This is a genomic window from Pseudomonas sp. 22189 (assembly GCF_052045635.1).
Classification (GTDB): Bacteria; Pseudomonadota; Gammaproteobacteria; order Pseudomonadales; family Pseudomonadaceae; genus Aquipseudomonas; species Aquipseudomonas parakoreensis.
In genome coordinates, this window is record NZ_JBQEPG010000002.1 from 57672 (window position 1) to 286133 (window position 228462).

Annotated in this window: 216 protein-coding genes and 2 tRNA genes (2 of these 218 running past the window's edge); 148 read left to right on the plus strand and 70 right to left on the minus strand. The window is 60.5% G+C overall.

Annotated elements, in window-relative coordinates:
• The 4 genes from ACTJKS_RS01980 to ACTJKS_RS01995 form a co-directional block, all read right to left on the minus strand.
• Window positions 1–504: the start of a valine--tRNA ligase gene (locus ACTJKS_RS01980; RefSeq protein ID WP_198758452.1), read on the minus strand. It extends 2343 nt beyond the left edge of the window; 504 of the gene's 2847 nt are visible here — the first part of the coding sequence; its start codon is at window positions 502–504; its stop codon lies off the left edge, out of view.
• Between the two features lie 251 nt (window positions 505–755).
• Window positions 756–1142 carry a DNA polymerase III subunit chi gene (locus ACTJKS_RS01985; protein ID WP_198758453.1) on the minus strand — a complete coding sequence of 129 codons (387 nt, stop codon included), beginning with the start codon at window positions 1140–1142 and terminating at the stop codon, window positions 756–758.
• Between the two features lie 8 nt (window positions 1143–1150).
• Entirely contained in the window at window positions 1151–1579 is a 429-nt protein-coding gene (locus tag ACTJKS_RS01990) for a DNA polymerase III subunit chi (RefSeq protein ID WP_145597539.1), read from the minus strand.
• A gap of 60 nt (window positions 1580–1639) precedes the next feature.
• Complete coding sequence (locus ACTJKS_RS01995) at window positions 1640–3130, minus strand: leucyl aminopeptidase (protein WP_047292705.1); 1491 nt, start codon at window positions 3128–3130, stop codon at window positions 1640–1642.
• Between the two features lie 308 nt (window positions 3131–3438).
• Between ACTJKS_RS01995 and lptF the strand changes: the two genes are divergently transcribed.
• The 8 genes from lptF (at window position 3439) to pdxJ (ending at window position 11904) form a co-directional block, all read left to right on the plus strand.
• A complete protein-coding gene (gene lptF, locus ACTJKS_RS02000) occupies window positions 3439–4560 on the plus strand; it encodes an LPS export ABC transporter permease LptF (protein ID WP_108181766.1) in 1122 nt (373 codons plus the stop codon).
• Complete coding sequence (gene lptG / locus ACTJKS_RS02005) at window positions 4553–5614, plus strand: LPS export ABC transporter permease LptG (RefSeq protein WP_198758455.1); 1062 nt, start codon at window positions 4553–4555, stop codon at window positions 5612–5614. Before lptF ends, lptG begins: the two co-directional genes overlap by 8 nt.
• Before the next feature lie 172 nt (window positions 5615–5786).
• A complete protein-coding gene (lepA, locus tag ACTJKS_RS02010) occupies window positions 5787–7583 on the plus strand; it encodes a translation elongation factor 4 (protein WP_041064736.1) in 1797 nt (598 codons plus the stop codon).
• A 9-nt stretch (window positions 7584–7592) separates the two neighbouring features.
• Window positions 7593–8447: a signal peptidase I gene (gene lepB, locus ACTJKS_RS02015; RefSeq protein ID WP_041064734.1), complete on the plus strand. Its 855-nt coding sequence runs from the start codon at window positions 7593–7595 to the stop codon at window positions 8445–8447.
• Between the two features lie 183 nt (window positions 8448–8630).
• Complete coding sequence (gene rnc, locus ACTJKS_RS02020) at window positions 8631–9320, plus strand: ribonuclease III (RefSeq protein WP_024011703.1); 690 nt, start codon at window positions 8631–8633, stop codon at window positions 9318–9320.
• On the plus strand, window positions 9313–10215 hold the full coding sequence (gene era, locus ACTJKS_RS02025; protein WP_041064729.1) for a GTPase Era: 903 nt from the start codon (window positions 9313–9315) through the stop codon (window positions 10213–10215). The genes rnc and era overlap by 8 nt, the downstream gene beginning before the upstream one ends.
• 168 nt (window positions 10216–10383) lie before the next feature.
• The gene (recO, locus tag ACTJKS_RS02030) at window positions 10384–11073 is read left to right on the plus strand and encodes a DNA repair protein RecO (RefSeq protein ID WP_108181768.1); all 690 of its coding nucleotides are present in this window, start codon (window positions 10384–10386) and stop codon (window positions 11071–11073) included.
• Window positions 11074–11112: 39 nt separating this feature from the next.
• On the plus strand, window positions 11113–11904 hold the full coding sequence (gene pdxJ, locus ACTJKS_RS02035) for a pyridoxine 5'-phosphate synthase (protein ID WP_440828794.1): 792 nt from the start codon (window positions 11113–11115) through the stop codon (window positions 11902–11904).
• Here pdxJ and mltF read toward each other — a convergent pair.
• Window positions 11872–13332 (minus strand): membrane-bound lytic murein transglycosylase MltF, encoded by a 1461-nt coding sequence (gene mltF / locus ACTJKS_RS02040; protein ID WP_198758458.1) that lies wholly within the window; start codon window positions 13330–13332, stop codon window positions 11872–11874. The genes pdxJ and mltF overlap by 33 nt on opposite strands.
• A 285-nt stretch (window positions 13333–13617) precedes the next feature.
• On the opposite strand from mltF, the gene purL reads away from it, so the two are divergent.
• The 4 genes from purL (at window position 13618) to ACTJKS_RS02060 (ending at window position 19746) form a co-directional block, all read left to right on the plus strand.
• A complete protein-coding gene (purL, locus tag ACTJKS_RS02045; protein WP_198758459.1) occupies window positions 13618–17514 on the plus strand; it encodes a phosphoribosylformylglycinamidine synthase in 3897 nt (1298 codons plus the stop codon).
• Between the two features lie 5 nt (window positions 17515–17519).
• Window positions 17520–17831: a Nif3-like dinuclear metal center hexameric protein gene (locus ACTJKS_RS02050; protein WP_108181771.1), complete on the plus strand. Its 312-nt coding sequence runs from the start codon at window positions 17520–17522 to the stop codon at window positions 17829–17831.
• Window positions 17832–18842: 1011 nt separating this feature from the next.
• Window positions 18843–19205, plus strand: coding sequence for a DUF6124 family protein (locus tag ACTJKS_RS02055; protein WP_108181772.1), 363 nt, complete (start codon window positions 18843–18845; stop codon window positions 19203–19205).
• Between the two features lie 244 nt (window positions 19206–19449).
• The gene (locus ACTJKS_RS02060; protein WP_108181773.1) at window positions 19450–19746 is read left to right on the plus strand and encodes a hypothetical protein; all 297 of its coding nucleotides are present in this window, start codon (window positions 19450–19452) and stop codon (window positions 19744–19746) included.
• Window positions 19747–19826: 80 nt separating this feature from the next.
• Here ACTJKS_RS02060 and nagE read toward each other — a convergent pair whose 3' ends face one another.
• From nagE to ACTJKS_RS02095, 7 genes are all read right to left on the minus strand, one after another.
• The gene (gene nagE, locus ACTJKS_RS02065) at window positions 19827–21542 is read right to left on the minus strand and encodes an N-acetylglucosamine-specific PTS transporter subunit IIBC (RefSeq protein ID WP_108181774.1); all 1716 of its coding nucleotides are present in this window, start codon (window positions 21540–21542) and stop codon (window positions 19827–19829) included.
• A 35-nt stretch (window positions 21543–21577) separates the two neighbouring features.
• Entirely contained in the window at window positions 21578–24091 is a 2514-nt protein-coding gene (ptsP, locus tag ACTJKS_RS02070) for a phosphoenolpyruvate--protein phosphotransferase (protein ID WP_108181775.1), read from the minus strand.
• 142 nt (window positions 24092–24233) lie between these two features.
• Entirely contained in the window at window positions 24234–25256 is a 1023-nt protein-coding gene (locus ACTJKS_RS02075; protein WP_108181776.1) for an SIS domain-containing protein, read from the minus strand.
• A complete protein-coding gene (nagA, locus tag ACTJKS_RS02080; protein WP_108181777.1) occupies window positions 25237–26343 on the minus strand; it encodes an N-acetylglucosamine-6-phosphate deacetylase in 1107 nt (368 codons plus the stop codon). Before nagA ends, ACTJKS_RS02075 begins: the two co-directional genes overlap by 20 nt.
• A 30-nt stretch (window positions 26344–26373) precedes the next feature.
• Complete coding sequence (locus ACTJKS_RS02085; RefSeq protein ID WP_108181778.1) at window positions 26374–27105, minus strand: GntR family transcriptional regulator; 732 nt, start codon at window positions 27103–27105, stop codon at window positions 26374–26376.
• A gap of 282 nt (window positions 27106–27387) precedes the next feature.
• On the minus strand, window positions 27388–27903 hold the full coding sequence (locus ACTJKS_RS02090; RefSeq protein WP_041063109.1) for a L,D-transpeptidase family protein: 516 nt from the start codon (window positions 27901–27903) through the stop codon (window positions 27388–27390).
• 92 nt (window positions 27904–27995) lie between these two features.
• Window positions 27996–28547 (minus strand): NUDIX hydrolase, encoded by a 552-nt coding sequence (locus ACTJKS_RS02095; protein ID WP_041063112.1) that lies wholly within the window; start codon window positions 28545–28547, stop codon window positions 27996–27998.
• 146 nt (window positions 28548–28693) lie between these two features.
• On the opposite strand from ACTJKS_RS02095, the gene ACTJKS_RS02100 reads away from it, so the two are divergent.
• From ACTJKS_RS02100 to purT, 5 genes are all read left to right on the plus strand, one after another.
• The gene (locus ACTJKS_RS02100; protein ID WP_007967803.1) at window positions 28694–29293 is read left to right on the plus strand and encodes a CoA pyrophosphatase; all 600 of its coding nucleotides are present in this window, start codon (window positions 28694–28696) and stop codon (window positions 29291–29293) included.
• Between the two features lie 47 nt (window positions 29294–29340).
• Window positions 29341–29865, plus strand: coding sequence for a gamma carbonic anhydrase family protein (locus ACTJKS_RS02105; protein ID WP_084321873.1), 525 nt, complete (start codon window positions 29341–29343; stop codon window positions 29863–29865).
• Window positions 29862–30077 carry a DUF1289 domain-containing protein gene (locus tag ACTJKS_RS02110; protein ID WP_108181779.1) on the plus strand — a complete coding sequence of 72 codons (216 nt, stop codon included), beginning with the start codon at window positions 29862–29864 and terminating at the stop codon, window positions 30075–30077. The genes ACTJKS_RS02105 and ACTJKS_RS02110 overlap by 4 nt, the downstream gene beginning before the upstream one ends.
• A gap of 136 nt (window positions 30078–30213) precedes the next feature.
• A complete protein-coding gene (locus ACTJKS_RS02115; protein WP_086792211.1) occupies window positions 30214–30681 on the plus strand; it encodes a preQ0 transporter in 468 nt (155 codons plus the stop codon).
• 99 nt (window positions 30682–30780) lie between these two features.
• Entirely contained in the window at window positions 30781–31962 is a 1182-nt protein-coding gene (purT, locus tag ACTJKS_RS02120) for a formate-dependent phosphoribosylglycinamide formyltransferase (RefSeq protein ID WP_041063124.1), read from the plus strand.
• Between the two features lie 114 nt (window positions 31963–32076).
• On the opposite strand, the gene ACTJKS_RS02125 is transcribed toward purT, so the two are convergent.
• From ACTJKS_RS02125 to ACTJKS_RS02135, 3 genes are all read right to left on the minus strand, one after another.
• Entirely contained in the window at window positions 32077–33393 is a 1317-nt protein-coding gene (locus ACTJKS_RS02125; protein ID WP_086792209.1) for an MFS transporter, read from the minus strand.
• A gap of 357 nt (window positions 33394–33750) precedes the next feature.
• On the minus strand, window positions 33751–34983 hold the full coding sequence (locus ACTJKS_RS02130; RefSeq protein ID WP_108181781.1) for an HlyC/CorC family transporter: 1233 nt from the start codon (window positions 34981–34983) through the stop codon (window positions 33751–33753).
• Window positions 34984–34995: 12 nt separating this feature from the next.
• Window positions 34996–35808 (minus strand): cytochrome C assembly family protein, encoded by an 813-nt coding sequence (locus tag ACTJKS_RS02135; protein ID WP_041063136.1) that lies wholly within the window; start codon window positions 35806–35808, stop codon window positions 34996–34998.
• Window positions 35809–36003: 195 nt separating this feature from the next.
• Between ACTJKS_RS02135 and ffh the strand changes: the two genes are divergently transcribed.
• From ffh to ACTJKS_RS02165, 6 genes are all read left to right on the plus strand, one after another.
• On the plus strand, window positions 36004–37380 hold the full coding sequence (ffh, locus tag ACTJKS_RS02140) for a signal recognition particle protein (protein WP_041063139.1): 1377 nt from the start codon (window positions 36004–36006) through the stop codon (window positions 37378–37380).
• Window positions 37381–37629: 249 nt separating this feature from the next.
• On the plus strand, window positions 37630–37881 hold the full coding sequence (gene rpsP, locus ACTJKS_RS02145) for a 30S ribosomal protein S16 (protein ID WP_003185073.1): 252 nt from the start codon (window positions 37630–37632) through the stop codon (window positions 37879–37881).
• Between the two features lie 5 nt (window positions 37882–37886).
• Window positions 37887–38423, plus strand: a complete 537-nt coding sequence (gene rimM, locus ACTJKS_RS02150) for a ribosome maturation factor RimM (RefSeq protein ID WP_108181782.1) — start codon at window positions 37887–37889, stop codon at window positions 38421–38423.
• A 3-nt stretch (window positions 38424–38426) separates the two neighbouring features.
• On the plus strand, window positions 38427–39179 hold the full coding sequence (gene trmD, locus ACTJKS_RS02155; protein WP_095138289.1) for a tRNA (guanosine(37)-N1)-methyltransferase TrmD: 753 nt from the start codon (window positions 38427–38429) through the stop codon (window positions 39177–39179).
• A 45-nt stretch (window positions 39180–39224) separates the two neighbouring features.
• Window positions 39225–39575, plus strand: a complete 351-nt coding sequence (gene rplS / locus ACTJKS_RS02160; protein ID WP_003175895.1) for a 50S ribosomal protein L19 — start codon at window positions 39225–39227, stop codon at window positions 39573–39575.
• Window positions 39576–39720: 145 nt separating this feature from the next.
• Window positions 39721–40134: an acyl-CoA thioesterase gene (locus ACTJKS_RS02165; protein ID WP_108181783.1), complete on the plus strand. Its 414-nt coding sequence runs from the start codon at window positions 39721–39723 to the stop codon at window positions 40132–40134.
• Window positions 40135–40234: 100 nt separating this feature from the next.
• Here ACTJKS_RS02165 and ACTJKS_RS02170 read toward each other — a convergent pair whose 3' ends face one another.
• Complete coding sequence (locus ACTJKS_RS02170) at window positions 40235–42043, minus strand: cation:proton antiporter (protein ID WP_108181784.1); 1809 nt, start codon at window positions 42041–42043, stop codon at window positions 40235–40237.
• Between the two features lie 108 nt (window positions 42044–42151).
• On the opposite strand from ACTJKS_RS02170, the gene xerD reads away from it, so the two are divergent.
• The 7 genes from xerD to ACTJKS_RS02205 all read left to right on the plus strand — a co-directional run bounded on the left by xerD (window position 42152) and on the right by ACTJKS_RS02205 (window position 49381).
• On the plus strand, window positions 42152–43048 hold the full coding sequence (xerD, locus tag ACTJKS_RS02175; RefSeq protein WP_108181785.1) for a site-specific tyrosine recombinase XerD: 897 nt from the start codon (window positions 42152–42154) through the stop codon (window positions 43046–43048).
• A 238-nt stretch (window positions 43049–43286) separates the two neighbouring features.
• Window positions 43287–44018, plus strand: a complete 732-nt coding sequence (dsbC, locus tag ACTJKS_RS02180; protein WP_007967782.1) for a bifunctional protein-disulfide isomerase/oxidoreductase DsbC — start codon at window positions 43287–43289, stop codon at window positions 44016–44018.
• A 131-nt stretch (window positions 44019–44149) separates the two neighbouring features.
• A complete protein-coding gene (locus ACTJKS_RS02185) occupies window positions 44150–45454 on the plus strand; it encodes a homoserine dehydrogenase (protein ID WP_145597577.1) in 1305 nt (434 codons plus the stop codon).
• A 66-nt stretch (window positions 45455–45520) separates the two neighbouring features.
• Entirely contained in the window at window positions 45521–46930 is a 1410-nt protein-coding gene (gene thrC, locus ACTJKS_RS02190; RefSeq protein WP_108181786.1) for a threonine synthase, read from the plus strand.
• Window positions 46931–47049: 119 nt separating this feature from the next.
• Complete coding sequence (locus tag ACTJKS_RS02195; protein ID WP_262947977.1) at window positions 47050–48402, plus strand: transporter substrate-binding domain-containing protein; 1353 nt, start codon at window positions 47050–47052, stop codon at window positions 48400–48402.
• A gap of 127 nt (window positions 48403–48529) precedes the next feature.
• Complete coding sequence (locus ACTJKS_RS02200; protein WP_086792202.1) at window positions 48530–48937, plus strand: response regulator; 408 nt, start codon at window positions 48530–48532, stop codon at window positions 48935–48937.
• A gap of 162 nt (window positions 48938–49099) precedes the next feature.
• Window positions 49100–49381, plus strand: coding sequence for a DUF3509 domain-containing protein (locus ACTJKS_RS02205; RefSeq protein WP_041063178.1), 282 nt, complete (start codon window positions 49100–49102; stop codon window positions 49379–49381).
• A 176-nt stretch (window positions 49382–49557) separates the two neighbouring features.
• On the opposite strand, the gene ACTJKS_RS02210 is transcribed toward ACTJKS_RS02205, so the two are convergent.
• Window positions 49558–50517, minus strand: coding sequence for a TIGR02285 family protein (locus ACTJKS_RS02210; RefSeq protein ID WP_232966780.1), 960 nt, complete (start codon window positions 50515–50517; stop codon window positions 49558–49560).
• On the minus strand, window positions 50465–51664 hold the full coding sequence (locus ACTJKS_RS02215) for a CaiB/BaiF CoA transferase family protein (RefSeq protein ID WP_108181788.1): 1200 nt from the start codon (window positions 51662–51664) through the stop codon (window positions 50465–50467). Before ACTJKS_RS02215 ends, ACTJKS_RS02210 begins: the two co-directional genes overlap by 53 nt.
• Window positions 51665–51810: 146 nt before the next feature.
• Here ACTJKS_RS02215 and ACTJKS_RS02220 point away from each other — a divergent pair, with 146 nt between their 5' ends.
• From ACTJKS_RS02220 to ACTJKS_RS02235, 4 genes are all read left to right on the plus strand, one after another.
• Complete coding sequence (locus ACTJKS_RS02220; protein ID WP_041063193.1) at window positions 51811–52353, plus strand: YaeQ family protein; 543 nt, start codon at window positions 51811–51813, stop codon at window positions 52351–52353.
• A 55-nt stretch (window positions 52354–52408) separates the two neighbouring features.
• Entirely contained in the window at window positions 52409–54118 is a 1710-nt protein-coding gene (recJ, locus tag ACTJKS_RS02225; protein ID WP_041063196.1) for a single-stranded-DNA-specific exonuclease RecJ, read from the plus strand.
• Window positions 54119–54384: 266 nt separating this feature from the next.
• The gene (locus tag ACTJKS_RS02230; protein ID WP_108181789.1) at window positions 54385–55491 is read left to right on the plus strand and encodes an NADH:flavin oxidoreductase/NADH oxidase; all 1107 of its coding nucleotides are present in this window, start codon (window positions 54385–54387) and stop codon (window positions 55489–55491) included.
• Between the two features lie 83 nt (window positions 55492–55574).
• On the plus strand, window positions 55575–56108 hold the full coding sequence (locus ACTJKS_RS02235; protein ID WP_108181790.1) for a GNAT family N-acetyltransferase: 534 nt from the start codon (window positions 55575–55577) through the stop codon (window positions 56106–56108).
• A 152-nt stretch (window positions 56109–56260) separates the two neighbouring features.
• On the opposite strand, the gene ACTJKS_RS02240 is transcribed toward ACTJKS_RS02235, so the two are convergent.
• Window positions 56261–57889: a glucan biosynthesis protein D gene (locus ACTJKS_RS02240; RefSeq protein WP_108181791.1), complete on the minus strand. Its 1629-nt coding sequence runs from the start codon at window positions 57887–57889 to the stop codon at window positions 56261–56263.
• A gap of 393 nt (window positions 57890–58282) precedes the next feature.
• Between ACTJKS_RS02240 and ACTJKS_RS02245 the strand changes: the two genes are divergently transcribed.
• The gene (locus ACTJKS_RS02245; protein ID WP_041063212.1) at window positions 58283–58468 is read left to right on the plus strand and encodes a hypothetical protein; all 186 of its coding nucleotides are present in this window, start codon (window positions 58283–58285) and stop codon (window positions 58466–58468) included.
• Window positions 58469–58574: 106 nt separating this feature from the next.
• Here ACTJKS_RS02245 and ACTJKS_RS02250 read toward each other — a convergent pair whose 3' ends face one another.
• From ACTJKS_RS02250 to ACTJKS_RS02285, 8 genes are all read right to left on the minus strand, one after another.
• Window positions 58575–60059 (minus strand): APC family permease, encoded by a 1485-nt coding sequence (locus tag ACTJKS_RS02250; RefSeq protein WP_108181792.1) that lies wholly within the window; start codon window positions 60057–60059, stop codon window positions 58575–58577.
• Between the two features lie 214 nt (window positions 60060–60273).
• Entirely contained in the window at window positions 60274–61698 is a 1425-nt protein-coding gene (locus ACTJKS_RS02255; protein WP_108181793.1) for a gamma-aminobutyraldehyde dehydrogenase, read from the minus strand.
• 162 nt (window positions 61699–61860) lie between these two features.
• Window positions 61861–62670, minus strand: a complete 810-nt coding sequence (locus ACTJKS_RS02260; protein ID WP_007967757.1) for an ABC transporter permease — start codon at window positions 62668–62670, stop codon at window positions 61861–61863.
• Window positions 62660–63595 carry an ABC transporter permease gene (locus tag ACTJKS_RS02265; RefSeq protein ID WP_198758704.1) on the minus strand — a complete coding sequence of 312 codons (936 nt, stop codon included), beginning with the start codon at window positions 63593–63595 and terminating at the stop codon, window positions 62660–62662. Before ACTJKS_RS02265 ends, ACTJKS_RS02260 begins: the two co-directional genes overlap by 11 nt.
• A gap of 1 nt (window position 63596) precedes the next feature.
• Window positions 63597–64634 carry an ABC transporter ATP-binding protein gene (locus ACTJKS_RS02270; protein WP_198758703.1) on the minus strand — a complete coding sequence of 346 codons (1038 nt, stop codon included), beginning with the start codon at window positions 64632–64634 and terminating at the stop codon, window positions 63597–63599.
• 146 nt (window positions 64635–64780) lie between these two features.
• Window positions 64781–65932 (minus strand): putative ABC transporter substrate-binding protein YdcS, encoded by a 1152-nt coding sequence (ydcS, locus tag ACTJKS_RS02275; RefSeq protein WP_095667415.1) that lies wholly within the window; start codon window positions 65930–65932, stop codon window positions 64781–64783.
• Between the two features lie 83 nt (window positions 65933–66015).
• Entirely contained in the window at window positions 66016–67473 is a 1458-nt protein-coding gene (locus ACTJKS_RS02280) for a gamma-aminobutyraldehyde dehydrogenase (protein WP_108181795.1), read from the minus strand.
• Between the two features lie 130 nt (window positions 67474–67603).
• Entirely contained in the window at window positions 67604–68518 is a 915-nt protein-coding gene (locus ACTJKS_RS02285; protein WP_007954670.1) for a LysR family transcriptional regulator, read from the minus strand.
• 177 nt (window positions 68519–68695) lie between these two features.
• Between ACTJKS_RS02285 and ACTJKS_RS02290 the strand changes: the two genes are divergently transcribed.
• The 15 genes from ACTJKS_RS02290 (at window position 68696) to ACTJKS_RS02360 (ending at window position 85326) form a co-directional block, all read left to right on the plus strand.
• Window positions 68696–69418 carry a tellurite resistance TerB family protein gene (locus ACTJKS_RS02290; protein WP_108181796.1) on the plus strand — a complete coding sequence of 241 codons (723 nt, stop codon included), beginning with the start codon at window positions 68696–68698 and terminating at the stop codon, window positions 69416–69418.
• A 339-nt stretch (window positions 69419–69757) separates the two neighbouring features.
• Window positions 69758–71380 (plus strand): methyl-accepting chemotaxis protein, encoded by a 1623-nt coding sequence (locus ACTJKS_RS02295; RefSeq protein WP_098967409.1) that lies wholly within the window; start codon window positions 69758–69760, stop codon window positions 71378–71380.
• Window positions 71380–71898: a chemotaxis protein CheW gene (locus ACTJKS_RS02300; RefSeq protein WP_041063245.1), complete on the plus strand. Its 519-nt coding sequence runs from the start codon at window positions 71380–71382 to the stop codon at window positions 71896–71898. The genes ACTJKS_RS02295 and ACTJKS_RS02300 overlap by 1 nt, the downstream gene beginning before the upstream one ends.
• The gene (locus ACTJKS_RS02305; protein ID WP_108181797.1) at window positions 71895–73163 is read left to right on the plus strand and encodes a CheR family methyltransferase; all 1269 of its coding nucleotides are present in this window, start codon (window positions 71895–71897) and stop codon (window positions 73161–73163) included. The genes ACTJKS_RS02300 and ACTJKS_RS02305 overlap by 4 nt, the downstream gene beginning before the upstream one ends.
• Complete coding sequence (locus ACTJKS_RS02310; protein WP_108181798.1) at window positions 73160–73855, plus strand: chemotaxis protein CheW; 696 nt, start codon at window positions 73160–73162, stop codon at window positions 73853–73855. Before ACTJKS_RS02305 ends, ACTJKS_RS02310 begins: the two co-directional genes overlap by 4 nt.
• Window positions 73852–76155: a hybrid sensor histidine kinase/response regulator gene (locus ACTJKS_RS02315; protein WP_108181799.1), complete on the plus strand. Its 2304-nt coding sequence runs from the start codon at window positions 73852–73854 to the stop codon at window positions 76153–76155. The genes ACTJKS_RS02310 and ACTJKS_RS02315 overlap by 4 nt, the downstream gene beginning before the upstream one ends.
• Window positions 76152–77162, plus strand: coding sequence for a chemotaxis response regulator protein-glutamate methylesterase (locus ACTJKS_RS02320; protein WP_041063258.1), 1011 nt, complete (start codon window positions 76152–76154; stop codon window positions 77160–77162). Before ACTJKS_RS02315 ends, ACTJKS_RS02320 begins: the two co-directional genes overlap by 4 nt.
• Window positions 77163–77210: 48 nt before the next feature.
• Complete coding sequence (locus ACTJKS_RS02325) at window positions 77211–78212, plus strand: response regulator (protein ID WP_047292797.1); 1002 nt, start codon at window positions 77211–77213, stop codon at window positions 78210–78212.
• 203 nt (window positions 78213–78415) lie between these two features.
• Window positions 78416–79511 (plus strand): peptide chain release factor 2 gene (gene prfB, locus ACTJKS_RS02330; protein ID WP_096795805.1). Its coding sequence is split into 2 segments (ribosomal slippage): window positions 78416–78487 and window positions 78489–79511, totalling 1095 coding nucleotides; the frame shifts between segments, so codons are not numbered across the junction.
• Between the two features lie 112 nt (window positions 79512–79623).
• The gene (lysS, locus tag ACTJKS_RS02335; RefSeq protein WP_041063265.1) at window positions 79624–81126 is read left to right on the plus strand and encodes a lysine--tRNA ligase; all 1503 of its coding nucleotides are present in this window, start codon (window positions 79624–79626) and stop codon (window positions 81124–81126) included.
• A gap of 105 nt (window positions 81127–81231) precedes the next feature.
• On the plus strand, window positions 81232–81945 hold the full coding sequence (locus ACTJKS_RS02340) for a TetR/AcrR family transcriptional regulator (RefSeq protein WP_007964212.1): 714 nt from the start codon (window positions 81232–81234) through the stop codon (window positions 81943–81945).
• 143 nt (window positions 81946–82088) lie between these two features.
• Window positions 82089–82646, plus strand: a complete 558-nt coding sequence (locus ACTJKS_RS02345) for a hypothetical protein (RefSeq protein ID WP_108181800.1) — start codon at window positions 82089–82091, stop codon at window positions 82644–82646.
• A 24-nt stretch (window positions 82647–82670) separates the two neighbouring features.
• Window positions 82671–83948 carry a flavohemoglobin expression-modulating QEGLA motif protein gene (locus ACTJKS_RS02350; protein ID WP_095667407.1) on the plus strand — a complete coding sequence of 426 codons (1278 nt, stop codon included), beginning with the start codon at window positions 82671–82673 and terminating at the stop codon, window positions 83946–83948.
• Window positions 83949–84094: 146 nt separating this feature from the next.
• Window positions 84095–85000, plus strand: coding sequence for an alpha/beta hydrolase (locus tag ACTJKS_RS02355; RefSeq protein ID WP_041063273.1), 906 nt, complete (start codon window positions 84095–84097; stop codon window positions 84998–85000).
• The gene (locus ACTJKS_RS02360; protein WP_007964217.1) at window positions 84997–85326 is read left to right on the plus strand and encodes a hypothetical protein; all 330 of its coding nucleotides are present in this window, start codon (window positions 84997–84999) and stop codon (window positions 85324–85326) included. The genes ACTJKS_RS02355 and ACTJKS_RS02360 overlap by 4 nt, the downstream gene beginning before the upstream one ends.
• A gap of 142 nt (window positions 85327–85468) precedes the next feature.
• Here the strand turns inward: ACTJKS_RS02360 and ACTJKS_RS02365 are convergent, their stop codons facing one another.
• The 3 genes from ACTJKS_RS02365 to ACTJKS_RS02375 form a co-directional block, all read right to left on the minus strand.
• Window positions 85469–86257, minus strand: coding sequence for an OmpA family protein (locus ACTJKS_RS02365; RefSeq protein ID WP_041063276.1), 789 nt, complete (start codon window positions 86255–86257; stop codon window positions 85469–85471).
• Window positions 86258–86313: 56 nt separating this feature from the next.
• Window positions 86314–86718, minus strand: coding sequence for a DUF4398 domain-containing protein (locus tag ACTJKS_RS02370; RefSeq protein ID WP_007964219.1), 405 nt, complete (start codon window positions 86716–86718; stop codon window positions 86314–86316).
• Window positions 86719–87085: 367 nt separating this feature from the next.
• On the minus strand, window positions 87086–87430 hold the full coding sequence (locus ACTJKS_RS02375) for a pilin assembly protein (protein ID WP_108181801.1): 345 nt from the start codon (window positions 87428–87430) through the stop codon (window positions 87086–87088).
• 210 nt (window positions 87431–87640) lie between these two features.
• On the opposite strand from ACTJKS_RS02375, the gene ppc reads away from it, so the two are divergent.
• The 7 genes from ppc to ACTJKS_RS02410 all read left to right on the plus strand — a co-directional run bounded on the left by ppc (window position 87641) and on the right by ACTJKS_RS02410 (window position 94997).
• A complete protein-coding gene (gene ppc / locus ACTJKS_RS02380; protein ID WP_108181802.1) occupies window positions 87641–90271 on the plus strand; it encodes a phosphoenolpyruvate carboxylase in 2631 nt (876 codons plus the stop codon).
• A 290-nt stretch (window positions 90272–90561) separates the two neighbouring features.
• Window positions 90562–91209 (plus strand): adenylate kinase, encoded by a 648-nt coding sequence (gene adk, locus ACTJKS_RS02385; protein WP_025112233.1) that lies wholly within the window; start codon window positions 90562–90564, stop codon window positions 91207–91209.
• A 93-nt stretch (window positions 91210–91302) separates the two neighbouring features.
• Entirely contained in the window at window positions 91303–91977 is a 675-nt protein-coding gene (gene tsaB, locus ACTJKS_RS02390) for a tRNA (adenosine(37)-N6)-threonylcarbamoyltransferase complex dimerization subunit type 1 TsaB (protein ID WP_108181803.1), read from the plus strand.
• 286 nt (window positions 91978–92263) lie between these two features.
• Window positions 92264–92572, plus strand: coding sequence for a hypothetical protein (locus ACTJKS_RS02395; RefSeq protein WP_003222071.1), 309 nt, complete (start codon window positions 92264–92266; stop codon window positions 92570–92572).
• On the plus strand, window positions 92572–93432 hold the full coding sequence (locus tag ACTJKS_RS02400) for a DUF72 domain-containing protein (protein WP_041063287.1): 861 nt from the start codon (window positions 92572–92574) through the stop codon (window positions 93430–93432). Before ACTJKS_RS02395 ends, ACTJKS_RS02400 begins: the two co-directional genes overlap by 1 nt.
• Before the next feature lie 33 nt (window positions 93433–93465).
• Window positions 93466–94302, plus strand: coding sequence for an isocitrate lyase/PEP mutase family protein (locus ACTJKS_RS02405; protein ID WP_108181804.1), 837 nt, complete (start codon window positions 93466–93468; stop codon window positions 94300–94302).
• A 2-nt stretch (window positions 94303–94304) separates the two neighbouring features.
• The gene (locus ACTJKS_RS02410) at window positions 94305–94997 is read left to right on the plus strand and encodes an extensin-like domain-containing protein (protein WP_108181805.1); all 693 of its coding nucleotides are present in this window, start codon (window positions 94305–94307) and stop codon (window positions 94995–94997) included.
• A 4-nt stretch (window positions 94998–95001) separates the two neighbouring features.
• On the opposite strand, the gene ACTJKS_RS02415 is transcribed toward ACTJKS_RS02410, so the two are convergent.
• Window positions 95002–95622 carry a hypothetical protein gene (locus tag ACTJKS_RS02415; protein WP_041063310.1) on the minus strand — a complete coding sequence of 207 codons (621 nt, stop codon included), beginning with the start codon at window positions 95620–95622 and terminating at the stop codon, window positions 95002–95004.
• Between the two features lie 93 nt (window positions 95623–95715).
• Here ACTJKS_RS02415 and ACTJKS_RS02420 point away from each other — a divergent pair, with 93 nt between their 5' ends.
• Entirely contained in the window at window positions 95716–96498 is a 783-nt protein-coding gene (locus ACTJKS_RS02420; RefSeq protein WP_108181806.1) for a class I SAM-dependent methyltransferase, read from the plus strand.
• Window positions 96499–96627: 129 nt separating this feature from the next.
• On the opposite strand, the gene ACTJKS_RS02425 is transcribed toward ACTJKS_RS02420, so the two are convergent.
• Window positions 96628–97263, minus strand: a complete 636-nt coding sequence (locus ACTJKS_RS02425) for a TetR/AcrR family transcriptional regulator (RefSeq protein WP_108181807.1) — start codon at window positions 97261–97263, stop codon at window positions 96628–96630.
• Between the two features lie 94 nt (window positions 97264–97357).
• Between ACTJKS_RS02425 and ACTJKS_RS02430 the strand changes: the two genes are divergently transcribed.
• Window positions 97358–98458: an efflux RND transporter periplasmic adaptor subunit gene (locus tag ACTJKS_RS02430; protein WP_041063297.1), complete on the plus strand. Its 1101-nt coding sequence runs from the start codon at window positions 97358–97360 to the stop codon at window positions 98456–98458.
• 6 nt (window positions 98459–98464) lie between these two features.
• The gene (locus tag ACTJKS_RS02435) at window positions 98465–101533 is read left to right on the plus strand and encodes an efflux RND transporter permease subunit (protein WP_108181808.1); all 3069 of its coding nucleotides are present in this window, start codon (window positions 98465–98467) and stop codon (window positions 101531–101533) included.
• Window positions 101534–102534: 1001 nt separating this feature from the next.
• On the opposite strand, the gene ACTJKS_RS02440 is transcribed toward ACTJKS_RS02435, so the two are convergent.
• The 4 genes from ACTJKS_RS02440 to plsB form a co-directional block, all read right to left on the minus strand.
• On the minus strand, window positions 102535–103224 hold the full coding sequence (locus ACTJKS_RS02440) for a DUF4197 domain-containing protein (protein WP_198758689.1): 690 nt from the start codon (window positions 103222–103224) through the stop codon (window positions 102535–102537).
• Window positions 103225–103245: 21 nt separating this feature from the next.
• On the minus strand, window positions 103246–103644 hold the full coding sequence (locus ACTJKS_RS02445; protein WP_003222082.1) for a YbaY family lipoprotein: 399 nt from the start codon (window positions 103642–103644) through the stop codon (window positions 103246–103248).
• 50 nt (window positions 103645–103694) lie between these two features.
• Window positions 103695–104381, minus strand: a complete 687-nt coding sequence (locus tag ACTJKS_RS02450; RefSeq protein ID WP_262947973.1) for a hypothetical protein — start codon at window positions 104379–104381, stop codon at window positions 103695–103697.
• Window positions 104382–104478: 97 nt separating this feature from the next.
• Window positions 104479–106977 (minus strand): glycerol-3-phosphate 1-O-acyltransferase PlsB, encoded by a 2499-nt coding sequence (plsB, locus tag ACTJKS_RS02455; RefSeq protein ID WP_041072371.1) that lies wholly within the window; start codon window positions 106975–106977, stop codon window positions 104479–104481.
• A gap of 237 nt (window positions 106978–107214) precedes the next feature.
• On the opposite strand from plsB, the gene ACTJKS_RS02460 reads away from it, so the two are divergent.
• Complete coding sequence (locus ACTJKS_RS02460; protein ID WP_016771489.1) at window positions 107215–107424, plus strand: cold-shock protein; 210 nt, start codon at window positions 107215–107217, stop codon at window positions 107422–107424.
• A 93-nt stretch (window positions 107425–107517) separates the two neighbouring features.
• Here ACTJKS_RS02460 and ACTJKS_RS02465 read toward each other — a convergent pair whose 3' ends face one another.
• The 4 genes from ACTJKS_RS02465 to ACTJKS_RS02480 form a co-directional block, all read right to left on the minus strand.
• Window positions 107518–107895, minus strand: coding sequence for a hypothetical protein (locus ACTJKS_RS02465; RefSeq protein ID WP_007964251.1), 378 nt, complete (start codon window positions 107893–107895; stop codon window positions 107518–107520).
• 75 nt (window positions 107896–107970) lie between these two features.
• Window positions 107971–108780 carry a putative RNA methyltransferase gene (locus tag ACTJKS_RS02470; RefSeq protein WP_198758687.1) on the minus strand — a complete coding sequence of 270 codons (810 nt, stop codon included), beginning with the start codon at window positions 108778–108780 and terminating at the stop codon, window positions 107971–107973.
• A complete protein-coding gene (dapE, locus tag ACTJKS_RS02475; RefSeq protein ID WP_262947972.1) occupies window positions 108780–109931 on the minus strand; it encodes a succinyl-diaminopimelate desuccinylase in 1152 nt (383 codons plus the stop codon). Before dapE ends, ACTJKS_RS02470 begins: the two co-directional genes overlap by 1 nt.
• A 216-nt stretch (window positions 109932–110147) precedes the next feature.
• On the minus strand, window positions 110148–112739 hold the full coding sequence (locus ACTJKS_RS02480; RefSeq protein ID WP_108181812.1) for a glycosyltransferase: 2592 nt from the start codon (window positions 112737–112739) through the stop codon (window positions 110148–110150).
• Window positions 112740–113121: 382 nt separating this feature from the next.
• Here ACTJKS_RS02480 and tcdA point away from each other — a divergent pair, with 382 nt between their 5' ends.
• On the plus strand, window positions 113122–113940 hold the full coding sequence (gene tcdA / locus ACTJKS_RS02485) for a tRNA cyclic N6-threonylcarbamoyladenosine(37) synthase TcdA (protein WP_003222099.1): 819 nt from the start codon (window positions 113122–113124) through the stop codon (window positions 113938–113940).
• Window positions 113941–114071: 131 nt separating this feature from the next.
• Here the strand turns inward: tcdA and ACTJKS_RS02490 are convergent, their stop codons facing one another.
• The 4 genes from ACTJKS_RS02490 to ACTJKS_RS02505 all read right to left on the minus strand — a co-directional run bounded on the left by ACTJKS_RS02490 (window position 114072) and on the right by ACTJKS_RS02505 (window position 117226).
• Window positions 114072–114482, minus strand: a complete 411-nt coding sequence (locus tag ACTJKS_RS02490) for a SufE family protein (RefSeq protein ID WP_108181813.1) — start codon at window positions 114480–114482, stop codon at window positions 114072–114074.
• On the minus strand, window positions 114479–115684 hold the full coding sequence (locus ACTJKS_RS02495; RefSeq protein WP_108181814.1) for an aminotransferase class V-fold PLP-dependent enzyme: 1206 nt from the start codon (window positions 115682–115684) through the stop codon (window positions 114479–114481). Before ACTJKS_RS02495 ends, ACTJKS_RS02490 begins: the two co-directional genes overlap by 4 nt.
• 112 nt (window positions 115685–115796) lie before the next feature.
• Complete coding sequence (gene dapD, locus ACTJKS_RS02500) at window positions 115797–116831, minus strand: 2,3,4,5-tetrahydropyridine-2,6-dicarboxylate N-succinyltransferase (protein ID WP_007954762.1); 1035 nt, start codon at window positions 116829–116831, stop codon at window positions 115797–115799.
• A gap of 32 nt (window positions 116832–116863) precedes the next feature.
• Window positions 116864–117226 carry an ArsC family reductase gene (locus ACTJKS_RS02505; RefSeq protein ID WP_041072357.1) on the minus strand — a complete coding sequence of 121 codons (363 nt, stop codon included), beginning with the start codon at window positions 117224–117226 and terminating at the stop codon, window positions 116864–116866.
• 270 nt (window positions 117227–117496) lie between these two features.
• Between ACTJKS_RS02505 and ACTJKS_RS02510 the strand changes: the two genes are divergently transcribed.
• Window positions 117497–119128, plus strand: coding sequence for a Na+/H+ antiporter (locus ACTJKS_RS02510; protein WP_041072355.1), 1632 nt, complete (start codon window positions 117497–117499; stop codon window positions 119126–119128).
• A gap of 21 nt (window positions 119129–119149) precedes the next feature.
• On the opposite strand, the gene ACTJKS_RS02515 is transcribed toward ACTJKS_RS02510, so the two are convergent.
• The 4 genes from ACTJKS_RS02515 to map form a co-directional block, all read right to left on the minus strand.
• Window positions 119150–119797 carry a hypothetical protein gene (locus tag ACTJKS_RS02515; protein ID WP_108181815.1) on the minus strand — a complete coding sequence of 216 codons (648 nt, stop codon included), beginning with the start codon at window positions 119795–119797 and terminating at the stop codon, window positions 119150–119152.
• Between the two features lie 261 nt (window positions 119798–120058).
• On the minus strand, window positions 120059–121258 hold the full coding sequence (gene dapC / locus ACTJKS_RS02520) for a succinyldiaminopimelate transaminase (protein ID WP_095667396.1): 1200 nt from the start codon (window positions 121256–121258) through the stop codon (window positions 120059–120061).
• 206 nt (window positions 121259–121464) lie between these two features.
• Window positions 121465–124167, minus strand: coding sequence for a [protein-PII] uridylyltransferase (locus ACTJKS_RS02525; RefSeq protein WP_047291863.1), 2703 nt, complete (start codon window positions 124165–124167; stop codon window positions 121465–121467).
• 41 nt (window positions 124168–124208) lie between these two features.
• Window positions 124209–124991, minus strand: a complete 783-nt coding sequence (gene map / locus ACTJKS_RS02530) for a type I methionyl aminopeptidase (RefSeq protein WP_108181816.1) — start codon at window positions 124989–124991, stop codon at window positions 124209–124211.
• Between the two features lie 373 nt (window positions 124992–125364).
• On the opposite strand from map, the gene rpsB reads away from it, so the two are divergent.
• The 23 genes from rpsB (at window position 125365) to ispD (ending at window position 151466) form a co-directional block, all read left to right on the plus strand.
• Window positions 125365–126102, plus strand: a complete 738-nt coding sequence (gene rpsB, locus ACTJKS_RS02535) for a 30S ribosomal protein S2 (RefSeq protein ID WP_003222119.1) — start codon at window positions 125365–125367, stop codon at window positions 126100–126102.
• A gap of 203 nt (window positions 126103–126305) precedes the next feature.
• Entirely contained in the window at window positions 126306–127169 is an 864-nt protein-coding gene (gene tsf / locus ACTJKS_RS02540; RefSeq protein ID WP_025110889.1) for a translation elongation factor Ts, read from the plus strand.
• A 211-nt stretch (window positions 127170–127380) separates the two neighbouring features.
• Window positions 127381–128124, plus strand: a complete 744-nt coding sequence (pyrH, locus tag ACTJKS_RS02545) for a UMP kinase (RefSeq protein WP_011332683.1) — start codon at window positions 127381–127383, stop codon at window positions 128122–128124.
• The gene (gene frr, locus ACTJKS_RS02550) at window positions 128121–128678 is read left to right on the plus strand and encodes a ribosome recycling factor (protein WP_108181817.1); all 558 of its coding nucleotides are present in this window, start codon (window positions 128121–128123) and stop codon (window positions 128676–128678) included. Before pyrH ends, frr begins: the two co-directional genes overlap by 4 nt.
• A 13-nt stretch (window positions 128679–128691) precedes the next feature.
• Window positions 128692–129447, plus strand: a complete 756-nt coding sequence (gene uppS / locus ACTJKS_RS02555) for a polyprenyl diphosphate synthase (RefSeq protein WP_041072340.1) — start codon at window positions 128692–128694, stop codon at window positions 129445–129447.
• Window positions 129447–130253 carry a phosphatidate cytidylyltransferase gene (locus tag ACTJKS_RS02560; RefSeq protein ID WP_108181818.1) on the plus strand — a complete coding sequence of 269 codons (807 nt, stop codon included), beginning with the start codon at window positions 129447–129449 and terminating at the stop codon, window positions 130251–130253. Before uppS ends, ACTJKS_RS02560 begins: the two co-directional genes overlap by 1 nt.
• Entirely contained in the window at window positions 130250–131440 is a 1191-nt protein-coding gene (ispC, locus tag ACTJKS_RS02565; protein ID WP_262947969.1) for a 1-deoxy-D-xylulose-5-phosphate reductoisomerase, read from the plus strand. Before ACTJKS_RS02560 ends, ispC begins: the two co-directional genes overlap by 4 nt.
• Before the next feature lie 54 nt (window positions 131441–131494).
• A complete protein-coding gene (gene rseP / locus ACTJKS_RS02570; protein ID WP_108181820.1) occupies window positions 131495–132847 on the plus strand; it encodes a sigma E protease regulator RseP in 1353 nt (450 codons plus the stop codon).
• Window positions 132848–132921: 74 nt separating this feature from the next.
• Window positions 132922–135297 (plus strand): outer membrane protein assembly factor BamA, encoded by a 2376-nt coding sequence (gene bamA / locus ACTJKS_RS02575; RefSeq protein WP_108181821.1) that lies wholly within the window; start codon window positions 132922–132924, stop codon window positions 135295–135297.
• A gap of 45 nt (window positions 135298–135342) precedes the next feature.
• Window positions 135343–135846 (plus strand): OmpH family outer membrane protein, encoded by a 504-nt coding sequence (locus ACTJKS_RS02580; protein ID WP_003222140.1) that lies wholly within the window; start codon window positions 135343–135345, stop codon window positions 135844–135846.
• 3 nt (window positions 135847–135849) lie between these two features.
• Window positions 135850–136905, plus strand: a complete 1056-nt coding sequence (lpxD, locus tag ACTJKS_RS02585) for a UDP-3-O-(3-hydroxymyristoyl)glucosamine N-acyltransferase (RefSeq protein WP_041072330.1) — start codon at window positions 135850–135852, stop codon at window positions 136903–136905.
• 106 nt (window positions 136906–137011) lie between these two features.
• Entirely contained in the window at window positions 137012–137452 is a 441-nt protein-coding gene (fabZ, locus tag ACTJKS_RS02590) for a 3-hydroxyacyl-ACP dehydratase FabZ (RefSeq protein ID WP_003222142.1), read from the plus strand.
• On the plus strand, window positions 137449–138225 hold the full coding sequence (gene lpxA, locus ACTJKS_RS02595) for an acyl-ACP--UDP-N-acetylglucosamine O-acyltransferase (RefSeq protein WP_086792164.1): 777 nt from the start codon (window positions 137449–137451) through the stop codon (window positions 138223–138225). Before fabZ ends, lpxA begins: the two co-directional genes overlap by 4 nt.
• 2 nt (window positions 138226–138227) lie before the next feature.
• The gene (lpxB, locus tag ACTJKS_RS02600) at window positions 138228–139358 is read left to right on the plus strand and encodes a lipid-A-disaccharide synthase (protein WP_108181822.1); all 1131 of its coding nucleotides are present in this window, start codon (window positions 138228–138230) and stop codon (window positions 139356–139358) included.
• Window positions 139359–139366: 8 nt separating this feature from the next.
• Complete coding sequence (gene rnhB, locus ACTJKS_RS02605; RefSeq protein ID WP_025110878.1) at window positions 139367–139993, plus strand: ribonuclease HII; 627 nt, start codon at window positions 139367–139369, stop codon at window positions 139991–139993.
• A gap of 76 nt (window positions 139994–140069) precedes the next feature.
• The gene (dnaE, locus tag ACTJKS_RS02610; RefSeq protein ID WP_108181823.1) at window positions 140070–143591 is read left to right on the plus strand and encodes a DNA polymerase III subunit alpha; all 3522 of its coding nucleotides are present in this window, start codon (window positions 140070–140072) and stop codon (window positions 143589–143591) included.
• A gap of 139 nt (window positions 143592–143730) precedes the next feature.
• On the plus strand, window positions 143731–144678 hold the full coding sequence (locus ACTJKS_RS02615; protein WP_041072320.1) for an acetyl-CoA carboxylase carboxyltransferase subunit alpha: 948 nt from the start codon (window positions 143731–143733) through the stop codon (window positions 144676–144678).
• Window positions 144679–144781: 103 nt separating this feature from the next.
• The gene (tilS, locus tag ACTJKS_RS02620) at window positions 144782–146110 is read left to right on the plus strand and encodes a tRNA lysidine(34) synthetase TilS (RefSeq protein ID WP_108181824.1); all 1329 of its coding nucleotides are present in this window, start codon (window positions 144782–144784) and stop codon (window positions 146108–146110) included.
• 274 nt (window positions 146111–146384) lie between these two features.
• Complete coding sequence (locus tag ACTJKS_RS02625; RefSeq protein ID WP_003222153.1) at window positions 146385–148016, plus strand: CTP synthase; 1632 nt, start codon at window positions 146385–146387, stop codon at window positions 148014–148016.
• Between the two features lie 4 nt (window positions 148017–148020).
• Window positions 148021–148866, plus strand: coding sequence for a 3-deoxy-8-phosphooctulonate synthase (gene kdsA, locus ACTJKS_RS02630; RefSeq protein WP_007954807.1), 846 nt, complete (start codon window positions 148021–148023; stop codon window positions 148864–148866).
• A 156-nt stretch (window positions 148867–149022) separates the two neighbouring features.
• A complete protein-coding gene (gene eno, locus ACTJKS_RS02635) occupies window positions 149023–150312 on the plus strand; it encodes a phosphopyruvate hydratase (RefSeq protein ID WP_041072316.1) in 1290 nt (429 codons plus the stop codon).
• 171 nt (window positions 150313–150483) lie between these two features.
• Complete coding sequence (gene ftsB / locus ACTJKS_RS02640; protein WP_007964293.1) at window positions 150484–150762, plus strand: cell division protein FtsB; 279 nt, start codon at window positions 150484–150486, stop codon at window positions 150760–150762.
• Window positions 150759–151466 carry a 2-C-methyl-D-erythritol 4-phosphate cytidylyltransferase gene (ispD, locus tag ACTJKS_RS02645; protein WP_108181825.1) on the plus strand — a complete coding sequence of 236 codons (708 nt, stop codon included), beginning with the start codon at window positions 150759–150761 and terminating at the stop codon, window positions 151464–151466. Before ftsB ends, ispD begins: the two co-directional genes overlap by 4 nt.
• 88 nt (window positions 151467–151554) lie before the next feature.
• Here the strand turns inward: ispD and ACTJKS_RS02650 are convergent, their stop codons facing one another.
• Window positions 151555–152451: a LysR substrate-binding domain-containing protein gene (locus ACTJKS_RS02650; RefSeq protein WP_041072312.1), complete on the minus strand. Its 897-nt coding sequence runs from the start codon at window positions 152449–152451 to the stop codon at window positions 151555–151557.
• 117 nt (window positions 152452–152568) lie between these two features.
• Between ACTJKS_RS02650 and ACTJKS_RS02655 the strand changes: the two genes are divergently transcribed.
• The 8 genes from ACTJKS_RS02655 (at window position 152569) to rpoS (ending at window position 159790) form a co-directional block, all read left to right on the plus strand.
• On the plus strand, window positions 152569–153681 hold the full coding sequence (locus ACTJKS_RS02655; RefSeq protein ID WP_095667387.1) for an S-(hydroxymethyl)glutathione dehydrogenase/class III alcohol dehydrogenase: 1113 nt from the start codon (window positions 152569–152571) through the stop codon (window positions 153679–153681).
• Window positions 153682–153747: 66 nt separating this feature from the next.
• Window positions 153748–154593 (plus strand): S-formylglutathione hydrolase, encoded by an 846-nt coding sequence (gene fghA, locus ACTJKS_RS02660; protein ID WP_108181826.1) that lies wholly within the window; start codon window positions 153748–153750, stop codon window positions 154591–154593.
• Window positions 154594–154637: 44 nt separating this feature from the next.
• Entirely contained in the window at window positions 154638–155111 is a 474-nt protein-coding gene (gene ispF / locus ACTJKS_RS02665; protein ID WP_007964300.1) for a 2-C-methyl-D-erythritol 2,4-cyclodiphosphate synthase, read from the plus strand.
• Window positions 155108–156166, plus strand: a complete 1059-nt coding sequence (truD, locus tag ACTJKS_RS02670; protein ID WP_108181827.1) for a tRNA pseudouridine(13) synthase TruD — start codon at window positions 155108–155110, stop codon at window positions 156164–156166. The genes ispF and truD overlap by 4 nt, the downstream gene beginning before the upstream one ends.
• A complete protein-coding gene (gene surE / locus ACTJKS_RS02675; RefSeq protein WP_108181828.1) occupies window positions 156154–156903 on the plus strand; it encodes a 5'/3'-nucleotidase SurE in 750 nt (249 codons plus the stop codon). The genes truD and surE overlap by 13 nt, the downstream gene beginning before the upstream one ends.
• Before the next feature lie 41 nt (window positions 156904–156944).
• Entirely contained in the window at window positions 156945–157580 is a 636-nt protein-coding gene (locus tag ACTJKS_RS02680) for a protein-L-isoaspartate(D-aspartate) O-methyltransferase (RefSeq protein ID WP_169841266.1), read from the plus strand.
• A 212-nt stretch (window positions 157581–157792) separates the two neighbouring features.
• Window positions 157793–158674: a peptidoglycan DD-metalloendopeptidase family protein gene (locus ACTJKS_RS02685; RefSeq protein WP_041072302.1), complete on the plus strand. Its 882-nt coding sequence runs from the start codon at window positions 157793–157795 to the stop codon at window positions 158672–158674.
• Window positions 158675–158779: 105 nt separating this feature from the next.
• Complete coding sequence (gene rpoS, locus ACTJKS_RS02690; protein WP_016985073.1) at window positions 158780–159790, plus strand: RNA polymerase sigma factor RpoS; 1011 nt, start codon at window positions 158780–158782, stop codon at window positions 159788–159790.
• A 612-nt stretch (window positions 159791–160402) separates the two neighbouring features.
• On the opposite strand, the gene fdxA is transcribed toward rpoS, so the two are convergent.
• Window positions 160403–160726: a ferredoxin FdxA gene (gene fdxA / locus ACTJKS_RS02695; RefSeq protein WP_007908827.1), complete on the minus strand. Its 324-nt coding sequence runs from the start codon at window positions 160724–160726 to the stop codon at window positions 160403–160405.
• Between the two features lie 163 nt (window positions 160727–160889).
• The gene (gene mutS / locus ACTJKS_RS02700; protein ID WP_108181830.1) at window positions 160890–163472 is read right to left on the minus strand and encodes a DNA mismatch repair protein MutS; all 2583 of its coding nucleotides are present in this window, start codon (window positions 163470–163472) and stop codon (window positions 160890–160892) included.
• A gap of 209 nt (window positions 163473–163681) precedes the next feature.
• On the opposite strand from mutS, the gene ACTJKS_RS02705 reads away from it, so the two are divergent.
• The 44 genes from ACTJKS_RS02705 to recX all read left to right on the plus strand — a co-directional run bounded on the left by ACTJKS_RS02705 (window position 163682) and on the right by recX (window position 199727).
• Window positions 163682–164416, plus strand: a complete 735-nt coding sequence (locus ACTJKS_RS02705) for a LexA family transcriptional regulator (RefSeq protein WP_108181831.1) — start codon at window positions 163682–163684, stop codon at window positions 164414–164416.
• Window positions 164417–164941: 525 nt separating this feature from the next.
• Window positions 164942–165283, plus strand: a complete 342-nt coding sequence (locus ACTJKS_RS02710) for a phage holin family protein (RefSeq protein WP_003222183.1) — start codon at window positions 164942–164944, stop codon at window positions 165281–165283.
• A 72-nt stretch (window positions 165284–165355) separates the two neighbouring features.
• Complete coding sequence (locus ACTJKS_RS02715) at window positions 165356–165877, plus strand: hypothetical protein (protein ID WP_108181832.1); 522 nt, start codon at window positions 165356–165358, stop codon at window positions 165875–165877.
• A 3-nt stretch (window positions 165878–165880) separates the two neighbouring features.
• Complete coding sequence (locus ACTJKS_RS02720) at window positions 165881–166489, plus strand: phage baseplate assembly protein V (RefSeq protein WP_108181833.1); 609 nt, start codon at window positions 165881–165883, stop codon at window positions 166487–166489.
• A 14-nt stretch (window positions 166490–166503) separates the two neighbouring features.
• Window positions 166504–166836, plus strand: a complete 333-nt coding sequence (locus tag ACTJKS_RS02725) for a phage baseplate protein (RefSeq protein WP_003222189.1) — start codon at window positions 166504–166506, stop codon at window positions 166834–166836.
• Window positions 166833–167828 (plus strand): baseplate J/gp47 family protein, encoded by a 996-nt coding sequence (locus tag ACTJKS_RS02730; RefSeq protein ID WP_108181834.1) that lies wholly within the window; start codon window positions 166833–166835, stop codon window positions 167826–167828. Before ACTJKS_RS02725 ends, ACTJKS_RS02730 begins: the two co-directional genes overlap by 4 nt.
• Entirely contained in the window at window positions 167825–168460 is a 636-nt protein-coding gene (locus tag ACTJKS_RS02735) for a phage tail protein I (protein ID WP_108181835.1), read from the plus strand. The genes ACTJKS_RS02730 and ACTJKS_RS02735 overlap by 4 nt, the downstream gene beginning before the upstream one ends.
• Window positions 168461–171238 carry a phage tail protein gene (locus tag ACTJKS_RS02740; protein WP_108181836.1) on the plus strand — a complete coding sequence of 926 codons (2778 nt, stop codon included), beginning with the start codon at window positions 168461–168463 and terminating at the stop codon, window positions 171236–171238. It begins immediately after the preceding gene.
• 10 nt (window positions 171239–171248) lie between these two features.
• The gene (locus tag ACTJKS_RS02745) at window positions 171249–171758 is read left to right on the plus strand and encodes a DUF4376 domain-containing protein (protein ID WP_108181837.1); all 510 of its coding nucleotides are present in this window, start codon (window positions 171249–171251) and stop codon (window positions 171756–171758) included.
• Between the two features lie 103 nt (window positions 171759–171861).
• Entirely contained in the window at window positions 171862–172047 is a 186-nt protein-coding gene (locus tag ACTJKS_RS02750) for a hypothetical protein (protein WP_007964321.1), read from the plus strand.
• A 2-nt stretch (window positions 172048–172049) separates the two neighbouring features.
• Window positions 172050–173216 carry a phage tail protein gene (locus ACTJKS_RS02755; protein ID WP_108181838.1) on the plus strand — a complete coding sequence of 389 codons (1167 nt, stop codon included), beginning with the start codon at window positions 172050–172052 and terminating at the stop codon, window positions 173214–173216.
• Window positions 173216–173722, plus strand: a complete 507-nt coding sequence (locus ACTJKS_RS02760; RefSeq protein ID WP_007908799.1) for a phage major tail tube protein — start codon at window positions 173216–173218, stop codon at window positions 173720–173722. The genes ACTJKS_RS02755 and ACTJKS_RS02760 overlap by 1 nt, the downstream gene beginning before the upstream one ends.
• 233 nt (window positions 173723–173955) lie before the next feature.
• Complete coding sequence (locus ACTJKS_RS02765) at window positions 173956–174537, plus strand: phage tail assembly protein (RefSeq protein ID WP_047291941.1); 582 nt, start codon at window positions 173956–173958, stop codon at window positions 174535–174537.
• A gap of 128 nt (window positions 174538–174665) precedes the next feature.
• Window positions 174666–176918: a phage tail tape measure protein gene (locus ACTJKS_RS02770; protein ID WP_108181839.1), complete on the plus strand. Its 2253-nt coding sequence runs from the start codon at window positions 174666–174668 to the stop codon at window positions 176916–176918.
• Window positions 176918–177301, plus strand: coding sequence for a phage tail protein (locus tag ACTJKS_RS02775; protein ID WP_047291946.1), 384 nt, complete (start codon window positions 176918–176920; stop codon window positions 177299–177301). The genes ACTJKS_RS02770 and ACTJKS_RS02775 overlap by 1 nt, the downstream gene beginning before the upstream one ends.
• Window positions 177294–177506 (plus strand): tail protein X, encoded by a 213-nt coding sequence (locus tag ACTJKS_RS02780; RefSeq protein WP_095667376.1) that lies wholly within the window; start codon window positions 177294–177296, stop codon window positions 177504–177506. Before ACTJKS_RS02775 ends, ACTJKS_RS02780 begins: the two co-directional genes overlap by 8 nt.
• A gap of 10 nt (window positions 177507–177516) precedes the next feature.
• Window positions 177517–178545: a phage tail protein gene (locus tag ACTJKS_RS02785; RefSeq protein WP_108181840.1), complete on the plus strand. Its 1029-nt coding sequence runs from the start codon at window positions 177517–177519 to the stop codon at window positions 178543–178545.
• Between the two features lie 172 nt (window positions 178546–178717).
• Window positions 178718–179302, plus strand: a complete 585-nt coding sequence (locus ACTJKS_RS02790; RefSeq protein WP_108181841.1) for a phage tail terminator protein — start codon at window positions 178718–178720, stop codon at window positions 179300–179302.
• The gene (locus ACTJKS_RS02795; protein ID WP_027611066.1) at window positions 179299–179478 is read left to right on the plus strand and encodes a DUF2635 domain-containing protein; all 180 of its coding nucleotides are present in this window, start codon (window positions 179299–179301) and stop codon (window positions 179476–179478) included. The genes ACTJKS_RS02790 and ACTJKS_RS02795 overlap by 4 nt, the downstream gene beginning before the upstream one ends.
• Entirely contained in the window at window positions 179478–180974 is a 1497-nt protein-coding gene (locus ACTJKS_RS02800) for a phage tail sheath subtilisin-like domain-containing protein (protein ID WP_262947968.1), read from the plus strand. The genes ACTJKS_RS02795 and ACTJKS_RS02800 overlap by 1 nt, the downstream gene beginning before the upstream one ends.
• Window positions 180975–181041: 67 nt before the next feature.
• Window positions 181042–181389, plus strand: coding sequence for a phage tail tube protein (locus ACTJKS_RS02805; RefSeq protein WP_007964335.1), 348 nt, complete (start codon window positions 181042–181044; stop codon window positions 181387–181389).
• Window positions 181386–181682, plus strand: a complete 297-nt coding sequence (locus ACTJKS_RS02810) for a phage tail assembly protein (protein ID WP_003222226.1) — start codon at window positions 181386–181388, stop codon at window positions 181680–181682. The genes ACTJKS_RS02805 and ACTJKS_RS02810 overlap by 4 nt, the downstream gene beginning before the upstream one ends.
• 130 nt (window positions 181683–181812) lie before the next feature.
• Window positions 181813–183711, plus strand: coding sequence for a phage tail protein (locus tag ACTJKS_RS02815; RefSeq protein ID WP_108181843.1), 1899 nt, complete (start codon window positions 181813–181815; stop codon window positions 183709–183711).
• Entirely contained in the window at window positions 183698–184936 is a 1239-nt protein-coding gene (locus ACTJKS_RS02820) for a DNA circularization protein (protein WP_041072257.1), read from the plus strand. Before ACTJKS_RS02815 ends, ACTJKS_RS02820 begins: the two co-directional genes overlap by 14 nt.
• A 2-nt stretch (window positions 184937–184938) precedes the next feature.
• On the plus strand, window positions 184939–185988 hold the full coding sequence (locus ACTJKS_RS02825) for a phage baseplate assembly protein (RefSeq protein WP_108181844.1): 1050 nt from the start codon (window positions 184939–184941) through the stop codon (window positions 185986–185988).
• A 153-nt stretch (window positions 185989–186141) separates the two neighbouring features.
• Entirely contained in the window at window positions 186142–186651 is a 510-nt protein-coding gene (locus ACTJKS_RS02830) for a phage baseplate assembly protein V (protein ID WP_108181845.1), read from the plus strand.
• Window positions 186651–187049, plus strand: a complete 399-nt coding sequence (locus tag ACTJKS_RS02835; RefSeq protein WP_047601236.1) for a phage GP46 family protein — start codon at window positions 186651–186653, stop codon at window positions 187047–187049. Before ACTJKS_RS02830 ends, ACTJKS_RS02835 begins: the two co-directional genes overlap by 1 nt.
• The gene (locus tag ACTJKS_RS02840; protein WP_108181846.1) at window positions 187039–188085 is read left to right on the plus strand and encodes a baseplate J/gp47 family protein; all 1047 of its coding nucleotides are present in this window, start codon (window positions 187039–187041) and stop codon (window positions 188083–188085) included. The genes ACTJKS_RS02835 and ACTJKS_RS02840 overlap by 11 nt, the downstream gene beginning before the upstream one ends.
• A complete protein-coding gene (locus tag ACTJKS_RS02845; RefSeq protein ID WP_108181847.1) occupies window positions 188073–188672 on the plus strand; it encodes a YmfQ family protein in 600 nt (199 codons plus the stop codon). Before ACTJKS_RS02840 ends, ACTJKS_RS02845 begins: the two co-directional genes overlap by 13 nt.
• Before the next feature lie 14 nt (window positions 188673–188686).
• Window positions 188687–189838 carry a phage tail protein gene (locus ACTJKS_RS02850; protein WP_108181848.1) on the plus strand — a complete coding sequence of 384 codons (1152 nt, stop codon included), beginning with the start codon at window positions 188687–188689 and terminating at the stop codon, window positions 189836–189838.
• Window positions 189835–190350 (plus strand): phage tail protein, encoded by a 516-nt coding sequence (locus ACTJKS_RS02855; RefSeq protein WP_108181849.1) that lies wholly within the window; start codon window positions 189835–189837, stop codon window positions 190348–190350. Before ACTJKS_RS02850 ends, ACTJKS_RS02855 begins: the two co-directional genes overlap by 4 nt.
• Window positions 190351–190487: 137 nt before the next feature.
• Window positions 190488–191585: a phage tail protein gene (locus ACTJKS_RS02860; protein ID WP_108181850.1), complete on the plus strand. Its 1098-nt coding sequence runs from the start codon at window positions 190488–190490 to the stop codon at window positions 191583–191585.
• A gap of 7 nt (window positions 191586–191592) precedes the next feature.
• Window positions 191593–192159, plus strand: a complete 567-nt coding sequence (locus ACTJKS_RS02865) for a tail fiber assembly protein (protein ID WP_108181851.1) — start codon at window positions 191593–191595, stop codon at window positions 192157–192159.
• A gap of 23 nt (window positions 192160–192182) precedes the next feature.
• Window positions 192183–193109 carry a hypothetical protein gene (locus ACTJKS_RS02870; RefSeq protein ID WP_108181852.1) on the plus strand — a complete coding sequence of 309 codons (927 nt, stop codon included), beginning with the start codon at window positions 192183–192185 and terminating at the stop codon, window positions 193107–193109.
• Window positions 193109–193576, plus strand: a complete 468-nt coding sequence (locus ACTJKS_RS02875; protein ID WP_108181853.1) for a phage tail assembly chaperone — start codon at window positions 193109–193111, stop codon at window positions 193574–193576. The genes ACTJKS_RS02870 and ACTJKS_RS02875 overlap by 1 nt, the downstream gene beginning before the upstream one ends.
• 37 nt (window positions 193577–193613) lie before the next feature.
• A complete protein-coding gene (locus ACTJKS_RS02880; protein WP_108181854.1) occupies window positions 193614–194534 on the plus strand; it encodes a gp53-like domain-containing protein in 921 nt (306 codons plus the stop codon).
• Between the two features lie 2 nt (window positions 194535–194536).
• On the plus strand, window positions 194537–194977 hold the full coding sequence (locus ACTJKS_RS02885) for a phage tail assembly chaperone (protein ID WP_108181855.1): 441 nt from the start codon (window positions 194537–194539) through the stop codon (window positions 194975–194977).
• A gap of 32 nt (window positions 194978–195009) precedes the next feature.
• Window positions 195010–196212, plus strand: a complete 1203-nt coding sequence (locus ACTJKS_RS02890) for a carbohydrate binding domain-containing protein (RefSeq protein WP_041072234.1) — start codon at window positions 195010–195012, stop codon at window positions 196210–196212.
• 9 nt (window positions 196213–196221) lie between these two features.
• Complete coding sequence (locus ACTJKS_RS02895) at window positions 196222–196440, plus strand: hypothetical protein (protein WP_041072232.1); 219 nt, start codon at window positions 196222–196224, stop codon at window positions 196438–196440.
• Window positions 196441–196473: 33 nt separating this feature from the next.
• Entirely contained in the window at window positions 196474–197040 is a 567-nt protein-coding gene (locus ACTJKS_RS02900) for a glycoside hydrolase family 19 protein (RefSeq protein ID WP_108181856.1), read from the plus strand.
• Window positions 197019–197537, plus strand: a complete 519-nt coding sequence (locus ACTJKS_RS02905; protein ID WP_108181857.1) for a lysis system i-spanin subunit Rz — start codon at window positions 197019–197021, stop codon at window positions 197535–197537. Before ACTJKS_RS02900 ends, ACTJKS_RS02905 begins: the two co-directional genes overlap by 22 nt.
• 68 nt (window positions 197538–197605) lie before the next feature.
• Complete coding sequence (locus tag ACTJKS_RS02910) at window positions 197606–198106, plus strand: CinA family protein (RefSeq protein ID WP_108181858.1); 501 nt, start codon at window positions 197606–197608, stop codon at window positions 198104–198106.
• 83 nt (window positions 198107–198189) lie between these two features.
• A complete protein-coding gene (recA, locus tag ACTJKS_RS02915; RefSeq protein WP_003222269.1) occupies window positions 198190–199248 on the plus strand; it encodes a recombinase RecA in 1059 nt (352 codons plus the stop codon).
• Between the two features lie 8 nt (window positions 199249–199256).
• A complete protein-coding gene (gene recX, locus ACTJKS_RS02920) occupies window positions 199257–199727 on the plus strand; it encodes a recombination regulator RecX (RefSeq protein ID WP_108181859.1) in 471 nt (156 codons plus the stop codon).
• Window positions 199728–199783: 56 nt separating this feature from the next.
• On the opposite strand, the gene ACTJKS_RS02925 is transcribed toward recX, so the two are convergent.
• Window positions 199784–200902 carry a TIGR00730 family Rossman fold protein gene (locus ACTJKS_RS02925; RefSeq protein WP_108181860.1) on the minus strand — a complete coding sequence of 373 codons (1119 nt, stop codon included), beginning with the start codon at window positions 200900–200902 and terminating at the stop codon, window positions 199784–199786.
• 358 nt (window positions 200903–201260) lie between these two features.
• On the opposite strand from ACTJKS_RS02925, the gene ACTJKS_RS02930 reads away from it, so the two are divergent.
• Window positions 201261–201455 (plus strand): hypothetical protein, encoded by a 195-nt coding sequence (locus tag ACTJKS_RS02930; protein WP_041072222.1) that lies wholly within the window; start codon window positions 201261–201263, stop codon window positions 201453–201455.
• Here the strand turns inward: ACTJKS_RS02930 and ACTJKS_RS02935 are convergent, their stop codons facing one another.
• Entirely contained in the window at window positions 201456–201881 is a 426-nt protein-coding gene (locus tag ACTJKS_RS02935) for a PA3611 family quorum-sensing-regulated virulence factor (protein WP_041072220.1), read from the minus strand.
• 189 nt (window positions 201882–202070) lie between these two features.
• On the opposite strand from ACTJKS_RS02935, the gene ACTJKS_RS02940 reads away from it, so the two are divergent.
• The 3 genes from ACTJKS_RS02940 to ACTJKS_RS02950 all read left to right on the plus strand — a co-directional run bounded on the left by ACTJKS_RS02940 (window position 202071) and on the right by ACTJKS_RS02950 (window position 204129).
• On the plus strand, window positions 202071–202817 hold the full coding sequence (locus ACTJKS_RS02940; protein WP_262948024.1) for a tRNA-uridine aminocarboxypropyltransferase: 747 nt from the start codon (window positions 202071–202073) through the stop codon (window positions 202815–202817).
• Window positions 202818–203041: 224 nt separating this feature from the next.
• Complete coding sequence (gene erdR, locus ACTJKS_RS02945; protein ID WP_041072218.1) at window positions 203042–203692, plus strand: response regulator transcription factor ErdR; 651 nt, start codon at window positions 203042–203044, stop codon at window positions 203690–203692.
• A 74-nt stretch (window positions 203693–203766) separates the two neighbouring features.
• Window positions 203767–204129, plus strand: coding sequence for a diacylglycerol kinase (locus ACTJKS_RS02950; protein WP_042607041.1), 363 nt, complete (start codon window positions 203767–203769; stop codon window positions 204127–204129).
• Here ACTJKS_RS02950 and ACTJKS_RS02955 read toward each other — a convergent pair.
• A complete protein-coding gene (locus ACTJKS_RS02955; protein ID WP_007964377.1) occupies window positions 204126–205052 on the minus strand; it encodes a LysR family transcriptional regulator in 927 nt (308 codons plus the stop codon). The two genes, ACTJKS_RS02950 and ACTJKS_RS02955, sit on opposite strands and share 4 nt — an antisense overlap.
• 133 nt (window positions 205053–205185) lie before the next feature.
• Between ACTJKS_RS02955 and fpr the strand changes: the two genes are divergently transcribed.
• The gene (gene fpr, locus ACTJKS_RS02960) at window positions 205186–205965 is read left to right on the plus strand and encodes a ferredoxin-NADP reductase (protein WP_003222277.1); all 780 of its coding nucleotides are present in this window, start codon (window positions 205186–205188) and stop codon (window positions 205963–205965) included.
• A 182-nt stretch (window positions 205966–206147) separates the two neighbouring features.
• On the opposite strand, the gene tsaA is transcribed toward fpr, so the two are convergent.
• The 5 genes from tsaA to rimO form a co-directional block, all read right to left on the minus strand.
• Window positions 206148–206846 (minus strand): tRNA (N6-threonylcarbamoyladenosine(37)-N6)-methyltransferase TrmO, encoded by a 699-nt coding sequence (gene tsaA / locus ACTJKS_RS02965; RefSeq protein ID WP_108181862.1) that lies wholly within the window; start codon window positions 206844–206846, stop codon window positions 206148–206150.
• A gap of 9 nt (window positions 206847–206855) precedes the next feature.
• Window positions 206856–207323, minus strand: coding sequence for a DUF1456 family protein (locus tag ACTJKS_RS02970; RefSeq protein WP_108181863.1), 468 nt, complete (start codon window positions 207321–207323; stop codon window positions 206856–206858).
• A gap of 72 nt (window positions 207324–207395) precedes the next feature.
• Window positions 207396–208106, minus strand: a complete 711-nt coding sequence (locus tag ACTJKS_RS02975; protein WP_108181864.1) for an rRNA pseudouridine synthase — start codon at window positions 208104–208106, stop codon at window positions 207396–207398.
• A gap of 156 nt (window positions 208107–208262) precedes the next feature.
• Window positions 208263–208736, minus strand: coding sequence for a GNAT family N-acetyltransferase (locus ACTJKS_RS02980; RefSeq protein WP_108181865.1), 474 nt, complete (start codon window positions 208734–208736; stop codon window positions 208263–208265).
• A 201-nt stretch (window positions 208737–208937) separates the two neighbouring features.
• Window positions 208938–210275, minus strand: a complete 1338-nt coding sequence (rimO, locus tag ACTJKS_RS02985) for a 30S ribosomal protein S12 methylthiotransferase RimO (RefSeq protein WP_047292002.1) — start codon at window positions 210273–210275, stop codon at window positions 208938–208940.
• A gap of 349 nt (window positions 210276–210624) precedes the next feature.
• Between rimO and ACTJKS_RS02990 the strand changes: the two genes are divergently transcribed.
• On the plus strand, window positions 210625–212466 hold the full coding sequence (locus ACTJKS_RS02990; protein WP_411157854.1) for a potassium transporter Kup: 1842 nt from the start codon (window positions 210625–210627) through the stop codon (window positions 212464–212466).
• Between the two features lie 441 nt (window positions 212467–212907).
• On the opposite strand, the gene ACTJKS_RS02995 is transcribed toward ACTJKS_RS02990, so the two are convergent.
• The 4 genes from ACTJKS_RS02995 to ACTJKS_RS03010 all read right to left on the minus strand — a co-directional run bounded on the left by ACTJKS_RS02995 (window position 212908) and on the right by ACTJKS_RS03010 (window position 217480).
• A complete protein-coding gene (locus ACTJKS_RS02995; protein ID WP_108181868.1) occupies window positions 212908–214200 on the minus strand; it encodes a virulence factor family protein in 1293 nt (430 codons plus the stop codon).
• Window positions 214200–216839 (minus strand): bifunctional lysylphosphatidylglycerol flippase/synthetase MprF, encoded by a 2640-nt coding sequence (mprF, locus tag ACTJKS_RS03000; RefSeq protein WP_108181869.1) that lies wholly within the window; start codon window positions 216837–216839, stop codon window positions 214200–214202. Before mprF ends, ACTJKS_RS02995 begins: the two co-directional genes overlap by 1 nt.
• A gap of 279 nt (window positions 216840–217118) precedes the next feature.
• A tRNA-Met gene (locus tag ACTJKS_RS03005) sits at window positions 217119–217195 on the minus strand.
• Window positions 217196–217403: 208 nt separating this feature from the next.
• Window positions 217404–217480: transfer RNA gene (locus ACTJKS_RS03010), tRNA-Met, on the minus strand.
• Between the two features lie 280 nt (window positions 217481–217760).
• Between ACTJKS_RS03010 and dinB the strand changes: the two genes are divergently transcribed.
• Window positions 217761–218822 (plus strand): DNA polymerase IV, encoded by a 1062-nt coding sequence (dinB, locus tag ACTJKS_RS03015; protein WP_047292012.1) that lies wholly within the window; start codon window positions 217761–217763, stop codon window positions 218820–218822.
• 85 nt (window positions 218823–218907) lie between these two features.
• Here dinB and ACTJKS_RS03020 read toward each other — a convergent pair whose 3' ends face one another.
• The 4 genes from ACTJKS_RS03020 to ACTJKS_RS03035 all read right to left on the minus strand — a co-directional run bounded on the left by ACTJKS_RS03020 (window position 218908) and on the right by ACTJKS_RS03035 (window position 223680).
• Window positions 218908–219861, minus strand: coding sequence for a hypothetical protein (locus tag ACTJKS_RS03020; protein ID WP_027614341.1), 954 nt, complete (start codon window positions 219859–219861; stop codon window positions 218908–218910).
• A 17-nt stretch (window positions 219862–219878) separates the two neighbouring features.
• Window positions 219879–221594, minus strand: coding sequence for a proline--tRNA ligase (locus ACTJKS_RS03025; RefSeq protein WP_041070725.1), 1716 nt, complete (start codon window positions 221592–221594; stop codon window positions 219879–219881).
• Window positions 221595–221723: 129 nt separating this feature from the next.
• Complete coding sequence (locus tag ACTJKS_RS03030) at window positions 221724–223283, minus strand: AmpG family muropeptide MFS transporter (RefSeq protein ID WP_108181870.1); 1560 nt, start codon at window positions 223281–223283, stop codon at window positions 221724–221726.
• A gap of 43 nt (window positions 223284–223326) precedes the next feature.
• Window positions 223327–223680: an MGMT family protein gene (locus ACTJKS_RS03035; RefSeq protein WP_108181871.1), complete on the minus strand. Its 354-nt coding sequence runs from the start codon at window positions 223678–223680 to the stop codon at window positions 223327–223329.
• A gap of 166 nt (window positions 223681–223846) precedes the next feature.
• On the opposite strand from ACTJKS_RS03035, the gene ACTJKS_RS03040 reads away from it, so the two are divergent.
• Entirely contained in the window at window positions 223847–224854 is a 1008-nt protein-coding gene (locus ACTJKS_RS03040) for a DUF481 domain-containing protein (protein ID WP_108181872.1), read from the plus strand.
• A 166-nt stretch (window positions 224855–225020) separates the two neighbouring features.
• On the opposite strand, the gene ACTJKS_RS03045 is transcribed toward ACTJKS_RS03040, so the two are convergent.
• Window positions 225021–225230 carry a cold-shock protein gene (locus tag ACTJKS_RS03045; protein ID WP_002554837.1) on the minus strand — a complete coding sequence of 70 codons (210 nt, stop codon included), beginning with the start codon at window positions 225228–225230 and terminating at the stop codon, window positions 225021–225023.
• A gap of 353 nt (window positions 225231–225583) precedes the next feature.
• Here ACTJKS_RS03045 and dcd point away from each other — a divergent pair, with 353 nt between their 5' ends.
• Both dcd and ACTJKS_RS03055 read left to right on the plus strand, forming a co-directional pair.
• Window positions 225584–226150 (plus strand): dCTP deaminase, encoded by a 567-nt coding sequence (gene dcd, locus ACTJKS_RS03050; RefSeq protein ID WP_003222308.1) that lies wholly within the window; start codon window positions 225584–225586, stop codon window positions 226148–226150.
• Window positions 226151–226252: 102 nt separating this feature from the next.
• Window positions 226253–226462 (plus strand): hypothetical protein, encoded by a 210-nt coding sequence (locus ACTJKS_RS03055; RefSeq protein ID WP_047292047.1) that lies wholly within the window; start codon window positions 226253–226255, stop codon window positions 226460–226462.
• Window positions 226463–226507: 45 nt separating this feature from the next.
• Here the strand turns inward: ACTJKS_RS03055 and pdeM are convergent, their stop codons facing one another.
• Together pdeM and ACTJKS_RS03065 are read right to left on the minus strand one after the other, a co-directional pair.
• Window positions 226508–227164 (minus strand): ligase-associated DNA damage response endonuclease PdeM, encoded by a 657-nt coding sequence (pdeM, locus tag ACTJKS_RS03060; RefSeq protein ID WP_108181873.1) that lies wholly within the window; start codon window positions 227162–227164, stop codon window positions 226508–226510.
• Window positions 227161–228462, minus strand: the 3' portion of a protein-coding gene (locus ACTJKS_RS03065; RefSeq protein WP_108181874.1) for a ligase-associated DNA damage response DEXH box helicase. It continues 1188 nt past the right edge of the window; the window shows 1302 of its 2490 coding nt (coding positions 1189–2490); its start codon lies beyond the right edge, outside the window; the stop codon is at window positions 227161–227163. Before ACTJKS_RS03065 ends, pdeM begins: the two co-directional genes overlap by 4 nt.

Sequence of the window (228462 nt, forward strand, 5' to 3'; positions counted from 1 at the left end):
ACGCTTGCCGCGGTAGATCAGACCGTCTTCGTGCAGGCGTACGAAGGCTTCCTTGACCGCTTCCGAGAGGCCGTCGTCCATGGTGAAGCGCTCGCGGCTCCAGTCCACGGACGAGCCGAGGCGGCGGATCTGACGGCTGATGTTGCCACCGGACTGATCCTTCCACTCCCAGACTTTCTCGAGGAATTTCTCGCGGCCCAGGTCGTGGCGGTTCTGGCCTTGGGCTTCGAGTTGACGCTCCACCAGCATCTGCGTGGCGATACCGGCGTGGTCGGTGCCCGGCTGCCACAGGGTGTTGCGACCCTGCATGCGGCGGAAACGGATCAGGGCGTCCATGATCGCGTTGTTGAAACCGTGACCCATGTGCAGGCTGCCGGTGACATTCGGCGGCGGGATCATGATGGTGTAGGAATCGCCCGCGCCTTGCGGTGCGAAATAGTTCTCGGACTCCCAGGTGTTGTACCAGGAAGTTTCAATGGCGTGCGGCTGGTAGGTCTTATCCATGCGCGGCGGGACCCTATTGGCATTTATTCAGGAAAAGCCGGGAAGTATAGCGGGGCATGGGGCCGAGGGCGAGCGGGGGGAGGCTGGGCGGACACTAATGTTGGGGGGAACCCTTGTGGTGAGGGGATTTATCCCCGATGGGCCGCGCAGCAGCCCCAAATAATTCAATCACGCTGCGTATTCGCAGGGTTCACGACTGCTGCGCAGCCGATCGGGGATAAATCCCCTCGCCACAAGGGGATCCATCCGGTTTATTCGTACTGGCTGAGCAACCGCTCCATCCGCGCCTCGAGGCGGCGTTTGATTTCGGTTTCGATGTGCGGTGCGAAGTCGTCGATCACGTCCTGCATGATCAATTGCGCGGCGGCGCGAAGTTCGCTGTCCAGGTGCAGCAGGGCGTCCGGGCCTTTATCCACAGGTGCGGCAGTGGGTGCCGGAGCCGGAGCAGGTGGCGGTTCGATGGTCGGCGGCGTGGCGTCGACGGCCTCGAACAACATCGGAATCTGTTCCTGTTCACCGTCATCGACCGTGTCGGTCAGCAGCGGCGGTTGCAGGTTGTCATCGCCGAGCAACTGACGGATCGATTCGAGATCGTCCAGCAGGTGCGCAGGCTTTTGCAGCGGTTTTGGAGTGTCCATCGGCGTACTCAGAGTCGCTGTAAACGGTGATCTTGCAGAGGATAGCCCTGTTCGCGGTAGAAACGGAAACTCTCCCGTGCCGCCGCGCGAATCGTCGGATCTTCCACCACCACTTCCGCCACGCGGGCGAATTGGCTGGCAAAGGCCGGGACTTTCAGGTCGAGATTGACCAGCAGATCCTGATGCGCGCCGCAGTCCGCGCCCACTCCCAGCACAATCAAACCGTCCGGTTCGCTCTCGGCAGGGCCATGAGGGACGAAGGTTTCGCCCTTGAATGCCCACAGGCGCGCATCGAGATCATCACGCTGAGCAGCATCGCTGCAATGCAGGTAGATGCGGTGGCCCATGCGCCAGGCTTTTTCGGTGAGCTTGCAGGCAAAGTCCAGGCGAGCCGAAGGATCGGCGCTGGGCAGGATATAGAAGTCGACTTTGGTCATTGCGGTTCCTGAGCCTGGAACGGCGTCACCGTAGAGTGACGCCGCCCAGGTTCATCGGTTTCAGGCTTTGGCGCGGTCCAGCAGGTATTGGGTCAGCAGCGGAACCGGACGGCCAGTGGCGCCCTTGTCCTTGCCACCGCTGGTCCACGCGGTGCCGGCGATGTCCAGGTGCGCCCAGTTGAGGTTCTTGGTGAAGCGCGACAGGAAGCACGCGGCGGTGATGGTGCCGGCCTTAGGCCCGCCAATGTTGGCGATGTCGGCGAACGGGCTATCGAGCTGCTCCTGGTATTCGTCGAACAGCGGCAGTTGCCAGGCACGGTCGTCAGCGGCTTTGCCGGCGCTGAGCAGTTGCTCGATCAGTTCGTCGTTGTTGCCCAGCAGGCCCGAGGTGTGGGCGCCCAGGGCAACCACGCAGGCACCGGTCAGGGTGGCGATGTCGATCACCGCTTGCGGCTTGAAGCGCTCGGAGTAGGTCAGCGCGTCGCACAGCACCAAGCGGCCTTCGGCGTCGGTGTTGAGGATTTCCACGGTCTGGCCGCTCATGGTGGTGACGATGTCGCCCGGACGCGACGCAGTGCCGCTCGGCATGTTTTCCGCACAGGCGAGGATGCACACCAGATTGATCGGCAGCTTCAGCTCAAGGACGGCACGCAGGGTACCGAACACGGAGGCCGCGCCGCCCATGTCGTACTTCATTTCGTCCATGCCGGCGCCAGGCTTGAGGCTGATGCCGCCGGTGTCGAAGGTGATGCCTTTACCGACCAGCGCGTAAGGCTTCTCGGACTTCTTGCCACCGTTGTATTGCATGACGATCAGGCGCGGTGGCTGGGCGCTGCCCTGACCGACGGCGTAGAAAGAACCCATGCCCAGGGACTTGATCTTCTTCTCGTCGAGCACTTCGACTTTCAGATCCTTGAACTCTTTGCCGAGATTCTTCGCTTGCTCGCCGAGGAAGGTCGGGTGGCAGATGTTCGGCGGCAGGTTGCCCAGATTACGGGTGAAGGCCATGCCGTTGGCGATCGCGGTGGCATGGTTCACGGCGCGCTGCACTTCGGCCTGCGCAGCCTTGATGGTCAGCAGGGTGATTTTCTTCAGGGCGCGCGGTTCGGCTTTCTGGCTCTTGAACTGGTCGAAGGTGTATTCGCCGTCCACCAGGGTTTCCGCCAGCAGACGGGTCTTGCCGTAGCTGTCGCGGTTCTTGACGATGATTTCATCCAGGGCCAGCACGGCATCGCTGCCACCCAGACCTTTCAGGGTGTTGAGGATGCCAGCCACGATTTTACGGAACGGACGGTCGCCCAGTTCTTCATCCTTGCCCACGCCGACCAGCAGCACGCGCTCGGCCTTGAGGTTCGGCAGGCTGTGCAGCAGCAGGCTTTGACCGACCTTGCCGGCCAGATCGCCACGCTTGAGCACGGCGCTGATCGCGCCACCGCTCAGCTCGTCGACCTGTCTGGCGGCGACGCCGAGTTTGCGGCCTTCGCCGACGGCAACCACCAGGGTGGCGGTTTTCAACGTTTCTGGGCTAACGCTTTTTACAACCAGTTCCATGTCCGGATCCCTGAATGAATGGTCAACACGCAGGCGTTCGACGGTGTCCGCAGTCGCCTGCTTATAGATAGAAGAGGCGCAGGTCTGTGCCTGCGACGAAGGCGGCAGTTTGAACCTCGCTCACCGCGCCTGACAACCCTCGGTTGTGCGATCTTCAACGGAATCTACGCTTGGGTGAGTGTGCGCAGTGACAGGCGCCCTCAATCACAGGATAATGCCGCATCTTTTTTCGACGGCTCTGCCTTGCGGGTCGCTCGAAACGTTTGCTTGTTTGGCCGCCTTAGCCTGACAACCCTGGAGTGTCTGGTTTGATCGTCTTCCGTTATCTGTCCCGTGAAGTGATGTTGACCCTGAGCGCCGTCAGCGCCGTGCTGCTGGTCATCATCATGAGCGGTCGCTTCATCAAATACCTTGCCCAGGCCGCTGCGGGCCAACTCGATCCGGGATCGCTGTTCCTGATCATGGGTTACCGCCTGCCGGGTTTCATGCAGCTGATCCTGCCGTTGGGCCTGTTTCTCGGGATCCTGCTGGCTTACGGCCGGCTGTATCTCGAAAGCGAAATGACCGTGCTCTCGGCCACCGGCATGAGTCAGCAGCGTCTGCTGCGCATGACCCTGTTCCCGGCAACCCTGGTGGCGCTGGCCGTCGCGTGGCTGAGTCTGAGCCTGGCCCCGCAGGGCGCCAATCAGTTTCAGCTGCTGCTGAACAAGCAGGATGCCCTGACCGAGTTCGATACCCTCGAACCCGGCCGTTTCCAGGCATTGCGTGACGGTACTCGGGTGACCTACACCGAAAGCCTGACCGACGATCGCGTCAACCTTGGTGGCGTGTTCATCTCGCAGAAGAACCTCGGCTCCGATCAGAAAGATCGGGGGATTTCCGTGCTGGTGGCCGAGAAGGGCCGTCAGGAGATTCACCCGGACGGCAACCGCTATCTGATCCTCCACAACGGTTACCGCTACGACGGCAGTCCGGGTCAGGCCGATTACCGCGCGATCAAATACGACACCTACGGCGTATTGCTGCCCAAGCCCGATGCCAGCGACGAAGTCACCGACCGTGATGCGATCCCGACTTCGACCCTGCTGAGCGCCGATGACGAGCGTTCCAAGGCTGAATTGCAATGGCGGATTTCACTGCCGTTGCTGGTATTCATCGTGACCCTGATGGCGGTGCCGCTGTCGCGGGTCAATCCGCGTCAGGGCCGTTTCCTGAAGCTGCTGCCGGCGATTCTTCTTTATATGGCTTACCTGACCATCCTGATTGCCGCCCGCGGCGCCCTCGAAAAAGGCAAGATTCCAGCGGTGCTCGGCTTGTGGTGGGTGCACGGGATCTTCCTGGTCATCGGTCTCGGCCTGCTGTACTGGGAGCCGTTGCGCCTGAAGCTGGCCAGCCGTCGCAGCGCTGCGCTGGAGGTGGCCCGTGGTTAAACTCGACCGCTACATCGGCAGCAGTGTATTCGTGGCGATCATCGCCGTGCTGGCGATCATTCTGGGTCTGGCGACCCTGTTTGCCTTCATCGATGAGATGAGCGACGTCAGCGATACCTACACCCTGGCCGACGTGCTGAGCTTCGTCATGCTCACCGCGCCGCGTCGCCTGTATGAAATGCTGCCGATGGCCGCGCTGATCGGCTGTCTGATCGGCCTCGGCAGTCTGGCCAGCAGCAGCGAGCTGACGGTGATGCGTGCCGCGGGTGTGTCCATCGGGCGCATTGTCTGGGCGGTCATGAAGCCCATGCTGGTGCTGATGCTGGCCGGCGTGCTGATCGGTGAATACGTGGCCCCGGCCACCGAAAGCATGGCCCAGGCCAATCGCTCGCTGGCGCAAGGCAGCGGCGATGCGCAGAGCGCCAAACACGGTATGTGGCACCGTCAGGGCGAGGAGTTCATCCATATCAACGCCGTGCAACCCGACGGCCTGCTGTATGGCGTGACCCGCTATCACTTCGACAAAGAGCGCCACCTGCTCAGTTCCAGCTTCGCCAAGCGTGCGGAGTTCGACGGCAAGCGCTGGCTGCTCACTGACGTGACTACTACGGTGTTCCATGAGCGCAACACTGAAGTGGTGAACGCGCCGAGCGAGGAGTGGGATGTATCGCTGAGCCCGCAATTGCTCAACACGGTGGTGATGGCGCCTGAGTCGCTGTCGATTTCCGGACTGTGGGGCTACATCCACTATCTGGCGGATCAAGGCCTGAGCAACGGTCGTTACTGGCTGGCATTTTGGGTCAAGGTGTTGCAGCCGCTGGTCACCGCTGCGCTGGTGCTGATGGCGATCTCCTTCATCTTCGGCCCATTGCGCTCGGTAACCCTCGGTCAGCGAGTGTTCACCGGCGTGCTGGTGGGCTTCACCTTCCGCATCGTCCAGGATCTGCTCGGCCCGTCGAGCCTGGTGTTTGGCTTCTCGCCGCTGTTCGCGGTGCTGGTGCCGGCCACGGTCTGTGCGCTGGCGGGTGTCTGGTTGCTGCGACGCGCCGGTTGATGGCCACGTTGTTGCCAATGCTTTAGCCGCGAAAACGCCTCGGTCGACAGATCGGGGCGTTTTCGTATGCAATCCGGGTGACAGGCGAACGTGACGCTTGCGCCGTGTATCAGGTACAATTCCCGGCTATTTTTCGGCGGGCCAAGCCTGCAGCCTTTTTGAGTGTTGATCCGTGAGTGATTTGAGTCATATCCGCAATTTCTCCATCATCGCCCACATTGACCATGGCAAGTCGACGCTGGCTGACCGTTTCATCCAGATGTGCGGTGGCCTGGCCGAGCGTGAGATGGAAGCCCAGGTATTGGATTCCATGGATCTGGAGCGCGAACGCGGGATCACCATCAAGGCCCACAGCGTTACTCTCTATTACAAAGCCAAAGACGGCGTCACCTACCAGCTGAACTTCATTGACACCCCGGGTCACGTCGACTTCACCTACGAAGTCAGCCGTTCCCTGGCCGCGTGTGAAGGCGCATTGCTGGTGGTCGATGCCGGTCAGGGTGTTGAAGCCCAGTCCGTGGCCAACTGCTACACCGCCATCGAGCAAGGCCTCGAGGTCATGCCGGTGCTGAACAAGATCGACCTGCCACAGGCCGAGCCGGACCGCGTCAAGGACGAGATCGAGAAGATCATCGGCATCGACGCCACCGACGCCGTCACCTGCAGTGCCAAGACCGGCCTGGGTGTCGACGAAGTGCTCGAGCGTCTGGTCGCGACCATTCCTGCGCCGACCGGCAACATCGAAGATCCGCTGCAAGCGTTGATCATCGACTCCTGGTTCGACAACTACCTGGGCGTTGTTTCCCTGGTGCGCGTGCGTCATGGCCGCGTGAAGAAGGGCGACAAGATCTTGGTGAAATCCACCGGCAAGATCCACCTGGTGGACAGCGTCGGTGTGTTCAACCCGAAACACACTGCCACTGCTGACCTCAAGGCCGGCGAAGTGGGCTTCATCATCGCCAGCATCAAGGACATTCACGGTGCACCGGTCGGTGACACCCTGACCCTGAGCTCGACCCCGGACGTTGAAGTGTTGCCCGGCTTCAAACGCATCCAGCCACAGGTTTACGCCGGTCTGTTCCCGGTCAGTTCCGACGACTTCGAGGACTTCCGCGAAGCGCTGCAGAAACTGACCCTGAACGACTCCTCGCTGCAGTACACCCCGGAAAGCTCCGATGCCCTGGGCTTCGGCTTCCGTTGCGGGTTCCTCGGCATGCTGCACATGGAGATCATCCAGGAGCGCCTCGAGCGCGAATACGACCTGGACCTGATCACCACCGCGCCAACGGTAATTTTCGAGCTGGTGCTGAAAACCGGTGAAACGATTTACGTCGACAACCCGTCCAAGCTTCCGGATGTGTCGGCCATTGAAGACATGCGCGAGCCGATCGTGCGAGCCAATATCCTGGTTCCGCAGGAACACCTGGGCAACGTCATCACCCTGTGCATCGAGAAACGCGGCGTACAGGTCGACATGCTGTTCCTCGGCAATCAGGTACAAGTGACCTACGACCTGCCGATGAACGAAGTGGTCCTGGACTTCTTCGACCGTCTCAAATCCACCAGCCGCGGCTATGCTTCGCTGGATTACCATTTCGATCGTTACCAATCGGCTAATCTGGTGAAACTGGACGTGCTGATCAACGGTGACAAGGTCGACGCCCTGGCGTTGATCGTGCACCGTGACAATTCGCACTTCAAAGGTCGCCAGTTGACCGAGAAGATGAAAGAACTGATTCCTCGTCAGATGTTCGACGTGGCGATCCAGGCGGCCATTGGCGGTCAGATCGTTGCCCGGACAACCGTCAAGGCACTCAGAAAGAACGTATTGGCCAAATGCTACGGCGGTGACGTAAGCCGTAAGAAAAAGCTGCTTGAAAAGCAAAAGGCCGGTAAGAAACGCATGAAGCAGGTCGGCAACGTGGAAATTCCACAAGAAGCCTTCCTCGCCGTGCTCAGGTTGGAATAGTCAGGTCCTATGTCACTAAATTTCCCGCTGTTGCTGGTCATCGCCGTGTTCGTCTGCGGCCTGTTGGCGTTGCTCGATCTGCTGTTCCTGGCGCCGCGCCGGCGTGCTGCGATTGCCTCTTATCAAGGCAGTGTCAGCCAGCCCGAGCCCGTGGTGGTCGAGAAGCTGAACAAAGAGCCGTTGCTGGTCGAATACGGCAAGTCGTTCTTTCCGGTGCTGTTCATCGTGCTGGTGCTGCGTTCGTTCCTGGTAGAACCGTTCCAGATTCCGTCCGGCTCGATGAAACCGACGCTGGATGTCGGCGACTTCATTCTGGTGAACAAGTTTTCTTACGGGATCCGTCTGCCGGTGATCGACAAGAAAATCATCGAAGTCGGTGATCCACAGCGTGGCGATGTGATGGTGTTCCGCTACCCGAGCGACCCGAACGTCAACTACATCAAACGTGTAGTCGGCGTGCCGGGCGACACGGTGCGTTACACCGCCGACAAGCGTCTGTTCGTCAATGGCGAGTCGATTGCCGAGCAACTGGTCGGCTCCGAGCCGGGCACGCTGGGCAGCGCGGAACTCTACAAGGAAAAACTCGGCGCCGCCGAGCACCTGATCCGCAAGGAAATGAGCCGCTACCGCGCGACGCCGGACCATACCTGGACCGTACCGGCCGGGCACTACTTCATGATGGGCGACAACCGCGACAACTCCAACGACAGTCGCTACTGGGATGATCCGAACATTCCCAAGGATCTGCTGGGCATGGTTCCCGACCAGAATATCGTCGGCAAAGCCTTCGCTGTCTGGATGAGCTGGCCGGAACCGAAACTCAGCCACCTGCCGAATTTCTCGCGGGTTGGCCTGATCAAGTAATCAATCACGGCGCTGTTGACCACAGCGCCGAATGCATTTCTGGCGTCGACACAAATCGGCACCAGGGCATGAAGCCACGATATTCAGGACGTCATTTTTGAACACAGCGTTATTTGTCCCAGGCCTGCGCCGTACCCCGGCGATGGCAGTGGAATCCAGCCACGAACTCAGCGTGGGTAAACCGTGAGCGTTTCTCTAAGCCGTCTCGAGCGCCAGCTCGGTTACACCTTCAAGGATCAGGAGCTGATGCTGCTGGCCCTCACGCACCGCAGCTTTGCCGGGCGTAACAACGAACGCCTGGAATTCCTTGGTGATGCCATCCTCAACTTCGTCGCCGGCGAGGCGCTGTTCGATCGCTTCCCGCTGGCTCGCGAAGGCCAGTTGTCGCGTTTGCGCGCACGCCTGGTGAAGGGTGAGACACTGGCCGTGCTGGCCCGTGGTTTCGATCTGGGCGACTACCTGCGTCTGGGTTCGGGCGAACTGAAAAGCGGTGGTTTCCGTCGCGAATCGATTCTGGCCGACGCCCTCGAAGCGCTGATCGGTGCGATCTACCTGGATGCCGGCATGGACGTCGCTCGCGAGCGCGTGCTGGCCTGGCTGGCCGGTGAGTTCGAAGGCCTGACACTGGTCGACACCAACAAGGATCCCAAGACCCGTCTGCAGGAACACCTGCAATCGCGCGGTTGTGAACTGCCACGCTATGAAGTGGTGGACATCCAGGGTGAGCCGCACTGCCGTACCTTCTTCGTCGAGTGCGAAGTGGTCTTATTGAATGAAAAAAGCCGAGGTCAGGGTGTGAGCCGTCGTATTGCCGAACAGGTAGCGGCCGCCGCAGCACTGATTGCCCTGGGCGTGGAGAATGGCAATGACTGATACAAACGCAACTCGCTGTGGCTACGTTGCCATCGTCGGCCGCCCCAACGTCGGCAAGTCGACGTTGCTCAACCACATCCTCGGCCAGAAGCTCGCGATCACCTCGCGCAAGCCGCAGACCACCCGTCACAACATGCTCGGGATCAAGACCGAAGGTGACGTGCAGGCGATCTACGTCGACACCCCCGGCATGCACAAAGGTGGCGAAAAGGCTCTGAACCGCTACATGAACAAAACTGCTTCGGCAGCGTTGAAAGACGTCGACGTGGTGATCTTCGTGGTCGATCGCACCAAGTGGACCGAAGAAGACCAGATGGTGCTGGAGCGCGTGCAGTACGTGACCGGCCCGCTGATCGTCGCGCTGAACAAGACCGACCGCATCGAAGACAAGGCCGAGCTGATGCCGCACCTGTCGTGGTTGCAGGAACAGCTGCCAAACGCACAGATCATCCCGATTTCCGCGCAGCAAGGGCACAACCTCGACGCGCTGGAAAAGGTCATCGCCGATCACTTGCCGGAGAACGATCATTTCTTCCCGGAAGACCAGATCACCGACCGCAGCAGCCGTTTCCTTGCTGCCGAACTGGTGCGCGAGAAAATCATGCGCCAGATGGGCGCCGAGCTGCCGTACCAGATCACCGTCGAGATCGAAGAGTTCAAGCAGCAGGGCAAGACCCTGCACATCCACGCGCTGATCCTCGTCGAGCGTGACGGCCAGAAGAAAATCATCATTGGCGACAAGGGCGAGCGCATCAAGCGCATCGGCACCGAGGCGCGCAAGGACATGGAGCTGCTGTTCGACGCCAAGATCATGCTCAACCTGTGGGTCAAGGTGAAGGGCGGCTGGTCCGACGACGAGCGTGCTCTGCGTTCGCTGGGTTACGGCGACCTGTAATTACCGTTCCAGAGAACACCGATACCCACTGTGGGAGCGAGCCTGCTCGCGAAGGGATGTAACATTCAGCATTGATGTTGACTGTCACTCCGCTTTCGCGAGCAGGCTCGCTCCCACATTTGGTTTTTGGGTGGTGTGTAAAAACTGCGTTTCTTCATCGAGAACTCCATGTCGCAAACCCCACCTCCTGCCCAACTCGCCTACGTCCTGCATTCGCGCGCCTACCGCGAATCCAGCGCGCTGGTCGATTTCCTCACGCCGCAAGGTCGGCTGCGGGCGGTGTTGCGCAGTGCGCGGGGCAAGGCCGGGACATTGGCGCGACCGTTCGTGCCGCTGGAAGTCGAGTTTCGTGGCAAGGGTGAGCTGAAGAATGTCGGGCGCATGGAAAGCGCCGGCAACGCGACCTGGATGGTCGGTGACGCGCTGTTCAGCGGCCTCTATCTCAATGAGCTGCTGATCCGCCTGCTGCCCGCCGAAGATCCGCACCCGGCGGTGTTCGATCACTACGCTGCAACCCTGCTGGCCCTGGCCGAAGGCCGCCCGCTGGAGCCGTTGTTGCGCTCCTTCGAATGGCGCCTGCTGGACGACCTCGGTTACGGCTTCTCGATGAGCACTGACATCCACGGCGAGCCAGTGGCCGCGGACGGCCTCTATCGCCTGCAAGTGGATGCCGGGCTGGAACGCGTCTTCCTGTTGCAGCCGGGTCTGTTCAACGGCACCGAACTGCTGGCCATGGCCGAAGCCGACTGGACCGCGCCCGGTGCACTGTCGGCGGCCAAACGTCTGATGCGTCAGGCATTGGCCGTGCACTTGGGCGGTCGGCCCCTCGTCAGTCGCGAGCTCTTTCGCAAGCCCTGATATGCTGTGCGCCGAATCTTTCCCTTCAGGAGCGCATCCGTGACCACCAGCAATCGCATTCTTCTTGGCGTGAACATCGACCACGTCGCCACCCTGCGTCAGGCCCGTGGCACGCGCTACCCGGATCCGGTCAAGGCTGCGCTGGACGCGGAAGAGGCGGGCGCCGACGGCATCACCGTGCACCTGCGCGAAGACCGTCGGCACATTCAGGAGCGCGACGTGTTGCTGCTCAAGGATGTGCTGCAGACCCGCATGAACTTCGAAATGGGTGTCACCGAAGAAATGATGGCGTTCGCCGAGCGCATCCGACCGGCGCACATCTGCCTGGTCCCGGAGACCCGTCAGGAACTGACCACTGAAGGCGGTCTGGATGTAGCGGGGCAGGAAGAGCGGATCAAAGCGGCGGTCGCGCGCCTGTCGAAGATCGGCAGCGAAGTGTCGCTGTTCATCGATGCCGACGAGCGCCAGATTGCGGCCTCCAAGCGCGTAGGAGCACCGGCGATCGAGCTGCACACCGGGCGTTACGCTGATGCCGAGACCCCGACCGAAGTTGCTGAGGAATTGAAGCGTGTGGCGGACGGCGTGGCATTTGGTCTGGCGCAGGGCCTGATCGTCAATGCCGGGCATGGCCTGCATTATCACAACGTCGAAGCCGTGGCGGCGATCAAGGGCATTAACGAATTGAACATCGGCCATGCGCTGGTGGCGCATGCGTTGTTCGTGGGCTTCAAGTCGGCAGTGTCCGAGATGAAGGCGCTGATTCTGGCAGCTGCGCTCAAAGGCTGCGATCTTTTGCTTTTAGAGCGGGGCAGGTTCTTGCGCTGGTTTTGACTTGTCGATCCCCGGCACATGCAGATTACCCTCGGCCACCTGATCGCCCTCGAGCTGCGGCTGAGTCACCCAGGTCAGAATGTCGTAGTAGCGACGGATGTTCGCCACGAAATGCACCGGCTCGCCGCCCCGGGCATAGCCGTAGCGGGTCTTGCTGTACCACTGTTTCTGCGACAGGCGCGGCAGCATCTTCTTCACGTCCAGCCACTTGTCCGGGTTCAGGCCTTCGCGGGACGCCAGTTTGCGCGCGTCATCGAGGTGGCCGCTGCCGACGTTGTACGCCGCCAGGGCGAACCAGGTGCGGTCCGGTTCCTGAATCGACTCGTCGAGCTGATCCTTCATGTAGGCCAGGTACTTGGCGCCGCCCATGATGCTTTGCTTGGGATCGAGCCGGTTCGACACGCCCATCGCCTGAGCGGTGTTCTGGGTCAGCATCATCAAGCCGCGCACGCCGGTTTTCGAAGTGACCGCCGGTTGCCACAGCGATTCCTGATAACCGATGGCCGCGAGCAGGCGCCAGTCGACTTTCTCTTTCTTGGCGTAGGTTTTGAAGTGCTGTTCGTATTTGGGCAGGCGCTGCTGCAAGTGCTGGGCGAAGGTGGTGGCGCCCATGTAGCCGAGGACATCGACGTGGCCGTAGTAACGGTCTTTCAGGCGCTGCAGGGTGCCGTTTTTCTGCACCTTGTCGAGGTAGGCGTTGATCTCGTTGAGCAGGCTGTTGTCTTCGCCGGCGGCCACCGCCCAGCTCTGGCTGCGCGCATCGCCGAGGTCGAAGGCCACGCGGATGTTGGTGAAGTACACCTGGTTCATTGCCACTTCGTTGGAATCAACCAGCGTCAGGTCGATCTGGCCTTCATCGACCATGCGCAACAGATCGACCACTTCCACGGCGTCGGATTCTTCGTATTCGATGCCCGGAAATTTCTTTTTCAGCTCCGCCAGCTGCTCGGCGTGGGTGCTGCCCTTGAGCACCATGATCTTCTTGCCGACCAGATCGCCGGGATCCGTCGGCCGCGACTGGCCGTTGCGATAGATGATCTGCGGGGTGACTTCGAGGTAGGAGTGGGAGAACCGCACCTGCTTCTTGCGCTCCTCGCTGCTGACCAGGCCTGCCGCCGCCAGTACCGGGCCGTTCGGCTTGCCGATCTGGTTGAACAGGTCGTCGAGGTTGTCGGCGGTCTCGATCTTCAGTTCGACCCCCAAATCGTCGGCGAAGCGCTTCACCAGCTCGTATTCGAAGCCGGTTTCACCGCTGCGATCCTGAAAGTAGGTGGCGGGGCTGTTACGGGTAATCACCCGCAGCACACCATCCTCCTTTACGCGCTCGAGTGTGTTGGGTTTATCAACACAGCCGCCGAGCATCAGGAAGAGTCCGGTTGCGATCAGCCATTTGGCGTACCGCGGACGCAAAGCCGTTGGGAAAAACATGTGCGCAGTATACGCAAACGGCTGCGGGCGCCATATCTCGACAGTGAGGGGCTTGTCTGCTAGAGATCACAAAACCGCACGAAACCCCGCAGGAATGGGGCTGAACGGCATTTTGTGACAGAAAAAATAAGCGTGGCCGGCACACACTCGAAATTTGACTTCAAAGGCAGAAACACAGATTGATATCCGAGTGCAACCGTGCGTAGCGTTTCGGGTGATGTTGAGGGCGGTTTAGGCTAGAATGCACGGCCTCAAAGCACACCCCTTCCCGAGGCTGTCCCGAAGATGTTGATCCTGCGCGGCGCTCCTGCCCTTTCTGCCTTTCGCCACAGCAAACTCCTTGAGCAACTGAGCCAGAAGGTTCCAGCTGTCAATGGCCTGTATGCTGAATTCGCTCACTTCGCCGAAGTCACCGGCGTCCTGACCGGCGACGAACAGCAGGTGCTTGCGCGCCTTCTGAAGTACGGCCCAAGCGTTCCGGTACAAGAGCCGACCGGCCGTCTGTTCCTGGTGTTGCCGCGTTTCGGCACCATCTCGCCATGGTCGAGCAAGGCCAGCGACATCGCCCGCAACTGCGGCCTGAGCAAGATTCAGCGTCTGGAGCGCGGCATCGCGTTCTACGTGGCCGGCCAGTTCAGCGACACCGAAGCCCAACAGATTGCCGACGTGCTGCATGACCGCATGACCCAGATCGTCCTGGGCAATCTGGAACAGGCCGCGGGTCTGTTCAGCCACGCCGAGCCGAAACCGCTGACCGCGATCGACATCCTCGGTGGCGGCCGCGCCGCGCTGGAAAAAGCCAACACTGAACTGGGCCTGGCCCTGGCCGAAGACGAAATCGACTATCTGGTCAACGCCTTCAACGGTCTCAAGCGCAACCCGCACGACATCGAACTGATGATGTTCGCCCAGGCCAACTCCGAGCACTGCCGCCACAAGATCTTCAACGCCAGTTGGGATATTGACGGCGAGAGCCAGGAAAAAAGCCTGTTCGGCATGATCAAGAACACCTACCAGATGCACAACGAAGGCGTGCTGTCCGCTTATAAGGACAACGCCTCGGTGATCGTCGGTAACGTGGCCGGCCGCTTCTTCCCGGATCCGGAAACCCGCCAGTACGGCGCGGTGCAGGAGCCGGTGCACATCCTGATGAAGGTCGAGACCCACAACCACCCGACCGCGATCGCCCCGTTCCCGGGCGCCTCCACCGGTTCCGGTGGCGAGATCCGCGACGAAGGTGCCACCGGCCGTGGCGCGAAGCCAAAGGCCGGCCTGACCGGTTTCACCGTGTCCAACCTGCAGATCCCGGGCTTCGAACAGCCGTGGGAAGTGCCGTACGGCAAGCCTGAGCGCATCGTTACCGCGCTGGACATCATGATCGAAGGCCCGCTGGGCGGCGCCGCGTTCAACAACGAATTCGGTCGTCCGGCCCTGACCGGCTACTTCCGTACCTTCGAACAGTCGATCAGCACCCCGCACGGTGACGAAGTTCGCGGTTACCACAAGCCGATCATGTTGGCTGGCGGCATGGGCAACATCCGTGAAGAGCACGTCAAGAAAGGCGAGATCGTCGTCGGCTCCAAGCTGATCGTCCTCGGCGGGCCGGCGATGCTCATCGGTCTGGGCGGCGGCGCCGCGTCCTCGATGGCCACCGGCACCAGCTCGGCGGATCTCGACTTCGCTTCCGTACAGCGTGAAAACCCTGAAATGGAACGTCGCTGCCAGGAAGTCATCGACCGTTGCTGGCAGCTGGGCGACAAGAACCCGATCAGCTTCATCCACGACGTGGGTGCGGGCGGTCTGTCCAACGCCTTCCCGGAACTGGTCAACGACGGCGACCGCGGTGGCCGTTTCGAACTGCGCAACATTCCAAACGACGAGCCGGGCATGGCCCCGCACGAAATCTGGTCCAACGAATCCCAGGAACGTTACGTTCTGGCAGTCGGCCCGGCTGACTTCGAGCGCTTCAAGGCGATCTGCGAACGCGAGCGTTGCCCGTTTGCCGTTGTTGGTGAAGCCACTGCCGAGCCGCAACTGACCGTGACCGACAGCCACTTCGGCAACAACCCGGTGGACATGCCGCTGGAAGTGTTGCTGGGCAAGGCGCCGCGCATGCACCGTTCGGTGGTGCGCGAAGCCGAGCTGGGCGATGATTTCGATCCGTCGAACCTCGACATCGCCGATTCCATCGAGCGCGTCCTGCATCACCCGGCCGTGGCGAGCAAAAGCTTCCTGATCACCATCGGCGACCGCACCATCACCGGCCTCGTGGCCCGTGACCAGATGGTCGGTCCATGGCAGGTGCCGGTGGCCGACGTTGCCGTCACCGCCACCAGTTTTGACGTCTACACCGGTGAAGCGATGGCGATGGGCGAGCGTACTCCGCTGGCACTGCTGGACGCTCCGGCGTCGGGCCGCATGGCCATCGGCGAAACCCTGACCAACATTGCCGCCTCGCGCATCAACAAGCTCTCCGACATCAAACTGTCGGCGAACTGGATGTCCGCTGCCGGCCACCCGGGCGAAGACGCGCGTCTGTACGACACCGTGAAAGCGGTCGGCATGGAACTGTGCCCAGAGCTGGGCATCACCATCCCGGTCGGCAAGGACTCGATGTCCATGGCCACCCGCTGGAACGACAAGGGTGAAGAAAAAACCGTGACCTCGCCGATGTCGCTGATCGTGACCGGTTTCGCCCCAGTGGCTGACATCCGTCAGACCCTGACCCCGGAACTGCGCATGGACAAGGGCACCACCGACCTGATCCTGATCGACCTCGGTCGCGGTCAGAACCGCATGGGTGCCTCGATCCTCGCTCAGGTTCACGGCAAGCTCGGCAAGCAGGCGCCGGACGTCGACGACGCCGAAGACCTGAAAGCCTTCTTCGCGGTGATCCAGGGCCTCAACGCCGACGGTCACCTGCTGGCTTATCACGACCGTTCCGACGGTGGTCTGTTGACCTCCGTGATGGAAATGGCGTTCGCCGGCCACTGCGGTCTGAGCCTGAACCTGGACAGCGTTGCCGAAAACTCGGCAGAAATCGCCGCAATCCTGTTCAACGAAGAGCTGGGTGCCGTTATCCAGGTTCGTCAGGACGCCACCCCGGACATCCTCGCCCAATTCAGCGCTGCCGGTCTGGGTGACTGCGTTTCCGTGATCGGTCAGCCGATCAACAATGGCCAGATCAACATCACCTTCAACGGTGACACCGTGTTTGAAGGCCAGCGTCGTCTGCTGCAACGTCAGTGGGCCGAGACCAGCTACCAGATCCAGCGTCTGCGTGACAACGCCGACTGCGCCGAGCAAGAATTCGACGCGCTGCTGGAAGAAGACAACCCGGGCCTGAGCGTCAAGCTGAGCTACGACGTCAACCAGGACATCGCCGCGCCTTACATCAAGAAAGGCATTCGCCCACAGGTTGCCGTGCTGCGTGAGCAGGGCGTCAACGGTCAGGTGGAAATGGCCGCCGCGTTCGATCGCGCCGGTTTCAACGCGATCGACGTGCACATGAGCGATATTCTCGCTGGCCGTGTCGACCTGAACGAGTTCAAAGGTCTGGTGGCCTGCGGTGGTTTCTCCTACGGCGACGTTCTCGGCGCTGGTGAAGGCTGGGCCAAGTCGGCACTGTTCAACAGCCGTGCCCGCGATGCATTCCAGGGCTTCTTCGAACGTAACGACAGCTTCACCCTCGGCGTGTGCAACGGTTGCCAGATGATGTCCAACCTGCACGAGCTGATCCCGGGCAGCGAATTCTGGCCACACTTCGTGCGCAACCGCTCCGAGCAGTTCGAAGCGCGCGTGGCGATGGTGCAGATCCAGGAATCGAACTCGATCTTCCTGCAGGGCATGGCCGGTTCGCGCATGCCGATCGCCATCGCGCACGGTGAAGGCCATGCCGAGTTCTCCAGCGAAGAAGCCCTGCTGGAAGCCGATCTGTCCGGTTGCGTGGCGATGCGTTTCGTCGACAACCACGGCAAGGTCACCGAAGCCTACCCGGCCAACCCGAACGGTTCGCCGCGCGGGATCACCGGTCTCACCAGCCGCGACGGTCGTGTGACGATCATGATGCCGCACCCGGAGCGTGTGTTCCGCGCGGTGCAGAACTCGTGGCGTTCGGAAGACTGGACCGAGGATGCTCCTTGGATGCGCATGTTCCGTAACGCGCGCGTCTGGGTGAACTGAGGCCTGTGTACAAGCTCGCGTTTTTTGTTCCCGACAGTCATGTCGAGGTGGTCAAGGACGCTGTATTCGCTGCCGGTGGTGGGCGGATCGGGGACTATGACCACTGTGCTTGGCAGGTGCTTGGGTCTGGTCAGTTTCGACCGTTGGACGGCAGTCAGCCGTTCATTGGCGAGGCGGGGCGGGTTGAGCGGGTCGAGGAATGGAAGGTTGAGCTTGTGGTTTGTGATGAGCTGATTCGTGAGGTGGTGGCTGCTCTCAAGTTGAGCCACCCTTATGAGACGCCGGCTTATGAGGTGTGGCGGCTGGAGGATTTCTGATCTTCCTTTCGCTGGAATGAGAAACCCGCAGATGACTGATTGTCTGCGGGTTTTTTGTTGCCTGCGATTTTCCGGGCAATGGGGTTCCAATGTGGGAGCGAGCCTGCTCGCGAAGGCGTCGGATCAGGCGATGATGTTCTGACTGATCGGGTACATATCCGTTGCTGCGGTAACGGCTGCTTAGGGTTTCGCCCTTACGGCGACTCACTTTTTTTACAAACGCCTAAAAAAAGTAAGCAAAAAAACGCTTGCTCCTGCGTTCGGCCCGCTCGCTGGGGCTCGGGGTCCCTTCGCTCCGGGTTTGATCCGGGCGCAGCGCCTACGGTTTGCTTCGCTGCACCTCCTCTCGCTGTGTTTGGCTTCGCCAAACGGTCGCTGCGCTCTCACCCCCGGATCAATCCCTCCACTCAGCCTTCCGACGTCGCCCGTGGATCAAGATCAAGAACGACAGCCGAGCTTGCGCTCATCCTGGAGTGGGGCGGCTTCGCCGCATGGCGGTGTTCACAAGTTAAAAATATGGGAGCTGGCTTGTCAGCGATGGCGGCCTGACAGCCGACCATTTTCTATCTGGTGCATCTCCCCTCTGTAGGAGCTGCCGAAGGCTGCGATCTTTTGACTTTGGTTTTTTACAATCAAAGGGCAGATCAAAAGATCGCAGCCTTCGGCAGCTCCTACACGGGATGTTTTGTGTTTAAGAGTGTGTGGAATTACCAGAACCTTCCCACAAGATTTTCAGGTTGTCCCTCGGACGTCCGGTCTCTAGGCTTCGTCTGTCGCTGCCAATTCAGCGACCGGGAGGTGAGATACCCGATTTGGATCCCCAGACAAGTGCCCCCATAATTGCGGCCAGCTTTCGCTGTCAGCAATTCCTTATGGCGGCTATGTACGGGCGGACTTCGGTCCGGCCGGATTTGGGGTCCTTACCGGTAATCTCACTCCGTACATGGCTGCCACCTCTTCTCCGAGTGAGATCGGGAGCAAGTGGCTATGACACTTAAAAGGACTTGTTCGATGGACAAACTGATCCCCGACCCACCCCACAAAACCACAGCGCCACCCGTCGACGCCATCCGCGTCGAAGACCTGACGAAAGACCGTGAAGCCATCAAGCGCGCTGTCGATTTCTACTTCACCCAGCAACCCGCTCAGGCGCATCAGCCCAGCACAATGTTCCTGGTCAACCCCAGCATCGACACCGAAACCCTGCTAGCCCACGCCTACGAATCGTTGGCCTGCGCCAGTGCCATGGCCAGCAACTTCGCCAACGAACTCAGCGGCCTGCAACGCAGCACCGCACTGGCGATCCAGCAAATCGTCATGCTCGCCGAACTGGCGGTAAACCGCGCGCTGGACCGGGTCGATCCGCAAACCTGATTCATCGGATGATCATCGCAAACCGGCTCGTCCCGTCGCGGACCTCATCTCCTTTCTGGGGAGTTGAGAGCTCGCGTGGGAGCGAGCCGTCGGCAACCGACTTTTGGATTCAATACCCAGGTTTGCCTTGATGATGACCAATCATCGGAAACCGCCGCTTACCTGTAATTTCTGACAGTGGTTCGCTTCGGCAAACTTCTGTCTGATGACACTTCCATTCACAACAGGTAAGAAGGATTTTGCTATGTCTACTGAAAAAAACACTGTGCCGGTGATTACCTCCATGAAAAACAGCCAAGGTGAGGAGATTCCAAACGGCGGTATCACCTCGTCCACTGTTGTGCAGTCGAGTGGCTTGGCGTCTGATGGCGATAAACTCCAGATTCTCGACGGTGCTACTGTGATGGGGCAAGTAGTCGCCGACGCTGCAGGCCGTTGGCACTTTCACTTGAGGGATTTGTCAGTGAGCATGCATTCGATCACGGCCAGAGGACAGGCTGGTGTCTCTGCACCACGTACGTTCATCGTCACAGTCGAGTAAACACCCGATAAAAAAGCCGCTGAGCTCCACAGCCCAGCGGCTTTCCGTTTATCAGTGAGGCTGTTGAGTTTCGCTGTGGGTTACACCTTCGCGCGGGCCTCACTGCGATTAACCAACGCCTCAATCGCCCCACTCAAACTCGCGGCTTTCTCGCCAATCAACAGATGCCAGACCCCACCGTCCAGCGAGCTGACACCCTGGCACCCCAACTCTTTCAACTGAGCCTCGGACAACGCTTTGCCATCGGCCAGTTGCAAACGAAGGCGGGTCAGGGCGATGCAGTCCAGTTGCAGTACATTCTCGCGACCGCCTAACGCAGTCAGCCATTGTTGGGCTTCTGGCGCCGTGACCCATGCAGCGTTCGATGCTTCGACCTGCACCGCAGGCGCCGGCACTAACGCACGCCCCAGCGCTGGCATGGCGAGGCGGATTTCGTCGGCGATGCTGTCGGCCAATGGCCCGACCACCACCTGCAAGCTGCCGCCCTTGCCCGGGCGTACCACGGCCATCGCGCCCAATGCCTTCAAGTCAGCGTCGGAAGCCTTGTTGCGATCAACCATTTCCAGACGCAAACGGGTGGTGCAGGCACCGACAGTCACCAGATTCTGCGCACCACCGAGCGCCTTGATGTAAGCCGCGGCGCGCTCATTCTCGGTGAGAACAGCCTTGTCCGCCGCTGCCACATCCTCACGCCCCGGCGTCTTCAAATTGAAGCGACGAATACAGAAATCAAACACCGCGTAATACACCACGGCATACGCCAGCCCGACCGGAATCACCAGCCAGCCATTGGTCGAGCGCCCCCAACCCAACACCATGTCGATGAAGCCGCCGGAGAAGGTGAAACCGAGGTGGATGTTCAGTGCATTGGTGATCGCCATCGACAGGCCGGTCAGCAGCGCATGCAGCAGATACAGCAGCGGCGCGAGAAACATAAAGGCGAATTCGATGGGTTCGGTTACCCCGGTCAAAAACGAGGTCAGCGCCATCGACAGGAAAATCCCGCCCATGACCTTGCGCCGCTCCGGCAACGCATTGCGGTACATCGCCAGGCACGCAGCAGGCAGGCCGAAGATCATCATCGGGAACATGCCGGTCATGAACTGGCCGCCCTTTGGATCGCCAGCGAAGTAGCGTGACAGGTCGCCGGTGACCAGTGCGCCGGTAGTCGGGTCGGTGAAGTTGCCGAACACGAACCACGCCATGTTGTTGAGGATGTGGTGCAGGCCGGTGACGATCAGCAGGCGGTTGAACACGCCGAAGACGAACGCGCCAATGCTGCCGCTTTCCATCATCAGTGCGCCGAAGGCATTGATGCCGTGCTGGATCGGCGGCCAGATGTAGCCGAACACTACGCCCAGACCGACCGCCGCGAACCCGGTGACAATCGGTACAAACCGTCGGCCGCCGAAGAACGCCAGATACTCCGGCAGTTTGATGTCCTTGAAGCGGTTGTACAGCGCGCCGGCCATCAGGCCGCTGACGATCCCGGCGAGCATGCCCATGTTGATGCTTGCGTCGAGCACCTTGAGGGTGGAGATCATCACCAGGTAACCGATTACCCCGGCCAGACCCGCGGTGCCGTTGTTGTCCTTGGCAAACCCGACGGCGATGCCGATGGCGAAGATCATCGCCAGGTTGGCGAAGATCACTTGCCCGGCATCGTGAATGATCGCGATGTTCAAAAGGTCGGTGTCACCCAGACGCAGCAGCAGGCCGGCAATCGGCAGGATCGCGATCGGCAGCATCAGCGCGCGGCCGAGGCGTTGCAGGCCTTCGATGAAGAGTTGGTACATGGTGGTTCTCCCTGCTCTTTATAGAGAGCTTGTTGTTAGTGCAGAGGCCAATGCTGGTGGCAGGCGTGACGAACCGCAGCGGCGCTGTTGAGTTTCAACAGGTCAAGGCTGAGGCGTTGGCATTCGGCCTCGTGCAACTGGCGCACGCGATCCTTGATTTCACCGATTTGCACCGGGCTCACCGACAACTCGGTCACACCGAGGCCGATCAGCACCGGCGTCGCCAGAGGATCCGAGGCGAGGGCGCCGCAGACGCCGACCCAGCGTTTGTGCGCCGCCGCACCTGCGCAGGTCATGGCGATCAGCCGCAGCAGCGCCGGGTGCAAGGCATCGACCCGGGCGGCGAGGCCGGCGTGGTCGCGGTCCATGGCCAGGGTGTATTGCGACAGGTCGTTGGTGCCGATCGACAGGAAGTCGGCGTGCTCGGCCAGTTGTTCGGCCTGCAAGGCAGCGGCGGGGACTTCAATCATCACGCCGATTTCCGGGCGCTGGCTGATGCCCAGTTCCAGGCACAGCGCATCGACGCGCTGACGGATCTGCAGCAGTTCATCGACTTCGGTGACCATCGGCAACAGGATCCGGCAACGGCGCAGCGGGCTGACTTGCAGCAGTGCGCGCAGTTGCTGATCGAGGATTTCCGGACGGGCCTGAGCCAGACGAATGCCACGCAGACCCAAGACCGGGTTGGCTTCGGCAGGCAGCGGCAGGTAGTCGAGTTGCTTGTCGCCGCCGACGTCGATGGTGCGGATGATCACCGAATGGTCACCCATGGCATCGAGCACCGCTTGATAGGCAGAGCACTGCTCTTCGACGTCCGGCGCGGTTTGCCGGTCGACGAACAGAAACTCGGTGCGCAGCAGGCCGACGCCATCGGCACCATTGGCAAAGGCGTCTGCCGCTTCATGGCTGGAGGCGACATTGGCGACCACTTCGATGGTCACGCCATTGCGAGTTTCGGCGGGCAGATGGGCCTTTTTCTGTTGCGCATCGCGGCGTTGCTGACGGTCGATTTGCGCCTGCTGCACTTCGGCCAGACGCTCGGCATTTGGCTTCAGTTCGAGGCGACCGCCATCGGCATCCAGCACCACCGACTGACCTTGTGCTTGATCGAGTAAAGCGGCGCCCAGTGCAACTAGGCACGGCAGGCCTTTGCCGCGCGCCAGAATCGCCACATGCGAGGTCGCGCCACCCTCGGCCATGCACAACCCGGCGACACCCTGCGCGCTGAGTTGCAGCAGATCCGACGGCGTCAGTTCATGCGCAGCAACGATGGCGCCGGCCGGCACGTCGTAATGCCAGGCTTCGCCGAGCACGGCGCGCAGCACCCGTTGCTTGAGGTCGCGCAGGTCGTTGGCGCGTTCGGCCAGCAGCGCGCTGCCGGTGTGTTGCAGTACTTCGCACTGCACGTCGATCGACTGGCTCCAGGCGTGGGTCGCCGCTGTGCCTTGATCGATGGAATGCTGCGCGGCGTCGAGCAGGGCCGGGTCTTCGAGCAGTGCCAGATGCGCGGCGAAGATCGCTTCTTCGTCGGTGTTCTTGTGCTTTTTTGCTTGGGTGAGCGTGGCGTGGATTTCGCCGCGCACCTGCTTCAGCGCCGACTCAAGCACCTGCTGTTGCACCTGCGGATCATGCTTGCCGATATCTGCCGGCAGGCTGATCGCGTTCAGGCGAAACAACGGCCCGCCAACCAGACCCGGTGCGGCGCACACCCCTTGCAGCACGCCCGCCTCGGCCGGGCGTTTGCGCGGTGCGGCGCTGGCCGGCGCAGCGGCGTGATGATCGTCGGGCAGGGCGGTCGCCAGTGCATTGAGCAAAGCTTGCAGCGCCGCTTCGGCGTCCGGCCCCTGACAGCTGACCTGCACTTCATCCTGTTCACCGATGGCCAGTCCCATCAGGCCAATCAGGCTGTTGCACGGCGCCGATTGGCCGGCGAAGTGCAGCTGCGACTGGCTCTTGAAACCTTGTGCGGTCTGGCGAATCAGCGCGGCGGGGCGCGCATGCAAGCCGCCGCGATGTGCCACCAAGACCTGCCCCTGCACCACTGGCCCACCCAGCACTTCAGCATTCGCCGCCGTACTGGTGCGGGCAATGATGTGTAGCAGCGGCTCGCCGACCTTCACCGCTTTGAGCGTGATCGGGCGCACCTGGAAGTCCTGGCTGTTGGTCAGGATCAACAGGCTGACCAGGCTTTTGCACTGTTGGCCGACCTTGTCCAGGTCGTAGCGCAACAACGGTTGGCCCTTGTCGACCCGCGTGCCTTGCTTGACCAGCATCGAGAAGCCTTCGCCGTTCAGTTCGACAGTGTCCAGGCCAAGATGCAGGAGGATTTCCGCGCCGTTGTCGGCGCGCACGGTCAGCGCGTGGCCGGTGCGGGCGACGTGGATGATCTCCCCGGCACAGGGCGAGTACAGGGTGTCATTCAACGGGTCGATGGCGATACCGTCGCCCATCGCGCCACTGGCGAACACCGCGTCCGGGACTTTGGCGAGCGTGAGCACCGGGCCGCTGAGCGGGGCGCTGAGGGTCAGCTCTTTATTGTTGTTGTGCATGGCTCGGTCTCATCAGTAATTTCGCTTTCCCCTGTAGGAGCTGCCGCAGGCTGCGATCTTTTGATCTTGTTTTTTTGAACGTCAAAATCAAAAGATCGCAGCCTTCGGCAGCTCCTACACGGGTTACATGCCTAAACAGTGGTCAGTGCGTACGGGTCACTTTGCTCAGGTGGCGCGGCTGATCCGGGTCCATGCCGCGAGCCACGGCCAGGCCGGCGGCCATCACGTAGAAGCTCTGGATCGCCAGAATCGGGTCGAGGGCCGGGTGTTCGGCGCGGCTCAGGGTCAGGTCGCGTTCGAGAATGTCGTCCGGCGCGGCCAGCAGCACGCGGGCACCGCGTTGACGCATCTCTGACGCGAGGCTGATCAGACCGGCCTGTTCGGCACCGCGTGGGGCGAACACCAGTAGCGGGTAATGCTCGTCGATCAGTGCCATCGGGCCGTGACGGACTTCGGCGCTGCTGAAGGCTTCGGCCTGAATCGCCGAGGTTTCCTTGAACTTCAGCGCGGCCTCTTGGGCGATGGCAAAACCGGCGCCACGGCCGATGACCATCAGCCGTTCACAGTCGCGCAAGGCGTCGATCGCGGTGCTCCAGTCCTGTTTCGCCGCTTCGCGCAGACCTTCGGGCAGGGCGTTGTGCGCTTCCAGCAGTTCGCGGTCTTCTTTCCAGTGCGCGATCAGGCGGGCGCTGGCGCTGAGGGTGGCGATGAAGCTCTTGGTCGCGGCGACGCTGCTTTCGGTGCCGGCGAGCAGCGGCAGGCTGAATTCACACGCCGCTTCCAGTGGCGAATCGGCGGCGTTGACCATCGATACGCTCAGCGCGCCACGCTTGCGCAGCAGACGCAGGCTGTTGACCAGATCCGGGCTTTGCCCCGATTGCGAGAACGCGAACGCGACCTGACCGCTGACCTTCAACGGTGCCTGCTGCATGGTCACCACCGACATCGGCAACGACGCCACCGGTACGCCCAGTTGCTGCATGGTCAGGTAAGCGAAATAGCTCGCCGCGTGGTCGGAACTGCCGCGCGCGACCGTCATCGCCACTTGCGGCGGCTGACGGCGCAGGCGTCCGGCGATCTCGATCATCTGCGGGTCGAGCTGTTGCAATTGGGCTTGCACGGCCTCGAACGAGGACAGCGCCTCTTCAAGCATTTTTGAAGTCAATGTCTTCTCCTTCGACCATGACGGCGGTCAGTGTGAGTGAGCGATCCAGCCGCACGCAGTCGGCCCAGGCACCCGGTTGCAGGCGCCCGCGTTCGGTGATGCCGAGGTAGTCGGCGGGGAATTGCGAAAGACGTTGCGAGGCTTCGGCGATCGGCAAACCGATCTTCACCAGGTTGCGCAGGGCCTGATCCATGGTCAGGGTGCTGCCGGCCAGCGTGCCGTCGGGCAGGCGCACACCGCCCAGGCATTTGGTCACGGTGTGGCTGCCGAGCTTGTATTCACCGTCGGGCATGCCGGCGGCGGCGGTTGAATCGGTGACGCAGTACAGGCACGGGATCGCACGCAGGGCCACGCGGATCGCGCCGGGGTGCACGTGCAACAAGTCCGGGATCAGCTCGGCGAATTTGGCGTGGGCGAGGGCGGCGCCGACGATGCCCGGCTCGCGGTGATGTAGCGGGCTCATGGCGTTGTACAAATGGGTGAAACTAGTCGCGCCGGCATCGAGGGCGGCGACGCCTTCCTCGTAGCTGCCGAGGGTGTGGCCGATCTGCATGCGGATGCCGCGGCTGCTCAGTTCACGAATCAACCCGTCGTGGCCGGCGATTTCCGGGGCGATGGTGATCACCCGGATCGGCGCCAGTGCCAGATACTCTTCAACTTCGGCCATCAACGCGGTGTGGGCGAAATTCGGTTGCGCGCCGAGTTTGCCGGGGTTGATGTACGGGCCTTCCAGATGCACACCGAGTACCCGGGCGGCGCCTTGCGGACGCTGTTCGCAGAACTCGCCGACCTCTTTCAGCACACTGGAGATCTCAGCACTCGGCGCGGTCATGGTGGTGGCCAGCAGTGAAGTGGTGCCGAAGCGCACGTGGGTTTTGGTGATGGTTTCGAAGGCGCTGGCGCCTTCCATGATGTCTTTACCACCACCGCCGTGGACGTGCAGGTCGATGAAACCCGGCAGCAGGTACGGCAGGTCATTCTCGGCCGGATCGCAGGGCACGCCTTCGATCGACACGACTTTGCCGTGTTCGTGAATCAGCCGGCCGCGAACCCAGCCGCTGGCGGTGAGGATGTTGTCTTCGGACATTTTGCTTCTCTCGTTTGGCCTGGCTGCCGGTCAGCGGCGAAGCTCTGCAACAAAGTCGTAGTAGTCGTTGCGGCAATAGGTGTCGGTGACTTCGATCGGCGTGTTGTCTTCCAGATAGCCGACCCGGGTCATCAGCAGCATGGCGGTGCCGGGGGCGATGCCGACCAGCGCGGCGAACTCGTCCGAGGCGTTGATCGCCTGGATGTGCTGCAGGGCGCGGACGATCGGTTTGCCGATGCCGTCGAGGTATTCGTAGAGCGAATCGCCGACCAGGTGCGGCTTGGGCATGATCGAGGCGGGCAGGGTGCTCATCTCGATGGCCATCACCGTGTCATCGGCCTTGCGCAGGCGTTTCATGCGCGCCACCTTGTCGTTCGGCGACAGGCTCAGGCGGATCAGTTCTTCGTGAGTCGGCAGGATGATTTCGCGTTCCAGCCACTGCGAGCTGGGGACGAAACCCTTGAGGCGGAGCATTTCGCTGAAGCCCGAGAGGCGTGACAGCGGTTGTTCCAGACGTGGGGTGATGAAGGTGCCGGAACCTTGCAGACGGCGGATCAGACCTTGATCGAGCAGCACTTCCAGCGCCTTGCGCGCGGTGACCCGGGAGATCCCGAGTTGCTCGCTGAGGTTGCGCTCGGAGGGCATGGCCTGCTCGGCCTTCCACTGCCCGGAATGGATCGCCGATTCCAGATTGCGCGCCAGCTGCAGGTACAGCGGCGTCGGCTGGGAGTCATCTGGGCGTAGGGCCTGGAGGTCGTTCATGTAGGTCATTTCCGACGCGAGTATAGGATTGTTGTGGCTCGCTTGTGGGGCGGAAATTAATACCACTTGAATACCATGTCAACGCAGTGAATTGGCGTGTAGCCCAATGAAATGGCGGGTTTCGGGGTTTGTGGTTTGAAGTGGTATTATGGGTGGGCTGTAAAAAGCAAAAGATCGCAGCCTGCGGCAGCTCCTGCAGTGGGAAGTGGTATCAACCCTGTAGGAGCTGCCGCAGACTGCGATCTTTTGATTTATTTTTTTCAGGTGACCAGTGGTCAGTCGTTAAGGACGAATCTCGATCATCGTGCCGTCTGGCACCAGACCCCAGACTTCACGCATGTCCATGTTGCGCATGGCGATGCAGCCGTCGGTCCAGTCCAGAGTGTGGAACAGGTCTTCGGGGGTTTCTTCCGAATCCGGCGTGCCGTGAATCATGATCATCCCGCCAGGCTCGACGCCTTCGCGGCGGGCGCGGGCCGAGTCGCTGATGTTCGGGTAGGAGATGTGCATCGCCAGGTTGAATTTCTCGCTGACCTTGCGCCAGTCGATCCAATAAAAACCTTCCGGCGTGCGTTTGTCGCCTTCAATCAGTTTCGGACCTTTTTTCGCGCCCTTGCCCAGGGAAATCCGATAGGTCTTGATCGGCTTGCCGTCGGCGATCAACTGCAGTTGATGCGCCGATTTGAGCACCAGGATTTTTTCGATCAGCGGGGTGTTCGACGGCGTCACGGTGGTCACGAAGGACGCTTGGGAGACTGAGACGAATGACAGGCAAAACAGAGCAAACAACCAGCGCATTGAAACAATTCCCCAAAGAGTGACGCAACGTTAAGTGTAGGAGCTGCCGAAGGCTGCGATCTTTTGATCTTTTGATCTTTGGATTTTTTGAGTCAGCTAATGGCAGGCTGAGCCAGCGGCGGAATCGATTCGGAGCGAACCGGGTAGTTTTCGGCGCGGCGATCAGCGAAGAAACATTCTAAGGTACGCCCCACGGTGCGGAAAGCCAGCTCGTCCCAGGGAATGTCGGCTTCGTCGAATAGTTGCACTTCGAGGCTTTCGGGGCCGGCCGCGAAGTCCAGGTCGGCCAGTTCGGCGCGAAAGAACACATGCACCTGGCTGATGTGCGGCACATCGATCAGGGTATAGATGCTCAGATTGCGCACTCGGGCGCAGGCTTCCTCGGCGGTTTCGCGGATCGCGGCCTGTTCGATGGTCTCGCCGTTTTCCATGAAGCCGGCGGGCAGCGTCCAGTAACCCAGGCGTGGTTCGATGGCACGGCGGCAGAGCAGCACCTGGCGACCCCAGGTCGCGACGCAACCGGCGACGATATTGGGGTTTTGATAGTGAATGGTCTGACAGCTGTCACAGACAAATCGCAGTCGCGAGTCGCCTTCGGGAATGCGCTGGGTCACCGGGTTGCCGCACTGGCTGCAAAATTTCATGCTGGGGTTCCTGAATGCTGCGCCTATCTTGGCGTGCAGCGGTGCCGGTCGGCAAGTTGTCGTTTCGCGACATGGCCCGGCGAAGGGCTTGGGCGGCTGCAATGATTGGTGCATGATGCAGGGTAAGGCACAGATCGAGAACACTCATGCTGGACGAGCTACTGCATAGGGTAAGCAACCACACACCGCGCACGCTGGAGACCGATAAACGTTTCCCCGAGGCCGCTGTTCTGGTGCCGATCACCCGCAGTGACGAGCCCGAGCTGGTGCTGACCCTGCGGGCCAGCGGCCTCTCGACCCATGGTGGCGAAGTGGCCTTTCCCGGCGGTCGCCGCGACCCCGAAGACCCCGACCTGATTTTCACCGCCTTACGCGAAGCCGAAGAAGAAATCGGCCTGCCACCGGGGCTGGTCGAAGTCATCGGCCCGCTCAGCCCGCTGATCTCCCTGCATGGCATCAAGGTCACGCCGTATGTCGGGGTGATTCCGGACTTTGTCGAATACCAGGCCAACGATGCCGAGATCGCTGCCGTCTTCAACGTGCCGTTGGAGTTCTTCCGCAAAGACCCGCGTGAGCATACGCATCGTATCGATTATCAGGGCCGCAGCTGGTACGTGCCGAGTTATCGTTACGGCGAATTCAAGATCTGGGGATTGACGGCTATCATGATTGTCGAGCTGATCAATCTGCTCTATGACGAACAGATCAGCCTGCATCACCCGCCCAAAAGCTATATCAACACCTGAAGCCATCGCTCGAATGGCCCGTCATCGTGAGCCCTGAGGAAAACAAGATGAAATACCGCCTGGGCGACGCCCGCGTCGAGACCCATCCACAGAGCTGGGTTGCACCCAATGCCGTGCTGGTGGGCAAGGTCAAGCTGGAAGAAGGCGCCAACGTCTGGTTCAACGCCGTGCTGCGCGGCGACAACGAGCTGATCCTGATCGGCAAGAACAGCAACGTCCAGGATGGCACGGTGATGCACACCGACATGGGCTATCCGCTGACCATCGGCACCGGCGTGACCATCGGCCATAACGCCATGCTGCATGGCTGCACCGTTGGCGACTACAGCCTGATTGGCATCAACGCGGTGATCCTCAACGGCGCGAAAATCGGCAAGAACTGCATCATCGGCGCCAATTCGCTGATCGGCGAAGGCAAGGAAATCCCCGATGGCTCGCTGGTGATGGGGTCTCCGGGCAAGGTCGTGCGTGAACTGACCGAGCCACAGAAGAAAATGCTCGAAGCCAGTGCCGCGCACTATGTGCACAATTCCCAGCGCTATGCGCGTGATCTGGTCGAGCAGGAAGCATGAACACGCCCGAAAGACCGGTTGCCTCGCCGTGCGTGAATATCTGTGCGCTGGATGAGGACGATATCTGCACCGGCTGCCAGCGCACGGTCGCGGAGATCACCCGCTGGGGCCGCATGACCAACGACGAGCGGCGGGTGGTGCTCGGCTTGTGTCATGAGCGGGCGAAGGCCAGTGGGTTGGTGTGGATGATCCCGGCGACCCCAAACAAGTAGCGAAGATCAAAAGATCGCAGCCTTCGGCAGCTCCTACAGGAAGATCGCATTCTCATGTAGGAGCTGCCGCAGGCTGCGATCTTTTGCTTCTGCTTTGCCTGAAGTAACCTGTGCGCCAATTTCCCAGGTCGCCAGCATGATTTTCCTCATCGCCTACATCAGCAGCGTCGTGCTGATCAACTTCGCTTTCTCCACCGCGCCACACCTGGACATCATCTGGTCGGCCTGGGGCGGATTGGTGTTCGTGTTGCGCGACATGGTGCAAACCCGTTTCGGTCACGGTGCCATCGTGGCGATGCTGGTGGCGCTGGTGTTGTCCTACGTCACCTCGGATCCTTCCATCGCCCTGGCCAGCGCCACGGCGTTCGCGATCTCCGAATGCATCGACTGGCTGGTCTTCAGCATCACCAAACGACCGCTGCGCGACCGCCTGTGGATCAGTTCGGCGCTGAGCATTCCCCTCGATACCTTCATCTTTTTCGGCATGATCGACCTGATGACGCCACCGGTGATCATCACGGCATTGGCCTCGAAGTTCGCAGGTGTTACTGCCGTCTGGCTGATCATGGCCTGGCGCGAGCGCAAACAGGCTGTCGCCAGCTGAGCCAAACCCTGCGGTTCATGTAAAATGCCGCGCTTTCTCCCCATGGAAAGCGCGTCTGGCGTTGCTTTCCTCGATGATCCGCTTCTTTGAGGACCTGAGATGACCCGTATCGGAACTCCATTGTCGCCGACCGCGACCCGCGTATTGCTGTGTGGCTGTGGTGAGTTGGGCAAGGAAGTGGTGATCGAGCTGCAACGCCTGGGCGTTGAAGTGATTGCCGTCGACCGTTACGCCAACGCGCCGGCCATGCAGGTGGCGCACCGCAGCCACGTGATCAACATGCTCGACGGCGCCGCGCTGCGTGCAGTCATCGAAGCCGAGAAACCGCACTTCATCGTGCCGGAAATCGAAGCCATAGCCACCGCCACGCTGGTCGAGCTGGAAGCCGAAGGCTTCACCGTGATCCCGACCGCCCGCGCCGCGCAACTGACCATGAACCGCGAAGGCATCCGCCGTCTGGCCGCTGAAGAGCTGGACCTGCCGACCTCGCCGTACCACTTTGCCGACACCTTCGAGGATTACAGCAAAGCCGTTCAGGATCTGGGCTTCCCGTGTGTCGTCAAACCGGTCATGAGCTCGTCGGGCAAAGGCCAGAGCCTGCTGCGCAGCGCCGATGACGTGCAGAAAGCCTGGGAGTACGCGCAAGAAGGCGGTCGCGCCGGCAAAGGTCGGGTGATCATCGAAGGCTTCATCGATTTCGACTACGAAATCACTCTGCTGACCGTGCGCCACATCGGCGGCACCACGTTCTGCGCACCGGTCGGTCACCGTCAGGAAAAGGGCGATTATCAGGAGTCCTGGCAGCCGCAGGCCATGAGCCCGATTGCCTTGGCTGAGTCCGAGCGCGTGGCCAAAGCCGTGACCGAGGCCTTGGGTGGTCGCGGGCTGTTCGGCGTCGAGTTGTTCATCAAGGGTGATCAGGTGTGGTTCAGCGAAGTTTCGCCGCGCCCGCACGACACCGGTCTGGTGACCCTGATTTCCCAGGACCTGTCGCAGTTCGCCCTGCACGCGCGCGCCATTCTCGGTCTGCCGGTGCCGCTGATCCGTCAGTTCGGCCCATCCGCTTCGGCGGTGATTCTGGTGGAAGGGCAGTCGACCCAGACCGCGTTCGCCAACCTTGGCGCAGCGCTGAGCGAGCCGGATACCGCACTGCGGCTGTTCGGCAAGCCTGAAGTCAACGGTCAGCGCCGGATGGGCGTGGCGCTGGCGCGGGATGAGTCGATTGAGGCGGCTCGTGCCAAGGCGACCCGTGCGGCTCAGGCTGTTGTTGTAGAGCTGTAAACCGAGGCGTGGCATTCGCGAGCAAGCTCGCTCCCACAGATTTTTTGGTTGTGCACAAAGTTTGTGATCAACCGAAAACCCTGTGGGAGCGGGCTTGCCCGCGATAGCGATCTATCAGGCAACCTGATTCAAATCGTTGCCACGCGTTTCCTTCAGGCACAGCACCGCAATCAGGCTGAGCACCGCTGCCGCCGACACATACCCGCCGACATAACTCAAACCACCCATCGCCACCAGTTTCTGCGCGAAGAACGGAGCCGCCGAGGCGCCGACGATCCCGCCCAGGTTGTAAGCCGCCGATGCACCGGTATAGCGCACGTGCGTCGGAAACAGTTCCGGCAACAGCGCGCCCATCGGGGCAAACGTCACGCCCATCAGGAACAGCTCGATGCACAGGAACAGCGCCACGCCCCAGGTCGAACCTTGCGTCAGCAACGGCTCCATCAGAAACCCGGACAGAATCGCCAGCACGCCGCCAACGATCAGCACCGGTTTGCGCCCGTAACGATCGCTGGCCCAGGCGGACAACGGTGTAGCCGCCGCCATGAACAGCACGGCAAAACACAGCAGTCCAAGAAACGTCTCGCGGCTGTAGCCGAGGGTGGACACGCCGTAGCTCAGGGAAAACACCGTCGAGATGTAAAACAGCGCGTAGCACACCACCATCGCCGCCGCGCCGAGCAGGGTGGGCGCCCAATATTGGCTGAACAGCTCGACCAGCGGCACTTTCACTCGCTCCTGACGGGCAATCGCGTTGGCGAACACCGGCGTTTCGTGAAGCTTGAGGCGTACATACAGACCGACCATCACCAGCACTGCGCTGAGCAGAAACGGAATCCGCCAGCCCCAGCTGCGGAACTGCTCGTCATTGAGGGTCATGGCCAGGGTCAGGAACAACCCATTGGCCGCTAGAAAACCGATCGAAGGCCCCAGTTGCGGGAACATGCCGAACCACGCCCGCTTGCCCTTCGGCGCATTCTCGGTGGCCAGCAACGCCGCGCCACCCCATTCGCCGCCCAGGCCCAACCCCTGACCGAAACGCAGCACGCACAACAGAATCGGGGCCCAGGCGCCAATGCTGTCGTAACCCGGCAGCACCCCGATCAGGGTGGTGCACACGCCCATCAGCAAGAGTGAGGCGACCAGCGTCGATTTGCGCCCGATGCGGTCACCGAAATGGCCGAACAGCGCCGAACCCAGCGGCCGGGCGAGGAAAGCGATGCCGAAGGTGAGAAACGCCGAAAGCATCTGCGCGGTGCCGGAAGTCTGCGGAAAGAATACCGGCCCGATCACCAGTGCAGCGGCGGTGGCGTAGACATAGAAGTCGTAAAACTCGATGGCGGTGCCGATGAAACTCGCCGTCGCCACGCGGGTGGCGGAGTTGGTCGGCTGGGCAGGCGCGGTGGCGCTGTAAGCGGTACTGGTCGTCATGCGGTGATCCCTGACAGTCATGGCTCCGTTGGAGCGAATTATTATGGTTGAACACCCAGGGATGTGGGATGAGACGCGAGCGCTGTTTCGAGTAGGAACAGTCGTCGGGGTAGTGCGGAAAATGGCCGAAACCGCTTTAGTGCGGGGTAAGCACAGGGCTCGGCAGCGCTTGGGTAAGCGGCTCGATTATAGGAAGGGGGCTAACGATCAAACAAGAGCAAAAGATTGCAGCGGATTGACGTCGATTGATCTTCCTGTGGCGAGGGAGCTTGCTCCCGCTGGGTTGCGAAGCGACCCCAACACATTTACGGCCGCTNCGCGCCCGAGCGGGAGCAAGCTCCCTCGCCACAAAAGCGCTTAAACCTTGGCAGGCACCGAGCTCGTATGCCAGATCAACACCTTGCTCACCCGGTTGTCCTCGGTCTCGAGAATCTCCAGTCGGTAGCGGCCGATCTTCAGACACACCGCGCTGTCCGGAATGGTTTCCAGCGCCTCGGTCACCAGGCCGTTGAGGGTTTTCGGCCCGTCGCTCGGCAAATGCCAGCCCAGGCATTTGTTCAACTCGCGGATCGACGCGGTGCCGTCGATCACCATGCGCCCGTCGGGCTGCGGATGGATGTGCGGGTTGTCGAGGCTGTGCTCGCTTTCGAATTCGCCGACGATCTCTTCGAGAATGTCTTCCAGGGTAACGATGCCCAGCACTTCGCCGTATTCGTCCACCACCATGCCCAGCCGGCGCTGCTGTTTGTGAAAATTGAGCAGTTGCAGTTGCAGCGGCGTGCTTTCCGGAACGAAGTACGGTTCGTAGCTGGCGGCCAGCAGCGCTTCGCGGGTCAGCTCGCCATCGTTGAGCAGATGGCGGATTTGCCGGGTGTTGAGCACCGCTTCGACCTGGTTGATGTCGCTGTGGAACACCGGCAGGCGCGTGCGTTTGTTGTGGCGCAGTTGTTCGATGATCTCTTCGATCGAGTCGTCGAGGTTGATGCCGTCGACATCGCTGCGTGGCACCAGAATGTCGTTGACCGTGATGTTGTCCAGCGCGTGGATCCCGGGAACCGGGTGGGCGCGAGACGGGTGTTCCGGGTCGTCGTTCGGGTCGGCAGGTTCTTCGTCTTCGCTTTGCTGCACCACTTGGGGCTTGCGGGCGAAGGGACGCAGCAGCAAACCGCTGATGCGGCTCAGTAGCCAGGCCAGTGGATAAAGAATCTTCAGCGGTACTGTCAGCAGGGTATTGCCGAAGGACAGCACGGCCTCCGGATAGCGCTGGGCCACCGTGCGCGGGAAGTAATCGGCAAACACCAGCAACACGGCAGCGGCACCGAGGCAGGCTGCCCACGGGCCGTTTTCTTCGCAAAGAAAGATCGCCAGCAGCGTGGCGATCACTACCGCGAGGGCGCGGCACAGGGTATTGCACAGAATCAGACTGTCGAGCGGGAAGCTCAACTTCGCCAGCGGTTTATCGCTGGCGCGCGAGGCGGCGCGTTGCGCGAGCAGGTGCTGCTGCGCGATTTCGACGGCGGTAAACAGCCCCGACCATAAAATCAGCAGGACAAATACCGCGAGCATCGGCCCTATGGGCAAACCGTCCATTTATGCCGCCCGTCAGATGTGCAGGATGTATTCACGAACCAGTTTGCTGCCGAAATACGCCAACATCAGCAGGCAGAAACCAGCGAGGGTCCAGCGAATCGCCTTGTGGCCGCGCCAGCCGAGGCGGTTGCGGCCCCACAACAGCACGCTGAACACGATCCAGGCCAGGCACGCCAGCAAGGTCTTGTGCACCAGATGCTGGGCGAACAGGTTCTCGACGAACAGCCAGCCGGAGATCAGCGACAGCGACAGCAGCGTCCAGCCGGCCCAGAGGAAGCCGAACAACAGGCTTTCCATGGTTTGCAGCGGCGGGAAGTTCTTGATCAGGCCCGACGGGTGCTTGTGCTTGAGCTGGTGATCCTGCACCAGCAGCAGCAAGGCCTGGAATACTGCGATGGTGAACATGCCGTAGGCGAGGATCGACAGCAGGATGTGAGCGAGGATGCCCGGCTCTTCGTCGATGATCTGCACCGTACCGGCCGGCGCGAACTGCGCCAGCAACACCGTGGCCGCGCCGAGTGGGAACAGCAGCACCAGGAGGTTTTCCACCGGGATCCGCGAGCAGGCCAGCAGCGTCAGGGCGATGACGGCCGCGGCGATCAGGCTGGCGGCGCTGAAGAAGTCCAGGCCCAGGCCGATCGGCGTCAGCAGGTGAGTGAGCAGGCTGGCGCTGTGGGCGAGCACGGCGAGGATGCCGAGCGTAACCAGCAGGCGCTTGTTCGCCTTGGCGCCGGAGGCCAGGCGGGTGCCCTGATAAAGGGTCGCAGCGGCATAAAGGAGAGCGGCGGCGAGCGTGGTCAGCAAACTGGGTGACAAGGGGAGCATAAATCCTGTTAGGCAGGCCCGAAAGGCGCTGAGTTTGGCATAGAACCGCCACACCACGAAAGTGCGAGGTGTCCGCCCGACGCAGTCTTCGCTATAATCCGCGACCTGCCCACGCCGCAGGCTCGCCGAGCACATGTTGAATCCGGTCTGGGCCGCCATTATCCCGGTCTACACAGGGCCTGAAAGGATCGCGCAATGTTTGAAAACTTAACCGACCGTCTCTCGCAGACGCTGCGCCATGTCACCGGCAAAGCGAAGCTGACTGAAGACAATATCAAAGACACCCTGCGCGAAGTGCGCATGGCGTTGCTCGAAGCCGACGTCGCCCTGCCGGTGGTCAAGGACTTCGTCAATTCGGTCAAGGAGCGCGCTGTCGGCACCGAGGTGTCGCGCAGCCTGACGCCGGGCCAGGCATTCGTGAAAATCGTCCAGGCCGAACTCGAAAGCCTGATGGGCGCGGCCAACGAAGACTTGAACCTGAGCGCCGTGCCGCCCGCCGTCATTCTGATGGCCGGTCTGCAGGGTGCCGGTAAAACCACCACCGCCGGCAAGCTCGCGCGCTTCCTTAAAGAGCGCAAGAAGAAGTCGGTGATGGTCGTGTCGGCGGACATCTACCGCCCGGCGGCTATCAAGCAGCTGGAAACCCTGGCCAACGACATCGGCGTGACGTTCTTCCCGTCCGATCTGAGCCAGAAGCCGGTCGACATCGCCAACGCGGCTATTAAAGAAGCAAAACTCAAATTCATCGACGTGGTCATCGTCGACACCGCCGGTCGTCTGCACATCGATGAAGAGATGATGGGCGAGATCAAGGCGCTGCACGCCGCGATCAAGCCGGTCGAAACCCTGTTTGTGGTCGACGCCATGACCGGTCAGGACGCCGCCAACACGGCCAAGGCCTTCGGTGATGCGCTGCCACTGACCGGTGTGATCCTGACCAAGGTCGACGGCGATGCCCGAGGCGGTGCGGCGCTGTCGGTACGCGCGATCACCGGCAAGCCGATCAAGTTCATTGGTATGGGCGAGAAGAGCGAAGCACTCGATCCGTTCCACCCTGAGCGTATCGCTTCGCGGATCCTCGGCATGGGTGACGTGCTCAGCCTGATCGAACAGGCTGAAGCGACCCTCGACAAGGACAAGGCCGACAAGCTGGCCAAGAAGCTGAAGAAGGGCAAGGGCTTCGACCTCGAAGACTTCCGCGATCAGCTGCAACAGATGAAGAACATGGGCGGCCTCGGCGGACTGATGGACAAACTGCCGAGCATCGGCGGCGTCAACCTGTCGCAAATGGGCAATGCCCAGAACGCGGCAGAGAAGCAGTTCAAACAGATGGAAGCCATCATCAACTCCATGACCCCGGCCGAGCGCCGCGACCCTGAGCTGATCAGCGGTTCGCGCAAGCGCCGGATCGCCATGGGTTCCGGCACCCAGGTGCAGGACATCGGTCGCTTGATCAAGCAGCACAAGCAGATGCAGAAGATGATGAAGAAATTCACCGCCAAGGGCGGTATGGCGAAAATGATGCGCGGCATGGGCGGTATGTTGCCCGGCGGCGGCATGCCAAAAATGTAAAGATCTCGCCGGTCGTCGCACCGGCGCAGACCCTGCAAGGACGCAGGATCAACAGCAAACCCGCACTCGGCGGGAGCTGACCGGCCGTTTTCATCGACGGCTCTATATGCAAATCCGCACGGCATGCCATAGGCGCCGGAAAAAGTCATTTGCAAAAGTCCGGATATTCCTTAGAATATGCGGCCTTTCGGGCACCCATGCCCGCTGTGCATTTAGATTTGCAGCACCGACTACAGGAACGATGTTCACATGCTAACAATCCGTCTTGCCCTTGGCGGCTCCAAAAAGCGCCCGTTTTACCACCTGACCGTAACCGACTCGCGTAACCCGCGTGACGGCTCCCACAAAGAACAGGTTGGCTTCTTCAACCCTGTTGCCCGTGGTCAGGAAATCCGTCTGTCCGTGAACCAAGAGCGCGTAGCCTACTGGCTGAGCGTTGGTGCACAGCCTTCTGAGCGTGTTGCTCAGTTGCTGAAGGAATCTGCCAAGGCTGCAGCCTGAGCAGTATGAGCGCGACGCCAGAAAAAGCTGATGACCTGATCGTTGTCGGCAAGATTTTTTCGGTTCACGGCGTTCGCGGCGAGGTGAAGGTCTTTTCCTTTACCGATCCGATTGAAAACCTGTTGGACTACCGCCACTGGACGCTTCGGCGCGAAGGCGTGGTGAAACAGGTCGAGCTGGTCAGCGGCCGGTCCACTCAAAAGGATCTGGTTGCCAAGCTCAAAGGCCTCGACGATCGCGATGAAGCCCGTCTTCTGAGCGGTTACGAGATTTGCATCTCGCGAAGCCTTTTGCCCAACCTGACAGGCGACGAGTACTACTGGTACCAGTTGCAGGGTCTGAGCGTCATCAACCAGGACGAGCAATTGTTCGGCAAGGTTGATCACCTGTTGGAAACCGGCGCGAACGATGTATTGGTGGTCAAGCCCTGCGCGGGCAGCCTGGATGATCGTGAGCGGTTGTTGCCCTACACGGAGCAATGCGTGCTGACAATCGATCTGGATGCAGGCGTGATGAGGGTGGAATGGGACGCGGACTTCTAAGCAATGGCCAGCCTGCGCGTAGACGTCATAACGTTGTTCCCCGAGATGTTCTCGGCCATCAGTGAGTACGGCATTACCAGTCGTGCGGTCAAACAGGGGCTGTTGCAACTGACCTGTTGGAATCCGCGGGATTACACGACGGATCGGCATCACACTGTGGACGATCGCCCGTTTGGCGGTGGTCCGGGCATGGTGATGAAGATCAAGCCCCTGGAAGATGCTCTGGTTCAGGCCAAGGCAGCAGCCGGGGAGGCGGCGAAGGTGATTTACCTGTCCCCCCAAGGCCGTCAACTGACTCAGTCGGCGGTACGCGAGTTGGCAAGATCGGATGCATTGATCCTGATTGCCGGCCGCTATGAAGGCATTGACGAGCGCTTTATTGAGGCTCATGTCGATGAAGAGTGGTCGATTGGTGACTATGTACTGTCTGGCGGCGAGCTGCCGGCCATGGTCATGATCGATGCGGTTACACGACTGCTGCCCGGAGCTTTAGGGCATGCGGATTCCGCTGAGGAAGATTCCTTTACGGATGGTCTGCTGGATTGCCCGCACTACACCCGACCTGAGGTGTATGCGGATCAGCGTGTTCCCGACGTGTTGCTGAGTGGCAATCACGCGCATATCCGGCGTTGGCGTTTACAGCAGTCCCTTGGTCGGACCTATGAACGACGCGCCGATCTTCTGGAAAGCCGCTCGCTTTCTGGAGAAGAGAAGAAGCTGCTCGAGGAATACATCCGCGAGCGGGACGATAGTTAACAACGTATCGATGGTAGATCAGTTGATTTACCTTAGGAGCACAGCATGACCAACAAAATCATCCTTGCACTCGAAGCAGAGCAGATGACCAAAGAAATCCCTACCTTTGCCCCAGGCGACACCATTGTCGTTCAGGTGAAAGTGAAGGAAGGCGATCGTTCCCGTCTGCAAGCGTTCGAAGGCGTTGTCATCGCCAAGCGTAACCGCGGCGTGAACAGTGCGTTCACCGTTCGTAAAATCTCCAACGGTGTTGGCGTAGAACGTACTTTCCAGACCTACTCCCCGCAGATCGACAGCATGGCTGTCAAACGTCGCGGTGACGTACGTAAAGCCAAGCTGTACTACCTGCGCGACCTGTCGGGTAAAGCAGCTCGCATCAAGGAAAAACTGGCTTAAGTCCAGCTTCCGATGCAGAAAAAAGCAGCCTACGGGCTGCTTTTTTGTTGCCCGCAATAAACTGCCCCCACTGTAGGAGCTGCCGAAGGCTGCGATCTTTTGATCTTGCTTGTGTTTCGGGAGCCAGAAATCAGAGCCATTCTTTATGACCACCCGCGACCAGGAAATCCAGCGCCGCACCGAACTCTCGGTAACGCGCGTGACCAAAGCCGTCTTCCCGCCGACCACCAACCATCACAACACCCTGTTCGGCGGCACCGCGCTGGCGTGGATGGACGAAGTGTCGTTCATCACCGCCACACGCTTTTGCCGCCTGCCGCTGGTGACGGTTTCAACCGACCGGATCGACTTCAACCACGCGATCCCGGCCGGCTCCATCGTCGAACTGGTGGGACGGGTGATCAAAGTCGGCAACACCAGCCTCAAGGTCGAGGTGGAAGTGTTTGTCGAGAGCATGAGCTGCGATGGTCGCGAGAAGGCGATCCACGGGCAGTTCAGCTTTGTGGCGATTGATGATGACAAGCGGCCGGTGCCGGTGCTGCCCGGATTTCCTGCCTGATCCGGAACCGAGTCGCGCCATTCGCGAGCAGGCTCGCTCCCACAGGTTTTGTGTTCACCCCGGACACTGTGGGAGCGGGCTTGCTCGCGAAGGCGTCAGTTCAGGTATCGCTGGCCTCCGGCTGAATCAGCGCCAACAAGGTCCACCCGGATCCCGGTTTCACAGCAGTCTCCGGCGTCACCACATGCACCCAGCCGCTGTCATCACGCATGAACAGCAGGGTCGCCCGATTGCCATGCAATGCCTGGTAATCCTCCCAACCGAACCCGTCCGTCAGCGTCGTGCTGTACAGTTCGGCGCCGTTGCTGATCAGGCTGGCCAGCTTGGCATAGGTCAGCGCCTCGCTCCCCAGCTGATTGCCGCGATGTTCCAGGCTTGCCCGATGCTTGTCACTGCGACGACTTTCCTGACCACTGGCCAGACCAAACAGGCGTTGATGACCAAAGTCGTGTCGAAAACGCATTGCCGCCAAAGTATTCAATTCGCCCGAGGGCGATAGCGCCAATAGATGCCCCAGCCCCACCAGATCCAGATGCGCATCGGCATGCTGCGACGCCGGGTTACCGAAGTACGTCGGCAAACCCTCCATGCGTGCCGCGCGAATATTTTCCCAACTCGAATCGGTCAACAGTACGCGGCTGCCCAGTTGCTGCAACGATTTGCCCAGCAGACGCGCCGGGCCGTTGGCGCCGACGATCAGGAAGCCGCTCGGCGCCGGTTCGGCAACGTTCAGCAAACGTGCCAAGGGTCGCGCGGTTGCGCTTTGCAGCACCACAGTGCCGATGATCACCGCGAAAGTCAGCGGCACCAGCAGCAGCGCACCTTCGTGTCCGGCTTGATCCAGGCGAATCGCGAAAATCGCCGACACCGCTGCCGCCACGATCCCGCGCGGGGCGATCCAGCACAGCAAGGCGCGTTCACGCCAGCTCAGGCTGGAGCCGGCAGTGCTCAACAGCACGTTCAGCGGGCGCGCGATCAGTTGAATCACCAGCAGCAGAATCAGCACCAACGGCCCGAGGCTGATCAGTGCATGCAGATCCAGCCGCGCCGCGAGCAGAATGAACAGTCCGGAAATCAGCAAAACGCTCAGGTTTTCCTTGAAGTGCAGGATGTGCCGCACATCCACGCCCTTCATGTTCGCCAGCCACATGCCCATCAGCGTCACCGCCAGCAGGCCGGACTCGTGCATCACCTGATTCGACGCGATGAAAATCCCCAACACCGCCGCCAGCGAGGCGAGGTTGTGCAGGTATTCCGGCAGCCATTGGCGACGGATGATGGTGCCGAGCACCCAGCCGCCGACCACCCCGAATACGCTGCCGCAGACAATCACGCCGCCGAAGGTCAACAGGCTCTGTTCGAGGCCATTACCCTCGGAGCGGGCGATGATGAAGCTGTAGACCACCACCGCGAGCAGGGCGCCGATCGGGTCAATGACGATGCCTTCCCAGCGCAGAATGTTGGCGATCGAGGCTTTCGGTCGCACCACCCGCAGCATCGGCACGATCACCGTCGGCCCGGTCACCAGCGTCAGGCTGCCGAACAGGATCGCTAGCAGCCAGTCGAAGCCAAGCAGGAAGTGGGTCGCGACGGCAATCACCACCCAGGTCGTGAGCGCGCCGATTGTCACCAGGCGATGCACGACGCTGCCGATCTCGCGCCATTCCGACAGATGCAGGGTCAGACTGCCCTCAAACAGGATCAACGCGACCGCCAGCGACACCAGCGGCATCAGCAGCGGGCCGAACATTTCCTGCGGGTCGAGCCAGCCGAGCACCGGGCCCGCGAGAATCCCGGTCAGCAACAAAAACAGAATGGCCGGCAGCTTCAGGCGCCACGCCAGCCACTGGCAACCCAGCGCAGCGGCGCCGATCCCGCCAAATGCCAAGAGAATTTGTTGTTCGTTCATTGAAGCTCCTTGTTCCTTGAAATGGCGGGCTATGAAAGACTAGCGGCCATTCCTACAGTTCACTCGACATTTGCGCGCAGCCCCGGAGGTTGTGTGTCTTGAGCGCCCATGCCTGCCATCGACCATCCGCTGATTGACCAATTCCTCGACGCCCTGTGGCTGGAAAAGGGCCTGTCCGACAATACCCGCGGCGCCTACCGCAGCGATCTGGCGCTGTTCAACGGCTGGCTGCAGGAGAAAAACCTCGAGCTGATCAATGCTGGTCGCGAGTTGATCCTTGATCACCTGTCCTGGCGTCTGGAGCAGAACTACAAACCGCGCTCCACCGCACGATTTCTCTCCGGTGTGCGTGGCTTTTATCGCTATCTGCTGCGGGAAAAGCTGATTACGATCGATCCGACCTTGCGCGTCGACATGCCGCAACTGGGCAGGCCACTGCCCAAATCGTTGTCGGAAGCGGACGTCGAAGCGCTGCTCAGGGCACCGGACCTGAGCGAAGCCATCGGTCAGCGTGATCGCGCGATGCTTGAAGTGCTGTACGCCTGCGGGCTGCGCGTGACCGAACTGGTGAGCCTGACGCTGGAGCAGGTCAACCTGCGTCAGGGCGTGTTGCGGGTGATGGGCAAGGGCAGCAAGGAGCGCCTGGTGCCGATGGGCGAGGAGGCGATTGTCTGGGTCGAGCGCTACCTGCGTGATGGTCGTAGCGAGCTGCTGGGCGGGCGCCCCAGCGATGTGCTGTTCCCCAGCCAGCGCGGCGAACAGATGACGCGCCAGACCTTCTGGCACCGGATCAAGCATTGGGCCAAGGTCGCCGGGATCGGCAAATCACTTTCACCGCACACGTTGCGCCACGCCTTCGCCACGCACCTGCTCAACCACGGCGCCGACCTTCGGGTGGTGCAGATGTTGCTGGGTCACAGCGACCTTTCCACTACTCAAATCTACACCCACGTCGCCCGCGCGCGGTTGCAGGATCTGCACGCCAAACATCACCCAAGAGGCTGATTGCCCCCCCCCCTGTAGGAGCTGCCGAAGGCTGCGATCTTTTGATCTTGCTTGTGATTCCAAAAGCAAAGTCAAAAGATCGCAGCCTTCGGCAGCTCCTACATGTCTTGTGTCAGGCGCATTCGGCCACCGTGGCCTTATGTGTTAGGCTTTGCCGGTTTGCACGATGGACGGTTATGACCCGGTGTTCCGGCACGGGCGTTCTGACCGTTTCATTTGTCCGCCTTCAGGAGTTCTCATGCGTCTGACCCAGATTTTCGCCGCCGCAGCCATTGCGTTGGTCAGCACCTTTGCCGTCGCCGATGACGCGGCCGACAAAGCCATTCGTCAAAGCCTGGAAAAACTCGAACTCGAGGTTCCGGTAGAAAGCATCAGCGCCAGCCCGTTGCCGGGCATGTATGAAGTCAAGCTCAAGGGCAGCCGCGTGCTGTACGCCAGCGCCGACGGCCAGTACATCGTTCAGGGCTACCTGTTCCAGCTCAAGGACGGCAAGCCGGTCAACCTGACCGAGAAGACCGAACGCCTGGGCATCTCCAAACTGATCAATGCCATTCCAGTGGCCGAAACCGTGGTGTATCCGGCGGTGGGCGAAACCAAATCGCACATCACCGTGTTCACCGACACCACCTGCCCGTACTGCCACAAACTGCACGCCGAAGTGCCCGAGCTGAACAAGCGCGGCATCGAAGTGCGTTACGTGGCGTTCCCGCGTCAGGGCCTCGGCTCGCCGGGTGACGAGCAACTGCAGGCCGTGTGGTGCTCGACCGACAAGAAAGCCGCCATGGACAAAATGGTCGATGGCAAGGAAATCAAGGCCGCCAAGTGCGCGAACCCGGTTTCCAAACAGTTCGCTTTGGGTCAGTCGATCGGCGTGAACGGCACACCGGCCATCGTTTTGGCCGACGGGCAGGTCATTCCGGGCTACCAGCCGGCGCCACAAGTCGCCAAACTGGCGCTGGGCGCCAAGTAATTCGCATCGTCACGGTCCGCCGTTGACGATCATGGTCAGGCAGCAGCATCGCCGGGCCATTAATAGAGAGCCGCGAGTGCGCGGTTGTTTTCCGGCCGACCTTGCGTCGGCCGTTTCATGGGGAGTTCACAGTGAATCCGGTCAAAGTAGGCATCTGTGGGTTAGGGACCGTCGGTGGCGGTACCTTCAACGTACTTCAGCGCAACGCCGAGGAAATTGCTCGTCGTGCCGGGCGTGGGATCGAAGTGGCACAAATTGCCATGCGCACGCCAAAGCCTCAGTTCCAGACGACCGGTATTGCGATTACCAACGATGTCTTCGAAGTGGCCACGAACCCTGAGATCGACATCGTCATAGAGCTCATGGGCGGCTACACCGTTGCCCGCGAGCTGGTACTCAAGGCCATCGAGAATGGCAAGCATGTGGTCACCGCGAACAAGGCACTGATTGCCGTTCACGGTAATGAGATTTTCGCCAAGGCACGCGAAAAAGGCGTGATCGTGGCGTTCGAAGCAGCCGTGGCCGGTGGCATTCCGGTGATCAAGGCGATCCGTGAAGGCCTGTCCGCCAACCGCATCAATTGGGTGGCCGGGATCATCAACGGTACCGGTAACTTCATCCTCACCGAAATGCGCGAGAAGGGTCGCACCTTCGAAGACGTGCTGGCCGAAGCGCAAGCGCTGGGCTACGCCGAAGCCGATCCGACCTTCGACGTCGAAGGCATCGACGCGGCGCACAAGCTGACGATTCTGGCGTCGATCGCGTTCGGCATTCCGCTGCAATTCGATAAGGCTTATACCGAAGGCATCACCCAGCTGACCACCGCCGACGTGAATTACGCCGAAGCGTTGGGCTACCGCATCAAGCACCTCGGTGTAGCGCGCAGCACCGCTGCCGGTATCGAGCTGCGCGTACACCCGACGCTGATCCCGGCCGATCGTCTGATCGCCAACGTCAACGGCGTGATGAACGCCGTGATGGTCAACGGTGACGCTGCCGGCTCGACCCTGTTTTACGGCGCTGGCGCCGGCATGGAGCCGACCGCTTCGTCGGTGATCGCCGACCTCGTGGACGTGGTTCGCGCGATGACCTCCGATCCGGAAAACCGCGTACCGCACCTGGCCTTCCAGCCGGACTCGCTGTCGGCCCATCCGATCCTGCCGATCGAGGCCTGCGAAAGTGCCTACTACCTGCGCATCCAGGCCAAGGACCATCCGGGCGTTCTGGCTCAGGTGGCAAGCATCCTTTCGGAGCGCGGTATCAACATCGAGTCGATCATGCAGAAGGAAGTCGAAGAGCATGACGGTCTGGTACCGATGATCCTGCTGACCCACCGCGTGGTCGAGCAGCGTATCAACGATGCGATCGCTGCCCTCGAAGCCCTGGCCGGCGTGAATGGTCCGGTTGTGCGGATCCGCGTCGAGCACCTGAACTAAGTCGTTGTCCTGCAATGGCCCCGTGAAAGGGGCCACTGTTGTGCACACTCTCCATTGGAGTCAGTCATGCGTTACATCAGTACCCGCGGCCAGGCACCGGCCCTGAATTTCGAAGACGTCCTGCTGGCCGGTCTCGCCACCGACGGCGGTCTGTACGTCCCGGAAAACCTGCCACGTTTCACCCAGGAAGAAATCGCTTCCTGGGCCGGCCTGCCGTATCACGAGCTAGCCTTCCGGGTCATGCGCCCGTTTGTCACCGGCAGCATTCCTGACGCGGATTTCAAAAAGATCCTCGAAGAAACCTACGGCGTGTTCTCGCACAGCGCCGTGGCGCCGCTGCGTCAGCTCAACGGCAACGAATGGGTGCTGGAGCTGTTCCACGGCCCGACCCTGGCGTTCAAGGACTTTGCCCTGCAACTGCTCGGTCGTCTGCTCGATTACGTGCTGGAAAAGCGCGGCGAGCGCGTGGTCATCGTCGGTGCCACCTCGGGTGACACCGGTTCGGCCGCCATCGAAGGCTGCAAGCATTGCGAAAACGTCGACATCTTCATCCTGCACCCGCACAACCGTGTGTCCGAAGTGCAGCGTCGGCAGATGACGACGATTGTCGGCGAGAACATCCACAACATCGCCATCGAAGGCAACTTCGATGACTGCCAGGAAATGGTCAAGAACAGCTTCGCCGACCAGAGCTTCCTCAAGGGCACGCGCCTGGTAGCGGTGAACTCGATCAACTGGGCGCGGATCATGGCCCAGATCGTCTACTACTTCCACGCAGCCCTGCAGCTGGGCGGCCCGGCGCGTTCGGTGGCGTTCTCGGTGCCGACCGGCAATTTCGGCGACATTTTCGCCGGGTACCTGGCGCGCAACATGGGTCTGCCGATCAACCAGTTGATCGTCGCCACCAACCGCAACGACATCCTGCACCGCTTCATGAGCGGCAATCAGTACGTCAAGGAAACCCTGCACGCCACGCTGTCGCCGTCGATGGACATCATGGTCTCGTCGAACTTCGAACGCCTGCTGTTCGACCTGCACGGTCGCAACGGCGCGGCCATCGCCGGGCTGATGGATTCGTTCAAGCAGGGCGGTGGCTTCAGCGTCGAGCAAGAACGCTGGACCGAAGCCCGCAAACTGTTCGACTCGCTGGCCGTGGATGACGCGCAAACCTGCGAAACCATCGCCGAAGTCTACGCGCAATGCGGCGAAGTGCTGGACCCGCACACCGCCATCGGCGTCAGGGCCGCCCGCGAATGCCGTCGCAGCCTGGACATCCCGATGGTGATTCTGGGCACTGCACATCCGGTGAAATTCCCGGATGCCGTGGAGAAAGCCGGTGTAGGAAAAGCTCTCGAACTGCCTGCACATCTTTCTGATTTGTTTGAGCGAAACGAGCGTTGCACCGTTCTGCCGAACGAACTGAAAGCCGTACAGGCCTTTGTCAGCCAGCATGGCAACCGCGGCAAGCCGTTGTAAGCCGAAAAAGCTGTCACATTTTGAAGCCCGTCTCCTGACGGGCTTTTTTGTTTCTGCTGCCACACTGCTCGGGTTTTCGCCCATGAAGGACGGGTGAGTCGATCACGAAGGAAGTGGCAATGCTGTTTGAAAGAGGATGGAAACACACCCTGAAGCAGGTTCTGCTGTTGTGCCTGTTGTACGGCTGGCGCGTGAGCGCGGCGGCGCATCTGGCGCATGAGAAAGAGAAGTTGAACATCGGCACTGTGGTGCTGGATGAGGCAGAGCGGCAATGGATTCGCGATAATCCGACGGTGATCGTGGCGGCGGAGCAGTACCCGTTGTACCTGTTTCTGGACGAGCACGGTCATTGGAGCGGCCTCAACAGCGATGTGCTCAAGCGCATCAGCGCCATGACCGGCTTGCAGTTCATCTACCGGGAATCCTTTTCCACCGCGCAAATGCTCGAGCGCCTGGAAACCGGTGCTGCGGACATCAGCACAACCCTGGCGATGAATGATGAACGCCGATTGAGCCTGGATTTCAGTCATGCCTTTGGCGGTGCCGGCTGGGTATTTGTCGGCCGCGCCGGCGAGCCGCAGGTGCAGTCACTGGAGCAGTTGGCCAAACGGGTGCTGGTATTGCCGGGTCGGCATGCGCTGGAGGGGGTGATCCGGCGCGATTATCCGTCCATCGAGTTACGTTCGGTGAAAACCTATGCCGAGGCGCGGGCGCTGGTCGAAAGCGGTGAGGCCTATGCCACCATCGAAAATGAAATCGGTGCGCAACTCTATCCCTCCGGCCTGCTGAAGGTCGGCGAATTGCTGGAGGGGAAATGGGAGGCCGATCTTCTGGCCGTGCGCAAGGGTCAGCCGCAATTGCTGAGCATCCTGAACAAGGCGCTTGAAGCGTTCCCGGCTTCCGAACTCCGGGCCATTCGCCTGAACTGGCTGGGCGGCATCGGGCCGAAACCTGCCGCCGCCGGTTGGCAGCACTGGCTCCGCTCGAGCTGCTGGGGGGTGGTTTTGGTGGGGGGCTTTTGCGTGATGTCGCTGTTATGGAATCGGCGAATGGCGGCCGTGATCAAGCGGCATCGAGACGTGCAAAGCGAGCTCGACGATCAGTTGGTCTTCCAGCGTGCATTGATTGATGCCATGCCCGATCCGGTGTTCGTCCGTGACCTGGAAGGGCGCCTGATCCTGTGCAACAAGAGTTACGAAGAGGCCTTGTCGCTCCGCTTTGAGCAGGTGCAGGGATGCCGTTTGATCGAGGTCGATGCGCTACCGCGAGCCACTGCCGCCACGCTGCATGATGAGTTCATGATTCAGTTGAGAACGCGCAGGACCCGCTTCAGCAAGCGCCGTTTGCAATTCAACGATGGCAATCGGGAAATCTACCAGTGGACCGTCCCGTTCTACAGCGCCAAAGGGGAATTGCGCGGCCTGCTCGGGGGCTGGACAGATATCACCCAGCGTGAGGCTGAGGCGGGATAAGGTCCGCATTGATATTGGGAAATTTCCTATGTCTCGCGCCTCTTTTTCCGATGGGGGACTGAAGGAGGCTCGCCTAAAGTGGGCAACCCCTGCGGCGAGTCCGCGATTGCCGTTTCCGAGGTCGCCCATGCGCTCGCTCAAAGTCCTGATTCTCGAACCAGATCCTTATCGAATGATGGCGTTGCACCAGATGCTCAACGCGTTCGGTATCTATGACGTGCTCACGGCGTCATCGCTGGCCTCGGCACGCTGCTCGCTGGAACGTCGTACAAGGGTCGACATCGCGATCTGCGATCCGCAGCTGAAAGGCGGGGAAGGCCTGGCGCTGATCCGGCATCTGGCGGCCGAGCGGGAGGCCAGTGCTGTCATTCTGTTGGGGCGAGTAGCACCGGGCCTGCTGAGCGATCTCGAAAGCCTGCTGCAAACACAGGCGTTGATGCTGCTGGGGCGCCTGCAAACGCCGGTTTCGGCGGTGCTGATGCGCGGGCTGCTGGACCGCTACCTGCAAACGGCAGCCCAGCCGGCCGGTGCCTGAACCGACGGTTATGTTTCTGTCATCTTCACCGTGCATGCTCTGACAGACCGCTAACTGCTTCGTGAGCAGCGCGGCATTCAGAACTTTCTTCTCGGGCCGGTGGTCACTTAATGTGAACACGCCCCAGGCACAATGTTTTCGGACTATTGAGTGGAGATCGAGATGGAAAGTATCAGTCTATTGCTCGGTGAGGCTCTGAGCCCGTATCAGGTGACGTTGACTCCGTGTGGCGCCCATGGCGAATGCCTGGTGACGCTGAAGAACAGCAACGGCGCCCTTGTGGTCGAGCGCGAATTCAATCAGGCGCAGTTGACCGACAAACGCCTGCTGACCGATGTGGTCGACGGTTTGCACCGCGACGTCCTTATCGCCGAAGGGCGGCTGGAGCCCTGTGTCATCGCGGCTTTGCGCAATGCGGCGCTGGATAAGCGTGCGGCACTGTAAAGATGAAATATTTTTTGTGGGAACCTTCCTGCATCCCCGTCAGTCAGACCCCGTAACAGCAGGATCAAGCATTGTGCTCCGGTGCTTGTCGCTTGCTGCTACGGGTCTTTATGTAGACCGCGTTTAACCCCGAGTCGTCTCCCCACTTCTCGGGGTTTCTTTTTGCCCGCAGGTTTTTATTGCGCGGCCTGTTGTTCGAAAAAGATTCGTGCCTGTTGCAGGTAATCCGTGCGCATTTCGGGGTCCAGCCAGTCGGCATACGACTGATTCAGTTGCTCATGGGGCAGGGTACGCAGCAGTTGGTTGATCTCACTGATCGCCTGACGGCCCTGAGGCGTATCGGAACACCCGACATAGCCGGACAGATATTTGCCGGTGCCACGAATCGGATAGAACACCAGTTGGTCTTCGGCGATTTGCGCCTGATGCGCCTGATAGCGGATCTCCGGCCAGTAACCCAACACCACTTGCAGCCGCCCCAGGCGCTGCATCGATAGCAGGCTGCTCAGGGCGTCGTTGCCATAATGCGGCGTCAGCGCACCGTCCGGGGCCTGCTTGAGCAGCGTGTCGAGATACTCGCCGTAACTGCGTTCTGCGACGACGCCGACCTTGATTTCGCCGTTGGCCAGAAATGCCGTCAGATCAACTTCACCGTCGACCAGGTATGGCGCCAGTACCTCGCGATCTTGCTGACGCACCACCAAACCATTACTGACAGCGCGAAACGCCGGAATAGAGAAAGCGATCCATTGCGTGCGCTCCTTGCTCCAGATCAGCGACGGATCGCAAGTGAAGGTCGGCTCGTGCAGCATCTGCATGCCCCGGGCGCGATTGACCCGCATCAGCGTGTGTTCGTATTGCGGCATGCCGGCGATCAGCATCGGCATCAGTTGATCGATGACGCCCTGGCCCTTTTTCGGGCCTTCGAAGATGGTCAGGGGCGGCAAGTCGCGCAGCAACCAGATCAGCGTGGGTTTCGCTTGCGCCCAGGCGGGCAGGGCCAGCAGAAACAGCAGGCCGAACAGCCGCCACGTCCACCAGTGGTGGGCGCGGTTGGCGGCCGATGTCTGGCGATGTTTCAGCTTAAATGGCTCCGTCTGTGCGCAACCGGGCGATCTGCTGTTCGTCGTAGCCAAGATCGTGCAGCACCTGCGCATTGTGTTCACCGAGCTGTGGCCCGACCCATTCGGAAGTGCCCGGCGTCTCGGAGAGTTTCGGCACGATGCCCGGCATCTTGAAAGGCTTGCCGTCCGGTAGTTTCGCCTGCAGGAACATTTCCCGGGCGAGGTACTGCGGGTCGCTGAACATGTCTTCGGCACTGAAGATCCGGCTGGCCGGCACTTCCGCCTGGTTGAGCAGGTCGAGCACGCTTTGCAGCGGCAGCGAATTGACCCAACGGTCGATCACCCCATACAGCTCGTCACGGCGAGTGTCGCGCCCGTCGTTGCTCGCCAGCGTCGGGTCGTTGGCCAGATCCTCGCGGCCGATGATCAGCATGAAACGTTTGAAGATCGCGTCGCCATTGGCGCCGATCTGCACATGCTTGCCGTCGGCACTGGTGTGGATCGATGACGGCGTGATGCCCGGCATGATGTTGCCGGTGCGCTCGCGGATGAAACCGAACACGTCGAACTCCGGCACCATGCTTTCCATCATGGCGAAAATCGCCTCGTACAACGCGACATCGACGACCTGGCCGAGGCCACCGTTGACCTCGCGGTGACGCAGGGCCATCAGCGCACCGATCACGCCCCATAACGCGGCAATCGAATCACCGATGGAAATCCCGGTGCGCACCGGTGGCCGATCCTCGAAACCGGTGATGTAGCGCAAGCCGCCCATGGATTCACCGACCGCGCCGAAGCCCGGTTGATCCTTCATCGGCCCGGTCTGGCCGAACCCCGAGAGGCGCACCATCACCAGTTTCGGATTCAGGGCATGCAGGGTTTCCCAGCTCAGCCCGAGTTTTTCCAGGACACCGGGGCGAAAGTTCTCGATCAGGATGTCGGCTTCGCCCAGCAGTTTTTTCAGGATCGCCAGACCCTCGGGGTGCTTGAGATTCAGCGTCAGCGACTTCTTGTTGCGCGCCTGAACGAACCACCACAACGAAGTGCCTTCATACAATTTGCGCCATTTGCGCAGCGGATCGCCGCCGTCGGGCGATTCGACCTTGATCACTTCGGCGCCGAACTCGCCGCAAATGCGTGAGGCGAACGGCCCGGCAATCAACGTACCCAATTCAATGACTTTCACACCGCTGAGCGGTTTGTTGGCGAACGGCATACTGAATCCTGTAGGACAAGGCTGAGCAGATACAGCGTTTTAACATAGCCGGCTGTCAGACGCCGCAGCTTGATCGCCATCAATTCGATGATTGCCTACCGCATCGGTTAGACTTGCCGACTTTCCTCGTATCAAGAAGCCCGTTCATGGCCCAGCCGTCTACCACTTACAAATTCGAACTGAACCTCACTGACCTCGACCGTGGTGTCTACGAGAGCGTCAAGCAGACTATCGCCCGTCACCCTTCGGAAACCGAAGAGCGCATGACCGTGCGGCTGCTGGCCTACGCCCTTTGGTACAACGAACTGCTGTCGTTTGGCCGTGGTCTGTCGGATGTGGATGAACCTGCGCTGTGGGAAAAAAGCCTGGACGACCGTGTTCTGCACTGGATTGAAGTCGGCCAGCCGGATGCCGATCGCCTGACCTGGTGCTCGCGTCGCACCGAACGCACCAGCCTGCTGGCCTATGGCAGCCTGCGCGTATGGGAAGGCAAAGTGGTGCCGGTGGCGAAGAACCTGAAAAACGTCAACATCGCCGCCGTGCCGCAAGAGGTGCTGGAAACCCTGGCCAAGGACATGCCGCGTGTCATCAAGTGGGATGTGATGATCAGCGAAGGCACGATCTTCGTCACCGACGACCGTGGTCAGCACGAAGTCCAGCTGGAATGGCTGGCAGGCGAGCGCGGCTGATCCCGCGTCGCCTGCAGATTAATCCCACGTATTCAAGAGAAGTTTCCGTTACCCCATGCGTATTGATCCTCGACCGTTGCCTGCCACGCTGCCGTTTCTCGGTGATCTGCCACCTTTGCTGACCCGTTTGTACGCGGCGCGGGGCGTTCAATCCGAGGCCGAGCTGGATAAAAGTCTGGCGCGGCTGATTCCGTTCCAGCAGCTCAAGGGCATCGAGGCGGCGGTGGATCTGCTGGTGACGGCGCTGGAGCAGCGTCAGCGGATTCTGATCGTCGGTGACTTCGATGCGGACGGGGCGACGGCCAGTACGGTCGGCGTGCTCGGCTTGCGTCTGCTGGGCGCGGCGCATGTCGATTATCTGGTGCCGAACCGCTTCGAATACGGCTATGGCCTGACCCCGGAAATCGTCGAAGTCGCCCTGACCCGTGAGCCGCAGTTGTTGATCACTGTCGACAACGGCATCTCCAGCGTCGAAGGCGTGGCTGCCGCCAGGCGCGCGGGACTCAAAGTGTTGATCACCGACCACCACTTGCCCGGCGATGAACTGCCGCTGGCCGATGCACTGGTCAACCCGAATCAGCCAGGCTGCGAGTTTCCGAGCAAGGCGCTGGCCGGGGTCGGGGTGATTTTCTACGTGCTGATGGCCTTGCGCGCGCGCCTGCGCAGTCTCGGCTGGTATGAGAGCAAGCCACAGCCGAACATCGGTGAGTTGCTCGATCTGGTGGCGCTGGGCAGCGTCGCCGACGTGGTGCCGTTGGACGCCAACAACCGGATTCTGGTGCATCAAGGCCTTGAGCGGATTCGCGCCGGGCGCGCACGGCCGGGGATCAAGGCGATTCTCGAAGTGGCCAAGCGTGACGCGGCGCGGATTACCTCCACCGACCTGGGTTTCATCGTCGGCCCGCGCTTGAATGCGGCGGGGCGCCTGGATGACATGAGCCTCGGGATCGAATGCCTGCTCACTGCCGACGCCAATCTGGCGCGGGAAATGGCCGCGCAACTGGACGGCATGAACCAGGACCGCAAATCCATCGAGCAGGGCATGCAGCGCGAGGCGCTGGCCCAGCTCAAGGATTTGCCGGTGGAATCAATGCCGTTCGGCCTGTGCCTGTTCGATCCCGAGTGGCATCAGGGCGTGATCGGCATTCTCGCCTCGCGGATGAAAGAGCGTTATTTCCGCCCGACCATTGCCTTCGCCGATGCTGGCGACGGGCTGCTCAAGGGCTCTGGGCGTTCGGTGCAAGGCTTCCACATTCGTGACGCCCTGAGCGTGGTGGCCGCGCAGCATCCGAACCTGATTGCCAAATACGGTGGTCACGCGATGGCGGCGGGCCTGACCTTGCCACAGGAGAATTTTGCGCTGTTCGCCGAGGCTTTCGATGCCGAAGTGCGTCGGCAACTTCGCGAAGAAGACCTGACCGGGCGGATGCTCTCGGACGGCACGCTCGCCGTCGAGGAATTCCACCTCGAACTGGCCCGCGCCCTGCGCCATGCCGGGCCTTGGGGCCAGCATTTTCCGGAGCCGCTGTTCCATGGTGTGTTCCAGTTGGTCGAGCAGCGCGTGGTCGGCGAGCGCCATCTGAAAGTAGTGCTGAAAAGCGAGTGCGGGTCGGTGAAGCTGGATGGCATCGCGTTCGGCATTGACCGTGATGTGTGGCCGAACCCGACCATTCAGTGGGTCGAGCTGGCTTATAAGCTCGACGTTAACGAGTTTCGGGGCAACGAGTCGGTGCAATTGATGATTGCCCACATCGAACCACGCTGACTCCATTCGCGAGCAGGCTCGCTCCCACAGGCACGGTGTTGTCTTTGTGGGAGCGAGCCTGCTCGCGAAAGCACCCTTTCACCACTGAATCACTCTGAACCCTCCCTCATCCCCGGTTGTCGACTAGGCTCTAAGCACTGCTTGATTGGCCTTGTGACGTCTTGTCGAATTTTTTGCCCGCGGGGGCGGGTGCTGCGCCTTTTTTGTCACTCGTCGACTTTTCAAACAGAACCCTGGAGCCTGCCCACTGATTTGAGAGGTGCCCCATGAGTCTGCTGCTCGAACCCTTTACCCTTCGCCAACTGACCCTGCCCAACCGCATCGCCGTGTCACCGATGTGCCAGTACTCCAGCGTCGACGGTCTGGCCAACGACTGGCATCTGGTGCACCTGGGCAGCCGCGCGGTGGGCGGTGCCGGACTGATTTTCACCGAGGCCACGGCGGTCACTGCCGACGGACGAATCACCGCCGAAGACCTCGGTCTGTGGAACGACGAACAGATCGAACCGCTGCAACGCATCACCCGTTTCATCACGGCACAGGGCGCGGTTGCTGGCATTCAACTGGCCCACGCCGGGCGCAAGGCCAGCACCCATCGGCCATGGATCGGCAAACACGGTAGCGTCAAACCGGAGGATGGCGGCTGGACCCCGGTCGGGCCATCGCCGATAGCCTTCGACCCGCAGCACACGCAACCGAAACAGCTCGATGAAGCGCAGATCGCCGAAGTGATCCACGCCTTCGTTGCCGCCGCCAAACGCGCACTGACCGCAGGTTTCAGCGTGGTCGAGGTGCATGCCGCCCACGGTTATCTGCTGCATCAGTTCCTGTCACCGTTGAGCAATCAGCGCCGCGATCAATACGGTGGTTCGTTCGAAAACCGTATTCGGCTGGTCTTGCAAGTCACCGAGGCCGTACGCGAGGTCTGGCCGCAAGAGTTGCCGGTGTTTGTCCGGGTTTCGGCCACCGATTGGGTCGAAGATGGTTGGAACCCGGATGAAACCGTCGAACTGGCGCGCCGCCTCAAGGCATTGGGAGCGGATCTGGTCGACGTCTCTTCCGGTGGTACCGCCGCCAACGCCGAGATTCCTGTGGGGCCGGGTTATCAGACGCGCTTCGCCGAACGGGTGCGCAAGGAGTCAGGCATCGCCACCGGCACCGTCGGCATGATTACCGAGCCGGCGCAGGCCGAGCACATTCTGCGCACCTGTCAGGCCGACATCATCTTCCTCGCTCGCGAGCTGCTGCGTGACCCTTACTGGCCGCTGCATGCCGACGATGATCTGGGTGGGCGCAAAGCGGTATGGCCGGCGCAGTATCAGCGCGCGACCCATCGTGATCAGCCGATTCACGAATCCGATCTGCGCGATTGATTTCAAACCGGCGCAACGTCTATAAAACCCGCCATTGAACCGGCGGGTTTTTTCTTGCCTGCCATTTGCCAAGGAAGTCGAGCATGTTGATCGAGCGAGAACTGACCGAACACGACTTGCCGCTGCTGGCGCAGATCGACCGCAGTGAGCTGGTGGAGGAATGTTATCGGCTGGAAAACGGTGAGCTGATTCTGTACCCGGTACATTTCGACATGCGTGGCTGGCCGGAAGGCGAAGCTGAGGAAAACGCGCTGGCGCTGGAGAAGTGCTTGCGGCGCGGTGGCTGGTTGTACGGGGTTTTCGATGGGCTGGCACTGGTCGCGGCGGTGGTTGTGGATAACCGGGTTATTCACAATCAGGGGTTGAGCATGCGCCAGTTGAAGTTTCTGCACATCAGCCGTGATTACCGCGGGCAAGGGCTGGGGGCGAAGTTGTTTGCGCTGGCTTGTAAGCAGGGGCGACGGTTTGGTGCCGAGGCGTTGTATGTCTCAGCCACCGAATCGCGCAATACCGTGGAGTTTTATCAGCGTCAGGGTTGCCGGTTGGTTGATCAGGCAGATCCTGAGCTGTTTGCCCTGGAACCCTGCGATATCCATTTGCACTGTCCTCTCGGCTGACAACATTCCCTGTAGGAGCTGCCGAAGGCTGCGATCTTTTGACTTTCACGGGGCATGAACAAGATCAAAAGATCGCAGCCTTCGGCAGCTCCTACAGGGATTCGTTCTGCTCAAAAAAACAATGTAGAGGCCCATGCAGGCGCCTCACATCATCAAGGATACTTGCGCTTGTCCGGCGCCGGCGGGAAGTACTGGTACAACCAGGTCTCGCTCAATGTGCGGTCATTGGTGCGGATGAACAGGCGCAGTTCCACCGGGTCGACGCTGTCGCTGGTCGGGTACCAGTCGAACAGGATCCGGTAACCCTTGATGTCATCGAGCACCAGTACGCTGAAGTCCTGCACCTTGCCGTTGGAGCAGGTGACCACCGGTTCGATCCCGGTGCCCTGCGGCAGGCGATCCAGGCCGCCACCGGTGAAGTCCACGGCAAAGCGCCGTGCCCAGACCGGCGGATAGTGCTCGCCCGGTGCCCAGCCTTCGACGAAGCCCCCCATGCCCGAGCGGGTCGCATGCACCCGCGCCAGCGGTGTGCCAACTGGCGGCAGAGCGCTCCAGTAGAGCTTGTAGCCGTAATTCAGCGAGTCGCCGGCGGCCACCGGCTTCTTCGGGGTCCAGAACGCGACGATGTTATCGAGGGTTTCGCCGGTGGTCGGAATTTCCAGCAGATCGATGGAGCCTTCGCCCCACGCGGTTGTAGGCTCGACCCACAGGCTCGGGCGCTTGCTGTACCAGTCGACAGTGTCCTGATAGTTGGCGAATTCGTGGTCGGTCTGCACCAGTCCGAAGCCCTTCGGATCGGTGTCGGCGAACGCGTTGAACTGCAGGGTCGCCGGGTTGTTCAGCGGGCGGCAGATCCACTCGCCATTGCCGCGCCACATCGCCAGGCGATCGGAGTCGTGGATCTGCGGGTGAATGGTGTCGCACATGCGCCGTTCGTGGGTGCCGCAGCTGAACATGCTGGTCATCGGCGCGATGCCCAGTTGTTCGATGGCGGTACGCGCGTTGATGTGAGCGTCGATCTCCATCACCACGCGCTCGGCCTGGCAATCGATGTCGAAGCGATAGGCGCCAGTCGCACTCGGCGAGTCGAGCAGGGCGTAGACCACAAAACGCGTGGCGTTCTGCTCCGGAGTCTCGAACCAGAACTTGGTGAAGTCAGGGAACTCTTCGCGCTTTTTCGCGTAGGTGTCGACGGCCAGGCCACGGGCCGAGAGGCCATATTGGCCAGTGGCATCCACCGCACGGAAGTAGCTGGCGCCGAGGAACGACACCACGTCGTGACGATCCAGCTCCGGCGCCTTGAACAGCTTGAAGCCGGCAAAGCCCAGGTCGCCCTTGAGCTGCTGGGTATCGACCGAGGTGTTCTCGTAATTGAATAGTGTCGGGCGGAAATGCACTTCGCGCGCGGTGCGAGTCTTCGGATCGACGCTGTACATGCGCACTGGCTGGCGGAAACCCATGCCGACGTGGAAGAACTGCACGTCCAGCTGACCCTTGTTTTCCTTCCACAGCGAATGTTCGCCGTCGTAGCGGATCGCGTTGAAATTCTGCGGGGTCATGGTCGCCAGGGTCGGCGGCAGCACCTGTTTAGTGTCCTGATAGGCCGAACCGGCCAGTTGCTTGGCCTGACGCTTGAGCGCTTCGAAATCGAAGGCCTGCGCTTCGCCATCAGCGGCGCCACCATTGGCGGCCCAGGCACGGGCGGCCAGCAGGCCGGAAGCCGAGAGACCGGTGTAAGCCGCAATGGCCATCGACGCTTTGAGCAAATTCCTGCGGTGCATAAATACAACCTGTCGTGAGCAATCCCGCGCCTTTCCTGGCACGTGCTGGATCAGAAATTACGGTTCGGACAAGCCTTCGGCCAAACGCAACGGACTATAAACAGATGCCGGCTAGCTTAAACGGTTCGCTCGCCGAGCAAAATTCGTTGATACACGATGACAGCGTGTCAATGAAACAAGACATGTCGGTTAAACGTCCTACGGCACTTACTGATTTACAGGGCATATCTGCTTTTTTCGACTAATTACTCTAAAAACCGCTTTTCAGCGCCGATTAAATTTCTATTCTATGGGCATGGCCGGTGCGACCGGCAGGGCACAGGCGCTGCTGTAAGGGGCAGGGCGATGTGGTGATCAAGCAATTCTTCGACGTATCAGAGAAGGACATCGTCCATGGCAAAAATACAAGGCATCGCCGAAATGCTCGGCATCTTTCCCTGCCTGAGCAGCGGACGCAGAAGGCGTCGATTGAGTTCTGAAGAGCTGAAGCTGGTGGAGCGTTATCGCGAGTTGTCGGAGAGTGACCGGATTGCGATGCGCTATCTGGTGGATGCGATGCGCAGTGTTTCGCGGTTTTGAGTGTGTCTAGCCCTGAAACAGGCTTACACCTGTTTCAGGGCTAGACAATTGATGACGGCGCTTCGAGGAGGCCCCGGAATCAAAATTCGATTCCGGGGAACTCGTCTTAGCGACTCACCTTCCACGCATCCCCAGCCGGCGCCTTCCCATGGTCATACGGCTTGCCGATCCACATATAAACCAGCCCCAGTCCAATCACGATCGCCGTGCTCAACACCATCGCATAGTTCACATACCACGCCGCATCCGGTGTGCGAGGCCAGGCCATGTTGATGATTGCGCCGACGCCATACGCCAGCGCGCCGATGTTCACTGGCCAGCCCCACGCGCCGAGGGTGAATTTGCCGCTGGGTTTCCAGCCTTTCATCCGCGCGTACAAAGCGGCCAGCACGATCATCTGGAACGCGAGGTAGATGCCGATGGCGGCGAAGCTGACGATGGTGGCCACGGCGTCCTGCAGGAAGAAACCGAGGGCGATGATCAGGGCGGGCAGGACGCCGGACACGAACAGTGCGGCAACCGGTACTTGGGTTGTAGGAGAAATCTTTTTCAGCAGTCGGCTGCCGATCACCATTTCATCGCGAGCGTAGGAGTACAGCAGACGGCTGGCTGCTGCCTGCAGGCTGATGACGCAGGATATGAAGGAAATCATCACCACGCCCATCACCACTTTCGAGCCGATCGGGCCGAAGGTGTTATTGAGGATGGTGGTGACCGGGTCTTTGTCAGTGCCGTTGATCACCGCTTGCATGTCCGGCACGGCGAGGATCAACGCCAGGCAGGCGAACATCGCCGCGATGCCGCCGATGTAGATGGTCATGCGCATGGCCACCGGAATTTTTGCGCTGGGGTTCGGGGTTTCCTCGGCGACGTCGCCGCAGGCTTCGAAACCGTAGTAAAGGAACATCCCCGCCAGCGAGGCGGTGAGGAACGCCGGCAGGTACGAGCCGTCAACGCTGATGTCGAAGGTGTTGAACAGCACGCTCAGCGGCTGATGACGTTCGAAGACCAGCAGGTAGACGCCGACGATCACCGCGCCGACCAGCTCGCAGAGGAAGCCGAACATGGCGATCCGCGCCAGCACTTGGGTGCCGCTCAGATTGACCAGCGTGGCGAACAGTGTCAGCACCAGCGCGATGACGATATTGGTGTTGTTGCTCGGCTCAAATCCGAGCATCGCCGCCAGATACGGCCCGGCACCGACAGCCACTGCCGCAATGGTCACGCACAGGGCGATGGAGTAGATCCAGCCGACCATCCATGCCCATTTCTTGCCAACCAGGCGCCGCGCCCATGGATAGACGCCGCCGGAAATCGGGAACTGCGACACCACTTCGCCGAAGATCAGGCACACCAGCAGTTGGCCGCAACCGACCAGCAGGTAAGCCCAGAACATCGGTGGCCCGCCGGCGGCGAGGCACAGGCCGAACAGGGTATAAACCCCTACGACCGGTGACAGATAAGTGAAGCCCAGCGCGAAGTTTTCCCACAGGCTCATGCTGCGGTTGAAGTTCGAGGTGTAGCCCAGTTTGCGCAGTTGTTCGGCATCGCTGTCGGCAACGGCGGCCGAGAGTTCGGGTGAGGCACTCATGTGTTTTGCTCCGGGAAATCGGCAGATTTCGGATGGCCGAAACCGTGGCGGGGCTTTGTGGGCGCCGCCCGGGTCGGTAGTTATTGTTTTGGTTTCGGTGAAGCCTGGTGGTGAATCGCCGACATCATCCGTGTGTCGCGGAAAAAGATCGCAGCCTGCGGCAGCTCCTACAGGGGCNCTGTAGGAGCTGCCGCAGGCTGCGATCTTTTTGCTGTTAATGCTTGAACATCACATGCCGAACCGTGGTGTAGTCCTCCAGCCCATACATGGACATGTCCTTGCCGTAGCCGGACAGTTTCTGACCGCCGTGGGGCATTTCGCTGACGAGCATGAAGTGGGTATTCACCCAGGTGCAGCCGTATTGCAACCGAGCAGACAAACGATGAGCGCGTCCTACATCCGCCGTCCATACAGAGGAAGCGAGGCCGTAGTCCGAATCGTTGGCCCATTCCAGCGCTTGGGCTTCATCGGTGAACTTGGTCACCGACACCACCGGCCCGAACACTTCGCGGCGCACGATTTCGTCATCCTGCTGTGCATCCGCCAGCACCGTCGGTTCGAAGAAGAAGCCGTTGCCTTCCACAGCCTTGCCGCCGGTGATCAAGCGAATGTGTGGCTGCGCCACGGCACGTTCGACAAAACCAGCGACGCGGTCGCGATGTTGCGCAGTGATCAACGGCCCAAGCTCAGTCGACGGATCTTCCTGCAAGCCATACTTGATGCTGCTGACCGCCGCGCCAAGCTTCTCGACGAATTTTTCGTAAATGCCCTGCTGCGCATAGATCCGGCACGCGGCGGTGCAGTCCTGCCCGGCATTGTAGAAACCAAAGGTGCGAATACCTTCCACCGCAGCATCGATATCGGCGTCGTCGAAGATGATCACCGGCGCCTTGCCGCCCAGTTCCATGTGCATGCGTTTGACGCTGTCGGCGGTGCTGGAAATGATGTTCGAGCCAGTGGCGATGGAGCCAGTCAGCGAGACCATGCGCACTTTAGGATGCGTGACCAACGGGCTGCCGACGGCAGGACCGCGACCGAATACCAGATTGAGTACACCGGCTGGGAAGATGTCCGACGCCAGTTCGGCCAGACGCAACGCGGTCAGCGGGGTTTGTTCCGACGGCTTGAGCACCACGGTATTACCGGCAGCGAGGGCCGGGGCGATTTTCCAGGCGACCATCATCAGCGGGTAGTTCCACGGCGCAATCGAGGCGATCACGCCCACCGGGTCGCGGCGAATCATTGAGGTGTGGCCAGGCAGGTATTCGCCACCGGCCGAACCACTCATGCAACGGCTGGCGCCGGCGAAGAAACGGAACACGTCGGCAATCGCCGGAATCTCGTCATTCAGCGCGGCGCTGTAGGGCTTGCCGCAGTTGTCGGATTCGAGTTTAGCCAGTTCCTCGCCATGGGCTTCGATGGCGTCGGCGAGTTTGAGCAGCAGCAGCGAACGGTCTTTCGGTGTGGTTTGCGACCACTCGGCGAACGCGTTATCGGCGGCGCGCACGGCGGCATCGACCTGGGCCTCGGAGGCTTCGTTGATCTCCACCAGCACACTGCCGAGCGCCGGGTTGAGCACCGGTTGCGCCGGGCCTTCGCCGTTGACCAGGTGGCCGTTGATCAAGAGTCTGGTTTGCATGTCTGTTGTCCTCACTAACACTTTTATTGTTCTGTCGAAACCGAACCATGTAGGAGCTGCCGAAGGCTGCGATCTTTTGATCTTGATCTTGATTTTCAAAGCAACAAGATCGCAGCCTTCGGCAGCTCCTACAGGGATTCGGTTTGTTCAGTGGTTATTCAATTATTTGCCACCGCTACCGGCGACACTCTCGCCACCCCGGGTCAGGTAATACGCGCCTAGGATCGGCAGCATGGTCACCATCATCACCAGCATCGCGACGACGTTGGTCACCGGCACATCCCGAGGACGGCTGAGTTGATTGAGCAACCACAGCGGCAACGTGCGCTCATGCCCGGCGGTAAACGTGGTGACGATGATTTCATCGAACGACAGTGCAAACGCGAGCATGCCGCCGGCCAACAGCGCCGAGCCGAGGTTCGGCAGGATGATGTAGCGGAAGGTCTGCCAGCCATCGGCACCCAGATCCATCGAGGCCTCGATCAGACTGTGCGAAGTACGCCGCAGGCGGGCGATGACGTTGTTGTAGACGATCACCACGCAGAACGTCGCGTGACCAACGATGATGGTGAACATCCCCGGCTCGATCCCCAGCGTCTTGAACGTCGCCAGCAGCGCGATCCCGGTGATGATCCCCGGCAACGCAATCGGCAAGATCAGCATCAGCGAAATGCCCTGCTTGCCGAAGAAGTCCCGGCGATACAACGCAGCTGAAGCCAATGTGCCGAGCACCATCGCGATCAACGTAGCGATGGCGGCAATCTGCAGTGAGAGCTTGATCGCCTCCAGCACATCCGGCCGCGAAAACGCCACACTGAACCAGTGCAGGGTGAAACCCTTTGGCGGAAAACTGAACGCCGCTTCCTCGGTGTTGAAGGCGTATAGGAAGATGATCAGGATCGGGAAGTGCAGAAACACCAACCCGCCCCAGGCTGCGATGCGCAAACCCAATGAAGCCTTTTCAGAGTGCATCGAAGGCCCCCAGACGTTTAACGATGGACAGGTAAACCGCGATCAACACAATCGGCACCAGCGTGAACGCCGCCGCCATCGGCATGTTGCCGATCGCGCCTTGCTGCGCATACACCATGCTGCCAACGAAGTAGCCCGGCGGGCCGACCAGTTGCGGCACGATGAAGTCGCCCAGGGTCAGTGAAAAAGTGAAGATCGAGCCGGCAGCAATACCCGGCACCGACAGCGGCAGAATCACCTGCATGAAGGTCTGGCGCGGCTTGGCCCCGAGGTCGGCAGACGCCTGCAACAGCGACGGCGGCAGGCGCTCCAGCGAGGCCTGAATCGGCAGGATCATGAACGGCAACCAGATATAGACAAAGACCATGAAGCGTCCCAGATGTGAGGTCGACAAGGTGCTGCCGCCGACGCCGGGAATCCCCAGAATGAACTGCAACACCGGCTCCAGTCCCAGATGCTGCACGAACCACTGCGCCACACCGCCCTTGGCCAGCAGCAACGTCCACGCATAGGCCTTGACGATGTAACTGGCCCACATCGGCAGCATCACCGCGATGTAGAAAAACGCCTTGGTCTTGCCCGTGGTGTAGCGCGCCATGTAATAGGCAATCGGGAACGCGACGATGGCGCTGGCGATCGACACCACGATGGCCATGCTCAGCGTGCGCAGGATGATGTCGAAGTTCGACGGCTGGAACAGCGCGGCAAAATTCGCCAGGGTCAGGTCGGGGGTGACCGCCATGGTGAAGTCGTCGAAGGTGTAGAAACCCTGCCACAGCAGCACCAGCAACGAGCCGAGATAGATCGCGCCAAACCATAACATCGGCGGCACCAGCAGCAGCGACAGATACAGATTCGGCTTGCGATAGAGCAGGTTGGAAAACCGCCGCAGCGGCGGTGCTTGAGTCATTGCGAGCGTGTTCATCTCACACCCCGCTCGAAACAGTGTCGTGCAGTGGGATCATCGCTTCCCGCGCCCAGCGTGCGTGCAGGCGCTGGCCGGTCTGGTGCTGCGCGCTGCTGTCGATCCACTGATTGTTGGCGTGGCTGATGCTCAGGGTCTGGCCGTTTTCCAGGGTCAGTTCATAGCGCGTGGCGCTGCCCTGATACTGGATGTCATGCAGCACGCCGCTGACTTCGATTTCATGGCTGGCGAGCGGCCCTTCGGCGAAACGCACGTGCTCGGGGCGAATCGAAAACGGCTGCGGATGGCCGCTGAGCTGGCGCGCCAGATCGCCGCGAATCACGTTGGAAGTGCCGACGAATTCGGCGACGAAGGTGGTGGTCGGTTTCATGTACAGATTGCGCGGGCTGTCGACCTGCTCGATGCGGCCCTTGTTGAACACCGCCACGCGGTCGGACATCGACAGCGCTTCGGTCTGGTCATGGGTCACGAAGATGAAGGTAATGCCGAGCTGGCGTTGCAGCTTCTTCAGTTCGCTCTGCATCTGCTCGCGCAATTTCAGATCGAGGGCGCCGAGCGGTTCATCGAGCAGCAGCACGCGTGGGCGATTGACCAAGGCGCGGGCGAGGGCGACACGCTGGCGCTGACCGCCGGACAACTGCACCGGTTTGCGCGCGCCGTAACCACCGAGCGCGACCATGTCCAACGCCTCTTCGGCGCGCTTGTGGCGCTCGGTTTTACTCACGCCTTTGACCTTCAAGCCGTAGGCGACGTTGTCCAGCACGTTCATGTGCGGGAACAGCGCGTAGTCCTGGAAGACGGTGTTTACATCACGTTGATACGGCGGCAGACCGGCCGCTTCGGCGCCGTGGATGCGGATCGAGCCGGCGCTCGGTTGTTCGAACCCGGCGATCAGGCGCAGGCAGGTGGTTTTGCCCGAGCCGGATGGGCCGAGCATGGAAAAGAACTCGCCGTCCTGAATATCGATGGAAACCCGGTCAACGGCCTTCACCTCGCCAAACTGCCGGGAAACGTTGGTGAACTGGACTGCAAGCGTCATGGTGCGGTGCTCCGGTAAAGCAGGCTTTCAAAAAGTGATCAGGTGTTGCGTCGAAAAGATCGCAGCCTGCGGCAGCTCCTACAGGAAAGCGGTGTCCATTGATGTAGGAGCTGCCGCAGGCTGCGATCTTTTGATCTTGAAAGGGCTTACCTGCCGCCCATGATCGCGATGTAATCCTGAGTCCAGCGACTGTACGGCACGAATTTGCCACCTTCAGCCTGCGGGGTTTTCCAGAAGGCGATCTTGTCGAACTGGTCAAAACCATTGGTCTTGCAACCCTCGGCGCCGAGCAATTCGCTCTCCTTGCACGCCGCCGGCACGGCTGGCAACGAACCAAACCACGCCGCCACGTCACCCTGGACTTTCGGCTGCAGCGACCAGTCCATCCACTTGTAAGCGCAATTAGGGTGCTTGGCCTCGGCGTGCAGCATGGTGGTGTCGGCCCAACCGGTGGCGCCTTCTTTCGGGATGGTCGAGGCAATCGGCTGTTTCTCATTGATCAGGCCGTTGACCTGATACGGCCAGGCACTCGACGCCACCACGCCTTCGTTCTTGAAGTCGCTCATCTGTACCGTGGTGTCGTGCCAGTAGCGGTGGATCAAAGGCTGCTGCGCACGCAACAGATCGAGCACCGCTTTGTACTGTGCTTCGGTCAATTGATACGGATCCTTGATCCCCAGTTCAGGCTTGGCGGTTTTCAGGTACAGCGCCGCATCGGCGATGTAGATCGGCCCGTCATAGGCCTGCACGCGACCCTTGTTCGGCTTGCCGTCGGGGAAATTCTGCGCGTCGAACAGCACATTCCAGCTGGTCGGCGGCGTCTTGAACACGTTGGTGTTGTACATCAGCACGTTCGGGCCCCACTGATACGGGGTGCCGTAGGTCTGCTTGTTGACCACGTACCATGGCGCATCTTTCAGGCGTGGATCGAGGGTGTTCCAGTTCGGGATCAACGCGGTGTTGATCGGTTGCACGCGTTTGCCGACGATCAAGCGCAATGACGCATCACCGGACGCGGTGACCAGGTCGTAACCACCCTTGGCCATCAGGCTGACCATTTCGTCGGAGGTGGCGGCAGTCTTCACATTGACCTTGCAGCCGGTTTCTTTTTCGAAACCGGTGACCCAGTCGTAAGCCTTGTCACTCTCGCCACGTTCGATGTAACCGGGCCAGGCCACGATATCCAGCTGACCCTCGCCGGCGCCGACGGCCTTCAGCGGCTCGGCGGCTTGCAGACTGGCACTGGCCAGCAGGGCCGTGGTGATTGCACTGAGCAGTGCGGTCTTGTGCACGAACATGGTTGAACCCTCTTCTTTAAATTATGGTCGGGGCAGTTGTGAACGCGGTGAAGCATGCCGTTGATGGCTTGTTATTAGCGTAGTCAGAGATGCTGGCCGTGGCGGGCCATGATGTGCCGTACCACGCTGTAGTCCTGCAGCGAATCACTGGACAAGTCTTTGCCGTATCCGGAGCGTTTCAGTCCGCCGTGGGGCATTTCGCTGACCAGCATGAAATGGCTGTTGATCCAGGTGCAGCCGTACTGCAAACGGGCGGCGACCTGCATTGCCTTGTCCAGATTCTGCGTCCACACCGACGAGGCGAGGCCGTATTCGGAGTCGTTGGCCCAGTCCACGGCTTGCGCGAGTTCGTCGAAGCGGGTCACGGTCACCACTGGGCCGAACACTTCGCGCTGAACGATTTCATCAGTCTGTTTGCAACCGGCCAGCAGCGTCGGCTGGTAAAAGAACCCGGCGCCGGAATGCACCGCCGCGCCGGTCACCCGCTCGATGTGCGGCTGGCCGAGGGCGCGTTCGACGAAACTGGCGACGCGGTCGCGCTGGCGGGTGCTGATCAGCGGGCCGATCTCGTTGTCGGCATCGCGCTTGCCGGCGAAGCGCAGGCTGCTGACCGCTGCGCCGAGCTCGGCGACCAATTTGTCGTGAATGCCTGTTTGCGCGTAGATCCGGCACGCGGCGGTGCAGTCCTGCCCGGCGTTGTAGTAACCGTAGGTGCGCACGCCGTCGACCACCGCTTGAATATCCGCGTCGTTGCAGACGATCACCGGGGCTTTGCCGCCGAGTTCCAGATGCGTGCGCTTGAGGGTTTTTGCCGCGGCCTGGAGGATCTTCTGCCCGGTGACGATATCGCCGGTCAGCGAGACCATGCGCACCTTGGCGTGACCGACCAGATGGCTACCGACGCCTTCGCCACCGCCGCAGATGATGTTGATGACCCCGCGCGGCAGGATCTCGGCGAGTGCTGGCGCCAGTGCGAGGATCGACAGCGGTGTGTGTTCGGATGGCTTGAACACCAGGGTGTTGCCGGCGGCGAGGGCCGGGGCGATTTTCCACGCGGCCATCATGATCGGGTAGTTCCACGGGGCAATCGACGCCACCACGCCAATCGGATCGCGACGCACCATGCTGGTGTAACCCGGCAGGTACTCGCCACTGAGCTGACCGGTCTGGCAGCGCACGGCACCAGCGAAGAAGCGGAACACGTCGACGGTGGCGCTCAGATCGTCCTGCCGCGCCAGGTGCAGCGGCTTGCCGCAGTTCAGCGCTTCGAGGCGGGCGAGGTAATCGGCGTGTTTTTCGACGGCGTTGGCGATGTCCAGCAGCAGACTGGAACGTTGTTGCGGTGTGGTGCGCGACCATTCGGCAAAGGCGCGGTGGGCGGCGAGAATCGCGGTTTCGACCTGCTCGGTGCTGGCCTCGGCGATGTGGGTGAGGATTTCACCGGTGGCCGGGTTGAGGATCGGTTCGACAAAACCCTGCCCGGCGACCAGTTCGCCGTCGATCAGCAACGCGGTACACATCGGGGTCTGCACGCCAGCCATTTTCCGCGATCTCTTTTCTTGTGTGGTCATTGGGGCTCCCGTACCGGGGAACCGACCGTCTTATAGATGCAGCAAGACTAGTGTGCGGCTCCGAGGTCGACAAATTCTAAATACTGAAGGTGGCATTCGATTAAATAGATGGCTTGCGTCCGCCGTGCGGCTGCTCGCGGGCCACGGTCAGGAATGGATCGACCAGAGCGGGGCGCGCTGTCCCACGGCGCCAGGCCAGACCGACGTCGAGGGTCTGGTTGAGGTCGGCAATCGGCCGTGCTTCGATGATGTCGCCCTCCAGTGACCACGGGCGGTAAGTCATGTCCGGCTGGATCGACACGCCCAGGCCGGCTGCGACAAGGCTTCGCACGGCTTCGGTGGATGCCGTGCGCAGGGTGATCTTCGGTTGCAGCCCGGCGCCGCGCCACAGGCGCTGGGCATTGCGATCCATCTCGTCGACGTTCAGTTGAATCAGCGGTTCGCGGGCAACATCGGCGAGATTGATGCTGTCGTGCTCCAGCAGCGGATGCTGGGCCGGCAGCCACAGACGGTGCGGCGAGTGAGTCAGCACTTCGGTTTGCAAGGCGTGGCGGTCTTCGAGGTTGGACAGGATCAGCACGCCGACATCGATCTCGCCGCTGACCAGCAAATGTTCGATGTACGGCCGCTCGTCCTCCATCACCCGGATCTCGACATTGGGATAGGCGCGCTGAAAACGGGTGAGCAAATCGGCGAGGTAATAACCGGCCACCAGACTGGTCACGCCGACAATCAACTGCCCGGCCACTTGGTCGGTGCTTTGTTGCAGGCTGCGCTTGGCGTTATCCACCGTTGCCAGAATCAGATGCGCCTGGCGCAGGAATTGATGACCCTGATGAGTCAAGGTCATGCCCTTGGCGTGACGGTTGAACAGGCTGACGCCGATTTCCTCTTCCAGTTGCTGGATCGCCAGCGTCAGGGTCGACTGGGATATGAACGCGGTTTGCGCGGCGGCGGAGATCGAGCCGGTCTCGGCCACCGCGATGAAGTGACGGATCTGACGCAGGGTCATCATGAGAAGGGTACCCGGTGGGCGGTTTTTATCGATTGGCCTGAGTGTATATCGATTTTCACGAAGGGCCTGCGCCTGCTGAGCAACATCTGGAAGCACACTCGCAGGCCGGGCCAGGGCACTTTCGAACTAGGCTGAGGGCCTGATAGATCCGGATAACCCCTGTTTTGGAGGCGGAACATGAACACCCGTGGATTGCTCGACCAACTACTCAAATCCGGCCAGGATCTGTTGCAGAACAAGGCCGGCGGCGCGCAGAACAAACCGGCGGCTGGCGGCCTGGGCGGTTTGCTTGGTGGGTCTTCAGGCTCAGGGGCGCTGGGCGGTCTGCTGTCGGGAGCCGGCGGTGGTGCGCTGGCGGCCGGGGCGATGGGGCTGCTTCTCGGCAACAAGAAAGTGCGCAAGGTCGGCGGCAAGGTCGCGATCTACGGCGGCCTCGCGGCGCTGGGTGTGCTGGCGTACAAGGCCTACGGCAACTGGAACGCGCAAAAAGGCACCGCCCCACAAACCGAACCGCAAACCCTCGACCGCTTGCCACCGGCGCAGGCCGAGCAACACAGCCAGGCCATTCTCAAAGCACTGGTCGCCGCCGCAAAGGCTGATGGCCATATCGATGATCGCGAGCGCCAATTGATCGAAGGCGAATTCACCAAACTCGACAACGATCAGGAACTGCAACACTGGCTGCACGCCGAACTCAACAAACCCCTCGACCCAGGCGACGTCGCCCGCGCCGCGAGTACGCCGGAGATGGCGGCGGAAATGTACATCGCCAGCGTGATGCTGGTGGATGAGGAGAGCTTTATGGAAAAGGCGTATCTGGAGGAATTGGCCAAGCAACTGAAGCTGGAGCCGGGGTTGAAGGTGGAATTGGAGAAACAGGTGCGACAGGTATCGCTATAGAACTGCCTGAACACGCGGTACTTGTGTAGGAGCTGNTTTTGATTTTCAAAGCCAACATCAAAAGATCGCAGCGTGCCGCAGCTCCTACAGGTTTTGCGCCAGGCACCGAAGCCTGCTCGCGATTGCGTTTCCAGCCTCACAACAACAGCAATGGCCGATCCATCGCCCCTTTTTGCCGTTCCATCACTGGCACGTCAGCCCCGGATTGTCGGACAGTCCCACCCCAGAGCCTTCCCGCCAACCACCTCGGGTCGGCCCGAGGGTTAAAAAGCGTCTTATAAATGAGACACCGCCCTCGGCTATACTCCCCGCATTTCGACTTAGGCACGAGGAATCACTGTGAAGAACTGGACGTTGCGCCAACGCATTTTGGCGAGCTTTGCGGTGATTATCGCCATCATGTTGCTGATGGTCGTCGTTTCGTATTCCCGCCTGCTGAAAATCGAAGCCAGTGAAAGCAGCGTGCGTGATGACGCCGTTCCCGGCGTCTATTACAGCTCGATGATCCGCGGCGCGTGGGTCGACAGTTATCTGCAGACCCAAGAGCTGCTGGGCCTCAAGGAAGGGCAGGGTATCAGCAGTGAAGATGCGGCGGACTACAAGGCGTTCGAGACGCGCCTGCAGGAGCAGATGGCCAACTACCGCAACACCGTCACCACCGACGAGGACCGGGTCGAGTTCGCTGCGTTCGAGAAGGATCACGACACCTACATGCAGATCCAGGATCAGGTGCTCGACTTGCACAAGCGCAACCTGGAAGCCGACGCGGTCAAGCTGTTCACCGAGAAGCTGACCCCGGCCTGGTACACCGGTCGCATGAAACTCAACGACATCATCGGCGAGAACAAGCGGGTCGCCGATCAGGCCATGGCCAACATCGACGAGGCGGTAGCGGCGGCCAAGGTCAGCATGTTTGTCTCGCTGCTGGTGGCCGTGCTGGCGGCAGGTGCCTGTGGCCTGCTGCTGATGCGCGCGATCATGGCGCCGATGAACCGCATCGTGAAGATCCTCGAAATCATGCGCACCGGTGACTTGAGCAGCCGTCTGAATCTGGATCGCAAGGACGAGTTCGGCGCGGTGGAAACCGGCTTCAACGACATGATGACCGAGCTGACCTCGCTGGTGTCTCAGGCCCAGCGTTCCTCGGTGCAGGTGACCACCTCGGTGACCGAGATTGCCGCCACGTCGAAGCAGCAACAGGCCACCGCCACCGAAACCGCGGCCACCACCACCGAAATCGGCGCGACCTCGCGGGAAATCGCCGCCACCTCGCGGGATCTGGTGCGCACCATGACCGAAGTGTCCACCGCCGCCGATCAGGCCTCGGTACTCGCCGGTTCCGGCCAGCAAGGCCTGGCGCGCATGGAAGACACCATGCACTCGGTGATGGGCGCAGCCGATCTGGTCAATGCCAAACTGGCGATCCTCAACGAGAAGGCCGGCAACATCAATCAGGTGGTGGTGACCATCGTCAAGGTCGCCGATCAGACCAACCTGCTGTCGCTCAACGCCGCCATCGAGGCCGAGAAGGCCGGTGAGTACGGCCGTGGTTTTGCCGTGGTCGCCACCGAAGTACGGCGTCTGGCGGATCAGACCGCCGTCGCCACTTACGACATTGAGCAGATGGTCCGCGAGATCCAGTCGGCGGTGTCTGCCGGCGTGATGGGCATGGACAAGTTCTCCGAAGAAGTGCGCCGGGGCATGGCCGAAGTGCAGCAGGTCGGCGAGCAACTGTCGCAGATCATCCATCAGGTGCAGGCGCTGGCGCCGCGGGTGTTGATGGTCAACGAAGGCATGCAGGCCCAGGCCACCGGTGCCGAACAGATCAACCATGCGCTGGTGCAGTTGGGCGACGCCAGCAGCCAGACCGTCGAGTCGTTGCGTCAGGCCAGTTTCGCCATCGACGAACTGAGCCAGGTGGCCGTCGGGCTGCGCAGTGGCGTTTCGCGATTCAAAGTCTGATGAGCGAAATCACCGCCAAACGCAGCGCAGCGCCGGTGGCGAAGCAGGCGTTGTTCCTGCTGTTTCGCATCGGCAGCGAGCGTTACGCCTTGCGCGCCACCGAGGTGGCGGAAGTGTTGCCGCGCCTGCCGTTGAAGCCGATTGCCCAAGCGCCGAACTGGGTCGCCGGGGTGTTCGCCTATCGCGGTGCGGTGGTGCCGGCCATCGACCTCAGTGCGCTGACCTTCGGCCAACCGGCCGAGGCGCGTACCAGCACCCGGCTGGTGCTGGTGCATTACCGCCCGGATGAACGGCAGCCGTCACGCTGGCTCGGACTGATACTCGAACAGGCGACCGATACCCTGCGCTGCAATCCCGAGGATTTTCAGCCGTATGGTCTGGACAATCGTCAGGCGCCGTACCTCGGCCCGGTGCGCGAAGATGCCCAGGGCCTGGTGCAGTGGGTGCGGGTCAACGATTTGCTGGATGACGCCGTGCGCAGCCTGCTCTTTCCCGCGCCGCATGAGGCGCAGTCATGAGCAGCGATCAGCGTTTTTTCGATTTCCTCAAGGAACGCATCGGTCTGGATGTCACGTCGGTCGGACCGGCGATCATCGAGCGCGCGGTGCGCCAACGCACCACGCTCTCGCAAGCGGCGCACAGCGATGAATACTGGCAACTGTTGCAAGGTTCGCGGGACGAACAGCAGGCGTTGATCGAGGCGGTGATCGTCCCCGAAACCTGGTTTTTCCGTTACCCGGAATCCTTCGCCACCCTCGGCAAGCTGGCGCGCAAGCGTCTGGACGAATTGAACAACATGCGCGCGCTGCGCATCCTCAGCCTGCCGTGTTCGACCGGCGAGGAACCCTATTCGATTGCCATGGCCTTGCTCGATGCCGGGCTCAAGCCCCATCAGTTCAAGGTCGATGGCATGGATGTCAGCCCGCTGTCGGTGGACAAGGCGCGGCGCGGGCTGTACGGCAAGAACTCGTTTCGGGGTCAGGAGCTGGACTTTCGCGAGCGTCATTTCACCGCCGAACAGGACGGCCATCGAGTCAGCGACGCCGTGCGCGAACAGGTGCGCCTGCAGGCCGGCAATGTGCTGGATCCGACGCTGCTGGCGGGTGAGCCGCCGTTCGATTTCGTGTTCTGCCGCAACCTGTTGATCTATTTCGACCAGCCGACCCAGAAGCAGGTGTTCGAAGTGCTCAAGCGTCTGACTCACGTGGATGGCGTGCTGTTCATCGGCCCGGCCGAGGGCAGTCTGCTCGGGCGTCTGGGCATGCGCTCGATTGGCATCCCACAGTCGTTTGCCTTCAGTCGACAAAACGATCCGGTACCGCAACCGCTGTCGCTGCCGACTCCGCCACCATTGCCCGTGCGCCAACCGCTGCGCACGCCGCCGCCACCCGTGCGCCCGCGTCCGTTTGCCAACGTTGCACCGTTGCCCGTCAGCAGCAAAAGCGTCAACCCGGACGCGGCGACCTTGCTCGCCAACATCGCTGCGCTGGCCAACGAAGGCAAAAGCGCCGAGGCCCGTGCGGCGTGCGAGCAGTACCTGCGCAGTCACGAACCGGTGGCGCAGGTGTTCTACTGGCTCGGCCTGCTCAGTGACGTGGCCGGCGCCACCCTCGAAGCCCAGAGCCATTACCGCAAGGCCTTGTACCTTGAGCCGCAGCATCCCGAAGCCTTGATGCACCTGGCTGCGTTGCTGCAGGCCCAGGGCGACAGCGCCGGTGCCAGACGATTGCAGGAACGCGCCGCGCGCAGCGGTCGTACCGCCGACAGTGAGCGTAAACGATGATCCCGTCCGACACCTTGAACGTCACCCACGAAGACGCCCGGGCCATCGATGACTGCTGGAACCGCATCGGCATTCACGGCGACAAGTCCTGCCCGTTGCTGACCGAGCATATTCACTGCCGAAACTGCGCGGTGTATTCCGCTGCCGCCACGCGTCTACTCGACCGCTATGCGTTGCAGCAGGATGAGCGCGACCCGGTCGCCGTGGCGGTCGAAAGCGATGTGAAAACCCGTTCGCTGCTGATGTTCCGCCTGGGCGAAGAGTGGCTGGGCCTGGCCACCCGCAGTCTGGTGGAAGTCGCTCCGCTGCAGGCAATTCACTCGTTGCCGCACCAGCGCTCGCGGGCCCTGCTCGGCGTGGCGAACGTGCGCGGCGCGCTGGTGGCGTGCCTGTCGCTGGTCGAGTTGCTCGATCTGGATGGCAACGCCGCACCGGCCACGGGCGCGCGGATCATGCCGCGCATGTTGATCGTCGCCGCCCACGGTGGGCCGGTGGTGGTGCCAGTGGATGAGGTCGACGGCATCCACGCCATCGATGAAAAAATTCTCGACGCCGCGTCGCGTGCCGGCAGTGAGCACAACAGCACTGCCAGCGCCAAATACACCCGTGGTGTCCTGCAATTCCGGGGGCGCAGCCTGCGTTGGCTGGATGAAGAACAGTTGCTGTCCGCCGTGACCCGGAGCCTCACATGACCCCCGAGCAAATGCGCGACGCCTCGCTGCTGGAACTGTTCAGCCTCGAAGCCGAGGCCCAGACCCAGGTGCTGAGCAGTGGGCTGCTGGCGCTGGAGCGTAATCCGACTCAGGCCGACTATCTGGAATCGTGCATGCGTGCGGCGCACTCGCTCAAGGGCGCGGCGCGGATCGTCGGCATCGACAACGGTGTCAGCGTCGCCCACGTGATGGAAGATTGTCTGGTCAGCGCTCAAGAAAAGCGGCTGTTGCTGCGCCCCGAGCACATCGATGCGTTGTTGCAGGGCACCGATCTGTTGATGCGTATCGCCACACCGGCCAATGCCCCGCAAGCGCCGGACATTGAGGCGTATGTGGCGTTGATGGGCCGCCTGCTCGACCCTTCGACACCGCCCGCCGTGGCGTCGCCGCCCATGGCCGAATTGCAGATGCAGGCACCGTCTGCGCCGATCGAAACGCCACCGCCACCGCCAGCGCCCAGGCCGGCGGTTGATACACCGCAGGAAACCTCCGACCCGGCACCGCGCAAGAACAAACGCACCACCGAAGGTGGCGAGCGCGTGCTGCGGGTCACTGCCGAGCGTCTGAACAGCCTGCTCGACCTGTCGAGTAAATCACTGGTCGAAACCCAGCGACTGAAGCCGCATCTAGCGACCATGCAGCGCCTCAGGCGCATGCAGAACAATGGTCTACGGGCGCTGGAAAGCCTCAATGTGCATCTCAAGGAACAGACGCTGAGCCTCGAAGCCCAGGAAGCCCTTGAAGATGCGCGGCGCTTGCTGGCCGAGTCTCAGCAATTGCTCGCGGAAAAGAACGCCGAGCTCGACGAATTCGCCTGGCAGGCCAGCCAGCGCGCACAAGTGCTCTACGACACCGCGCTGGCCTGCCGCATGCGCCCGTTTGCCGACGTGCTCACCGGTCAGGTGCGCATGGTTCGGGATCTGGGGCGCAGTCTTGGCAAACAGGTGCGGCTGGAAATCGAAGGCGAGAAGACGCAGGTCGACCGCGACGTACTGGAAAAACTCGAAGCGCCGCTGACTCATCTGCTGCGTAACGCGGTCGACCACGGCATCGAAACCCCGGAACAACGCCTGCTCAAGGGCAAGTCCGAAGAGGGCCTGATCCGCCTGCGTGCTTCGCATCAGGCCGGTTTGCTGGTGCTCGAACTGAGTGACGACGGCAATGGTGTCGACCTGGAAAAGGTCCGCCGCAGCATCGTTGAACGCCAATTGTCACCGGCCGAAACTGCCGCGCAGTTGAGCGAAGAAGAACTGCTGACGTTCCTGTTCCTGCCAGGTTTCAGCCTGCGCGACACCGTCACCGAAGTGTCGGGGCGTGGCGTCGGCCTCGACGCGGTGCAGCACATGGTCCGGCAACTGCGCGGTGCAGTGGTGCTGGAGCAGACGGCGGGCGAGGGCAGCCGCTTTCATCTGGAAGTGCCGCTGACCCTGTCGGTAGTGCGCAGTCTGGTGGTGGAGGTCGGCGAGGAAGCCTATGCGTTTCCGCTGGCGCACATCGAGCGCATGTGCGACCTGGAGCCACAGGACATCGTGCAGATCGAAGGTCGCCAGCATTTCTGGCACGAAGGCCGACATGTCGGGTTGGTCGCCGCCAGCCAGTTGCTGAATCGTCCGGCCAGTCAGAGCAGCGGCGAAACCCTCAAGGTCGTGGTGATCCGCGAGCGCGATGCGGTCTATGGCGTGGCGGTCGAACGATTTGTCGGCGAGCGCACTCTGGTGGTGCTGCCGCTGGATGAACGACTGGGCAAGGTGCAGGACATCTCCGCCGGGGCGCTGCTTGACGATGGCTCGGTGGTGCTGATCGTCGATGTCGAAGACATGTTGCGCTCGGTGGACAAGCTGCTCAACACCGGGCGTCTGGAGCGTATTGCGCGGCACGGCAACCAGGCCGCCGAAGTGGCGCGCAAACGGATTCTGGTGGTCGACGATTCGCTCACGGTGCGCGAGCTGCAGCGCAAGCTGCTACTCAATCGCGGCTACGACGTGGCGGTCGCGGTGGATGGCATGGACGGCTGGAACGCGCTGCGTTCGGAGGACTTCGATTTGCTGATCACCGACATCGACATGCCGCGTATGGACGGCATCGAACTGGTTACGTTGCTGCGCCGTGATACCCGTCTGCAATCGCTACCGGTGATGGTGGTCTCGTACAAGGACCGTGAAGAGGACCGCCGTCGTGGACTGGATGCGGGCGCCGACTATTATTTAGCCAAGGCCAGTTTTCATGACGACGCCCTGCTCGATGCAGTGGTTGAGCTCATTGGAGGAGCGCGGGCATGAAAATCGCAATCGTCAACGACATGCCACTGGCGGTGGAGGCTTTGCGCCGTGCGCTGGCCTTCGAGCCGGCGCATCAAGTGGTCTGGGTGGCCGGCAACGGCGCCGAGGCCGTGCGTCTGTGCGCCGAAAACACCCCGGATCTGATCCTGATGGACCTGATCATGCCGGTCATGGACGGTGTCGAGGCCACGCGACGGATCATGGCCGAAACCCCGTGCGCGATCGTCATCGTTACGGTTGACCGCCAGCAGAACGTGCATCGGGTGTTCGAGGCCATGGGCCACGGTGCGCTGGATGTGGTCGATACCCCGGCCCTGGGGGCCGGTAACGCGCAGGAAGCGGCGGCGCCGTTGCTGCGCAAGATCCTCAATATCGGCTGGCTGATCGGCGAGAAAACCCCGCGTTCGCGTCCGGTGCCGACACCGCACCGCAGTTCGGCGTCGTGCAAGCGGCTGGTGGCGATCGGCTCGTCTGCCGGCGGGCCGGCCGCGCTGGAAGTATTGCTCAAGGGCCTGCCGCGCAATTTTTCGGCGGCCATTGTGCTGGTGCAGCACGTCGATCAGGTGTTTGCCGCGGGCATGGCCGAATGGCTGGCCAGCGCCAGTGGCCTGGACGTGCGCCTGGCCCGCGAAGGCGAGCCGCCACAGGCCGGCGCGGTGCTGCTGGCTGGCACCAATCACCATATTCGCTTATTGAAAAACGGCACGCTGGCCTACACCGCCGAGCCGGTCAACGAGATCTACCGACCCTCGATCGACGTCTTCTTCGAAAGTGTCGCCAACTATTGGAACGGCGATGCCATCGGGGTTTTATTGACCGGAATGGGACGCGACGGGGCGCAAGGGCTTAAGCTCATGCGCCAGCAGGGATACCTGACCATCGCGCAGGATCAGCAAAGCAGTGCGGTGTACGGCATGCCCAAGGCCGCAGCGGCGATCGATGCAGCCGTCGAAATCCGTCCACTGGAAAAGATAGCGCCACGATTGCTGGAGGTTTTCCCCAAATGAACAGTGTTTTCCGCAATCCTGGCCCCCGCAGTACTCAGGTGACCGCCCATGAATGATTTACAGATCGACGACATTAAAACCGACGAGAACGCCGCCATGGTGTTGTTGGTGGACGATCAGGCGATGATCGGCGAAGCCGTGCGCCGTGGGCTGTCGAACGAAGAGAACATCGACTTCCACTTCTGTTCCGACCCGCACCAGGCCATCGCCCAGGCGGTCCGGATCAAGCCGACGGTGATTTTGCAGGACCTGGTGATGCCCGGCCTCGACGGCCTGAGCCTGGTGCGCGAATACCGCAATCACCCGGCGACCAAGGACATCCCGATCATTGTGCTGTCGACCAAGGAGGATCCGCTGATCAAGAGCGCGGCGTTCTCCGCCGGGGCCAACGATTATCTGGTGAAACTGCCGGACACCATCGAGTTGGTGGCGCGCATTCGCTATCACTCGCGCTCCTACATGACCCTGCTGCAGCGGGATGCGGCGTACCGTGCGTTGCGCGTCAGCCAGCAGCAGTTGCTCGACACCAACCTGGTGCTGCAACGGCTGATGAACTCCGACGGCCTGACCGGGCTGTCCAACCGCCGGCACTTCGACGAGTACCTGGAGCTGGAGTGGCGCCGCTCGTTGCGCGATCAGAGCCAGTTGTCGTTGCTGATGATCGACGTCGATTACTTCAAGTCCTACAACGACAGCTTTGGCCATGTCGAAGGCGATGAGGCGCTGCGCAAGGTCGCCACGGCGATCCGCGACGCCAGCGCGCGACCGTCGGATCTGCCGGCACGCTACGGCGGTGAAGAGTTCGCGCTGGTACTGCCGAACACCTCGCCGGGCGGTGCCCGGCTGGTGGCAGAGAAGCTGCGCCAGACCGTGGCGGCGCTGAAGATTCCGCACAACACTCCGAGCGAAGGGGCGAGCCTGACCATCAGCATCGGCCTGGCGACCATGGTGCCGCAGGCGGGCAGCGACTGCCGGTTGCTGATTTCGGCGGCGGATCGTGGGTTGTATCAGGCGAAAAACAATGGCCGTAACCAGGTAGGTATCGAGTAACCCATCAATTGCTGTAGGAGCTACCGCAGGCTGCGATCTTTTGATCTTTAAAAGCAAAATCAAAAGATCGCAGCCTGCGGCAGCTCCTACAGGGGCAATGTGTCAAGTGATTCACCCCGACAGCCGCCAGACGGGCTGCCTTGACCGCGTGATTACGTTATACTCGCCGGCTTTCAAAAGTTCGCCAACGAGTGCTGCCCGTCATGGAAATCAACCCGATCCTGAACACCATCAAGGACCTGTCCGAGCGCTCCGAAACTATTCGGGGGTATCTTTGACTACGATCAAAAGCATGAGCGTCTGATCGAAGTCAATCGCGAGCTTGAAGATCCTGCAGTCTGGAACAAACCTGAATACGCCCAGGAACTGGGCCGCGAGCGAGCATCGCTGGCGCAGATCGTCGACACTTTGGATGAGCTGTCCAGCGGTCTGGCCGATTCCCGCGAGCTGCTCGACATGGCCGTTGAAGAAAACGATGAAGGCGCGGTAAACGACGTCGTTGAACTGCTTCAAGGGCTTGAAGAGTCACTGGCCAAGCTTGAATTCCGCCGCATGTTCAGCCATGAGATGGACCCGAACAACGCCTACCTGGACATCCAGGCCGGTTCCGGCGGCACCGAGGCCCAGGACTGGGCCAACATCCTGCTGCGCATGTACCTGCGCTGGGCGGACAAACGCGGTTTCGACGCGACCATCATGGAACTGTCGGCCGGTGAAGTCGCCGGTATCAAAGGTGCGACCGTGCACATCAAGGGCGAATACGCCTTTGGCTGGCTGCGCACCGAGATCGGCGTGCACCGTCTGGTGCGCAAGAGCCCGTTCGACTCCGGCAACCGTCGCCACACTTCGTTTTCTGCCGTTTTCGTCTCGCCAGAGATCGACGACAAGGTCGAAATCGAAATCAACCCGGCAGACCTGCGGATTGACACCTATCGTTCCTCCGGTGCCGGTGGTCAGCACGTAAACACCACCGACTCGGCCGTACGTATCACCCACGTACCGACCAACACCGTGGTCAGTTGCCAGAACGAACGTTCCCAGCACGCCAACAAGGACACCGCGATGAAAATGCTGCGGGCCAAGTTGTACGAGCAGGAAATGCAGAAGCGCAACGCCGCTTCCCAGGCGCTGGAAGACACCAAGTCGGACATCGGCTGGGGTCACCAGATCCGTTCGTACGTGCTCGACGCGTCGCGGATCAAGGACTTGCGCACCAACATCGAACGCAGCGACTGCGACAAGGTACTCGACGGCGATATCGACGAATACCTGGAAGCCAGCCTGAAATCGGGGCTGTAACAGACGCACACAGGATCGCTGACGCAACGCGATCCCTGTAGGAGCCAGCCCTGCTGGCGATTCCCGGGCCGCCAGGCCCGGGGGCAACGAACCTGATGGAATATCTGAAGACATGAGCGACCAACAACTCGACCCGCAAGCCCTGCAACAGGAAGAAAACTCCCTGATCGCCCTGCGCAAGGAAAAGCTGGCTGCCGAGCGCGCCAAGGGCAACGCCTTCCCGAACGACTTCCGCCGTGAAAACTACTGCGAAGATCTGCAGAAGAAATACGCGGACAAGACCAAGGAAGAGCTGGCCGAGGCTGCAATCCCGGTCAAGGTTGCCGGTCGCATCATGCTCAACCGTGGCTCGTTCATGGTGATCCAGGACATGACCGGTCGCATCCAGGTCTACGTCAACCGCAAGACCCTGTCCGAAGACACCCTGGCCGCCGTCAAGACCTGGGACATGGGCGACATCATCGCCGCCGAAGGTACTCTGGCGCGTTCCGGCAAGGGCGACCTGTACGTCGAAATGACCAACGTGCGCCTGCTGACCAAGTCGCTGCGCCCGCTGCCGGACAAGCACCACGGCCTGACCGACACCGAACAGCGCTACCGTCAGCGTTACGTTGACCTGATCGTCAACGAAGAAGTGCGCCAGACCTTCCGCGTGCGTTCGCAAGTGATCGCGCACATCCGCAGCTTCCTGATGAAGCGCGACTTCCTCGAAGTCGAAACGCCGATGCTGCAGACCATTCCTGGCGGCGCAGCGGCCAAGCCGTTCGAAACCCACCACAACGCGCTGGACATGGAAATGTTCCTGCGTATCGCGCCTGAACTGTATCTGAAGCGTCTGGTGGTTGGCGGTTTCGAGAAGGTGTTCGAGATCAACCGCAACTTCCGTAACGAAGGCGTTTCGACCCGTCACAACCCTGAATTCACCATGTTGGAGTTCTACCAGGCTTACGCCGACTACGAAGACAACATGGACCTGACCGAAGAGCTGTTCCGTGAACTGGCGCAACTGGTGCTGGGCAGCACCGACGTGCCGTACGGCGACAAGGTGTTCCACTTCGGCGAGCCGTTTGCCCGTCTGTCGGTGTTCGACTCGATCCTCAAGTACAACCCAGAGCTGACTGCCGATGACCTGAACGACATCGACAAGGCGCGCGCCATCGCCAAGAAGGCCGGCGCCAAGGTGCTGGGCTTCGAAGGTCTGGGCAAGCTGCAGGTGATGATTTTCGAAGAACTGGTCGAGCACAAGCTGGAGCAGCCGCACTTCATCACTCAGTACCCGTTCGAAGTGTCGCCGCTGGCTCGTCGTAACGACGAGAACCCGAACGTCACCGACCGTTTCGAGCTGTTCATCGGCGGCCGTGAAATCGCCAACGCCTACTCCGAGTTGAACGACGCGGAAGACCAGGCCGAGCGTTTCATGGCGCAGGTGGCCGACAAGGACGCTGGCGACGACGAAGCCATGCACTACGACGCCGACTTCGTGCGTGCGCTGGAGTACGGCATGCCGCCAACGGCCGGTGAAGGCATCGGCATCGACCGTCTGGTGATGTTGCTGACCAACTCGCCATCGATCCGCGATGTGATCCTGTTCCCGCACATGCGACCGCAAGCGTAAACGTTTCAGTTAAAAAGCCGCCTAAAACAGGCGGCTTTTTATTGCCTGTCTGGTACAAATGTATCAATTGGTTAATTTTGCAATAGCAGAGGAAGTCCAGTCGTGATGGTTGCAATCGCTCAAGAAGGTGCAGCGGGTATCGCCACTGCGGTCGCTGAAAGTGTTCAGTACCAGGGCCGCAAGGCCAGCCGACAGGGCAGTGAGCAGCGTCGACAGGACATTCTCGACGCGGCGATGCGCATTGTCGTGCGCGACGGCGTGCGTGCCGTGCGCCACCGGGCCGTGGCGGCCGAGGCCGGTGTGCCACTGTCGGCCACCACCTATTACTTCAAGGACATCGATGACCTGCTCACCGATACCTTCGCCCAATACGTCGAACGCAGCGCGGCCTACATGGCCAAGCTGTGGATCAACAACGAAGGCTTGCTGCGCGAGATGGTCGTCAGTGGCGACGGCAGCCCCGAGTCGCGCTCGCAACTGGCCGACGACATCGCGCGGCTGATGGCGGACTATGTGCACCGGCAACTGGTCAACCGTCGCGAGCATCTGATGGCCGAGCAGGCGTTCCGCCAGGAAGCGCTGCTCAACCCGCGCCTGGCGGATCTGGTGCGCTCGCATCAGCAGATTCTGCTGCAGGGCACCTGCCAGTTGTTCCAAGTCCTGGGCTCGCGTGAACCGCAACAGGATGCCAAAGTGTTGACGGCGATTATCGGACGGATGGAATATCAGGGCCTGCTCAACGACGCCGAGCCTTTGGCCGAACAGGACATGCTCGGGATTCTGACGCGGTACATGCATCTGGTCCTGGCCTCGGTGTAACGCCAACCCCTTTGGGAGCGAGCCTGCTCGCGAATGCGGTCTGACATNCTCTGTTGCCTGACACACCGCTTTCGCGAGCAGGCTCGCTCCCACAGGTGAAATGGGTGATCGTCAGGGCGGGATATGTTCATAGGGAGTGTTGAATGAAAGCCTGGCGTGGCGTGCTGATCGCCTTGTCGTTCCTGCTGCTCAGTGGCTGTCTGGTGACTTTCAAGGATCCGTTGCCCGCCAGTGAGTCGGCGCCCAAGGGCCTGCTGGGCACGTGGTCGAGCACCAATGCCTGGGGCGAGCCGATGAACCTTGAGTTGACCCGCGTCGGCCATGATCGCTATCAGGCCGTCACCTGGTTCAAGGCCCGGCCTCACGAGCGCGAGGCTTACCCGTTCACGGTGTCGCGCCACGGCAGCCGCTGGTACCTGTCGGCGAAAGTGCCGGCGCGTTACGGTGGCCAATACGCCATCGCCGGTTTCGAACTCACCGACAAACACGAACTGGTGGTGTACAACCTCGACCTCGAACAGATCAATCAGGCGATCAAACAGCAAGCCCTCGACGGCAAGGTTTTCCAGACCGAGGACGACGGCGACGGCGTGCAAGTCGACAGTAGCCTCGACAAGGTCTTTGCTTACCTCGACGATCCGGCCAATTCCGACGTATTCGTCGAGGCCGCGCGCTATCAGCGCCAGGCCCGCGCCAAATAATTCAGTTTTCTACAGGAGTTTCGGGTGGACGATTACCAGCAGACGATACGCACGTTGTCCGATCGCATTGTGCTGGCGCAGACGCCGATCCGCGTGCTCGATGCGGTGAAGTGGGACGAGAACATCCGCAAGGGCTTTCTCAAGGCCAAGGGCAAGGAAATGCCGGCGGTGGATCGCGACTACTACCTCAATCGGCCGCTGTCCTTCGATTCGAGCAAGGTCAAACTCGAGTTCCAGAACATCGAACGCGACATCACCCGCCAGCTCGGCCAGTTCAACCCGGTCGGGCAGATCATGCGGCGCATGTGCAAGGAATACCGCATGGTGGTGCGCATGCTCGAAGCGCGCGGCACCGAAGATTTCGGCCTGATCTCGCAAGAGCTGTACGGCGCCGCGTCCGATGCGTTTCACGCCGGCGACCCGACCCTGGCCGACCTCGGCCTGATGATGTCCGACTACCTGAACAACATCGATGGCCGTGGCGACCTGAAGGACGAGCCGAAAGTCCTCACCGCCAAGGACGCCGTGCACCTGCTGCAAACCCGCTTGAACAAGGTGTTTGGCGAGGCCGAGGAAACCATCCGCGTGTTCGAGTCCGACGGCATCGTTGCCGACGCGGCCGCGGGCGCCGATTACATCAAGATCCGCACTGACGCGCTGTTCAACGACCGCGACGTGCGTGCACTGGAAGTCCATGAAGGTCTGGTGCACGTCGGCACCACGCTCAATGGCTTGAACCAGCCGATCTGCACCTTCCTGTCCAAAGGCCCACCCTCGTCGACGGTGACCCAGGAAGGCCTGGCGATCCTGATGGAAATCATCACCTTCGCCTCCTACCCGAGCCGCCTGCGCAAACTGACCAACCGCACCCGCGCCATTCACATGGTCGAGGAGGGCGCGGACTTTTTGCAGGTGTTCGAGTTCTTCCGCGAACAGGGTTTCGAAATGGCCGAAAGCTACGGCAACGCCAGCCGGGTGTTCCGAGGCTCGACGCCAACCGGTCTGCCATTCACCAAAGACTTGTCCTACCTCAAGGGCTTTATCATGGTTTACAACTACATTCAGTTGGCCGTGCGTAAGGGCAAGCTTGAGCAGGTACCGCTGCTGTTCTGCGGCAAGACCACGCTGGAGGACATGCGTACCCTGCGTCAACTGGTCGATGAAGGTCTGGTGGTGCCGCCGAAATACCTGCCGGAACAGTTCCGCGACATGAACGCGCTGTCGGCGTGGATGTGCTTCTCCAACTTCCTCAATCACTTGAGCCTGGACCGGATCGAGGCGGATTACTCCAATATCCTCTGAACTACCAATATTTCCTGTGGGAGCGAGCCTGCTCGCGAATGCGATTTAACATTCAACATGATTGTTGGCTGACACACCGCTTTCGCGAGCAGGCTCGCTCCCACATTTGATTGCGTTAATTCCACTTTTTCGCGAGGTTTCACCGGATGAGAATCCTCGGCATCCTTTGCCTGCTCCTGACCCTCGGCGGTTGCAGTTCGCTGTTGTTTTACCCCGAGCCGGGCCAGGTCTTTACCCCGGAAAGAGCCAAGCTCGAATACCGCACCGTCACCCTGACCACGGCCGACGGCCTCAAGCTCAACGCCTGGTGGCTACCGGCCAAGCCCGGTGTCGAGGTCAAAGGCACCGTCCTGCACCTGCACGGCAACGGCGGTAATCTGCCGATGCACTTGGGTGGCAGTTGGTGGTTGCCGAAAAACGGCTATCAGGTGCTGCTGGTGGATTATCGCGGGTATGGCTTGTCCGAGGGCGAGCCGAGCCTGCCGGCGATCTATCAGGACATCGACGCTGCGTTCGCCTGGCTGGATCAGGCGCCAGAGGTCAAAGGCAAGCCGCTGATCCTCCTCGGCCAGAGCCTCGGCGGCTCAATGGCCGTGCATTGGCTGGTGCAGCACCCCGAGCGGCAGAAACAGCTGAAAGCCTTCGTGCTCGACGGTGTGCCCGCCAGTTACCGCAGCGTCGGTCAGTACGCCCTCAGCACGTCGTGGCTGACCTGGCCGTTCCAGGTGCCGTTGTCGTGGCTGGTGCCGGACGGCGACAGTGCGATCAACTCGATGCCGCAGCTTAACGGCGTGCCGAAACTGATCTTTCACAGCATCGACGACCCACTGGTGCCAATGTCCAACGCCATCCGCCTGTATCAGGCAGCGCCGCCACCACGGGTGTTGCAGTTGACCCGCGGCGGCCACGTACAGACCTTCGGCGACCCGGTCTGGCGCCAGGTGATGCTGCGTTATCTGGAAGATCCCGAGCACTTCAACGGCCTGCGCCGCCTCGGCGAGATTCCCAATTATCCGCAACCCCCGAATTCTGAAGACGAGAGTCCGCAATGACTGAAGAACGTAACGCCATCCCGCTGATCATCACCGGTATCTGCAGCATCCTCGGCACCGTTGGTGCCCTGTGGTATTACGGCTACCTGCACTTCGCCAAACCCGAGGATGCGCTGCTGCTCAACGAATTCACCATGCTCAAGACTGTGCCGGGCGAAGACTACAAAGTCTCGCTGGACCCGGCGCCGCAGGTGGCGCAGTGCATCGATGGCGTACTGGTGCTGTTTGACACCGAGCAGAAAGGCCTGACCGGGGTGCTGATCAATGCGCAGAAAAAAGCCGTGCGTTGCATGGGCCAGGAAACCCCGCAGAAACTCGAGCCTTAAACGCAAAAGATCGCAGCCTTCGGCAGCTCCTGCATTGGAATACGATCCCTGTAGGAGCTGCCGCAGGCTGCGATCTTTTGATCTTCAACAAAAAGCCCCGCCTGATTCAGTCAGGCGGGGCTTTTACGTCACTGCGTGTTGCTTAGTTCGAGCTGACCGCCGAACGTGGCACCACTGGCTGGTTGTCGTTGGAAATGGTCACTTCCACACGACGGTTCATCGCACGACCGGAAACGCTGCCGTTGTCGGCAACCGGGTATTCCTTGCCGTAACCCTGAACCACGATGCGCGAAGGATCTACGCCCATCTTGATCAGCGCGACTTGAACCGAAGTCGCACGACGCTCGGACAGCGACTGGTTGTACGAAGCAGCGCCGGTGCTGTCGGTGTAACCCTCGACGATCACTTTGCGATCCGGATTTTCCTGGAGGAACTGCGCCAGTTTGTTGATGTTCACCAGACCGCTGGATTTCAGGTCAGCCTTGTTGGTGGCGAACAGCACGTCACCGAAAGTCACCAGCGTACCGCGATCGGTCTGCTTGGCGTTCAGGCTCTGCTGCAGTTGTTTGATCTGCTGATCACGAGCGTCCAGACGCGCTTGGGCACGTTGCGCGGCAGCGTTTTTCAGGTTGTTCTCAGCGGTGCGCAGGGCGATGGTCTGCTTGGCCACTTCCACGCGCTGGTTGGTCAGGTAGGCCAGTTGGTCAACCTTGGCTGCGTCTTGCTTGTCCAGATAAGCCTTGTCGGCCTTGTCCAGGTAATCGCTGGCGTCTTTGGTTTCCAGGGCCGCGACTTTGCTCGCCTGTGGGTTGGCCTGCAGGCCGGCGTAGTTGGTGCGCGCCTGTTCCAGGTTCGGGTTAGGCGGGGTGGAGCAGGCAGCCAGGGCAACGCTTGCGGCCAGAAGAGCGGGGATCATCAGTTGCTTACGCATAATTTGTCGTCCTTTCTATCGATAAAAGTTTCAGCTTTGCGATTCGGGATGCGCGCTTACTGCACGGTGCGCTGACTTTCCTGACGCAGTTCCTGAACACCTTTCTGGGAATCCTTCACAGCCTGTTCGGCCTTGGCAGCCTGAGCCTTGCGTTCTGCTACGCGAGCGTCCCATTCGGCTTGTTCGGCGAGGGTACGAGCCTGTTCATACTTCTTGTCGTGCATGGCGATTTCGGCTTGCTTGAGCTTGTCCTGCGCCTGCTTCATTTCTACTGCAGCGAACTCGGTACCACCGGCGCTGACCGCACTGTTGACCGCCGATTGGGTCACGGCGTACTGCTCGGTTGGCGGGTTACCGGCGCAACCGGCCAGTACGAAGCTGGTACCGATGGCCAGAGCAGCCAGTTTCAGACCGCGCAGGTGGGAGAACGAGGTTTGGGTCTTCATGGTCTTCAACTCCATTGTTTAACTCCTGATAAAACCGAAAATCCATCCTGGTCGAGGAGCCGCAAGCGTCGTGTAAAAGCGCGTTTTTGAAACGCTCGTTCCAGGCGTGGTTACAGCTTCCGACCGAAGGCGTTTTTCAAAAGTTCAGAAAAGATGGCCTATCGCCAAAAGTTTTTTTGACCAAGTCGACAAGGCTCTAAACCGGGAACTTTGGAGGAGGGGAGAGGTACGCGCGGGGTAAAAAGCGTGCGATTTTTGAAGTTCGATACAGTCAATGTGGGAGCGAGCCTGCTCGCGAATGCGGTGAATCAGTCGCTATCAATGTCGGCTGAAATACCGCATTCGCGAGCAAGCTCACTCCCACAGTTTGATCTTTGTTGTGTCAGTGTTTCTGCTTGCCGGCAGCGGCGGACAAATACTGCAAATGCCGGCGTGAAAGCGCCAGAAACCGCGGCGTCGGACCGACGTCCTCATACAGCGGATCACCTTCTTCATCCGTCGCCACCACCGTCGAACCTTTCACATACGGCAGGCTCGCCTCGAACTCTTCGAGCGCGGCGCCGATCAGTTCGCCGAGCAGTTCTTCCGGATGACGTTTGGGGTACATCTCGGCAATCGCCGCCAGGCGCGCAGCGGCCTCGACGTCCAGATGAATCGTGTAGCCAGTGTCGGTCAGGCGACCCTTGGCGTTTTCTTCCCAATGCTGGGCGAGTTCACGGATTTTCATGATGACCTCATGTCGTACCTGCTCATGGCAGGATCGGGTGAGTGTCCGGCGCGGCCGGCAAGCCGTTGTGCGGCTTACTGTTGAGACTAGCTTCAGGCCGCAAGGTTTAAAGTCCCTTCGTCGTCTGCTTGTAAGAAGCGCCACAGAGCGGCACTCTCTGGGCAAAGCATTCGTTTCTGAGCCGTCCCGATTACCGCTGGAGAACTGCTGATGACCGATATCGATGCACGCTTGCGCGAGGACGTTCACCTGTTGGGTGAGCTGTTAGGCAATACCATCCGCGACCAGTACGGCGAGGAATTTCTCGACAAGATCGAGCAGATCCGCAAGGGCGCCAAGGCAGATCGCCGTGGCTCGATGGACGCCGAACTCAGCGCCAGCCTCAATCAGTTGAGCGAAGACGAACTGCTGCCGGTGGCGCGGGCGTTCAACCAGTTTCTCAACCTGGCGAACATCGCCGAGCAGTATCAGCTGATTCATCGCCGCGAAGAGTCGCAGCCTGCGCCGTTCGAATCCCGCGTACTGCCGGAACTGCTCGCCCGCCTGCGTAACGAAGGCCACAGCGCCGAATCCCTGGCCCGGCAACTGGCGCGCCTGGAAATCGAACTGGTGCTGACTGCGCACCCGACCGAAGTGGCGCGGCGCACGCTGATCCAGAAGTACGACGCGATCGCCGCGCAATTGGCCGCGCAGGATCACCGCGACCTGACCAGCGCCGAGCGCGAACAGATCCAGAACACCCTGCAACGCTTGATCGCCGAAGCCTGGCACACCGAAGAAATCCGCCGTACCCGGCCGACCCCGGTCGATGAAGCCAAGTGGGGTTTTGCAGTCATCGAACACTCGCTGTGGCAGGCGATTCCCAACCATATGCGCAAGGCCGACAAGGCGCTGTATGAAGCGACGGGCCTGCACTTGCCGCTGGAAGCGGCGCCGATCCGCTTTGCTTCATGGATGGGCGGCGACCGTGACGGCAACCCGAATGTCACGGCAGCGGTGACCCGCGAAGTACTGTTGCTGGCGCGCTGGATGGCTGCCGACCTGTACCTGCGCGATGTCGATCATCTGGCTGCGGAACTGTCGATGCAGCAGGCCAGTGATGCGCTCAAGGCCAAGGCCGGTGACAGCGCCGAACCTTACCGTGCGGTGCTCAAGCAGTTGCGCGAACGCCTGCGTGCCACGCGCAATTGGGCGCATGCCTCGCTCAGCGCCAGCACACCGGCGCCGGCCGACGTGTTGCACAACAACCGCGATCTGCTCGATCCGCTGGAACTGTGTTTCAACTCCCTGCACGAATGCGGCATGGGCGTGATTGCCGACGGGCCGTTGCTCGATTGCCTGCGCCGGGCGGTGACTTTCGGCCTGTTTCTGGTACGCCTCGATGTGCGTCAGGATTCGACGCGGCACTGTTCGGCAATGACCGAAATCACCGATTACCTTGGCCTCGGTCGCTACGAAGACTGGGACGAAGAACAGCGCATCAGCTTCCTCACCCGCGAATTGAGCAATCGTCGCCCGTTGTTGCCGGCGCATTTCAAACCGTCCGCCGACACCGCTGAAGTGCTCGCCACCTGCAAGGAAATCGCCGCCGCGCCGGGCGCCTCGCTGGGCTCTTATGTGATCTCGATGGCGGGCGCGGCTTCCGATGTGCTGGCGGTGCAACTGCTGCTCAAAGAGTCCGGCGTGTTGCGGCCGATGCGCGTGGTGCCGCTGTTCGAAACCCTGGCGGACCTCGACAACGCCGGGCCGGTGATGGAGCGTCTGTTGCTGTTGCCGGGCTACCGCGCAAGGCTGCAAGGCCCGCAGGAAGTGATGATCGGCTATTCCGACTCGGCCAAGGACGCGGGCACCACCGCTGCGGCCTGGGCGCAATATCGCGCGCAGGAGCGGCTGGTGGAGATCTGCCGCGAGCAGCAAGTCGAACTGCTGTTGTTCCACGGTCGCGGTGGCACCGTGGGCCGTGGCGGCGGTCCGGCGCACGCGGCGATTCTGTCGCAGCCGCCGGGGTCGGTGGCGGGGCGATTCCGCACCACCGAGCAAGGCGAAATGATTCGATTCAAATTCGGCCTGCCGGACATCGCCGAGCAGAACCTCAATCTGTATCTGGCCGCGGTGCTCGAAGCGACGCTGTTGCCACCACCGCCGCCGACGCCCGAATGGCGGCACCTGATGGATGAACTGGCCGCCGACGGCGTCGCCGCGTACCGCGCCGTGGTGCGTGAAAATCCGCAGTTCGTCGAGTATTTCCGCCAATCGACGCCGGAGCAGGAACTGGGGCGCTTGCCCCTTGGCAGCCGTCCGGCCAAGCGCCGTGCCGGTGGGATCGAGAGCCTGCGGGCGATTCCGTGGATCTTCGGCTGGACGCAAACGCGGCTGATGCTGCCGGCGTGGCTCGGCTGGGAAAGCGCGTTGAGCAAGGCGCTGGAGCGCGGCGAAGGCGAACTGCTCGGGCAGATGCGTGAACAGTGGCCGTTCTTCCGCACCCGTATCGACATGCTGGAAATGGTCCTGGCCAAGGCCGACGCTGACATCGCGCTGTCGTACGACCAGCGTCTGGTCGAGCCGGACTTGCTGCCGTTGGGCGCGCAGTTACGCGACCTATTGTCGCAGGCGTGTGCGGTGGTGCTTGGTCTGACCGGGCAGTCGCAGCTGCTGGCACATAGCCCGGACACCCTGGAATTCATCCGTCTGCGCAACACTTATCTTGATCCGCTACATCTATTGCAGGCCGAGCTGTTGGCCCGATCACGGCAGCAAAATGTCGAGCAGGGCAGCCCGGTGGAGCAGGCGCTGCTGGTGTCTGTGGCGGGGATTGCCGCCGGGTTGCGCAATACCGGCTAAGGTTTTTGCGGTGGTATCAGGCGCCCGGTGCACAGGCCGGGTGCCGCTTTGTACACGGGCAGAAAGTGCGGGCAGGCGACAGTTAATGATGGGGTTGCGACTTGGGTTACCGCGTCGCAAGGTCGCGGCGGGCGCCGGTTTCTCCGACTTTTGGCGTCTTGTGTGGGCGCAGCCTGCTGTGTATCTTGATCAGCCTTTGGCCGTTTGTGCGGCCACGACCCGTTTTTTTGAGATTGGCCCAAAGAGGCGAATCCCGTTGTTTTCTATATAAAAAATTGAGGAGCACATCGATGCGCGTCATTCTGCTGGGAGCTCCCGGGGCCGGTAAAGGTACTCAGGCTAAGTTCATCACCGAGAAATTCGGCATTCCGCAAATCTCCACCGGCGACATGCTGCGTGCTGCGGTCAAGGCCGGCACTCCGCTGGGCGTTCAAGCCAAGAGCATCATGGATGCCGGCGGCCTGGTGTCGGATGACCTGATCATCGCGCTGGTGCAGGATCGCATCGCTCAACCCGACTGCGTCAATGGCTTCCTGTTCGACGGCTTCCCGCGCACCATTCCACAAGCCGAAGCCCTGGTGACTGCCGGTGTCGAACTGGACGCCGTGGTTGAAATCGCTGTTGAAGACGAAGAAATCGTTCAGCGTATCGCCGGTCGTCGCGTTCACGAGGCCAGCGGCCGCGTTTACCACATCGTCTACAACCCGCCGAAAGTGGCTGGCAAAGACGACGTTACCGGCGACGATCTGGTGCAGCGCAAGGACGACACCGAAGAAACCGTGCGTCATCGCCTGTCGGTCTACCATTCGCAGACCAAGCCGCTGGTGGATTTCTACCAGAAGCTCTCCGCTGCCAACGGCAAGCCGAAGTACAGCCACATCCCGGGCGTTGGTTCGGTTGAAGCGATCACCGCCAAGGTGCTCGAAGCGCTGAGCTGAAAAAGCTGATCCGCTGCATCATCCACGGCCCGCTTGCGGGCCGTAGTTGTTTATACTGACACCCTTTTTCTCCCACCTGTTTTGGAAACATCGATGAGCACCTTGCTGGCCCTGGACACCGCGACCGAAGCTTGCTCCGTTGCCTTGCTGCATGATGGCAAGGTCACGAGCCATTACGAGGTGATCCCGCGTCTGCACGCGCAGAAGCTGCTGCCGATGATCCAGCAACTGCTGGCCGACGCCGGCACCACGTTGCAAGCGGTGGACGCCATTGCCTTCGGTCGTGGGCCGGGGGCGTTTACCGGTGTGCGGATCGCCATTGGTGTGGTGCAAGGTCTGGCGTTTGCGCTGGATCGTCCGGTGCTGCCGGTGTCCAACCTGGCGGTGCTGGCACAGCGCGCATATCGCGAACACGGTGTGAGCCAGGTCGCGGCGGCCATCGATGCGCGGATGGATGAAGTGTATTGGGGCTGCTACCGCGAGACCGCCGGCGAGATGCGTCTGGTCGGTGCCGAAGCGGTGCTGCCACCGGAAGCCGCGGCGCTGCCGGCCGATGCCAGCGGCGAGTGGTTTGGTGCGGGCACCGGTTGGGGCTATGGCGAGCGGATCGCGGTCAGCCTGAGCGGCTCGGATGCCGGCATGCTGCCTCACGCCGAAGACCTGCTGACCCTGGCGCGATTTGCCTGGGAGCGCGGCGAGTCGATCCCGGCCGACGATGCGCAACCGGTTTACCTGCGCGATAAAGTCGCTACTCCAAAGGCTCGCTGAGTCCTGACTTCTAGCGGGGGAAGCCTCTGTGGTGAGGGGATTTATCCCCGATCGGCTGCGAAGCAGTCGCTGATTTTGGGGCCGCTTCGCGACCCATCGGGGATGAATCCCCTCACCACACAAGGCTCTCCACAATCCCCCTGCTTATTCCAAATTCTGCCAATCGTCAGTTTCCAACCCCGCGCTTTAAACCTTTTACGCTTTATGTGTTCTAGTTATCACTCGGCGGTTTGCTAAGTCGGTCAAGTGCCGCTAAATTGCCATCATCGATACCGAGCATGAAATTATGCGTATAGACGGCCTTTCCTCTCAGTCCTACCCCATCAAGCGCAAGCCTCGCAAAGGTAATGTGGCGCTGGATGAGTCCGTCGACGATATCGATGGCGAGCTGGAATTCCCGACTGAAGAGCAACTGGCCGCCCGCGCTGCCAAAGCCTCCGCACAACGCCTGGCCAATCTGCCTGCCCGTCAGCAAGACATGATTTATCACCGCGCCATGAGCAAAAGCGTAGCGATGGCCCTGGCCAGCTACCTGAGCACCGCCGGTTTTGTCGATTGGGATGCGGATGTGCTGGGCCTCGACCTGTACATCTGATGGATCTGCCTTACTACCTCGGTTGTCCGTCCTGGAGCGAAAACGCCTGGCGCGAGTATCTGTACCCCGAAGACGCCAAGACCTCCGACTTCCTCGCTCTCTACTCCCAAGTATTCAATGCCGTCGAAGGCAACACGACCTTCTACGCCAGCCCCTCGCCGGCCACCGTGCAGCGCTGGGCCGAGACCATGCCCGAACATTTTCGCTTCACCGCCAAGTTTCCCGGCGACATCAGCCACAGCGGTGACCTGCGCGATCAACTGACCGCCGCCGAAACCTTCGTAAATCTTCTCAGCCCGCTCGGCGAACGGGTTTCGCCGCTGTGGCTGCAATTGTCGAAAAGCTTCACCCCGCATCGATTGCCCGAGCTGACGGCGTTCATCGACGCGCTGGACCGGCCACTGGCAGTGGAAGTCCGTCACGAACAGTTTTTCGCCAAGGGCGAGAGCGAGCGCCTGCTCAATCGTCTGCTGCTTGAACGTGGCGTGGAGCGCATCTGCCTCGATCCACGGGCGCTGTTCAGTTGCCTGTCGACCGAGTCTTCGGTGATCCACGCGCAATCGAAAAAGCCTCGGGTGCCGACCCGTCCGGCGGCGTTCACTCAATGTCCGCAGGTGCGCTTCATCGGCCACCCGGAGCTGGAAGCCAACGATCCGTTCCTCGTGCCATGGGTGGCGAAAATCGCCGAGTGGATCGAAGAGGGCCGCACGCCGTACATCTTCCTGCACACCGCCGACAACGTGATGGCGGCGAAGCTGGCGCAACGATTTCACGCACAATTGATGCAACGTTTGCCTGGCCTGCCGTCCCTTCCTGAGCTATACAGAGAACCCGCCGCCGAGCAACTCGGCTTGCTCTGAAGGCGGATTTTTCCCCTGCCCAGGAGCCTGCCGATGGACGCCCACGCCCTTCAAGAACAAGCCCGTAAAGCCCAGGCCTTCAAGGCCCTGCATGAAGGTGCGGGGATTTTCGTCATCCCCAACCCGTGGGATGCCGGCTCGGCGAAAATGCTCGCCAGTCTGGGCTATCAGGCGTTGGCGACCACCAGTGCCGGTTATGCGTTTTCCCAAGGCAAAGCCGATGGCGCCCTGAGTCTCGATGACACCTTGGCCAATGTCCGGGCAATTGTCGCAGCCACCGATCTGCCGGTGGCGGTGGACCTGGAAAACGGTTTCGCCGATGACCCCGCCGAGTGCGCGAAAAGCTTGCTGCGTGCCGCCGAGGCGGGCGCGGTGGGCGGTTCGATCGAGGACGCCACGGGCCGTGCCGACGCGCCGATCTACTGCTTCGAACACGCTGTGGCGCGCATCGAAGCCGCCGTCGCCGCAGTGTGCACGCTGCCATTTCCCTTCACTCTGACCGCGCGTGCGGAAAACTACTTGCACGGTAATCCCGATATCCACGACACCATTCGCCGCCTGCAAGCCTTCGCCGAGGCCGGCGCCGACGTGCTGTACGCGCCGGGTTTGCGTAACGCCGAAGAAGTGCTGGCGGTGGTGCGCGCGGTGGCGCCAAAACCGGTCAACGTGCTCATGTCCGGCGGTTTGAAACTGACCGTACAGGAGTTGGAAGAAATGGGTGTGCGCAGGATCAGCACCGGTTCAGCGCTGGCTTTGGCAGCGTTCGGTGAGTTCTTCCGCGCGGCTGAAGAAATCCAGCAGCGCGGTACCTTCGGCTTCACCGCGCAATCGATGCCGTACGCCAAGGCCAATCAGTTTTTCAAAGGCTGAGCATGGGCCGCTGGATCGCGCTGTCGGTACTGTTGATGATTGCTGGCGCCGTGGTCAGCGTCTGGCGCGGCTGGGTCGACGTGCCGGCCGAGTGGAACCCGTGGGCGCCGCTGGACGTGAAGGCAGCGCCGAACTGGTTGACCGGTTTCAAGCTGATGCGCCTGCGCGGCAATCCCGAATTATGCGCACAGGTCCTGAGCAACTCGGGTCTGCGCATCACAGCGCAAGCCGACAGTCCCGATACCAAGTGCCCGCTGATCGGCACCGTGCGCGTGCAGGGCGGTGAGGTGGTGCTGAGCAGCAGCTTCCTCGCCAGTTGTCCGCTGGCGGTGGCTTACGCGATGTTTGAACGGCATACCCTGCAACCCGCCGCGCAATCTGTTTACGGGCAGAACGTGGCGCGCCTTGATCACCTCGGCAGCTTTGCCTGTCGCAACGTCTACAACCGCGAGAGCGGGGCGCTCAGCCGCCACGCCAGTGCCGATGCGCTGGACATCAGCGGTTTTCGTCTGGCGGACGGGCGCAACATCAGTGTGCTCAAAGACTGGCCGAAGCAAAACCAGGACGCGCAGTTTCTGCGTCAGGTGCGCGATGGCGCCTGCGAGGCGTTCAGTGTGGTGTTGAGTCCGGATTACAACGCCGCTCATCGCAATCACTTTCATGTCGATGTCGGGCGCTGGAGCGTGTGTCGCTGAAGTATCAGGCAGCGAGGCGCAGGTTCTGCAGGACGATCGGGCGCGCCCAGCCGTTGTCGAAGTCCAAAGCCTTCTGCTGCTCGACGATTTCTTCCGGCGGGAACGGCGGATAAGGTTTTTGCAGCAGGTCGAGATCGAACTCGGCAATCGGCAGGTACAGCGGCTTCTTCTGCGGTGCCGGACCCGGCTCTGGCACAGGCTGACCGTTGTTGATCACGATCGGACGGACCCAACTGCTGTCGAAGTCCTGCTGCTCCTGCTGAGCCTTGAGTTCTTCTGGCGGGAACGGTGGGAACGGCTTGTCCAGCAGATCGGTTTCGAACTCTGCGATCGGCAGGAACAGCGGCTCTGGCGGACGCACTTCGGTCTCGACCACGTCGCACTGACGCTGCTCGACGATGTGCGCGTGCAGCTCGCTGCCCAGGGTCGGTTCTTCCGGGCTGTTCAGGTCAACCGGTGGAAACGTGCCACACGCCGGCACCACATCACTCGTCTGTTCGGCCATCGCCTGGGCAAAGAAATCCTGCCACAGGTGACTGACGCCGCCCAATGCTTGAGTGTTATGACGGCTGAAGTCGCCCTTGGGCGAAATGTAGCCAATCGATGTGGGAAGTATGCCTGACATTTTTTTCGGTTGACGCTCAGCTCTGGCAAAATGCGCGTTGATTGGTTTATCGGCCACTTTTTGCCGATCCTTAACTTTTTTGAGCGTGTTTTCATGATTGAGCAACCCGCGGCCTGCCGCATCCATGTCCAGGCCCTCGGCCCGACGTTTGAAGCGCAAGCCGAGCAATGGGCCGAGCGCCTGGGCCTGCCGCTGCAGGAGGACGACGGCGAGTTCGCCTTGCAGGTCGGCGAGCAGGGTTTGCAGCTGCAGCAGCTCGGCCCGGATGCGCCGGGACCGGTGCGGGTGGACTTTGTCGAGGGGGGCGCGGCGCACCGGCGTCTGTATGGCGGCGGCAGCGGGCAGATGATTGCCAAGGCGGTTGGCATCGCCCAAGGCGTGCGCCCTCGGGTGCTGGACGCTACGGCGGGGTTGGGCAAGGACGCTTTCGTGCTGGCCAGTCTGGGTTGCGAGATGAGCCTGATCGAGCGCCAGCCGCTGATCGGGGCGTTGCTGGAGGATGGTCTGGCGCGGGCGGCGGAAGATTTCGACGTGGCGCCGATTGTCGCGCGGATGACGCTGCTCAAGGGCAACTCCATTGAGGTCATGCGCAATTGGCAAGGCGAGCCGCCGCAGGTGATCTATCTCGATCCGATGTTCCCGCACCGCGAGAAGACGGCGCTGGTGAAGAAAGAGATGCGTCTGTTCCGGCCGCTGGTCGGGGATGATCCGGATGCGCCGGCGTTGCTAGAAGCGGCGCTGGCCCTGGCGACACACCGGGTGGTGGTCAAGCGCCCGCGCAAGGCGCCATGCATCGAGGGGCCGAAGCCGAGCCATGCGCTGGATGGCAAATCCAGTCGGTATGACATCTACCCGAAGAAAGCGCTCAAGGCTTGAGACCGAGTCGCCTCAATCGCTGGCAAGCCAGCTCCCACAAGTTTTTGTGTCGTTCGCACAATTTGTGTTCAGCACGATCCCTGTGGGAGCTGGCTTGCCAGCGATGACGTCAGAACAGGCGCTAAAAAATCAGGGCCGATACGCCCGCATGAACAACCCCACCACTTCTTGCACATGACTCTCTGCCGCTTCTTCGCTCAGCGGCTCACCGCAGCAATACAGCAAACGAAAATTCCCCGCACCCTTGAGCAGGCAGAAGAAATGCTCGGCGGCATTGCGCGGCAGGTCGATGCTCAGCACGCCGGTCTCGTCGATGCGTTTGAGCAGTCGCTCCATGCCTTGCACCATGCGCTCGGGGCCGGCTTCGAAGAAGATCTGCGACAGCTTCGGATCCTGCGTGCCCAGCGCCATCATCAAGCGGTGCAGATTCACCGACTCGTCGCTGTTGATCAGTTGATGAAAGCCCCGGGCAATGTTCAGCAACACATTTTCCACGGGGATGCCGGCGGGCAATTCGAAGAACAGCGGCGGTAACTGCTCCTCACATTTGGCCATTACCGCGGAGGAGAACAACGTCTCCTTGTCGTTGAAGTGGCTGTAAACCGTCAGTTTCGACACGCCCGCCTCGGCGGCGACCGCGTCCATGCTGGTGTTGGCGTAGCCGTGACTCAGAAACAGGGTTTTCGCCGCATCGAGGATCGCCCGGCGCTTGGCCGGATCCTTCGGACGGCCCGGGCCGTTTGGAGCTGAAAGATTGTTCGACATTCTTCGCTTTTAATACTGGACTGGTGAGTTTGCTATTAATACCATACTGGCCAGTATAAATATTCCAAGCACCATAAGCGAAAGGTCCGTCACCATGTTCCGCTATGCGTTGTCCTTTGCCGTGCCAGTCAGCCTGGCTGTTTTATTGTCCGCTTGCGGTCAGGAAGAGGCGACGCCAGTCAGCGTTCGACCGGCCATGGTGGTGCAGCCAGAGCCTTCGGCGCAGGCGATGGAAAGTTATCCGGGTGAGGTTCGCGCCCGCTACGAGCCCGATCTGGCGTTCCGCATTGGCGGCAAAGTCAGCCGACGACTGGTCGAGGAAGGTCAGCGCGTGAAGGCTGATCAACCATTGGCCGAGCTCGATCCGCAGGACGTGCGCCTGCAACTGGAAGCCACCCGCGCCCAGGTCGCCGCCGCTGAAGCCAATCTGAACTTGGTGCGCGCCGAGCGTGACCGCTACAAAACCTTGATGGAGCGGCAGATGGTCAGCCGTTCCGCCTATGACAACGCGGAAAACCTCTACCGCTCCGGCGAAGCCCGCCTCAAGCAGATCAAAGCCGAATTCAACGTCTCGACCAACCAGGCCAGTTACGCCGTGCTGCGCGCGCCGCAGGACGGTGTGGTGGCCAAGCGTTCGGTGGAAGTCGGGCAGGTGGTCGCCGCCGGGCAAACCGTGTTTACCCTCGCCACCGACGGCGAGCGCGAAGTGTCGATCAGCCTCCCGGAGCAGAGCTTCGGGCGGTTCAAGGTCGGCCAGCCAGTGACCGTTGAACTGTGGACCCAGCAGAACCAGCGCTTCGCCGGGCAGATTCGTGAGCTGTCGCCGGCGGCCGATCCGAAATCCCGTACCTTCGCCGCGCGCATCTCGTTCACCAGCGGCAAGGTCCCGGCTGAACTCGGGCAGAGCGCCCGGGTGTTCGTGCAATCGGCAGACAGTGTGCCGCTGTCAGTACCGCTTTCGGCCCTGACTGCCGAGAACGGTGCGACCTATGTCTGGGTCGTCAGCGCCAACAACACCCTGAAGAAGACCCCGGTGCGCATCGGCCCATTCGGCGAGAAAAGTGTGCCGGTGCTCGAAGGCCTCAACGCCAGCGACTGGGTGGTGGCAGCCGGCGTCCATGTGTTGCTCGATGGTCAGCAGGTGCGTCCCGTGGATCGCTCCAACCGAGTGGTCAATCTGGCGGACAAGGAGTAAGTCCCGATGCGCTTCAACCTTTCCGAATGGGCGCTGCGTAATCGCCAGATCGTCCTGTTCCTGATGCTTTTGCTGGCCATCGTCGGGGCCTTGTCCTACACCAAACTCGGCCAGAGCGAAGACCCACCGTTCACCTTCAAGGCCATGGTTATCCAGACCCGCTGGCCGGGGGCGACCGCGCAGGAAGTCTCGCGGCAGGTCACCGAACGCATCGAAAAGAAATTGATGGAAACCGGCGAGTACGAGCGCATCGTGTCGTTCTCTCGCCCCGGTGAGTCGCAGGTCACCTTCATTGCCCGTGACTCGATGCACTCCAAGGAAATCCCCGACCTCTGGTACCAGGTGCGCAAGAAGGTCAGCGACATTCGCCAGACCTTGCCGCCGGGGATTCAGGGGCCGTTTTTCAACGATGAATTCGGCACCACGTTCGGCAACATTTACGCGCTGACCGGCGACGGTTTCGACTACGCGGTGCTCAAGGATTACGCCGACCGCATCCAGATCCAGCTGCAACGAGTCAAGGATGTCGGCAAGGTCGATCTGCTCGGTTTGCAGGACGAGAAAATCTGGGTCGAGCTGTCCAACGTCAAACTCGCCACCCTCGGTTTGCCACTGGCGGCGGTACAGCAAGCACTGGAAGAGCAGAACGCGGTGTCCACCGCCGGTTTCTTTGAAACCGGCAGCGAGCGGGTGCAACTGCGGGTCTCGGGGAGTTTTCAGACGGTCGAGGAGATCAAGAACTTCCCGATCCGCGTCGGTGACCGGACGTTCCGTATCTCCGATGTCGCCGATGTGCATCGCGGTTTCAACGACCCTCCGGCGCCACGCATGCGCTTCATGGGCGAAGACGCCATTGGCCTCGCTGTCGCGATGAAGGACGGCGGCGACATTCTGGTGCTGGGCAAAGCGCTGGAAGGCGAGTTCTCGCGCCTGCAGAAAAACCTCCCGGCGGGCATGCAACTGCGCAAAGTCTCTGACCAACCGGCGGCGGTAAAGACCGGTGTCGGCGAGTTCGTCCAGGTGCTGGTCGAGGCGCTTGCGATCGTGTTGCTGGTGAGCTTCTTCTCCCTCGGCGTGCGCACCGGCATGGTGGTCGCGCTGACCATTCCGCTGGTGCTGGCGATGACCTTCGCCTGCATGTATTACCTCGGCATCGGTCTGCACAAAATCTCGCTCGGCGCGCTGGTGCTGGCGCTGGGCTTGCTGGTGGACGACGCGATCATCGCCGTGGAAATGATGGCGATCAAAATGGAGCAGGGCTTCGACAGGATCAAGGCCGCAAGCTATGCCTGGACCAGCACCGCGTTCCCGATGCTCACCGGTACGCTGATCACCGCCGCCGGCTTCCTGCCGATTGCCACCGCGCAGTCCGGCACCGGCGAATACACCCGTTCGATCTTTCAGGTGGTGACCATCGCGTTGCTCGCGTCATGGGTGGCGGCGGTGATGTTCGTGCCGTATCTGGGGGAAAAACTGCTGCCGGATCTGGCGAAGATTCATGCGGCCAAACACGGCACGGCTGACGGGCAAGCCGATCCGTACGGCACGCCGTTCTATCAACGGGTGCGGCGTCTGGTGGAGTGGTGCGTGGCGCATCGCAAAACCGTGATCGTGCTGACGGTGGGGCTGTTCATCGCGTCGGTGATGCTGTTCCGTTTCGTCCCGCAGCAGTTCTTCCCGGCCTCCAATCGACTGGAGTTGATGGTCGATCTGAAGCTGGCCGAAGGGGCGTCACTGGCCAACACCACGGCCGAGGTCAAACGCCTGGAAGCGATGCTCAAGGATCACGCCGGCATCGATAACTATGTGGCGTATGTCGGCACCGGTTCGCCGCGCTTCTACCTGCCGCTGGATCAGCAACTGCCGGCGGCGAGCTTCGCCCAGTTCGTGGTATTGGCGAAAAACATCGAGGAGCGCGAGACCCTGCGCACCTGGTTGATCGAGACCCTCAACGAGCAATTCCCGGCCCTGCGCTCGCGGGTCACGCGTCTGGAAAACGGTCCGCCGGTGGGCTACCCGGTGCAGTTCCGCGTCACCGGTGAGCACATCGAGGAAGTCCGTGCGCTGGCGCGCAAAGTGGCGGCCAAGGTGCGCGAGAACCCGCATGTGGTCAACGTGCACCTGGACTGGGAAGAACCGAGCAAAGTGGTGTACCTGAACATCGATCAGGACCGCGCCCGGGCACTCGGTGTGAGCACGGCCAATCTGGCGAAATTCCTCCAGAGCTCGCTGACCGGTTCGAGTGTCAGTCAGTATCGCGAGGACAACGAACTGATCGAGATCCTGTTGCGCGGCACGGTGCATGAGCGTACCGAGTTGTCGTTGCTGCCGAGTCTGGCGGTACCGACCGATAACGGTCGCAGTGTGGCGTTGTCGCAGATTGCCACGCTGGAATACGGGTTTGAGGAGGGGATCATCTGGCACCGTAATCGTCTGCCCACCGTGACGGTGCGTGCCGACATCTATGGCAAGGAGCAGCCGGCGACGCTGGTGAAGCAGATCGCTCCGACGCTGGATCCGATTCGTGCTGAATTGCCTGACGGGTATCTGTTGGATGTCGGCGGGACGGTGGAGGATTCGGAGCGTGGGCAGAAGTCGGTGAATGCCGGGGTGCCGATGTTTATCGTGGTGGTGCTGACGTTGCTGATGGTGCAATTGCGTAGTTTCTCGCGCACGGCGATGGTGTTTCTGACGGCGCCGTTGGGGTTGATCGGGGTGGTGTTGTTTCTGATGGTGTTCCGCCAGCCGTTCGGGTTTGTGGCGATGCTGGGGACGATCGCGCTGTCGGGGATGATCATGCGCAACTCGGTGATTCTGGTGGATCAGATCGAGCAGGATATTGCTTCTGGTCTCAAGCCTTGGCAGGCGATTATCGAGGCGACGGTGCGGCGGTTTCGGCCTATCGTCTTGACGGCTTTGGCGGCGGTGCTGGCGATGATTCCGTTGTCGCGCAGTGTGTTTTTCGGGCCGATGGCGGTGGCGATCATGGGGGGGTTGATTGTGGCTACGGCTTTGACGCTTTTGTTTTTGCCTGCTTTGTATGCGGCTTGGTTCCGAGTGCGTCGGGAGGGGTGAGGCTTTTTTGGACTTGGCGGCCTTTGGGCCGACCAGGTTCTTGGGGTTTTGGGTGTTTATCCGTTGCTTCGGGGGTTGCGGCTGGCGGTTTCGCCCTTACGGCGAGTCACTTTTCCAGACGCCGAAAAGTAACCAAAAGGCTTGGCCCCGGCGTACGGCCCTCGCCTAGGCTCGGGTTCCTTCGTTGCGAGGTTCATCCGGGGGCATCGCCTCCGGTTTGCTTCGCTGCACCTCCTCTCGATGTGTTTGGCTGCGCCAAACGGTCGCTGCGCTCCCACCCCCGGATAAACCCCTCCACTCAGCCTGCCGAAGGGGCCGGCACGGTAAGATCAAAAGCTGCAGCCGAGCTAACGCTCATCCTGTTGAGTGGTGAAAAGCATGCGGTCTGCATGGACTGCTTTGCTTTTTTGTGGGAGCGAGCTTGCTCGCGAAGGCGGCCTATGGGCCGACCAATTTCCAACAGACCGCACCCAATCCACCTGTGGGAGCTGGCTTGCCAGCGAAGGCGGCCTGACAGCCGACCAGTCTCCAGCTGCCAACACCCATTCCCACTGTGGGAGCGAGCCTGCTCGCGAAGACGGCCTATGAGCCGACCAATCTCCAACTGCCTGTACCCAATCCAAATGTGGGAGCGAGCTTGCTCGCGAAGAGGCCCGCCCAGCCACCCAACATCTTTGGTCTTTTTAAAGATGTTCCAGATATCCAGAACTTTCCCATAAGGTTTTCAGGTTGCCTGTCGCAAGCGCGATCTCTAGCCTGAGTCTGTCGCTGCCAATTCACCGACCGGATCTGTAAGCCCGCCCATCATCTTCAAACACCCCCCGAATCCGAACCAGAATGTCCAAGCGACCCTGCACCTTACGCCTTCCTCGACTCGCGCAAGCTCCACGACGCCCTCGGTAAACCGCCTCCTCGATCAAGTCGATCCGCAAGGCTGACACGCAACAAAAAGCCCGCTGACCTTCACCGGTTCAGCGGGCTTTTGCGTGCAGCGACAAAAATTACAAGGTGCCAAACACCTTTTTCGCCAGACCGGTCGCTGCAGCCGCCGGATTCTTGCGGATGGTTTCTTCCTGTTTGCCGATCATTTCGAACAGGCCATTGAGCGCTTGTTCGGTGACGTAGTTTTCGACGTTGGCGCTTTTCGCATCCACCACGCCCAAGGTCGCGGCCTGGCCGGCGAAGGCGTTGTACTTTTGCGCTACGCCGACTTTGTCGGTGGCTTGTTTGACGATGGGCAGGAACCTGGCGCGGATCTGTTCGCGGCTGGTTTTGTCCAGATATTGGGTGGCCGAGTCGGTGCCGCCGCTGAGGATGCCTTTGGCGTCGGCCACGGTCATTTTCTTCACGGCGTCGACGAGGATCGGCTGGGCCTGGGTCACGGCGCTTTCGGCGGCTTTGTTCATGGCGGTTTCGAGTTCGTCGACCTGGGCGCCCATGCCGAAGGCTTTCATCTTGCCGGCGACTTTGCCGAGTTTGCCCGGCAGTTCGATTTTCACTTCCGGGTTGTTGCTGAAACCGCCCGGGGTGCCGAGTTGTTTGACGGCGATTTGCGCGCCTTGGGTCAAGGCGTCCTTGAGACCGCCGGTGGCGTCTTGTTGCGAGAGGTCGCTGAGCGACAGCGCCAGGGCGCTGGCAGAGATCATCAGGCCCGCGCACAGGCCGGCGATGCGAAGGGTAGGGCGGAGCATGGCAGCTTCCTTGAAAGACAGTTAGCGAATGGCGTCGACGCGGATTTTCAGCGGCTGCGGATCGTTGCCGTCCAGTTGCACGGCGTGGTTCTCGGTGGTGATGAACATCAGCTCGCCGTTGACTTCGATGCGCGCGCTGACCGAGTAGCGGTGGCCGGGTTTGACCTGGGCCGGATCGTAACTCAAGTGGAACGGCAGCGGCACCTGGCCTTTGACCGGGCCTTTCTGCTCGTCGAGGACCACCGCCGGGGCGTCGGCCAGCGATACGTCCTGCAGGCTCACGCTCAACGTCGCGCTCGGTGGCAGGGCGATGCGTTGCAGGTAGAACACTTCACCGTCGAGGCCGACTTTGCCGGCGGGGGTGGTCGACTGGCAGGCGCTCAACAGGGTGGCTGCGGCGAGAAGGGTGAGTTTTTTCATCGGGACCTCTGAGGCAGGTGCGCCGGAAGAATCCCGGCGCCGATGGAAATCTAGCGGATTTTGCTTTCAGCGTCAGTGAACAAACGTAAGGGTTTTTCCAGCCACTGCGCCAGTGTCTGCATGAACCACCCGCGTTGTTCGCGTGGCGGCGGGCACAGTTCTATTCGACCGGGACTGACCGGAATACGCTGGTGGTAGCGATTTTCGATGCCGCTGAGTGCATAACGTTTGCCGGGAGTCACGCTGGCCGGGTCGTATCGCAGATAGAACGAAGTCGCGGTCTGTTCGTCATGGCTGACGCGCACCAGTTCAACTTCAGGGCTGTCGGCTTCATGCAGGCTGATAGTGACCGCTTCTTCGGTCGGGAAACTTTCCGGCTCTTGAACTTCAACATACAGCAGCCCGATCGGGCTCAAGTGCACAGTCTGGCGATGAGGCAGCGTGTTGACGATAACAAAGTGTTCCTGATCAAGCAGCAGGGGTTGGCGGTTGTGGAACATCCGCACGGTAATCCGGTACTTCACGCCGATATTGGTATGGGAATGGGCAAACTCGAACTTCCAGTCGCCTTCGAACAGTCTCGCGAAGCGCTGTTCCCTGGCGGGCGTCGCCAACTTCGGATTAACCACCTCGATACTGACAATGGTTTCATGTTCACCGTCGAAGGGGATTTGAAAGGCTGCAGGCAAGCTGAAGTTTAAAGTCACTGCCGAAGCGGGATCTTGTAACAGGCTCATCTCGATATCCTTATCGTGATTGTTTTAAAGAGCCTATTAATTCACGGATCAACTAACGGAGGAACCCGAGTGGTACCCCGTTAGTTGTCGGCAAGTTTCAGACTTGCGGTGTCACTGCCGTTTCCGCTGCATCTTCACTGCGATGCAGCGCCACCTGACGAATCGACAGACGAATCTCCGCCGGCAACACGCGTTTGGCCGCGCCCTCCGCCAGTTCGCCGAGCAGTTCGTGGTAGCTCAACTTGCCGGCTTCGTCGCGGCGCAGGACGTCGAGGTCGAGCATCGTCTGGATGAAATGACGGAACAGGCTCTTGTCGAAGAACTCAGGGGCATTCAGGCCGTGCAGGATCGACAGGCGCTGGGCCATGACCGTGCACAGGTCCTCCAGCTCTTCGGCGCTGATGCTGTTCTGCCCGGCGTTGAGCAGCAGCGAGACGGTCATGTAGAAGCGCTGCAAGGTCTGCGCGATGCTCTTCGACAGCAGGGTCAGCAACACAAAGTGCCGCGAACTTGGAGCGGGGCGCAGGTACACGTCCTTTTCGAAACGCAGCAGGCCTTGCTCGACGAACGCTTCCAGCCATTGATCGATTACCGCGTCCAGTTCCTCCAGGCTCCAGCGGATGAACAGCTCCGACTGCAAGTACGGATACAGCGCGCGGGTGTAGCGCAGGATCTGCTCGCGGCTCATGCGCGAGGTGCTCTGGAAGAAGCTCGCCAGCAGCGCAGGCAAGGCGAAGATGTGCAGCACGTTGTTGCGGTAGTAGGTCATCAGGACGGCGTTCTGCTCGTCCAGATACAGAATCTTGCCCAGCGCATCGTTTTGCTCGGACAGCAGGTCCATGTCCTTCACATGCTCGATCAGTGCGCGACCGTCGCCTTCGGGCAACGTGGTGTGCGGCGAGTAAGGGACTTTGCGCAGCAGCGCCAGATACAGATCCAGCACCCGCGCCATGGCCCGATCGTCCAGCGCCAGGCGGGTGGTCGAGAGCAGCGCCAGCGCCACCAGATTGACCGGGTTGATCGCCGCTGCTTCGTTCAAGTGCTGCGCGACTTTCTCGCCAAGGCGGTTGGTGGTTTCGTTAAGCCAGGCCGGTTTGTACTGCGGGCCGAGTTCCTGCTGGCGCCAGTCTGGCTGTTCGCTGTCGAGGAACTCTGCAAGTTTGATCGGTTCGCCGAAGTTCACCGCGACCTGACCGAAGCGCTGCTTGAGCGCGCCGATGACTTTGAAAATGTCGAAGATCGACTCTTTCTTCTTGCTCGCGCCACGCAATTCGCCAAGGTAGGTGCGACCTTCCAGCACGCGCTCGTAACCGATGTACACCGGCACGAAAACGATCGGCATCCGCGATGAGCGCAGGAAGCTGCGCATCGTGATCGCGAGCATCCCGGTTTTCGGTTGCAGCATGCGCCCGGTGCGCGAGCGGCCGCCCTCGACGAAGTACTCGACCGGGAAACCTTTGGTAAACAGGGTGTGCAGGTATTCGTTGAACACCGAGGTGTACAGCGGATTGCCCTTGAACGTGCGGCGCATGAAGAACGCGCCACCACGGCGCAGCAGGCTGCCGATCACCGGCATGTTCAGGTTGATCCCGGCGGCAATGTGCGGCGGGGTCAGGCCGTTGCGGAACAGCAGGTACGACAGCAGCAGGTAGTCGATGTGGCTGCGGTGGCACGGCACGTAGATCACTTCGTGACCCTGGGCGACCTTCTGCACGCCTTCGATGTGGTTGACCTTGATCCCGTCGTAGATCTTGTTCCAGAACCAGCTCAGCACCACTTCGAGGAAACGGATCGCGGTGTAGGTGTAGTCCGAGGCGATCTCGTTGCCGTAGCGCAGGGCCTGGGCCTTGGCTTTTTCCAGGGAAATGTTCTCGCGTTCGGCTTCGTCGACGATCGCCTGCTTGACCAGTGGCTGATTGAGCAGACCCTTGACCAGATTGCGCCGGTGGGAAATGTCCGGGCCGATCACTGCCGCCTTCAGGTTGCGGAAGTGCACGCGCAGGATGCGCTGGGCCATGCGTACGGTGCGTTCGTGGCCCTTGTTGTGTTCGATCAGTTCGCGCAGGTGGATTGGCGCGGAGAACTGCACACGGGTCTTGCGCCCCAGAACGATGATGCTCAGCAGTCGACGCAAGCGCCCGGTGACCGCCCAGCTGTCGGCGAACAGCAGCTTCCACGGACTGTTTTCGCTGTCCGGCGACTGGCCCCAGAACACGCTGACCGGAATGATCTGCGCGTCTTCGGCGGCGTTCTGCGTCAGGGCGCTGACCAGACGGGTCAGGGTCGGCGGTGCACCGCGCTTGTCCTGACGGCCGAGCCAGTCCGGGTCCGGCGTCAGGTAGAAAAACGCCGCCGGTTCGATCAACGGCCCCACCGAGACCGGCAGCACCGGACGCGGCAGACCGGCCTTGGTGCACTCGGTGTCGACCACCGCCAGATCAGTCAGCGATGGGTTTTGCAGGACGTAGAACACCGGACGACTGCGGTCGAGGTTGAGGGTGAGCGACGACTGGTTGATCGTCTCGGAGCGAACCCAGAGGTACAACAGTCGGCGCAAGGTGCCAAACACAAGACGGCGGAACGGAGAACGGGTCATACGGCTTCTGCGTGAGTGAATAAAACCGAGCGTTTGCTCGGGCGGTCGACAGTTTGCCGGATTCATCGAAAATCGGCAAAAAAGCGGCGAAGTAATCTCCTGTTGAGAGTTTTTGCGCCTGTCATATACTCGGCAATCTGTCGCCGGGGCCCTTTATGGACGTCGGGCGCAGGCTGACGTTCCGCAAAGGCTTTCCTGCGAAAAGCCTGTTCAATAATAAAAAAGGAGTATGAACAGATGGCAACACGTGAAACCGGCAATGTGAAGTGGTTCAACGACGCCAAGGGCTACGGCTTCATTCAGCGCGACGACGGGGTGGACGTGTTCGTGCACTACCGCGCGATTCGCGGCGAAGGGCATCGCTCGCTGACTGAAGGTCAGCAGGTTGAGTATGCGGTGATTACTGGCGAGAAGGGTTTGCAGGCTGAGGATGTTGTAGGCCTGTAACTTTCAAGATCAAAAGATCGCAGCCTGCGGCAGCTCCTACAGTTTGGAATGCATTCCCCTGTAGGAGCTGCCGAAGGCTGCGATCTTTTGCTTTCAGGCAGTCTTCCAGGTGATCTCTTCTTCACCATCGGCGCTGATACGAATCCAGCGATCCGCCGTTTCCTCACCTTCTTCCTCGACCCACGTGCCCGGTGCGCAACGCACTTCCACGTTCAGCGCGGCAAAGGCTGCACGGGCGCAGGCGATGTCGTCGTCCCACGGCGTCGCGTCGCTTTCCAGGTACAGGCTGTTCCATTTGCCCACGGCCTTCGGCAGCCAGGTCACCGGGATGTTGCCGGCCTTGCACTTGTAGGTCTGGCCTTTCTGTACCCAGTCGCTGCACGGGCCCAGAGCCTCACCGAGCCAGGCGGAAATCGCCTTGTGGTCGACGTCGGCGTCTTTCAGGTAAATCTCGATATCCGGTTGGCGCATGGATGTCCTCACTGCGGGTCTGAAAAATCCATTCGCGGATTTAGCCGGCCCCGGGCACTCGCCCGAGACCAAAAGTTATTGAAGAACGAAATAATCGTAGCGCATCGACACGGTGGTCACGAACGGCTCGGGCTGTTCGATCACTGCGGCGCGGCGTTCGGCACTGGCGCGCCAGCCGTGGGGTGTCATCGCCAACAGGTTGGCGCGGTCCTCGGGCTTGTCCAGTGTCAGTTGGAATTCCAGGGTTTCGCTGTGCGCCAGCGTCATGCCTTCGGGCACTAATGCCAGATGCTTGTCGTCGGTGTATTCGCGCACTTCGTCGTACAGGCGTTCGCGCAGTTCCATCAGATGGCCGCTGGTCGGGCCGACTTTCATCAGGCCGCCGCCGACGCTGAGCAGGCGCTTGGCTTCTGCCCAGTCCAGAGGGCTGAAAACGCTGGCGAGAAACTGGCAACTGCCCGACGCCAATGGCACGCGGGCCATGCTGGCGATCAACCAGGTGATTGCCGGATTACGCTTGCAGGCGCGTTTGACCGCCTCGCGGGAGATGTCCAGTGCGTAGCCATCGACGTCCGGCAGGGCATCGGCGATCTGTGCGGTGTAGTAACCCTCGCCGCAACCGATATCGACCCAGCGTGCCGGCGCATAACTCGCCGCCAGCTCGGCCAGACGCTTGGCTACCGGTGCGTAATGCCCGGCGTTCAGGAAGTCGCGGCGCGCCTCGACCATCGCCTGATTGTCGCCAGGATCACGGCTGTTCTTGTGCTGCACCGGCAACAGGTTCAGGTAGCCCTGACGCGCACGGTCGAAGCGGTGGCCGGCGGGGCAGACCACGCCGTTGTCCACCGCATTGAGCGGTTCACTGCAGATCGGGCACGCGAGCATCAGGCGAGCAACTTGATCAGGGTCTGGTAGTAGATCTCGGTCAACACGTCGAGATCGGCCGCCAGCACACGCTCGTTGACCTGGTGAATGGTCGCGTTGACCGGCCCCAGCTCAACCACTTGCGTACCCATGGTGGCGATGAAACGACCGTCGGAGGTACCGCCACTGGTCGACGCGTGGGTCTCGCGGCCGGTGATGTCCTTGATGCTCGACGACACCGCGTCGAGCAGCGCGCCCGGCTCGGTGAGGAACGGCAGGCCGGACAGCGCCCAGTCGATGTGCCAATCCAGTTTGTGTTTGTCGAGGATGTCGGCCACGCGTTTCTGCAGGCCTTCGACGGTGGATTCGGTGGAGAAGCGGAAGTTGAACACGGCCACCAGATCACCCGGAATCACGTTGGTCGCGCCGGTGCCGGAGTTGAGGTTGGAAATCTGGAAACTGGTCGGCGGGAAGAAATCGTTGCCGTGATCCCAGTGCTCGGCAGCCAGCTCGGCCAGCGCCGGAGCCGCGAGGTGGATCGGGTTCTTCGCCAGATGCGGGTAGGCCACGTGACCCTGCACGCCGCGCACGGTCAGCTTGGCGCCCAGCGAGCCACGACGACCGTTTTTCACCACGTCACCGACCAGCGTGGTGCTCGACGGTTCGCCGACGATGCACCAGTCCAGACGTTCCTTGCGCGCCACCAGACGTTCAACCACCGCTTTGGTGCCGTGGTGTGCCGGGCCTTCTTCGTCGCTGGTGATGAGGAACGCGACCTTGCCCTTGTGATTCGGGTAGTCGGCAACGAAACGTTCGGCGGCGACGGTCATCGACGCCAGGCTGCCTTTCATGTCCGCTGCGCCACGGCCACAGAGCATGCCGTGTTCATCGATCACCGCGTTGAACGGGTCGATCTGCCAGGCAGTCACCGGACCGGTCGGCACCACGTCGGTGTGACCGGCGAAGCACAGCACCGGGCCGTCGTCGTTGCCGTGGGTGGCCCAGAAGTTGTCCACATCTTCGATGCGCATCGGCTCGAGGGTGAAACCGGCATCGCCCAGGCGCTGCATCATCTGCTTCTGGCAATCGGCGTCGACCGGCGTCACGGACGGACGGCGGATCAGGTCGATGGCGAGTTGGAGGGTCGGCGAAAGGTCGGCGTGGGCCGTCATGGAAAACTCCGGAGTCATGAATGTGGGCGCGGACTAACAATGTGGGAGCGAGCCTGCTCGCGAATGCGGTGTGTCAGTCAACATAATCGGTGAATGTTACAAAGCCTTCGCGAGCAGGCTCGCTCCCACAGGGATTAGAGGAGTGCCCCGCAAAATGGCGGTTATCTTAAAGCAAAACGGCGACCATTGGCCGCCGTTTAGTGGATCAAAGAGGAATTAGACGACAGGCGCCGGTTCAGGCTCCGCCGCAGGTTTTGGCAGCGACGAGAGGAACGCCATGATCAGCGCCGCGACGTACGGTAGCGACTGCACCAGCAGCATCGCCACCCAGAAGCGCATGTCGTTGCTCGGAATGCCTTGCACCAGGTAAATCCCCAGCGCCGCGCCCCACAACAGCAGCATGATGAACAGCTCTTCCCGGGCTTCGGAAATCGCCACCCAGAAGCCGTGGTTGTCGGCGTTTTTCGGTGTGCGGAAAAACGGAATGCTGCTGGTGAAGAAGCCGTACAGCACCGCTTTGGCGATGGTGTGCGACAACGCCAGTCCGGCCAGTGCCGCGCAGAACGCATCCTTGAGGTTCACGCCGACGGCGCGACGGTAGAGGAAGATGATCTTGCCGACCTTGAACACGAACAGCGCCAGCGGCGGGATGGCGAAAATCAGCAGCGGCGGATCGACCCGCTGCGGCACGATGATCATCGCCGCCGACCACAACAGCGCGCCGACGGTGAAGAAAATGTTCATGCCGTCCGCCACCCACGGCAGCCAGCCCGCAAGGAAGTGGTAACGCTGGCCACGGGTCAGCTCGGTGTCCTTGCCGCGCAGCAAGCTGCGGGTGTGGCGCTTGATGATCTGGATTGCGCCGTAGGCCCAGCGGAAACGCTGCTTCTTGAAGTCGATAAACGTATCCGGCATCAGACCCTTGCCGTAGCTGTCGTGGTAATACGCCGCCGACAGGCCTTTTTCGAACACGCGCAGACCGAGTTCGGCGTCTTCACAGATGCACCAGTCGGCCCAGCCCAGCTCTTCCAGAACCGAACGCCGGGTCATGGTCATGGTGCCGTGCTGGATGATTGCGTCGCGGTCGTTGCGGGTGACCATGCCGATGTGGAAGAAGCCCTTGTATTCGGCGTAGCAGAGCTTCTTGAAGGTGCTTTCGTTCTGGTCGCGGTAATCCTGCGGCGACTGCACCACGGCGATTTTCGGATCGGCGAAATGCGGCACCATGTGCTTGAGCCAGTTCGGGTGTACGCAGTAGTCGGAGTCGATCACCGCGATCACTTCGGCGTCCTTGGCGGTGTGCGGGATCAGGTAGTTCAGCGCGCCGCCCTTGAAACCGGCCAGGGGCGAGACATGGAAGAACTTGAAGCGCGGGCCGAGGGTCGCGCAGTAGTCGCGCACCGGCTCCCAGACCGCCGGGTCCTTGGTGTTGTTGTCGATGATCAGGACTTCATAGTCCGGGTAATCGAGGGCCGCGAGGGCGTCGAGGGTCTGTTTGACCATGTCCGGCGGCTCGTTGTAGCAGGGCACGTGGATCGAGACTTTCGGCCGGTAGTCCGAATCACCGATCACCGGCAGGAATTCCCGACGACGCTTGTGAATCCACACGGCTTCGGCCAGTTCATGCGCCTCGGTCAGCAACACGATGAACACCCCGAGCGCACCCAGCGCCAGCAGGAAACCCACCGTCAGGCTGAACCACGTGCTGTATTGCTGGCTGTAGTCGTAGCCGATCCACACCAGTACCGAACCGCAAAGGAACGCGATAAAGGTCAGGAAGGTGCGGCCACGCTGGCGCAGGGCCGAGCCGTCGATCATCAGCAGGGTCAGCGACAACAGCGCCAGCACCACCGAACCGATGGCCAGCACGCGCCATTGCGGGATGGCGACGACCGGGCCTTCGAAGTTGAATTTCTGCTGGCGCGCGGCGTTGAACACGCCCCAGTAGGCGCCCACCGAACCTTCGTCACTGGCCTTCCACGGCTGGTCGAACGCTTCAATCACGAAGTAGTTGAAGCCTTGACGGTTGAGTTTGTTGACCAGCGTGCGCAGGTAGATCGCCTGATCCGCCGGCGACGCATCGGCGCCACCGCGCATGCGCCCGTTGCTCGGCCAGCCGACTTCGGACAGCAGCAACGGTTTTTTCGGGAACAGCTTTTTCAAGTCGCGGGCGCGGTCGAAGACGAACTGCCCGGCCTTGTCCACCGGAATGAATTCCCAGTAAGGCAGCACGTGGGCGGCGATCAGGTCGACGTGTTTGGCCAGTTCCGGGTGTTCTTCCCAGACGTGCCATTGCTCGGAGGTGGTCACCGGCACTTTCACCGCTGCGCGCACCCGATCCAGCAGCACGCTCAGTTGCTCGGCAGTGATTTCCTTGCGGAAAATCGCCTCGTTACCGACCACCACCCGCACCACGCTGCGCGAGGTGTTGGCCAGTTCGATGGCGCGCTGGATTTCGCGCTCGTTGCGTTCCTGATCGGGGCTGATCCAGATCCCGAGGGTCACGCGCAGACCAAACTCTTCCGCCAGTTTCGGGATGTCCTGCAGCGAACCGTCGACCGAGTAGATGCGGATGTTGTCCGTCAGCTTGCTCATGATCTCCAGGTCACGGCGCATTTCATCGTCAGTCGGATACTGATCCTTCTGCGGGAATTGGCCCTGCTGGAATGGCGAATAGGAGAAACCGGAGATCTGCTCCGGCCAGTTGGGCGCGGAGACCGGGCGGTTGATCAGCGCCCAGAAACCGGTGAACAGGGCGGCGATTGCCAGAACCACCACCAGGTTGAGACCAAATTTACGCGATGACATAGCTATTTCGGGTTCCAAAGGCTGTGGAACGAAGGAACGGTTGGCAAGCGCCAAAAGGGCGCGAATCCTACACCGGCAGTTCACTGCTCGTACACCGGACAGGGAAATGCCCGACATTGGGCAGTCCAACCTGATTTAAGTTCTTTAGTAACAGCTTGTAAGAGAAAACTTTGTTATTCAGTTATAGCAATTCCCGGTGGCGAGGGAGCTTGCTCCCGCTGGACTGCGAAGCAGGCCGCTTTCAAAGGGCCGTTTCGCGACCCGGCGGGAGCAAGCTCCCTCGCCACAAAGGTTGTGTGAAAACGCCTGCGTTCACCGTTCATAGCGTCAAAGATGCTCTTGGCCGCCGACGGCCCTATAATGCGCGCCGGTTTTTGGGGTAATGGTCATGAGTACAGAAGATCCGCGGTTTGCAGGCATCGCCCGTTTGTATGGCATCGAGGGCCTCGAGCGCCTGCGTGCGGCCCATGTGGCGATTGTCGGCGTCGGTGGCGTCGGTTCCTGGGCGGCGGAGGCCATGGCCCGCTGTGGCGTGGGCGAGATTTCGCTGTTCGACCTCGACGACGTCTGCGTCAGCAACGCCAACCGCCAGTTGCATGCGCTGGACAGCACCGTCGGCAAGCCCAAGGTCGAGGTGATGGCCGAGCGTCTGCGCGGGATCAACCCGGACTGCACCGTGCACGCGGTGGCGGATTTCGTCACTCGCGACACCATGGCCGAGTACATCACACCGAACATCGACTGCGTGATCGACTGCATCGACGCGGTCAACGCCAAGGCTGCGCTGATCGCCTGGTGCAAGCGGCGCAAGATCCAGATCATCACCACCGGCGGTGCCGGCGGACAGATCGATCCGACGCTGATTCAGGTCTGCGACCTCAACCGCACATTCAACGATCCACTGGCCTCGAAAGTGCGTTCGACGTTGCGTCGTGACTATGGCTTCTCGCGTACCGTGACTCGCCATTACAGCGTGCCGTGTGTGTTCTCCACCGAACAACTGCGCTATCCGAAACCGGACGGCAGCATCTGCTTGCAGAAGAGTTTTGTCGGCGACGGGGTGAAGCTCGACTGCGCCGGCGGGTTTGGCGCGGTAATGATGGTCACGGCGACGTTCGGCATGGTCGCGGCGACCAAGGCGGTGGACAAGATTGTGGCGGGTGTGCGGCGGCCGGCTGACCGAGTAAAACCTCAGGTTTGATCTGTGAGGCTGATGACCTCATCGCTGGCAAGCCAGCTCCCACACCTCCCTTGTAGGAGCTGCCGAAGGCTGCGATCTTTTGATCCTGATTTTAAAAAACAAGATCAAAAGATCGCAGCCTGCGGCAGCTCCTACGGGGTGGTGGCCAACTCATTCATGCGTTTGAGCACGGCATTCAAGCCATTACTGCGCGACGGCGACAACTGCCGCGACAGTCCCAGCTGATTGAACCAGTCCGGCAGGTCCACTTGCTGCAACTCGACAGCGCTCAAACCGTTGACCCGCAACAGCAGCAACGCCACCAACCCACGAATCATCCGCGCATCGCTGGCAGCGCTGAAGTGCCAGTGACCGTCCTGCAACTCACCCACCAGCCACATTTGACTCTCACAGCCATGCACCCGATTGGCTTCGCATTTGTCCGCGTCATTCAGCGGCGGCAGACGATCGCCAAACTGCATCAGCAACCGTGCGCGTTGTTCCCAACCCGCGGCATTCTGAAAGGTCTGCAGCGCTTCGGCGGCGGCGAGCGGCAGGTTCATCGCAGCAACTCCAAGGCCTGATCCAGCGCGTCGAAGAAACGCTCCAGATCCTCGGAGTCGTTGTACAGTGCCAGCGACACGCGGATCGCCCCGGCCAGTTCGAAGCTTTTCAGCAACGGCATGGCGCAGTGATGCCCGGCGCGCACGGCGATGCCTTGCTCGGTGAGCAGGTGCGCCAGATCGGCGTTGTGCACACCCTCGACGACAAAACTGGCCAGCGCCAGTTGCGGCTTGCCCAGCAGACGAATGCCGTTACGCGCAGCCAGGCCTTGCAGCAGGTAGGCGTGCAGCGCCGCTTCGTGAGTGGACACCGCGTCCTGATCCAGCCCGGCCAGATAATCGAGCGTGGCACCGAGGCCAATCACGCTGGCGATCGGCGGCGTGCCCGCCTCGAACCCCAGCGGGGCAGGGCGGAAGCGTGAATCGTGATAATTGGCTTCCAGCACCATTTCGCCGCCGAACTGCCAGGGCTGCAGTTGCTCAAGCGCCTTGTTGCGCCCGAACAGCACGCCGAGGCCATCGGGGCCGTACAGCTTGTGGCTGGAAAACACATAGAAGTCGCAACCCAGCGCCTGCACGTCGTGGCGACCATGCACCACACCCTGGGCGCCATCGACCACGGTCAGCGCGTTGTGCGCCTTGGCCATCGCCAGCAGCGCCGGCAGCGGTTGCCAGGCACCGAGCACGTTGGACAGCTGACTGACCGCCAGCAAGCGAGTGCGTGGACCGATCAGGTGAACGGCAGCAGCGAGGTCGATCACCCCGTCTTCGTCCAGTGGCAGGATCACCAGTTTCAGCTCGCGACGCTGCGCCAGTTGCTGCCACGGCAGCAGGTTGGCGTGATGCTCCAGGGCGCTGATGACAATTTCATCGCCCGGGTGGAAAAGATGTTCCAGGCCGTAAGCCAGGAGATTCAGCGCGCTGGTGGCGCCGTGGGTGAAGATGATCTGCCCGCTGTCACCGGCATTCAGCCACTGGGCAACCTTGAGCCGACTGTCTTCGAACGCCTGTGTGGCGTGGGCGCCGGGCAGATGCTGCGCACGATGCACATTGGCCGCGCCGTTGGCGTAGTAATGCGTCAGTGCGTCAAGCAGGGCCTGGGGTTTTTGCGTGGTGGCGGCGTTGTCCAGATAGGTCTGGTCTTGCCGTTGCAGGGCGGCGATGGCCGGAAAGTCGGCACGCCACGGGGAGGGAATCATCACAGTTTTCAGCCCAGGTGAAGAGGGGCGGGATGTACGCCGAACCTTGTGGGAGCGAGNAGGACGCTAAAAGCTTCGCGAGCAGGCTCGCTCCCACAGGTTATCAATGTGCTGCTTAGTTGTGAGCGTGCAGCGCTTCGTTCAGCTCGATCGCCGATTTGTGGGTCTTGCATTCCACGGCACCGGTTTCCGAATTGCGACGGAACAGCAGGTCGGTCTGACCTGCCAGTTCACGCGCCTTCACCACTTTGACCAGGTTGTTGTGCTCGTCCAGCAGCGCGACCTTGGTGCCGGCGGTCACGTACAGGCCCGACTCGACGGTGTTGCGGTCGCCCAACGGAATACCGATACCGGCGTTGGCGCCGATCAGGCAGCCTTCGCCAACCTTGATCACGATGTTGCCGCCGCCCGACAAAGTGCCCATGGTCGAGCAGCCGCCGCCCAGGTCCGAGCCCTTGCCGACGAATACGCCAGCGGAAACGCGGCCTTCGATCATGCCTGGGCCTTCGGTGCCGGCGTTGAAGTTGATGAAGCCTTCGTGCATCACGGTGGTGCCTTCGCCCACGTACGCACCCAGACGCAGGCGTGCGGCGTCAGCGATACGCACGCCGGCCGGCACCACGTAGTCGGTCATTTTCGGGAACTTGTCCACCGAGAACACTTCCAGCAGCTCGCCGCGCAGGCGGGCTTCGAGTTGCAGCTCGGCCAGTTCGCTCAGGTCGATCGCACCCTGGCTGGTCCAGGCCACGTTCGGCAGCAGCGGGAAGATCCCGGCCAGGCTCACGCCGTGCGGCTTGACCAGACGATGGGACAGCAGGTGCAGCTTCAGGTACGCCTCTGGCGTCGAGGTCAGCTGTGCGTCTTCGGCCAGCAGGGTGGCGACCAGCGGCTTGTGGCTCTCGGCCAGACGGGTCAGCAGTTTGCCTTGAACGGCGTCGATGCCTTTGACCGCTTCAGCCAGTTGCGCAGCCTGCGCGGTGGTGAAGGTGATGGCCTGGTTGCCTTCGGTGTAGCCGAGGATCGGCGCAACGGCAGCGACCAGTTCGGCCGACGGGTTGAGCAGTGGCTGGGCGTAGAACACTTCCAGCCAGGCACCTTGACGGTTTTGCGTGCCGACACCAAAGGCGATGCTGAACAGAGAGTTGGACATGTGAATACCTCTAGCAATAAGTGACGGGCTGCTTACTTGAGTGCGGCCGCGTAGATGTCTGGCTTGAAGCCAATCAGGGTTCGGTCACCGAGATCGAGCACCGGGCGCTTGATCATCGAGGGCTGCGCGAGCATCAGTTCGATGGCTTTCGACTGGTCGAGATCGGCTTTACGTTCGTCGTCGAGTTTGCGAAAGGTCGTGCCGGCACGGTTCAACACCGTTTGCCAGCCGTGCTCGTTGCACCATTGAGTCAGGTGCTCACGGTCGATACCGGCGGTTTTGTAGTCGTGAAAGTCGTAGCTGACAGCGTGTTCATCGAGCCAGGTGCGCGCCTTCTTCATGGTGTCGCAGGCTTTGATGCCGAAAAGGTGCAACGTTTTACTTGAAACGGTCAAGGAATCGCCCCCTTTACAGGTGCTGGAAAAAAATGGTGTCGGATTATGCCATGACCAACGCGTTTCGGGCGGCCACGGTTGTCGTAACGGTGCAAAACCTGTGGGAGCGAGNGGCAATATCTCTGTTGAATCAGACACCGCATTCGCGAGCAGGCTCGCTCCCACAAGGGGACTGCGTTCCAGCAGTGCGACATAGGTGCAACGGTCAGACGTATCCTGAGCGGCTAATATGACCGTTCAACGCTGTCGATTGTCTGAGATTTCCGCTTTATGCAAACCGCTTATACCGTCCTGATCCTGCTGATGCTGGTCAGCGTCTCGCGGCTGGTCGGACGGGTCATCCCGCTGCCGCTGCCCCTGGTGCAAATCGCCGCCGGTGCCTTGCTGGCCTGGCCGACATTGGGCCTGCACGTAGCGCTGGATCCGGAGCTGTTCCTGTTTCTGTTTCTGCCGCCGCTGCTGTTTTCCGACGGCTGGCGGATGCCCAAACGCGAGTTCTGGCATTTGCGTGGGCCGATCCTGACGCTGGCGGTCGGTCTGGTGCTGTTTACCGTGGTCGGTGCCGGGTACTTCATTCACTGGCTGTTGCCGACAATTCCACTACCGGTGGCCTTCGCGCTCGCCGCTGTGCTGTCGCCGACCGACGCCGTGGCGGTGTCGGCGATCTCGCAGAACCGTTTGCCGACGCCGCTGATGCATATCCTGCAAGGCGAGGCGCTGATGAACGACGCTTCTGGACTGGTGACGTTCAAGTTTGCCCTGGTCGCGGCGGTGACCGGAGTGTTCTCACTGGCCAATGCCAGCCTGACCTTCGTGCTGGTGGCGGTCGGAGGCTTGGCCGTCGGCGTGGTGCTGAGCTGGCTGGTCGGGCGTTTGCGCGCGTGGATGATCGCCCGGGGCTGGGACGATCCGGCCACCCACGTGGTGTTCATGTTGCTGCTGCCGTTCGCGGCTTATGTGCTGGCCGAACGGTTGGGCGCTTCCGGCATCCTGTCGGCGGTGGCGGCGGGAATGATGCAGAGCTGGCTCGATCTGTTGCCACGACAGACCAGCACTCGCTTGCTCAACCGTAGCGTCTGGTCGCTGCTCGAATTTGCCTTCAACGGTCTGATCTTCCTGCTGCTGGGTCTGCAATTGCCGGACATCATCAAAGCGGTGGTCAGCCACGAGCCGACGTTGTGGCCGACGCTGCTGTACCGTGGCCTCGACGTGGTGGCGATTTTCCTCGCGCTGGTGCTGTTGCGCTTTATCTGGGTGCAGAGCATCTGGCGCCTGTCGGTGCTGCTGCGGCGTTTGCGCGGCAAGGGCGACCTGACGCAAGTGCCGACCGCGCGATCCTGCTGGCTGCTGACCGTCGGCGGTGTGCGCGGTGCGGTGACGCTGGCCGGTGTGATGTCGGTGCCGATGCTGATGGGGGCCGAGGCGTTCCCCGAGCGCGATCTGCTGATCTTCATCGCCGCCGGGGTGATTCTGTTGTCGCTGATTTGCGCCTGCATCGCTTTGCCATTGCTGCTGCGTGGCATCGAGAAAAGTCCGGACGACAAGCGCCGTCAGGAAGTGCGCGACGCCTGGCGCAAGACCGCCGAGGCGGCGATCCATGCGCTGGAAACCGAAGAGGTCGCGCCGCAGGACGCCGCGCAGGCAGCACTCTCGGCCGAACTCAAGGCGCGGATCATGTCCGAGTACCGGCATCAGCTTGAGGTGTTCAACGATTCGGCTGAAGCCCAGGCGCTGGCGTTCCAGATGGATCTGCTGGAGCGCCGTTTGCGACTCAAGGCGCTGCGGGCGCAACGCCTTGAGTTGTATAGCCTGAGCCGTCATCACCAGATTGGTGATGATGTGCTCAGAGAAGTATTGAGCGAGCTTGATTTGAGCGAGGCAAATCTGGGGCAGGTCAAATAGTCCGATACGGACCTGACAGGCTCACTGACTCGCGGGGTAGGGGTAAGCGTTCGACATGAAGGTTTTATCCTGTTCGCTGAGACCCAGATTGATGAAGATCTGGAAGTCACCGAGCGTCCACGACTGGCTGACGGGATAGTGCATGATCGACTTCTGGTCGTACTCTGAGTAAATGCTTTCGTCGGGATTGCCGACGTCAAAGTACCAATCGTGCAGTCGTTTGCGCGTCACGCTGGCCTGGTAGTTGTCTTCTTCCGGGTCGGCAGTTATTCCGTGTTGTTTATAAATGGCCGGTTTGTCCCAGGGAATGTTTGCCGTGGGGTTGGTCTGTTCATGTTCTGCACCGAGCATGTGACCGAACTCATGCATGACATTGGCCGCGAAGTAGCGTGCCTGACTGGGCGCGTGGGGCCAGAGTCTCATGGTCGGCTCATCGGGATGTAAGAGAGCATCGGTACCGATCAGAGAGGAAAACGTTCCCGGTTGACTGAGTATGCGGATATCGCCTTCTTCACCTTCGACGAAATCGAACTTCAAGTTGATGTGCGGCAACCAGTTGCTGGCGGCGGCGATCGTTTCGTCCTTGAATGCCTGCGTACCGTTGAGGAAGGCGATGCGAAGTGTGCTGCCGGGAGTCCAGAATTTTGCCGGATTGTTTTTAGCCCACATGTTTTTGAATCTCCCAAGTACATTTAATGTTGCGGGAGATGCGTGTGTGTTCGAATTGTTTGTTTGGCTGAAGCCAAGTTGATTGCATTACGGAACATCCATGTTTTCATTCTTCAGGTTTAACTTATCCGGTTGCTTATTGTTCCCGGAAAGTTGCTTTGAATGAGGGATGCTAGTGACTGAGCTGGAGTCGGTAAATTGAATATATGTACGGTTTTATGACCGGTTACCGTGCCAGCGGAACTGGCACGGTAAAGACACTTACGACTGGCGAGAGACAAAGGCGCGAATCCGCTCTGCGGCCTCGACGCATTCAGCCAGTGGCGCAACCAGCGCCATGCGCACTCGACCGGCGCCCGGATTCACACCGTCTACCTCGCGGGACAGGTACGAGCCTGGCACCACGGTCACGTGTTCCTGTTCGAACAGGTCGCGACAGAACGCCGCGTCGTCACCTTGTACGTTCGGCCAAAGATAGAAACTGCCGTCCGGACGCTGCACGTCCATCACCGGGCTGAGGATCGCCAAGACAGCGTCGAATTTCTCGCGGTACAGCGCACGGTTGGCGCGCACGTGCACTTCGTCATTCCACGCCGCAACGCTGGCCAGTTGGGTTTGCACCGGCATCGCGCAGCCGTGGTAGGTGCGGTAGAGCAAAAAGCCTTTGAGGACATCGGCGTCGCCCGCGACGAAACCGGAACGCAGCCCCGGCAGGTTGGAGCGCTTGGACAGGCTGTGGAACACCACGCAACGCTTGAAGTCCTTGCGGCCCAGTTCGACACACGCACTGAGCAGGCCCGGCGGTGGGGTCTGTTCGTCGAAGTACAGTTCGCTGTAGCACTCGTCGGCGGCGATCACGAAGTCGTGTTCGTCGGCCAGGGCGATGAGTTTTTTCAGCACATCGACCGGGATCAGCGCGCCGGTCGGATTGCCCGGCGAACACAGGAACAGGATCTGGCAGCGTTTCCAGATGTCTGGCGAGACTGCGTCGAAATCCGGGTTGAAGCCGTTTTCGTCCAGGCACGGCAGGTAGTGCGGCTTGGCGCCGGCGAGGAACGCTGCCCCTTCGTAGATCTGATAGAACGGGTTCGGGCTGACCACCAGTGCATCATCACCGCGATTGACCACGGTCTGGGTGAAGGCGAACAGCGCTTCGCGGGTGCCGTTGACCGGCAGCACGTTGCGCGCCGGATCAATCCAGCCGCTTGGTACGCCGAAGCGACGTTCGCACCAGCCGGCGATGGCTTCGCGCAGGGCCGGAATGCCGAGGGTGGTCGGGTACACCGCCATCTGATCCAGATTGTTCGCCAGCGCTTCGGCGACAAAGCTTGGCGAACGATGTTTCGGCTCGCCGATCGACAGGGCGATCGGGCGTTTGTCCGGGTTCGGCGTCACGCTGCCGAGCAAGGCGCGGAGCTTTTCGAACGGGTAGGGCTGGAGCTGGTTCAGAGCGTTGTTCATGGGGGCCTCGTTCAATGTGGAGAGAACTCCGTGGCGAGGGGATTTATCTCCGATCGGCTGCGCAGCAGCCGCAAAACCATCGCGTGCGGTGTAACGGATACTCCGCGATTGCCGGTTCGGGGCTGCTTCGCAACCCATCGGGGATGAATCCCCTCACCACAAAAGCCCCGGCAGCTATATCTGCCTCCACAGGGTAGTTTGCTGATTCAAATACTGATGCGCGAAAGCTTGATATCCGGTTCCTGATTGACGCTCAGTTGCTCGACGATTGCGTCCTGCAAGCGGCTGCACAGCAGCGGGTCGGAGAGCGGCTGGTTGTGGGCGTCAGTGATGAAGAACACGTCTTCCACGCGTTCGCCCAGGGTCGCAATCTTGGCGTTCTGCAGCGACAGGTCGAACTCGAGAAAGATCCCGCCGACCCGCGCCAGCAGGCCCGGGCGATCAGGGGCGGTGAGTTCCAGCACCGTCACCGGACGCTGAGCGTCGTTGTGGATCGTTACCTGCGGCGCGAAGGCGAAGTGCTTGAGCTGGCGCGGCACCCGACGCTGGATGATCGTCGGGTAGTCGTCCGGGTTGCGCAACGCTTCGGTCAAACCGTCGCGAATCTGTTTGATCCGTGTCGGGTTGTCGCCGATGGATTCACCGTCGTTGTCGAGCACGATATAGGTGTCGAGGGTGAACTGGCTGCTTGAGGTGATGACCCTGGCGTCATGAATGTTCAGGTTGAGCTGATCCATCGCGGCCACGGTCACGGCGAAGAAGTCGTGCTGATCCGGTGCATAGATGAAGATCTGCGTGCCGCCCTCGAACTCGCGCTGGGTGGTTTCCTTGATCAGCACCAGCGGGCCGCCATCGGCCGGTTGCTGCAGGATCGCGTCACTGTGCCAGGCCACGTCGCCAGCGGTGTGACGCAGGAAATAGTCATCGCCCAGTTGTGCCCACAACTGCTCGACGTCGTCCGGATCGGTGCCGCCACGCACGAGGATGTCCAGTGCGGCGCTCTGGGTCTGGCGGATCTGCTCTTCGCGATCCACCGGGTTTTCCAGGCCACGGCGCAGAGCGCGTTTGGTCTCGGTGTAGAGCTGGCGCAGCAGGCTGGCGCGCCAGGAGTTCCACAGCGTCGGGTTGGTCGCGTTGATATCGGCAACCGTCAGCACGTACAGGTAGTCCAGACGGGTTTCGTCGCCGACGATCTGCGCGAAATCATGGATCACCTGCGGATCGGACAGATCCTTGCGCTGCGCGGTGGTCGACATCACCAGGTGATTCTGCACCAGCCAGACGATCAGGCGGCTGTCCCACAGCGGCAACTGATGGCGCTGGCAGAACGCTTCGGCATCGACCGCGCCGATGTCCGAGTGATCGCCATGCCGGCCCTTGCCGATGTCATGGTACAGGCCGGCCATGTAAATGAGCTCAGGCTTGGGCAGTTTGGCCATGAGCTTGGCGGCCAGCGGGAATTTTTCCGACACCTGGGTGTACTGCAACTTACGCAGGTGTTTGATCAGGTTCAGGGTGTGCGCATCGACCGTATAAATGTGGAACAGGTCGTGCTGCATTTGCCCGACGATAAAGCCGAACTCCGGCAGATAACGCCCGAGGATGCCGTAGCGGTTCATCCGGCGCAGGTTGCGGTGCACGCCGATCTTGCATTTGAACAGCTCGATGAACAGGCTGGTATTGCGGATATCGTTGCGGAAATTGTCGTCGATCAGGTGCCGGTTCTCGCGCAGCAGACGAATGGTGTCGGCGCGCACACCTTTGATTTCCGGCTGCTGGGCCATCAACACGAAAATCTCGAGCATGGCGAACGGCGTGCGACGGAACACGTTGTCGTTGCGCGCTTCGATGTAGCCGTCGTGCAACTGGAAGCGCGAGTTGATCGGCTGCGGCGGCGCTTCGTCTTCCGGGGCGAGGATGACTTCCTCGAAATGCTGGATGATCAGGTCGCTGAGCTGGGCAATGCTCATCACCACGCGGAAATACTGCTGCATGAAGTTTTCGACCGCCTGTTTGGCGTCGTCGCCTTCAAAGCCGAGCAGACCGGCAATGGTCCGTTGATGATCGAACAGCAGACGGTCTTCGGAGCGACCGGCGAGCATGTGCAGGGCGTAACGCACTTTCCACAGAAATTCCTGGGATGACGCCAGCAGGGCGTTTTCGCTCTCGACCAGAAAACCTTCGCCGGCGAGGGCGCGCAGGTTCAGGGTGCCGTACTGACGCCGGGCCACCCACAGAATCGTCTGGATATCCCGCAGGCCGCCGGGCGAGCCTTTGACGTTGGGTTCCAGGTTGTATTCGGTGTCGTTGTACTTGTGGTGGCGGGCCTTCTGTTCGGCGCGCTTGGCCAGGAAAAACTCCTTGGCCGGCCACATGTGGGCCGTGCTGGTGACATCAAGCATGCGCTGACGCAGGCGCTCGGGGCCGCAGATGGTGCGGCTTTCCATCAGGTTGGTGACCACGGTCAGGTCGGCACGGGCTTCCTCGGCGCATTCATCGACCGAGCGTACGCTCTGGCCGACTTCCAGGCCGATGTCCCACAGCAGCGTCAGAAAACGCTCGATGGAGTCGCGGAAAACTTCGTGATCGGCGCTGTCCAGCAGGATCAGCAAGTCGATGTCAGAGTAGGGATGCAACTCGCCCCGGCCATAGCCACCGACCGCGACCAGCGCGATGTCGGCGTCTTCGCTCCAGTTGAACTGCTCCCAGGCCTTTTGCAGGATGTTGTCGACGAACCATGCGCGGTCTTCGATCAGGCGGCGGATGTCGCGGCCATTGCGAAAACGCGTGTCGAGGACCTCGCGCGCCTGGCGGATCGCCTTTTTGAACGCCGCGATAGGACTCGCTTTCAGGGCCAGTTCAGCCTGGAACTGGCCGCGGTCGAAGAGTTCGGGATCCACCTGCGGCATCGATTGGCTTTCCTTCTATAAAGGTGGGAGCGTTCTACGGGTCAGGCCGAGACGCGCGGGATGGTGTCGTCGGCGCGCAGGGTGAAGATCTCGTAGCCGGTGTCGGTCACCAGCAGGGTGTGTTCCCACTGCGCCGAGAGCTTGCGGTCCTTGGTGATCGCGGTCCAGCCGTCGCCCAGCACCTTGGTGTCGGCTTTGCCCTGGTTGATCATCGGCTCGATGGTGAAGGTCATGCCGGCCTTCAGTTCCATACCGGTGCCGGCGCGGCCGTAGTGCAGGATCTGCGGTTCTTCGTGGAACACCTTGCCGATGCCGTGGCCGCAGAACTCGCGAACCACCGAGAAACCGTTCTTTTCCGCGTGCTTCTGGATGACTTCACCGATGTCGCCGAGGCGGCAGCCGGGCTTGACGATCTCGATTGCCTTGTACATGCATTCCTGAGTGATCTGCGACAGGCGCTCGGCCCAGACAGGTACTTCGCCAACGTGGAACATGCGGCTGGTGTCGCCGTGGTAGCCGTCCTTGATCACGGTGACGTCGATGTTCAGGGTGTCACCGTTTTTTAGCGGCTTATCGTTCGGAATGCCGTGGCAGACCACATGGTTGATCGAGGTGCAGATCGACTTCGGAAAACCCTTGTAGTTGAGCGGGGCCGGGATGGCCTGCTGCACGTTGACGATGTAGTCGTGGCAGATCTGGTTCAGTTGATCGGTAGTCACGCCCGGTTTGACGTGTTCGGCAATCATTTCCAGCACATCGGCGGCCAGTTTGCCGGCGACACGCATGCCAGCGATGTCCTCGGGGGTTTTGAGGTTGACGGTCATACAGGCTCTCTCTGCGCTCGGCGGCGCTTGCTGATACGGATAGGGTGGCAGGTGTACGTTTCGCGACCCTGAAAAACCCGATTCTAACAGACGAAAGGCGCAAATCCGCGCCTGCGTACATCGTCTCTCTCTATACAATGGTGTGCCTGACGGCGATTCCAAGGGGGCTGCGCCCATGTCTCTGGTGCGAATACAGATTCCGGGTTCCGTTTCTGTGCACCTTGTGGTATAAAATGCGCCGCTTTCCGGGGATGCCCCGAGAAGCTTAAATCCACACACGTGTCGACACGATGACCTGGGTGCTTTTGGCTTTATGCCACTGGTTGGTCATTGGGATACGTGGAGGCCAAACCCGACTTATTAAGGAACTATCATGTCCCAAGTCAACATGCGCGATATGCTGAAGGCCGGTGTGCACTTCGGTCACCAAACCCGTTACTGGAATCCGAAAATGGGTAAGTACATTTTCGGCGCGCGTAACAAGATTCACATCATCAACCTTGAAAAAACCCTGCCAATGTTCAACGAAGCTCTGACTTTCGTAGAGCGTCTGGCCCAGGGCAAAAACAAGATTCTGTTCGTCGGCACCAAGCGTTCCGCTGGCAAGATCGTTGCTGAAGAAGCAGCACGTTGCGGTTCGCCGTACGTCGACCACCGCTGGTTGGGCGGCATGCTGACCAACTTCAAAACCATTCGTGCTTCCATCAAGCGTCTGCGTGACCTTGAAGTTCAAGCCGAAGACGGTACTTTCGCCAAGCTGACCAAGAAAGAAGCGCTGATGCGCTCCCGTGACCTGGAAAAGCTGGATCGCTCCCTGGGCGGCATCAAGGACATGGGCGGTCTGCCAGACGCACTGTTCGTGATCGACGTTGACCACGAGCGCATCGCGATCACCGAAGCCAACAAGCTGGGCATCCCGGTCATCGGCGTTGTCGATACCAACAGCAGCCCGGAAGGCGTTGACTACATCATCCCAGGCAACGATGACGCAATCCGCGCTATCCAGCTGTACATGGGTTCGATGGCTGACGCAGTGATCCGTGGTCGCAACAATGTTGCTGGCGGCACTGTTGAATTCGCAGCTGAAGAAACTCAGGCTGCAGCTGAGTAATCGACGCCCTGGCGTTGGCTCAGTAAGCAAAAAGGGGGCTTGGCCCCCTTTTTGCCACCTCGAAAACCGTTTGTTGGCGCCCACGTGTGGCAGCGCACCTCCTGCATTTGTAACGTGCAGCAGCTACAAGGTGTTTCGGGAAGAATTGAACGCCCGTTCGATCGGGTGGAATGGTTGAAAACCTATCCAAGAGGAATTTGAAAATGGCAGCAATTACTGCAGCGTTGGTTAAAGAACTGCGCGAGCGTACCGGCGAAGGCATGATGGACTGCAAGAAAGCCCTGGAAAAGGCTGACGGCGACATCGAAAAAGCCATTGATGACATGCGTGCTTCGGGCGCGATCAAGGCTGCGAAAAAGGCTGGCAACGTTGCCGCTGAAGGCGCAATCGCAATCAAGGACGACGGTAAAGCTGCCGTTATCCTGGAAGTGAACTCGCAGACCGACTTCCTGGCTCTGCAAGACGACTTCAAAAACTTTGTTGCTGCCAGCGTAGAAAAAGCCTTCGCTGACAAGCTGACCGACGCTGCTCCGCTGATCGCTGCTCAAGAAGCCGCTCGCGAAGCACTGGTTGCCAAAGTAGGCGAAAACGTCAACATCCGTCGTCTGACCCGTATCGAAGGTGACGTTGTAGGTTCCTACCTGCACGGCAACAAGATCGGTGTTGTTGTGGCTCTGAAAGGCGGCGACGTCGAGCTGGCCAAAGACATCGCGATGCACGTAGCTGCAAGCAACCCTGAGTTCCTGCTGCCTTCGCAGGTTTCGGCTGAAGCGATCGAGCGTGAAAAAGCTGTGTTCCTGCAGCTGAACGAAGAGAAGATCAAAGGCAAGCCGGAAAACATTGTTGAGAACATGGTCAAAGGCCGTATCAGCAAGTTCTTGGCAGAAGCGAGCCTGGTTGAGCAGGCGTTCGTCAAGAACCCTGAAATCAAGGTTGGCGAGCTGGCCAAGAAAGGCGGCGCAGAAATCGTTTCCTTCACTTACTTCAAAGTAGGCGAAGGCATCGAGAAGCCGGTCGACAACTTCGCTGAAGAAGTTGCTGCCCAGCTGGCTGCCGCCAAGCAATAAGACGGTTTTTCAACTGTCGCCCGAAAGAGGCTGCCCGCTCACGCGCGCAGCCTCTTTTCAGATGGGTTACCAATTTTTAATTGGTTTCCACTGGGAACTGACTTACAAAGCCAGGTTCCGATGGCGCTGAAGCAGCGCCAAGCTAGAGTGAACGGCAGCTGTAAAACAGCTTGCACAGAATTTTTTAAATACGCCGCAGGAGAGATTCGCAATGGCTCAGCAGGGCAGTGGTTATCAGGCTCGCTATAAACGCATTCTACTCAAGCTTAGCGGCGAGGCCCTGATGGGCTCGGAAGAGTTCGGGATCGATCCAAAAGTGCTGGATCGGATGGCGCTGGAAGTCGGCCAGCTGGTCGGCATCGGCGTGCAGGTCGGTCTGGTGATCGGCGGTGGCAACCTGTTTCGTGGCGAGGCCTTGAGCAAGGCCGGCATGGATCGGGTGACAGGCGACCACATGGGCATGCTGGCCACTGTGATGAACGCCCTGGCCATGCGCGACGCGCTGGAACGTGCCAATATCTCGGCCATCGTGATGTCTGCCATTTCCATGGTTGGCGTGACCGATCACTATGATCGCCGCAAAGCCATGCGCCACCTGAACTCCAAGGACGTGGTAATTTTCGCGGCCGGTACCGGTAATCCGTTCTTTACCACGGATTCGGCAGCCTGCCTGCGTGCCATCGAAATCGATGCCGACGTCGTGCTGAAAGCGACCAAGGTCGATGGCGTCTACACTGCCGACCCATTCAAGGATCCGCATGCCGAGAAGTTCGATCATCTGACATATGATGAAGTGCTGGATCGCAAGCTGGGTGTGATGGATCTGACAGCTATTTGCCTGTGCCGCGATCACAAGATGCCGCTGCGCGTATTCAACATGAACAAGCCTGGCGCCCTGCTGAACATCGTACATGGCGGCGCTGAAGGAACCCTGATCGAGGAAGTTCAACAATGATCAACGAAATCAAGAAAGACGCCAAAGAGCGCATGCAGAAGTCGGTGGAATCGCTGTCCCACAGCTTCGGTCGCATCCGTACCGGTCAGGCGCACCCAAGCATCCTGGAAGGCGTGATGGTGCCGTACTACGGCGCTGACACCCCGATCAAGCAAGTGGCCAACATCACTGTCAAAGACGCCCGTACCCTGCAAGTCGTTGCGTTCGAACGCAACATGCTGGGCGCCGTCGACAAGGCGATCGGCAGTGCAGGTCTGAACCTGAACCCGACCAACCTCGGCGAGTTGCTGCTCATCAGCATGCCGGCCCTGACCGAAGAAACCCGTCGTGGCTTCACCAAGCAAGCGCGTGACGTTGCTGAAGACGCGCGTGTTGCCGTGCGCAACATTCGTCGTGACGCGAACAGCTCGCTGAAGGATCTGGTCAAGGAAAAAGAGATCAGTGAAGACGAAGAGCGTCGCGCGACTGGCGAGATCGACGATCTGACCAAGAAATTCGTGGCTGAAATCGACGCGAAGCTGGCAGAGAAAGAAAAAGACCTGATGGCCGTATAAGGGTCGCGTTTCAATGGAAAAGACCAAGCAGTCTGCGCCGTCCGCGGTGCCGCGCCATGTCGCGATCATCATGGATGGCAATAATCGCTGGGCGAAAAAACGCTTTATGCCGGGTGTCGCCGGGCATAAAGCCGGCGTGGATGCTGTGCGGGCGGTAATCGAGGTGTGCGCCGAGGCCAAGGTCGAAGTGCTCACCCTGTTCGCCTTTTCCAGTGAAAACTGGCAGCGCCCGGCCGATGAGGTCAGTGCCTTGATGGACCTGTTCTTCAAGGCCCTGCGTCGTGAGGCCAAGCGCCTCAACGACAACAACATCAGCTTGCGCATCATCGGTGATCGCTCGCGCTTCCACCCTGAGCTTCAGGCGGCGATGCGCGAAGCCGAGGCCATGACCGCGGGTGCCAACCGCTTTATTCTGCAGATCGCCGCCAACTACGGCGGTCAGTGGGATATTGCTCAGGCAGCGCAACGTCTGGCGCGTGAGGTTCAGGCCGGGCATCTGCGTCCGGAAGACATCACTCCGGAGCTGTTGCAAACCTGTCTGGCGACCGGCGACCTGCCGCTGCCGGACTTGTGCATCCGTACCGGTGGCGAGCACCGCATCAGCAACTTCCTGCTGTGGCAACTGGCGTATGCCGAGTTGTACTTCTCCGACCTGTTCTGGCCGGACTTCAAACACGAAGCCATGCGCACTGCGCTGGCCGATTTCGCTTCGCGCCAGCGTCGCTTCGGTAAAACGAGCGAACAGGTCGAAGCTGGAGCCCGGGTTTAATGCTTAAACAACGAATCATCACTGCGCTGATCCTGCTGCCGATCGCTCTGTGCGGTTTTTTCCTGCTCGAGGGGTCCGGTTTTGCGCTGTTCATCGGTCTGGTCGTGAGCCTGGGTGCCTGGGAATGGGCGCGTCTGGCTGGCTTTACCGCGCAGTCGTTCCGTGTCGGCTTTGCCGCTGTCGTCGCGCTGATGCTGTTCGTCATGTACGTCCTGCCGGGTCTTGCCCCTTGGGTGTTGGGCGCTTCGGTATTGTGGTGGGCGGTGGCGACTTACCTGGTGCTGACGTATCCACGCTCGAGCGAGCATTGGTCCACCGCAGCCACCAAACTGGTGATCGGCTTGCTGATCCTGCTGCCGGCCTGGCAGGGGCTGGTGCAGATCAAACAATACCCACTGGGTAACTGGCTGATCATGGCGGTGATGGTGTTGGTCTGGGGTGCCGACATCGGTGCTTACTTCTCCGGTCGTGCTTTCGGCAAGCGCAAACTGGCGCCGCAAGTCAGTCCGGGCAAAAGCTGGGAAGGCGTTTACGGTGGCCTGGCGCTGAGTCTGGTGATCACCGCGATCGTCGGTCTGGTTCGCGACTGGACGGTGGCTGAGCTGCTCAAGGGGCTGGTCGGTGCTGCGCTGATCGTCTTTATTTCGGTGGTGGGCGACCTCACCGAAAGCATGTTCAAGCGCCAGTCCGGCATCAAGGACAGCAGTAACCTGCTGCCCGGTCATGGCGGCGTGCTTGATCGCATCGACAGCCTGACCGCGGCGATCCCGATTTTCGCTGTCTTGCTGTGGATGGCTGCACCGTGAGCCGTCCTCAACAGATCACTGTTCTGGGGGCTACCGGTTCGATTGGCCTGAGCACCCTCGACGTCATCGCGCGTCATCCCGAGCGTTATCAGGTGTTCGCCCTGAGCGGTTTCACGCGCCTGAGCGAGTTGCTGGCCTTGTGCGTGCGCCATGTGCCGCAATTCGCAGTCGTGCCGGAAGCGGCAGCGGCGCGCGGTTTGCAGGATGACCTGCGGGCTGCCGGTCTGTCCACTCGCGTATTGGTCGGGGAGGAGGGCCTGTGTCAGGTTGCCTCTGCACCTGAAGTCGATGCCGTGATGGCGGCCATCGTCGGTGCCGCGGGCCTGCGCCCGACGCTGGCGGCGGTGGAGGCTGGGAAGAAAATCCTGCTGGCCAATAAAGAGGCGCTGGTGATGTCCGGCGCGCTGTTCATGCAGGCCGTGCACAAGAGCGGCTCGGTGCTGTTGCCGATCGACAGCGAGCACAACGCGATCTTCCAGTGCATGCCGCAGGATTTTGCCCGTGGCCTGAGTACTGTCGGCGTGCGACGGATTTTGCTCACGGCTTCGGGCGGGCCTTTCCGCCAGACGCCGTTGAGCGAGCTGGCGCACGTTTCGCCTGATCAGGCGTGTGCGCACCCGAACTGGTCCATGGGGCGCAAGATTTCCGTGGACTCGGCCAGCATGATGAACAAGGGCCTGGAGTTGATCGAGGCCTGCTGGCTGTTCGACGCCAAGCCGTCGCAGGTCGAGGTGGTGATCCATCCGCAGAGTGTGATTCACTCGCTGGTCGACTATGTGGATGGCTCGGTGTTGGCGCAGTTGGGCAACCCTGACATGCGCACACCGATTGCCAATGCGCTGGCATGGCCCGAACGTATCGACTCAGGCGTGGCGCCGCTGGATCTGTTTGCTGTTGCGCGCCTGGATTTCGAAGCGCCGGATGAAGAACGTTTCCCTTGTTTGCGTCTGGCGCGACAGGCGGCCGAGGTGGGTAACAGCGCGCCTGCCATGCTCAATGCGGCCAACGAAGTGGCGGTCGCGGCGTTTCTCGACGGACGCGTGGGTTATCTGGAAATCGCGAGTATCATCGAGGATGTGTTGAGTCTCGAGCCTGTGGTTGCGCTGGAAGATCTGGATGCGGTGTTTACCGCAGACGCGAAAGCGCGGATTCTGGCCGAACAATGGCTGAGTCGTCACGGCCGATAGCCGTTGCAACACCTTGGCGTCACGCGGCACTGAACAGGATTGCGGAGAAAGTAGATGAGCGCGCTCTATATGATTGCCGGCACCCTGATCGCTTTGGGTGTGCTGGTCACCTTTCACGAGTTCGGCCATTTCTGGGTCGCGCGTCGCTGTGGCGTCAAGGTTCTGCGTTTTTCCGTGGGCTTCGGCATGCCGTTGTTGCGCTGGCACGACAAGCAGGGCACCGAGTTTGTCGTCGCGGCAATTCCGTTGGGTGGCTACGTCAAAATGCTCGATGAGCGTGAAGGCGAAGTCCCGGCCGATCAGCTTCATCAGTCTTTCAATCGCAAATCGGTTCGCCAGCGTATCGCTATCGTCGCGGCCGGGCCGATTGCCAACTTTTTGCTGGCCTTGGTGTTTTTCTGGGTGCTGGCCATGCTCGGCAGCGAGCAGATCCGCCCGGTCATCGGTGCCGTAGAGTCCGGCAGCATTGCAGCCAGGGCCGGCTTGAGTGCCGGTCAGGAAATCGTTGCCATCGATGGCGAGCCGACGTCTGGTTGGGCGGCGGTCAATTTGCAGTTGGTCCGTCGTCTGGGGGAAAGCGGTTCCCTGCAATTGCTCGTGCGCGAGCAAGGCTCAACGGCAGATACGCCGCGCGAACTGGCGCTGGATCACTGGCTCAAAGGGGCTGATGAACCCGATCCAATCCGCTCGCTGGGCATTCGCCCATGGCGCCCGGCCTTGCCGCCGGTGCTGGCGGAACTCGATCCAAAAGGTCCGGCGCAGGCTGCTGGTCTGAAAACCGGCGATCGTCTACTGGCGCTTGATGGTCAGGCGTTGAATGACTGGCAGCAGGTGGTAGATACCGTTCGTACGCGTCCTGATACCAAAATCATGCTGAAAATTGAGCGTGACGGTGCTCAAATCGACATCCCGGTGACCTTGGCGGCACGCGGAGAAAGCAAGTCGCCGAGCGGTTATCTCGGTGCAGGTGTAAAAGCCGTAGACTGGCCGCCGGAAATGATCCGCGAGGTCAGTTATGGTCCGCTGGCCGCGATTGGCGAGGGTGCCCGTCGTACCTGGACCATGAGCGTGCTGACGCTGGACTCGTTGAAGAAAATGCTGTTTGGCGAGCTCTCGGTAAAAAACTTGAGTGGGCCGATAACCATTGCTAAAGTGGCGGGCGCTTCTGCCCAGTCGGGCGTTGCTGATTTCCTGAATTTCCTTGCTTATCTGAGTATTAGCCTGGGGGTTCTGAATTTGCTGCCCATTCCAGTACTGGATGGGGGGCATTTGTTGTTTTATCTGATTGAGTGGGTGCGTGGTCGCCCCTTGTCGGATCGGGTGCAAGGTTGGGGGGTGCAGATCGGTATCAGTTTGGTGGTCGGAGTGATGTTGCTTGCTCTGGTCAATGATCTGGGTCGACTGTAAAGCTTCGCTGAATTGCGAATCTGCCGCATTTTGCGGCAGTTTGTTTATTGCCAGTTGGAATAAGAAAGGACTTCATGAAACGTCTGCTGCTAACTGCGGTTCTCACCGTATTGATGATCGCCGAAGTTCACGCCGAGTCCTTCACTATCTCTGATATTCGCGTCAATGGCCTCCAGCGGGTCTCCGCGGGTAGCGTCTTTGGTGCCTTGCCGTTGAACGTCGGCGAGCAGGCGGATGATCGTCGCCTGGTGGAATCCACTCGTGCGTTGTTCAAAACCGGTTTCTTTCAAGATATCCAGCTGGGCCGCGAAGGCAACGTTCTGGTGATCACGGTCGTCGAACGTCCGTCGGTTGCCAGTATCGAGATCGAGGGCAACAAGGCGATCTCTACCGAAGACCTGATGAAAGGCCTGAAGCAGTCCGGTCTGTCCGAAGGTGAAATCTTCCAGCGCGCCACCCTCGAAGGTGTCCGTAACGAGCTGCAGCGTCAGTACGTTGCCCAGGGCCGTTACTCGGCGACCGTCGATACCGAAGTGGTCTCGCAGCCGCGCAACCGCGTGGCGCTGAAAGTGAAGATCAACGAAGGCACCGTGGCCGCGATCCAGCACATCAACGTGGTGGGTAACACGGTCTTCCCTGATGACGACCTGATCGACCTGTTCGAGCTGAAAACCACCAACTGGCTGTCGTTCTTCAAGAACGATGACAAGTACGCCCGTGAAAAGCTGTCCGGTGACCTGGAGCGTCTGCGTTCCTACTACCTGGACCGTGGTTACATCAACATGGATATCGCTTCGACCCAGGTGTCCATCACCCCGGACAAGAAGCACGTCTACATCACCGTCAACATCACCGAAGGCGAGAAGTACACCGTACGTGACGTCAAGCTCAGCGGTGACCTGAAAGTCCCTGAAGACCAGGTCAAGTCGCTGTTGCTGGTGCAGAAAGGCCAGGTGTTCTCGCGCAAGCTGATGACCACCACTTCCGAACTGATCACTCGTCGCCTGGGTAACGAGGGCTACACCTTCGCCAACGTCAATGGCGTTCCTCAGCCGCATGACGACGATCACACCGTGGACATCCTGTTCGCCGTCGATCCGGGCAAGCGTGCCTACGTCAACCGTATCAATTTCCGTGGCAACACCAAGTCCGAAGACGAAGTGCTGCGTCGTGAAATGCGTCAGATGGAAGGTGGCTGGGCTTCGACCTACCTGATCGACCAGTCCAAGACCCGTCTTGAACGTCTGGGCTTCTTCAAGGAAGTGAACGTCGAGACGCCGGCTGTACCGGGTGTCGACGACCAGGTGGACGTGAACTACGCCGTTGAAGAACAAGCTTCCGGTTCGATCACCGCCAGCGTTGGTTTCGCCCAGAGCGCCGGTCTGATCCTCGGTGGTTCGATCACCCAGAACAACTTCCTGGGTACCGGTAACCGTGTGAGCGTGGGCCTGACTCGCAGCGAATACCAGAGCCGCTACAACTTCGGCTACGTTGACCCCTACTGGACCGCCGATGGCGTGAGCCTGGGTTACAACGCGTTCTATCGCACCACCGACTACAAAGATCTCAACATCGATGTAGCCAGCTATGCGGTAGACAGCCTGGGTGCCGGCGTCAACGTTGGCTATCCGATCAGCGAGACTTCGCGTCTGACCTTCGGTCTGTCCGCACAGCAGGACAAGATCAAGACCGGTCAGTATACCGTTGACGAGATCTTCGACTTCGTGAACAAGGAAGGCGATCAGTACCTGAACTTCAAGGCGTCGGCCGGCTGGTCCGAGTCGACCCTGAACAAGGGTGTATTGCCGACCCGTGGCCGTTCCCAGAGCCTGACACTGGAAACCACGATCCCAGGCAGCGACCTGTCGTTCTACAAACTCGACTACCGTGGTCAGCTGTTCCAGCCGATCACCGAGAACTACACCCTGCGTCTGCACACCGAGCTGGGTTATGGCGACGGCTATGGTTCGACCGATGGCTTGCCGTTCTATGAAAACTACTATGCTGGTGGTTTCAACTCGGTTCGCGGTTTCAAGGACAGCACGCTGGGTCCTCGTAGTACGCCGAGTCGTGGTACCAACCCGGGCACTTCGATTGACCCTGACCAGGATCCGCTGCCGTTCGGTGGTAACGTCCTGATCCAGGGCGGTGCCGAGGTTCTGTTCCCGCTGCCGTTCGTCAAGGATCAACGCTCCTTGCGTACCTCGGTATTCTGGGACGTGGGTAACGTTTTCGATTCGCAGTGCAAGGACACCACCAACGCAAATGGCTCGACGTCCAACACCAAGTGCAACGACATCAGCCTGAGCAATATGGCCAGTTCCGTTGGTGTGGGTGTGACCTGGGTCACCGCACTGGGTCCTCTGAGTTTTGCTCTGGCGATGCCGGTCAAGAAACCGGATAACGCTGAAACTCAAGTGTTCCAATTCTCCCTCGGCCAGACGTTCTAAGCGTCTGACCCAAGATAACGACAATGGATTTTGTAGGAGTGCATCGTGCGTAAGTTGACTCAATTGGTTCTCCTGGCCTCCGTACTGGTGGCAGGCCCGGCGTTCGCCGACATGAAAATCGCCGTTCTGAACTATCAGATGGCATTGCTGGAGTCCGATGCGGCCAAGAAATACGCGGTGGATGCCGAGAAGAAGTTCGGTCCGCAACTGACCAAGCTCAAGACGCTGGAAAGCAGCGCCAAAGGCATTCAGGACCGTCTGATGGCCGGCGGCGACAAGATGCAGCAGGGCGAGCGTGAGCGTCTGGAGCTTGAGTTCAAGCAAAAGGCCCGTGACTTCCAGTTCCAGTCCAAGGAACTGAACGAAGCCAAGGCAGTTGCCGACCGCGAAATGCTCAAGCAACTGAAGCCGAAACTGGATAGCGCAGTGGAAGAAGTCATCAAGAAAGGTGGTTTTGACCTGGTGTTCGAGCGTGGCGCAGTGATCGATGTCAAACCTCAGTACGACATCACGCGCCAGGTTATCGAGCGCATGAATCAGCTGAAGTAACCCATGACCGTGACTATCAAGCTCGGCCAGTTGGCCGAGTTCCTCGGCGCCACCCTGCGTGGCGACCCCGAGACGCAAATTACTGGGCTAGCCACCTTGCAGGAGGCTGGCCCAGCTCAGTTGAGCTTTCTGGCAAATCCTCAATATCGCAAATACCTGGCAAGTTCCCAGGCGGCTGCGCTATTGCTCAAGGAGGCTGATGCCGACGGTTTTGCCGGTCACGCACTGGTGGTGCCGGATCCTTACCTGGCTTATGCACGCATCTCGCACCTGTTCGATCCGAAACCGAAAGCCACTGCGGGTGTTCATCCCACAGCGGTGATTGCGCCGGATGCAGTGGTTGATCCAAGCGCCAGCATTGGCCCGTTCGTGGTGATCGAGGCGGGTGCGCGCATCGGTGCGCAGGTCACGTTGGGCGCCCATTGCGTCATCGGTGCCCGCAGTGAAATCGGTGAGGGCGGCTGGCTCGCTCCGCGGGTGACGCTGTACCACGACGTGCGCATCGGCAAGCGCGTAGTGATCCAGTCCGGTGCCGTGCTCGGTGGTGAAGGTTTCGGTTTTGCCAACGAGAAAGGTATCTGGCAGAAGATCGCCCAGATCGGTGGCGTGACCATCGGCGACGATGTCGAGATCGGCGTGAACACCGCCATCGACCGTGGTGCGCTGGCAGATACCGTGATCGGCAACGGCGTGAAGCTCGACAACCAGATCCAGATCGCGCACAACGTTCAGGTCGGTGATCACACCGCCATGGCGGCGTGTGTCGGTATCTCCGGCAGCACCAAAATCGGCAAGCATTGCATGCTCGCCGGTGGTGTCGGCCTGGTTGGGCACATCGATATTTGCGACAACGTTTTCCTGACCGGGATGACCATGGTGACCCACTCGATTACCGAGCCGGGTGCCTATTCGTCCGGCACAGCCATGCAACCGGCGGCCGAATGGCGCAAAAGCGCGGCCCGCATCCGTCAGCTCGATGACCTCGCGCGACGTTTGAAGCAGCTGGAAAAGCGCGTCGGGGAAGTGACCCCCGGCAGCAATGCTTCATCTGATGGCTGATACCATTTCCATATCAAGTGTGCACAGCCTCTAGACTGCCTCCTTGATTTGCTAGAGGAGTGCGCGTCAGTCGCGCTCCCAATCTTTACATAGGCTTCCCCCCGAAATGATGGACATCAACGAGATTCGCGAATACCTGCCTCACCGTTACCCGTTCCTTCTGGTGGACCGGGTGGTGGAACTGGACACTGAAGGCAAGCGCATTCGCGCCTACAAGAATGTCAGCATCAATGAGCCATTCTTCAACGGCCACTTCCCGGCGCACCCGATCATGCCGGGCGTACTGATCATCGAAGCGATGGCCCAGGCTGCCGGGATCCTCGGTTTCAAAATGCTTGACGTAAAACCGGCCGACGGCACCCTGTACTACTTCGTCGGTTCCGACAAACTGCGTTTCCGCCAGCCAGTGCTGCCGGGCGACCAGTTGATCCTTGAAGCCAAGTTCATCAGCTGCAAGCGTCAGATCTGGAAATTCGAATGCCAGGCTTCGGTCGACGGCAAGCCGGTCTGCTCGGCGGAAATCATCTGTGCGGAACGCAAGCTATGAGTTTGATTGACCCTCGTGCAATCATCGATCCGTCGGCCATTCTGGCTGACGGCGTCGAGGTCGGCCCGTGGTCGATCATCGGCGCAGGTGTGGAAATCGGCGAGGGTACTGTGATCGGGCCGCACGTGGTCCTCAAAGGCCCGACCCGCATCGGCAAGCACAACCGCATCTACCAGTTTTCCTCGGTAGGCGAAGACACGCCCGATCTGAAGTACAAAGGTGAAGAAACCCGTCTGGTGATCGGTGACCACAACGTCATCCGCGAAGGCGTGACCATTCACCGTGGCACCGTGCAGGACCGCTCGGAAACCACGCTGGGCGATCACAACCTGATCATGGCCTACGCCCACATCGGGCATGACAGCGTCATCGGCAACCACTGCATTCTGGTCAACAACACCGCGTTGGCCGGGCATGTGCACGTTGACGACTGGGCGATCCTGTCCGGGTTCACCCTGGTTCATCAGTATTGCCATATCGGCGCGCACAGCTTCTCCGGCATGGGCACTGCCATCGGCAAGGACGTTCCGGCGTTCGTCACCGTATTCGGCAACCCCGCCGAAGCGCGCAGCATGAATTTCGAAGGCATGCGCCGCCGCGGTTTCAGTGAAGACGCGATTCATGCGCTGCGCCGCGCCTATAAAACGGTGTATCGCCAGGGGCTGACCGTGGAGCAAGCGCTGGCCGAACTGGTCGAACCTGCTGCGCAATTCCCGGAAGTCGCGCTGTTCCGTGATTCGATCCAGTCCTCGACTCGCGGCATCACCCGCTGATCATGGCCAATCTGCGTATTGCGCTGGTGGCGGGCGAAGCTTCCGGCGACATTCTGGGCGCCGGCCTCATGCGCGCCCTCAAGGCGCAACATCCGGCAGTCGAGTTCATCGGTGTCGGCGGTCCGTTGATGCAGGCCGAAGGCCTGACGTCGTATTTCCCCATGGAGCGCCTGTCGGTCATGGGGCTCGTGGAGGTGCTCGGGCGGCTGCGCGAGTTGCTCAAACGCCGCAAGGACCTGATCGCCACGCTGATCGCCGAGAAGCCGGACGTGTTCATCGGCATTGATGCCCCGGATTTCAACCTCAATATCGAACTCAAGCTGCGTCAGGCCGGGATCAAGACCGTGCACTACGTCAGCCCGTCGGTGTGGGCGTGGCGCCAAAAGCGTGTGCTGAAGATTCGCGAAGGCTGCGATCTGATGCTCACCCTGTTGCCGTTCGAAGCAAAATTTTACGAAGAGAAGGGCGTGCCGGTGCGGTTCGTCGGTCATACGCTGGCCGATACCATTCCGTTGCAGGCCGATCGCGCCGCTGCGCGTGACGAACTCGGCTTGCCCGACGGGCCGCTGGTGGCGTTGATGCCCGGCAGTCGCGGTGGCGAAGTCGGTCGTCTCGGTGCGCTGTTCCTTGATACGGCCGAGCGTCTGCGGGCCATGCGCCCGGGGTTGCGTTTCGTCATCCCGTGCGCCAATGCCGAGCGTCGCGCTCAGCTCGAAGAGCTGCTGGTTGGTCGCGACTTGCCGGTCACCTTGCTCGATGGCAAATCGCACCTGGCCCTCGCGGCGTGCAACGCGGTGCTGATCGCTTCGGGCACGGCGACGCTTGAGGCGTTGCTGTACAAGCGACCAATGGTCGTTGCGTATCGCTTGGCGCCGCTGACCTTCTGGATTCTCAAGCGCATGGTCAAGAGCCCGTACGTGTCCTTGCCCAACCTGTTGGCCCAGCGTTTGTTGGTGCCAGAGTTGTTGCAGGATGATGCGACGGTCGAGGCGCTGGCCCAGACCCTGTCGCCGCTGATCGACGGCGGCGAAGAACAGACCCGAGGCTTCGACGAGATCCACCGCACGTTGCGGCGGGACGCTTCCAATCAGGCGGCGGATGCCGTCCTCAACCTGATCGGTCAGAAACAATGAGCAAGACGATGCAGATGGGCCTGGATTTCACCCTGGTCGCCGAAGTCGAAGAACTGGTGGCCGGTGTCGACGAAGTCGGTCGCGGCCCGTTGTGCGGCGCGGTGGTGACGGCTGCGGTGATCCTCGATCCAAACCGGCCGATCCTCGGTCTCAACGACTCGAAGAAGCTCACCGAAGCCCGGCGCGAGAAGCTTTACGACGAGATCATCGAGAAATCCCTGAGCTGGTGCATCGCCCGCGCCGAAGTCGAGGAAATCGACGAGCTGAACATCCTGCACGCGACCATGCTCGCCATGCAACGCGCGGTGGCCGGGCTGCATGTGCAGCCGAAACTGGCGATGATCGACGGCAACCGCTGCCCGAAACTGCCGATGCGCGCCGAAGCGGTGGTGCAGGGCGACGGCAAGGTGCCGGCCATCGCTGCCGCGTCGATTCTGGCCAAAGTCAGCCGCGACCGGGAAATGGCGGCATTCGAATTGATCTACCCGGGGTACGGCATCGGCGGCCATAAAGGCTACCCGACGCCCGTTCATCTGGAAGCGTTGGCACGGCTTGGCCCGACCCCGATTCACCGGCGCTCGTTCGCCCCGGTGCGTCAGGCTTACGAGGCGCTGGAAGGTCTGACGCAGGTTTAGGCGCAAGGCTGATGTTTTGTTCGAGGCCCGGTACAATCCGGGCCTTGTTGTCTCTATGTAACTGGACAGGATCACTATGCCGGCTTCATTCGTTCATCTACGCCTGCACACTGAATACTCCCTGGTCGACGGGCTGGTGCGGATCAAGCCACTGGTCAAGGCGCTGACCGGCATGAACATGCCGGCCGTGGCGGTCACCGATCAGAACAACATGTGTTCCCTGGTCAAATTCTATAAAAACGCCATGGGCGCCGGCATCAAGCCGATCTGCGGCGCCGACCTGTGGCTGTCGAACAAGGATCCGGACGGGCCATTGAGCCGGATCAGTCTGTTGGTGATGAACGCCAAGGGTTATCGCAATCTCACCGAGCTGATCTCGCGCGGCTTCATCGACGGCCAGCGTAACGGCATGATCATCATCGAGCGCGAATGGGTCGCCGAGGCCAACGAAGGCCTGATCATGCTGTCCGCCGCGAAGGAAGGCGAGATCGGCATGGCCATGATTGGCGGTAACCCGGCCGAAGCCGAAACCTTGGCGCGCGAGTGGATGGCGGTGTTCCCTGACCGTTTCTATCTGGAAATCCAGCGCACCAATCGCCCCAACGACGAAGAGCAATTGCACGGCGCCGTGGCCCTGGCCGACAAGCTCGGCGCTCCGCTGGTGGCGACCAACGATGTGCGCTTCATCAAGCAGGAAGACTTTGCTGCCCACGAAACCCGCGTGTGCATCGGTGAGGGCCGCGCCCTCGACGATCCGCGGCGCTCGAAGAATTACAGCGATCAGCAGTACCTGAAAAGCGCCGAGGAAATGGCCGAGCTGTTCAGTGACATTCCCGACGCGATCGAAAACACCGTCGAGATTGCCAAGCGTTGCAACATCGACGTGAAGCTGGGCAAGCACTTCCTGCCTGACTACCCGATTCCTGATGGCATGACCATCGATGAATACTTCCGCAAGGTGTCGTTCGATGGTCTGGAAGACCGCCTCAGCGTATTGCTGCCCAAGGACACCACCGAAGACTATGAGGCCAAGCGTCAGGTCTACGTCGACCGGCTGAATTTCGAGCTGGATATCATCATCCAGATGGGCTTCCCCGGTTACTTCCTGATCGTGATGGACTTTATCCAGTGGGCCAAGAACAACGGCGTGCCGGTGGGCCCGGGCCGTGGGTCGGGTGCCGGATCGCTGGTGGCCTATGTGCAGAAGATCACCGACCTCGACCCGCTGGAATACGATCTGCTGTTCGAACGTTTCCTTAACCCGGAACGGGTCTCGATGCCCGACTTCGACGTCGACTTCTGCATGGACGGTCGCGACCGGGTCATTGATTACGTGGCCGAAAAATATGGCCGCAACGCTGTAAGCCAGATCATCACCTTCGGTTCCATGGCCGCCAAGGCGGTGGTGCGCGACGTGGCGCGAGCCCAGGGCAAGTCATTCGGCCTGGCGGATCGTCTGTCGAAGATGATTCCGTTCGAAGTCGGCATGACCCTGGAAAAAGCCTACGAGCAGGAAGAGATCCTGCGCGACTTCATCAAGGTCGATGAGGAAGCGGCGGAAATCTGGGAGATGGCGCGCAAGCTTGAGGGCGTGGTGCGTAACGTCGGCAAACACGCCGGTGGTGTGGTAATCGCCCCGACCAAGCTGACCGATTTCTCGCCGATCTATTGCGACGAGGCCGGCGATGGCCTGGTGACCCAGTTCGACAAGGACGACGTCGAGGCGGCCGGTCTGGTGAAGTTCGACTTCCTCGGCTTGCGGACTCTGACGATCATCGACTGGGCGCTGAAAACCATCAACCGCGACCGCGCCAAGGTCAACGAGCCGCCGCTGGACATCGCGTTCATCCCGCTGGATGACAAACCGACTTATCAGTTGCTGCAAAAAGCTGAAACCACCGCGGTGTTCCAGCTCGAATCCCGGGGCATGAAAGAGCTGATCAAAAAGCTCAAGCCTGACTGCCTCGAAGACTTGATCGCACTGGTGGCCCTGTTCCGTCCGGGCCCACTGCAATCGGGCATGGTGGATGACTTCATCAACCGTAAGCACGGTCGCGCCGAATTGGCTTATCCGCACCCGGATTACCAGTATGAAGGCCTGCAACCGGTACTGGCGCCGACGTACGGCATCATCCTGTATCAGGAACAGGTGATGCAGATCGCCCAGGTCATGGCCGGTTACACCCTCGGTGGTGCGGACATGCTGCGTCGGGCGATGGGTAAGAAGAAACCCGAGGAAATGGCCAAGCAGCGCGGCGGTTTCATTGAAGGTTGTGCGTCGAACAATATCGATGCGGATCTTGCCGGTAACATTTTTGACCTGGTGGAGAAATTCGCCGGTTACGGCTTCAACAAGTCCCACTCCGCCGCTTACGGCCTGGTGTCGTACCAGACTGCCTGGCTGAAAGCCCATTACCCGGCGCCGTTCATGGCGGCGGTGCTTTCGGCGGATATGCACAACACCGACAAGGTCGTGACCTTGATCGAGGAAGTGCGCACGATGAAGCTGCGCCTCGACGCGCCGGACGTGAACACTTCGGAGTTCAAGTTCACGGTGAACGACGAAGGCCGCATCGTATACGGTCTGGGCGCGATCAAAGGTGTCGGTGAAGGCCCGGTGGAAGCGATCACCGAGGCCCGTCAGGCCGGTCCCTTCAAGGATCTGTTCGACTTCTGTGCCCGGGTCGACCTCAAGCGCATCAACAAACGCACGCTGGACGGTTTGATCCGCAGCGGTGCGCTGGATCGTCTCGGCCCGTACTTCCACGATGAACAAAAGGCTTATCAGGCCAACATCGACCGCAACCGCGCCGTGCTGCTGGCGGCGATGGAAGAGGCAATCAAGTCGGCCGAGCAGACTGCGCGCACCCGCGACAGCGGTCATGCCGACCTGTTCGGCGGGCTGTTCGTCGAGGAAGATGCCGACGTCTACGCGACGCACCGCAGGGCCAAGGAGTTGACCCTCAAGGAACGCCTCAAGGGTGAGAAGGACACCCTGGGCCTGTACCTCACCGGTCACCCGATCGACGAATATGAAGGCGAGATTCGCCGCTTCGCCCGTCAGCGCATCATCGACCTGAAACCGGCACGCGACACGCAAACCGTGGCCGGGATGATCATTGCCCTGCGCGTTATGAAGAACAAAAAGGGCGACAAGATGGGCTTCATCACCCTCGATGACCGCTCGGGACGGATCGAGGCCTCGTTGTTTGCCGATGCGTTCCATTCTGCGCAGTCGCTGTTGCAGACCGACGCGATGGTGGTGGTCGAAGGCGAAGTCAGCAACGACGATTTCTCCGGCGGCCTGCGCCTGCGGGTCAAGCGGGTGATGAGCATGGAGGATGCACGGACCAATCTGGCCGAAAGCCTGCGCCTGAAGCTGCACACTCAGGATTTGAAAGGCGATCAGCTACGCTGGTTGGGTGAACTGCTCAAGCGTCACCGCGGGGCGTGCCCGATCACCATGGAGTACACCAGTCCGGATGCGAAGACCTTGCTGCAGTTCGGCGAGACCTGGCGAATCGACCCGGCAGATGCGTTGATTCAAGCCCTGCGTGACCAGTTCGGGCGAGACAACGTCTTCCTCCAATACCGTTGACCGGCAAGTGCCATCATTGCGCTTGCCCACAACCTGAATTTTTAATCTCGACCTCAGCGCGCCTCTCCCTTAAGGTAGGGCGCGAATAGACAACCGGCCGGCCCAAGCTCATTTGGGACACGACCCAAGACGGACGCCTATGAACCCGAATTTTCTAGATTTCGAACAGCCGATCGCCGACCTGCAAGCCAAGATCGAAGAGTTGCGCTTGGTCGGTAATGACAATTCGCTGAATATCGGCGATGAGATCTCCCGCCTGCAGGACAAGAGCCGCACGCTGACCGAAGACATCTTCGGCAAGCTGACCAGCTGGCAGATCGCTCGCCTGGCGCGCCACCCGAAACGCCCGTACACCCTTGATTACATCGAGCACATCTTCACCGAGTTCGACGAACTGCACGGTGACCGTCACTTCTCCGACGACGCCGCCATTGTGGGTGGCGTGGCCCGTCTGGAAGACCAGCCAGTGATGGTCATCGGTCACCAGAAGGGGCGCGAAGTGCGCGAGAAGGTACGCCGCAACTTCGGTATGCCGCGTCCGGAAGGCTACCGCAAGGCTTGCCGTCTGATGGAAATGGCCGAGCGTTTCAAGATGCCGATCCTGACCTTCATCGACACCCCGGGCGCCTACCCGGGTATTGACGCCGAAGAGCGCAACCAGAGCGAGGCCATCGCCTGGAACCTGCGCGTGATGGCGCGCCTGAAAACCCCGATCATCGCCACCGTGATCGGTGAAGGTGGTTCCGGCGGTGCGTTGGCGATCGGTGTCTGCGATCAGTTGAACATGCTGCAGTACTCGACCTACGCGGTGATCTCGCCGGAAGGTTGCGCTTCGATCCTGTGGAAAACCGCCGAAAAAGCGCCGGACGCTGCCGAGGCGATGGGCATCACCGCCGAGCGCCTGAAAGGTCTGGGTATCGTCGACAAGGTGATCGGCGAGCCACTGGGCGGCGCCCATCGTGATCCGGCCGCTGCCGCTGCGTCGATCCGTGCCGAACTGAGCTCGCAACTGGCGATGCTGAAGAAGTTCGACAACGAAGCGCTGCTCAAGCGTCGTTACGATCGTCTGATGAGCTACGGTCTCTAACTCGACTGCGCAGTACCCCTGTAGGAGCTGCCGCAGGCTGCGATCTTTTGATTNCGCAGCCTGCGGCAGCTCCTACAGGGTTCTTTATTAAGCGACCCTCTCTATGAATTCTTCGAAGAGTGATTTGCCGTCGCGACTTATGTCGAGCCTTGAGCCTTGGCGCAATGCCGCTCACTGGCGTATCTCCTTCTCCGGTGGTCTCGATTCCACCGTCCTGCTGCATCTGCTGGCCCATCTCGCCCAACACCATTCCCTGCCGGCGCTCAGCGCCATCCATATCCACCATGGCCTCCAGGCTGCGGCTGATGCGTGGCCGGCGCATTGTCAGTCGGTCTGCGATGCGCTGGGTGTGCCGCTGCACGTGATGCGAGTGATGGTGCAGCCCGGCGCCAGTCTTGAAAGGGCGGCGCGGGAGGCGCGTTACGCGGCGTTCATGTCGCTGACCGAAGCGGATGACGTGCTGCTGACCGCGCAGCACCGTGATGATCAGGCGGAAACCCTGCTGTTTCGCCTGATGCGCGGTGCCGGCGTTCGCGGACTTTCGGCGATGCCGGCGCAGCGGCCGTTGGGGCAGGGCACGCTGTTGCGGCCTCTTCTCGATGTCACGCGTGCCGAGCTTGAGGCGTACGCCCGTGCGCATCAGTTGCACTGGATCGAAGACCCGTCAAACGAAGACCGGCAGTTCTCCCGCAACTACTTGCGTCATCAGGTGCTGCCGCTGCTCACCGCGCGCTGGCCGCAAGCGCAGGCGAGCATGGCGCGCAGCGCGGCGCACCTGCGTGAGGCGCAAGGCCTGCTCGATGAGCTGGCGCAGCTCGATCTGGCACAAGCCGCCACGCCGAGCGGGTTTCCATGGCTGGACCTGCCGTCGCTGGAGTTGGTGCCGCTGGCGAATTTGTCCGCCGCTCGTCAGCGCAATGCACTCAGCCACTGGCTCGAACCGCTGACCCGGCTGCCCGATACTGACCATTGGTCGGGTTGGGACAACCTGTGCGGCGCTGCCAATGATGCATCCCCGGTCTGGCGTCTGGCCGATGGCGAACTGCATCGTAGCGCTGGTCGGTTATGGTGGTTGAACGGCGACTGGCTGCGTGCGCCAGCGGTCAGCGTTGACTGGCATGACCCATCGATGCCGCTACCCTTGGCGAATAACGGGCGTGTCATGTTCAGCGGGCAGACTCCCATCGGGCCGCTGCGGATTGGCTATCGACAGGGCGGCGAAGTCATGCACCTGGCCGATCGCGGGCACCGCGATCTCAAGCGCCTGCTCAATGAGCGCGCAGTGCCGGGCTTCCTCCGTGGCAGATTGCCGCTGCTGTTTCGCGGCGCAGAATTGCTCGCCGTGGCGAACCTGCCGGGCCTTGACGGGCAGGGGCTGGACGGCTGGAAATTGCATTGGCAGCCAACAGACGAAGATCAAGGTTTGAGATGAAAGGGGCATTCCGGTAGACTACGCTCCCTTCTTGATACAACTTCTGTGGATTCGCCTGAATTGCAGGAGTTGCCGATTACCAAGCAGTCTTTGCTGGGCGATTCCAAAAAATGTGTAGCGAGCAACGTACCGGTGTTTCATCTGCCGGTCTGTCCCAACGCGGCGGTTTTTTTGAAAGGTGCACTGTGATTAATGCAGGTGATCGGGGGCTTCGGCCTTCCTTCGCTTTCCCCGGCGGCTCGTACCGCTTTAACGCAGACTTCTAGGGTTTTTCATGACGCGCTACATATTCGTCACGGGCGGTGTTGTTTCTTCATTGGGGAAAGGCATTGCCTCGGCTTCATTGGCGGCCATCCTGGAGGCGCGGGGGCTTAAGGTCACCATGCTTAAGCTGGATCCGTACATCAACGTCGACCCGGGCACCATGAGCCCGTTCCAGCACGGTGAAGTGTTCGTCACCCACGACGGCGCCGAGACCGACCTGGACCTGGGCCATTACGAGCGGTTCATCCGCACGACCATGACCCAGAACAACAACTTCACCACCGGCCGTGTTTACGAGCACGTGCTGCGCAAAGAGCGCCGTGGTGATTACCTGGGTGCAACCATCCAGGTGATTCCGCACATCACCGACGAAATCAAGCGTCGCATCATCAAGGGTGCCGGCGATGCCGATGTGGCCCTGGTGGAAATCGGCGGTACCGTTGGCGACATCGAATCGCAACCGTTCCTCGAAGCCATCCGTCAACTGCGTGTGGAAGTCGGTTCCAAGCGCGCGATGCTGATGCACCTGACCCTGGTTCCGTACATCGCCACCGCTGGCGAGACCAAAACCAAGCCAACCCAGCACTCGGTTAAAGAGCTGCGTTCGATCGGCCTGCAGCCTGACGTGCTGATCTGCCGCTCCGACCATCCGGTGGATGTGTCGTCGCGTCGCAAGATCGCGCTGTTCACCAACGTTGAAGAACGTGCGGTGATCTCCCTGGAAGACGTCGATACCATCTACAAGATCCCGGCCGTGCTGCACGCCCAGGGTCTGGACGATTTCGTCGTCGAGCGTTTCGGCCTGCAATGTAACGGCGCCGACCTGTCCGAGTGGGAAAAGGTTGTCGATGCCAAGCTCAATCCAGAGCACGAAGTGACCATCGCAATGGTCGGCAAGTACATGGAACTGCTGGACGCCTACAAGTCGCTGATCGAAGCGATGAGTCACGCCGGCATCACCAACCGTACCAAGGTCAACCTGCGTTACATCGATTCCGAAGACATCGAGAACCAGGGCACTGCGCTGCTCGAAGGCGTTGACGCGATCCTCGTACCGGGCGGCTTCGGTCTGCGCGGCGTGGAAGGCAAGATCACGGCCGTTCAGTACGCTCGTGAGAACAAGGTTCCGTACCTGGGCATCTGCCTGGGCATGCAAGTGGCGGTCATCGAGTTCGCCCGTAACGTGCTGGGCTGGAAAGACGCCAACTCCACCGAGTTCGATCGCGCCAGCGGCCATCCGGTCGTGGGCCTGATCACCGAGTGGGAAGATGCCACCGGCGCGGTTGAGGTGCGTACCGAAGCGTCCGATCTGGGCGGCACCATGCGCCTCGGCGCTCAGGAATGCCTGCTCGAGGCCGGCTCCAAGGTGCACGATTGCTATGGCAAGGACGTGATCGTTGAACGTCACCGTCACCGCTACGAAGTGAACAACAACCTGCTGCCACAGATCATCGAAGCCGGCCTGAAAATCTCCGGTCGCTCCGCTGACGCCGCGCTGGTTGAAGTGGTCGAAGCGCCGGATCATCCATGGTTCGTCGCTTGCCAGTTCCACCCGGAGTTCACCTCGACGCCTCGTGACGGTCACCCGCTGTTCAGCGGTTTCGTAAAAGCAGCGTTGGCTCAACACCAGAAGAAGGCGTAACCCGATGGCACAGAAGATCATCCGCGTCGGCGACATCGAGATTGCCAACGACAAACCCATGGTGCTGTTCGGCGGCATGAACGTGCTGGAAAGCCGCGACATGGCCATGCAGGTTTGCGAGGAGTACGTGAAGGTCACCGAGAAACTCGGTATCCCTTACGTGTTCAAGGCCAGCTTCGACAAGGCTAACCGCTCTTCTGTGACCTCGTATCGCGGCCCTGGCCTGGAAGAAGGCATGCGCATCTTCCAGGACATCAAGCAAGCCTTCGGCGTGCCGATCATCACCGACGTCCACGAGCCTGATCAGGCCGCGGTCGTCGCTGAAGTCTGCGACATCATCCAGCTGCCGGCCTTCCTGTCGCGTCAGACCGATCTGGTCGTCGCGATGGCCAAGACTAACGCGGTGATCAACATCAAGAAAGCCCAGTTCCTCGCCCCTCAGGAAATGAAACACATCCTGAACAAGTGCGTAGAAGCGGGTAACGATCAATTGATCCTCTGCGAGCGTGGTTCGAGCTTCGGCTACAACAACCTCGTGGTCGACATGCTCGGCTTCGGCATCATGAAGCAGTTCGAATACCCGGTATTCTTCGACGTGACCCACTCGTTGCAAATGCCTGGCGGTCGTTCCGACTCCGCCGGCGGTCGCCGCGCCCAGGTCACCGATCTGGCCAAGGCAGGCATGAGCCAGTCGCTGGCCGGTCTGTTCCTTGAAGCGCATCCGGATCCGGACAACGCCAAATGCGACGGCCCTTGCGCCTTGCGTCTGGACAAACTGGAGCCATTCCTGGCCCAGCTCAAAGCCCTGGACGAACTGGTGAAGAGTTTTCCGACGGTAGAAACCGCGTAAACCTCAATTCTCCGGTAAAGTACCGCACGATTTGTCGCACATGCCCTCGGGCATGTGCGTTGTCGTCTGCAAGCTGCCCGCTGCACACCACTTGCCGACGGTAAAAAGATTTCCTCTAGCTGCGTCGTTTTCGTCAACTTTGGAGTGTTTACAACAATGGCAAAAATCGTCGACATCAAAGGTCGTGAAGTCCTCGACTCCCGTGGCAATCCCACCGTGGAAGCGGACGTGCTTCTCGACAACGGCATCATCGGCAGCGCTTGCGCGCCGTCCGGTGCATCCACTGGCTCGCGTGAAGCGCTCGAGCTGCGTGATGGCGACAAGAGCCGTTACCTGGGCAAGGGTGTGCTCAAGGCGGTAGCCAACATCAACGGTCCGATCCGCGATCTGCTGCTGGGCACTGACCCAAGCGACCAGAAAGCCCTCGACCACGCGATGATCAAGCTCGACGGTACCGAAAACAAGGCAACCCTGGGCGCCAACGCCATCCTCGCGGTGTCCCTGGCTGCGGCCAAGGCGGCTGCACAGGACCAGGACCTGCCGCTGTACGCCCACATCGCCAACCTGAACGGCACCCCGGGTGTGTACTCGATGCCGGTGCCGATGATGAACATCATCAACGGTGGCGAGCACGCCGATAACAACGTCGACATCCAGGAATTCATGGTGCAGCCGGTTGGCGCCAAGACCTTCTCGGAAGGTCTGCGCATGGGCACCGAGATTTTCCATCACCTCAAAGCCGTGCTGAAGGCCCGTGGCCTGAGCACCGCCGTTGGCGACGAAGGCGGTTTCGCACCGAACCTGGCGTCCAACGAAGACGCGTTGAAAGTGATCTCCGAAGCCGTGGCCAACGCCGGTTACAAGCTGGGCACCGACGTGACCCTGGCGCTGGACTGCGCCGCGAGCGAGTTCTTCGAAGACGGCAAGTACAACCTGTCCGGCGAAGGCCAGGTGTTCACCGCTGAAGGTTTCGCCGATTATCTGAAAGGCCTGACCGAACGTTATCCGATCATCTCGATCGAAGACGGTCTGGACGAGTCCGACTGGGCTGGCTGGAAGATCCTTACCGACAAGATTGGCGAGAAGACCCAACTGGTCGGCGACGACCTGTTCGTGACCAACACCAAGATCCTGAAAGAAGGCATCGATAAAAAGATCGCCAACTCGATCCTGATCAAGTTCAACCAGATCGGCACCCTGACCGAAACCCTGGAAGCCATCCAGATGGCCAAGGCCGCCGGTTACACCGCCGTGATCTCGCACCGTTCGGGCGAAACCGAAGATTCGACCATTGCCGACCTGGCCGTGGGCACCTCGGCTGGCCAGATCAAGACCGGTTCGCTGTGCCGTTCCGACCGCGTTTCCAAGTACAACCAACTGCTGCGTATCGAAGAGCAGTTGAATGGCAAAGCCAAGTACAACGGTCGCGCCGAGTTCCGCGGTTAAGCTGTAGATGGTAAAAAGACACCGGATTGTGTCGGAAAAGTCGTGACAGCGATGGATTTGCCACTAATCTGATGCCTTATATGCACAAGCCTGGATCTTCCAGGCTTCGTGCTATCAGACGTTTCAAAGTTTTTGCGTGGCTGTCTTTTTTCACTGGATACCTGATATTCGATGCGCAGTCCTTACTGGTTGTTTCTCGTTTTGCTCTTGCTGCTGGCCGGTCTGCAGTACCGCCTGTGGGTGGGCAATGGCAGTCTGGCGCAGGTCGCCGAGCTGAAGCAGCAGATTGCTGATCAGCACGCCGAGAACGAAGGCCTGCTGGAGCGCAATCGGGTGATGGATGCTGAAGTCAGCGAGTTGAAAAAAGGCATGGAGACCGTTGAAGAGCGGGCTCGCCATGAGCTGGGCATGGTCAAGGACGGTGAAACCCTTTACCAGCTCGCGCAATGATCGATTTCCTGCCGGCCTTCTGGGCCGTGATTCCTGCCGCGGGCGTCGGTGCCCGAATGGCTGCGGACCGTCCCAAGCAATACCTGCAACTGGGTGGGCGCACAATTCTTGAACACAGCCTCGGCTGTTTCCTCGATCACCCAAGCCTCAAGGGGCTGGTGGTCAGTCTGGCTGTTGATGATCCTTATTGGCCGCACCTTGCGTGCGCCAACGACTCGCGGATTCAGCGGGTCGAGGGCGGCGCGGAGCGTTCCGGGTCGGTGCTCAATGCCTTGCTGCATTTGCATGCGCAAGGTGCCGACGATGAAGACTGGGTGCTGGTGCACGATGCCGCGCGCCCGAATCTGAGCCGTGACGATCTCGACAAATTGCTGGCTGAGCTGGCGGACGATGCCGTCGGCGGTCTGCTGGCCGTGCCGGCGCGTGACACCTTGAAGCGGGTCGACAAGCACGGTCGTGTGGTGGAAACCGTGGATCGCAGCGTGATCTGGCAAGCCTATACACCACAGATGTTCCGCCTCGGTGCGCTGCATCGGGCGTTGGCTGACAGTCTGGTGGCGGATGCGGTGATTACCGATGAAGCCTCGGCGATGGAGTGGGCTGGTCTGGCACCGCGTTTGATCGAAGGGCGGGCGGACAACCTCAAGGTCACCCGGCCGGAAGATCTGGAGTGGTTGCGTCAGCGTTGGGCTAACCGCCGCTGAAAGATCAAAGGATCGCAGCCTGCGGCAGCTCCTACAGGGAAACCGCGAACTCCCTGTAGGAGCTGCCGCAGGCTGCGATCTTTTGCTTTTAAATTCGATACTCCGGCCGCTCGGCCAACCCTTCCTTCAAGAAATCCACTAGCTTGCGCACCTTCGGCGACAGATGCCGCTGCTGCGGATATAACGCCCACACCGCCGTATTCGGCGGCTGATGCGCCTCCAGCAACGAAATCAGTGCCCCGCTGTGCAAATGCTCGAGCACGTAGTAGTCCGGCAACTGACACAGGCCGACCCCTTGCAGCGCCGCATCCAGTACCGCCTGCCCACTGTTGCAGCGCCAGTTTCCCTGAACACGTTGGGAAAATTCCCGCCCGTTCTGTTCCAGTTGCCACAGATCCGAGCTGCCGATCAGGCAATTGTGGCGGCTCAGTTCCGACAAACTGTGTGGGCGGCCATACCGTTCCACGTAGGACGGAGACGCGCACAGATACATCCGGCGCGGCGCCAGGCGAGTGGCGACCAATCGCGAATCCTGTAACCGGCCCAATCGGATCGCCAGATCCAGCCCCTCATGCACCAGGTCGAGCTGGCGGTTGGTTAACTCGATGTCGACGCGCAATTGCGGATATTGCCCCATGAAACGTGTCACCAGCGGCACGATGAACCGCTCGCCATAGGCCACGGCACAGGTCATGCGCAGCATGCCTTTGGGCTCGCTGGTCAGGTCGCCAACCGCGCGCAGGGCTTCTTCGCGACCGTCCTGCAGGCGTTGGCAATGCTGCAGAAAAGTTTGTCCGGCTTCGGTCAACGTCACGCGGCGGGTACTGCGATAGAGCAGACGCGTCTGCAAGCGCTCTTCCAGTCGTACGATTTGTCGACTGATGTGCGAGGACGAAACCCCAAGACGCTCTGCTGCGGCGGTGAATTGGCTGCATTCGGCAACGGCGACGAACTCGTCGATGCCTTCCCAGCGATTTTCCGACATCGGGATTATCCCTGTATGGCAATAATGTTTTGCTTTGGTCCGGATTATTCATCAGATCGCGCTGTACTACACTGCCGGTCTGGTTTTTTTATTCAATGGATTCACTGGAGAGTCAGCATGATCAAGTCGCGCGCCGCCGTTGCCTTCGAGGCCAAGAAGCCGCTGGAAATCGTAGAAGTCGATGTGGCCATGCCCAAGGCCGGTGAAGTATTGCTGCGCGTGGTGGCTTCCGGGGTTTGCCACACTGACGCCTACACCCTGTCCGGTGCGGATCCGGAAGGTATCTTCCCGTCGATCCTTGGCCACGAAGGTGGCGCAATCGTTGAAGCGATCGGCGAGGGCGTTACCTCGGTCGCCGTCGGTGACCACGTGATTCCGCTCTACACCCCGGAATGCGGCCAGTGCAAATTCTGTAAGTCGGGCAAGACCAACCTGTGTCAGGCGATTCGCGCTACTCAGGGCAAAGGTTTGATGCCGGACGGTACTTCGCGCTTTTCCTACAAGGGCCAAACGATTTTCCACTACATGGGTACTTCGACCTTCTCGGAATACACCGTACTGCCGGAAATCTCCGTGGCGAAAATCGCCAAGGATGCGCCACTGGAAAAGGTCTGCCTGCTCGGTTGCGGCGTGACCACCGGTATCGGTGCGGTGATCAACACCGCCAAGGTCAAGCCGGGTGACACCGTGGCGATTTTCGGTCTGGGCGGCATCGGTCTGTCGGCCGTCATTGGTGCGGTGAAAGCCAAGGCTGGGCGGATCATTGCCATCGACATCAACCCGGCCAAGTTCGAAATCGCCAAGCAATTGGGTGCCACCGATTGCGTCAATCCGAAAGACTTCGATCGTCCGATCCAGGAAGTGATCGTCGACATGACCGACGGCGGCGTCGACTTCTCCTTCGAGTGCATCGGCAACGTGCAACTGATGCGCGCTGCGCTGGAGTGCTGCCACAAGGGCTGGGGCGAGTCGGTCATCATCGGCGTGGCCGGTGCCGGTCAGGAAATTTCGACCCGTCCATTCCAATTGGTGACCGGGCGCGTCTGGCGCGGTTCGGCATTCGGCGGCGTACGTGGCCGTACCGAGTTGCCAAGCTACGTCGACATGGCGCAAAGCGGCGAGATCCCGCTGGATACCTTCATTACCCACACCATGGGTCTGGAAGACATCAACAAGGCCTTCGATCTGATGCACGAAGGCAAGAGCATCCGCACCGTCATTCATTTCTGATCATTCGCGACGTCCCGGCTACAGACCTTGAAGGGTTTGTAACCGGGGTCGCGTAGGAGTCTTTACATGAGTCTGGAAAACATCTCCTGTCAGAAAAGTTTTGGCGGCTGGCACAAGCGCTATCGCCATCGTTCCGATGTGCTTGGTTGCGACATGGTGTTTGCCGTGTACCTGCCGCCGCAAGCGGAGCAGGGCGGCAAGTTGCCAGTGCTTTACTGGCTGTCCGGTCTGACCTGCACCGACGAGAACTTCATGCAAAAGGCCGGTGCGATGCGCATGGCCGCCGAACTCGGCCTGATCATCGTCGCGCCGGACACCAGTCCGCGCGGCCCGGATGTGCCGGGTGATCCGGATGGCGCCTGGGATTTCGGCCTCGGCGCCGGGTTCTACCTGAATGCCACGCAGGAACCGTGGTCGCGGCATTATCGGATGCATGACTATGTCGTGCAGGAATTGCCTTCATTGGTTGAAGCGCATTTCCCGGCGTCGGACAAACGCAGCATCAGCGGCCATTCCATGGGCGGCCACGGCGCTTTGGTTTGTGCGCTGCGCAATCCGGGGCGTTACCAGTCGGTCTCGGCGTTTTCGCCGATCAACAATCCGATGGATTGCCCATGGGGACAGAAGGCGTTCTCGCGTTATCTGGGTGAAGACCGTTCGAAGTGGAAAGAATGGGATGCCTGCGCGCTGATTGCCGAGGCCGGCGAAAAACTGCCGTTACTGGTCGATCAGGGTGATCGCGACGACTTCCTCGAAAACCAGCTCAAGCCCCAGGCCCTGCAACAAGCGGCAAAACAAGCGGGTCATCCGCTGACGTTGCGCCTGCAACCGGGCTATGACCACAGCTATTTCTTCATCTCAAGCTTCATAGATGACCACTTGCAGCATCACGCACGCGCCCTGCGCGGTTAATGCAGGTAGAATCACGCCCTGACAAAAATCGGGGCGTTTTTTTTATGCGTATTGGCCACGGCTACGATGTGCACCGTTTCGCTGAAGGCGATTTCATTACTCTGGGCGGCGTGCGCATTGCACACAGCTTCGGGCTGCTCGCTCACTCCGACGGTGACGTCCTGCTGCACGCCTTGAGCGATGCCTTGCTCGGCGCGGCCGCGCTGGGTGATATCGGCAAACACTTTCCGGACACTGACCCGCAATTCAAGGGCGCCGACAGCCGCGTGCTGCTGCGTCATGTGGTTGCGCTGATCCACGCCAAGGGCTGGAAAGTCGGCAACGTCGACAACACCATCGTCGCCCAGGCACCGAAAATGGCCCCGCATATCGAAGCGATGCGAGCGTTGATCGCCGCCGATCTTCAAGTTGAACTGGATCAAGTGAACGTGAAAGCTACCACCACCGAAAAGCTCGGCTTTGTCGGTCGCGAAGAAGGCATTGCCGTGCATTCCGTTGCCTTGTTGCTGCGCGCATGAACGAACTGCAACTGCTCGGCCCGCGCGCCTATGGCGAACCCCTCGGCACTGCGGTTCTGAAAGCCATCGCCGAAGATTTTCAGGTCGATGAAGTGCTCGACATCCCGTTCAGCGGCGATGGCGAACACCTGTGGATCTGGGTGGAAAAACGCGGTCTGAACACCGAAGAGGCAGCGCGGCGGATTGCCAAAGCAGCTGGCGTGCCGTTGCGTACCGTCAGTTATGCCGGGCTCAAGGATCGTCAGGCGCTGACCCGTCAGTGGTTCAGTGTGCAACTGCCGGGCAAGGCTGATCCGGATCTGTCGGCGGCGGAAAACGACACGCTGAAGATCCTCAAGACCACGCGCCACAAACGCAAGCTGCAACGCGGCGCGCATTCGGCCAACGGCTTCACCTTGCGCCTGACCCAGTTCGCCGGCGACAAGGACGCAATCGAGCAGCGTCTGCAACGGATCGCCAGGCAAGGCATTCCCAATTATTTCGGTGCCCAGCGTTTCGGCCATGACGGCGGCAACGTCGTCGATGCGCGTGCGTGGGCGGCGCGCAAGGCATTGCCGGAGCAGCGCAATGTGCGCTCGCGGCTGCTGTCGACGGCGCGCAGTTTTCTGTTCAATCAAGTGCTGGCGGCGCGGGTGGCCGATGGCACCTGGCAGCAGGCGCAAGTCGGCGATCTGCTGGCGTTCACCGACAGCCGCAGTTTTTTCCCGGCCGGTGAGGCCGAATGCAACGATCCGCGCCTGGCGATTCTCGACCTGCACCCGACCGGCCCGCAGTGGGGCGAAGGTGACTCACCGGCCGCCGGCGCTGTCCATGATCTGGAGCAGGGGATTGCTGCTCGTGAGGCGGATCTGCGCGATTGGCTGATCAATGCCGGAATGAGCCACGAACGTCGCATCCTGCGGCTGCCCATTGGCGGGTTGTCGTGGCATTATCCCCAGCCTGACATTCTGCAACTGGAATTCGTCCTCCCGGCCGGATGCTTCGCCACCGTATTGGTGCGCGAACTCGTTGATCTGGTGCCGGTGGGGCAGACGGACAGCCCATGCGTATTCTGATTTCTAACGACGATGGGGTAACCGCACCCGGTCTCGCCGCGCTTTATGCTGCGCTGGCGGATTACACCGAATGCGTGGTTATCGCCCCGGAGCAGGACAAAAGCGGCGCCAGCAGTTCGCTGACGCTCGACCGTCCGCTGCACCCGCAATACCTGGCCAATGGTTTCATCAGCCTCAACGGAACACCGACCGACTGCGTGCATCTGGGCCTCAACGGCCTGCTGGAGCGCGAACCGGACATGGTGGTTTCCGGGATCAACCTCGGCGCCAACCTCGGCGATGACGTGCTGTATTCCGGCACGGTGGCCGCCGCCCTCGAAGGGCGCTTTCTCGAGCGCCCTTCGTTTGCGTTCTCGCTGTGTTCGCGCCAGGTGGACAATCTGGCGACAGCCGTACATTTCGCGCGCAAACTGGTCGAGGCCCATGCCGGGCTGGACCTGCCACCGCGCACGGTGCTGAACGTGAACATTCCCAATCTGCCGATCGACCATATTCGTGGCATTCAACTGACCCGTCTGGGCCATCGCGCCCGCGCCGCAGCACCCATGAAAGTGGTCGACCCGCGTGGCAAGGCCGGTTACTGGATTGCTGCTGCCGGCGATGCCGAGGACGGCGGGCCGGGCACCGACTTTCATGCAGTGATGCAGGGCTACGTTTCCATTACCCCGCTGCAGCTCGATCGCACCTTCAACGATGCCTTCAGGCATCTCGACGGCTGGCTGGAGGGACTGCGCTAATGGCTCGTGAACACGAAGACAGAATGCGCAGCGGCATCGGCATGACGTCGCAGCGTACGCGCGAACGTCTGATCCAGCGCCTCTATGAAGAAGGCCTGTCCAACGCCAAGGTGCTGGAAGTGATCCGCCGTACGCCGCGTCATCTGTTTGTCGATGAAGCGCTGGCGCACCGTGCCTATGAAGATACCGCGCTGCCGATTGGCCACAACCAGACCATCTCCCAGCCTTATATGGTGGCGCGCATGAGCGAGCTGCTGCTGGAGGCCGGGCCTTTGGACAAGGTGCTGGAAATCGGTACCGGTTCGGGCTATCAGACGGCGGTGCTGTCGCAACTGGTTGAGCGGGTGTTCTCGGTCGAGCGCATCAAGGTCCTGCAGGACCGGGCCAAGGAACGCCTGGTCGAGCTGAACCTGCGCAACGTGGTGTTCCGCTGGGGCGATGGCTGGGAAGGCTGGCCGGCGTTGGCGCCGTACAATGGCATCATCGTCACCGCAGTCGCGACCGACGTGCCGCAGGCGTTGCTCGATCAACTGGCACCGGGCGGGCGGATGGTGATTCCGGTCGGCTCCGGAGAAGTGCAGCAACTGATGCTGATCGTGCGTGAAGAACACGGCTTTTCCCGTCACGTGCTGGGGGCGGTGCGCTTCGTGCCATTGCTCAATGGTCCGTTGGCCTGAGCATTTATTTGCGCGCGCTGAATTCCTTGCGCTGGCCTGTGTCTTACACCGTCAGCGAAGGTTTAAACGCCACCAATTGCCCAAGGGCAAACGTGTGCGTGAAGCGTTTTCGCATCTTTAACGGTAAAGCCCATTCGGCCCGTTATACTTGCGACACTACTTGCCGCGATTCGGCATTCCACATATTTCAGCCACCACAAAGGGAGCGGCGGGTGAGTCTCACAGTCATTGCGCAGCGTATGGGTAACACGAGCTTTCAGCGCCTGGTGACTGGCCTTGTATTGAGCACCTTGCTGGTCGGTTGCTCCAGCACCAAATCGAGCAACGTGCGGGTGGTTGATCGCAACAGTGCGGCGGCTCAACGCCCTGCGGTAACGACCGGGCAGTATGTAGTCCGTCCGGGCGATACGCTGTTTTCCATCGCTTTTCGCTACGGCTGGGACTACAAAGCCCTCGCGGCCCGGAACAATATTCCTACGCCGTATACGATCCATCCGGGTCAGACAATTCGCTTTGATGGCCGCACCGGCTCAACGCCGACGGCCGTGGTCAGCAACAGCAGCTCCTCGCCGTCTTCGTCGAGCAAAACCACGGTAATCCGGCGTCAGGCGAATGGCACGACGACCACGACGGTGACCGGTTCCGGCGCCGGCTCTGCGGGGGCTGCACCGTCCGTCGCCAGCAAACCGGCCCCGGCTCCACTGCCTCCACCGGGGCCAGCCCCGACCGGCTGGGGATGGCCATCTAATGGCATTCTGATTGGAAAATTCTCTTCAAACGGTAGTTTGAATAAAGGAATTGATATCGCCGGAGATTTGGGACAGCCTGTTTTAGCTGCGTCTGATGGGACGGTGGTTTACGCCGGGAGTGGCTTAAGGGGCTACGGCGAATTAGTCATCATCAAACACAGCGAAACCTACGTCAGTGCCTACGGACATAACCGCAGGCTGTTGGTACGGGAGGGGCAGCAGGTCAAAGTCGGACAGACAATTGCCGAAATGGGGTCAACGGGTACAGACCGGGTGAAACTGCATTTTGAGATTCGCCGACAAGGTAAACCTGTAGATCCGCTGCAGTTCCTGCCCAGACGTTGATTTGAGGCCAGCCTGTTCCGTCGCGTAGAGGGGACAGGCTCCAGCGCTGCCAAGGATAAAGGCGTCGCTTGAGCTTGGGGTCGAACTCACCAAAGGACTATAACAATGGCTCTCAGTAAAGAAGTGCCGGAGTTTGACATCGACGATGAGGTTCTCCTTATGGAGGCCGGCATCGATTCGGAATCTTCGATGTCGAATGATGAAGGGGCTGCTCCACCTTCCGTTCGTTCCAAATCCAAACACTCCGCTTCACTTAAACAACACAAGTACATCGACTACACTCGGGCACTCGATGCCACGCAGCTGTATCTCAACGAAATCGGCTTTTCACCACTGCTCTCCCCGGAGGAAGAAGTTCATTTTGCGCGTCTGTCGCAAAGTGGCGACCCTGCCGGGCGCAAGCGCATGATTGAAAGTAACCTGCGGCTGGTCGTGAAGATCGCCCGGCGTTATGTCAATCGGGGGCTGTCGCTGCTGGATCTGATCGAAGAGGGCAACCTCGGTTTGATCCGCGCGGTGGAAAAGTTCGATCCCGAGCGCGGCTTCCGCTTCTCGACCTACGCCACCTGGTGGATTCGTCAGACCATCGAGCGTGCGATCATGAATCAGACCCGGACCATCCGGCTGCCGATCCATGTGGTCAAGGAGCTCAACGTGTACCTGCGGGCGGCACGCGAGCTGACGCAAAAGCTCGATCACGAACCTTCACCCGAAGAAATCGCCAACCTGCTGGAAAAACCGGTGGGCGAGGTCAAGCGCATGCTCGGCCTGAACGAGCGGGTTTCTTCGGTCGATGTCTCGCTGGGTCCGGATTCGGATAAAACCCTGCTGGACACCCTGACGGATGACCGTCCGACCGATCCATGCGAACTGCTGCAGGATGACGACCTGTCGCAGAGCATCGATCAATGGCTCTCGGAACTGACCGACAAGCAGCGTGAGGTGGTCGTTCGCCGCTTTGGCCTGCGCGGCCATGAGAGCAGCACGCTGGAGGATGTCGGTCTGGAGATCGGCCTGACCCGGGAACGGGTGCGGCAGATCCAGGTCGAGGGCCTCAAGCGCCTTCGTGAAATCCTCGAGAAGAATGGCCTGTCGAGCGAGTCGCTGTTTCAGTAAGCGCCTCTGACAACCGTCCATAAAAAGCCCCGACTGGTTCGGGGTTTTTTATTGCTCGGATATCGTCTGAAGACAGTCTGTGGCGAGGGAGCTTGCTCCCGTTTGAGTGCGCAGCGCTCATGAATTTCAGGGGTTGCTGCGCAACCCGGCGGGAGCAAGCTCCCTCGCCACAACGTTCATTGCCGGACAAATGGTCAGCATTTCCATCGTTTGTAGTCTCGCGACGTAAGCCTTGGCTTACTCTCTCGTAAGCGTTCCCTATTTTTGCAGGACGGTAGACGTCGATTGCTCACGGTGAACGTATTTAAGTAATTGATTTTAAAGCTTATTTAATAATATGAAGTGCTTATGACAGCGATCTTCAGCCTTTGGGGCCGATTGCTCTCGGCAGGGAACTCTCTAATATCAGCACTGTGTCGACGGACAGACACCCCCTTCAAGGAAGAGGGGAACGGACATCGCAGGACGCGATTCATCAGGACGATGAAAAGGAATACAGGGAATAGGGAAAAAATGTGGGCGGGTCAAACCGCCCCTTTTTTTGCCTGTAGAAAAGTAAAACCCGCAAAAGCAAAAAGGCCCGCAAGGGGCCTTTTCGTAACGCGCGACAGATCAGCGTTCGAGGTCTTTGATCTTGCCTTTGACGCCATCCCACTCTTCGGCATCCGGTAGCGATTCTTTCTTCTCGGTGATGTTCGGCCAGATTTCAGCCAATTCAACGTTCAGCTGAATGAACTCCTGCATCTCTTCCGGAACTTCGTCCTCGGAGAAAATCGCGACGGCCGGGCATTCCGGTTCGCACAGGGCGCAGTCGATGCACTCGTCCGGGTGAATCACCAGGAAGTTCGGGCCTTCGTAAAAGCAGTCCACCGGACAGACTTCTACGCAGTCGGTGTACTTGCACTTGATGCAGTTGTCGGTGACGACGAAGGTCATTTCTAATTTTCTCCTCAGGCGGCGGCAGCGTAGCCCCTTCAAGGTTGGGGTCGCCAGGTTCGGGAGCGATGTCTGCCAGCCAGGCTATTAACCGGCAGCATCCCGAACCGCGCGAGATTCTAACAGCTTGAAGCCGTTTGCGTTATATCCGGTTCTTTGCTGCTTAGATCCGGTTCTTAAGTGCATATAACAATTCGAGTGCTCGACGCGGGGTCAGGTCATCGAGATCCACTTTCGCCAATTCGTCCAGTACCGGATGTGGCAGGCTGGCAAACATGTCGCTTTGCTGCGGGACGACAGGCTTGCCTTTGACGGCAGGCTTTGGCGCCTCATGCGGCAATGCGGTGTCTTCCAGTCGGCTCAGGTGTTCGCGGGCACGCACGATCACTTCACTCGGCACGCCGGCCAATTGCGCCACCGCCAGGCCGTAGCTTTGGCTGGCAGGCCCTGGCAACACGTGGTGCAGGAATACGATGCGCTCGTTGTGCTCGGTCGCGTTGAGGTGCACGTTGGCCACCAGCGGCTCGGCTTCCGGCAACACGGTCAGTTCGAAATAGTGTGTGGCAAATAGAGTATAGGCACGCAGATGTGCCAGGCGCTCGGCAGCGGCCCATGCCAGCGACAGACCGTCAAAGGTGCTGGTGCCGCGACCGACTTCGTCCATCAGCACCAGACTGCGTTCGGTGGCGTTGTGCAGGATGTTGGCGGTTTCGCTCATCTCGACCATGAAGGTCGAACGGCCGCCGGCCAGGTCGTCGCTGGAGCCGATCCGGGTGAAGATCCGGTCCACCAGCGACAGCTCGCAACTGGCCGCCGGGACAAAGCTGCCGATATGCGCCAGCAGTACGATCAATGCGGTTTGGCGCATGTAGGTGGATTTACCACCCATGTTCGGGCCGGTGATCACCAGCATCCGGGTGTTGTCATCCAGGCTCAGATCGTTGGCCACGAACGGCGTGGTCAGCACCTGCTCAACCACCGGGTGGCGCCCTTGGGTGATGCGCATGCACGGCTCGCTGACGAAGCGCGGGCAGTTCAGATCAAGGTTCAGCGCACGTTCGGCAAGGTTGCTCAGCACGTCCAGTTCGGCCAGCGCGCCGGCCGTGTCCTGCAGCGGTGGCAGTTGGCTGATCAGATCTTCCAGCAGCGCCTCGTAGAGCATTTTCTCACGGGCGAGGGCACGGCTCTTGGCCGACAGCGCCTTGTCCTCGAATTCTTTCAGTTCGGGCGTGATGAAACGCTCGGCGCCCTTGAGCGTCTGGCGCCGGATGTAATCGGCTGGAGCCGATTCGGCTTGCTTGCTCGGCAGTTCGATGAAGTAGCCGTGAATGCGGTTGTAGCCGACTTTCAGGTTGGCCAGGCCGGTGCGGGCCTTTTCCCGGGCTTCGAGGTCGATCAGGAATTGGCCGGCGTTCTCGCTCAACGATTGAAGCTCGTCGAGTTCACTGTCGTAACCGGTTTTCAACACGCCGCCGTCGCGGATCACCGCAGGCGGGTTGTCGATGATGGCTTTTTCCAGCAGCGCCGCCAGCTCCGGGTAGGTACTGGTGGTGACTGCCAAGCGTTGCAGGTGCGGCGCTTCCAGGTCGGTCATCGCCACCTGCAGTTGCGGCAGGGCACCGAGAGCATCGCGCAGGCGAGCGAGGTCGCGGGGACGCGCGTTGCGCAGGCCGATTCGCGCCAGAATCCGCTCGATGTCGCCGATTTCCTTGAGCTGCGGCTGGAGTTTTTCGAAGCGGTAGCCGTCGAGCAGGCAAGTGATCGAGGTCTGTCGCGCCAGCAGCACGGTCAAATCACGCAGTGGACGGTTCAGCCAACGGGTCAGCAGGCGGCTGCCCATCGCGGTCTGGCAACGATCGACCACCGATTGCAACGTGTTGTCGCGCCCGCCGGCCAGGTTGGTATCGAGTTCGAGGTTGCGGCGGCTCGCGCCGTCGAGCACCACGGTGTCGTCCAGACGCTCATGACGCAGGCTGCGCAGATGGGGTAGGGCGGTGCGCTGGGTTTCCTTGGCATAGGCCAGCAGGCAACCGGCAGCGCCGATAGCCAGGGTCAGGGTTTCGCAACCGAAGCCTTTCAGGTCTTGCGTGGAAAACTGCTGGCAGAGACTTTTCAGCGCCGAATCACGCTCGAAATCCCACGGCGCGCGACGACGCACACCACGGCGTTTTTCCGCCGGCAGGTCTTTTGGCCAGTCGTCCGGAATCAGCAGTTCCACCGGGTTGACCCGCTCCAGTTCCGCCAGCAGGTTCTCCCAGCCCTTGATCTCCAGCACCGTGAAGTTGCCGCTGGTGATGTCCAGCACCGCCAGACCGAACAGGCGCTCGTCGCCCAGAACGGCGGCGATCAGGTTGTCGCGCCGTTCATCCAGCAACGCCTCGTCGCTGACAGTACCCGGGGTGATGATCCGCACCACCTGACGTTCCACCGGGCCCTTGCTGGTGGCCGGGTCGCCGACCTGCTCGCAGATCACCACCGACTCGCCGAGCTTGACCAGTTTCGCCAGGTATCCTTCCGCCGCGTGATAAGGAATTCCGCACATCGGAATCGCCTGGCCCGCCGACTGACCGCGCGCGGTCAGGGTGATGTCGAGCAACTTGGCAGCCTTCTTCGCGTCTTCATAGAAGATCTCGTAGAAGTCGCCCATGCGATAGAACATCAGCTGATCCGGGTGCTGGTTCTTCAGGCGCCAGTACTGCTGCATCATCGGGGTGTGGGAGGACAGGTCGGAGACGGCTTTATTCATCGGATTGTCAGGTAACTCGTTAAATGATGTAGGGCAAAAGCGAGGGCAACCGCCGGGCTTTTCCGCGATGGGCGCAAGGTTACCATGGGCGGTCGGCTCGACGCAGGCATGACGGCCGGCTGACACTTTCTGCGTTTATTTGTGATTTATGCACGATTTATGCAAATCAGCATTTGTCTTCGGAAAAAACTTCAAGCACTATGCGCGTTATGCAAAAACGCAACGTATCCTCCGTCTTAAGAGCACTGCTCGACCAGCACGGGATCTCCCCCACGGAGCTCCACCGTCGCACCGGCGTGCCTCAATCAACGCTCTCGCGGATTCTCAGCGGGAAGATCGTCGATCCTTCGGATAAACACATCTCGAAGATCGCCGAATACTTCAATGTGAGCACCGATCAATTGCGTGGCCGCGCCGATGTCGCGACCGCGACCGGTGGCGCGCGCGATGACGTGCATGCGGAACTCAAGGACATAAGCCTGTGGGACGACGATACCCCTGTCGATGACGACGAGGTGTCGGTGCCCTTTCTTCGTGAGGTTGAATTGGCTGCTGGATCAGGAAGATTCGTCATCGAAGAGAGCGAACGCTCTAGCCTGCGCTTCGGCAAGCGCAGCCTGCGTCATAACGGTGTGCAGTTCGACCAGGCCAAATGCGTGACAGTGCGCGGTAACAGCATGATGCCGGTGTTGCGGGATGGCGCCACGGTCGGAGTGAACGCCGGCAAGTGCGGGATCGGCGACATCATCGATGGCGATCTGTACGCGATCAATCACAACGGTCAGTTGCGCGTGAAGCAACTCTATCGCCTGCCGACCGGCATCCGTCTGCGCAGCTTCAACCGCGATGAGCATCCGGACGAGGACTACAGCTTCCAGGACATGCAGGACGAGCAGATCGTCATCCTCGGTCATGTCTTCTGGTGGGGCATGTACGCCCGATAGGCCCTCCCCTTTCTTGAAAACCCGTCTCATGACGGGTTTTTTTTCGCCTGGACGAATCCCTCGAACCCTTGATTTATGCGGGATTCATGCGGCTGTGCATTTCTTGCGCATAAATAAATGCATTTATGCATTGACTGTATATGCATCCATGCATATTCTTGCCACCAAGCCGCTCGACAAAGCGGCTGGCAACAACAGCTCTTTAGTTCCACAAGAACAGGCAGCGATGAACCGGCCTCAACGGTTCAGAGGGTTGGCAACTGACCCGGGTGTGCAGCGTAAAGCACCAAGAGCAGTTATCCGGCGGGCAGGGACCGCGGTCGGAAAAACAATTTGAATGGACTCGTACCGCGCCAGTAGCGCCGAAAAGTCAGCTTCCTTCTTGGATACAGGATTTGAAGGAAGGCGAAGGAGCGCATTACTGAAAAGCCCGGCCCCGCGCCGGGCTTTTTGGAATGCCTACCTGAAGAGACATCGCTTGAACCCAACACACAACACTCATCAACTGGAACCAGGAGGCGTGACATGACAAACGAGCAACAAGCGTTGGCGGACATGCCGATCTGGCTGGTCATCCTCCTCGCCGTGGTGGGCGGGGTGTCCGGCGAAATGTGGCGCGCCGACAAGGAGGGCGCCCGCGGCTGGTCATTGCTGCGACGCCTGGCCCTGCGCTCAGGCGCCTGCATGATCTGCGGCGTGTCGGCGATCATGCTGTTGTATGCCGCCGGATTATCCATCTGGGCCGCCGGTGCCTTCGGTTGCCTGACCGCCATGGCCGGGGCCGACGTGGCCATCGGTCTTTACGAACGCTGGGCCGCCAAGCGTATTGGCGTCTGCGAAGTTCCCCCGCCGCGCGATCCCCAGTAACTCAACACTTTCCTGCCTCGCTGCAACTGATGCGGCGGGGCTGCGCGTGGACAATTGAAAAGGAGGTCATGCATGGCCGCAACGATCCAGCAGCCTTCGCAGCTGTTCACGGCGATGGCGACAACCCTGCGCAACAGCGCCGGCCTGAATCTGCAGGTCGGCAATCACGACGACTTCACCGCTCCCGGCGCTCAGGCCTGGGCATTGATCGACTTCGACCGTAATGCGCCCGGAGTGCGTGGCGCCGACGGACGTATCGCCCACGTCATGACCGTATCGCTGCAAGTCATTCCGGCACTTTCTGTGAGTGCCTTTGCCGCGTGCGATCTGATCGCCGTACTGAAAAACCTGATCACCGACAACCGTTGGAACCTGCCCGGCGATCAATGTGATCTGCCGATGAACATTGATGGTTTGCCGTCAGTGCTCACACGCGCCGACCAGCCATACAAGGCGTGGACCCTGACTTTCACGCAGACCCTCTACCTAGGCCCGACGCTGCTCGACGACCCGCTCGGTACGCCTAAATTCGCCCGTACCTGGGAAGTCAGCAACATCGACGACCCCGACCAATACACCGCGCTGGAGGCCTGACCGATGTTCGACGCATTACTGCGCATGCAACTGGGGCCGATCATCGAGCGGCTGGCGGAGATGGAAGCGGAGATCGACGACCTGCACCGCCGTGCCGAGAGTTTCTGTCGCATCGGCGTGTGTCAGGCAGTCGATGCGGCGAGCAACACTTGCCAGGTCAGCCACGGTGGACTGCTCACACCGGCGATCAAGTTCTTCAACCCGAGCGCCGGAGCGCAGAGCGAATCGCGGATTCCGAGCGTGGGCGAGCAGTGTCTGTTGCTCAACTACGGCAGCGGTGAAAGCGGCGCGCAGAGCGTGGCGTTGTTCGGTTTGAACAGTGAGCGCTTTCCGCCGACAGCGACGGTACCGACGCTGACGCGCCGGGTGCATGTCGACGGCACTGAAAGCGGCTACGACGACGCCACACACGTTCTGCACTGGCAGAACGGCCCGGCGGCTTTCACCGGTTCTCGCGAGTCGCTTGCACTGAGCATCGGCCCGGCGCAACTGACGATGACGCCGCAGCTGATCAGCCTGCAACTGGGCGGCGTCGGCCTGAGCATCGACGCCTCGGGCGTGCACTTCAGCGGCCCGTTGGTGGATCACCAGGGCCGCGTCATCAGCCCCTGAATCAAGAGCTTCCCATGATCGGAATCGATAGAGACTCCGGGGCCACGGTCGACGACTGGCTGCAGTTTGTGCAGCGCGCGACACGAGCCCTGACCACGCCGCTGGGCACCCGGCAAAAAAGGCCCCTTTATGGCTCGCTGATCCCCACGCTGCTGGGGCAGAACCTCGGTGACGACGTTTTGCTTCTGGCGCAGAGCCACGCGGCTCAGGCGTTCTACAACGCGCAGAACGGGATCAGCGATTTTCAGCCGAGCGTGATCGTCGCCAGCCGCCAGGGCGCGGGTCTGCTGCTGCGTTTCGCCGGCACCTGGAAAAACCGTCAACAGACATTCGAGGTCGTGACATGAGCATGTTGATCCCCGGCCAGAATCAATTGGCCGAACCGGCGCTGATCACTGTCGACGCCTTCGAAGACTTGCTCGCCGAGTTCAAGACCTTCGTCGTCGAGTACGTCGGCGCCCGAGCGCCGGACAGCGCAGCGAAACTCAAGACCAGCCTCGATAACGAAAGCGAATTGCTGACCCTGGCGCTTGAGGCTTTCTGCGTACGACTGCAAACCCACGAGCGCAAATATAACGCCCGCATCAAGCAGATGCTGGCGTGGTGGGCCACTGGCAGCAACCTCGATGCACGGCTGGCAGACATGGGCCTGGAGCGACAGTTGCTCGATCCGGGCGACCCGGCAGCGTTCCCGCCGGTACCGCCGATTTACGAAAGCGACGACGACGCCCGGTTGCGTTATTACCTGGCGCCGCATGCCCCGGCAGCGGGTTCAAGGATGCAGTATCGCCGCGAGGTGTTCACCCTCGGTGAACGGCCAACGGTGAAGGTCGAATCGACGGATGGAGGTGTGGTGAATGTCACCTACACCTTCAACCCGGACGGCCTCGCGGCGCAGGTCAAGGACGGCAACGGTCGCCGCACGGCGCCGGGTGAAGTACAGGTCACGGTGTTGTCCCGCGACGGCGATGGCACTCCGTCTGCAGCGTTGCTGGATGGCGTGCGTCAGCACTTCGCCCGCCCTGATGTGCGGCCGGAAACCGACCTCGTCACGGTCAAGGCTGCCGACATTCAGCGCTACAAAATCCGTGTCGTGGCGAAGATCAATTCCGGCCCCGATTCGGGCCTGACCAAAGTCGCCGCGCAACAGCAATTGCAGGCCTACGCCGACAGTTGCCATCGCCTCGAAGGGCGGGTCGACCCGAGCTGGATCGACTACACACTGCACAGCGCTGGCGCCGTGCAACTGCAGATTCTTGAACCGCTGGAGCCGATCATCACCAGCGCCTCCGAGGCGCCGTACTGCACGGCGGTCGAGGTCGAGGTGCTGACGCTATGAGTGAGCCAACGCATAGCCCGACGTTGCTGCCGGCCAACAGCTCTCCACTCGAACGTGGACTGGATCTGGGCTTCGGCGCACTGCTTGATCGCATCGCGCCGCCGTTCCCCGAACTGATGAACCCGAGCGAAACACCGGTCGCATTCCTGCCGTATCTGGCAGCGGATCGCGGTGTCGCCGAATGGAGCACCAGCGCACCGGAAACTGAGAAGCGCCTGACCGTCGAACTGGCCTGGCCCACTGCGCGCCAGGCGGGCACCCGCAAGGCGCTGGAGAACGCGGCCAAGGGTTTGCAACTGCGCCCCGAGGTCCGCGCCTGGTACGAACAGACGCCGCCCGGCGTGCCATACAGCTTCAGCGTGCGCGCCTTTAGCGACCAGCCTTACAGCGCAGAAATCGATGCCCGTCTCGACCGGCGTCTGGCCGATGCCAAGAGCGAACGGGACATTCTTTCGGTGACGGTTGGCTTGAGCGCGTTCGGCAGTCATTGCATCGCCGCTGCGACTTTCTGCGGAGAGCTGACGACGGTTTATCCGGTGTTCATCGAGGGGCTCGAAACCTCTGGCGAGGCGTTTATGGCTGCCGCGATGTACACCGTCGAAACATCCACTATTTATCCTCAGGGGGCCTGAATGGCTGACTATTACACCCTGCTCACCAACGCAGGGATTGCCTACGAAACGGCGTGCAAGGCTGCGGGCACACCGATCAAGCTGACGCAGATTTCCGTCGGTGATGGCAATGGCAAGGTCTACAACCCTGCCGCCACCGCCACGGCACTTGCACGCGAAGTCTGGCGCGGGCCGCTCAATGCTCTGTTTCAGGACGAGAAAAACCCGAGCTGGCTGCTCGCCGAAGTCACTATTCCGCCGGACGTTGGCGGCTGGTATGTGCGAGAAGCCGGCTTGTGGACTGACACTGGAATTCTCTACGCCATCGTCAAATACCCGGAGTCGTTCAAACCGGTACTGGCCACTTCGGGCTCGGGCAAAGAGTTCTACATTCGCTCGATTTTCGAGACCAGCAATGCGTCGCTGGTGACCTTGCTGATCGACGACACCGTGGTCAAAGCCACCCGCGCTTGGGTAATGAGTTACCTCGCCGAAGAACTCGGAAAACTCGATGGCAAGCAGTCGGTGCGTGTCGCCGCAAGCACCAATATCGTGTTGAACGGTGCGCAGCAAATTGACGGTGTCGCAGTGATTGCTGGCGACCGCGTGCTTGTTGCGAACCAGACGCTGGCCAAGGACAACGGCCTGTGGATTGTTGCCAACGGAGACTGGGGGCGGGCGAGCGATGCCAATAGCAGCGCCAAGGTGACGCCGGGGCTGACGGTGATGGTGGAGGAGGGCACGGCGAACGGAGATTCGCTGTGGCACCTGACCACCAATGCGCCGATTACTCTGGGCACTACCGCGCTGACGTTCAAAATGCTCGCCGGGCGTACCGGCATTGCTGCCGGGACTTACAAGAGTCTGACGGTTGATGAATATGGTCGTGCGACAGCGGGTGCCAATCCTGAAACGCTGGCCGGGTTCGGGATCAAGGATTCTTACACCAAGGCTGAAGTTGAAGCGCTGATTGCCAAGGCATCGGCATTGCCGGTGGGTTCGATTGTGGCGTTTCCGGTTGATGCACCGCCGCCGGGCTTTCTGGAGCTGGATAACAGCGTCAAGAGCAGTGCGACGTATCCGGACTTGAGCGCTTATCTGGGCGGCAAGTTCAATAAGGGTGATGAGGGTGTCGGGAATTTCCGTTTGCCGGAAGCGCGTGGGGAGTTTTTGCGTGGTTGGGATCATGGACGGGGAGTCGACCTGGGACGTCAAGTCGGTAGCTTTCAGGCTGATGATTATAAAAGTCACAGTCACCGGTACTTTGACAGCGTAGCTGCAAACATTGACCCTTTTGGGGGTACGGGCGCTGGAGTTGTTAACGGTGTCGTAACACCTCCCGCTACGGGTGGGTATCTGGCAACTTCAGGGCCTGATTCAAACAACCTGACGTCGCCCACAACTACTGTCAATGCAGGGGGAAATGAAACTCGCCCGCGCAACATCTCTGTCATGTGGTGCATCAAAGCCTGGAACGCCCCGGTCAATCAGGGAACCATCGATGTAGCCGCGCTGGCCAAGGAAGTCGAACGGCTCAAATCCGCTGTTCCGGTGGGGGCGGTTCTGGCATTCCCGACCGGGATCGTCGCGCCAGGTTATCTGGAGCTGGATGGTAGCGTGCAGAGCATTGCGACTTATCCGGATCTGGCGGCTTTTCTCGGTACCACTTACAACAAAGGCAATGAGGGAGTAGGTAATTTCCGCTTGCCGGAATCACGTGGTGAATTTTTGCGCGGCTGGGATCATGGGCGTGGAGTCGACGCCGGGCGAAACGTAGGCAGTTACCAGGCCGGTACGAAGATCCAGGGTGACAACGTCGAGGCGCCAGCCGTTCAAGGCATTGGAAACTCCGACGCGATTGATGCCGATCCGGCACCTGATTTCAAAGGCGATATTTACTACACGTCCACCGGTGTCACTATCCTCAATACAGGCTCGTACTGGAAAACCGTGCGCCCGCGCAACCTCGCCGTCATGTGGTGCATCAAAGCCTGGAACGCGCCGGTCAATCAGGGAAGCATCGACATTGCTTCTCTAGCTACTGAAGTCAGACTGGCTCGCCTAAATGGTGCGGAAGTAGGCGCCATGCGTAATCTGAGAATATCGCTGCCTGTCGCTGCTTCCGTTGCAACGGTTACTGCTGATCAACTGATTATCGAGCAACCGGGGGGCGCGCAGTACAAGTTGTCGAATCTCAATCTATCGCTCGATCTGACAACCGTCGGTGCAGGTGGCATGGACACCGGTATCGCTCCAGCAAGCGGCAGTGTCGGGATTTACGTCATCTACAACCCTGAGTTGAAGGTTGCGAAGCTACTGGGCGTCAATGCGACAGTGAGCACTGTTCCTGAAATCTATGCGGGCACGAATATGCCCGCCGGTTATAGCGCCAGTGCGCTGGTCAGCGTGTGGCAAACCGGTGCCAATCGATTGATGAACCCCGGCATTCAACATCAGCGTTCAATTTCCATTGCTCAGACGATCGTGCTGGAAAACGGCATGTCGATGTCGCCGACACCGATCTCGCTGGCCTCTGTTGTTCCGAAGAATGCAAAAACCGTCGGTGGCTACATTCATTACATTGGTAGCGCTGATTTTCCGGGCGGTGGCTCTCTGGGGCTTTCTCCGGATGTTACCGAAGTAGGTATGAAAGCATGCGGCATTGGTGGAATCGTCGGACTGGGTGTTCTAAGTCCGTTCTCGGATCTGGTCATGGCGACTCCACAGACGATCTATTACCGCCTCTATGCGTCGGTCTCTCGTGCAAACGATGTCCACATCTCCCAATACACTTTTTAAGGAGTCATCTATGTTGAGAGCCTACTCAAATGTGGGGACGACCTTTCGATGTGTCGCCTCGGACTGGCCATTGGCCGACGGTGAAGTACTCTTCGACCATGAACCCACCCTTCAGGAACTGGAAAACTCATTTGGTTTCGCGAACGGCGAGCTGGTCTTGAAGCGCCAATTGGACCTGATTGCGCAGGAGCGATTTCGCCGAGAAGGTTCGGGTATCGTGGTCGCCGGTTTGATTATCGATTCATCCCGTGACAGTCAATCGCTGATTGCTGGAATGGCGGTTTCCGCGATGCTCGATCCTGAATATCGTTGCAGCTACAAGTCCGTTGCCGGGTTTGTCGATTTGACAGCCCAACAGATACTGCAAATTGCACAGGCTGTCAGGTCTTATGTTCAGGCTTGCTTTGATCGGGAAAAAGCGCTGTCCGAGTCTGCTCGAGCGGGAACGCTCAGCAGCGAAATGCTGACCGAGGGCTGGCCAGATTCCTTGCCTGAAACGCCAGTCGCAAACCTTCAGTAAAACGCCCCGCACCCCGGGGCGTTTTCTTGTCCGTTTAAAACAAATCAACACCCGCCAAAGCCCCTCCCCACGAGGGGCTTTCCCGTTTATGGAGAAACGAAAAATGGCAACCCGCCAAACCTACACCGTGCTCGTTCCATTCCCCACCGGCGGTGGGCACTGGTCGAGCGTCGGTCAAGACCTTGATCTGCTCGACGTCGAGGCCAGTGCGCTGCACAGCGCCGGTCGACTGGAACTGAAAACACCCTCCACCCAGGCCAAAAAGGCCGCTGCCAAGAAGGCTGACTGAACATGGCTGAGGTTCTGAACTTCGAGCACAACGGCATTACCGTCAATGCCACTGAATCCCCTGAGGCCATGGGTGGCCTGGGTGACAACGTCATCGGTCTGGTCGGCACCGCGCCGAAGGCCGATCCGCTGATTCCGCGTAACGCACCGTTCCGCATCAACAGCTTCACCACCCACGCGCTGCTCGATCCGACCGGTGCGGAAGAGGGCACTCTGTATCACGCCGTCTACCAGATCCTCAAAGTGGTCAAGGTGCCTGTCTACGTGGTGATCGTCGAAGCGGGCGCGACCCCGGCCGACACCGTCAACGCAGTGATCGGCGGTGTCGATCCAACCACCGGCCGCAAGCTCGGTCTGGCGGCACTGGGCAGTGTCCCGGAAGACCTGACCATCATCGGCGCGCCAGGCTTCACCGGCACCAAAGCAGTAGCCAGCGAGTTCGCCTCGTTCGGCAAGCGCATCAAGGCCCGTGTGGTGCTGGATGGCAAGGACGCGTCGGTCGCTGATCAAGTGACTTACAGCCAGGAACTGGGCGGCGCCGATCTCGGTTTCGACCGCTGCCTGGTGGTGCACAACATGCCGGCGGTGTACTCGAAAGCGGCGAAGAAAAATGTGTTCCTCGCGCCGTCCAGCCTGGCGATTGCCGCGCTGGCCAAGGTCAAGCAGTGGGAAAGCCCGGGTAACCAGGTGACCTACGCCGAAGACGTGTCCCGCGTCGTTGAGTACAACATTCTCGACACTTCCACCGAAGGCGATCTGCTCAACCGTTACGGCATCAGCTACTACGCCCGCACGGTGCTCGGCGGCTTCTCGCTGCTGGGTAACCGCTCGATCACCGGCAAGTTCATCAGCTACGTCGGTCTTGAAGATGCGATCAGCCGCAAGCTGGTCAAGGCCGGCCAGAAAGCCATGGCCAAGAACCTGACCAAGTCGTTCATGGATCAGGAGGTCAAGCGCATCAACGACTGGCTGCAGACCCTGGTCGCCGACGAAACCATTCCTGGCGGCAGCGTGTACCTGCACCCGGAACTCAACAGCGTCGAGAAGTACAAGAACGGTACCTGGTACGTGGTCATCGACTACGGCCGCTACGCGCCGAACGAACACATGGTTTATCAACTCAACGCCCGCGATGAAATCATCGAGCAGTTCCTGGAGGACGTTCTCTAATGTTTACCAACCGCGTAAGACAGGCCATCGCGGCCACTCTGCAAGGCCTGCCGTTGTCGGCGACCGTTGAGGAGTTCACTCCGCCGAAGATCGACTTCGACATGGAAAACATGACGGGCGGGCGCTTCATCGTTGAGGAAATGGCCAAGAGCGCCAAGCCGCTGAATGCTCAGATCAAGCTGCAAGGCACCGGTGCTGAAGTGTTGCTGGCGATGGGGGTGAAGCTGGGCGACGACATCCTGCTGAACGTGCGTGAAGCCGGTCAGGATCAGGACGGCAACACCTGGTTCACCTATCACACCATCGGCGGCAAGCTCAAAACCATGGGTGAGGACGCGATCAAAATGGGCGGCAAAGCCCTGACGACGCTGGACTTCTCCTGCCGCACCTACAACCGCCTGGAAAACGGCATTCCGGTGATCGACATCGACGTGCGCACCCAGAAGTTCGTGCTCAACGGCGTTGACATCCTCGGTGATGCGCGTCGTGCGGTGCTGATGCCGTAACCCCGTAAGCAAGCCCTGCACCAAAACTTGTGGGAAGGAGCTTTTGTGGTGAGGGGATTCATCCCCGATGGGGCGCGAAGCGGCCCCAACATTGAGTTGGCGATTTAGCCGATACCGCACCCATCCATAAGCGGGGCTGCTGCGCAGCCCATCGGGGATGAATCCCCTCGCCACAAAGGTTTCTTCTCCCAAGTGCTGCAACACCCCCTCAAGAATCACCAAGGAATTCATACATGTCGTGGATGCCACCCCAGCATGACCTGCTGTCGCCGATCACCGGCGACGACGGCGCGCAGATCGAGCAGATCCAGCTCAAGCCACTGTTCTACGCCGCGCAAAAAGAAGCGCTGGAGCGCGCTGGCGATGATGAAGACGATCAGTTTTTCGAACTGGCGCTGCTCGCCACCGGCCTGTCGGTCAAGGAACTCGACCAGCTCAAACGCCCGGACTACGTGAGCATCGCCCAGTACGTGCACGAGATGTCGACCCGTCCGGCGTCGTACTTTCTGGAGCAGGTCGAGGATGCAGAAAAGTCCGCCGACCCTGACGAAGTGCAACTGCTGCAACCGCTCGCCGTGACTGGCCGCACCGTGACCTCGCTGTCGCTGGAAATGCCCGCACTGCGCGCCACCAAAGTGATGAAGAAACTGAAAACGGCCAAGGAACGCGCCGAGTTCATCACTGCCCACTGCACCGGTCTGATGATCCCCGATCTGGCCAACATGAGCGTCCCTGACTGGACCCAATTGCAGGTGCGCATCGACGATTTTTTAAACCAGCCGGCGGCCTACTTTCGGAACGCGACATCGAAGTAATCCTCGATATCGTCCCGCTCATTTACCCGGTAAGTGAGGCGGAGATTCTGGAATGGGACGCCGAAAAGGCGTTGCGCCGCTACGACATAGCGATCACTCGCCTTGGCGTGAAACAGGAGTAGAGCGGCATGGCAGAGAGTAAATATGCGCTCGCATACGCCGGTGAGAGCGGTAACACAAACGGCGGATTTACGTTGCCCGATAACCTCGGCAAACCGCTGCAGGATCTGAACCTGACACTGGCGTTGGCAAGCCAGGACATTCGGTTGCTGACGCAGGAGCAGATCAAGTTGCGCGAGCTGCTGGTCAGCCAGCAGTCGTTGTTCAAGGTCATCGCGGCGCCGCCAGCCGCCAACAGTGAGCCGAAGTCAAAACTCAAGGCGGAAATCGAGCAGCGTCCACCCCCGAAAAAACTGCAGCCGGCGATGGCTAACGAGACGGCGCTGGTTGAGCTCAATCAGTTGATTGGACTCAACAAAGACCAGCTTCAAGCGCATTCGGAGCAAACGCTGGAACTCGCGACTCAGCGGTCTGTTGCAGCCAGTGGCGCGACGGGTGCGGATCTGTTGCAAATCCAGCAGGTCGGGGCGCGAGCTGGTATTGCCGACGGCGCCAAGGGTGATCAGCGAGCGACAGAGCTGAGAGCGTACTCCGGCGACGCGGCGATCAATGCCACGGCCTTCCGGCTTGACGTCAAGGCCGCAGGGGAAATGCTTGCGGTCTGGCGTTCCTCCTTGAAGCTGGATCGATACCAAGGTCAGGATCTGGCCGATGCGGTCAGTTACCTGGGCAGCAGCGGTCTGGACGCAAAACCTGCCGATATCGGCGCGGTCGTTCAACGCTCTGGCGAGAGCGCTGTTGCATCGGGAATGACACCGGAACAGGTCGCAGCATTTGCCACTGCGCTGTTGAACAGCGGGGCCGACAAGGACGCCGCCAGTACGGCGTTGAAGAGCTTTACCTCGGTCTTCGGCAAGGAAAATACTGCGTCAGCCGAACAGCGTTCGGCGATGACCCGGTTGCTCCTGGACCCCGAATCATTGCGTGAGAAGATGCGCACGGATGCGCCGGGTGCAATTGATTCGGTACTCGCAGCACTTGGCAAACAATCCGTACCCGAACGTGCAGCCACGGCGAAGACGCTGTTTGGCGAGAGCAGTACCAGTATTCTTGAGTTGCTGAAGAAGCCCGACGACGTCAAGACCGCTTTCACTCGGGTGTCCGACAAGCACCAATACGCAACGTCGGAACTGGGTTCCGGCGCCGGTGCCGCGACGAAAACGGCCGAAGCCTTTGGCGATACGTCACAAGGGCGCTGGAATGCGCTGGATGCGAGTCTTAATCGTTTGTCGACAGCGGTGGGAAATGCACTCGCGCCCATGACTGACGCGCTGGCAGTGTCGCTAACGGCTGTGGTCAATGGCTTGAGTTCAGCTGCTGAAGCACTGCCGTTCCTGGCGGCTGGCCTCACGCTGGCCGGTGTGGCCGCCATGCCGTTCGTCGGTGGTGTACTGAAGACCGGGGTCGCCTCGGTGCTGGATGCGGTCAACTCGAAACTGTTGCGTCTGGCGACGGCGCGATTGCCCGCTGATATTGCCGATGTGATCAATGGCGGTGACGACGGCGGCGGCGAGGGGCCTAAAAGAAAGCGCCCCGGTCGACGTGCACCGTCCAGCGCGCGGTCTCGTGTTCCTTCCTCTGGCGCCGGTCGAGGCGGACGTTTGAGCACGATGACGGCCAGAATCGCGCCGATGTTTGACGATGCGATAACCCGCGTGAAAATGGTCGGCGAGATGGCCAAAAGCATGCGCCCGAGTTGGCTCAGCGGCGCGACTGCCAAGCTCATGCCGCTGGTCGATGGCGCCAAATCCAAGCTTCTACCGCCGCTGGTCAAATCATTGCCCGCCTTCAAGATGGGCGCTCCGCTGGCGATTGGTCATGCCGCTTACGCAGGTTTGAAGGGCTGGCGTGACGGCGATGATCAAGCTGTCAAAGGTGCTGCCGGCGAGTTGGCTGGAACGGCGATTGGTGCCACGATCGGCTCGTTCATTGCACCTGGTATTGGCACATTCATCGGCGGCACCCTGGGCGGAATGCTCGGCTCCTATGTTGGGGAACAATGGGGGAAACCTGCCGATGACAAACTCGCGCCCCCCGCGCAAGTGGCCAAGGATCTGACCAGCGCTCAGACGCAACTGTCCAATTACACCTACTCGCCGTTAGTGCAGATCAGCGGCGGTGATGTGCTCAATGCCGAAAAAATCGGCGATGTGGTTTCGCAGGTTATGCGCAACCATTTCGATACCGCATTCACACCCGCAGTAGGCACCAACGCTCTCGCCACCCGCCGTGACGCAGCCCTGACCGATGGAGTCGCCTGATGAAACAACAAATGGCGCTGGGCAGTTTCATCTTCGGCCTGTCGCGCGACTTCGCCTACAGCTCGCTGGCGCGCAAGTCCGATGGAGGCTGGAGCGAAATCCAGATTCTCACCAGCAAACCCAAGTCCAGCCAGACCGGGCAAAAACCGGAAACCCTGACCATCACCGGCAAGTCGATGTATGCCGTGGCCATGGATCGGCTCGACGAATTGCGCGCGTTGCAGGCCCAGCGTATCCCGCTGCCGTTGATTGACGGCATCGGTCGCAACTGGGGGCTGTGGCGAATCAACAATATTCAGGAAACCCAGAGCCAGATCATCGATGACGGCACGGCAATGGTCGTTGACTGGGTCATTGAGCTAGCGGAGTTCAACAATGCGTAAGGTACGAAGCGTGGCCGGTGACTCGGTGAATCTGTTGCTGTACCGCGAAACCGGGCGCAGTGATGACACCGCCGAAGAGGCCCTGTGGACACTCAACCCGACCCTGGCCGAACACGGCCCGATCCTGCCTGCGGGCGTCTGGGTCACGTTGCCGGAACTCGACTCGAAACCGGCCACGATCAAACCGCTCACGGCGTGGGATTAAGGAGGTTTGCATGGCTCTGGGTTTCACCCCGGCGGTAAGACTCTACGGGGCCCATTCGGCCCTGCTCAATCAACGCCTGATCAGTTGGGAACACATCGACGCTGCCGGTTTCGAGTCTGATCAACTGACGTTGACCATCGATCTTGAAGGCCTCGAAGGGCTGCCGGATCTGGGCGGGAAAATCGGCTTGGAGGTCGGTTATCTGGAGTCGGGGCTGGTCGACAAGGGCCAGTTCAAAGTGACACGCCTGACGCCGACGCTGTTCCCGTTTCGCCTGACGCTGGTGGCCACGGCGGCGCCGTTCAGCAAGGAGGATGAGACGGGCTTCAAGCAACGTCGCACGGCCAGTCATGGCCCGACTACATTGGGTGCGCTGTTTCGCAAACTGGTGTCGAGCCATGGCTTTTCACCGCGCGTCGCGCCCGAGGTGGCGATGATCAGGATCGAGCACGTCGACCAGTCCAACGAAACCGACATGAGCTTTCTGACGCGCCTGGCGAAAAAGTACAACGCGGTGACCAAACCCTACAACGACGTGTACGTGCTGGCCCGTCCCGGCCAGACCAAATCGTTGTCGGGCCAGGTGCTGGCGGACGTGACCTTGTCGGTGACCAGCAACAACCGTCCTGGCGATCACGCATTCATCAGCGCCACGCTGGAGGAGTCCGCCCGCGAGCAAACCAAGGGTTGCAAGACCTGTTTCGTGGAGGCTGCCACAGGTTTGTTGCAGTGGGTCGAAACGGGGCTTGCGCCGTTCAAGATCATCCGCCAGAAGCAACCCAGCGAAGCCGATGCGATTGCCGTTGGCGAAGGCGAAGTGCGCAAGATGCTCCGGCAGAAGTACAAGGTGAAAATCACTTGTCCCGGCAATCCGCTGCTGGCGGCCGAAGGGCTGGTGCTGCTCGATGAGACCTGGCCGGACTTCATGCGTGGGCGCTGGTCGATCGAAAAAGTCACCGCCAGTGGCAATCGCGAGAACAGCTATCGCTGCGTGATCGATGCCAGCGGCCTTGATCCCAAGGCCGCAGCCAAGGACTGATTCCCCGCTTTGTCACTGCGATGAAGATCCCTGTGGGAGCGGGCTTGCCCGCGAAGAGGCCAGCCCATTCAAAAGAGATGCCGGTTGATCCACCGCCATCGCTGGCAAGCCAGCTCCCACAGGTTTTGCAGTGTTCTGCAGACCGCTTTTCATTCAACTCTGGAACACCACCATGAAGATCACCCCGATCCTCACGCAGCTGCGTGGGCAATGCCCAAGCCTTGCCAACCACATTGCGGTGGGTGTCGATCTGGCCTTGCTGCAAGGCAATGCTGATCTGCCGACACCCTCGGCTCATGTTCTGCCCCTGGCGGATCTCGCCAGCACCAGCACCGCACAAAACCTCACCGCGCAACCGATCCGCGACCGCTTCGAAATCGTCCTGGCGCTCGACGCCACGGACGCTACAAAAGCGCTGGATCTATTGCACGACCTGCGCGCCGAACTGTGGCGCGCGCTGGTGGGGTTCAAGCCGGGCAATGACTACAGCGCCATCGTCTACGACGGCGGCGAGATGGTCTCGATCAACAGCAGCCGCGCCTTTTACCGGCTGCGCTTTTTTGCCGAGTTCCAGCTCGGCCGCAATCTGCCCGGTCAGCCTGCGGAGAGTTGGCACGAACGTGAACTGGACGGTTTGTCGTCCTTTACCGGGGTCACCGTGCGGGTCGATGCGATCGACCCGGCCGACCCCAATCTGAAACACCCGGGCCCTGACGGGCGCGTGGAACTGACTTTCTCTGGAGACGTAACCCCATGAGCAATCGCATCACCGTACTGCCGGCCGCTGGCCGTGCCGTGCCTGACCCGGAAGCGGGCGATCTGCTGCCCAAAGAAGGCCGTGAAGTGCTGGACAGCGCCTGGTGGCGCCGACGTCTGGCCGACGGCGATATCACTCTCAAAACTGTAAAAGTCAAAGCACAGGGAGCCAAATAATGGCGATCGGATTCAGCAACATCCCTGCGGACATTCGTGTACCGCTGTTCTATGCCGAAATGGACAACTCGGCCGCCAATAGCGCGACTTCGGCCATGCGCCGTCTGATCGTCGCTCAGGTCAACGACAACATTGCCCCGACTGAAGTCGGCAAACTGATGCTGGTCTCCAGCGTTTCGCTGGCAAAAAGCATCGGTGGTCAGGGCTCGATGCTCGCCTCGATGTACGAGACCTTCCGCAAGGCCGACCCGATCGGCGAGATCTGGTGCCTGCCGCTGCACAACACCGAAGGCGCCATCGCCAAAGGCGTGCTGACCCTGACCGGCACCGCCACTCAGGCTGGCGTGCTCAACCTGTACGTCGCTGGTGTGCGTGTGCAAGCCACCGTGGTCAACGGTGCCACCGCTGCTCAAGCGGCTACCGCACTGGCACAGAAAATCAACGCCACCGCCGATCTGCCAGTCAGCGCTGCGGCTGCTGAAGGTGTGGTCACTCTGAGCGCCAAATGGACCGGCGACAGCGGTAACGACATCAGCCTGCAGTTCAATCGCTTGGGCAAGAGCAACGGCGAAGAAACCCCGGCCGGCCTGACCACCGCGATCACCGCCATGACCGGTGGCGCCGGTGTGCCGGACCAGGTCGCCGCCGTGGCGGCACTGGGCGACGAGCCGTTCGAGTTCATCGCACTGCCGTGGTCGGATCTGTCGACCCTCAACACCTGGCAAGCAGTGATGGATGACAGCACCGGTCGCTGGTCCTGGGCCAAGCAACTGTTCGGTCACGTCTACAGCGCCAAACGCGGCACCGTCGGCACCCTGGTTGCTGCTGGCCAGGCACGCAACGATCAGCACATGACCATCCAGGCGCTGGAGCCGGGCGTCCCGCAACCGTTCTGGGTACAAGCAGCAGCACTGGCTGCGCGCACCGCGGTGTTCATCTCCGCCGATGCCAGCCGTCCGACGCAAAGCGGCAGCCTGCCGGGCGTTGATCCGGCGCCGGCCAGCGAGCGTTTCACCCTGACCGAGCGTCAGTCGCTGCTCAACTACGGCATCGCCACTGCGTACTACGAAGGCGGTTACGTGCGCATCCAGCGTTCGATTACCACCTACCAGAAAAACGCTTACGGCCAGGCCGACAACTCCTACCTGGACAGCGAAACCATGCACCAGTCGGCGTTCATCGTGCGTCGTCTGCAAAGCGTGATCACCAGCAAATACGGGCGCCACAAACTGGCTTCCGACGGCACCCGTTTCGGCGCCGGCCAGCCGATCGTCACTCCGGCGACCATTCGCGGCGAGTTGATCGCGCAGTACGCCAAGCTGGAACTGGAAGGCCACGTGGAGAACGCCGAGCTGTTCGCCGAGCACCTGATCGTCGAGCGTGACGTGCAGGATCCGAGCCGCGTGAACGTGCTGTTCCCGCCGGATTACATCAACGGTCTGCGCGTGTTCGCACTGCTCAACCAATTCCGTCTGCAATACGACGACGCGGCTTGATCGCCGCGTTTGGCCGTAAGCATTCAGCCCACCTCGGTGGGCTTTTTTATTTGAAGGGAGTAACACCATGGGTCAAGTGATTGCAGGCACCTGCTACGTCAAAGTCGACGGTGCACAACTGACTATCAACGGCGGCTGCGAAGCCCCGCTGATGGCCGTCAAACGCGAAACCGTCGTACCGGGTTTCTACAAGGAAACCGATGTCGCGCCGTCGTTCAAAGTGACCGCGCTGCACACCGCCGACTTCCCGCTGAAGAAGCTGATCGAAGGCACCGACATCACCGTTACCTGCGAATTCAGCAACGGCAAAGTCTACGTGCTGGCCGGTGCCTATCTGGTCGAAGAGCCGGTATCCAAAGGCGATGACGCCACCATCGAACTGAAATTCGAAGGCATCAAGGGGACCTGGCAATGAGCGGCGCCGTGAAGCTTCAGGTTGCGATCGAAGCTCACGGCGAGCCCCTGACCGAACTCGTCCTGCGCCGTCCGACGGTGCAGGAAGTGCGAGCGATCAAGGCGCTGCCGTACAAGATCGACAAGAGCGAAGAAGTCAGCCTCGACATGGACGTGGCGGCCAAATACATCGCCGTGTGCGCCGGCATCCCGCCGTCGTCGGTCAACCAGCTCGATCTGGCTGACCTCAATGCGTTGAGCTGGGCCGTTGCGAGTTTTTTCATGAGTGCGGCGTCGGAGCCATCACCGACCTGATCGCAGTCGCCTATGACCTGGCCTGGTTCTGGAAGGTTGACCCCGAACAGATGATGGCCAGGCCACTGGATGTGCTCCGCGAGTCGCTGGAGCACGCGCAACGGATCAATGCGATGCAGCAGGTGCAGTGATGGCAGACGAAGAAAAGCAAGTCAAAACACCGGTGCTGATCACGGGCATCGATGAACTGTCGCCCAAACTCGGCGCCCTGCGAGTAAAGGTCGAGAGCTTCAAGAAAAATCTCGAGCAGACCGGCCTCGGCAAACTGGACATCAGCGGTCTGTTCAAGGGCGGCAGTGTGATCACGCCGTTCGTGGACGGGATCAAATCGGCGGCGGCGTTTCAGGGCAAACTGACTGAAGTCAGCGAGACGGCGAAAACCGTTGATCTGCCCGCCGCACCGCAAACCGCCGCGCAGAACATGAACGTGTTCAGTGCGTCGATGGAAAAGGTTTCCTCCGCTGTCGACGCAGCGCTGGTGCCGGCGGTGGGGGCGTTGGTGATCGGGCTTGAGCCGATGATGACTCAGGTCGGCAGCCTGCTTGCCGACAATCCGAAACTGGTTGAGGGGCTGGCGGCGGGGGCCATCGCCTTTTCGGCGATGCAAACCGCAGTCACTGGCGCGACGCAAGTGTTCGATGTCATGAGCATGGTGCTCAAGACCAACCCGATCATGCTGATTGCCATGGGTATCGCGGTGGCGGCCGGTTTGATCTATGCCAACTGGACACCGATCAGCGCGTTCTTCACCGGGATGTGGGAAGGCGTCAAAAACGTCGGGGCGAATGCCATGGCGATCTTGCGTTCGGTGCTCGACTGGCGCCCGCTCGATGCGCTGGCGGCGCTCTGGCAACCGGTCACGGGATTTTTCTCGGGGATCTGGGACAAGGTCAAGGCGGTCACCCGCCCGGTGATCGACTTCTTTAAAACAGTTTTCTCCTGGACGCCTTACGGCATGATCCTGGACAACTGGGGGCCGCTGACGGGACTGTTTTCGGCGATCTGGGAACTGCTCAAGGCCTTGAGTGTGCCGGTGATGGCGTTCCTCAGAAATCTGTTCGATTTCTCGCCGATGCAGATGATCAACAGTGCGTGGGGCGGTGTTGTCAGGTTCTTCGAGCCGATGTTCGATGGCCTGCGAAAAGCCGCGCAGCCGGCCAAGGCGTTCCTGGCTTCGTTGTTCGACTTCTCGCCGATGCAGATGATCACCAGCGCCTGGGGCGGTGTTGTTGCGTACTTCCAGCCGCTGTGGACGACGCTGCAATCGGCTGTGCAAAGCACCCGGGAAACATTGCGGACGTTGTTCGATTATTTCCCGATGGAAATGATCACCAGCGCCTGGAGTGGTGTCGTGGGGTACTTCGAACCGATCTGGACGGCCCTGCAAACATCAGTGCAGCGGGTCCAGGGCTTTTTTACCAGCCTGTTCGAGTGGTCGCCGCTGGAGCAGATTGCGCAGTACTGGCAGCCGGTCGGCGAGGTTTTTTCAGCGCTGTGGGATGTTGTGCTGGCGGTGTCTGCGCCGGTCGTGGACTTTCTGCACACGCTGTTCGAATGGAAACCTCTGGATCAGCTCATCGAGAGCTGGGGGCCGATCGTCGGGTGGTTCGGCGAGTTGTGGCAAAAGCTGCAAACCGTCATCGCGCCGATCAAGGAACTGTTCGACGGTGGTTTTGCCGGGTTGATCGCCAAGGTCACCGGCAAGGTCGAAACGCTGACTGAGGCGCAACGCCAGACCAATGCCGAAGGCAAGGGTGAACTGGCGCCGGCGTTCTTTGGCGCGAATCCAGCGCCTGCTGGAAACGGGACATTGCAAAGCGGTTCGCTGCCGCAATCCTCCAGCGCCCTGATCCAGCAAAGTGCGGCCAACAACCGCACGCAACTCGAAGGCGGCCTGACCGTGCGCTTCGAAAACGCACCGGCGGGGCTGCGCACCGACCAACCGCAAACGAATCAACCTGGCCTGGCGCTGTCTTCGCGCATCGGCTATCGCTCGCTGTCGGCAGGAGGTTCCAATGAACTGGCGTGACCGCTTGTTGCCGGCATCGTTTCGCGGTGTCGGGTTCTGGATCGATCAGGCGAAAACCCCGGTCGGTCGCAAAGGTCAGTTGCATGAGTATCCGCAACGCGACCTGCCGTATTTCGAGGATCTCGGCCAGCAGGCCAAGACCCACGACCTGACGGCGTTCATCATCGGCGCCGATTGCCTGGAGCAGCGCGACAAGCTGCTCAAGGCCTTGGAGGCGGGCAGTGGTGAACTGGTGCATCCGTGGCTCGGACGCCTGCAAGTCAAGGTCGGCGAATGCGACATGACCCACACTCGCCAGGACGGCGGGCTGGTGACATTCAGTCTGAAGTTCTATCCCGACCGGCCGCTGCCGTTTCCGACTGCCACGGTCAGTACGCAAAAAGTCCTGTTGGCCAAGGCTGACACGTTGCTGGGGTCAGCCGTGTCGCGTTTCGAGGAGGTGATTGTCCGGATTCAAGCGGCGCGGATCGGCATCAATAATCTGCGAAACAGCCTGACCGGGGTGTTCGATGTCATCAAGGAACAGCTGAAACCGCTGATCGCGCAATACAAGGAAATCACTGAACTGGTCAGAGCCGTCAAGGAATTGCCCAAGGAAGTGGCAGCGGAGTTCAAGGGCTTGCTCGGCGATATCAAGGAACTCAAGGCATTCGCGAAGGAGGGCTACCGTGGCGTGATTGCCGACGTGTCCCAACAACTCGAAGCCATTCGCAAGGCCGATGCGCCGAAGATCACCACCGGCAAGGACACCAACGCGGCGGCCCAAGCCATGGCCGATCTGGTGCAAGACACCCTGATCGTCAAAGTGGCGCAATGGGTCGCCTCGATGCCGGTGGCGTCGAAGCCAGTGAAGCTGGCGTCGACGCCTTCGCTTGATCAGCAATCGAAGCAGCAGGTCACGCGTCAGGACGTGCCGGCCACGGATGATTTGCAGGCGCTGCAGAACAACCTGGTCGAGGCGCTCCAGATGGCCAAAAACAAAGCCGGCCCGGCGCACTATCAAGCGATCAGCGATGTACAGGATGCTTTGGTCGCGCACCTCAAAGCGGTAGCGTCTTCGGGTGTGCGTCTGGTCACCAAGTCGTTTCAGGAGAGTTTTCCGGCGCTGGTGGTGGCGTACAAACAGTTCGGAGATGCGACGCGCGTTACCGAAGTGATCCAGCGTAACGCGGTAACCAACCCGTTGTACCTGCCGCCCAATGACGTGAAAGTCTCCCGGGAGTAGTCATGAGCGAGATAGACAACCGCGTCACGCTGACCGTCAACAACATGGAATACGGCGGCTGGAAAAGCGTCGAAATCACCGCCGATCTTGAGCGCCAGTTCCGCACCTTCAAACTCGACATCACCTGGCAGTGGCCGGGGCAGACGGTGGATCAACGGATCAAACCGGGTGACCCGTGCGAAGTGAAGATCGGCCAGGATCTGGTGCTCACCGGCTACGTGTTCAAGGCGCCGATCCGCTACGACGGACGCCAGATCAGCCTGAGCATCGAGGGCAGTTCCAAGACTCAGGATCTGGTCGATTGCGCAGCCACCAACCGGCCGAACCAATGGCAGGAGCAACCGCTGCTGAGCATCGTCCAGGCTCTGGCGGCGGAATACTCGCTGTACGTGGTCAACGAAATTCCCGAGACCGCGCGGCTCGCCAAGCACACCATCGTGCCGGGCGAAACGGTGTTCCAGTCGATTGACCGTCTGCTCTCGCTGTTCCGGGTGTTTTCCACTGATGACGAGCAAGGCCGGCTGGTTCTGGCCAAGCCCGGTAGTGGTGGTCGGGCCAGTGACGCGCTGGAGTTGGGCAAGAACATTCTGTCGGCGAACGCGCCGATGGATCAGAGCCAGGTGTTTTCCGAATACCGAGTGATCGGTCAGCAGAAAGGCTCGGACAAGAAGAGCGGGGCGGCCGTCAGCGAGGTTCAATCCAGCGCGGCTGATCTGAGCTTCAAGCGCCGACGTACCACGATCATCAACGAAGGCACCGCGCTGACGTTCGAGTTGGCCCAGCAACGCGCCCAATGGGAAAGCGCCACCCGCATGGGCCGGGCGCAGACCACCACCTATCAGGTGCAGGGCTGGCGTCAGTCCAATGGCGATCTGTGGCGCCACAACACGCTGGTGAAGGTCACGGATCCGGTGCTCGGTTTTGACGGCGACATGCTGATCTCCAAAGTGACGTATTCGCTGTCGGCGCAAGGCTCGGTGACCACGCTGCAAGTGGCGCCACCGCATACCTTCGATCCTGATCCCACGCCCCCGAAAAAAACGCCGGCCTGACACCGAAACCGAAGGGCATCACCTGATCCTGTGGGAGCGGGCTTGCCCGCGATAGCGCAGGTTACCGCAAACACTTCTTTGCCTGACACGCCGCCATCGCGGGCAAGCCCGCTCCCACAGGTTTTGTGTTGGCAAAGTATCGAGGATCAATTCATGAGCCTACTGACACGCCTGCTGGCGCGCGGCACTGTCGTGCTCGCCAGCTCGGCATCCAAGCTGCAATCGCTGCAAATGCGCCTCACCGCCGGTGAAGTGAACGACGATCTGGAGCACTTCGAACCCTACGGTTTCACCAGCAATCCGCTGGCCGGCGCCGAGGGCATCGTCACGTTTCTCGGCGGCGACCGTTCCCACGCCATTGCCCTGGTGGTCGCCGATCGCCGTTATCGCCTGCAGTCGCTGGCCTCGGGCGAAGTGGCGATCTACACCGATGAGGGCGACAAAATTCACTTCAAGCGCGGGCGGATCATCGACATCGAGACTGCCACGCTGAACATCCGCGCCAGCAGCGCGGTGAACTTCGACACGCCGGTGATCAACCAGACCGGCAAGATCGTTTCCACCGGCGACCAGCTCGCTGGCGGCATCAGCCAGATCAAACACGTGCACGTTGGCGTGCAGGCCGGCAGCGGCCAGACCGGTGCGCCGGCAGGAGGCCAATGATGTTCATCAGCCAGAACCTCCACGCCGCACTGACCCGCGCCGTGCTCATCAGCCTGTTCACATGGCGCCGCGCCGCCGATGACGACGCCCTCGACGACGAAGAGCGCTTCGGCTGGTGGGGCGACAGTTTTCCCACCGTCGCCGACGATCGCATCGGTTCGCGGCTGTGGCTTTTGCGTCGGGTCAAGCTGACCCGACAGACCCAGATGGACGCCGAGTTCTATGCCCGCGAAGCCCTGCAATGGCTGATCGACGACGGCCACTGCAGCGCCATCGACATCATCAGCGAACGCCTCGACGCCCAGCGCCTGAACCTGCGCACGGTCCTGACCCTGGCCGATGGCGAACGTCTGGACATCAACCCCGATAACAGTTGGCAGGTGATCTATGCCGTTTGAAACTCCTTCGCTGCCGGTGCTGATCAAGCGCACCCAAAGCGACCTGGCCGGCGATTCGCTGCGCCAGTCCGATGCGCAAGTGCTGGCCCGCACCCTCGGCGGTGCCGCTTATGGCCTGTACGGTTATCTCGACTGGATTGCCGAGCAGATCCTGCCGGACAAGGCTGACGAATCGACCCTGGAACGCATCGCCGCGCTGCGCCTGAACCAGCCGCGCAAACCGGCGCAAGTCGCCACCGGCAGCGTCAGTTTTACCGCCACTGCCGGCGCGGTGCTCGACGTTGACACGCTGCTGCAAGCAAGCGATGGCCGTACTTACAAAGTCACCACCGCGCGCACTACCGTCAATGGCAGCAACACCACCACGATTGCTGCGCTCGATGCCGGCAGCCTGGGCAATGCTGACGCCGGTCTGGCGCTGAACCCGGTGCAGCCGATCGCCGGCGTAGTCGGCAACAGTTTTGTGGTGCTCGCGCCCGGCCTCAGTGGTGGCGTGGCGCGAGAAAGCCTGGAGTCGTTGCGCTCGCGGGTGATCCGCTCTTATCGCGTGATCCCCCACGGCGGTTCGGCGAGCGATTACGAGACCTGGGCGCTGGAAGTGCCGGGTGTGACGCGGGCCTGGTGTCGTGGCGGCTTGCTCGGGCCAGGCACAGTGACGGTATTCATCATGCGTGACGAAGACCCGCAACCGGTGCCCAACGACGAACAACTGGCGGAGGTTCAGGCGTACATCGAGCCGCTGCGCCCGGTAACGGCGGAAGTGCACGTGCAGCGGCCGATTCAGGTGCCGGTGGTGTACCGTTTCAAGAGCGTCAATCCGGACACCACCGCTGTGCGCGCCGCCGTGGAAGCGCAGCTGCGCGACTTGCACAACCGCGAGGCCGACCTCGGTGTGGCGCTGCTGATCAGCCATATCCGCGAAGCCATCAGCAGCGCCGGCGGTGAGTACGATCACACGCTGACCGCACCGGCCGCTGACGTGCCTGCCGGGCAAAGCGAGCTGCTCACCTTCGGAGGTTGCGTATGGGGGGCATAAGAACCGCCGCGCAATACCAGGCGCAACTACGCGCCTTGCTGCCGAGCGGCCCGGCATGGGATCCGGAACGCGTCCCGGAACTCGAGGACGTGCTGCAAGGCGTCGCCGTCGAGCTGGCGCGCCTCGACGCCCGCGCCGCCGACCTGCTCAACGAGATGGACCCGGCAGGCGTCAGCGAACTGGTGCCGGACTGGGAGCGGGTGATGGAACTGCCCGACCCGTGCCTGGGCGCCACGCCGCTGTTCGACGACCGCCGCCTCGCCGTACGCCGCCGCTTGCTCGCGGTCGGCAGCCAGGCTGTCGGTTACTACCTCGACATCGCCAAAAGCCAGGGCTACCCCAACGCCAGCATCACCGAACACGAAGCCCCACGCATGGGCCGCTCGCGTTTCGGCGCAGCGCACTGGGGCACCTGGGAAGCGCAATTCATGTGGACCCTCAACACCGGCGGCCGGTTGCTGCTCGGTCGGCGCTACGGCGCGAGCTACTGGGGCGAGCGCTTTGGCGTGAACCCGGGCTCGGCGCTTGAATGCCTGATCCACCGCAGTGCGCCGGCGCATACCAAGGTGCACATCAACTATGACTAGGGAGGAATGACGGGATGGACTATCCGAAAAGTGTGCCCAGCGCTGGTCTGGTGAATGGGAAATTTGTCGATGAAAACCCGCTGACCGGGACGCCAGGGTCGCTGATTCCTGCAGACTGGGGCAACGGGGTTACGCAGGAAATTCTCAACGTGATCAAGGCCGGGGATCTGACCCCGGACGAAAAGAAATACGATCAGTTGTTGCAGGCGATTCAGAGCGTTTCGGCCAAGGGCTGGAATCTGGATTCGGCGTTGCCGATCGGCTCCTTGCCGACCGCTACGGTGGCAACGCCAGACGGTCGCCTGGCGATCACGCCAGCAGCAGTTGCCACCAGTGGCGGGCGAGTCTCGATTCCGGCGGGCGTGCTGATCAGCCTCGGTCAGGAAGTGGTGGCCGGGCAGTTGGGGCGTTCGCGCACGTTCACCACACAGTTGTGGAGCAGTCCCGATCTGCTGCCAAGCACCGGTTATTTCTTGCGGGCCCAGGTGATCGGCGGTGTGCTGACCTTTTACATGCAACGCGGCACGATTTATGACGCTGCACCGGAAGGGTTGAAGGGTACGGTCAATGGTGCGGCGGGCGGTGGTTTCCAGTCTACGCCGCTGGATCTCTGTCTGGCCTGGGTCGTCACGGCAGGACCGGGTTCGATGCCCACTGTCAGAGCGATCTACAACCGTAGTCGGTTGTCGTGGACGCAAACGGTTAACGGCAACGGTGTGGTTTATCTGCCACTTGATCCGCATGCCCGTGCGGCACGGTTGGTGGTGGGGAATCCAACCCCGCATCCGACCGGTATTACCACGGTGGCCTTCGCTCCGGGAGGATGGCTGGGGGGCAACTATTCTTACCTGAATCCGACGGTTACTACTTCCAGTAACTGGGATGGCTGGAGCACCGTCGGTGCTTCGGTAGGGATCTTCACGAGTAACGTTGTCAACGACACGACGGTTTCCGCGCTATCAGCCAGTTTCGACCATGCAGAGTTGCGTTCGCTTTGGCAGGTTTATCAAAGCGAACACACCCTTGGCTCGGGAAATGCCTCAAGTGATGAGTTGTTATTTGGTATGGGAATCAAGGGTTTTTCTCAAGCCGATTACGCCAACGGTATTGCGATCAACTTTACCTCAGCCATCAATGTGCATTTTTCCTGGGAGCTGATCCGATGATCATCATTCAAGAGCTGCATCAGTTCGAGGAAGGCTTGCGCCCGGCCCAGCCGTCCAGTGCCCATGATTGGGATGGAGAAAAATGGCAGCTGAATGCGTCCAGAGTTGCCGAGCTGGAACTTCAGGAAGCCGAACAGCTGTGTTCCAAGGTCGACGCGGCCGCCGACAGTGCCCGCACCGTTTTGGCCGGGGACCCGCTCAAAGCCATGGAGTACGCCCAAGCGGCCGCCGACGCACAGGCCTATCAGGACGCCGGTTATCCCAAAAAAGAGGTGCCGTTGTCGGTTGCTGCGTGGGTAGTCAAAGGTCGTACTGCCAAACAGGCAGCCGAGCAAATCCTGAGCAAGGCCGAGCAACTCACCGACCATCTGCTGACCCTGCGCACCTTGCGCTTGAAGGCCAAACAGCAGATCCGTACGCACGCGGCCAAAGGCAATCTCGATCTGGCGCGCAGTGCTGGCGATGACACCTTGGCGGCGATTCGCGAACTGGTCAGCGGCCAGACTTTCTAGTCGCCACGTCTGCGTGCTGCATCACCCAAGCCCACTTCACCGTGGGCTTTTTATTTTCAGAAAACAGACCGCCGCTGGCTCGTACTCGCGATCGCCAAGACGCGGTTCATTTGTTATTTCAGAGGAACGAAAGACCTATGGATTATCCAAAAAGCGTCCCCAGCGTCGGCCTGGTCGATGGCCGCTTTGTCGATGAAAACCCGGTGGCGGGAACCCCGGGTTCGTTGATTCCGGCGGTGTGGGGCAACAGCGTGACTCAGGAGATCCTGAGTGTGATTAGCGGTGGTGGGCTGGTGCCGTCCGAGGCGGATACCGGGCAGCTGTTCAGGGCCATTCAGTCGATTGTCGGCAAGGCCAGCCCGATGCGCTCGCAGATCACTCGTATTTCTGCTTCCAAGCTGCTTGAAGCGCAGGAATTGGGGATGGTTCTGATTGATGGCAGCGCGGCGGCGATGAGCGTCACGCTTCCTGCTGCGGATGCCGGGCTTGGCGTGCGCGACGTGATTGTTCGCCGTGTGGACAACACAGTTAACCGATTGGTAGTCCAGGCATCAGGCGGTGACCGGATTCGTTTTCATACACACCTGTCGGCGAGCGGCTATCCGTTTCTGGTGCTGATGGGCAGTGGTGACTGGTGGCAGTTGCGAAGTGACGGGGCGGGTAGTTGGTGGCCGGTCGGTCGTTTCGACAATACCCCTCTGGGCCAGACCTCATTCGAAACCTCAATGGCGCTCAATCCCGGCGGCTATGGTCTGCTCAACGGCTACTTTTTCAAGCGTGCGGAATGGCCTTGGTTGTGGGACTTCGCTCAGGCTTCAGGAGCTCTGACGACAGAAGCGGCGCGATGGAATCGAGAAGGTGCGTGGACCAGTGGCGATGGTGCGTCGACCTTTCGAATTCCAGAAGTTCGCGGTGAATTTCTGCGAGCCCTCGATGAAAACCGGGGCGTGGATACAGGACGAGTCGTCGGCAGTTTGCAGAACCATGCACTGCAAAGCCACAACCACTACTTGCCCACCGGTACAGGGTCTTCCAATCGACCGGCGCCAGCTATCCCGGATCCTGTCTGGAACGTTTCAAGCGACGTCAATTTCTATCCAACCAGCGGAACCATCGCGACCACTTACCCCAATCCTGCGTTCGACTCCGATACCTACATTGGCACCATCGGGAATTTTTCGACGGAAACCCGGCCGCGAAACATCGCTTATCCCGCACGAATCAAACTGATCTGAGGTGCACATGTTCAATTACTTAATAGACGACGCCGGCGCGTTGACCGGCCCGGTGGAATTTCTACCCGTGCCGGGTATCGGCCTGCAACTGCCAGGTAATGCTGTCACGTTAAGCCTCGAACTCGCTCCGGCACCCAGTGGATTTGCGTGGGCCTACGACAATGGCTCATTGCAGCAGCGAGTAGATTTACGCGGTGATGTCTATCGCACCGACACGGGAATCCGCGAGACCTGGACAGCATTAGGTGATCTGCCTGAAGGCTTCACCACGCAGCCATGGCCCGGTGGATTTCATTCGTGGGTCGATGGTGTCTGGAAAATCGATGAAGCAGCTGCATTGACGGACCGCAAGCAAGTCACTCTGACCAAGCGCGATGAGCTTCTTCGCGACGCGGTCCTGCGCATCGCTCCGCTGCAATACGCCGAAGACATCGGCGATGCCAGCCACGACGAACAACTGCTGCTGATCGAGTGGAAACTCTACAGCGTGGAGCTGAACCGTATCGAAAAGCAGGCCGGTTTCCCCGATGAGATTATCTGGCCGGTCGCTCCCGGCGCAGCCATAACCAACTGATTTTCAGCACAGGGAGCAGTGCAATGGATTATCCGAAAAGCATGCCCGGCGTTGGCCTGGTCAACGGCGGCTTCGTCGATGAAAACCCGCTCGCCGGTTCACCGGGCTCGTTGATCCCGGCCGCGTGGGGCAACAGTGTCACGCAAGAAATTCTCAACGCGATCAAGGCTGCCGGCCTGACGCCTGATGAAGCGAAAACCGATCAGTTGGCAACGGCTATCGGCGCGTTGGTCGACTTCAACAAACTGAAAAATACCCCGACCACGTTGGCCGGTTACGGCATCACCGATGCGGTGGGGCGGTTGCTGGCGGTGCGGCAGATCGAGACGCTCGGGATCACGGTTTACAAGCCCAATCCCAGGGCCAAACGGATTCGCGTGCGTCTGGTTGGCGCGGGTGGTTCGGGAGGCGGCTGTGCGCCGGTGGCAGCGGGTTATCACAGTATTGGAGGTGGCGGTGGTGGTGGCGCCTACGCCGAGAGCTTATATGACGTGACAGCAGAAATGATGACCGGCGTTCCTGTTTCTCTGGGGGCTGGTGGCGCCTCACGTAACTCGATGGGGCAGGCCGGCGGAGGCGCTTCTTTTGGCAGTTACCTGAGCGCGTCCGGTGGCCTGGGCGGGCAGATACTGACCTTTCCTGTGACCGCCACGGCAGTCGGCTTCGTTCAGGGGGGCGCTGGAGGACAAACCGTGACGGGTGGCAATCTCGCTAACGCACGTGGAATAGGCGGTGGCTATGCCATGTACAACGCCAATTGGGGTGTATTGGCCGGTGGCGGAGGCGCGAGTCCGTTTGATGGCGGTGGCCCGTTGATGGGCCTCAGTGGCGCTGGAACTTCAGGAAACCGAGGGTCAGGTGGCAGTGGTTCATGTTCGACCAGTGCCTCCGCGTCAGTCCTCAGCGGCGTCGGCGGAAACGCCTTCTGTGAAATCTGGGAGTACGAATAATGGCCCGTTATGCACGAGTGGAAAACGGCGTTGCGGTCGAGGTGATCGATACCGGCGACTACCAGATTACCCAGCTTTTTGCCCCGTCCTTCGTCGAGTCGATGGTGCCCGTACCGGAGGGCATGCAGATCGAAATCGGCGCACCTGTCGGCGAACTGCGCGAGGAGATTGCGCCGTTGCCGGTGATGGAAAGTCCGGTCGTTATCTCTGACGTCGTCGTAGAGGAGCAAGACGCTATGGCGGCAGCACGCACCTGGCGCCAGTCCAGCCTGTCGGCCACCGAATGGTGGGTGACGCGGCATCGCGATGAGCAAGAGCTGGGGCGCGGGACGACGCTCAAGGCTGCGCAATATCTGGAATTGCTGGAGTACCGTCAGGCGCTGCGCGACTGGCCTGAAACAAGTCAATTTCCTTCCGCAGTTTCCCGGCCTTCGGTCCCCACGCGGTTAGCCGCACTCATAGGCTGAGACCAGCCCCAAATATTTCGGATTAAGGAGACAACCCTTGGACTATCCCAAGAGTGTGCCCAGTGTCGGACTGGTGAATGGACAATTTGCTGATGAGGACCCGGTTGCCGGCAAACCTGGTTCGCTGATTCCGGCGACATGGGGCAATGGCGTTACGCAGGAAATTCTTAATGTGGTGCAAGCGGCCGGCATGACGCCGAATGAGTCAGCCAATAATCAGTTGCTCGCTGCGCTGCGCAGCCCGACGCTGTTCAACACAGCACCGCAGTTTGATAGCGGACGCTCGGCGGCAACTGCGCAATTTGTACAACGAGCGTTGGGCAGTCATGCGAGTGCTCGCGGGATATCCGCAGCGACTCAGTTGACGCTGGCCGATGTCGGTTCCTCGATTGGTCTGGGCGGCACAGTGACTTATACCGTGACGCTTCCGGACGCAGCCTCGGCGCCGGATGGCGCGACGATCAGTCTGCATTGCCGCAACGCAGGCTCGGTCATGGTAGCCAGCAAAACCGGCTCACAAATCAGCCCTCAAGGGGCTTACGTGGCGTCGATCGTGATGAACGCCGGTGAGAGTGCGAACTTCGTCAGGGAGTCTGGTACTTGGGTGGTTTATGGCACGGCTACGTTGAAGCACTGCGCCTCCTACGGCGCTCAGTTCACCACGCCGGGTTATCAGAAATTCCCCAGCGGATTGATCCTGCAATGGGTCGTCGGTGGCTCTGACGCCAACGGCAACATGACGCTTTCACTGCCGATCAAGTTTCCGTCGGCCATTTTGGGTGGCGTCGCCAATGAGGCAAATCCGACAGGCTGGAGTGCCGCAAATGCGACCGTCTGGGCGTTCGATCTGGGGTTATCGACCACCACTCAGGTGGTGGCGCGGGTTCGCAACATTGATTCCACAGGGATCAAGCCATCGACGGGAATTTCGGGTCGCATTCTGGTTTGGGGAGTTTGACCATGGCTATTTACTTTTACGCACAAACGCTTGGATTTGACCGGGTTGAAAATCCTGGAGCGGAACCTCCAGCAGGCGCAGTGGAAATCACTCAGGCCCAATACATTGAGCTATTCGCCGGGCAGGCCGCAGGCAAAGTCATCAGCGCCACTGCCACAGGTCAGCCAGTCCTTGGCGAGCCGCAAGTCTCCCCAGTGGCGCTGATTGCCCTGGAGCGCGGCTGGCGCAATAACGTTCTGCAGAGCACTCAATGGCTGGTTCTTCGCGATGCCGAAGAACTGGAAATGGGCGAGGGCACCACCCTGCGCAGCGAAGAATTCAAACAACTCCTGACGTACCGTCAGGCACTGCGCGACTGGCCTGACAATCCGGATTTCCCGAACATACGTTCGCGGCCGGTTGAACCTGACTGGCTGGAAGGCTTGCTGCAGGCCAATGGTTGAGCGGTTTGCTGAGCAACCGAGGATAAATAAACATGGATTACCCAAAAAGTGTCCCGGGCTCCGGCCTGGTCGACGGCAAATTTGTCGACGAAGACGCCATCGCCGGAACACCGGGATCGCTGATCCCGGCCAGTTGGGGCAACAGTGTTACTCAGGAAATACTCAACGCCATCACCGCGGCCGGTTTGAAACCGGATGAAGCACAAACCGATCAGTTGGCGCAGGCCATCCGCCAATTATCGAAGCCTGACCCACTGCAGCAGTTTCCGGTGCAGGTCTATCGCCGGAATGTGCTGATCAATGGCGGCTTCGATATCTGGCAGCGCGGAACGACCAACCAAGGCCCCAATATCGGTGGGTATGTAGCCGATCGTTTTCGCTGTGACTGGAATGGCAATGCTGCCGTGGCCATTTCTCGCCAGGATTTTGCCCCTGGCCAGACAGACGTGGCAGGTGAGCCGAGCTATTTCTTGCGCTGGCAGCAAACCACGGCGGGCGTTGGCGCTACCGAGCACAAGATTTCCCAAGGCGTTGAATCGGTCAGGACTCTGGCTGGAAAAACCGCCACCGTGACATTTTGGGCGCGCTCCGACGCCGCGCGCCCGTTGAAGGTAACCATCGGTCAGTACTTCGGCAACGGTGGTTCGGAAGCCGTCGTCAAAGTGGTCGATGTCTTTGCATTGAACACTGCATGGACCAAATACAGCGCGACGTTTCAGGTGCCAGTGATCGCGGGAAAAATGCTCGGCACCAATGATTACTTGCGGTTGGCTTTTGATCTGCCACTTAACGTTTTGCAAACCGTGGATCTTGCACGGGTTCAACTCGAGGAGGGACCGGTTTCCACGCCGTTCGAATATCGTCCTGTTGGTGAAGAGCTGATGTTGTGTCAGCGCTACTTCGAGAAGTCGTTTGCCAGTCGTTTACCGATTCGTGCAAACAATGGTGTCGTAACCTGCATCGTTACGTTCACTCAGGCTGCGGCCGGGAATACCGGTCAATACGGCATGGTTATAGACATGCAGGTTCAGAAGAGAGTGCAACCCACCGTCGTCCTGTATTGCCCCGGAAATGAAAGCAGTCAGGTCTGGAACTACTCGCAGGGTGTGGCATGCACGGGGACCACGGTGCAAAGTGTGACACAGCGAAGTTTCGCCATCGGCACCGTGACGCCTGTGAGCAGTCAGCCCGGTAACGGATTGCAGATTGAATGGACAGCGGACGCTGAAATCTAGGGGTAGCTCATGACATATCAACTGACCGCCTGTGGTGTATTGCGCGTTGAAGATGCCGCGTTTATTCCACAGGACACGACCAATCGCGACTGGCTTGAGTATCAGCAATGGCTGTTAACCGGCGGACAGGTGCTGCCATCGAATGACGCACTCGAAGAGTCTGTACCCAACAACACCCTGACAACTCTGGCAAAAAAATGGCTGGGGGCCGTTGCTCGCCAACCATGATTCAATCGGAGCATCCAGGGAGGATTACGCATCATGCAAATAACTGAAGACAACCTTAAAACCATCATGCCCAACGCCCGCTCCCAAGCGGGCGTTTTTGTTTCTGCACTAAATAGCGCAATGACTCGCCGCCATATCGACTCGCCAAAACGTATCGCTGCGTTTCTCGCGCAGATCGGTCACGAGTCCGGCCAGTTGCAATACGTGCGCGAGCTGGGCAACAACCAGTACCTGAGCAAATACGACACCGGCACGCTGGCCTTGCGTCTGGGTAACACGCCCGAGGCTGACGGCGACGGGCAGAAGTACCGCGGTCGCGGGCTGATCCAGATCACCGGGCGCAGCAACTATCGCCAGTGCAGCCTCGGCCTGTTCGGCGATGAGCGTCTGCTGTCCTTGCCTGAGTTGCTTGAGCAACCGCAATGGGCAGCGGAATCGGCGGCATGGTTCTGGGAACAGAACGGCCTGAACGATCTGGCCGATCGCGATCAGTTCAACAGCATCACTCGCCGAATCAACGGCGGGTTGAATGGTCTGCAGGATCGGCTGGATATCTGGGCGCGGGCGAGGGCGGTGCTATGTCCATCTCCTGGCGCCTGATCGGCATTTTGCTGCTGGCTGCGGTGGCCGCTGCGCTGGCCTGGCAGTTTCAGGACTGGCGTTACGGGCGACAACTCGCGGAGCAGGCGCGGTTAAACGCCGACACTCTCAATCAGCTGAATGTGGCCGCAGCCAGCGCGCAGCAGATCGAGCAGGATAAACGTCTGGCCCTCGAGCGACGCCTGGCGGCCAGTGAACAAACCCACTATCGAGCCATGAGCGATGCACAACGTGATCAAGATCGCCTGCGCGATCGTCTTGCCACTGCTGATCTGCGCCTGTCAGTCCTCATCGACGCCGGCGACGCTGCCCAAGGCTGCGGGGTGCCAGCCACCGCCGGCCCCGGCGGCGTGGATCATGCAGCCGTACGCGCCCGACTTGACCCGGCGCATGCTCAACGAATTATCGCCATCACCGACACCGGCGACCGCGGACTGATTGCTCTGCAGGCCTGTCAGGCCTATGTCAGAGCGCTGGCGCCCGAACATTTTGAATGAGTCTGTGTATTGAAAGCGCAACCGGGTCGTGTACGGTGGTAGTCATTCCACCCGATTCGGAGCGCACCGTGAAAGAGATCACTCAACTGGCTGCCGAGCTTGGCCGACGTTTGCAGTTGCTCAACGCCCACGTCACCACGGCCGAGTCGTGTACCGGTGGCGGGATTGCCGAGGCGATCACGCGGATTCCCGGGAGTTCGGCGTGGTTCGAGGCCGGTTACGTGACCTACTCCAACCGGCAGAAGACCCAGCAACTGAATGTGCCCGCCGACTTGTTCGGTACGGTGGGTGCGGTCAGTCGCGAAGTCGTCGAGTCGATGGTGCGGGGCGCGCAGAAAAACAGCCTGGCGCGGTTTGCCGTCGCCGTCAGCGGCGTGGCCGGGCCCGATGGCGGTACACCGAACAAGCCGGTGGGCACGGTGTGGCTGGCGTGGGGCGTGGGCGATGCGATTTCCAGCGAGGTTCAGCACTTCCCCGGCGGCCGCGACGAAGTGCGCCGACAAACGGTGAAGGCCGCGCTAGAGGGGCTGTTGCGACTAGCGGCACGAGAAATCGAAAATCAGGGGTAGGCGATCCGCGAACGCTGTGGAATAATACTGGCTACTTATACAGGTGTTGGCCGTCAGGCCTTATTGATTACGTGAGGACTTTAATGGACGACAACAAGAAGAAAGCCTTGGCTGCGGCCCTGGGTCAGATCGAACGTCAATTCGGCAAGGGTGCCGTAATGCGTATGGGCGATCAGGACCGTCAGGCGATCCCGGCCATCTCCACCGGCTCTCTGGGTCTGGACATCGCACTCGGCATCGGCGGTCTGCCAAAAGGCCGTATTGTTGAAATCTACGGTCCTGAATCTTCCGGTAAAACCACACTGACACTGTCCGTGATCGCCCAGGCTCAAAAAGCCGGTGCGACCTGCGCCTTCGTCGACGCCGAACACGCCCTCGACCCTGAGTACGCCGGCAAGCTGGGCGTCAACGTCGACGACCTGCTGGTTTCGCAGCCGGACACCGGCGAACAGGCTTTGGAAATCACCGACATGCTGGTGCGCTCCAACGCCGTCGACGTGATCATCGTCGACTCCGTGGCGGCACTGGTACCGAAGGCTGAAATCGAAGGCGAAATGGGTGACATGCACGTGGGCCTGCAAGCCCGTCTGATGTCCCAGGCGCTGCGTAAAATCACCGGTAACATCAAGAACGCCAACTGCCTGGTGATCTTCATCAACCAGATCCGCATGAAGATCGGCGTGATGTTCGGCAGCCCGGAAACCACCACCGGTGGTAACGCGCTGAAGTTCTATGCTTCGGTCCGTCTCGACATCCGCCGTACCGGCGCGGTGAAGGAAGGCGACGAAGTGGTCGGCAGCGAAACCCGCGTCAAGGTTGTGAAGAACAAGGTGGCTTCGCCGTTCCGTCAGGCCGAGTTCCAGATCCTTTACGGCAAAGGCATCTATCTCAATGGCGAAATGATCGACCTGGGCGTGCTGCACGGTTTCGTCGAGAAGTCCGGCGCCTGGTATGCCTATGAAGGCACCAAGATCGGTCAGGGCAAGGCCAACTCGGCCAAGTTCCTGGCAGACAACCCGGAAGTCGCTGCCAAGCTCGAGAAGCAGCTGCGTGACAAACTGCTGTCGCCAGCAGTGATTGCGGACTCCAAGGCCTCTGCGGTCAAAGAGACCGAAGATGACCTGGCTGACGCTGATATCTGATCGCAGCGATGACCACCGCTGTACTGGATACCCTCGTCGCGGTGCGGCGAACCGCCATGGACCTGCTTGCTCGACGCGAGCACGGTCGAGTTGAGCTGACGCGTAAACTGCGTCAGCGCGGCGCTGAGGCGGAAATGATCGAAACAGCCCTCGACCGGTTGACGGAAGAGGGGCTGCTTTCTGAATCCCGTTACCTTGAAAGCTTTGTTTCCTACCGTGCCCGCTCCGGTTATGGCCCCTTGCGCATTCGCGAAGAGCTGGGTCAGCGTGGTTTGCAACGCGCCGACATCGAACTCGCACTGCGTGAGAGCGGTATCGACTGGCAGGAGCAGCTTCGGGATACATGGCAGCGCAAGTTCTCCGGACATTTGCCGATTGATGCCAAGGAGCGTGCCAAACAAGGTCGATTCCTCGCCTATCGGGGCTTTTCGATGGAGATGATCAACCGCTTGTTCAGCGGCAGAGGGATGGACGACTAAGTCGGTTTAAATAGAAACGGCCCGCTATGAAAATAGCGGGCCGTTTTTTTTTGCCTTCAAATAACCTTCGAAGGTTCGCGTGTGCGATGTGTGGTCTGCGGTTTGCTATGGGCCCAATTTTCCGGAAGGTTGATGTAATCCACCAGTTCCCTGAGTCGGCCGTGGTCCCGGGCGTTGAAGGCGAACGCCAGCCGCACCAGATGGCTGTACTGCGCTTCGTCGTGTTCTTCACCGCTGTAGGCGTGTTGATGGAACTGGTCGCTCAGACACAGATCGGCGAAAGCCTCCTGCATATGCGCCAATGCCTGGTCGCTGAGCTTATGGTGCATACGAATAACGAACTGACGCTTGAGCCAGCGGCTGGAGTGGAAGTTGCTATAGAACTGGTTGATTTGCTGCACCGCCTCATCGACGTTATAGACCAGTCGCATCAGTTTCAGGTCGGTGGGCAGGATGTAGCGGTTTTCTTCAAGTTGCTGGCGAATGAAATCCAGTGCTCCCTGCCAGAACGTTCCACCCAGTGTATCCAGCAATACCACAGGCACCAGAGGACTTTTGCCGGTCTGGATCAATGTCAGGACTTCCAGTGCTTCGTCCAGTGTTCCAAACCCGCCAGGGCACAGCACCAGCGCATCGGCTTCCTTGACGAAGAACAGTTTGCGGGTGAAGAAAAAATGGAACGGCAGCAGGTTGCCTGTGCCGTCCACAGTCGGGTTGGCATGCTGTTCGAAGGGCAGGGTGATATTGAATCCGAGGCTGTGGTCACGTCCGGCACCCTCGTGCGCGGCTGCCATGATTCCGCCACCAGCGCCGGTGATGACCATCATGTCTGAACGTGTCAGGGCCGCGCCGAGTTCCCGGGCCATTGCATACAGTGGATGCTCGACCGGCGTGCGTGCCGAGCCGAACACGGTGACTTTGCGTCGCCCCTTGAATTGTTCCAGCACCCGGAACGCCTGCTCCAGTTCGCGCAGGGCCTGCAGGGTGATCTTGGCGTTCCAGCGGTTGTGATCTTCCTGGGCCATGCGCAGCACGGTCAGGATCATGTCGCGATAGATCGGCAGGTTCGGGCTGTTGGGAGAAACCTGGTTGAGTTGTTCTTCGACCTTGTTGATGAGGTCGGGAAGTTGTTCCTGAAAATGCCGGCTGAGCAGGTCATTCGGTTGGTAAGGCATTCAACGTCTCCTTCTGCACAGAGCTTGTGGCCCTGACGTGCGGCGTCAGTGCCGCGCTGCAAAAAAACACACACTCGGCAGCTCCTTGTCCTGCCGTGAACAGATGATCGGGAATACTTTGAATCTAGACCCTCGCGAGCCATTGCGCTGAGTTGATCATTACGCCGCGCAGTCTTTTTCTGGCAGCCGTTGGGTGTCATTGGCAAAGAATGTTCACCGCTCGTCCGAACGTACGCCGTAGAGCAATCGCTCTGATTTACTAACTTACAGGCACTGTACGACAGCTTGGAGTCAGCCGCCGTACGCAGGGTGCGCGCTTTTCAGGGATTCGCGGGTAGCAGGCAAGGAGGCGGGATAGATGGCCAGAGTGGTTCTGGAAATCGATACGCAGCTGTATCGGATGTTGAAAGCATCAGCCGAGGCCAATCAAGTCAGTCTCGAAGAGGAGTGCTGCCGACGTCTGGCAGGTGGTGAACGGCGTTCACGCTATTTACAGGCCCTGGTGGCCGAATTGCGCGCCGAGGATGAACAGCGGCGCGCCAATACCCGGTGATTACTTCTTCTTCGCCGGGGCTGCTTTCGGGCAATCGGAATCCTGATAGCTGGCCGAGCCGATGGCTTTGTTGGTTTTATATTCAGTGAAGTCGTAACGCATGACCGCGCCTTTGGCCATCAGCTTGCGGTACGACGGGTTATTGCACACCGAAGCACCCAGCTGGAAATACACCGCTTTTGGATCAGCGCGCATCTTTTCGGCGTGGCTGGCCTGTACGCTCAGGTGGTTGATCAGGGTGATGCCTTCAACGGTGTAGCCCTGATCGAGAATGTCTTCGTTGATCGCCCGTGGCGTACCAACGCTGCTTTGTTCGGCGATGTTGCGCAGTTCTTTGTTCAGATTCTGCTCTTTCAACGACGCCGCTTGTGCGCTGAAGGACAACGCCAGCGCGATGGCGGCGGTGGGAACGATTAGGCGCAGCATGAAACTCTCCTGATTCAGTGACTGGTGGTTCGACCAGCCCTGTGGCTGTGCGTTCAGTGGCGCCGGATTATAGGGGAGCCGGTCGGGACGGTACAGGTTTGCGCTCGCCGCTCTGGTAAACTGCCGGCCTTTATTACCTTGCCGAGTGCTGTGCGTGTCGAGTTTTCCTGCTGTGGTGCGTTGCCTGTGATCAAACATGCCCCCAACGCTGTAGCCCGTTTGCGCGACCAGCGCGAGGACGAGGGCATCAAGCCGATTCAGGCCCGAGGTTTTCGCTCCGAACGTTGCCGCGACTGCCGGGTGATCATCAGCCATTGCCTGTGCGCCTGGCGACCAACGGTCGAGTCCCGTTCCGGCGTGTGCCTGATCATGACCGGCAAGGAAGTGTTCAAACCGAGCAACACCGGCTGGCTGATTGCCGATGTGGTACGCGACAACCACGCGTTCATCTGGTCGCGCACCGAGCCTGACTCGCAGATGCTCGCGCTGCTCAACGACCCGCAATGGCAGCCGTACCTGGTATTTCCCGGCGAATACGTAGAACCGTCACGGGTGACCAACACCGTCGCCGTCGATAGCAGCAAGCGTCCATTGTTCATTCTGCTGGATGCGACTTGGACCGAGGCGCGCAAGATCTTCCGCAAGAGTCCGTATTTCGATCGCTTGCCCATTCTCAGCCTGTTGCCCGACAGACTCTCGCGTTATCGCCTGCGTCGCTCCACCCGTAGCGAACACCTGTGCACCGCCGAAGTCGCGGCGTTGTGCCTGGAGCTGGCAGGGGACAGCGATGCGGCTTCGGCACTGGACGCGTATTTCGATGTGTTCAGCCAGCATTACCTGGGCGCCAAACAACAGCTGGACATGAACGAGTCGACCCCGGCGCACGCCGAGTTGTTGCCTTATATACGAAAGCCGCAGGCAGTGTTGGCGCCATAGTGGCCCATACTTCACGCAGCGGCGGCCGTGCTGCTTGACCACCCCGGCTTCGCTGGGCATGCTTGGCGCCGATTAGGGTGCGGCCAAGGTTTGAAACGCCGTGTTTGCTTGTGATTGGCGTTGAACGTGCCCCTGTGGATAGCGCTGTGCAGCGCTCTCTTGAGTTGCTTTGGCGAGGCTCGAATGCGTCGGGTCTGCCATCAAAAAACAGGATCATTTGAAAAATGGCCACATACGACATCCTGATTGCCGATGATCACCCTCTGTTTCGTAGCGCACTGCATCAAGCGGTGACGCTGGGCCTTGGCCCGGATGTACGACTGGTGGAGGTGGCGAGCATCGCCGAGCTGGAAGCACGCCTGACGGAAAAATCCGACTGGGATCTGGTCCTGCTGGACCTGAACATGCCCGGCGCGTTCGGGTTTTCCGGTCTGGTCATGTTGCGCGGGCAGTACCCGCAGATTCCGGTGGTGATGGTCTCGGCGCAGGAAGAGGCCTCGGTCATGGTCAAGTCCCGCGAGTTCGGTGCCAGCGGCTTTATTCCCAAGTCCAGCGACCTGAGCATGATCCAGCAAGCCGTGCGCAAGGTGCTCGATGGCGATGTGTTCTGGCCACCGCAGGCGTTCGAAGCGGTCAGTGTCTCCGCCGAAGCCAAAGCTGCCAGCGACGGCCTTGCCAGCCTGACCCCGCAACAGTTCCGCGTATTGACCATGGTCTGTGAAGGCCTGCTGAACAAGCAGATTGCCTATGAGCTGAACGTGTCCGAAGCGACCATCAAGGCTCACGTTACAGCGATCTTTCGCAAGTTGAACGTACGCACCCGGACACAGGCTGCATTACTTCTGCAACAACTTGAGTCAATTCCGAGCCAATAAAGGCTGGCGTCTTCACGCTTTTTTGACTTTTGTTGCTCTAGCTTTCCCACTCCTTTCTGGTTGGTTTTTACCTTATGTCACCTTTCAAGGGCCAGACCGGCCTGAAACGCATCCTCAACGCTTCCGGTTACTCGCTGGACGGCCTGCGCGCAGCCTTCACCGGCGAAGCGGCATTCCGCCAACTGGTGCTGCTCAATGTGGTGCTGATTCCGCTGACGTTCTTCCTGAATGTCAGCCGCGTCGAACAGGCAGTGCTGATCGCCGTCTGCCTGCTGGCGCTGATCGTCGAGTTGTTGAACTCGGCAGTAGAAGCGGCGATTGACCGCATTTCCCTGGAACTTCACCCACTGTCCAAGAATGCCAAGGACATGGGCAGCGCTGCGCAATTCGTAGCCCTGAGCATGATTGCCCTGGTGTGGGCGGTGATTCTGCTTTAAGCGATACTTGGCAAGACGATCTCGTCGCTGCGCTGCACCCCGGCGGTGAAAGCGCGGCACAGATCGAGAAATTCGCGCATGGCCGACGTCTGATATTTCTGCTTGTGCCAGATGAAGTAAAACTGTCGCGCCAGATCCAGATCAGGCGTTTCCACCGCCACCAGGCTGCCGCGCCGAAACGCATCGCGCAGCGCCAGCCGCGAAATACAGCCAATCCCCAATCCTGATTCCACCGCGCGTTTGATCGCTTCAGTGTGTTCCAGCTCCAGGCGGATATTCAGTGCACTGCGATGGTGACGCATGGCCTGATCGAACGTCAGCCGCGTACCGGAGCCTTGTTCGCGCAGAATCCACGCTTCGTGTGTCAACTCTTCCATGGTCGCGCTGCCGCGTTTGGCCAACGGATGTTGCGGTGCGCAGAACACCACCAGCTCATCTTCGACCCAGCTCTGCACTTCGATGTCCGGATGGCTGCAGTCACCTTCGATTAGACCCAGATCAATTTCGTAGTGAGCGACTTGATGCACGATATTGGCCGTGTTCTGCACATGCAGCTTTACCTGGCTTTCGGGATGACGCTGCATGAAGCCGCCGATCAACAGGGTCGCCAGGTAATTGCCGATGGTCAGGGTGGCACCCACCGACAGTGAGCCGAAACCGGATTTGCCATTGAGCAGGTCTTCGATTTCCTTGGACTGATCAAGCAGGGCCACGGCTTGCGGCAGCAGCTGTTTGCCCAGCGCGTTGAGGCTCAGGCGTTTGCCGGCGCGGTCGAACAGCTGGCAGCTGGACTGGCGCTCCAGTTCGGTAATAGAGGTGCTTGCCGCCGATTGCGAGAGGTTGAGCAGACCCGCAGCACGGGATACGCTTTCCTGCTGGGCGACGGCGACGAAGACTTGCAGTTGACGAAGAGTAAATCGCATATCGATATAACCGATAACCCTTATCTTAATAATCCAGTTAACAGATATTGTCGTCGCTATTAGAATGCGTTGCAATTGCGCACTGTCGGCCGCAACGGCGAGCGCAGACCCAATATCCAGGAGTCCCACGTACATGAGCAACATGAACCACGAGCGTGTCCTCAGTGTTCATCACTGGAACGACACTCTGTTCAGCTTCAAGTGCACCCGCGATCCGGGCCTGCGCTTCGAGAACGGTCAGTTCGTGATGATCGGCCTGCAACAGCCAAATGGCCGCCCGCTTATGCGCGCTTACTCGATCGCCAGCCCGAACTGGGAAGAGCATCTCGAGTTCTTCAGCATCAAAGTGCCTGATGGTCCGCTGACTTCGCAGCTGCAGCACCTGAAGGAAGGCGACGAGATCATCATCTCGAAGAAGCCTACCGGCACCCTGGTACTGGACGACCTGAACCCGGGCAAGCACCTGTATCTGCTGAGCACCGGCACGGGTCTGGCGCCGTTCATGAGCGTGATTCAGGACCCGGAAACCTACGAGCGCTTTGAAAAAGTGATCCTGGTGCACGGCGTGCGCTACGTCAACGAAGTCGCCTATCGCGAGTTCATCACCGAGCACCTGCCGCAGAACGAGTTCTTCGGTGAAGCGCTGCGTGACAAGCTGATCTACTACCCGACCGTGACCCGCGAGCCGTTCGAGAACCAGGGCCGTCTGACCGACCTGATGCGCAGCGGCAAGCTGTTCAGCGACATCGGCCTGCCACCGATCAACCCGCAGGACGACCGCGCGATGATCTGCGGCAGCCCGAGCATGCTCGACGAGACCAGCGAAGTGCTCGACAGCTTCGGCCTGAAGATCTCGGCGCGGATGCGCGAGCCGGGTGATTACTTGATCGAGCGCGCGTTCGTCGAGAAGTAAGCCCCAAGAAAAAGCCCCCATTGCCGGCGAAGGCAATGGGGGCTTTTTCATGCCCGAAATATTTTCTTCCTTCCTGCCTGCCACAATCCATGTAGGAGCTGCCGCAGGCTGCGATCTTTTGATCTTGAAAAGGCAAAATCAAAAGATCGCAGCCTGCGGCAGCTCCTACATTGAGCGAGGTCTCAGGTGTTGGCCGGGATGACTTCCAGTACGCAAATCTGCTCCGGCGTCGGGTAATGCCAGCGCACGTCCAGATCCCAGAACTGCGCACCGTACTCGCGCTCCGGCGCCGGCGTCTGATACGCCGGGCGCGGATCCTGGGCCAGACACTGCTCGATCAACTCGACCAGAGGCTCGTCAAGGCGCTGAGCATGGCCGTGCGCCTGTTGCAGCGCGGCGTCTGTCCACTGCACGTCAATCAGCTGTGGCGCGGCGCTGGCGATGCTGTTGGAGGCTTCGGGGATGATATCGGCGTAAGGCACATAGGGTTTGATGTCGAGGATCGGCGTGCCGTCGAGCAGGTCGATGCCCGAGATGAACAGCCGATGCGCCTCGACCTTGTCCAGCTTTACCACCGACTGGCCGATGCCATTAGGACGGTGAGTGGCGCGGGTGGCGAACACGCCCATGGACTTGTTGCCACCCAGACGTGGTGGGCGCACTTTCAGGCGCGGCTTTTCTTCCAGCGCCTGATGAAACAGGAACAGCAGCCAGACATGGCTGACCTGCTCCAGCCCTTGCACGGCGTCTCCCTGATCGAACGGCGCCACCAGCTCCAGCACGCCACGGGCGGCGGGGGCCAGTTGTGGCTGGCGCGGAATGGCGAACTTCTCCTTGAAGCAGGAGCGCACAAAACCAATGGGGGAGACGCTGTATGTCATGTTGCGTGATCAGCCACGAACGCGCAGGGTCAGGCCCTTGAGGAAATTGCGCAGCAACTGATCGCCGCACGGGCGGTAGTTGGTGTGGCCGACCTTGCGGAACAGCGCGCTCAGCTCAGGCTTGGACACCGGGAACTCGGCAGCCTTGAGGATCGCGTGCATGTCGTCTTCCTTCAGTTCGAAAGCCACGCGCAGCTTTTTCAGAATGATGTTGTTGGTCACCGGCACTTCGATCGGCTGCGGTGGACGACTTTCGTCCTTGCCACGCTTGAAGATCACCAGGCCATCGAGGAAGTGCGCCATGACCTCGTCCGGGCAGCGCACGAAGCCTTCTTCGTCTTCTTCTTTCTTGTCGAGGTACGCGACGACGTCTTTCAGCTCCACGTCCATGCCGCCGAGCTTGATGATCTCGATGACTTTCTTGTCGCTGATGTCGAGCATGTAGCGCACGCTGCGCAATACGTCGTTATGAATCATGTGGGTCATCCTGATAATCGTTGTGGGCAACGTGCAGGCACGCTGCCGGAATGTGTGGCGGCAACAGAGGTGTCAGAACTTCTCTTTGCCGGACAGGTAGCGCCATTGGCCCACCGGAACCTTGCCGATCGACACGCCGCCGATGCGGATGCGGCGGATGCCGACGACCTTCAGGCCAACCGCTTCGCAGAACTGCGCGATGATCCCCGGCTGCGGGTTCTTCATGGCGAAGCGCAGGCGGTTTTCGTTCTGCCAGCTGGCCTTGACCGGCGGCAGCTCCTTGCCCTTGTGGGTCAGACCATGCTGCAGGCGATTGAGGCCGTGGGCAACCATGTCACCGTCGACCTCGACTACGTATTCTTGCTCGATCTTGGCCGCATCGGCAGTCAGTTTGCGCAGCACTTTCCAGTCCTGAGTGAATACCAGCAGGCCGCTGGCCTTGGGCTGCAGGTCGGCGCTGGCGGTCAGGCGCAGGAAGTGTCCGCGCAACGGACGTTTGCCGTAGCGGTGCTCTTCGCTGAGGGTGTCGGCGCTGAGCGATTGCATGGCGGTGTCGACGTCCATACCGGCCGGCACGTTGAGCAGAATCGTGACCGGCTCCGGCGCGGTGGCCTTGGCGTCCTTGTCGAGTTCGACCTTCTGGTCGCCGACCTTGAACTGCGGTTCGTCGATCACTTCGCCGTCCACGGTGACCCAGCCGCCCTCGATGAACAGCTCGGCCTCCCGGCGGGAGCAACCGACCAGTTCGATGAGGCGTTTGGAGAGGCGAATCGGGTCAGTCATGACAGGGCCGTAACAAAAAAGGGGTGGGCATTGTACCTGCCTGGCGCCGGTTAAGCCCGGTTCCATTTGTAGGAGCTGCCGAAGGCTGCGATCTTTTGATCTTCACAAAGCAAAANTCGCAGCCTTCGGCAGCTCCTACAGTGGGATTGTGGTGAGTCAGGCATGGCTTGAGCGCTGCTGGTTCTGGCGCAAGCGCATATGCAGCAGCGGATACGGCTGGCCCATGCCGTCGACTTCCGAGCGGCCGATCACTTCAAAACCCTGTTTGAAGTAAAACCCCAGCGCCTGCGGGTTCTGTTCGTTGACGTCCAGTTCATCGGCATTCAGATGTTGCATGGCGTAGTTGAGCAGTTTCTTGCCCAAACCCTGGCCGCGATGCTCGGGATCGATGAACAGCATTTCGATCTTGCCCGCCGCCACGCCGGCAAACCCGGTGATGCGCTGGTTGGCGTCCTTGGTACAGATCAACATCACCGCATCCAGGTAACGGGTGAGCACCAGATTGCGCAGCAATTCGATGTAGCTGTCCGGCAGAAAGTCATGGGTCGCGCGGACCGAGGCCTCCCAGACCCGGGTCAGTTCCTGATAGTCGCTGAGTTTCGGCGTGTGAATGACCGAATGCTGACGCATGCCCGTCGCCTCTTTCCAGTGGATAAGCGGGATTCCTTCCCACAGCAAACAATAGCCGTAAAAAAGCCCCGCATCTCGTAAAAAGTGCGAGGCTTTTGATATCTGCGCATTCCCTGTAGGCGCTGTCGAGTGAAACGAGGCTGCGATCTTTTCAAGATCAAAAGATCGCAGCCTTTGGCAGCGCCTACGGGTGTGCGGCGTTTAGATCTGCTCAGCCCACAGGTCGTATTCGTCAGCGTCAGTCACCTTGCACCAGACCTTGTCGCCCGGCTTGAGGTTGCTGCCGTTGTCGATGAACACGTTGCCGTCGATTTCCGGGGCATCGAAGAAGCAGCGGCCGACGGCGCCTTGCTCGTCGACTTCGTCCACCAGCACTTCGATCTCGCGGCCGATGCGCATTTGCAGGCGTGCCGAGCTGATCGCCTGCTGGTGCGCCATGAAACGCTCCCAACGGTCTTGCTTGACGTCGTCCGGGACCACTTCCAGGTCCAGGTCATTGGCCGGCGCGCCATCGACTGGTGAGTACTGGAAGCAACCGACGCGGTCGAGCTGGGCTTCGGTCAGCCAGTTCAGCAGGTACTGGAAATCTTCTTCGGTTTCGCCCGGGAAGCCGACGATGAAGGTCGAACGGATGATCAGGTCCGGGCAGATCTCGCGCCAGTTCTTGATCCGCGCCAGCGTCTTGTCTTCGAACGCCGGGCGTTTCATCGACTTCAGGACTTTCGGGCTGGCGTGCTGGAACGGGATGTCCAGGTACGGCAGGATCTTGCCGGCGGCCATCAGCGGGATCAGCTCGTCAACGTGCGGGTACGGGTAAACGTAGTGCAGACGCACCCACACGCCCAAGGTGCTCAGCGCTTCGCAGAGTTCGGTCATGCGGGTTTTCACCGGCGCGCCGTTCCAGAAACCGGTGCGGTATTTCACGTCGACACCGTAGGCGCTGGTGTCTTGCGAAATCACCAACAGCTCTTTGACGCCGGACTTGACCAGGCGCTGGGCTTCGTCGAGCACATCACCCACCGGACGGCTGACCAGTTTGCCGCGCATCGACGGGATGATGCAGAAGCTGCAGCTGTGGTTGCAGCCTTCGGAAATCTTCAGGTACGCGTAGTGGCGCGGGGTCAGCTTGATGCCTTGCGGCGGCACCAGGTCGATCAGCGGGTTGTGGTCCTGTTTCGGCGGCACCACTTCGTGCACCGCGTTGACCACTTGTTCGTACTGCTGCGGACCGGTCACGGCCAGCACGCTCGGGTGTACGTCGCGGATGTTGCCTTCTTCCACGCCCATGCAACCGGTGACGATGACCTTGCCGTTTTCCTTGATCGCTTCACCGATTACTTCCAGCGACTCAGCCTTGGCCGAGTCGATGAAACCGCAGGTGTTGACGACTACAACGTCGGCGTCCTGATAAGTGGACACCACGTCATAACCTTCCATGCGCAGCTGGGTCAGGATGCGCTCGGAGTCGACCAGTGCTTTCGGGCAACCCAGAGATACAAAGCCAACCTTTGGATTGGCCGGCGCAGGAGTGGTGGACATGTCTAACCTCGGTGTTTTGTGACGTCGCTTGCCGTGTGGGAAAGTCGACGGACGGGCGCTCAGGGTGCGCCTCTGATCAAAAAGTGCGCAATTCTAGCGATGAGCAACGCACTTGACCAGCTTTATGCAGGGAAATACGACGAGTGCTGCGCTATGCTTCGCGCCGTTGAGCTTTACCGTTTTTTTACAGTCAACAAAACGACTGTAACAACAGGTAAAACAGCGCATGCTGCACCACAAAGCATAGTGCTTCATTCAAAGAAGCCGGTTTGAGAATCAGGAGTGTTGGATGGGTCAGGCAAGTAGTCAGGCGGCGGGCGCCGAGCATTCGGCTGCAAAACCGCTGAGCATGCTGGTCGCGGCAGTCGGGGTGGTTTACGGCGACATCGGCACGAGCCCGTTGTACACCCTCAAAGAAGTGTTTTCCGGCGCATACGGCGTACCCGTCAATCACGATGGAGTGCTGGGCATTCTGTCGTTGATCTTCTGGTCGCTGATCTGGGTCGTTTCAATCAAATACATGATGTTCGTCCTGCGCGCCGACAACCAGGGCGAGGGCGGCATCATGGCGCTTACCGCGCTGGCACGTCGTGCGGCGGGCAAGCGCAAGCGGTTGCGTTCGTTGCTGGTGGTGTGCGGGCTGATCGGCGCGGCGCTGTTTTACGGTGACAGCATGATCACCCCGGCGATTTCCGTGTTGTCGGCGATCGAAGGCCTGGGCCTCGCGTTCGACGGCATTGACCACTGGGTGGTGCCGCTGTCGCTGTTGGTGCTGGTCGGCTTGTTCCTGATCCAGAGCCACGGTACGGCGCGGATCGGTATTCTGTTCGGGCCGATCATGGTCACCTGGTTCCTGGTGCTCGGCGCCCTCGGGGCGTATGGCATCAGCCATTACCCGGAAGTGCTGCATGCGCTGAACCCGGTCTGGGCGGTGCGTTTCTTCATGGTGCACGCCGGAATGGGCGTGGCGATCCTCGGCGCGGTGGTACTGGCGCTGACCGGTGCCGAAGCGCTTTACGCCGACATGGGCCACTTCGGCCGCAAGCCGATTGCCCGTGCGTGGTTCCTGCTGGTGCTGCCTGCACTGGTGCTGAACTACTTCGGTCAGGGCGCCTTGCTGCTGGAAAACCCGGAAGCGGCGCGCAACCCGTTTTACCTGCTGGCGCCAAGCTGGGCACTGATTCCGCTGGTGGGGCTGTCGACCCTCGCGACTGTCATTGCCTCGCAAGCGGTGATTTCCGGCGCGTTCTCCCTGACCCGTCAGGCGATCCAGCTCGGTTACATCCCGCGCATGTACATCCAGCACACTTCCAGCGATGAACAAGGCCAGATCTACATCGGCGCGGTGAACTGGTCGCTGATGGTCGGCGTAGTGCTGCTCGTACTCGGCTTTGAATCCTCTGGCGCCTTGGCTTCGGCGTACGGTGTGGCAGTAACCGGCACGATGCTGATGACCACCATTCTGGTGTCGGCCGTCATGCTGCTGCTGTGGAAATGGCCGCCGATTCTCGCGGTGCCGGTGTTGATCGGTTTCCTGTTGGTGGACGGTTTGTATTTCGCCGCCAACGTGCCGAAAATCGTGCAGGGCGGTGCGTTCCCGGTGATCGCCGGTATTGCCCTGTTTGTGCTGATGACCACCTGGAAGCGTGGCAAGCAATTGCTGGTCGAACGCCTTGATGAAGGCGCGCTGCCGCTGCCGATCTTCATCAGCAGCATCCGCGTGCAACCGCCGCACCGCGTGCAGGGCACTGCGGTGTTCCTCACCGCACGCTCCGACGCCGTGCCGCATGCGCTGTTGCACAACCTGCTGCACAATCAAGTGTTGCACGAGCAAGTGGTGCTGCTGACCGTGGTCTACGAAGACATCCCGCGCGTGCCGCCATCGCGGCGCTTCGAAGTCGAGGCCCACGGCGAAGGCTTCTTCCGGGTGATCCTGCACTTCGGCTTCACCGACGAGCCGGACGTGCCGCAGGCACTGAAGCTATGCCATCTGGATGATCTGGACTTCAGCCCGATGCGCACCACTTACTTCCTCAGCCGCGAAACGGTGATCGCCTCGAAACTCGAAGGCATGGCCCGTTGGCGCGAGGCGCTGTTCGCGTTCATGTTGAAGAATGCCAACGGTAACCTGCGGTTCTTCAATCTGCCGCTCAACCGGGTGATTGAGTTGGGGACGCAGGTGGAGATGTAGCCGCGCCCTAACTGGAAAGCCCCCGTCGGCCCTTTGGCTGGCGGGGGCTTTTTTGTGCCCGCACATAAACCTCAAGTCCACCACAAATCCCCTGTGGGAGCTGGCTTGCCAGCGATGAGTCCGGCACATCAAGAATCAATGTCGACTGACTCACCGCCATCGCTGGCAAGCCAGCTCCTGCAAGGTTATGAGGTGCATTCAGGCAGATCGGCTTCGGATTCGGTTATCGTCCGCGCAGGTCGTGGGCACTAAACATCTGGCACTGATTTCCTGTGGGAGCGAGCCTGCTCGCGAAGGTGTAGTGTCAGTCGACGAATATGTTAACTGACTCACCGCTTTCGCGAGCAGGCTCGCTCCCACAGGGGATTTTGGTGGCGGCTGGAATGTAAAAAGCCCCCGCAAGCGTAAGGCTGCGGGGGCTTTTTGTTTGGCCGGCTCAGATCACTCTGCCGGCTGATCCTTGCTCTGACGCTTCTCGATCAAGTCCACCAGGCGCTTGGCCAGCGCCGGGTAGTTCTCGTCGAAGTGGTGGCCGCCGGGCAGTTTTACCGCTTCGCCGACGGCAGTCTTGTCGGTGCAGCCGCTTTCGTCGGTCTCTTCGGCGCCGTAGATGCACACCACTTTGGCGGCGGGCAGCTTGGCCATTTCCGGGCCGGTGGCGGCTTCTTTGCCGGCGTTGCCGAGCCAGCCTTCGACTTCGATTTCGAAGCTGCCGGTGCGGGCGAAGGCCAGCAGGATGATGGCGTCGACGCGTTGCTGCTCGGTGTCTGGCAGGCGGTTGTAGATCGCCGGCAGGACGTCGGCACCGAACGAGTAACCGGTCAGGATGAAGCGCTTGGTGCCCCATTTCTGCCGGTAGTGTTGCATCAGTTCGGTCAGATCCAGCGCGCTTTGCTCAGGGCTCTTGTGCTGCCAGTAGTAGCGCAGGGTGTCGATGCCGACCACCGGGTAGCCAATCTTGGCCATCTCGCCGGCGACGTCGCGGTCGAGGTCGCGCCAGCCGCCGTCACCGGAGAGGAACAGGGTCACGGTGTCCTTGGCCTGACCGGCTGGCACTTCAACCACCGGGATCGCCAGACCACCATTGGCCTTGTCGCCGCCGACGAGGATCTTGCGCAGTTCGTTGTTCAGCACCTGCGGCAGGTTGATGTCGTAGTCGCTGATGCTGGTTTCGGCGTTCGGTTGATCGCGCACGAAACCGGCGCTGGTGTCGTCCGGGTTGTCGTTCCATGCCACCAGCCAATGGCCATGAGCCGCGGACTTCGGCAGCAGGTGAGTGCAGCCGGGTTTTTCCAGCGCCAGGTCGACCGAGATCGCCTGGGCCTTGTCGTCCTTCTGCTCGGACAACCAGCGCCAGGCCAGCACCGCGCCAGGGCCGATACCGCTGACCAGCGTGGCCGGGCCATTCAGTTCGCGCAGGCCGGTTTGCAGGGCGCGGCTTTGTTGCAGGCAGTCCTTGGGCAGAATCACCTGAACGATCTGCGCCGAGGCGCTGCGGCTCAGAGTGCTCAATTGGTTGTCGGTCAGCTTCTGGTCGTCATTGACCGCGACCAGCACCTGAGCCTTGGGCTGGGTGCCGGGAATGACGCGGGTCATGATCGTGCCGTCGGCAGCCGTCAGTGGTTGCAGTGTCGGTTGCGGTGCCGGGCGTTTGAGGTACCAGTAACCGCCGCCGGCAATCACGGCCAGCACGATCAGTGCGGCCAGGATGTACTTCAGGGAGCGTTGAATCATCAGCGTTTCACCAATCCAGTCAAGCCGCCCGCGATCAGGGCAGCAGTATCGGCCAGCGCCACCAGCGGATCGAGTCCGGCGGGCACTGCCATATAACGGGGTTCCCAGTCAGGCTGGAACTTGTCTTTGAAGCGGCGCAAGCCTTGGAAGTTGTACAGCTGCTCACCACGGCGGAAGACCATCGAGCCCAGACGCTGGGTCAGCGGTGCACCTCGCCGGGGTTGCAACCCCGACAACGGCACCATGCCCAGGCTGAAGCGCGCGTATCCGTGACTCTTATAGTGTTGAATCAGGCCGACCATGAGGAACTCCATGGTCAGCTTAGGGGCGTCCGGGTGCGAGCGCATCAGATCGAGGCTGGCCAGGTCATGGCTGTAAGTCTCGAGCAGGTTGGCGAACGCCACCGGGCGGCCCTCGAAGCGAATCACCGCAATGCGGAAATGCTTCAGATAATCGTCGCTGAAACGGCCGAGGGAGAAGCCTTTCTCGCGCACGTTCTTGCCGGTCAGCCACGCATCGGAAATCACTTTCAACTCATCCATCGGCGCCTGGCCCGGCTCATGGATTTCCAGCGACAGACCGTCGCGGGTGCCACGGTTCCAGGTGTAGCGCAGGTCTTTCATCTCCTTGCCCTTGGCTTCCAGGTCAAAGCGATGCAGATCGACCCGGGCTTCTTCGCCGAGCTTGATCGCGGTCAGGCCGATGTCCATGTAGTACGGCAGGTTCTCGGCGCGCACCTGATAGAACACCGGACGGGTGTGATGGATGTCGCACAGGTCGCGGAACTGCCAGATCATCTCGGCACGCTGCTGGCCGGGGCCGATCGGGTCGTACAGCGCCACCAGGCTGCGGCCGCGACGGGCGTACATCAGGAACGCCTCGTCGTTGGGGTGAAACAGCAGCGCCTTGTCACCGGTCAGGGCGAGGCCGCCATCGGGTTGCGACGAGGCCATCAGGATTTTCGCGGCGCGATCCAGTTCGTCCGGGGTGGGCAGATGAATCACCGGGCGTGCGGTGCGCAGCAGCCAGGTCAGGGCGATCACCAGCAACAGCACCGCCGCGCCGAGCAGCGAGCGCAGGCCGCGCGGGGCGTCAGCGTCGAGGGTGAACTGCCACCACAGTTGATGGCTGTACGGCACGTCCTGATAGGCGAACAGCAGCAGCCATGTCGAAGCGCCCAATACACACAGGCTGGCCACCAGATACAGCGGCGAGAACGGCAGTTCGGTCAGGCGACTCGGACGATAGAACGAACGGCGGAACACCCCGAGCAGCGCCGCGGTGAGCGTCATCAGCGTGGCTTCTTCCCAGTCGAAGCCTTTGAGCAGCGACAGCAGGGCGCCGACCAGCAACAGAATAGTGGTCAGCATCCACGCCGCTGACAGGCGACGGCGCAGGCCCTGAGCGAGCAACAGACACAACACGCCAATCAGGCTGGCGCCGAAGTGCGAGGCGTCGACCAGGCGATGCGGGATCAGAAACCCGATGTGTTCAAGGCGCGTATCGATCTCCGGGGTGGCACCGGAAAACAGCAGTACCACGCCGGACAGGAACACCAGCACCGCCAGAATCGGCGCGGCCAGACCGGACGCTGCGCGCATGGTCTGGGTCTGGAACAGGCGCTGGCCTTCGTTGATCAGCAAAAACAGGCAGGCCACCAGCAGCGGCAGCACCACATAGATCAGGCGATACAGCAGCAGGGCGGCGGCCAGCGGCGCGGCGCCGAGGGTGTCAGCGAAAGCGGCCAGCAGGATCGCTTCGAAGACCCCGACCCCGCCCGGCACATGGCTGAGGACGCCGGCGGCCAGGGCCAGCAGGTACACCAGCAGGAAAGCGCCGAACGGCGGGGCTTCCGGCAGCAGCAGATAGAGCACGGTGGCGGCGGCGGCGACGTCGAGGGCGGTGATGATCAGTTGCAGGAAGGTCAGGCGCCGGCCCGGCAGGCGCAATGTGCGGCGACCGACCCTGACCAGCAAGTTGTCGCGGTATGGTTGCTCCGGCAGGCGGCGGCGATAGATGCCGACGGCCAGAATCGCGCCAAGCCCCAGCACCACCGCGGCGATCGTGCCGAGCAGGCCTTCTGACAAACCCAATGCAGTGGAGGCGGCGGGCAGATCGCTCAGGGTCGCGAGGGCGGCCAGCGGAGGCAAGGCGCAACCCAGCGACAGGCTGGCGAACAGCGTCATGTGCGCGACTTCCGATGCCCCCAGACCATGTCGTGCATATAAACGGTAGCGCACCGAGCCGCCGGACAGCAGCGACAGGCCGATGGCGTTGCCAATCGCAAATGCGGTGAAGCCACCCAGCGCCAGAGTGCGCGGCGGTAGTGTCACGCCGGCATAGCGGCTGGCCGACCATTCATAGCCCAGCAATATGATGAAGCCGACTACCGTAGCAGCCACTGCGCCGAGCAGGGCCGGTTTCGGCACCGCCAGGATCGAGTCATGCAGGGCATACAGATCGAGTTCGCTCAGCAGATGGCGGCAGGCAATCAGCGCAATGGCAAACAGCAGCAACGTGACCGCCAGACCGATCGGCTGGCGATATTTGCTCAACCGATCCAGCAAGCGCAGGCGCTCGGGTTTGATCGGATGTTCTGCTGTGACGGTGTCTTGTGAATCAGACGAGTTGGCGCGCATCAATCACCTCTTGGATTGTGCGCGACAGGATGGAGGTATCCAGCCAAGTTACCAATCCCTGTAGAAAAAAATAATCACAAAATACTACGCCTCTCATCCGGGATCGGCGAGGGCGGGTCATGGATTGCAGACGTCTTGCCTGCGACTCAAGCATAGTCGCAACTGGGCGGGTCTGATGATCCTGAGCGTTTCACTGCAGCGTGACAGATCATTGTTGCGAAAGGACTTTTTCCACAGATACAAAAAAGGCCACTCTTTCGAGCAGCCTTTTTTGATGTTTGGTTGCGGGAGCCGGATTTGAACCGACGACCTTCGGGTTATGAGCCCGACGAGCTACCAGACTGCTCCATCCCGCGTCTGTGTGGCGGCATTCTACAGGCGAACGGCGAGGTGTCAACCGCTAATCCCGTAAAGGGTCAAATAAGTGTGAATTTGCGTCAAACGGTCGCAGCGCAACGGTAAGTTTCGGAAATGCAACGAATTCCTGTTTGCTCGACTGCGCGTTGATTGAAAAACAGACGCGCACAAAAAAGGCCACTCTTTCGAGTAGCCTTTTTTGATGTTTGGTTGCGGGAGCCGGATTTGAACCGACGACCTTCGGGTTATGAGCCCGACGAGCTACCAGACTGCTCCATCCCGCGTCTGTGTGTCGGCATTCTACAGAGGATCGCCGGGGTGTCAACCTTGAATCTGGATAAATCTGTTCCTGTTCAATCGGTTAGCGCTTTTTGCAGTGCAGGAGAAGGGCGCGCAGGGCAGGTGGGGCAAGGCTTTCAGCTCTATCGGTCGGTGATTCTCGATTGAGAAAATAAATTCATGGTTGTTTTCCTACAACCTGAAAAGAACCTTCAGACCACTGGTGCTATATACAGGTGTGAGTGAGATACTGCGTTTCCGGCTCGCCATGTTTCCTTTTCTGTCATGACCCAGCGAAAAATCATCCACGTCGACTGTGACTGTTTCTACGCCGCCATCGAGATGCGCGACGACCCGAACCTGGCCGGCAAGCCATTGGCGGTGGGTGGGTCGGCGGATCGGCGTGGAGTGATTGCAACCTGCAACTATGAAGCGCGGGCCTACGGTGTGCGCTCGGCAATGTCATCAGGCCATGCCTTGAAGCTGTGCCCCGACCTGACCATTGTCAAGCCACGCATGGACGCCTATCGCGAAGCCTCGAAGGAAATTCATACGATCTTTCGCGATTACACCGACCTGATCGAACCGCTGTCGCTGGACGAAGCCTATCTCGACGTCTCCGACAGCGCGCATTTTGGCGGCAGCGCCACGCGTATCGCTCAGGATATTCGCCGGCGCGTATCCAATCAGTTGCACATCACCGTGTCTGCGGGTGTGGCGCCGAACAAGTTTCTGGCCAAGATCGCCAGTGACTGGAAGAAGCCCAACGGGCTGTTCGTCATTACTCCGGATCAGGTGGAAGATTTCGTCAGTGGTCTGCCGGTGAGCAAATTGCACGGCGTCGGCAAAGTCACCGCGGACAAGCTGGGCAAACTCGGCATCGCCGATTGCCTGCAATTGCGCGAGTGGGACAAGTTGGCGCTGGTGCGCGAATTCGGCAGTTTCGGTGAGCGACTCTGGAGTCTGGCCCGTGGGATTGATGACCGGCTGGTGCATAACGACAGTCGCCGTCAGTCAATCAGCGTGGAAAACACCTACGACGTCGATCTGCCGGATCTGCGAAGTTGCCTCGACAAGCTGCCGGAACTGCTGGACACCCTGAAAACCCGCATGGAGCGGATCGACAGCAGTTATCGCCCGGGCAAGCCGTTCGTCAAAGTGAAGTTCCATGACTTTACCCAGACCACACTGGAGCAGGCCGGGGCAGGGCGCGATCTGGGCAGTTATCAGTTGATGCTGACGCAAGCGTTCAACCGTGGCGGGAAACCGGTGCGATTGTTGGGCGTGGGGGTCCGGCTGGAGGACTTGCGCGGCGGGTTTGAGCAGATGGAGTTGTTTGAGCGTTAAAAGTCAAAAGATCGCAGCCTGCGGCAGCTCCTACATTGGAATGCGTTCCNTGTAGGAGCTGCCGCAGGCTGCGATCTTTTAAGGCTTAATTCGGTCCAGGATCAGCCACCAGGCGCCCGGCATCCTTGGTCAGCGACTTGAGAAACTCGGCCTGCAATTCAGGATCGTTACGCGTCAGTTCGATCAGGCTTTGCTCCAGTTCGCTGGCTTCTTCTTCCAGACCCAGCTCCGACAGGCGCTTGACTCGGTGGACCCATTGGCTCACTTCGTCGTCTTCCAGATCGTCATAAATCAACCCGTGGGCTTCGAGCAACTTGCTGCGCAAATGACTGCTGATCGCCAGGGACGAATCGCTGTGCACGTCATCCTTGCCGTCTTCGACGCTGATCTGCAGTTTGCCGATGTGATTCAGGTCATTTTCGGCGAACGGACTGTCCAGCAGGTTCAGGCGCAGCACGCCGTTGCGGTCAGTGGTCATGTCGAAGGTCTGCTTGCCGGCCTTGACCTGCACCGGGCGCTCGCTCCACGGCAGGCTCGAATATTCCGTGCGCTTGTCGCGCTGGACTTCATCGATACCGGCCAGGTTCTGTTGTGCACGACCGTGAGACTGCACGTTCATGAACGGGTTGACCCCGGCAATGCCGTAGTTCAGCCAGTCCTTGGTCACGCTGTCCGGCAGATTGCCCAAAGCGAACACGTTGACCACATTGGCACCGATACCAGCGACCACCGCCACTGCACCCAACGGAATCTCATAGATTTCGCGCCAGGGCTGGTAAGGCGTGTAGCGGTCGTAACGGCGTGTGACTTCGAACTCGGTGACTTCGAAGGTCTTCTGTTCGTTGATCTTCACACGTCGTTGCGGCAGCTCGAGCACCTTAGGCTCACCGACATCGATCTGCAGGCTGTGGTCGAGCAGTTTGCGCTCGACCCGCTCTTCGTGCTCGCTGCGCTGTGACATCTGATTGGCACAGCCGCTGACCAGCAGGGCGCCGCACAAGGCGGCGCCACCGAGGCCCAAGGTGTTTCGCTTGAACATGAGGTCTCTATCTGGATTCAGCGGCGGATACGGGCCTGAAGGAAGGACAGCACATCGGCGACCGGCAGCGCTTGCGCTTCGGCCTCGGTGCGGCTCTTGTATTCCAGGTTGCCTTCGGCGAGGCCGCGGTCACTGACCACGATCCGGTGAGGAATGCCGATCAGCTCCATGTCCGCGAACTTGATGCCCGGGCTGGTTTTCTTGTCGCGATCGTCCAGCAGCACTTCGAAACCGGCCGCCGTCAGTTCTGCGTACAGCTTGTCAGTGGCTTCGCGCACCTGCTCGGTTTCATAGCGCAGCGGTACCAGGGCGATCTGGAACGGCGCCAGGGTGTCGCTCCAGATGATGCCTTTGTCGTCGTTGTTCTGCTCGATGGCGGCAGCGACCACGCGGGATACGCCGATACCGTAGCAACCCATCTCCAGCGTGACCGGCTTGCCGTTCTCGCCCAGCACTTCGCACTTCATCGCCTTGCTGTACTTGTTGCCCAACTGGAAGATGTGCCCGACTTCGATGCCGCGCTTGATTTCCAGCGTGCCTTTGCCGTCCGGGCTTGGGTCGCCGGCCACGACGTTACGCAGGTCGGCAACGGTCGGAACCGGCAGATCACGCTCCCAGTTCACGCCGAAGTAGTGCTTGTCGTCGATGTTCGCGCCGATGCCGAAGTCGCTCATCAGTTCGACCGAGCGATCGATGATGATCGGCAGTGGCAGGTTCAGCGGGCCGAGGGAACCGGCGCCGGCGCCAATGGCGTCACGCAGTTCGGCATCGGAAGCCATGACCAGCGGGCTGGCAACGCCTGGCTGGTTGGCAGCCTTGATTTCGTTGAGCTCGTGGTCGCCACGGATGATCAGCGCAATCAGCTTGCCTGGTTCTTCGGCGTGGACGATCAGGGTCTTGATGGTCTTTTCAATCGGCAGATTGAATTTTTCCACCAGCGCGGCAATGGTCTTGGTGTCCGGGGTGTCGACCAGGCGCAGCTCTTCCGCTGGTGCCGGACGCGAGGTTTCGCGTGGCACGGCTTCGGCTTTCTCGATGTTCGCCGCGTAGTCGGAGCCGTTGCTGAAGACGATGTCGTCTTCGCCGGACTCGGCCAGTACGTGGAACTCGTGGGAGCCAGCGCCGCCGATCGAACCGTTGTCGGCCTCAACCGGACGGAATTTCAGGCCCAGGCGGGTGAACACGTTGCAATACGCCTGATGCATGCGGTCGTAGGTGACCTGCAGCGAAGCCTGATCGGCGTGGAACGAGTAGGCGTCCTTCATGATGAATTCACGGCCACGCATCAAGCCGAAGCGTGGGCGGATTTCGTCACGGAATTTGGTCTGGATCTGGTACAGGTTGATCGGCAGCTGCTTGTAGCTGCTCAACTCGTTGCGCATCAGATCGGTGATCACTTCTTCGTGGGTAGGGCCCGCGCAGAAGTCGCGACCGTGGCGGTCTTTGATGCGCAGCAGCTCAGGGCCGTATTCTTCCCAGCGCCCCGATTCCTGCCACAGCTCGGCCGGTTGGGTGCTCGGCATCAACACTTCAAGAGAACCGGCAGCGTTCATTTCTTCGCGAACGATGGCTTCAACCTTGCGCATTACCCGCAAGCCCATCGGCAGCCAGGTGTACAGGCCCGAAGCGAGTTTGCGGATCATGCCGGCGCGCAGCATCAGCTGGTGGCTGACGACGACCGCATCGGAAGGCGTTTCTTTCTGTGTGGCGAGCAAAAATTGACTGGTGCGCATGGTTGGCCGTTGTCGGTTGCTATGACTGGAAATGACGGAGCAGTGTACCGGCGAGATTTGCCGACGTACAGGATTGCGCTCGGCGGTGAGGCGCTACGGCGGGAATCCTCCCGCCGTATCTGAAATGTCCTACGACTCTTCGACGACGGAGGTTGGTGCAGGCTCGGGCGTTGGCGTCGGGCCCGCGCGGCGATTTTCCTGGAACCAGTGCAGGGCGATCAGCAGCAGTGTCGGCACGCCGAGCAGTGCGGTGATCATGAAGAAGTTGTGGTAGCCGAACTTCTCGACCATGACACCGGAGTAACCGCCCATCAGGCGCGGTAGCAACAGCATGATCGAACTGAGCAGGGCGTACTGTGTCGCCGAGAACTTGAGGTTGGTCAGGCTCGACAGGTAGGCGACGAACGCCGAGGTCGCGAGCCCGGAACTGAAATTGTCGAGGGAGATGGTGACCACCAGCATCTGCAGGTTCGGCCCCATGTCGGCCAGCATCACGAACAGCAGGTTGGTCGCCGCCGAAGCCGCGCCACCGATGAACAGGATCGGCAGGATGCCGAAACGCACGATCAGCAGGCCGCCCATGCCGGCGCCGACCAGGGTCATGATCAGGCCAAAGATCTTGCTCACGCTGGCGATCTGATCCTTGGTGAAGCCCTGGTCGATGTAGAACACGTTGGCCATCACGCCCATCACCGTGTCGGACATCCGATAGGTGGCGATCAGTCCGAGCAGCAGCAACGCCTGCCAGCGGTAACGCAGGATGAAGTCGTTGACCGGCGTCAGCACTGGCGCCAGGCCGCGACGGCCCATGGTCGACAGGCACAGGCCGGTGAGCAGGGTATAGAGGATGGCTCGCAGGAAGGCGCGGTCTTCGAGCAGCAGGTCGAGCGGACTCATCTGACCGAACAGTACGCTGGCGAAATCGGTGTTGTAGAGCTGGGTGAACATTGCCGGAACGGACACCAGCAACACGATCAGCACGAATACCGAGGCCAGCTGATGGACGAAGCTGTAGCGGCCGGCCTGCAACTGCGTGCGCAATGGCACGGGCGGTTCGCGCATCAGCAGCGAGGTCAGCAGGGCAGGGACCATCAACACCCCGAACAGGGCGTAGGTGCCGGTCCAGGCTGAATGTTGGTAGTTGAAGCCGGTGGAACCGAAGCCTTCGGCGAAGAACAGCGCGCCCGCCGTGGCCAGCAGGGCGGCGACGCGGTAGCCGGACATGTAACTGGCGGCCAGTGCGGCCTGACGGCTGTCGTCGGCGATTTCCAGGCGATAGGCGTCGACCGCGATATCCTGGGTGGCGGAGGCAAAGGCGACGATAACGGCAATGGCGATCAGCCAGGACAGGTGTTTCTGCGGATCACAGAAGCCCATGCCGATCAGGCCCAGAATCACTAACGACTGCGAGAGCACCAGCCACGAACGGCGGCGGCCGAGCTTGCCCAATAAAGGCAGGCGCCATTGGTCGAGCAGCGGTGACCAGACCCATTTGAAGGCGTAGGCCAGACCGATCAGGCTGGCGTAGCCGATGGTTTCACGGGCAACGCCGGCTTCACGCAGCCAGACGGACAGCGTCGAAAACACCAGCATGTACGGCAGGCCGGCAGCAAAACCGAGCAACAACAGCACGAGCGTCGAAGGACTGGCATAGGCGGCTAGCGCGGCGCGCCAGGTTTTACGGGGCATGGGCTGAAGTCTGCCTCAAGATTGCGAAAACAAAGCGCGCACTCTAACCGCTGTGCTCTATCGGACGCCAGCCATGGCGCTGAATATCCACACGATTGTTCAGGATGGTGACGCCTTCAGAACGTAATCGTGCCCGTTGTTCGTCTCCCGAGGGGCTGCCCAGCGGCAGGCTGATCCGACCGCCGGCACCCAATACCCGGTGCCACGGCAGTTTGGTATCGCCGGGTAGTTGGCTGAGGGTCCGGCCGACCCAGCGGGCGGCGCGCCCCAGACCCGCGAGTTCGGCCAGCTGACCATAGCTGACCACTTTGCCTTCAGGTACTTGGGCAAGGGTGGAATAAAGCGCCGTGCGTCGGATTTGCGCTTCGCTTTCATCGGGAGGGTTCGGCTCTTTCACCGGTGCGGTTCCTGAACATCGGTCGTGTGGATGGGCTTAAGCGTAATCGCTCGTCGGCCAGATGAGAAATGAACTCAATGGAAATCGTCCGGTCAGTCCTTGTCAGGGTCTTATTCCTACGGATAATGCCGACCTTTTTTCGCAAACTTGAGCCCTTGAACTGCTTATGCTGTCCAGAACCCTGCTGTGCCTTGCTATTTTCAGTGCATCCACGCCCCTGCTTGCCGACACCGTCTGGTTGAAGAACGGTGACAAATTGAGCGGCAAGATTTCCGTTTTCGATGGCGGCAAATTGCTGATTCAGACCCAGTACGCGGGTGCGGTCACCATTGACTGGAAAGAGGTCAAGACCCTGCAGAGCGATCAGGAACTGCTGGTGAAACAGGACGCCTACAACGGTGAAAAGGCCAAGTCGCTGACCGCCGCCGATGACGGCAAGGTCACTCTGGCCAACGGCGAGGCGCCGAAAACCGTCGAGCTGGCGAGTATCCAGCAGATTCTCAAACCAAAACCGGTGGTCGAGGATCTGGTGTGGAAAGGCAATATCGGCCTGGCGATGGACTATCAGCGGGCGGAAAAGGACACCGACGATTACGACATCGACTTCAAGACCACCGCACGTCATGGTCGCTGGCGGCACACTGCCGAGGGCGAATACAACCGCGAAGTGCAGGACGACGCAGTCACCACCAATAACTGGCGCGCTGAATACGCGCTCGACCGTTTCCTCACCGACAAGTGGTTCTGGCAGGGGCGCCTGAACTACAAGCGTGATTACGTTGAAGAGCTGTCACGTCAGCGCGTGGTCGGTACCGGTCCGGGTTACCAGTTCTGGGACGACGAGCTGGGGGCGTTCTCGCTCGGCTCGCTGCTCAACCGCACCGATTACGAGTACAGCGATGGCGGCAAGGACAATTTCTATTCGGTCGCGATGAAGTGGGATTACAACCGCTACCTGATCGGCAAGAAGGTCGAGTTCTTCACCAACGGCGAACTGGGCAAGCCGCTGTCGGACGTGGCCAACTACGCGCTGGATGCCGAGATGGGCCTGCGTTACAAGGTCACCGACTGGGCGTCGCTCAATCTCAAGGCCGAGCGCGACATCATCAGTGGCACGAAAGACGCAGATTTGAACAAGACCCGCTATACCGCAGGGTTCGGCGTGGCCTGGTAAGGCACCAGCAAAAGATCGCAGCCTGCGGCAGCGCCTACAGGGGAATGGTATTTATCCTGNTGTAGGCGCTGCCGCAGGCTGCGATCTTTTTTTGCGTCTGGAAAACAGACACCCACAAAAAAGCCCCGCTTTTGAGGGCGGGGCTCTTTTCTAAAGAAGCTACAAGTTAGATAACTTGTACTTCTTCAGCTTGCATGCCTTTCTGACCGCGGGTAGCGATGAAAGAAACCTGTTGGCCTTCTTTCAGGCTTTTGAAGCCGTCGGATTGGATAGCTTTGAAGTGAACGAACAGGTCGTCACCGGATTGTGGAGTGATGAAGCCGAAGCCTTTTTCATCGTTGAACCACTTAACGGTACCGGTTTGGCGATTAGACATGGTGTAACTCCTTGAACAAAGATAACTGCGACTCAGGAAGAACCCTGGCCGAGACTGAGTGCAAAGAGCAGGAAAAATTCTTGTAGATGGTTGGATCGAAATTCAACATATCGTGTAGAGATTCTCAGTGACACAAGCAGCACAGTGGCGCCACCTTAACCCTTTTTCCGGAACGTGCCAATGCTTCTTGCGAAGGTTTCTCTGTTTTAAGGATCGGCGGTGTGACGCTTCGTCGCCAGGGCGCGTATTTCCAGCGTGTTCGCCGAGAATTGCAGCGCACACTTTGAACCCGGCGGCGCGCCCGGTAAGATGCCGGACAGATTTTTTCCACCTCGCTATTCAGGACACCCGCCATGAGCATCAAATCGGACAAGTGGATTCGCCGCATGGCGCAGGAACACGGCATGATCGAGCCTTTCGTCGAGCGCCAGGTGCGCGGCAGCGACGACAGCCGTGTGATCTCCTACGGTGTGTCGAGCTACGGCTACGATGTGCGCTGCACCAACCATTTCAAGGTGTTCACCAACATCAACTCGGCGATCGTCGACCCGAAAAACTTCGACGCCGGCAGCTTTGTCGACATTCACAGCGATGTCTGCATCATCCCGCCGAACTCCTTCGCTTTGGCCAGCACCGTCGAATACTTCCGCATTCCGCGCAACGTATTGACCATCTGCCTGGGTAAAAGCACCTATGCGCGTTGCGGCATCATCGTCAACGTCACCCCGCTCGAGCCTGAGTGGGAAGGTCATGTGACCCTGGAGTTTTCCAACACCACCAACCTGCCGGCGAAGATTTACGCCAACGAAGGTGTGGCGCAAATGCTGTTCCTCGAATCCGACGAACAATGCGAAGTTTCCTACAAGGATCGCGGCGGCAAGTATCAAGGCCAGCGTGGCGTGACCCTGCCGCGTACCTGATCCGTCCGGCAGTTCGCGGGAATTCTTTGGCGGGCAGACACTCTATGGGGTGTACTGCCCGTTTTTGCTTCTGGCAAAACGGGCCTTCGCCGAGGAGGTTGCATGAAGATCGATCCGCATATCACCGCCGAACTGGCAAGGCTTGAGCCCAATCAGGTTGGCGTTTTGGCCTGGTCATTGTTGGCACACCCGGCTTTCCATATGGCTGGCGGCATTCCCGGTCAGCCTGATCCCGATACTCCCAACGAACAACCGACCGAACCGGGCGAGCCGACGCTGCCGGACGAGCCGCCACCCGCTCCAGTGGCTTGAGCCGCTGCCCGATAATGGCCAGTTGGCCGAGGTGTGCCCTATACCTCAGCTGACTGGCCATATTTCGTTGTCGCCGACGACGAAAATCCTGCAGGTGTCATCCTTCTCCACCGCAAAGCCGCCGGTAAACGCGCCAAACGCTGGCAACAGGCTCAAACCCTCGCCCAGCCGGAAACACGCCAGACGCAAACGCTGCCGCCCTTTGCCGTTAAGCCGATAGACGGGATGCACGTGCCCGGCCAGCACATGCCGTTCCGGGTGCGGGTCGGGTTCGTGTTGCAAGGCGAACGGCCCGAGCAGCATCGGTTCCGGAACCACGCGAATATTCAGTGCCGCCGGCGGGTCCCCGGCGCGCTTGTCGTGGTTGCCGCGAATCAGTGTCATCGGCAGATCCGCGTGACGTGCGCGCCATTCGGCCAAGGCATTCAGCGTACCCGCCGCATGCGAACCGGGACCGTGCAGAAAGTCACCGAGGAAAATCAGCTGCCGGCAGGGCAGCCTCGCCAGCAAGCGGTCGAGCACTTCGATGTTCGCCGTCGTGGTGCCTTGTGGCACTGGCTGGCCGAGGCTGCGGTATGCCGCAGCCTTGCCGAAATGCACGTCGGCGATCAGCAGCGCTTGCTGCGCCGGCCAGTACAGAGCCTTTTCCGGCAGCAGCCAGAGTTCCTCGCCGGCCAGGCGCACGGGATACGCTGCACTCATGAGGCTTGACCCTTGTCGGCGGATTGCTCCAGATCACCGACCATGCGCCGGATGCGGTCGGCGAGTTTTTCCGAGCTCATGCTTTCACGCATGCGCTCCACCAGCAATGGAAAGCCCAGCGGTGTAGGCCGTTTGATCAGGTGCATGTCCAGTTTCATCCGGTTGATTCGCGCCAATGTCTGTTCCAGACGACGAATATCCAGCTCTTCGCGCAGGACTTCTTCTCCGGCCTGGGCCAGCAGCAGGTTGTCGGCGTCGTATTGCTTGAACACCTCGAAGAACAATCCGCTGGAGGCCTGTACCTGGCGGGTACTTTTCGGTGCGCCGGGATAGCCGGCGAACACCAGCCCGGCGATTCGCGCAATTTCGCGAAAGCGCCGCAGCGCCAGCTCCCCGGCATTCAGGCTGGCGAGCACGTCGCGCAGCAGATGCTCGGGGCTGAGCAGCGCTGCATCGAATTGCCCGGACCAATCGACCGGTGTGGCGCTGAGCAACTCCAGCCCGTAATCATTGACCGCAATCGAGAACGTCAGCGGCTGACGCTGGCTCATGCGCCACGCCAGCAGGCTGGCGAGCCCCAGATGCACCTGGCGCCCGGCAAACGGGTAGAGGAAAAGGTGCCAGCCTTCGCGGGATTTCAGCACCTCTGCCAACAGACTGTCGGAAGTGGGCAGACCCGACCAGCGCGCCTGGGTTTGCAGCAACGGTTGCAGCGCGTGCATTTCCGGGCTGGCGAACTCACCGCGCGCGGCCGCTGTGAAGCGACTGACCACGGCAGCGGCCAATTCGTTGGAAAGCGGCATCCGCCCGCCATTCCAGCGCGGCACGGCGGCTTTCTTTGCGGTGCTGCGTTTGACATACGCGGTCATGTTTTCCACCCGCACCAATTCCAGCAAACGCCCGGCGAACAGAAAGCCGTCACCCGGTTTCAGCCGCGCGATGAAACCTTCCTCGACGCTGCCCAATTGCTTGCCGCCGCCACCCTTGCTCCAGAATTTCAGATGGATGCTCGCATCGCTGACGATGGTGCCGATGCTCATGCGATGGCGGCGGGCGAGCCGTGCATCGGAGACGCGCCAGACGCCGTTTTCGTCCGGTTCGACCCGGCGGTAATCCGGATAGGCCGTCAGAGACAGCCCGCCGTGACGTACGAACTCCAGCGCCCAGGCCCAATCTGCCAGTGTCAGATCACGATAAGCCCAGGCTCCACGGACTTCTTCGTACAGTTCTTCGGGAGTAAAGCCACCACCCAGCGCCATGCTGACCAGATGCTGCACCAGCACATCCAGCGGTTGGTG

Bases quoted from the DNA above. Each gene is read 5' to 3' on its own strand.
- bamA (WP_108181821.1), top strand. From the start codon at position 132,922: ATGAAACGTCTGCTGCTAACTGCGGTTCTCACCGTATTGATGATCGCC.
- ACTJKS_RS02135 (WP_041063136.1), bottom strand. From the start codon at position 35,808: ATGCTCCCCTTGTCACCCAGTTTGCTGACCACGCTCGCCGCCGCTCTC.
- ACTJKS_RS02930 (WP_041072222.1), top strand. From the start codon at position 201,261: ATGGCCAGAGTGGTTCTGGAAATCGATACGCAGCTGTATCGGATGTTG.
- ACTJKS_RS03025 (WP_041070725.1), bottom strand. From the start codon at position 221,594: ATGCGCACCAGTCAATTTTTGCTCGCCACACAGAAAGAAACGCCTTCC.
- ydcS (WP_095667415.1), bottom strand. From the start codon at position 65,932: ATGTTCGTGCACAAGACCGCACTGCTCAGTGCAATCACCACGGCCCTG.
- ACTJKS_RS02990 (WP_411157854.1), top strand. From the start codon at position 210,625: ATGCTGGTCGCGGCAGTCGGGGTGGTTTACGGCGACATCGGCACGAGC.
- ACTJKS_RS02730 (WP_108181834.1), top strand. From the start codon at position 166,833: ATGAGCATGTTGATCCCCGGCCAGAATCAATTGGCCGAACCGGCGCTG.
- ACTJKS_RS02425 (WP_108181807.1), bottom strand. From the start codon at position 97,263: ATGTCGAACAATCTTTCAGCTCCAAACGGCCCGGGCCGTCCGAAGGAT.
- ACTJKS_RS02890 (WP_041072234.1), top strand. From the start codon at position 195,010: ATGGATTACCCAAAAAGTGTCCCGGGCTCCGGCCTGGTCGACGGCAAA.
- lepB (WP_041064734.1), top strand. From the start codon at position 7,593: ATGTCACTAAATTTCCCGCTGTTGCTGGTCATCGCCGTGTTCGTCTGC.
- rplS (WP_003175895.1), top strand. From the start codon at position 39,225: ATGACCAACAAAATCATCCTTGCACTCGAAGCAGAGCAGATGACCAAA.
- ACTJKS_RS02400 (WP_041063287.1), top strand. From the start codon at position 92,572: ATGGATCTGCCTTACTACCTCGGTTGTCCGTCCTGGAGCGAAAACGCC.
- ACTJKS_RS02560 (WP_108181818.1), top strand. From the start codon at position 129,447: ATGCTTAAACAACGAATCATCACTGCGCTGATCCTGCTGCCGATCGCT.
- ACTJKS_RS02655 (WP_095667387.1), top strand. From the start codon at position 152,569: ATGATCAAGTCGCGCGCCGCCGTTGCCTTCGAGGCCAAGAAGCCGCTG.
- ACTJKS_RS02340 (WP_007964212.1), top strand. From the start codon at position 81,232: ATGGTTGCAATCGCTCAAGAAGGTGCAGCGGGTATCGCCACTGCGGTC.
- nagE (WP_108181774.1), bottom strand. From the start codon at position 21,542: ATGTACCAACTCTTCATCGAAGGCCTGCAACGCCTCGGCCGCGCGCTG.
- ACTJKS_RS03030 (WP_108181870.1), bottom strand. From the start codon at position 223,283: ATGCCCCGTAAAACCTGGCGCGCCGCGCTAGCCGCCTATGCCAGTCCT.
- fdxA (WP_007908827.1), bottom strand. From the start codon at position 160,726: ATGACCTTCGTCGTCACCGACAACTGCATCAAGTGCAAGTACACCGAC.
- ACTJKS_RS02975 (WP_108181864.1), bottom strand. From the start codon at position 208,106: ATGACTGACCCGATTCGCCTCTCCAAACGCCTCATCGAACTGGTCGGT.
- ACTJKS_RS02250 (WP_108181792.1), bottom strand. From the start codon at position 60,059: ATGAGTGCCTCACCCGAACTCTCGGCCGCCGTTGCCGACAGCGATGCC.
- ACTJKS_RS02680 (WP_169841266.1), top strand. From the start codon at position 156,945: ATGACGTCGCAGCGTACGCGCGAACGTCTGATCCAGCGCCTCTATGAA.
- ACTJKS_RS02165 (WP_108181783.1), top strand. From the start codon at position 39,721: ATGACCACCCGCGACCAGGAAATCCAGCGCCGCACCGAACTCTCGGTA.
- ACTJKS_RS02105 (WP_084321873.1), top strand. From the start codon at position 29,341: ATGAAATACCGCCTGGGCGACGCCCGCGTCGAGACCCATCCACAGAGC.
- recJ (WP_041063196.1), top strand. From the start codon at position 52,409: ATGCGTATTGATCCTCGACCGTTGCCTGCCACGCTGCCGTTTCTCGGT.
- truD (WP_108181827.1), top strand. From the start codon at position 155,108: ATGAACGAACTGCAACTGCTCGGCCCGCGCGCCTATGGCGAACCCCTC.
- trmD (WP_095138289.1), top strand. From the start codon at position 38,427: ATGGCCAGCCTGCGCGTAGACGTCATAACGTTGTTCCCCGAGATGTTC.
- ACTJKS_RS02240 (WP_108181791.1), bottom strand. From the start codon at position 57,889: ATGCACCGCAGGAATTTGCTCAAAGCGTCGATGGCCATTGCGGCTTAC.
- ACTJKS_RS02410 (WP_108181805.1), top strand. From the start codon at position 94,305: ATGGGCCGCTGGATCGCGCTGTCGGTACTGTTGATGATTGCTGGCGCC.
- dnaE (WP_108181823.1), top strand. From the start codon at position 140,070: ATGCCGGCTTCATTCGTTCATCTACGCCTGCACACTGAATACTCCCTG.
- ACTJKS_RS02205 (WP_041063178.1), top strand. From the start codon at position 49,100: ATGGAAAGTATCAGTCTATTGCTCGGTGAGGCTCTGAGCCCGTATCAG.
- ACTJKS_RS02865 (WP_108181851.1), top strand. From the start codon at position 191,593: ATGTTCAATTACTTAATAGACGACGCCGGCGCGTTGACCGGCCCGGTG.
- lpxD (WP_041072330.1), top strand. From the start codon at position 135,850: ATGACCGTGACTATCAAGCTCGGCCAGTTGGCCGAGTTCCTCGGCGCC.
- frr (WP_108181817.1), top strand. From the start codon at position 128,121: ATGATCAACGAAATCAAGAAAGACGCCAAAGAGCGCATGCAGAAGTCG.
- ftsB (WP_007964293.1), top strand. From the start codon at position 150,484: ATGCGCAGTCCTTACTGGTTGTTTCTCGTTTTGCTCTTGCTGCTGGCC.
- rpsB (WP_003222119.1), top strand. From the start codon at position 125,365: ATGTCCCAAGTCAACATGCGCGATATGCTGAAGGCCGGTGTGCACTTC.
- ACTJKS_RS02310 (WP_108181798.1), top strand. From the start codon at position 73,160: ATGATCCCGTCCGACACCTTGAACGTCACCCACGAAGACGCCCGGGCC.
- ACTJKS_RS02405 (WP_108181804.1), top strand. From the start codon at position 93,466: ATGGACGCCCACGCCCTTCAAGAACAAGCCCGTAAAGCCCAGGCCTTC.
- ACTJKS_RS02420 (WP_108181806.1), top strand. From the start codon at position 95,716: ATGATTGAGCAACCCGCGGCCTGCCGCATCCATGTCCAGGCCCTCGGC.
- ACTJKS_RS02840 (WP_108181846.1), top strand. From the start codon at position 187,039: ATGCCGTTTGAAACTCCTTCGCTGCCGGTGCTGATCAAGCGCACCCAA.
- ACTJKS_RS02905 (WP_108181857.1), top strand. From the start codon at position 197,019: ATGTCCATCTCCTGGCGCCTGATCGGCATTTTGCTGCTGGCTGCGGTG.
- ACTJKS_RS02285 (WP_007954670.1), bottom strand. From the start codon at position 68,518: ATGATGACCCTGCGTCAGATCCGTCACTTCATCGCGGTGGCCGAGACC.
- ACTJKS_RS02230 (WP_108181789.1), top strand. From the start codon at position 54,385: ATGAGTCTGCTGCTCGAACCCTTTACCCTTCGCCAACTGACCCTGCCC.
- ACTJKS_RS02625 (WP_003222153.1), top strand. From the start codon at position 146,385: ATGACGCGCTACATATTCGTCACGGGCGGTGTTGTTTCTTCATTGGGG.
- tilS (WP_108181824.1), top strand. From the start codon at position 144,782: ATGAATTCTTCGAAGAGTGATTTGCCGTCGCGACTTATGTCGAGCCTT.
- ACTJKS_RS02995 (WP_108181868.1), bottom strand. From the start codon at position 214,200: ATGATTCAACGCTCCCTGAAGTACATCCTGGCCGCACTGATCGTGCTG.
- ACTJKS_RS02615 (WP_041072320.1), top strand. From the start codon at position 143,731: ATGAACCCGAATTTTCTAGATTTCGAACAGCCGATCGCCGACCTGCAA.
- ACTJKS_RS02800 (WP_262947968.1), top strand. From the start codon at position 179,478: ATGGCGATCGGATTCAGCAACATCCCTGCGGACATTCGTGTACCGCTG.
- ACTJKS_RS02370 (WP_007964219.1), bottom strand. From the start codon at position 86,718: ATGGAGTTGAAGACCATGAAGACCCAAACCTCGTTCTCCCACCTGCGC.
- ACTJKS_RS02805 (WP_007964335.1), top strand. From the start codon at position 181,042: ATGGGTCAAGTGATTGCAGGCACCTGCTACGTCAAAGTCGACGGTGCA.
- dapC (WP_095667396.1), bottom strand. From the start codon at position 121,258: ATGAACAACGCTCTGAACCAGCTCCAGCCCTACCCGTTCGAAAAGCTC.
- ACTJKS_RS02740 (WP_108181836.1), top strand. From the start codon at position 168,461: ATGGCTGACTATTACACCCTGCTCACCAACGCAGGGATTGCCTACGAA.
- xerD (WP_108181785.1), top strand. From the start codon at position 42,152: ATGCCTGCCATCGACCATCCGCTGATTGACCAATTCCTCGACGCCCTG.
- tsaA (WP_108181862.1), bottom strand. From the start codon at position 206,846: ATGACATACAGCGTCTCCCCCATTGGTTTTGTGCGCTCCTGCTTCAAG.
- ACTJKS_RS02320 (WP_041063258.1), top strand. From the start codon at position 76,152: ATGAAAATCGCAATCGTCAACGACATGCCACTGGCGGTGGAGGCTTTG.
- ACTJKS_RS02270 (WP_198758703.1), bottom strand. From the start codon at position 64,634: ATGACGCTTGCAGTCCAGTTCACCAACGTTTCCCGGCAGTTTGGCGAG.
- fpr (WP_003222277.1), top strand. From the start codon at position 205,186: ATGAGCAACATGAACCACGAGCGTGTCCTCAGTGTTCATCACTGGAAC.
- dapE (WP_262947972.1), bottom strand. From the start codon at position 109,931: ATGACGGCCCACGCCGACCTTTCGCCGACCCTCCAACTCGCCATCGAC.
- ACTJKS_RS02825 (WP_108181844.1), top strand. From the start codon at position 184,939: ATGAGCGAGATAGACAACCGCGTCACGCTGACCGTCAACAACATGGAA.
- ACTJKS_RS02525 (WP_047291863.1), bottom strand. From the start codon at position 124,167: ATGCCGCAGGTGGATCCCGAACTCTTCGACCGCGGCCAGTTCCAGGCT.
- ACTJKS_RS02755 (WP_108181838.1), top strand. From the start codon at position 172,050: ATGGCTGAGGTTCTGAACTTCGAGCACAACGGCATTACCGTCAATGCC.
- ACTJKS_RS02325 (WP_047292797.1), top strand. From the start codon at position 77,211: ATGAATGATTTACAGATCGACGACATTAAAACCGACGAGAACGCCGCC.
- ACTJKS_RS02300 (WP_041063245.1), top strand. From the start codon at position 71,380: ATGAGCGAAATCACCGCCAAACGCAGCGCAGCGCCGGTGGCGAAGCAG.
- ACTJKS_RS02710 (WP_003222183.1), top strand. From the start codon at position 164,942: ATGACAAACGAGCAACAAGCGTTGGCGGACATGCCGATCTGGCTGGTC.
- ACTJKS_RS02795 (WP_027611066.1), top strand. From the start codon at position 179,299: ATGAGCAATCGCATCACCGTACTGCCGGCCGCTGGCCGTGCCGTGCCT.
- recX (WP_108181859.1), top strand. From the start codon at position 199,257: ATGACCACCGCTGTACTGGATACCCTCGTCGCGGTGCGGCGAACCGCC.
- ACTJKS_RS02115 (WP_086792211.1), top strand. From the start codon at position 30,214: ATGATTTTCCTCATCGCCTACATCAGCAGCGTCGTGCTGATCAACTTC.
- ACTJKS_RS02955 (WP_007964377.1), bottom strand. From the start codon at position 205,052: ATGCGATTTACTCTTCGTCAACTGCAAGTCTTCGTCGCCGTCGCCCAG.
- ACTJKS_RS02085 (WP_108181778.1), bottom strand. From the start codon at position 27,105: ATGAACGACCTCCAGGCCCTACGCCCAGATGACTCCCAGCCGACGCCG.
- ACTJKS_RS02095 (WP_041063112.1), bottom strand. From the start codon at position 28,547: ATGAAATTTTGCAGCCAGTGCGGCAACCCGGTGACCCAGCGCATTCCC.
- ACTJKS_RS01990 (WP_145597539.1), bottom strand. From the start codon at position 1,579: ATGACCAAAGTCGACTTCTATATCCTGCCCAGCGCCGATCCTTCGGCT.
- ACTJKS_RS02125 (WP_086792209.1), bottom strand. From the start codon at position 33,393: ATGACGACCAGTACCGCTTACAGCGCCACCGCGCCTGCCCAGCCGACC.
- ACTJKS_RS02705 (WP_108181831.1), top strand. From the start codon at position 163,682: ATGCAAAAACGCAACGTATCCTCCGTCTTAAGAGCACTGCTCGACCAG.
- ACTJKS_RS02345 (WP_108181800.1), top strand. From the start codon at position 82,089: ATGAAAGCCTGGCGTGGCGTGCTGATCGCCTTGTCGTTCCTGCTGCTC.
- thrC (WP_108181786.1), top strand. From the start codon at position 45,521: ATGCGTTACATCAGTACCCGCGGCCAGGCACCGGCCCTGAATTTCGAA.
- ACTJKS_RS02515 (WP_108181815.1), bottom strand. From the start codon at position 119,797: ATGTGGGCTAAAAACAATCCGGCAAAATTCTGGACTCCCGGCAGCACA.
- ACTJKS_RS02735 (WP_108181835.1), top strand. From the start codon at position 167,825: ATGAGTGAGCCAACGCATAGCCCGACGTTGCTGCCGGCCAACAGCTCT.
- ACTJKS_RS02470 (WP_198758687.1), bottom strand. From the start codon at position 108,780: ATGCTCGCGTGCCCGATCTGCAGTGAACCGCTCAATGCGGTGGACAAC.
- surE (WP_108181828.1), top strand. From the start codon at position 156,154: ATGCGTATTCTGATTTCTAACGACGATGGGGTAACCGCACCCGGTCTC.
- ACTJKS_RS02720 (WP_108181833.1), top strand. From the start codon at position 165,881: ATGTTCGACGCATTACTGCGCATGCAACTGGGGCCGATCATCGAGCGG.
- ACTJKS_RS02460 (WP_016771489.1), top strand. From the start codon at position 107,215: ATGGCAACACGTGAAACCGGCAATGTGAAGTGGTTCAACGACGCCAAG.
- ACTJKS_RS02785 (WP_108181840.1), top strand. From the start codon at position 177,517: ATGGCTCTGGGTTTCACCCCGGCGGTAAGACTCTACGGGGCCCATTCG.
- ACTJKS_RS02870 (WP_108181852.1), top strand. From the start codon at position 192,183: ATGGATTATCCGAAAAGCATGCCCGGCGTTGGCCTGGTCAACGGCGGC.
- rimM (WP_108181782.1), top strand. From the start codon at position 37,887: ATGAGCGCGACGCCAGAAAAAGCTGATGACCTGATCGTTGTCGGCAAG.
- ACTJKS_RS02220 (WP_041063193.1), top strand. From the start codon at position 51,811: ATGGCCCAGCCGTCTACCACTTACAAATTCGAACTGAACCTCACTGAC.
- ACTJKS_RS02950 (WP_042607041.1), top strand. From the start codon at position 203,767: ATGTCACCTTTCAAGGGCCAGACCGGCCTGAAACGCATCCTCAACGCT.
- lpxA (WP_086792164.1), top strand. From the start codon at position 137,449: ATGAGTTTGATTGACCCTCGTGCAATCATCGATCCGTCGGCCATTCTG.
- lysS (WP_041063265.1), top strand. From the start codon at position 79,624: ATGAGCGACCAACAACTCGACCCGCAAGCCCTGCAACAGGAAGAAAAC.
- ACTJKS_RS02355 (WP_041063273.1), top strand. From the start codon at position 84,095: ATGAGAATCCTCGGCATCCTTTGCCTGCTCCTGACCCTCGGCGGTTGC.
- fabZ (WP_003222142.1), top strand. From the start codon at position 137,012: ATGATGGACATCAACGAGATTCGCGAATACCTGCCTCACCGTTACCCG.
- ACTJKS_RS02100 (WP_007967803.1), top strand. From the start codon at position 28,694: ATGCTGGACGAGCTACTGCATAGGGTAAGCAACCACACACCGCGCACG.
- ACTJKS_RS02215 (WP_108181788.1), bottom strand. From the start codon at position 51,664: ATGCCGTTCGCCAACAAACCGCTCAGCGGTGTGAAAGTCATTGAATTG.
- ACTJKS_RS02195 (WP_262947977.1), top strand. From the start codon at position 47,050: ATGCTGTTTGAAAGAGGATGGAAACACACCCTGAAGCAGGTTCTGCTG.
- ACTJKS_RS02895 (WP_041072232.1), top strand. From the start codon at position 196,222: ATGACATATCAACTGACCGCCTGTGGTGTATTGCGCGTTGAAGATGCC.
- rseP (WP_108181820.1), top strand. From the start codon at position 131,495: ATGAGCGCGCTCTATATGATTGCCGGCACCCTGATCGCTTTGGGTGTG.
- ACTJKS_RS02725 (WP_003222189.1), top strand. From the start codon at position 166,504: ATGATCGGAATCGATAGAGACTCCGGGGCCACGGTCGACGACTGGCTG.
- ACTJKS_RS02860 (WP_108181850.1), top strand. From the start codon at position 190,488: ATGGATTATCCAAAAAGCGTCCCCAGCGTCGGCCTGGTCGATGGCCGC.
- ACTJKS_RS03040 (WP_108181872.1), top strand. From the start codon at position 223,847: ATGCTGTCCAGAACCCTGCTGTGCCTTGCTATTTTCAGTGCATCCACG.
- ACTJKS_RS02305 (WP_108181797.1), top strand. From the start codon at position 71,895: ATGAGCAGCGATCAGCGTTTTTTCGATTTCCTCAAGGAACGCATCGGT.
- eno (WP_041072316.1), top strand. From the start codon at position 149,023: ATGGCAAAAATCGTCGACATCAAAGGTCGTGAAGTCCTCGACTCCCGT.
- ACTJKS_RS02315 (WP_108181799.1), top strand. From the start codon at position 73,852: ATGACCCCCGAGCAAATGCGCGACGCCTCGCTGCTGGAACTGTTCAGC.
- ACTJKS_RS02775 (WP_047291946.1), top strand. From the start codon at position 176,918: ATGAAACAACAAATGGCGCTGGGCAGTTTCATCTTCGGCCTGTCGCGC.
- ACTJKS_RS02510 (WP_041072355.1), top strand. From the start codon at position 117,497: ATGCAAACCGCTTATACCGTCCTGATCCTGCTGATGCTGGTCAGCGTC.
- ACTJKS_RS02850 (WP_108181848.1), top strand. From the start codon at position 188,687: ATGGACTATCCGAAAAGTGTGCCCAGCGCTGGTCTGGTGAATGGGAAA.
- fghA (WP_108181826.1), top strand. From the start codon at position 153,748: ATGAGTCTGGAAAACATCTCCTGTCAGAAAAGTTTTGGCGGCTGGCAC.
- ACTJKS_RS02090 (WP_041063109.1), bottom strand. From the start codon at position 27,903: ATGCGCTGGTTGTTTGCTCTGTTTTGCCTGTCATTCGTCTCAGTCTCC.
- tcdA (WP_003222099.1), top strand. From the start codon at position 113,122: ATGGTCATGAGTACAGAAGATCCGCGGTTTGCAGGCATCGCCCGTTTG.
- ACTJKS_RS02435 (WP_108181808.1), top strand. From the start codon at position 98,465: ATGCGCTTCAACCTTTCCGAATGGGCGCTGCGTAATCGCCAGATCGTC.
- ACTJKS_RS02970 (WP_108181863.1), bottom strand. From the start codon at position 207,323: ATGATTCATAACGACGTATTGCGCAGCGTGCGCTACATGCTCGACATC.
- dsbC (WP_007967782.1), top strand. From the start codon at position 43,287: ATGCGTCTGACCCAGATTTTCGCCGCCGCAGCCATTGCGTTGGTCAGC.
- ACTJKS_RS02765 (WP_047291941.1), top strand. From the start codon at position 173,956: ATGTCGTGGATGCCACCCCAGCATGACCTGCTGTCGCCGATCACCGGC.
- ACTJKS_RS02935 (WP_041072220.1), bottom strand. From the start codon at position 201,881: ATGCTGCGCCTAATCGTTCCCACCGCCGCCATCGCGCTGGCGTTGTCC.
- ACTJKS_RS02415 (WP_041063310.1), bottom strand. From the start codon at position 95,622: ATGTCAGGCATACTTCCCACATCGATTGGCTACATTTCGCCCAAGGGC.
- mutS (WP_108181830.1), bottom strand. From the start codon at position 163,472: ATGAATAAAGCCGTCTCCGACCTGTCCTCCCACACCCCGATGATGCAG.
- dcd (WP_003222308.1), top strand. From the start codon at position 225,584: ATGAGCATCAAATCGGACAAGTGGATTCGCCGCATGGCGCAGGAACAC.
- ACTJKS_RS02820 (WP_041072257.1), top strand. From the start codon at position 183,698: ATGAACTGGCGTGACCGCTTGTTGCCGGCATCGTTTCGCGGTGTCGGG.
- ispF (WP_007964300.1), top strand. From the start codon at position 154,638: ATGCGTATTGGCCACGGCTACGATGTGCACCGTTTCGCTGAAGGCGAT.
- rpsP (WP_003185073.1), top strand. From the start codon at position 37,630: ATGCTAACAATCCGTCTTGCCCTTGGCGGCTCCAAAAAGCGCCCGTTT.
- pyrH (WP_011332683.1), top strand. From the start codon at position 127,381: ATGGCTCAGCAGGGCAGTGGTTATCAGGCTCGCTATAAACGCATTCTA.
- ACTJKS_RS01995 (WP_047292705.1), bottom strand. From the start codon at position 3,130: ATGGAACTGGTTGTAAAAAGCGTTAGCCCAGAAACGTTGAAAACCGCC.
- ACTJKS_RS02760 (WP_007908799.1), top strand. From the start codon at position 173,216: ATGTTTACCAACCGCGTAAGACAGGCCATCGCGGCCACTCTGCAAGGC.
- ACTJKS_RS02835 (WP_047601236.1), top strand. From the start codon at position 186,651: ATGTTCATCAGCCAGAACCTCCACGCCGCACTGACCCGCGCCGTGCTC.
- rnhB (WP_025110878.1), top strand. From the start codon at position 139,367: ATGCAGATGGGCCTGGATTTCACCCTGGTCGCCGAAGTCGAAGAACTG.
- ACTJKS_RS02055 (WP_108181772.1), top strand. From the start codon at position 18,843: ATGGACAAACTGATCCCCGACCCACCCCACAAAACCACAGCGCCACCC.
- ACTJKS_RS02650 (WP_041072312.1), bottom strand. From the start codon at position 152,451: ATGTCGGAAAATCGCTGGGAAGGCATCGACGAGTTCGTCGCCGTTGCC.
- ACTJKS_RS02980 (WP_108181865.1), bottom strand. From the start codon at position 208,736: ATGCGTCAGCATTCGGTCATTCACACGCCGAAACTCAGCGACTATCAG.
- ACTJKS_RS02200 (WP_086792202.1), top strand. From the start codon at position 48,530: ATGCGCTCGCTCAAAGTCCTGATTCTCGAACCAGATCCTTATCGAATG.
- ACTJKS_RS02360 (WP_007964217.1), top strand. From the start codon at position 84,997: ATGACTGAAGAACGTAACGCCATCCCGCTGATCATCACCGGTATCTGC.
- ACTJKS_RS02845 (WP_108181847.1), top strand. From the start codon at position 188,073: ATGGGGGGCATAAGAACCGCCGCGCAATACCAGGCGCAACTACGCGCC.
- ACTJKS_RS03055 (WP_047292047.1), top strand. From the start codon at position 226,253: ATGAAGATCGATCCGCATATCACCGCCGAACTGGCAAGGCTTGAGCCC.
- rpoS (WP_016985073.1), top strand. From the start codon at position 158,780: ATGGCTCTCAGTAAAGAAGTGCCGGAGTTTGACATCGACGATGAGGTT.
- tsaB (WP_108181803.1), top strand. From the start codon at position 91,303: ATGAGCACCTTGCTGGCCCTGGACACCGCGACCGAAGCTTGCTCCGTT.
- ACTJKS_RS02490 (WP_108181813.1), bottom strand. From the start codon at position 114,482: ATGAACCTGCCGCTCGCCGCCGCCGAAGCGCTGCAGACCTTTCAGAAT.
- ACTJKS_RS02925 (WP_108181860.1), bottom strand. From the start codon at position 200,902: ATGCCTTACCAACCGAATGACCTGCTCAGCCGGCATTTTCAGGAACAA.
- ACTJKS_RS01985 (WP_198758453.1), bottom strand. From the start codon at position 1,142: ATGGACACTCCAAAACCGCTGCAAAAGCCTGCGCACCTGCTGGACGAT.
- ACTJKS_RS02290 (WP_108181796.1), top strand. From the start codon at position 68,696: ATGAACACCCGTGGATTGCTCGACCAACTACTCAAATCCGGCCAGGAT.
- kdsA (WP_007954807.1), top strand. From the start codon at position 148,021: ATGGCACAGAAGATCATCCGCGTCGGCGACATCGAGATTGCCAACGAC.
- ACTJKS_RS02375 (WP_108181801.1), bottom strand. From the start codon at position 87,430: ATGAAAATCCGTGAACTCGCCCAGCATTGGGAAGAAAACGCCAAGGGT.
- ppc (WP_108181802.1), top strand. From the start codon at position 87,641: ATGACCGATATCGATGCACGCTTGCGCGAGGACGTTCACCTGTTGGGT.
- nagA (WP_108181777.1), bottom strand. From the start codon at position 26,343: ATGTCCGAAGACAACATCCTCACCGCCAGCGGCTGGGTTCGCGGCCGG.
- ACTJKS_RS02830 (WP_108181845.1), top strand. From the start codon at position 186,142: ATGAGCCTACTGACACGCCTGCTGGCGCGCGGCACTGTCGTGCTCGCC.
- era (WP_041064729.1), top strand. From the start codon at position 9,313: ATGACTGATACAAACGCAACTCGCTGTGGCTACGTTGCCATCGTCGGC.
- ACTJKS_RS03020 (WP_027614341.1), bottom strand. From the start codon at position 219,861: ATGTTCAAGCGAAACACCTTGGGCCTCGGTGGCGCCGCCTTGTGCGGC.
- ACTJKS_RS02255 (WP_108181793.1), bottom strand. From the start codon at position 61,698: ATGCAAACCAGACTCTTGATCAACGGCCACCTGGTCAACGGCGAAGGC.
- ACTJKS_RS02430 (WP_041063297.1), top strand. From the start codon at position 97,358: ATGTTCCGCTATGCGTTGTCCTTTGCCGTGCCAGTCAGCCTGGCTGTT.
- ACTJKS_RS02110 (WP_108181779.1), top strand. From the start codon at position 29,862: ATGAACACGCCCGAAAGACCGGTTGCCTCGCCGTGCGTGAATATCTGT.
- ACTJKS_RS02770 (WP_108181839.1), top strand. From the start codon at position 174,666: ATGGCAGAGAGTAAATATGCGCTCGCATACGCCGGTGAGAGCGGTAAC.
- ACTJKS_RS02480 (WP_108181812.1), bottom strand. From the start codon at position 112,739: ATGTCATCGCGTAAATTTGGTCTCAACCTGGTGGTGGTTCTGGCAATC.
- ACTJKS_RS02440 (WP_198758689.1), bottom strand. From the start codon at position 103,224: ATGCTCCGCCCTACCCTTCGCATCGCCGGCCTGTGCGCGGGCCTGATG.
- mltF (WP_198758458.1), bottom strand. From the start codon at position 13,332: ATGTTTTTCCCAACGGCTTTGCGTCCGCGGTACGCCAAATGGCTGATC.
- recA (WP_003222269.1), top strand. From the start codon at position 198,190: ATGGACGACAACAAGAAGAAAGCCTTGGCTGCGGCCCTGGGTCAGATC.
- ACTJKS_RS02900 (WP_108181856.1), top strand. From the start codon at position 196,474: ATGCAAATAACTGAAGACAACCTTAAAACCATCATGCCCAACGCCCGC.
- ACTJKS_RS02445 (WP_003222082.1), bottom strand. From the start codon at position 103,644: ATGAAAAAACTCACCCTTCTCGCCGCAGCCACCCTGTTGAGCGCCTGC.
- purT (WP_041063124.1), top strand. From the start codon at position 30,781: ATGACCCGTATCGGAACTCCATTGTCGCCGACCGCGACCCGCGTATTG.
- plsB (WP_041072371.1), bottom strand. From the start codon at position 106,977: ATGACCCGTTCTCCGTTCCGCCGTCTTGTGTTTGGCACCTTGCGCCGA.
- lpxB (WP_108181822.1), top strand. From the start codon at position 138,228: ATGGCCAATCTGCGTATTGCGCTGGTGGCGGGCGAAGCTTCCGGCGAC.
- ACTJKS_RS02745 (WP_108181837.1), top strand. From the start codon at position 171,249: ATGTTGAGAGCCTACTCAAATGTGGGGACGACCTTTCGATGTGTCGCC.
- dinB (WP_047292012.1), top strand. From the start codon at position 217,761: ATGACCCAGCGAAAAATCATCCACGTCGACTGTGACTGTTTCTACGCC.
- ACTJKS_RS02280 (WP_108181795.1), bottom strand. From the start codon at position 67,473: ATGGCTGGCGTGCAGACCCCGATGTGTACCGCGTTGCTGATCGACGGC.
- recO (WP_108181768.1), top strand. From the start codon at position 10,384: ATGTCGCAAACCCCACCTCCTGCCCAACTCGCCTACGTCCTGCATTCG.
- ffh (WP_041063139.1), top strand. From the start codon at position 36,004: ATGTTTGAAAACTTAACCGACCGTCTCTCGCAGACGCTGCGCCATGTC.
- erdR (WP_041072218.1), top strand. From the start codon at position 203,042: ATGGCCACATACGACATCCTGATTGCCGATGATCACCCTCTGTTTCGT.
- ACTJKS_RS02780 (WP_095667376.1), top strand. From the start codon at position 177,294: ATGCGTAAGGTACGAAGCGTGGCCGGTGACTCGGTGAATCTGTTGCTG.
- ACTJKS_RS02060 (WP_108181773.1), top strand. From the start codon at position 19,450: ATGTCTACTGAAAAAAACACTGTGCCGGTGATTACCTCCATGAAAAAC.
- ACTJKS_RS02170 (WP_108181784.1), bottom strand. From the start codon at position 42,043: ATGAACGAACAACAAATTCTCTTGGCATTTGGCGGGATCGGCGCCGCT.
- ACTJKS_RS03045 (WP_002554837.1), bottom strand. From the start codon at position 225,230: ATGTCTAATCGCCAAACCGGTACCGTTAAGTGGTTCAACGATGAAAAA.
- ACTJKS_RS02260 (WP_007967757.1), bottom strand. From the start codon at position 62,670: ATGCACTCTGAAAAGGCTTCATTGGGTTTGCGCATCGCAGCCTGGGGC.
- ACTJKS_RS02885 (WP_108181855.1), top strand. From the start codon at position 194,537: ATGGCTATTTACTTTTACGCACAAACGCTTGGATTTGACCGGGTTGAA.
- rimO (WP_047292002.1), bottom strand. From the start codon at position 210,275: ATGTCCACCACTCCTGCGCCGGCCAATCCAAAGGTTGGCTTTGTATCT.
- ACTJKS_RS02450 (WP_262947973.1), bottom strand. From the start codon at position 104,381: ATGAGCCTGTTACAAGATCCCGCTTCGGCAGTGACTTTAAACTTCAGC.
- ACTJKS_RS02265 (WP_198758704.1), bottom strand. From the start codon at position 63,595: ATGAACACGCTCGCAATGACTCAAGCACCGCCGCTGCGGCGGTTTTCC.
- ACTJKS_RS02245 (WP_041063212.1), top strand. From the start codon at position 58,283: ATGGCAAAAATACAAGGCATCGCCGAAATGCTCGGCATCTTTCCCTGC.
- adk (WP_025112233.1), top strand. From the start codon at position 90,562: ATGCGCGTCATTCTGCTGGGAGCTCCCGGGGCCGGTAAAGGTACTCAG.
- ACTJKS_RS02395 (WP_003222071.1), top strand. From the start codon at position 92,264: ATGCGTATAGACGGCCTTTCCTCTCAGTCCTACCCCATCAAGCGCAAG.
- ACTJKS_RS02465 (WP_007964251.1), bottom strand. From the start codon at position 107,895: ATGCGCCAACCGGATATCGAGATTTACCTGAAAGACGCCGACGTCGAC.
- ACTJKS_RS02815 (WP_108181843.1), top strand. From the start codon at position 181,813: ATGGCAGACGAAGAAAAGCAAGTCAAAACACCGGTGCTGATCACGGGC.
- uppS (WP_041072340.1), top strand. From the start codon at position 128,692: ATGGAAAAGACCAAGCAGTCTGCGCCGTCCGCGGTGCCGCGCCATGTC.
- ispD (WP_108181825.1), top strand. From the start codon at position 150,759: ATGATCGATTTCCTGCCGGCCTTCTGGGCCGTGATTCCTGCCGCGGGC.
- pdeM (WP_108181873.1), bottom strand. From the start codon at position 227,164: ATGAGTGCAGCGTATCCCGTGCGCCTGGCCGGCGAGGAACTCTGGCTG.
- tsf (WP_025110889.1), top strand. From the start codon at position 126,306: ATGGCAGCAATTACTGCAGCGTTGGTTAAAGAACTGCGCGAGCGTACC.
- ACTJKS_RS02855 (WP_108181849.1), top strand. From the start codon at position 189,835: ATGATCATCATTCAAGAGCTGCATCAGTTCGAGGAAGGCTTGCGCCCG.
- purL (WP_198758459.1), top strand. From the start codon at position 13,618: ATGTTGATCCTGCGCGGCGCTCCTGCCCTTTCTGCCTTTCGCCACAGC.
- ACTJKS_RS02875 (WP_108181853.1), top strand. From the start codon at position 193,109: ATGGCCCGTTATGCACGAGTGGAAAACGGCGTTGCGGTCGAGGTGATC.
- mprF (WP_108181869.1), bottom strand. From the start codon at position 216,839: ATGCGCGCCAACTCGTCTGATTCACAAGACACCGTCACAGCAGAACAT.
- ACTJKS_RS02810 (WP_003222226.1), top strand. From the start codon at position 181,386: ATGAGCGGCGCCGTGAAGCTTCAGGTTGCGATCGAAGCTCACGGCGAG.
- ACTJKS_RS02750 (WP_007964321.1), top strand. From the start codon at position 171,862: ATGGCAACCCGCCAAACCTACACCGTGCTCGTTCCATTCCCCACCGGC.
- ptsP (WP_108181775.1), bottom strand. From the start codon at position 24,091: ATGCACAACAACAATAAAGAGCTGACCCTCAGCGCCCCGCTCAGCGGC.
- dapD (WP_007954762.1), bottom strand. From the start codon at position 116,831: ATGTCCAACTCTCTGTTCAGCATCGCCTTTGGTGTCGGCACGCAAAAC.
- ACTJKS_RS02235 (WP_108181790.1), top strand. From the start codon at position 55,575: ATGTTGATCGAGCGAGAACTGACCGAACACGACTTGCCGCTGCTGGCG.
- ACTJKS_RS02130 (WP_108181781.1), bottom strand. From the start codon at position 34,983: ATGGACGGTTTGCCCATAGGGCCGATGCTCGCGGTATTTGTCCTGCTG.
- map (WP_108181816.1), bottom strand. From the start codon at position 124,991: ATGACCGTCAACCTCAAAACCCCCGAGGACATCGCTGGCATGCGTGTC.
- ACTJKS_RS02715 (WP_108181832.1), top strand. From the start codon at position 165,356: ATGGCCGCAACGATCCAGCAGCCTTCGCAGCTGTTCACGGCGATGGCG.
- ACTJKS_RS02790 (WP_108181841.1), top strand. From the start codon at position 178,718: ATGAAGATCACCCCGATCCTCACGCAGCTGCGTGGGCAATGCCCAAGC.
- ACTJKS_RS02365 (WP_041063276.1), bottom strand. From the start codon at position 86,257: ATGCGTAAGCAACTGATGATCCCCGCTCTTCTGGCCGCAAGCGTTGCC.